This is a genomic window from Pantoea sp. GbtcB22 (genome assembly GCF_019091025.1).
GTDB classification, from domain to species: domain Bacteria; phylum Pseudomonadota; class Gammaproteobacteria; order Enterobacterales; family Enterobacteriaceae; genus Pantoea; species Pantoea leporis.
The window spans coordinates 401,881-632,566 of sequence record NZ_JAGXKB010000001.1 but is presented as its reverse complement, the minus strand read 5'-3'; the positions used below and the strand labels follow the sequence as shown (position 1 = coordinate 632,566).

Here is a 230,686-nt window from a genome sequence, read left to right as displayed (position 1 = left end):
CGCAGAACTTCTTTATGCCGCCGATGCAGGTGCCGGAAGGCACGTCGTGGAAAGCCGGTGAAATGCCGAAAGTGGCGGATGGGTTAAAGATCGAAAAGATCGCCGACAATCTGCAGCATCCGCGTCAGGTGCTGGTGCTGCCGAACAATGATGTGCTGGTGGCGGAATCCAATGGCACACCGAAACCGACCACCGCACCGAAGCAGCTGATTATGGGCATTGTGCAGAAAGCGTCTGGCAAGGGCGGCGAGGGCGGTAATCGCATTACCTTGCTGCGTAATGTTAACGGCAAATGGGAGCAACATCGCTTTATCGACAACCTGACGGCGCCGTTTGGTATGCAGCTGGTGGGCAACACGCTGTATGTGGCGAACGCCGATAGCCTGGTGAAATTCCCGTATGAAACCGGGCAAACCGAGATCCGCACCCCGCCGGTGGAAGTGACCGAGCTGCCGGGCGGGCCGATTAACCATCACTGGACCAAATCGCTGCTCGCCAGCCCCGACGGCAGCAAGCTGTACGTTGGCGTGGGTTCGAACAGTAACGTGACGGAAAACGGCATTGGCGAGGAGTATCGCCGTGCGGCGGTGCTGGAAGTGGATGCGGCCAGCGGTGCCAGCCGGATTTATGCCAGCGGCCTGCGCAATCCAACCGGATTGCAGTGGGAGCCGCAGAGCGGCAAGCTGTGGGCGATTGTGAATGAGCGCGACGAGATCGGTTCTGATTTAGTGCCGGATTACATGACGTCGGTGCAGGACAAAGGCTTTTACGGCTGGCCGTACAGCTATTATGGCCAGCACGTGGATGAGCGCGCGCAGCCGCAGAGGCCGGATCTGGTAGAGAAGGCGATTAAACCGGATTACGCCCTGAGTTCGCACGTCGCACCACTCGGTCTGTTGTTCTACGGCGCGGATAATATGCCGCAGTATCGCGGCGGGGCGTTTATCAGCGAACACGGCAGCTGGAACCGTACGCCGCTCAACGGCTATCAGGTGGTGTGGGTGAAATTCGAGAATGGGAAACCGGTGGGACAACCACAGCCGGTGGTGACTGGTTTCCTCACCGACGATCAGAAGCAGGTGCGCGGCTTGCCGGTTGGTTTAGCCACCGATTGGCAGGGCGGCGTATTAATTGCCGATGATGCGGGAAATACCATTTGGCGTATCAGTTCCGCCAGATAATTAATCGCAGGTAATAAAAAAGGATTTGGCATTAAGCCAAATCCTTTTTTTTATGTTCGCTAAACGGCTGGTAACCGCGCCGCGAACGGGGTGCTCAGCACTCCTCACAACAGCGATAATAAAATGTGCGGCGAGATATTTCAAGTTTTGCCATAATACTGTATGGTTATACAGGTGTTGAGTGACGAGCGAAGCCTCATTGTTTTTCTGATGACTCCAGGGGCGCGGATAGTTAAATCCCGGCAGGTTTCAGGTGGTGCTGGCCTGTGGCTTTTACAATGAGAGCCGCTCAGCACTCCTCACAATTGTGCTTAGGCGGTCGGCGGGTGGAGTCAAAGCCCCGGCAGCTGAAAGGCGCGCTCCTCTCAGAGGAGAAGGAAAGTGATGGAACTTGTTCGATTGCTGCTGGACATCGTCCGCATCATTCTTCAAATCATCGTTGCCCTTTTGCAACTGACCGGTCAGGCACACTGACTGGAACTTGAGACAAGGCGGAGCTCACCCCTCCGCCTTTTTTCGCGTGGATCAAAATCCGCTGCGCTAAAAACGCGACTATCCTCATCTCATTCTGTAATGCGAGGAAGTGCATCATGGCAATCACGTTCGGGCCGATTACCGCGCCGATGACGTTCAGCGACGTTGAACCGGTTTTTCTCACCGATGATACGCTTGTGCAGCGCAAGAACGCGCTGCTGGCGGGCATGCAGCGCGAGGGTTTTGACTGGCTGGTGATCTATGCCGACAAGGAACACGGCGGCAATTTCGAATATCTGAGCGGATTTATCCCGCGTTTCGAAGAGGGATTGCTGCTGCTAAATCACTCCGGAGCTTGCACGCTGGTGCTGGGCAACGAAAACCTGAAAATGGCGCGCTTTTCACGCACAGCGGCCGCGCTGCTGCACACGCCGTACTTCTCGCTTCCCAATCAGCCCATGGACAATGAAGTGCCGCTGGAAAGCCTCTTCAAAGATGCTGGCTTAGCGAACGGTCATAAAGTCGGGCTGGTGGGCTGGAAGATGTTTACGCCCGCCGCCGGCAATGGGCGTGCGATGTTTGATCTGCCGTACTTTATTGTCGATGCCATTCAGCGCACGCTAAACGATGACGCCACGTTAGAAAATGCCATCCACTTGTTTATTGGCGATAACGGCGCGCGCACCACCTGCAATGCCAATGAAATCGCCCATTACGAATATGGCGCAAACCTCGCGTCAAAGTGCATGCTGGAGGCGCTGAATACCATTGAGGTGGGCGTGCGTGAAACAGAATTAGGCGCGTTACTGCACGCCGAAGGGCAATGCAACACGGTGGTGACTATCGCCGCCACCGGCAGCCGTTTCGACAAAGCGAACCTCTATCCCATCTGCAAAAAAGTGCAGCGCGGCGATCCGCTTTCGCTAACCACCGCTTTCAAAGGTGGACTCTCCAGCCGCAGCGGCTTTGTCGTTGCCGATCAACGTGAGTTGCCGCCAGGCCAGCAAGATTATCTGGAGCGCATCGCCAAACCCTATTTCTCGGCCGTGGTGGCCTGGCTGGAAAACATTCGCTGCGGCATGAGCGGTGGTGAGCTGTACCAGCTTATCGAGCAGGTTTTGCCGAAAGCCCGTTTTGGCTGGCACCTCAATCCGGGACATCTGGTGGCGGACGAAGAGTGGATGTCGTCGCCGATTTATCATCAGTCCACCGAATTGCTTAAGAGCGGCATGATGCTGCAAATTGACATCATCCCGTCGGTGCCGGGCTACAACGGTGCCAGCGCCGAAGAGTGCGTGGTGCTGGCCGATGCGGCGCTGCAAAGCGACATCCGTACTGATTATCCGGAGCTGTGGCAGCGCATCGAAACCCGCCGCCGTTATCTGCGGGAAACCATCGGCATTCAGCTCAGCGATGAAATTTTGCCGCTGTCGAATAGCGTGGCGTATTTAAGGCCGTTCTTTTTAGCAAAGGATCAGGCGTTAAGCGTGGTGAGTTGATGTCGTGAGGTCGCCCTGAATGGCGTAATGCCGATCAGTCAAGCGCCGTACCGAATCAGCGCACCTTCCGTAGCGGCGCGATTTAGCGCGCAATGATTTGCGCCGCTTCAATGTGTGCTCTGGGTAATTAGCCTTACAAGGTAAGTCGTTAACGCACACTAGTTTGGCGGATTATGGGTGGCGTACAGCGGCCATGACTCAAACAGATAACCATCGAAATCGATATCATCAACGTCTGAGAACTCCAGCAGCCGTTGTTTCACGTTTTCCAGATGTTGCCACATCGCCAGCTTGGCGGCGCGCGCGTCTTTTTTGATCAGCGTCGCGAGGATTTTTTTGTGATCGTCGAGCCACTGTTTGCGGTAATCGTTATTGACCAGATGGCGATGCAGTTGGCTCCACATCACGTTATCTTCGCGCCACTGCCAGGATTGCTTAAACAGCTCAACCAGCATGCTGTTATGGGTGGCTTCGGCAATCGCCAGATGGAAATTGCGATCGCCGTTTTCACTTTGGTTGACCGCACCCGACGCCAGCTCTTTCTCTTCCAGCTCCAGCGCCTGGCGCATCTTCATGATGTCTTCACGCGTCGCCTGCAGCGCGGCGAACTCGGCAATATTGCTCTCCAGCAGCTGACGCGCCTGCAACATCTCGAACGGTCCGGCATCGTTGCTGGCTTTGTGAAGCGAAACAGGTTGCTGCGGCGAATCGTGAATCACATAGATGCCCGCACCGCGACGTACCTCAATTAATCCTTCCAGCTCCAGCATAATCAGCGCTTCACGCACCAGCGTACGCGTCACATTCAATAGCGCGGCGAGTTCGCGCTCCGGCGGCAGCCGTTCGCCCACCGCATACTGCTTCTTCGTGATCATCTGGCGGAGCATTTCCCCGACTTCCTGATAAGGGCGCTGTGCTGAAGTTTGAGTTTTCATCGTGCTCTTTTCTGTGTGTTAAAGGATTCACAATCTCTGATACAGCCTCACTCAGAGACGCGCACTATAGCATAGCGAATAAGAATCGGCCTGGTCACGGCGCGCAGTGACCAGGCCACCATCACTGGGCTTTCAGCGCGAAATAGCGTTCGGCATTGTTAAAGCAGATGTCGCGCAGCATGTTGCCGAGCATCGGCTCATCGTGCGGCACAATGCCGTCTTTTACCCACTGCGCCAGCAGATTGCACAGAATACGGCGGAAGTATTCGTGGCGCGTGTAGGAGAGGAAGCTGCGTGAATCGGTCAGCATACCGACAAACTGGCTGAGCAAGCCGATTTGCGACAGTTGCTCCAGTTGACGCAGCATGCCGTCGCGCTGATCGTTGAACCACCAGCCAGAACCGAACTGCACCTTGCCGGCAACGCCCGCGCCCTGGAAGTTGCCCGCCATAGTAGCCAGCACTTCGTTATCGCGCGGATTGAGGCAATAGAGAATGGTTTTCGGCAGCTGATCATTGAGGTCCATCGCATCCAGCAGGCGCGCCAGCGGCCAGGCAATATTGTTATCGCCAATCGAATCAAACCCGCTGTCTGGCCCGAGCTGGCGGAACATGCGCGTGCTGTTGTTACGGATCGCGCCGATGTGTAGTTGCATTACCCAGCCGCGCCGCGCATATTCGCTGCCGAGCCACACCAACACCGCGCTGCTGAACTGGGCGATTTCCAATTCATCCAGCACATCGCCACGGCGACGTTTGGCCAAAATCGTATCGAGCACGCGGTCGTCCGGCACCGGCGCAAAGCGCAGGGTTTCAATACCGTGGTCTGAGGCGCGACAACCGTGGGCGGAGAAGTGGTCAAGGCGTCGTAACAGCGCGCGGCGTAGCGCATCGAAGCTGTCGATGGCGACATCGGCGGCGGCTTCCAGGCGAGCAAGATAGTCGACAAAACCCTCCAGCTCGATTTTGAAGACCTTGTCCGGACGCCAGCTCGGCGCAACGTCAATATCAAAGCTGCGGTCATCGGCGATTTGGCGGTGATAGTGCAGTGAATCAACCGGATCGTCGGTGGTGCCCACCATGCGCACCTTCATCTGGCGCATGATGCCGCGCGCAGAAAATTCCGGCGTCGCCAGCTGTTCCGCACAGCGCTGCCAGATCGCAGGCGCGGTGTCCGGGCCAAACAGCGTATCGGTTATGCCAAACGGGCGCCGCAGTTCAAGGTGCGTCCAGTGATAGAGCGGGTTACCGAGGGTTTTTGGCACCGTTTGCGCCCAGGCGAGATACTTGTCGTAGTCGCTGGTGCTCTTGCCGGTAATCAACGACTCATCGACGCCCGCGGCGCGCAGCGCGCGCCATTTGTAGTGATCGCCTTCCAGCCAGATTTGGCCGAGGTTGGCGAAGCGACGATCTTCAGCAATCTCCTGAGGATTGAGGTGACAGTGATAATCGTAGATTGGCATATCCGCAGCGAAGTCGTGGTACAAGCGCCGCGCGATGTCGCTCTGCAGCAGAAAATCTTCATCCATAAAGCGCATTATTGGGCTTCCTGAGCAAAATAGGCGCGGTGGATCGCCAGTTCGACGCCGCGAATTTCCGCCAATCCTTTCAGGCGACCAATCGCCGAGTAGCCGGGATTGGTTTTCTTCTTCAGGTCATCCAGCATCTGGTGGCCGTGGTCGGGACGCATTGGAATCAAATCTTCCTCCCCCGCGGCTTTACGTCGCTGTTCCTCTTCGGCAATCGCTTTGATCACCGCAAACATATCGACATCGCCACCCAAATGCGCGGCTTCGTGGAAGCTGTTGGGGTTCTCTTCCCGCTTGGTGGAGCGCAGATGCGCGAAGTAGATGCGTGGGCCGAAGCGCTTGACCATGCCGGCTAAATCATTCTGTGCCAGCACGCCGTACGAGCCGGTACACATGGTGAAACCGTTGGCGGGGCTGCTGACGGTATCGATCATCCATTGCAGATCGTCGGCGTTGGAAACGATGCGCGGTAAGCCGAGAATTGGGCGTGGCGGATCGTCCGGATGTACCGCCATGCGTACGCCCACCTCTTCCGCAACCGCGACAATGGCGCGCAGGAAGGTGGCAAAATTCTCACGCAGCTCGGCCTTACCGATACCTTGATAACGCGCCAGCTGGGCACGGAATTGATCCAGCGTGTAGCCTTCCTCCGCACCCGGCAAACCGGCGATGATGTTGCGCATCAGGCGGTTACGGTGCTCTTCACTCATCGTTGCAAAGCGTTCAGCAGCCTCGGCGATCTCTTGCGCACTGTAATCCTGCTCCGCGCCGGGACGCTGCAGAATGTGCAGTTCAAACACCGCGAACTCAATCTGATCAAAACGCAGGGCTTTCGCGCCATCCGGCAGCAGATATTCGAGATCGGTGCGCGTCCAGTCAAGGATCGGCATGAAGTTGTAGCACACGGTTTTAATGCCGCACTGCGCCAGGTTGCGCAGCGACTGCTGATAATTGCTGATCCAGTGCTGGCAGCGGCCGCTGCCGGTTTTAATCTCTTCATGAATCGGCACGCTCTCCACCACCGACCACACCAAACCGGCGGCTTCCACCAGCGCCTTGCGCTGCATGATTTCGTCGACTGACCACACTTCGCCGTTAGGGATGTGGTGCAGTGCGGTGACGATGCCGGTTGCGCCCGCCTGGCGCGCATCGGCCAGAGAGACAGGATCGTTGGGGCCGTACCAGCGCCAGGTCTGCTTCATGTTGTTACCTCACTCACCATTGGTTGACCAATATTCTTTATTAGCGCGCTATATCAGACAATTACTACGCGATTCCGGATTAAAACTCTGCTCTTTACGGGGTTAAGTCAACCTGGTAAGTGATTTTGGTTAACCAGATCACATTTGCGACATCAATCTGGCGACCACTTTTCGCAACTGTGGTTCACTCCTGGCGGATGGTTAGAAATGACTCACTAACGGAGAATCAGATGAACCGCAGTTTAAACCCAGGGATAACCGCCGCAGGCACCAAACGCACCTTGCGCAATCTGCGCTGGTGGGTATTGGTGCTGTTCTTAGCAGGCGTCACGGTCAACTACATCACCCGTAACTCGTTGGGCTTGCTGGCACCGGAGCTCAAAACCAGCCTCAACATCACCACCGAACAATATTCCTGGATCGTCGGCGCCTTCCAGCTGGCGTATACCTTCTTTCAACCGATTTGCGGCTGGCTGATCGACGTTATTGGCCTGAAAGTCGGCTTCCTGATCTGCGCCACCATTTGGGCCGTCGCCTGTTTGTTCCACGCTGGCGCGGCCAGTTGGGTGCATCTGGCTATCCTGCGTTTTGTCATGGGCGGCGCTGAAGCAGCAGCCACGCCCGCTAATGCCAAAGTGATTGGCGAATGGTTCCCGAAAAAAGAGCGTCCTATCGCCGCCGGATGGGCGGGCGTGGGCTTCTCGCTTGGCGCGATGCTGGCACCGCCGATTATCTACTTTGCGCACGCTTCCTTTGGCTGGCAGGGCGCGTTCCTGTTCACCGGTTGCCTGGCGTTGGGTTGGGTGGTGCTGTGGTGGTTGTTCTATCGCGATCCGGAGCAGCATCCCAATCTGCAAGCCTCGGAACTGGAATTTATTCGTCAGGATAATGAACCGCCAGCAGTGAAACTGCCGTTCTTTACCGCGCTGAAAACCGTGTCGAAAAACAAACGTTTTTACGGCATCGCCATTCCCGCCTTTATGGCTGAACCTGCCTGGGGCGTGCTGAGCTTCTGGGTGCCGCTCTATCTGGCGAAAGAGCTGGGTATGGATCTGAAGCAGATTGCTATGTTCGCCTGGCTGCCGTTCCTCGCCGCCGATTTAGGCAGCGCGGCCAGCGGCTATCTGACGCGGCTCTACACCAAAATCTTTGGTTTTACCCAAGTTAATTCCGTGGTGGCGAGTTCGGTGACGGGCGCTTTCCTGATGCTGTCGCTGGCGCTGGTCGCGGTCACTAAAGATCCTTACGTAGCGATTGCGCTGATCTCGATTGGTGGTTTCGGCCATCAGATCATCTCCTGCATGCTGAGCGCGCTGGTGGTGGAGAAGTTTGATAAAGGCCAGATGGCCACCGTCAACGGCATGCGCGGCTCGTTCGCCTGGATCTCCAGCTTCCTGTTCTCACTGCTGATCGGCGTTACCGCCGACACCATTGGCTTTAATCCGCTGTTTGTCGCCATGGGCTTCTTCGACCTGATTGGCGCCGTATTCCTGATTGCTTTTATTGCTGAACGTCGCGCCCAGCGCGCATGAAAAAGTAGGTAACGATGAAAACGTTAAAAAATTGGTCATTAGCCGGTTCCGATGCACACCACGTGGCGTTAAACGTCGACGGCAAACACACGCTGTGTCTGTATGTGCTGGAAACGGGCATGTTCCGCGTGGCGATTAAACGTCATGGCGCATACAGCCTCGATCGCACCTGGAGCATCGCGCCACAAAGTGATGTGCCGTGGGAAGGGCGTCAGCGTGACAGCCTGGCCGGATTCACCTTGCCATCGTTCACGCTGGAAGAAGAGGGCGACACGCTGGTGGTGGCCACCGATAAGCTGCGGGTGATCGTCCATCAACCGCTGGCGCTGGAGTGGCAATATTGCGACAGCCACGGCGCATGGCAGCTGCTGACCTGCGACCGTCCAACCAGCGCTTATCAAATCAACGCGCACGGCGATGGCGTGGCGCACTATCAGTGCCGCATGAACGACGATCGTTATTATGGTCTGGGCGAGAAAACCGGCGATTTGCAGCGTAATGGCCAGCGCTATGAGATGCGTAACCTTGATGCGATGGGCTACAACGCGGCCTCCACCGATCCGCTGTACAAGCATGTGCCTTTTACCATCACCCGTCGTACCGATGTTAGCTTTGGTCTCTATTACGATAACCTCAGCAGCAGCTGGTTTGATCTGGGTAATGAACTCGATAACTATCACAAACCGTATCGCCGCTGGCAGGCGGAATGCGGTGATATCGACTATTACCTGTTTGTCGGTGACAAGGTGCTGGATGTCACCAAAGCCTTTGTGCGTCTCACAGGTAAAACGCTGTTCGGCCCGAAATGGAGCCTTGGCTACAGTGGTTCAACCATGCATTACACCGATGCGCCGGATGCACAACATCAGCTGATGAACTTCATTCGTCTCTGCGAAGAGCACGATATTCCGTGCGATTCATTCCAGCTCTCGTCCGGCTACACCTCAATTAACAACAAGCGCTACGTGTTCAACTGGAACTACGACAAAGTGCCGCAGCCGGAGGTGATGAGCCAGGCGTTTCACGACGCCGGCTTGCGCCTCGCCGCCAATATCAAACCGTGCCTGTTACAGGATCATCCGCGTTATAACGAAGTGGCGGAACAAGGGCTGTTTATCCGTGACTCCGAAGAAGATGCGCCTGAACGTTCGGTGTTCTGGGATGACGAAGGTTCACATCTCGATTTTACCCATCCGCAAGCCGTCGCCTGGTGGCAGGAAAACGTCACCAAACAGCTGCTGGAAAAGGGCATCGATTCCACCTGGAACGATAATAACGAATATGAAGTGTGGGACGGCGAAGCGCGTTGCCACGGTTTCGGCACGCCAATTGCCATCAAACACATTCGCCCGGTGATGCCGCTGCTGATGATGCGCGCCTCGATGGAAGCGCAACAGCGCTTCGCGCCGGAAAAACGTCCTTTCCTGATTTCCCGTTCGGGTTGCGCCGGGATGCAGCGCTATGTGCAAACCTGGAGCGGCGATAACCGCACCAACTGGACCACGTTGCGTTACAACATCCGCATGGGATTGGGTATGAGCCTGTCCGGTTTGTACAACGTGGGACACGACGTCGGTGGCTTCTCCGGCGATAAACCAGATGCAGAACTGTTTGTGCGCTGGGTACAAAACGGCGTGATGCATCCGCGTTTCACCATTCACTCGTGGAATGACGATCACACCGTCAATGAACCCTGGATGTATCCGGCGGCTACGCCTGCGATCCGCGCCGCGATTGAACTGCGTTATCGTCTGCTGCCTTACCTCTATACGTTACTGTGGCAGGCGCATGCTGACGATGAACCGATGCTGCGTCCGACTTTCCTCGATCATGAACAGGATGCGCAGACGTTCGCCGAGTGCGATGAGTTTATGCTGGGCCGCGATCTGCTGGTGGCCAGCGTGGTCGAACCCGGCCAGCGCGAGCGTCGTCTGTGGCTGCCCGACAACCAAACTGGCTGGTATGACTTCGCTAACCAGCAATGGTTCAGCGGCGGTCAATGGATCACGCTGGCGGCTCCGCTGGAAACCCAGCCGATGCTGGTGCGTGCCGGAGCGGGCTTACCGCTCAGCGAGCGCCTGCGTCATGTTGACACTAAAACTGACGATCGCCGCACCTTGCAGCTGTTCCCGCTGAAAGGCAAAGGGGTTAGCCACGGTATGCTGTTTGAGGATGATGGCGAAAGCTGGGGTTATCAGCAGGGCAATGCGCTGTGGCTCAACTGGAAAATGCGCAGCGATGCTGAGGCGATTCACCTCAACTTCCAGCGCAAAGGAAGCTTCCAGCCAGCCTGGCAGACGCTGAAGATTATGCTGCCGCCGGGTGAACAGCGTCAGCTATTTATTGATGGCGTAGCGGTGGATAAGGCGCAGGCAAAAGCGGTGTTAGCGGATATTGCTGCGGAGTAATCGGTCGCCCTGAATGGCGGCACTACATCGATGTTGTATTCGTAGGGTGCGCATTCATGCGCACCTGGAATAAAGCAGAGAGATCAGTCGATTAACCCTTTCGCCCGCGCCAACAGAAACGCGGTAACCGTTGTCGCGTCGCTGATCTTTCCTGCCAGAATCAGTTCAAGAAACGCATCGATTTTAATTTTCTTCGCGGTTAATCCCACCTCTTCCGCATCCAGATTTTGCCCCTGATTCGCCATTCACATTTTCTGAATTAACGTGCCATCGCCTGTTTTAGGGCGTTTAGAAAAACCGTGACGCGCGTTGGCAGATGCCGTGCGGTGGGAAACAGCGCCCAGACGCCGAGCAGCTGCGGTTGAGCATCTCGCAAGGTAATCTCAGTCAGTTCACCTGCCGCCAACTCTTGCTGCACATCCCATGCAGAGAGCTGGGCGATGCCGCTGCCCGCTACGCATAAGGTACGCACGCCTTCCACATTGCTGCCGCTAAAACGGCCCTCAACGCTGACACTGGAAATATGGTCGTCGACTATAAAACTCCATTGCGGCACGCCGGATAAGCGTAGGCAGTTATGCTGATGCAAATCGGCCAGCAGTTTTGGCGTGCCGAAGCGCGCCAGATAGTCTGGAGAAGCACAGAGCACGCTCGGATTATCCGCCAGCCGCTGCGCGACTAAGCGCGAATCCCGCAGCGGGGCGATGCGAATGGCGACATCGTAGCCCAGCCCAACAATATCGGTGACGTTATCGCTGAGCTGGAAATCGATCTTCAGTTCGGGATTCTCCGCCATCAGCGCGGGCAGCAACGGAATAATGGTGCGGCGGCCAAAACCAGAAGGTGCGGTGATGCGCAGCTGGCCGGTGGCGCCCTGTTTATTCGGCGAGAACAGATTGCGCGCGCTCTGTTCGGTTTCCGTCAGGGTTTTGGCGTAGGGCAGAAACTCTTCACCTTCATCTGTTAACGCAATGGCGCGGGTGGTGCGATGCAGCAGGCGCACGCCGAGATCTTCTTCCAGCGAGGCGAGTCGGCGTGAGACCGTCATTGGCGTGGTGTTCAGTCGCCGCGCAGCCTGCGTCAGGCTGCGCGTCTGGGTGACCATCAGAAATACCTCAACATCTTTTGAGTTCATTGTAACGATTTCCGTTATACAGACGTATCATCATCGGCCATTTTTGTCCCTGTGGCGACCGAATATACTGCGCTCTGTAGATAATCCGCATCCAGAGAGCAATATGAGTGATAAAAATCTTTTTCAGAGCGGCACACTGAATCGGCTGGCGCTGAAGAATCGCATTATGGTGGCGCCCATGACGCGCATCTCCGCCAGCGTTGACGGCATACCAGGCGAACGTATGCAGCACTACTATCAGCGCTTCGTGCGCGGCGGCTTTAGCGCCATCATCACCGAAGGCATCTATATCGATGAAGCCTGGTCGCAAACCTATGCGTTTCAGGCGGGGCTGATTAACGCTAAACAGAGCGCCGGCTGGCGCGCGATCACCGATCGGGTGCATCAGCATGGCGGCAAAATCATTGCGCAGTTGATGTATGCCGGGGCGATATCGCAGGGCAACATCTATCGACCGGACACGCTCGCGCCCTCAGCGGTGCAGCCGCGCGGGGAACAACTCGGTTTCTATCACGGTCATGGCGCCTATCCGCTGCCACGCGAAATGAATGAAGAGCAGATCCAGCAGGTGATCGACAGCTTTGCGCACACTGCGGCGCGGGCAGTCGGCGAAGCGGGTTTTGATGGCATCGAAATTCATGGCGCTAACGGCTATCTGCTTGACCAGTTCTTTACCGATTACACCAATCAGCGCAGCGATCGCTGGGGCGGCGATATCGTGGCACGTTTGTCTCTGACGCTGGCGGTGATCGCCGCGGTGCGCCAGCGCGTAGGCAAGGATGTTACGCTGGGAATTCGCCTCTCACAGGGCAAAGTGAATGATTTTCATCACAAATGGCGGGAAGGCGAAGTGGGCGCGCGCCTGGTATTCGCCGCGATTGCTGAGGCCGGCGTGGATTATCTGCATCTGACTGAATATGACGCGCTGCAACCGGCGTTTGCCGATTCGCCGCTGTCACTGGTGCAAATTGCGCGTCAGGCGGCACCGAAATTGCCGATTATCGCCAATGGCGCGTTAAGTGATGCCAGCACGGCGGCGCAGGCGCTGGAGCAGGGCGCGGATTATGTGTCGATAGGCAAAAGCGCGCTAGCCAATCCCGACTGGCCGATGCGTATTCGTGATGGCGTGGCACTGCGCGAATTTGATAAAAATCTGCTGGCGCCATCGGCGGATGTGAAAAACTGCGAATTGGTTTAACGCTGAAAGGGCGCTGATGGGTGAATGGGTCGCCATGAATGGCGTAATGCCGATCAGTTAAGCGCCGTATCAAATCACCGCACCTTCCGTAGCGGCGCGATTTATCGCGCAATAAATTGCGCCGCTACAATGTGTGCTCTCGATAATTAAGGGTTTTCATGTCTCAACTGACGAGCATTACGCCATGAATGGCGACCACACGATTATTGCGCAAAAGCCCACGTCAGTTTGCCATTGTCAGAGACCAGCTTCTCCAGCTTCTTCTCGTTCACTTTCTTGCGTGCGCCTAACCGATCCGCCGTCAGCGGGCCGCTATCGCTGTGCGCAATCACCGTGTCTTTCGGCACGCTGGTCATCTTCTCAGCGATGGTTTCCAGCGCTTTGGCGTAACCGTTGCGGTTATTGAGGTCAAAGTTCTTCAGCGGCAGCTGCGTTTCCAGCCATTTGCCCCAGTAGAACTCGAGGAACGGCGGCGGATTCTGCTCCTTCTCAAAGCCAATATCGCGCACGAAATAGACCAGCGAGCGATATTCATCATTCTGCATATGCTGGCGGCCCAACTCTTTCGGCAGCGCGTCCGGTTTAATTTTGCCAGCTGGCGTATCCAGCCACACCAGATGTGCCGTTTCCATTTTTTGCCAGAAGGCGGACATGGTTTTCAGGCTGCGGAAGTCATCGGTGATGCGCACTTGCACCGGCGTGTTAAGACCGGCGATATCGGCGAAATTGCTGAAAGTATGATGACCATCGGTAAGGTACAGCACGTTATCCGGCGCAATCACCGCCGTTTTCATCGGCCCCGGTTCGCTGCCGACCGGCGCTTTACAGCTGAAGCTGCTGGGCTGCGAGAGACGTGATTTATTGTCAATTTTATCAACGCCTTTCTGCCCCATACTTTCGCAATAATCATCGAACAGCTTTTTCGGTTCGGCTTCATAACGATGCTGTTTGTAATCCAGCTGACGATAGCCAATCGCAGCCTGCGTTGGATGGAGTTGCGCTAACTGCACTTGCACAATATCACCGGCCTTGATGTCGGCGGGCAGCGCGGCGGATGCCTGTCCGGCTGACCATAACAGCGCCAGTATTGACCACGGTGTTCTCATTCCTTTTCCTCGAATCGCCTGAAACAGATACGCACAATAGCATTAGTGTCATTTTGCCGCTGTAGTGTTGTCGCTCGCGGTTGCCCAGTCGCAACCGGTCATCCAGACATCTGACCACACGGAGCTTTGATTATGGCACTTGCTGCTGTGCAACCGACAAAACTGCAACACACTGTTATCGATCCCAGCGTGCGCATGCGCGAAACCCAGATTGGCGCGCAATGTGAAGTGCTGGCCGAAACCTATATCGAATACAGCGAACTGGGCGACTTCTCCTATCTCGGAGAACATTGCTGCGTCGCCGATGCGCAAATCGGACGCTTTACCGCCATTGCCAATCATGTACGGATTGGCGCACCCAATCATCCGATGGATCGCGCCTCGCAGCACCGTTTCACCTACTGTCCGGAATACTACGATGCGCAGGCGGAACGCGATAATGGCTTCTTTGCTGACCGTCGCGCCGATCGCGTGATCATTGGCAATGATGTGTGGATTGGGCATGGCGTGATCGTACTGCCGGGCGTGGCGGTGGGTGACGGCGCGGTGCTGGCGGCCGGTGCGGTGGTGACGAAAGAGGTGCCGCCATACACCATTGTCGGTGGCGTGCCAGCCAAAGTGATCCGTGCACGTTTCGCGGTGGATATTGCCGCGCAGCTGCAGGCGATTGCCTGGTGGAACTGGCCGCTGGAGAAGCTGATGGCGAATCTGGCCGATTTCCAATCCTCCGATCTCCGTGCATTTTGCCAGCGGCACGGCAGCTAACCGCGCTGCAAGCGCCATTTGTCGTCGCAGCGAATCTCAAGTAAACTCAAAATACCCTGTTTTTGAGATTGCTTGAGATGAAGCTGCGCCGCCCACCAGCTCAACTTATTGATTCGCTGAGTATCAGTGAGATTAATTCGCTCCTCGCCAGTCATGCCGAGTGGGATGAGCGCTATCTGCATTTCGATGAGTTATATCGTCGTGTCAGAGATAGTCAGACGCGTGAGAAAGTGTGGAGCGCACTGAAATTCAAGCGCCGCAGCAGCGCGCAGCACTTTGTGATCGCCGATCAAACCGTGACCTGTAATCTTACGGCCAAAATCACGGCGGCGATGTCGATGGTTGATCGTATGACCTTTGCGCGCAACGGCGAACCAACGAATGAGGACTCGGCTTCTTACCTGATGTCACAGCTGATCATGGAAGAGGCGATTTCATCCAGCCAGTTGGAAGGCGCGGCGACCACCTCGCGCGTGGCGATGGAGTTGCTGGCGGTGGGGCGTGCACCGCGCAACGAAGATGAAAGCATGATCATGGGCAACTGGCGCTTGATGCAGCACATTGCCACGCTGGGTGACGCGCCGCTGACGCGCGCCGATATTCTGGAAATTCATCACATCGCCTGCGCCGGCATTAATGATGAAAAATATCGGCCCGGCGCCGTGCGCGACAATAACGATGTGTTTGTTGCCGGGCGCGACGGCGAAATTATTCATCAGCCGCCGGATTATCAGCGGCTCAATAGCCTGCTGGACGCGTTATGCGCCGAAGTTGCCTGGCTGGAGCAGCAGGGCACGCATCCGTTGCTGGTGGCCTGCGTGTTGCACTTTGCTATCGGCTACATTCATCCCTTCATTGACGGCAACGGGCGCACCGCGCGCGGCCTGTTTTACCATCATCTGATTCGTCACGGTTACAGCGCGTTCCGCTACATCTCCATCAGCAAGCTGTTGAAAGCCGCGGCGGTAAAGTACGGCATTTCCTATCTTTACAGCGAAACTGATGAGATGGATCTGACCTATTTCGTGCAGTTTCAGTGCGAAGTGGTGATGCGCGCGGTGACTGCCTTCACCGAGCAAATCGCCACGCTGCACAAAGAGCGGGAACGTCTAGTGACGTGGGTGGAAGAGCATATGACCTTAGCCAAAGGTGAGCTGGATATCATGGCCATCGCGCTCAATGCGCCGGGTTCGTTACTCAGCTCTGCCGGGATTAAATCGCGGCTCGGCATCGCGGATAACACCGCGCGTGCGCGCCTGAAAAACCTCACCGAACAGGGATTGTTGCGTCCACTAAAGGAGGGGAAAGGAACGGTGTATCAGGCGCCTGTTTCACTGCGCAAGCTGCAGGAGTGGCTGAAAAAGCGCGAAGGGTAACAGCGTTATCGCAAGCAATCTCAAAATACCCTTTTTTTGCGATTACTTGCGATGTGGATTAGATCGGCGGATGCATTACCATCGCCGATAGCACCGCTTCCTGCGGCAACCCGACATGCAGCAAAATCTGCTGGCGATAATGATCGTCGGCGTCGCGCGCATCGTCGCTGAGTAACACGCCCACTTCATTGACGTTCTTGCCGGCCACCTGCACCTTGTCACGCGCGGCACTGCGCATCCATTCGTACTCGATATCAATGTGGCCGGTATCAATGCAGCGAATGCCATGCTGGCTGAGATCGTAAGCCAGCACCGTGGCGGTGGGGCCGAGCGACATCAGCACCATATCGTAATCGCGTGCGTGCGCCAGCACCGAGCTGTAGAGCTCGTTGTAGACCGAGAAGGCGTTGCGATTGAGCGTGGTGATGCGTTTAATCTCCCGCGCGTCATCAAGCAGATCGTTACCGATGCCGAGACGCGTGCCGCTGCCTTCCACAATTAATATCTTTTTATCGCTGAACAGCTGCTTGAACTTATTAAACACGCGAACCGCCTGCTGCTTGTCCTTATAATCGTGATAGGGACGCGTAACGGAGGTATTGCCGTAGCGGTAATCTTTCTTTAATAAGCTTTCATAATGGCGAAAATAAAACGCTTTATGAAAAAACCAGAATAGGGCCGAACCAAAACGCATATTCGCGGTGCCGCGAAAGGCATCGGGCATACATAATAAACACGGATTCTTCGGCTGACTTCCGCGACGTAATATCTCTTTAAGGCGAATAGAGAGTCGTTCATCGAAAGATTGAAAACCGATATTCTTGAACAAGGTCATTTCCAGTTCGCCGTCGCCATAGCGGCTTACGGAGAGCTTGTGGTCGCTGAGCAGCAGGTCAATGGTCTGTTCAGGCGACATCACCTGATATTGCCGGGCTCGCGCATTGGCAACCGGAAACTTAAAAGCAGCGTGTGTGAGTTTAAAAGGAAAACGTAATTTACGATAAAAGAAATCTGCGCTGATCATCATAACCTTCTTTTTATTAGCGGCCTTGCCGCAGAGCAGTTACGTGATTTATATCACGCTCAATCCGGGATAACAGGCTGAGGAAACTCTTAAAAAGTCATTGCGGCGCAATGGCTAATCAATTTAAAAAAGATTAAATGAAGAGGGAATAAATAAAACTGTAATAAAACCGCACTTATTCGCGCTGCTATGATAATAGTTGCCAGGAATAATCGCAGCAGCGCATTAATGATTAATTAAGTTATTTCAATTGATGACGAACGGTTAAAGCGATTTTCCGGCTTTACTAAGCCTAAACGATCGCGCAGCGTGCCCGGTTGATAGTCGCTGCGGAAGACGCCCGCAGCCTGCAGGCGCGGGACAACCTGTTCGAGGAAGCGATCTTCGTTCTCGTCAATGTAGGTGGGCAGAATGACAAAACCGTCGCAGGCCTGATGCTGATACCAGTCAATCATCTGCTGCGCAATGCTATCCGCTGTGCCGGTCGGTGCCGGGAACGACAAGCTCTCGGCGTAGCGTTTCGCCATCTCGCCCAGCGTCAGGTTCTGCTCAATGGCGCTGGCGATCACATATTGAAAACGGCCTTTGCTGCCGGTGATCTTTTCACGCAGGTCAGGCACCGGCCCGTCAATGGGGTACTGCGAAAGATCGATATTCATGCTGGCCGAAACAAAGCTGAGGCCCGATTCCACGGTAATCAATGATTTCAGGTACGCCGCACGCTCCTCGGCATCGCGCTGCGTATTGCCGACAATCGGCACCATGCCGGGCAGAATGCGCAGTTGATCGGGCTGACGCTGATACTGCAGCGCACGCTGTTTCAGGTTTTGATAAAATTGCTGCGCGCGTTCCCGATTGGGTTGCACCACAAACAGCACTTCCGCCTGTTGCGCGGCCAGATCGATAAAGGCTTCCGATACGCCAGCCTGGATCACCACCGGATGACCTTGCGGCGGACGCGGCAGATTAAGCGGTCCCTGCACGTTGAAAGATTCACCCTGATGATCAAGCCTATGGAAGCGTGCCGGGTCGGCAAAGTGCGCCTGCGCTTTATCCAGAATCAGCGCGTCCTCTTCAAAGCTGTCCCACAGCGCTTTCATGACATCAATAAATTCGGCCGCGCGGCGATAGCGAGCTTCATGGCTGAAGTGCTCGCTGCGACCAAAGTTGCGCGCTTCGGCGTGGCTCAACGAGGTAACCACGTTCCACGCTGCGCGCCCGCCGCTAATATGGTCGATGTTTGCCAGCTGACGCGCGGTGGTGTAAGGCACCGAATAGGAGGAGGAAACCGTGCCGCCGAGGCCGATGTGGTCAGTCACCGCCGCCAGCGCGGCTAATAATGTTAAGGGTTCAGACCAGCCAACCTGACGATGCTGCACGGTGTGCGCCAGATGCCCGCCGTAAACATCATCAATCGCCAGCTTGTCCGCGACAAAAATCATGTCCAGCTTCGCGTCTTCAGCGCGCTGGGCGATTTTGCGGTACAGCGGCCAGTTACTGCCGCCGGTCGCGGCCGAATCGGAATGGCGCCAGCCGCCCTGATGAATGCCGGAGTCGAGGTAGAGCGCCAGATTCATCATGGTTTGGCGGCTCCGTTGGCGTTAAAGAAGGAGGCATCCACCAGTTTGTCGGCTTTTAAGCCGGGTTTGATCAGGCCGCCGCGGGTGAAGGTATCAATCGCCAGCTGCTGGCGTTTCTCTACCAACGCGTAATCTTCTACCGGCGCGTTGTTTTCACGCTGTACTTTACTCAGCGCCACCGCATCTGGCAGACGCAGCAGTTTGGCGATCTCGCTGGCGTAGGCTTGTGGATGCGCCACGCCCCACGCACGTGCGCGAATCAGGCGCTCGCGGAAGTCCATGAGCTGTTCACGCTTGCTGGCGATGGCGCTATCGGTCGCCACCAGATAGTTTGAAACTGGCGAATTTTTGCCGTCGATGGCGATGCGATCGCCGGACTGCGCCACGGCAAAGGACACATAAGGTTCCCAGGTTGCCACCGCATCCACCGCGCCATTATCCAGCGCCAGCGTCGCTTCCGACGGCGTGGTGAAGACAAAATTGACGCTGTCGTCGGGCAAACCCGCTTCGTGCAGCGCATTCAGCACCATGTTCTGCCCGGCCGATCCTTTTACCGTCGCCACTTTCTTGCCTTTTAGGTCGGCGATGCTGTGCAGGGCGCTGTCCTTTTTCACCAGGATGGCATTGCCGAGATATTGCGATGCCTGAATGGCGCGGATCTGCGCGCCTGCGGCCACGGCAAACGACAGCGGACCATCGCCGACTAAGCCGGCATCCAGATGCTGGGAGTTGAGCGACTCCAGCAGCGGCGCAGCGTTGGGGAACTCATACCATTTGATTTCATACGGCACATTGTTGAGCTCGCCAGCGGCGGACATCACCGCGCGAGCATTGCCTTTTTGATCGCCGACGATCAGTGGGTCAGTTGCAGCGTGAGAAGTCACCGCGAGGAGCAACAATGAGCTGGCTAATAAAGTGATTTTCATAACGTTTCCCGGGTAAAAAGAAAACAGCGTAAGTTTTCTACTACAGCGGGCGTAGTAACAAATCTGCGCAAGGTTATGTCTCAGGCGCAAATGCCCCCAAATCGCGCATCCTCGCCATTTTTCGTTATCAAAAAATGCGAATTTTCCTCACTAATGATTAATTCTCTCAACGAAAATGAAACGTGATTTCAGTCACAGATTGAACGAGGCGGTAGCTGGCAGCCATTAGCCGAACTACATTCATTAGCGGAGCTAACGACACACCTCGCAACGGGTTTTTACTAAACGGTAACGTAAGTTAAAATTCTGTTGATTTTATGTGGGGTTATTTTTGAGGTTTTTCGATGAATATGGTTGAGGGATTAGCATGGTTAACAAATTAACCAGTATCGTGCTCGCGATTCTGGCGATTGCCTTGCTGTACATGGGCGGCAAGCTGTTGATGCTGGGCGGCAGCGCCTTCTATGCGCTGATGGCAGTGGGATTACTCATCACCGCAATTTTACTGTTCCGCAACCAGCGCAGCGCGCTGGCGCTGTATGCGGTGCTGATGTGGATTACGCTCGCCTGGATTATCTGGGAAGTGGGCTTTGATAAATGGCAGTGGATCCCACGCGGTGACCTGTTCGGCGTGATCGGCCTGTGGCTGGCGATGCCGTGGGTGGTGAAACCGCTGTATCGCGGCGAACGCCGTTTCCACGGCTTCCTCGGCGGCACCGTGATTATCATGATCGTGGTGGTGATTGGTCTGTGCTTCTACGATCCGGTTCCGCAGCAAGGCACCATCAGCAATGCCCGCGAGCAGAACAGCGAGCAGGGCGCCGCTAACGACTGGACCGCGTACGGTGGTTCGTCTGACGGCCTGCGTTTCTCGGCGCTGAATCAGATCAGCAAAGACAACGTCAAAAACCTCGAAGTTGCATGGACCTATCACACCGGTGATTTGCGCCAGGATGCGGATGCCACCGAATACACCTTCGAAGCTACGCCGCTGAAAGCCAACGGTATGCTGTATTTCTGTACGCCGCATAACGAAGTGCATGCACTTGATCCGGAAACCGGCGCGGTGAAGTGGAAATTCACGCCAAATAAAGATCGCTCTTACCTGCAGCAGCATCAGACCTGTCGCGGCGTAAGCTACTACGAAGAAACCCCGGTTGCCGCGCAGGATAGCGCCGCGAATCCGGCCATCTGCCGTAAACGTATCTTTAACGCCACCACCGATGCGCAGCTGATTGCGCTGGATGCCGATACCGGTAAACCGTGCGCTGATTTCGGTCAGAACGGTGTGGTTGATCTGCACGCCAACATGGGTGAAGTGCGTCCACATGCGCTGATGCAAACCGCAGCACCGCTGGTGGCGGGCAAGCTGGTGATCGTTGGCGGTTCCGTGATGGATAACGGCTTCAACAGCGGCAACCCGTCAGGCGTGATTCGTGCCTATGACGTGCAAAGCGGTCGTCTGGTGTGGAACTTTGATCCGGCTAACCCGGAAAACACCGCGCCAATTGCTGCCGGTCAAAACTACCCGCAGGACACGCCAGTGGCGTGGGGCACGTTGAGTGCTGACCTGAAAAATGGCGTAGTCTATGTGCCGTTTGGTAACGCTTCACCGGATGAAGTGGGCATTGAACGCGATACAAACAGCAACACCGAGAAGTTCCGTGATGCGCTGGTGGCGCTGGATCTGCAAACCGGTGCGTTCAAATGGCGCTATCAGAGCTCCAACCACGATCTGTGGGACCGCGATAATCCGTCACAGCCTTCGCTGGTGGACATCGATTATCAAGGCCAGAAGCAGCCTGTGGTGATCCTGCCGACCAAAACCGGCAACCTGTTTGTGCTGAACCGTCTTACCGGCCAGCCGGTGTATCCGGTGAACCAGGTGAAGGTTTCGACTGAAGGTGGCGTAGCCGGTGAGAAATTTGCGGCGACTCAGCCGGTTTCCAGCCTGAACTTCATCCCGCAGCCGTTGACCGAGAAGTCAATGTGGGGCATCACACCGTTTGACCAGATGTCATGCCGCATGGATTTCCGTAGCCTGCGCTATGATGGCAATCCGTGGACGCCAGCAACGGAAGGCGGTTCACTGATCTTCCCTGGCAACATTGGTGTGTTCAACTGGGGTTCGGTTGCGGTTGATCCGCAGCGTCAAATGCTGATTGCCGCGCCAGTGCGTCTGGCCTACAAGTACAACCTGATCAAACGCACCGAGCAGACCGCCACCGAGCGCCTGTTCACCAAAGATGGCACGCCATACTGGAACGAAAACTTCCACGGTGACTACGCGATCCATATCCAGCAGATGGCGTCAGGCCTCGGCATTCCCTGTGTAGCGCCGCCTTGGGGCCGCATGGTGGGCGTGGATCTGAAGACCGGTAAAACCGAATGGCTGCGCCGCGTGGGCGTGACCAAAAACCTGAAGACCAGCTTCCTGCCTGGCCGCTTCCCCATCGGCTTCCCGATGGGCATGGTGGCGCACGGTGGTCCATTGCTGACCGCAGGGGATTTGGTGTTCCACGGTGCAACTGCGGATAACTTCTTCCGCGCCTACGACAGCACCACCGGCGAACTGCTGTGGCAGACCGAGCTGAGTGCCGGTGCGCAAGCCACGCCGTCTACCTTTATGGGTAAAGACGGTAAGCAGTACGTGGTGATTGCCGCAGGCGGTCACGGTTCGCTTGGCACCCAGGCGGGTGACAGCGTTGTGGCATTCCGTTTGAAGTAATTGCAGTGAAATAGAATAAGGCGCCCGCTGTGGCGCCTTTTTTTGTTTTTGTCAGGTTATATTGAGCATCCCTAAGAGACGCCACTAATCAGGAATTCTATGACTATCGCCTGCCTGCATACCGCCGCCAGTAATATCGCTATTTTCGATGACGCCGCGCACTCATTGGGCATGAGCAACGGCGCACTGAGTCATATCGTGATGCCGCATTTGCTGGCGGAAGCGGAGCTGACCGGTGGCATGACCGCTTCGCAGCAGCAAAAGCTGGAACAGCTGTTACGCAGCCTGACGCCGTGGTTCGACGCGATTCTGATTACCTGCTCGACGCTGGGTCCGGTTGCCGATGGTTTTTGTGTTGAAGGGCATGATTGCCCGGTGTATCGCACCGATCGCATGCTGGCCGATGAGGTGCACCGTTTGCCGGGTAAATCTCTGGTGCTGTGTGCGGCGGAATCCACGCTGGCGGCGACGCGCGCGCTGTTTTGCCCAGCGACGCTGCCGGTTGAACAGCATCCTGTTGTGCAGCTGATTCCTGGCGCATGGGCGGCGTTCAAAGCGGATCATCAGGATGCGTATCTGCAGATGATTGCGCATGCGGTGGCAGACGGGAAGCAGCAGGGCGCAGATCATGTGGCGCTGGCCCAGGTTTCCATGGCGGCGGCGTCCAGGCTGTTTAGCGCCGGTAGTCAGCCGTTAACCAGCCCGCAGCTGGCGTTAAAGGTGGTACATAATTTTTCGTAGGGTGCGCATGCAAGACCGCGCATCGGGTTAACGTTTACTCTCATGTAAATAATAATCATTTGCATTAATGGTTATAACTCATTATCGTTAGCAACACTTTGTAACCTATCGCGATTTAACCTTTAAAAATCCTCAATCAAAGAGGACGCTATTCTGCTGTCGCTTTTCAGGAGCGCTCTTTTCATTTTCCTGACATACGCCCACATCCGCGATTTGGTAGACTCTCGATTGAGAATGAACGTTCACTACAGGATTATTCATGAAGAATTTTCAGCGCACGGCCATCGCCGGGCTGGTGTTATTGCTCGCCGCCTGTGACCAAAATAGCGCCCCGCCAGCGGGCGACATGACCACCGAAGTCGGCGTGAAAACGCTGCAAACTGAGTCGGTGACGCTCGATAGTCAACTCACCGGACGCGTGGTGGGCAGCATGGTGTCGGAAGTGCGTCCGCAGGTGGACGGTATCATCCAGAAGCGCCTGTTTACCGAAGGCGACGAAGTCAAAGCCGGTCAGGTGCTGTATCAAATCGATGCAGCCAGCTATCAGGCCAGCTACGATCAGGCCGTTGCGCAGTTGAAAAATGCGCAGGCGTTAGTGAAAAGCAGCCAGTTAAAATCCGCGCGCTATAGCGCGCTGGTGAAAGAGAACGGCGTATCGCGTCAGGATGCCGACGATGCGCTGGCAACCTATCAACAGAACGTGGCGTCGGTTGATCAATATCGTGCCGCCGTCGAAAGCGCCCGCATCAACCTCAACTACACGCAAATCAAAGCACCGATTTCTGGCCGCATCGGCATCTCGTCAGTGACGCCGGGCGCGCTGGTGACCTCGGCGCAAACCACGGCGCTGGCGACCATTCGCGCGCTCGATCCGATCTATGTCGATCTCACGCAATCCAGCGTGCAACTGCTGAAACTGAAGCGTCAGCAGGCTTCTCTCCAGCAGAGCAGCGATGTGGTGCCAGTAACGGTAAAACTGGAAGACGGTAGCAATTACGATCATCCCGGCAGGCTGGAACTGACCGAAGTGGCGGTTGATGAAGCCACCGGAACCGTTACGCTGCGCGCCATCTTCCCCAATCCGCAGCATGAATTGTTGCCGGGCATGTATGTGCGCGCCAGCGTCACCAACGGTGTTAAAAACGATGCGATTCTGGCACCGCAGCAGGGCATCACGCGTGATGCTAAGGGCAACGCCACGGCGCTGGTGGTGGATAACGAGAACAAAGTGCAAAGCCGGGAAGTGGTGACCGATCGGGTTATCGGCAACACCTGGCTGGTGACCAGCGGGTTAAACAGCGGCGACAAGCTGATTGTCGAAGGCACCGCCAAAGTGCAGGCCGGGATGACGGTGAAAGCAGTTGAAGTGACGCCAAACAGCGCCAGCAGCGGAGGCCAGTAACTATGTTGGCTCAGTTCTTTATTCGCCGCCCGGTATTCGCCTGGGTGATCGCCATCTGCATCATGATGTTTGGCGTGCTCAGCATTAAAAGCCTGCCGATTGCGCAATATCCCGACGTCGCACCGCCGCAGATCAGTATTCAGGCCACTTACACCGGCGCGTCGGCGGAAACGCTGGAAAGCAGCGTCACGCAGGTGATCGAGCAGCAGCTCACCGGCCTCGACGGCTTGCTTTATTTCGATTCCACCAGCACCGCCTCAACCGGCCAGGTAAAAATCAGCGTCACTTTCCAGCAGGGCACCGATCCGGATATTGCGCAGGTGCAGGTGCAGAACAAAGTGCAGCAGGCCGAAAGCCGCTTGCCGACGTCCGTTACCACGCAAGGCGTGACGGTGGAGAAGGCGCAAAGCGACTTCCTGTTGATTCTGGCGCTGTACGATAAAACCAACCAAAGCACCTCGGCCGATGTGGCGGACTACATGGTCAGCAACATGGAAGATACGCTGGCGCGCGTGCCGGGCGTCGGTAGCGTGCAGGTGTTTGGTGCCGAATACGCCATGCGCATCTGGCTCGATCCCGCCAAACTCGCCTCCTTTTCGCTGATGCCGTCCGATGTGACCAGCGCGCTGGAGAGCCAGAATACCCAGGTTTCCTCCGGTCAGCTGGGCGCGCAACCGGCCAGCAAAGAGCAGCAGCTGGTGGCGACCGTGCGTTCGCGTTCACGTCTGCAAACGCCGGAACAGTTCCGCAATATCGTGTTGAAAAGCCAAAGCGACGGCTCGGTGGTGCATCTGAGTGATGTGGCACGCGTGGAAATGGGTGATGAGGATTACAGCGCCAACGTGCTGGCGAACGGTCATTCGGCTTCAGGGATCGCGGTGCAGCTGGCGTCCGGCGCCAATGCGCTTTCAACCGCCGAACAGGTGAAAGCCACCATCGACGAGTTCCGCAGCAGCATGCCGCCGGGCTATGAAGTGGCGTATCCGCTCGACAGCACCGACTTCGTGAAAATCTCGATTGAAGAGGTGGTGAAAACCCTGATCGAGGCGGTGATTCTGGTGGTGATCGTGATGTTCGTGTTTCTGCAGAACATCCGCACCACGCTGATTCCGGCGATTGCCGTGCCGGTGGTGTTGCTGGGAACCTTTGGCGTGCTGTCACTGTTCGGGTACTCGATCAACACCTTAACCATGTTCGGCATGGTGCTCGCCATCGGGCTGTTAGTGGATGACGCGATCGTGGTGGTGGAGAACGTCGAGCGTGTGATGCGCGAAGAGGGCTTGCCGCCGCGTGAGGCCACTGAAAAATCGATGAAAGAGATCACCGGGGCGCTGATTGGTATCGCGCTGGTGCTGTCGGCGGTGTTTCTGCCGATGACCTTCTTTAGCGGCTCAACCGGTGTTATCTATCGTCAGTTCTCCATCACCATTGTGTCATCGATGGTGCTGTCGGTGATTGTGGCGTTAACGTTGACGCCGGCGTTGTGCGCCACGCTGCTCAAACCGCACAACGAAGAAGGCGGTCAAAAGGGCTTTTTCGGCTGGTTTAATCGCAGCTACGAGCGCGTGCAGACGCGTTATCACAACGGCGTGGGTCATGTGCTGCACAGTTCGGTGCGCTATCTGCTGCTCTACGCGGTGCTGCTGATCGGTTGCGCGGTGCTGTATATGCGTTTGCCGACCGGCTTCCTGCCGACTGAGGATCAGGGCTATATCATGGTGCAATACCAGCTGGCACCGGGCGCGACGGAAAACCGCACCAGCGCGGTTCGTCGTCAGGTGCAGGAATACTTCGCCACCAAAGAAAAAGACAACGTCAACGTCAGCATGCTGGTGAATGGCTTCAGTTTTGCCGGCAGCGGCCAGAACGCCGGGATTGGCTTTATCTCGCTGAAGAACTGGAGCGAGCGTAAAGGTGCTGAAAACAGTGCCGATGCCATTGCCGCGCGTGCAATGGCCAATCTTGCCAGCATTCGTGATGCGCAGATCTTCGTGCTGTCGCCGCCGTCGGTGTCCGGTTTGGGGCAGTCAGACGGATTCACCTTTGAGCTGCAGGCGCGTGGTGCCACCGGGCGCGATCAGCTACTGCAAATGCGCAATCAGCTGATTGCTGAAGCCAATCAGGATCCGCTGCTCAGCGCGGTGCGAGCCAACACCTTGCCGGATTTGCCGCAGCTGCAGGTTAATATCGACGATGAAAAAGCGCAGTCGCTGGGTCTCACCATCAGCGACATTAACGACACGCTCAGCGCGGCGATCGGCGGCAGCTACATTAACGACTTCACCGATCGTGGCCGCGTGAAGAAGGTTTACATGCAGGGCGATCAGCAGTTCCGCAGCAAGCCGGAAGATATCGATCGCTGGTACGTGCGCGGCAGCGATAGCAACAGCAATACCACCATGGTGCCGTTTGCGTCGTTTGCCTCCTCAGAGTGGGCGTACGGCCCGGATGTGCTGTCTCGTTATAACGGCCTCGCGTCTTACGAAATCGAAGGTTCGGCGGCGGCCGGCAAGAGTTCCGGGGATGCGATCAGCGCGATGGAAAAACTGGCGGCGAAGTTGCCGGCGGGCACCACCTTTGCGTGGAGCGGCTTGTCCTATCAGGAAAAACTCTCCGGCAACCAGGCGATGTCGCTGTATGGCATCTCGCTGATTGTGGTGTTCCTGTGCCTGGCGGCGTTGTATGAAAGCTGGTCGGTGCCGTTCTCGGTGATGATGGTAGTACCGCTAGGCGTGATCGGCTCGCTGCTGGCGATCAGCCTGCGCGGGCTGGAAAACGACGTCTACTTCCAGGTGGCGCTGTTAACCATCATTGGCTTGTCAGCGAAAAACGCGATTCTGATCGTTGAGTTCGCCGAAGACAATTACCGCAAAGGGGAAAGCCTGGTGAAGGCGGCGACGCACGCGGCATCGATGCGCCTGCGGCCCATCATTATGACTTCGCTGGCATTTACCGCTGGCGTATTGCCGCTGGCGATTTCCACCGGCGCGGGCGCCAACAGCCGTATTGCGATTGGTACCGGTATTATTGGCGGCACGCTGACCGCTACCTTGCTGGCGATCTTCTTTGTACCGCTGTTCTTTGTTCTGGTGCGTCGCGTGTTCCCGGCGATACCGCATGACGATAATCATGCATCTGTGCCCAAGGCGGGGGAATAACATGTCGGCAAAACTCTTAATGGTATTGGTTCCCGCGCTGCTGTCGGGTTGTGTGTCGCTCGATCCGCACTATGAGCGCCCGCAAGGCGCGGTCAGCAGCCAGATGCCGAGCGGTGAAGCCTATCGTTCATTGCAAGGCACACCAGCCAGCAACTACCGCGACCTGAGCTGGCAGGATTATGTGCTCGACGCCAAACTGCGGCAGGTGGTGGCGATGGCGCTGGATAGCAGCCGCGACTTGCGTGAAGCGGTGGCCAGCGTTAAATCCGCGCATGCGCAATACGGTGAAGAGCGCGCCAATCTGTTCCCGGCTATTAGCGCCGGCGTGAGCGGCACGCGTTCGCGCGCGTTAACAGGCGAAGGTAATCAAACCGCCATCAGCAACAGTTATTCGGCAGAAGGTAGCGTCAGTTCGTTTGAACTCGATCTATTTGGCAAAAACCAGAGCCTGACGCGCGAGCAGTATGAAACCTATCTCGGCACGCTGCAGGGCGCACGCAGCACGCGCCTGACGGTGTTGTACAACACCGTGGATTACTGGCTGCAGCTCGCCGCCGATCGCAGCAATCTGGCGATTGCCAAAGAGACCGCCGAGAGCGCGCGACAATCGTGGCAGGTGACGCGCAAGCAGATGGAAAATGGTATCGCCTCAATGGTGGATGTCTCGTCTGCGGAAACCACCTATCAGTCCGCGCAGGCCGATGTCGCCAGCTACAGCACGCTGGTGGCGCAGGATAAAAACGCGCTGGATTTGGTGGTGGGCCGCAGCGTGCCGGAGAACCTGCTGCCTGACAGCATTGAATCGATCGGTAACGCACTGCGCGAGGTGCCTGCGGGCGTCTCATCAGATGCGTTGCTGAATCGTCCTGATGTTTTGCAAGCCGAGCATAATCTCAAGTCTGCCAACGCCAGTATCGGCGCGGCGCGTGCCAACTTCTTCCCGAGCATTACGCTGACGGGCAGCGGCGGCGTCGGCAGTAGCGATCTGTCGACGCTGTTTAAAAACGGGGCGGGCATTTGGTCGTTTGCGCCGAGCATTTCGCTGCCGATTTTCCAGGGCGGCTACAACGTCTCTTACCTGAAATACACCAAAGCACAGAAAGAGTATTACGTAGCGGCGTATGAGAAAGCGGTGCAAACCGCCTTCCAGGAAGTGGCGGATGCGCTGGCGCGTCGTGGCACCATCAACGATCAGCTCAGCAGTCAGCAGCGTAATGTAGCGGCATCGCAAACCTATTATCATCTGGCGGATCTGCGCTACCGCAACGGCGTTGATAGCTACCTCAATGCGTTAACCGCGCAGCGCACGCTGTACAGTGCCCGAACCAATCTGGTGAGTACGCAGCAAGCCTATTACCTGAATTTGATCACCTTCTATAAAGTGATGGGTGGCGGCACGGCGTTGAAAGAATCTGAAATAATGAGCGCGCAATAATTGCACTTTTCGTAGCGGCGCGATTTATCGCGCAATAAATTGCGCCGCTACAATGCCTGCGTGCGGGGAAGCAAGAATTGGAAACATTGTCTGGGTTTCTCACCGGAAACGCATCACGTATGATGACGGGAATAAACGATAAATTCTTTTTCGGAGCCAATGTGAGTCACTCTGAACATGACGATTTTCTCTTACAGCGTCAGCAGCAGGTGATTTCTGCGGCGAAAGTCTGTTTTAGTCGCTCCGGATTTCATGGCGCCAGCATAGCGGATATTAGCCGTGAATCTGCGTTAGGGGCAGGGCAAATATATCGTTACTTTAGCAGTAAAGAGCTTATTGTGATGGAAACAATAAAAAGCATCGCGCAGAATTGGCGCCTGTTTTTAATACAACACTTGCCCGCACAACAATCGACTCAGGATATTATCAACGCTGATTCGCCATTCTGGCAGCATTGGCCGAGTCAGGACCGGAAATTATTACTGGAAATGTATTCTGAGGCGTCGCGTAATGAATCGGTGCGTACCATTCTGGCCCAGCAGGAGCAATTATTACTTGCTGAGTTAGCGGCTATTTTTCGCGCGCAACAACCTGATATCGATCCAACACAGCGCGCCAATCGCATTCAATTTTTATTGCTGCTGGTCGATGGCGTCGCCTGTCGCGCCTTCGTCGATAGCGACCTGGACCAACGTGAAATGCAGCGGGTGAACGGCGTTCTCAGCCAGCATCTGTTCGGCTGAATTTACACCGCCCCGTGCGGATAGACATCATTCACCACCGCATTGAAAAACGGCATAAAGCCCGACGCCATATCGCGCTGCTTCATGCAGCGGCGAATAATAATGCCGTCAATAATCAGCGACATCACATATAAGCGGGTGTGAATGGCATTGGCGTCCTGCTCGGGGTGCAGCGTCTGCTCCTGAGCAATAAAATTATTTTTAAGATCATGCCAGGCATCGAGCATGATTTGTTGGATGCGATTATTACGCGTGGCTTCGGATGACACTTCCATCAGCAGAATAATACTGTTTTCCACTGCCGCCGGCACAATATCTTCCGCTTCGTGATAATGTCCTTTCATATGCGCGATACGTTCAAAGTCGGCATTGAGTAGCGTGATCATCCGCTGCACTACATTGGTGACTAATGCCTCAATGATCGCCTCTTTGTTTTTATAGTATTTATAAATTAAACCAATGCTGACGTCGGCCTGGCTGGCAATATTCTGAATCGATGTCTGGTGAAAGCCTTTCAGCCGCATGCATTGCTCGGCGGCGGCCAGGATCTGTTCGCTTCGGTTCATGATTATTACACTCACAGAATAAAGCGGCTATTTTACGCAATTAAAGCTGTACTGGCGATGAATAAAAACATTAACCCGATCTGATTATTTAGGCGCTTTAGCATTGTTCAGTTTTTTTGATTTAAGCGAGCAGTTTTGCCTGCTGTTCATGATTTTTCAGACCTCTATGATGGTGGACAGAAAAAATCATCAAGGAATAACATCATGAACATCCTGCGCGCCCAACGCGATCAGCTGTTTGAATATGGTCCTTTTACCATTCGCCGTCAGCGTCCCGGTGAAGCGTTTGGACCGCTGGCGATTGTCGACCAAATGACGCTGCAACTGGATGCCACTATCCCGCTGCATTCTCATCAGGATAGCGAGATTTTCAGCTACGTTTGGCGCGGTTCGCTGCTGCACAGCACCGAGCAGGGTGAAACGCACTCCCTTAACGCCAAACGCGCGCTGCTGCTGAGTGCCGGTAGCGGCATGCGCTTTGCTCAGTCTGCGCCTTTTATCGAAACCGAGATGTTGCAGGCCACCATTAATCCAGCGCAAACCGGCGGTGAGCCGCAGATCAATACCTTTACCCGCGCGGACGGTGCGGCAGTAAACGCATGGACGTTACTGGCAGGGCCGCACGGCAGCGAGGCGCCGCTGGCGCTGAATCAGGCGGTATACATTTATGACCTGAAACTGGAGCGCGGCAAACAGGTGGATGTGCCACAGCGTGCAGGCTTTTCCAGCTGGATTACCGTGCTGGACGGCATTGTGCGTATGGATAATGAACGGATGCACAAAGGCGATTCCGTCAGCGATAACAAGGCTTTGCCAGCGTTGATGGGCGAGCGGGATGCAACGCTGATTGCGTTTCTGGTGCAGAAAAGCCTGTAAAGGCCCATTCATGGGCACCTAACCCAACCTCCTCATAACATCGTGTTATCATCTGCGGATAAAATACCGGAGGAGGGTAATTCAATGAAAAAGAAAGAGTTCGTTACCCAGGATTTGCTGAGTAAGATCTATCAGGAAGATACCTCCGCGCCACGCAAATTACCGCCTGAACGCCAGCTGGCCGAAGAGTATGGCGTATCGCGTTTCACTATCCGCCAGGCGCTGGAGAAACTGGTGAGTATCGGCGCGGTACGTATTGTGCAGGGATCAGGTATCTGGATTAATGAAACGGTGCGTAATAACCCGCTGGTTTATAATTCGATCACCGAAAAGCGCTTTGATCAGATGCATTACCGCTCACTCAGCCTGCGTAAAAGACGCCCCGATAGTGATGAGCAACAGATATTTGCCATTAACGACAACGCCTTTATCTGGGAGTTTTCCCGACTGCGCTATGTCGATAATGTGGCAGTACAAATTGAAATATCGCGTATGCCCGCAACCTTATTTACCGATCTCAACGGTGAGGTTATTGAGCGCTCGATACAGCAATATGTGTTGTCCAAAGGCTACCAAATCTCACATTTACTCACCAGCTATCGCGCGATTAGCGTTAATCGCGAACAGGCGACGCTACTGGGTTGTAAAAAAGGCAGTCCGGCGATGCACATTATTAATCGTGGTATTTTGCAGGGCGGGCAGGTGTATGAAATCAGCGATATCGTGGATATTCATTACACCTGCACCTATCTGATTCCGCATAACCCGGATAATCTGCGTTTCCGCCAGCAACAGCGCTAACTTATGGCGTGTGCATGGTGCCGTCTGGCAGGCGACTCTGCGTCCATTCATGCGGACGATAAACCACCGGATATTTTTCCGCTAATGCCTGATCAAAGCCGACGCCAATACCTGATGCTTGCGGCGGATAGAGATAGCCATTTTTTATTTCCGGCGCGCCAGGGAAAATGGCATCCGTCAGCGTTGAGCGTGGAATAAATTCCTGAATCGCAGCATTGTGCAGGTGAATATTCAGATGTGTATTAACCGCCACGCCAATCGGCGTCATATCGCCCGGTCCGTGCCATGCCAGTCGCACACCAAATGCCTGACACAGTGCAGCCAGTTTCAATGCCGGCGTAATACCACCAATCTGCGAGACGTGACAACGAATAAAGTCGATGCGACGATTGACAATTAACTCGTGCCATTCTGCGGGATTATTAAATAATTCGCCTAACGCTAACGGCACCGCGCTTTGCTGACGCAACTGCGCTAGCCAGCCAGTTTGCGCGGGTGGGAGCACATCCTCAAGGAAGTAGGGCATATATGGCTCAAGCTGTTTTACCAGCTGAATGGCCTGCTGCGGGAATAAGCGCTCATGCACGTCATGCAATATTTCAAAACAGTGACCGTATTTCTCCCGCAACGCGCGGAACATCTCGACCGTATTCGTCATGTACTCTTGCTGCGAGTAATAAGCGCCGGAGGTGCTATTTTCCGGTGCGTGGAGTTCTTTCGGCGTTCCGCCGTAAAAGCCCAGCTGACAGCGGATATGGCGATAGCCTTTCTCTAAGGCGTTATCAACGGAGGTATAAAGTTCCTCCAGCGTTTCACCGCTGGCATGGGTGTAAGCTGCAATCGCATCGCGCGCTTTGCCGCCCCACAGCTGATATAAAGGCATATCGGCTAACTGCGATTTAATATCCCACAGCGCCATATCCACGCCCGAAATGGCATTGTTGGTCACCGGACCGTTACGCCAATAGGCATTAACGTTCATCATCTGCCACAGGTCTTCAATATTGTTGGCATCGCGTCCAACTAATAGCGGCACCAGATACTCATCCACCATGGTTTTTACCGCCAAAGGACGCTGTTGAAAGGTGGCGCAGCCGTGACCGGTAATCCCTTTATTGGTGGTAACACGTACGGTAATAAGGTTATGGCGATCGGGGCGGGTAATAAAACACTCAATACTTTCAATGAGGGTTGGGGTCACGTGAAATACTCCTGTGGCGCAGTGACTGCGCTCAATTTCAAGGCCTGTTGATAAGCTATTTTGGCGTATCATTACCGGGTTTTTATTGAGACGCAAACCCTTTTTCAGCCAATAAATATTGGTCAGTAAAAAAGAGTGTTTATCGCGATAAAACAGACCAATTTGCTATTTTAAAACTTAATGGCTCTGTTGCAACGGGTTTTGTGATCGCAGTCATGATTTATTGGTTTGTTTTGTTGAGCGTCATTTATTACCATCCAGTGCAGATTTCATCAGGCTGTTTTTCTTCCCTCAGGAGCACGTATGGGAACGCAGGAAGTAATAAAAAATATAATCCACTTAGTGGGTGGGAAGAATAATATCAATAAAGTCTGGCATTGCATGACGCGTCTGCGCTTTGACCTTATTGATGACAATAAAGTTAACCAGAGCGAAATTAAAACCTTGCCCGGCGTATTGGGCGCGCAAATGCAGAGTGAACAATTCCAGATTATTATCGGGCCCAAGGTCAATAGCTGGTATGAGCAAATCGTTCCGGCGTTAAATAACGATGGCGTTCAGCCCGCGCAAAACGAGAAAGCGCGCAAAAGCCTGATATCGCTGTTTATGGATACCGTTTCGGGCGTATTTGGCCCGATTGTTCCCGCCATTGCTGGCGCCGGGATGATCAAAGGTTTGCTGGCCGGATTGGTGGCGTTACAGCTGGTTTCGGCCAAAAGCGATACGGTGATGGTGATTGATTTAATCGCCAGCGGCGTGTTCTATTTCCTGCCGTTCTTTTTAGCGGTCTCTGCCGCCAAAATATTTAAAACCAACGAGTATTTAGCTGCAGCCGTGGCGGCGTGTTTAATGTATCCCTCTTTAATTGATGCGGCAAAATCGCTGGCGGCGCATCAGGAGGGCGCAGTAAGCGCATTTTGGCTGATGGGCGTGCTGCCGGTTTCGGTATTTAATTATGCTTCCAGCGTTATCCCGGTCATCTTCTCTATTCTGGCTCTCAGCTATATCCATCACGGGGTGGATCGTATTATGCCGGAAGTATTGAAAACCGTATTTACCCCAACCTTAACGCTGTTCCTGGCGGCATTGACCGCGCTGGTGGTAATTGGCCCGATGGGTATTTGGCTTGGCAAAGGTTTGGCGCTGTTTATTGAGGGCTTATTCAGTATCTCAGCGAGCTTTGCTGGCTTAATTGTCGGTGCCATTCGCCCCGTTGCGGTGCTAACCGGCATGCATCACGCGATGACACCGATTGCGCTGCAGAATTTCAGCGATCGCGGTTATGACATGTTGATGCCGATGATGTTTATGGCAAATATGTCGATTGCCGGAGCCACATTTGCTATCTGGAAATTGACTAAAAATCGTCAGGACAAAGTGGTCACACTTTCAGCCGCCATTTCAGCGTTATTAGGCATTACAGAACCGGCGTTGTTTGGCGTGTTAACGCGCTACAAAAAAGCCTTTATTGCGGCAACGGTTTCCAGCGCGCTGGCTTCGGCCTTTATCGGTTTCTTTGGCGTGCGTTTATACGGCTATATTCTTTCCAGTATATTCAGTTTGCCGGCCTATATTGGCCCGTACTTTATCTGGGCCATTTCCGGCGTCGCCATTGCGCTTATTATGTCGTTTAGTCTGACATTGATGTTGGTAGGCAAAGAACCGGATTTAGTCGCACAGCCCGAGAATAAGTAATGTTTGGTCGCCATTTATGGCGACCAATGTACGCTTAGCTCACACTCGCCACCAGCCAGCTTTCCAGCTCGCTCAGCTCATTCATCTGCTGAGGATATTCTGCTTTCAACAGCGCTAATTGCGCCAGTATGGTTTCAGGTCGATACACCGCGCCCTGCAGACGCAACGCCAGCGCTTCTAATGGCGAAGGGTTCAGGCTGTCGGTGAAAATCTGGCAGCGAGAAATCACGCCGCGTTCGACATCAAAGTGGATCTCAACGCCGCCCCAGATAAAGCGCTCATTCAGCAGATGCGAGAAATCCGGTGCGTTACCAAAATTCCATTCCCAACTGCTTAGACGCGCAAACTGCTCTTCAAAACCAGGCAAATCAGGCAGTGCGGCGGGGGAAATATGCTCCGGTTCGCACTCTTCCTGGTAGTAATCGAAATAAGCGGCAATCACCTCATGGCAGATCGCCTCAAAGCTGATGCCTGGCACCAAATCGGCAATGTTGGCCACGCGCGATCGCACCGAGGTAATGCCTTTCGCCTGTAACTTTTTAATGTCTGGATTGAGGTAATCGGCGAGACGCGACAGATCGGCATTCATCAAAAAGGTGCCGTGATGAAAACCGCGATCCGGCGTTTCACGGTAAGCAGATCCGGAAATCTTGCGCACTTCGCCATCCACATTCACCACGATATCGTTGCGACCGGAGGCTGTTGCCGGAATGCCGAGCTGTTCCAGCGCGCGCAGGATAATCGCCGTGGAGACTGACTTATCGTATTCCGGTTTGCCGGCCATAAAGGTGAAGCAGCAGTTGCCCAAATCGTGAAACACCGCGCCGCCGCCGCTGCTGCGTCGTGCCAGCTTGATGCCGTCTTCCGCCATGCGTCGCGTGTTGCACTCTTTCCACGGATTCTGGGCGCGACCGATAACCACGGTTTCGGCGTTCTGCCAGAGAAACAGCACGCGCTGCGTTGTCGGCATCTGGCGGAAAATACACTCTTCTACTGCGAGGTTGAACCAGGGATCGTGTGAGTCAGAAATGAGTAAACGTAGGGTGGACATGATTTTTTCGGTTCCGTGAGAAAGGGCAAACCGGGACAGAGTACGCCGAAGCGGATCGAAAGGTAAGAAACAGCAGCGCATTCCATTTCAATAATAAAAATGAATTAACCTCTAGACGACTGGTCTATTAGCTGTTACTTTGAATTTAAGCGCTAGACGACTGGTCTAGTTTAGAAGTTTAAACCCAGCAAGCAGGAGATGGATGATGAAGATTCTTATGGTTCTAACCTCACACGACCAATTGGGTAACACCGGCCGCAAAACCGGTTTCTGGCTGGAAGAGCTGGCCGCGCCTTACTTCGCCTTCAAAGATGCTGGCGCAGAAATCACGCTTGCGTCACCGAAAGGCGGCAATCCGCCGTTAGATCCTAAAAGCAATGAGCCCGATTTCCAGACTGAGCAAACGCATCGTTTTGAAGCGGATGCCGCAGCAACCGCGCAACTCGCCGCCACCGTGCGTCTGGACAGCGTATCGCCAGCCGATTTCGACGCGGTGTTTTACCCAGGCGGTCACGGTCCGCTCTGGGATCTAGCAGAAGATCAGCACTCTATCGCACTGATTGAAGGCTTCCTGGCCGCCAACAAGCATGTTGCACTGGTGTGTCATGCGCCGGGCGTGCTGCGTCACGTCAAAACGCCGGAAGGAAAACCGCTGGTAGCAGGCCGTAAAGTCACCGGTTTTACCAACAGTGAAGAGGAAGCGGTCGGCCTGACTCAGGTGGTGCCTTTCCTGGTGGAAGACGAGCTGGTTGCGAAGGGCGGTCTGTATTCGAAAGGCGCGGACTGGAGTTCCTATGTCGTCAGCGATGGTTTGCTGATTACCGGACAAAACCCAACGTCTTCAGCAGAGACGGCGCAACAGTTGATCAAGCAACTGGCGCGATAAACGCATCGGGAGGCGAACCGCTGTCCGCCTCCCTTATCGCAGCAGTAAACGCATGCTTAGCGCCTAGACGACTGGTCTAGTATTTGGTAACCTAACGCTATGACGACTACATCCCAATTGCATAGCAATGAAATCCGCGATCACATCCTTGCCACTGGCCAACGCATTATGGCCGGCAAGGGTTTTTCGGCTGTCGGATTAAATGAAATCCTCACCGATGCCGGTGTGCCAAAAGGCTCGTTCTACCACTACTTCAGCTCGAAAGAGGCTTTTGGGGTGGATATGCTGGCGCGCTATTTCGATGATTATCTGGCTGAGCTAGACGCGACGTTGAGCCAGCCGGGCCTGACGATGGCGCAGCGGCTGATGAATTACTGGCAGCTGTGGCGTGAATCGCAATCGTTCTCCGATTGTCAGGGCAAGTGTCTGGCGGTGAAGCTGGGCGCGGAAGTTGCCGATCTCTCGGATAGCATGCGCGGCACGCTACAGACCGGCACGGCCGGCATTATCGCGCGACTGGCGGATGCGTTAGAAGCGGGTGTTGAGGAAGGTTCGCTGTCTATCGATGACAAACCTGTGCGTGTAGCGGAAAGTTTGTATCAGCTGTGGGTGGGCGCCAGCGTGATGGTGAAAATCGTGCGCAATACCGGCCCATTTGATTCCGCCATGAGCATGACGCAAAAAATCATTCGTATTACCGCGTAGTAAAAAGGGCGACTCAACAGAGCCGCCTTTTATTTTGTTGGGTCGCTATTTAGCGACCTCAAATCACAAAACCGATCTCGCCGTGTTAACCACGTTCTCAACCGTAAAACCAAACTCTTTGAACAGCTGATCCGCAGGCGCTGACTCACCGAAGGTGGTCATGCCGACGATCGCGCCGTTCAGGCCGGTGTATTTGAACCAGTAATCCGCGATACCCGCTTCAATCGCCACGCGTGCGGCAACGGCTTTTGGCAGCACGGATTCACGGTACGCCGCGTCCTGCTTGTCGAAGGCGTCGGTGGATGGCATAGACACCACGCGCACCTTGCGGCCTTCCGCCGTCAGCTGCTCATAAGCGCTCACTGCCAGCTCCACTTCAGAACCGGTAGCGATCAGGATCAGCTCTGGCGTACCTTCGCTGTCCTTCAGCACGTAACCGCCGCGCGCCACGTTGGCCAGCTGCTCAGCGCTACGATCCTGCTGCGCCAGGTTCTGACGCGAGAAGATCAGCGCCGACGGGCCGTCCACGCGTTCAATCGCGTACTTCCACGCCACCGCTGACTCAACCTGGTCGCACGGGCGCCACAGGCTCATGTTTGGCGTCACGCGCAGGCTGGCCATCTGCTCAACCGGCTGGTGCGTCGGGCCATCTTCGCCCAGACCAATTGAGTCGTGGGTGTACACCATGATCTGACGGATTTTCATCAGCGCGGCCATGCGTGCGGCATTACGCGCGTACTCGACGAACATCAGGAAGGTGGCGGTGTACGGCAGGAAACCGCCATGCAGCGCGATACCGTTGGCGATCGCGGTCATACCGAACTCGCGCACGCCGTAATGGATGTAGTTGCCCGCCGCATCTTCGTTGATTGGCTTCGAGCCGGACCACATGGTGAGGTTGCTCGGCGCGAGGTCAGCGGAGCCGCCCAGATATTCCGGCAGGATTTTGCCGAAGGCTTCGATGGCGTTCTGCGAGGCTTTACGGCTGGCGATTTTCGCCGGACTGGCCTGCAGCTGCTCGATGAACTTCTGCGACTCGCTGGCCCAGTTCGCCGGCAGCTCATTGTTGACGCGACGTTTGAACTCGGCAGCCAGTTCCGGATGCGCGGCGGCGTAGGCGGCAAACTTCTGGTCCCACGCCGACTCTTTCGCCTGGCCGGCTTCTTTGGCATTCCACTGCGCGTAGATATCAGAAGGGATTTCAAACGGACCGTGGTTCCAGCCGAGCTGCTTGCGGGTCAGCGCGATTTCGTCGGCACCCAGCGGCGCGCCGTGCGAGTCGTGCGTGCCGGCTTTGTTTGGCGAACCGAAGCCAATCACGGTTTTGCACATCAGCAGTGAAGGCTTGTCGGAAACCGCTTTGGCTTCTTCCACCGCTTTCTTAATCGCGTCCGCATCGTGACCGTCCACGCCGCGCACCACGTGCCAGCCGTAGGCTTCGAAGCGTTTGGCGGTGTCGTCGGTGAACCAGCCGTCAACGTGACCGTCGATGGAGATGCCGTTGTCATCGTAGAAGGCAACCAGTTTGCCCAGCTTCAGCGTACCGGCGATGGAGCAGACTTCGTGTGAGATGCCTTCCATCATGCAGCCGTCGCCCATAAACACGTAGGTGTTATGGTCTACGATGTCATGTCCCGGACGGTTGAACTGCGCCGCCAGCGTGCGCTCGGCAATGGCAAAACCGACGGCGTTAGCGATGCCCTGACCCAGCGGGCCGGTGGTGGTTTCAACGCCTGCGGTGTAACCGTATTCGGGATGCCCCGGCGTTTTGGAGTGCAGCTGACGAAAATTTTTTAATTCACTGAGCGGCAAATCGTAACCGCTCAGGTGCAACAGGCTGTAAATCAGCATCGAACCGTGACCGTTCGATAAAACGAAGCGGTCGCGGTTAGCCCAGTGAGGATTGCGTGGATTGTGCTGCAAAAAGTCGAGCCACAACACTTCAGCGATGTCCGCCATGCCCAGCGGGGCGCCCGGATGTCCCGAATTGGCTTGTTGTACGCCATCCATACTCAAAGCGCGGATGGCGTTGGCTCTTTCCCGGTGTGTCGACATAAGGTTCTCCAGAGGTGCGACGTCGGCGCTTATTTAGCGTGGGATACTTGTTCGTAGTAACCGATCTTGTCTACTTTGGCGGTTGAGCCGCCACCTTCAAATTCCGATGCCAGCCAGGCATTCACGATGTTCTTCGCCAGCTCAGGCCCGATGACGCGCGCGCCCATGGTCATGATCTGCGCGTTGTTGCTCTTGCGAGCACGCTCAGCAGAGAAGGTGTCATGACACTGCGCCGCGCGCACGCCTTCCACCTTGTTGGCGACAATCGCCACGCCGATGCCGGTGCCGCACAGCAGAATGCCGCGCTCAAATTCGTTCTTCTGGATAGCGGTGGCGAGCGCAAATGCCACATCCGGATACATCGGACGGTCGTTTTGCGCGTCATTGGTGTAATCCGTCACCACATACTCTTTCTCTTCCAGCAGCTTTTTAATCACATTTTTCAATTCGATAGCCGCATCATCGGCGCCAATTGCGATAGTTTTCATCGTCGTTCTCCAGCAGGGTGTGCAATGACGCCTGCACGTTTGTTCAGCAGGCGAGAAGATGTTCATAGTTAGCCTGCCACAAAATCAATCATATGTTCAATGGTTGTTCATATGAATTGCCTTCAGGATCGCGCCTGAATGCCTCAGAAAACCCTGTTAAACCGCCTGTGTCGAGCCCTATGGGCGCAGCAATCCGATAAATTGACCAAAATCCGATCTCATGAAGCCGCTCACACTTTCGCGTGTTGCAGTTGAGAGATGCACAATTATCCGTGTAGTGTTCATATGTTCGCATGACTATACCAATGTACAAGAAGACCCATCGAGGACTCGAACATGTGTCATTTACACCGTACCTCTCAGTACTCCTGCAGCCAGCGCCTGTTTGGCGATTGGTCAACACCACATAAAGAAATGATCACTCACGCACGTCGTGGAGGTGCGTTATGAACCAACCATCAATGACAGCGGTGGAACAATCCACCATCAGAAAAATCTCCTGGCGCTTAGTGCCGTTCGTGGCGCTGATGTTCTTTATCAACTTCCTCGATCGCACAGCGATTTCGTTTGCCGGCCCCAACGGCATGACGCAAGACCTCGGCCTCACCGCGCTGCAGTTTGGCCTGGCGTCGGGCATCTTCTTTATTGGCTACATTCTGCTGGAAGTGCCAAGCAACCTGGCGCTGCATAAGTTCGGCGCGCGTCGCTGGCTGGCGCGCATCATGATCAGCTGGGGCATTGTCTCGCTGCTGTTTACCTGGGTGAGCAGTGTAGAAGGCTTGTATACGCTGCGTCTGCTGCTGGGTATCGCCGAAGCTGGCTTCTTCCCAGGCGCGATTCTCTATCTCAGCATGTGGGTACCGGGACGTCATCGCAGCAAAATTCTGTCGCTGTTCTACCTTGCCCAGCCGCTGACGGTGGTGTTCGGTGCGCCATTAGCCGCATCCCTGATTCAGCAGCACGGCCTGTTTGGCATGGAAGGCTGGCGCGTGATGTTTATGGGCGTATCGATTCCCGCGATTCTGATTGGTATCGTCGCGCTGTTCTGGTTGGTGGATTCGCCGCGTCAGGCCAAGTGGCTGACCGCCGAAGAGAAAACCTGGCTGACCACCGAACTGGAAGCCGAGCACCAACAGAAGCAGGGCCATCAAAAACACAGCCTGCGCTCGGTGATGGGCAACGGCCGCGTCTGGATGTTGTGCCTGATTTACTTCGGCTTTATTTATGGCCTGTATGCGCTGGCGTTCTTCCTGCCAACCATTATCGCGGGCTTCCAGCAGCAGTTCGGTACCACTTTTAACGTGATGCAGAAAGGGCTGATTACCGGCGTGCCGTACCTGATTGCGGCGGTGGTGATGTTCTTCTGGTCAAAAGATGCCACGCGTCGCGGTTGCAAAACCTGGCATATCGCCATTCCAGCGCTGGCAGGCGGCATCAGCGTGCCGCTGGCGCTGTATATGGATTCGCCGTTCACCACCATTATGGTGATTGCGATCACCGCCAGCTCCATCTTCGCTGCACTGCCGAATTTCTGGACCTTACCAACGCAGTTCCTGACCGGCGCGTCTGCCGCCGCAGCCATTGCCTTGATCAATACCTTAGGAAACGTAGCGGGCTTCTCCGCGGGCTACATCACCGGCGCGCTGCATGATGCCACCAACAGCTACGCCTTGCCGATGTTTGTGGTGGGTGGATTCATGCTGCTGTCCGCGTTCCTCATGCTGTTACTTAATCGCCGTCGCTCGCCGTCTCAGCCGACCTCTTTAGCTCAGGAGCATTAATATGACGTACCTGTTTAACCAACCTTCAGCCTTTGCCGCTGAGCTTATCGAAGGCTTTGTCGCCGCCAACGCCGATAAAGTCCGTCAGGTCGCCGGAGGCGTGGTGCGCAGCACCCGCAGCCAGCCGAATACGGTGGCGGTGATTGTGGGCGGTGGGTCCGGTCACTATCCGGCGTTCGCCGGGTTGGTTGGACAAGGTCTGGCACACGGCGCGGCGATGGGTAACTTATTCGCTTCGCCGTCGGCGCAGCAGATCTACAACGTAGCGCGTGCGGCCCATAACGGCGCGGGCGTGTTGCTGATGTTCGGTAACTACGCCGGGGATGTGCTGCACTTCGGCCAGGCGTGCGAGCGTCTGCGGGCGGAAGGCATCGCCTGCGAAGTGCTGGCGGTGACCGACGATATCTCCAGCGCGGGTAAAGATGAGCTGGAGAAGCGTCGCGGTGTGGCTGGCGATCTGTGTGTGTTCAAAGCCGCCTGCGCCGCGGCTGAAGCAGGTCACGATTTATCACAGGTCCTGCAGCTGGCACAGCACGCGAATCAACGCACGCGTACCTTTGGCGTGGCGTTTTCCGGTTGCAGCCTGCCGGGCGCTTCGCATCCGCTGTTCGAAGTGGAAAAAGGGCGCATGGCGCTGGGACTGGGCATTCACGGCGAGCCGGGGATCAAAGAGACCGACATGCCGAGTGCGGATGAGCTGGCCGAGATCTTCGTGGAGCGCTTGCTCAATGAATTGCCAGCCGACATCCCGCAGGCCGAAGGTCAGCGCGTGGCGGTGATCCTCAACGGTCTGGGCTCGGTGAAATATGAAGAGCTGTTTGTTGTCTATCGTCGCGTCGCGCAACTGCTGGAGGCCGCCAACCTGCAGGTGGTTGAGCCGGACGTCGGCGAGTTTGTCACCAGCTTCAATATGGCCGGTGCGTCACTGACGCTGATGTGGCTGGACGATCAGCTGGAAACCTTGTGGCGCGCGCCGACCAATACGCCAGCGTACCGCAAAGGCAGCGTATTGGTGGCCGAACCATTAAGCGCCGCTGAGCGCGTTGAAAGCACGGAAGAAGCCTTGCCAGCAGCCACCGCGGAATCGCAAGAGAGCGCGAAACGCGTACTTCAGTTACTCGAATCCGTGGCGGAAATGTTACAGCGTAACGTTGAACGCCTTGGCGATATCGATGCGGTGGCCGGTGACGGCGATCACGGTATCGGCATGGAGCGCGGCGTGCTGGGCGCGGTTGAGAAAGCGCGTGAAGTCGCTGCGCGCGGTGCCGGGGCGGGCAGCTTGCTGTGCCGCGCGGCAGATGCGTGGGCCGATAAAGCGGGTGGCACCTCCGGCGCGTTGTGGGGCGTGGCGCTCACTGCATTGGGTACCGCGCTTGGCGATCGTCAGACACCAGATGCACAGCGTGTGGCCACCGGCGTGCGTGAAGCAAAAGAAGGCATTATGCACTTTGGTAAAGCGCGCGTTGGCGATAAAACCATGGTGGATGTGCTGGTGCCGTTCAGCAACAGCCTGAATGAGTCGGTTGCTGCCGGTGCGTCGTTAACGGACGCCTGGCTCAAGGCGGCGCAGGTGGCCGATAAAGCTGCGCAGGACACCGCGCAGCTGGTGCCAAAAATGGGGCGTGCGCGTCCGCTGGCAGAAAAAAGCGTTGGCACGCCGGATGCCGGAGCCATTTCGCTGGCATTGATCGTCAGTACCGTCGGCGATCTGCTAAAAGAACACAGTGCCTCTGAACAAGGAGCTTGAAGCATGTCTCAGCCAAAAATCTGGCTCGGCGTCAGTTTAAAAATGTACTTCGGCTATCAGCAAACCTTGCAATGGTGTCGTGATGTAGCGGCATTAGCCGACCATGCTGCGGTGAAAAACGGCGACGTGGGCTTGTTTGTGTTACCGGCTTATCCGGCGATTCCGGCGGTTGCAGCCATCTTCGCTGACACGCCGGTGCGCTTCGGCGCTCAGGATGTTTGCCAGGCTGAGAACGGAGCCTGGACCGGCGAAGTCAGCGCCAGTATGTTGCAGGAGTTAGGCTGCTCGCTGGCCGAAATTGGTCACGCTGAGCGCCGTCGTCATTTCCACGAAGATAAAGTGCAAATTGCCGCGAAAGTGGCGATGTCGCTGCGTCACGGCATCACGCCGGTGCTGTGCATCGGCGAAGAAGTGCAGGCAGAACCGCAGCAGGCAATCGCGCTGTGTCAGCAGCAGCTGGCCGAAGCGCTGGCCGAGTCGGCGCAGCAGGGCTTAAAGGGCGAAGTGTTCTTTGCCTATGAACCGCAGTGGGCAATTGGTGCGCCGCAACCGGCACCGGACAGCTACATCCGCGCCGTGTGCGCCGGATTGCAGCAGCTCGCCACGCCGCCCGGCATCACCCTGAAAATCATTTACGGCGGCAGTGCCGGTCCGGGGCTGATTCAGCGCCTTGGCGCGGACGTAAATGGCCTGTTTCTGGGGCGCTTTGCCCACGATCCCAAAGCGCTGGCAAAAATTATTGATGAAGCCAGTGAGCTGGCTCAGGAGCGCTGTTAATGAGCCGTATCGGACTCAGTACCTACGCCTTTTTCTGGCGCATGTCATCGAAAGTCCCTCATCCGCTGACGCTGGAGCAGATGCTGCAACAGACCGCCGATCTCGATGTGTCGGTGTTTCAAATCTGCGATTACCCGGCGATTGAAAGCTGGACTGACGCACAACTGCTGACGCTGCGTCAGCAGGCTGATGCGCTCGGCATCACGCTGGAACTCGGCACGCGCGGCCTCGGCACTGCGCATCTGCGTCGTTATCTGCACATGGCGGAAATCCTTGATGCGCGCGTCATTCGTTCGATGTTCTACACCGCCGATCACCGTCCCACGCTCGACGAAGCCGCCGAGCTGATTGGCTCGGTGTTGCCGGATTTTGCCCGCCAGCAGGTGCGTCTCTGTCTGGAGACATACGAGCAGGTGAACAGCGGCGCGATGATGTCAGTGATCAACAAGTTCCTGTCGCCTTGGCTCGGCGTGTGTCTCGACCCCGCCAACTGTGTCGCCGGCCTCGAACTGCCAGAGCAGGTGATTGCCAACACCGCCGCGCGCGTCGGCAATCTGCATATCAAAGACTTTGCCTTCACGCGCCGTGATGGCTGGATCGGCTTTACCTTTGCCGGCTGCCCGATGGGCGAAGGCTTGCTGGATTACGACCGGATGATCGCCAGCGTGCGCCCGGCGGATAAAGGCATTAACCAAATCGTCGAACATTGGTTGCCGTGGCAAGACGATGCCGCTGTAACCTGCGAGCGAGAAGCCGAATGGACTCGCCGCACCGTTGAATTCTTACGTAGTAAACAAGATCAGGAGTAACAACATGAGCGTGCAACTGAAAACCATCACCGTGATTGGCGCGGGCGGCAAAATGGGTATGCGTATTTCTGCCAACTTCCAGAAAAGCGATTACCAGGTGTTTTACTGTGAGAACTCCCCCAAGGCGCAAGAGCAGGTGAGCGCGCAGGGGCGCGAACTTTCTGATGCCGCCTCCGTGGTGCCATTGAGCGACGTGGTGATTCTGGCGGTGCCGGATATCGTGCTGGGCAAAGTGTCTGAAGGCGTGGTGCCACAGATGAAACCGGGCGCGATTCTGCTGACGCTGGACCCTGCGGCGGCCTACGCCAATCTCATCGCCCATCGTGATGGCATTGAATACGCGGTGGCGCATCCTTGCCATCCGTCGGTATTCCTTGAGCGTTACACCAAAGAAGAACATGCCGATGCCTTTGGCGGTATCGCGGCGATTCAGCACGTGGCGGCTTCCTATGAAACCGGTTCTGATGAGCAGAAAGCCGAGCTGAGCAAGGTGATCAGCGTGATGTACGGCCCGGTGGAGCAGGTGCATTGGGTCACCGTGACGCAGCTGGCGTATCTGGAACCGACGCTGGTGGAAACCGTAGCCTGCATGGTGGGTGCGTTTATGAAAGAGGCGCTGGATGAAACCGTTAAGCACAGCGGCGTGCCGGAAGAAGCGGCTAAAGCGATGTTGTACGGCCATATTCAGATCGCGCTCGCCGTGGCGTTCCGCGCGACCAACCCGTTCTCGGATGCCTGCATGATCGCCATGGAGTACGGTCGTGAGAAGATTGTGAAACCTGACTGGAAACAGATCTTCGATCAGAAAGAGCTGGATATCGTGATTGCCCGTATGTTGAAAATCGACGCCATCAAGCGCTAAGCGTGACGCTCGATCGACTCGCGGCGCTGTGGTCTGGCGAAGCGAGTCGTATCAATGATATAACTCCTTCCTTTGGTGTAATCATGTCAGTTAAGACCAAACAGCACGCACCTACTGTAGCGGCGCAATTTGTTGCGCGATGAATCGCGCCGCTACAGTAGGTGCGGTTATTGCAATCAGTACTTAACCGATTGGCATTGATACACGATCTCAAATAAGACAGGTTACGGATGGAAAAAAACACGCTTTCTCAGGACTCCGAGCTGCTGACGGAAATAGCTGTCGCCTATTATCAGGACGAAATCACCCAGGAGGAGATCGCGCGTAAGTTTGGTATTTCCCGCATTAAAGTCGGCCGGCTGCTCAAACGCGCACGCGAAGAGGGCATCGTCGAAATCAACGTGCGCTACCATCCCGTCTTCAGCACCCGCCTCGAACAACAGCTGCAAAATCGCTTCCCACAACTGCAACGTGCGCTGATAGCGCTCGATCAGCCCGATCAGGAAGAGCAGCGACGTCAGGTCGCCGCGCTGGTGTCGTCACATTTAGCGCAGTCGCTGAAAGACGACGCCATTGTTGCCGTTGGGCAAGGACGCAACGTGGCCGCTGTCGCCGATTATCCCGGCCAGGTGCCGACGCGTAATTGTCTGTTTATCAGCGGTATTGGCGGCACGCATCGTCCCGGTGATGCCATTAACGCCGACCATATCAGCCGTCGTCTGGCGAAGAAGTTCGGCGGCATCAGCGAAACGCTTTACGCGCCCGCTTATGTTGAGAACCGCGCGTTGCGCGATGCGTTTATGCAAAACGGCACCATCAAAGAGACGCTGGACCGCGCGCGTAAAGCCGACGTGGCGCTGGTGGGCATCGGCGACATGAACGAAAACAGCTATATGGTGAAACTCGGCTGGTTCACACCGCACGAAATCATCGACGCCAGCGTTAATCAGGGCGTGACGGGGGATGTCGCCGGCTACGACTTCTTTAATTCGCAGGGCCAGCACGTGGATACCGTGATGAACGATCGCGTCATTGGGCTGAGCATTGATGAACTACGCAAGATTCCCTGCGTGATTGCCATTGCCGCGGAAAATACCAAAGCGATGGCGATCCTCGGCGCACTGCGCACTGGCGCGATCGATATTATCGCCACCACCGCACAGAACATTCGCACCATTCTGAGTTTGTCGCAGGAGAAGATTTAGTTAAACGCTTCACTGGGTTTATTCATTAGGACATCACCGGCGATCATCGCCGTTAATACGGCGTATTTTAAACCTGGCGTACAGCCTTATGCCGCCACGCGCAGTGCCATAACGTAACGGTCTTGTTCGTGCTATGTTCAGGATATATCCTGTATTTTTCCTTGTTGAGAATCCCTGCCTGATGACTAACGCGCGCTTGCTCTCGGTTGAAAATCTCTCGCTGCACACTCACGATCAGCGCTTGCTGGTGGATAACATCTCTTTTCATCTCGATCGCAAGGAAATCCTGGCGTTAGTTGGCGAATCGGGATCTGGCAAAACCTTGACCTCGCTGGCGCTGATGAGTTTGTTGCCGGCGGGCGTGCAGCACAGTGGCGGCCGCGTGGTGTTCAATGGCGAGCCGCTGGATGCGCGCACAACCCAGCAATTGCGTGGTTGCCGCATCGCCACGGTGTTTCAGGAGCCGATGACCAGCATGAATCCCACGCTGCGTATTGGTGAACAGATTGCCGAAGTGCTGGTGCGGCATCGTCAGTTTGGCTGGAAACAGGCGCAGCAGGAAGCGATAGCGCTGCTGGATCGCGTCGGCATCGTCAATCCAGCGCAGCGCGCGCGGCAGTATATTCATCAGCTGTCGGGTGGCATGCGGCAACGGGTGATGATCGCCAGCGCCATCAGCGGTCAACCGGAGTTATTGATTGCCGATGAGCCGACCACCGCGCTGGACGTGACTATTCAGGCGCAGATTCTGGCACTGTTGCAGGAGTTGCAGCAGGAGATGGGCATGGGGATCTTGTTGATCACCCACGATCTCTCGGTGGTAGCGCGCTACGCCGACCGCGTCTGCGTGATGCAGCAAGGGCAACTGGTTGAACAGGGTGCGGTGCTGAGTACGCTCGGCACGCCAACGCATCCTTACACGCGCAAATTGATTGCTGCTTCGGCAGCGCAAATCCCCGAGGCGACTGCGCCGGTTGCCCAGCCGCCGCTGCTGGTGCTGCGCGACATCAGTAAAAGCTATCCGCTGCCGCGCCGCATGCCGCTGTGGCCGGCCAAACGGCAAACCGTGTTGCATCCGGCGAATCTGTCGATTGCGCAGGGCGAAATTGTCGGACTGATTGGCGAATCCGGCTCCGGTAAAACCACATTGGGCAGTGCTGCGATTGGCCTGATTACGGCGGATGGCGGCGAAGTGCATTTTCAGGGGCAGCATTTGCAAGGACGTCAGCTGCATAGCTTACGTCGCCACACGCAGATTATTTTCCAGGATCCTTATGCCAGCCTGAATCCGAAAATCCCGGTTGGTGAGCAGATCGCCGAACCGCTGCGCGTCTGGCAACTGCGCAAAGGCGCGGCGGTGGATGCGCGAGTCAAAGAGCTGCTGGCGTTGGTGGGATTGAAAGCCGAACATGCCACCCGTCTCCCGGGCGCGTTCTCGGGCGGCCAGCGTCAGCGTATTGCCATTGCGCGCGCGCTGGCGATGGAGCCGAAGCTGCTGGTGGCGGATGAAGCGGTAGCGGCGCTGGATTTATCGGTGCGCGGGCAGATTCTGGCGCTGTTTAATACGCTGCGCCACAAGCTGGGATTATCGGTGCTGTTTATCAGCCACGATCTCGGCGCGGTGCGTCAGTTGTGCGATCGCGTGGTGGTGATGTATCACGGCAGGATTGTGGAGTCCGGCGCGACCGCCAGCGTGATTAACCATCCACAGGACAATTACACCCGCCAGTTGCTCGCCGCTGCGCCCGACGTGCAGCAGGCGCTGGCGCTGCGATCAGCTGCCGTGTAACAGCGGTAGTTCGTGATGTTCAGCCCATTCGTGCCAGGAACCGACATACACCGAAACATAGGGATAGCCCGCCAGTTTTAACGCCGCCAACACCGTGGCGGCGCGGGCACCACGATGGCAATAAACCTGCAACTTCGCGTTTTTACTCAGTCCTGCCGCCTCGGCGCGTGCGGCAATCTGCGGCGCTGATAAGAAATGGCCGCTGGCGATGACATCTTCCCAGAACAGTAGCTGAGAACGTGGAATCCGTCCCGCGCGCTGACAGCAGGCATGCGCAAAGCTGCCGTCAAACTCGCTGGGGCGACGGGCATCCACGTTGATCACCGCCACGCCATCCGCTGCTAGTACCTGTTCACGGCTGCACACCAGCTCGCGATTCCACGCGGGTGCGTTGGCTGCCGGTGGATGCGCCACGGTGCGGCTTAATCCCAATCCCGGCGCGAGTTCATAGCCTGCCGCAATCCAGGCATCGACGCCGCCATCCAGAATCAGCGCATCATCACGCTTGAGCAGCCAGGCGAACCAGGCGCCGCGCGGTGAACGCATGCCAACCTGCTGCTCGAAAAACACCGGCGTGGCGTTGGGATACGCGGTAAACATCGGCTGCAGCGCGGTGGCGGCTTCGGCTGCCATCACCGCTAAACCTGTCTCGCTGCAATCCTCAATAAAATAGTCGTAGACGTTACAGTGCTGCGCGCCAGGCAAGGTGGCGCGTTGCCAGTCGGCAAATTCGCGGACATCGATCAGCAGAAACGCTTCGCCGCGCGCCTGGCGCTGATGCAGTGAAAGCACATCAATGATCATGCAGAACTCCTGAAAACAGCGACTGCAACGAACCGAGCTCGTCGTGCTCAGCGGCCTGTAACACGCGGGCGGCGAGGGCGATATCAAACACGTTGAGGCCAAACGAGGAGAAATAGACGCTGTCATCGGGCTGTGGACGCCAGTGATCCAGCAGCAGCGCGGCGAGATCGGCCGCCACATCCTGTTCAGCAAACTCCCCGGCGCGGAACATCTGGAACAGGCTTTTGGCGCTGCGCTGGGCAAAATCGCCCCACGCATCCACCACCACCTTGCTGCTGGCTTTGATGGCGGCAAAACTCACTTCGTGATAACCGACCTGCACAATGATCCTACCGGGACGTACCGCTGCGGCGTCGACAATCGGCTGGTCGGCGCTGGTACAGGTCAGCACGGCGTCATAAGGCTGCGCCAGAGCGAGTGGCAGATCGGTTTCGATTTGCACTTCGCGCAACGCACTGAGTTTAAAAGGGGAGCGATTCCACACGCCAATCTGTTCGAGCTGCGGAAACAGCTGCTGCAGCATGCGCAGATGCGCCTGAGCATGTAAACCGGCGCCGAGCAGCAGCACGCGTTTTACCGGACGCGGTGCGGCCAGCTGTAACGCCAGTGCGCTCACCGCCGCAGTGCGCGCCGCGGTGAGTGCCCCGCTGGCCAGCAAGCCGCGTGGAATGCCGCTCTGCGCATCGTTAATCAGGGTCAAGGCTAGGGCGGCGGGCAACGCATCCGGTCGCTGTGGACGATGTGCCGTCCACTTCACGCCTGCGGCATTGTAGCTGCCGCCAACGCGCGCCGGTAAGGCATACGCTTTACCGAGCGGCGTACCGAGATCGATGTGATTTTCGGCGGGCATCTGCGCCTCGCCGAGACGCATCAGCTGAATCACCGCTTTGACGTCTTCCAGCGCCAAAGCGACATCCCCGCCGCCTAATTGCGCGACGGTGGCTTCATCCAGTACACGCAATAAGGCTTCCATTACGCCTCCAGCAGGCGATCGGCGAAGGGATAAAGCGCCGGAGAACCGCCACAATGTACGAAGGTCACGCGCGATCCCTGCGGAATGCGCCCCTGTTCGACCAGCGAGAACAGGCCGTGCATCGCTTTACCGGTGTAGACCGGATCCAGCAGCACGCCTTCCAGTTGGGCGAGTTGATAGATGGCAGCGATGCCGCCGTCCGATGGCACGCCGTACGCCTGACCGACATAACCATCCTCAATCCAGATATCCTCCGGCTGCCACTGCTGCGGCCATTGCAGCAGATCGGCACAATCCTGCGCCATGCCGGCAATGCGTGGCTGGAACCAGTCGGCTTTGGCGCTGACGCTCACGCCAATCACCTTAGTATTGGGCCAATAGCGACGCGTGCCCACATGCAATCCCGCCAGCGTGCCGCCGGAACCGGTGGGCGCGACGATGAAATCGGGTGCGGGCATCTGGCTGGGTGCCAGCTGCGCCGCTAACTCTTCCACTGCGCGTACATAACCCAATGCGCCGAGTGGCGTTGCGCCACCCAGCGGAATAATCATGGGGGTTTCACCTTGCGCGAGAGCCGCATCCGCGTGCGCCTGCATCGCACCTTCAATCTGGCTGAAATAGCCGTCGGGATCGAGGAACTGCACCTCGGCCCCGAACAGCTTATCCAGCAGCAGATTCCCCTGCCAGCTTGCGGGCGGATTGCCCCGCAGCACCAGCACCGGACGCATACCAAACTTGCGTGCGGCGGCAGCCACCATGCGGGCGTGGTTCGACTGATGCCCGCCGGTGGTGATCACCACATTCACGCCTGTTTTGCAGGCCTCCGCCATCAGATACTCCAGCTTGCGGACTTTGTTGCCGCCGCCGCCGAAGCCACTGTAGTCATCACGTTTGATCGTCAGCGTAATCCCAAGTGCCTCACTGAGCCGCGGCAGCGGCTCGTGAGGAGTGGGGAAGAAGCCGAGCGGAACGCGTTCAAACTCTTCTACTGATTTCATTATTTACTACCTTTATTTTTGTGTACTGCGGTGTTTCCCTGGTGTGGCGCGACCCGGCCAATGGCCGAATCATTGAATGCGTTGAGCCATAAGCTCATGGATTGCTGGAAGCGTTCGAGTCCCGCCAGCGTGACAAACTCATTAACGGCGTGCGCGTTGCCGCCGTGGCCTAATCCGCCAATCAGAAAAGCGGGCGCGACGGCCGCGAAAGCGTAGGCGGGCGCACAGCCCGGCGCCCACGGCCAGATTTGCGGTGCCGCGCCCAGCGTTTGATAGCTGGCGATTAGGGCATCGACGCCGCTGGCGCTGCGACTAAAGCGCACGCCGGGATAGCGATCAAACAGGTGCAGCTCGCTGCCGGCTAAATCGGGTTGCGCCAGCCGCTGCTGCACGTCGGCAATCATCGCGTCCTGATCGAAACCCGGCGGGATGCGAAACGCCAGCTCCGCGCTGGCACGGAACGGGATGACGCCGCGTCCGCCTGGCGGATCGCTGTGCAGTTCTGCCAGCGTTAACACCGCGCTGCCAAGCAGCGTTTGCAGGCAGCTCAGCGTGTCGCCGGCGATCATCAGGCGCTGACTGCGACGGAACTGCAGTTCGTCATCGATGCTGAATTCGGCGGCTAAGGTCGCCAATAATTGATTCGCCTCATCGTCCGTGGCGTGACACGCCAATACGCCGCTGTGTTCTGCTGGCGCGATGGCATCTAATGCCTGTACTAAACGCCACGCCGGATTGGCGATCCAACCGGCATTGCTGGCATGAATCGCGGAGGACGGTCCGCCCCATGCGCCGCCGGTGACGCTGAGGCGTCCGCTGGCCAGTCCGGTAAAGCCGAGATAGACGCGCGGTGCGCCGCCACCGTATTCGCACAGTGACGGAAACAGCACGGCTTCAGCGGGAGCAATCGGGCAAGGCTGTTGTGCCAGATATCGCCGCAGCGCGCCGCTGCCCACTTCCTCTTCGCCTTCGAGCAGGATTTCAATATTAAAATCGAGCTGCTGGCTCTGCTGCAGTTCGCGCAGCAGGATCAGCAGGGCGGCGACTGGGCCTTTGTTGTTCTCTGCACCGCGTCCGACAAATACCGCGCCAACATCGTCCCAGTAACACACGCCACCGACAAACGGCGGCACATCCCAGCCGGCATCATCCGCAGGCATTACGTCATACATGTTGTACAGCACCACGGTTTTGCTGCTGCCGTTATCAATGCGTACATGGACCAGCGGCGGAGAATTGTCGGTTTGCGCCGCCACCGGATAAATCACGCTGGCGTCGAGTTGCTCTACCATCCACTGTTCCAGCCAGGCGGCCAACCCGCGCTGCGAGGTTAACTGACCGGCCACGCTTGGCCAGCGCGTCAGTTCACTCAGCAGTTCAAGCGTGGCGTCAAGGCGACTCATAAACGAATCCTCGGGTTCAGCACCAGATAGAGCAGGTCGATCAGCAAATTGATCGCCACAAACACCACGGCGGCGAGCAACACAATCGCCTGCACCAGCGGGAAATCGCGGTTTTGAATCGCCTGAATCGCCAGACGACCAATGCCGGGCCAGGCAAAAATAATCTCGGTCACCAGTGCGCCGCCGAGCAGCGAGGCGAAATACATGCCTTGCACGGTGATCACCGGAATCAGTGCGTTACGCAAACCGTGGCGTACCACGATGCGCCAGGCGCTGAGCCCTTTGGCGCGCGCGGTGCGGATATAATCCTGTTGCAGCACATCCAGCAGGCTGGCGCGCGTCAGGCGGGCCACGGCGCTCATGTAAAACGCACCCAGACTGAGCGCCGGCATCACCAGCGCGGCGAAAGTGCCGTAACCGCTGGAGGGCAGCCACTGTAACTTCAGGCTGAACAGCAGAATCAGCAGCAGCCCGAGCCAGAACACCGGAATCGCCTGGCCGGAGAAGGCCAGCAGGCGACATAACAAATCCCACAGGCTGTGCGGCCGCAGGGCGCTGATAATGCCGAGCAGCAGACCGAGCAGCGAACTCCATGCCAGCGCACTCACCGCCAGCAGCGCCATCGCCGGCAGACGTTCGGCAATCAACGCCAATACCGGCTGGCTGTAGCGCAGCGATTCACCAAAATCCCCGTGCAGCACGCCGCCAAGATAGTGGCTGTATTGCCACAGCAGCGGACGATCAAAGCCCATGCTATGACGAAAAGTAGCGATCTCCTGCTGGCTGGAGCCGGGCGGCATCATCAGCGCCGCCGGATCGCCCGTCATGTGCAGGCTAAAGAAAATCAGCAGCGACACGCCGAGCAGCACTAATACCGATTGGCCAAGGCGATTGAGCAGAATGTTCAGCATCTTAATCCAGCCTTGTATGCGTGCGACGTAGCAGCGCATCGCCGAGCAGGTTGCAGCCAATCACCAGCGCCGCAATCACCAAACCGGGATAGAGCACCAGCCATTGCGACAGCAGCATGTAAGAGCGACCTTCGCCAATCAGATTGCCCAGCGTTGGCGTGGGTGGCTGAATGCCCATGCCGAGAAAACCCACTGAGGCTTCGAGCACGATCAGGCGTGGGATATCCAGCGTTAGCAACACCACCAGCGGCGTCAGCAGATTGGGCAGGATATGCCGTAGCAGTATGCGCAGCGGCGAAAAGCCCATGGCGCGCACCGCCTGAATATATTCCAGTTCCCGAATCTCTAAGGTTTTGGCGCGCGCCACACGGGCATAAATCGCCCAACTGGTACAGCCCATAATCACAATGATGTTGGTCAGTGACCCGCCCATCAGCGCAATTACCAGCAAAATCAACAGAATAAACGGCACCGCCAGCTGGATGTCGATCAGTCGCATGATCAGCGCATCAACCCAACCGCCGGCGTAACCGGCGATCATACCGAGCGCGACGCCAATCACCGCGCCAATCGCCGCCGCGACCAACACCACCAGTAGCGACAAGCGCGTCCCGGAGAGAATGCGCGCCAGCAGATCGCGGCCCAGTTGATCGGTGCCGAGCCAATGCGTGGCTTGCGCACCGGGCGAACCCGGCGGCAGGAACATCTCATTGAGATTGTTACTTAAGGCATCGGGCAACGGCAGCCACGGAGAGAGCAGCGCCGCGGCAATCACCACGATCAGCAAAAGGCTGCCGATCACCGCATCGCCGTAAATCAGGCGGCGCGGACGGCGCTGCAGCACGGTGCCCGGTGAAATCATTTCAGCCTCAGATCAAACAGCGGGATGCGGGCATCGACGCGGCCTTTGAAGTTGAGCGACGTGCTGTGCGCATACAAGGTATCTTCACGGTACAGCGGCAGCAGCGGCTGTTGTTCCGCGACGCGTTGCTGAATCTGCTCTAACACTTTTTTGCGCGCAACGGGATCGACAATCTGACGGCTTTGGTCGAGCAGCTTATCCAGCTCTGCATCATGCACGGTGGAATAGGGCTCGCCGCTGCGCAGGATGGGGAACAGCGCGGCATCGGCATCCAGCGTCTGCGTGGATCCCCACGCCAGCATATACATCGGAGCCTGTTTCTGGGACGCGACCTGCTGGGTGTAAACCGACCATTCCGGCACCTCCAGCTCGGCTTTCACGCCAATGGCGGCTAAATCCTGCACGATGGCTTGCGCCACATCGGCGCTGGCAATATAGCGGCGCGGCGCCTGGAAGCGCAGGGTAAAGCCGTTTGCGTAACCGGCTGCAGCCAGCAGCGACTTGGCTTTCGCCACATCCTGCGCGGTGGCCGGAACCGCCAGATAACCAAAGTCATTGGCTCCGGCCATGGTGCCGGTTGGCGTGCCAAAGCCGTGCAGCAGCTGTTGGGTATAAGCCTGACGGTTCAACGCCAGCGAAAGCGCCTGACGGACGCGCACATCACTCAGCGGTTTCTCATCATCTTTAAGGCCGAGATAAATCGTCAGTCCGCCGCCTTTCACCTGTTCCAGTTCGACGTTGGGGCGATTTTTCAGCGCGGGGACTAAATCGGCTGGCACGCTTTCAATCAGCTGCACTTCGCCGGTCAGCAGCGCGGTGAGGCGTGCGGTGGCTTCGGGAATCGGACGCCAGGTAACGCGATCAATCGCCGGTTTGCCGCGCCAGTAAGTTTCATTGGCGACCATCACCACTTTTTCATCCGGGATAAAGCTATCCAGCTTGTAAGCGCCGCTGCCTACCGGTTTGCGTGCGAACTCGCTGGCGCCGACTTTCTTCACGTACGCTGGCGGCACAATGTAAGCCGGGTAGCGGCTCATGCGCGTGGGCAGCAGAGGATCCGGGCCGTTGGTGTGGATCTGCACCTGATAGTCGTTGATCACGTCCACCGATTTGATGGTGCGGATATAGGAAATCGTCGGTGCGTGATTGGCGGGGTCTAAAATACGATCGATGGAGAACTTCACCGCTTCGGCGTTCACCGGCTCGCCATCGGTAAATTTCACGCCCTGGCGCAGGGTAAATTGCCAGGTGGTGTCGTTAATCGCTTTCCACTCAGTGGCTAAGCCCGGCTGTAATGACATGTCATCGGCGCGGCGCACTAAGGTATCGAAGAGGTTGTCGACTAAGGTGGCAGATTCTTTGAGAAAGCCGGGATCCATCGCCGTGGCAGACGTGGGTTGGCCAATGGTCAGTTCCGCTGCCTGTACGGCTGGCATCAGAGCAAATAGCAACGCGGTGGTGGCAAACTTCACTGCAGGTAATCTCATAACGTTTCCCAAAATTGCCAACGGCAAGGTAGTGAAAAGAGTGGATACTGCCAGAATCAAGACTGTGCTTATTTGTAATACATGATATATCCTATAATCTGGCAAGTTGGCAATAAAACATTAAAAATAACTTACCATTTGCGAAATTCAGTAGAAGGCCCTCAACGTATGATCGAAATGGATAAAGCGCAGCGCATGAGTTTGACCGCGCAGGTTGAATCGTCACTGCGCAGCGCGCTGATTGTTGGCAAGTTAAAACCCGGCGCACGGCTGGTGACGCGCGATTTGGCGACTCAATTGGGTACCAGCATCACGCCGGTGCGTGAAGCCTTGTTGCGACTGGTTTCTGCCGGAGCATTAGACGCCACGCCAGCTGCGGCGTTTCTGGTTCCGGAAATGACGCGCCAGCGCTTTGATGAGATTACGCTGATTCGTAAGCAGCTTGAAGGTTTAGCGGTGAGGGCGGCGACGCCATTTTTGGGAAAAAAACAGATTTCTGAGCTGAAAAAACTCTGCGCGCGCTTTATGCAAGCCAAACAAAGCGGTGATGCCGAGGCGGCGTTAGAAGCTAATCGCGCGTTCCGTTTTACGCTCTATGGCTATGCGCAAATGCCTACGCTGGAGGCGCTGATCGAACAGCTTTGGGTGCAGATCGGTCCGTGCTTTAACTATCTCTATCCGCAGCCAGCCGAGGTGGTGAATGGGCATCATAACTATGATCACCTGCTGGAAGCGTTACAGGTCGGTGATGCGGTCACCAGTGAAAAGATATTGATGAAAGCGATTGATGATGGGGCTGCGATTTTGCATCAGCACTATTTCAATCAGTAAAAAGCAAAAGAGCGCGTGAACCTTGCCGCTACTAAGCGTGCAATTATTTGTAGCGGCGTAATGCATTGCGCATCTGATTAACCGCGCGGTCACCGCAATGACATAAAACCTTCATTTCCTTCCGCTAGCTTACCGCCATTCTGATTTCTGGATTGCGGATGCATGAGCCACCTTTCGCTTCACCACATCACTAAAGCCTGGGGCGAGAAAATTGCCCTGGACGACATCAGCTTCGACGCGGCAGAAGGATCGTTTGTCGCGCTACTCGGTCCATCGGGCTGCGGTAAATCGACGCTGCTGCGTACCATCGCCGGACTGGAAACTGCCGATCGCGGGGCGATCCACTTTAAACACGCCGACATCACCCATCTGCCGCCGTCGCAGCGCAAGCTATCGATGGTGTTTCAGTCCTATGCGCTGTTTCCCCACCTTAACGTGCGTGAAAATCTGCTGTTTGGTTTGAAAGCGCGCGGCGAGGAGAAACAGTCGTTTGCTGCCCGCCTGGATAACGTCAGCAAGCTGATGGAGCTGGATAAGCTGCTGGATCGTTTGCCGTCGCAGCTCTCCGGCGGACAGCAACAGCGCGTGGCGCTGGGCCGTGCGGTGATCGCCAATAACACGCTGTGTTTAATGGATGAGCCGCTGTCGAACCTCGACGCCAGGCTGCGGCAAAGCATGCGCCGTGAAATCCGCGCGCTGCAGAAAAAACTCGGTTTGACCATGCTGTACGTCACGCACGATCAGACTGAAGCGATGAGCATGGCCGACAGCATTATCCTGCTCAACGATGGCCACATTGAACAGCACGGCACGCCAGACGATCTCTACAACAATCCCGCCAGCGTGTTTGCCGCACAGTTCATTGGCGCACCGCCGATGAACATCCTGCCGCTGCAGCGCAATGGCGCGCATCACTATCTGCTGCATCTCACCGCGCCGGTAGTGGAATACCGCGACGCGCCGCTGAGCCTTGGATTGCGTGCCGAAGATATCCAGCCGATCGCTGCAGAACAGGCGGCGCTGACCGCGCGGGTGATCAGTTCTGAATATATGGGCGCTGATACCTTGCTGGTGTGCCTGCTTGCTGGCATCAGCGAACCGCTGACCATTAAAGTGCCGGGCATGCAGCGCTTCACCGATGGCAGTGAGGTGGGATTGCAGTGGTCAGCCGCGCGGCAATATCTTTTTCATCGCGAGAGCGGTAAGCGCTGCGTGCCAGCCGAACAACAGATGTTTGCTTCACAGAAAAAATACGCCGTTTAACCGTTGTCATTTGCCCAAGGGAAAATCATGTCTGCGATTCGTTATTCACGTCTTTCTGCATTAGTTCTCGCCGTCACCACCTCAGCTTTTGCGGCTGAACCGGTCAAGCTACAAATGTATTACCCGATTGCGGTGGGCGGCAAAGTGAGCCACACCGTGGATTCGCTGGTGGCGGATTTCCAGAAAGTGCATCCGGACGTGAGCATTCAGCCGGTGTATACCGGTGACTACGCCACCACCGTGACCAAAGCGCTGACCGCCTTTCGCGGTGGCAACGCGCCGCAGCTGGCGGTGATCGGCGATATCGAAGCGTATTCACTGATTGATGCCGGTGCGATTGTGGCGGCCAGCGATTTAGCGCAGGGCGAGGAAGGCAAAAAATGGATCGACGGTTTCTACCCGGCGTTTCTGCGTCACATTGACGGCAAAGTGTGGGGCGTACCGTTCCAGCGTTCAACCGTGGTGATGTACTGGAACAAACGGGCGTTTGAGAAAGCCGGTTTGAACGCCGATACGCCACCGGCCAACTGGCAGCAAGTGGTCGAGTTCAGTAAGAAACTCACGATCAAAGATGCCAACGGCGTCAGCCAATGGGGCATCGAGATTCCGTCCACACCAAACGGCTACTGGAACTTCCAGGGCTTGTCCGCCACCAACGGCGGTCGTCTTGATAACGGCAAAGGTACAGCGGTGCACTTCAACACGCCGGGCAACGTGGAAACGCTGCAGTGGCTGACCGATCTCGGCCAGAAAGAGGACGTGTCGCCGAAGGGTGCCATTGCGTGGGGCACCACGCCGCAGGACTTCATTAGCGGCAAAACGGCCATGATGGTGACCACCACCGGCAACCTGACCAACGTGCGTGATAACGCGAAATTTCCGTTCGGTGTGGCGATGCTGCCGGAGAAAACCCAGCGCGGCAGCCCAACCGGCGGCGGCAACCTGTATGTCTTCAAAAATACCTCACCAGAACAGCAGAAAGCGGCGATGGAGTTTATCCGTTGGGTAACCTCACCCGAGCAGGCGGCACGCTGGAGTATCGCCACCGGTTATGTAGCGACCTCTCCGGCGGCATGGGATACCACGGTAATGAAGGATTACGTTAAAGAGGTTCCTCAGGCATTGGTGGCGCGTGAACAGCTGAAGTATGCGCAGCCAGAACTCTCGACTTACAACAGCGTGCAGATTCAGGATGCGCTCAATCACGCGGTAGAAGCGGCGGTGACGCAGGCGAAAACGCCAGCCGAAGCGCTGGAAGATGCGCAGAAGCAAGCCGATCGTCTGCTGAAGTCTTATCAATAATGACGAGCACGATTCTCACCGTCGCGCCGGTTCGTCGTCCCCGGTTATGGTCGATGCAGCTGTATGGCTACCTGCTGATTTTACCGGCACTGAGTTTTTTACTGCTGTTTACGCACTATCCGGCGGTTGCGACCGTATGGGAAAGCCTGTTCAGCGCAGCACGTAACGGTCGTCCAGCCCATTTTGTTGGGCTGGATAACTATCTTGCGCTGCTGGATGACGACATCTTCATTCAGTCGCTGTGGAATAACCTGCTGTATGCGTTGATCACCATTCCGCTGGCGGTCACGCTGGCGCTGCTGATGGCGCTGGCGGTCAATCGTCATAAGCGTGCCAATGCGTTGGTGCGCACCGCGTTCTTTATTCCTTCGCTGCTGCCGATGATCGCCATCGCCAATCTGTGGCTGTTCTTCTACACGCCGCAGCTGGGTTTGCTGAATAAGCTGCTGGCGCTGTTTTCGCTGCCAGCGATGAACTGGCTCGGCGAACCGGGTAGCGCCTTGTACTGTTTGATGGCGGTATCGGTATGGCGCGAAGCGGGCTTCTTTATGATCTTTTATCTCGCCGCTTTGCAGCAGATCGATCCGCGCCTCAGCGAAGCCGCGCAGATAGAAGGGGCGTCGCGCCGCTATTTCTTCCGCCGCGTGCAGTGGCCGCTGCTGATGCCCACCACGCTGTTTGTGCTGATCAATGCCTCGATGAATGCGTTTCGCATCGTCGATCAGGTGATCGCGATGACCAACGGCGGGCCGAATAACAGCAGTAGCCTGCTGCTGTTCTACATCTATCGCACTGCCTTCAGCTTCTGGGATATGCCCGCCGCAGCGGCAATGACGGTGGTACTGCTGGTGATCCTCGCCGCGATTGCACTGCTTAAATTCAACCTGCTGGACAAGCGAGCCCATTACCAATGAAGCCAACAATCACGTTTGGTCGCCTGTGTCTGAATATGGGCATTGGGCTTGCCGCGTTGCTGTGGTTTTTACCGATTCTGGTGGCGATCTGGGTGGCGATTCATCCGGCATCCGATCAGGCGAGCTTTTCGCTTTTTTCGCCGCTGACCTTGCAGAACTTCGTTAATGCCTGGCACGCCGCGCCCTTTGGTCGCTACTTCCTCAATACCAGCTTGCTGGTGCTGATGATTGTGGTGGTGCAGCTGATTCTGGCGACCATGGCCGCTTACGCATTAGTGCGCTTCCGCCTGAAATTCTCCGGCGCGATCTTCGCGCTGATCCTGCTGCAGCTGATGATCAGCCCCGACGTGCTGATTCTGAATAACTACAAAACCATCGGCGCGCTGGGTTTCCGCGATACGCTGACCGGCATCGCGCTGCCGTATTTCTCCTCGGCCTTCGCCATCTTTCTGCTACGCCAGACCTTTAAAAGTATTCCGCTGGTATTGGAAGAGGCGGCGATTGTGGAAGGTGCCAGCCGCTTTTACATTCTGCGCAAGATTTACATCCCGCTGGCGAAGCCGATCTATGTGGCGTTTGCGCTGGTGTCGATCAGCTTCCACTGGAATGATTTCCTCTGGCCGCTGGTGATTACCGATTCGGTCAACGTGCGGCCGCTCACCGTGGGCCTGCAACTGTTCTCGGCGCCGGAGCAGGGCGTGCAATGGGCGTTGATTGGCGCTGCTACGTTAATGACGACGTTGCCGCTGTTAGTGCTGTTCCTGATCTTCCAGCGTCAGTTTATTCAATCTTTTATGCGTGCTGGTATTCGCTAAGGAGTGCTTTTCGTGTCTTATCCGCATCCGCTGACTGAACTGCAGCGTGAACTGCTGGGCGATGTCGCCGAGCTCTATGCCTTGCCCGATGTGCGTTCCGCGCCGCTGAGCAGCACGCTGCGTTTTGGTTTGATTGCCGATCCGCAATATGCCGACATCGACGCCGATATGGCGAAAAATCTCTACTATCGTCACGCGCTTCATAAGCTGCCGCAGGCGATTGCGGTGTTGAATCAGCAGCCGCTGGATTTTGTCGTTACGCTGGGGGATTTAGTCGATCGCGACTGGAACAGCTACGCGGCGATATTGCCGATTTACGATCGCCTCGAACATCCACATGCGGTGGTGCTGGGTAATCACGATGCGCAGACCATCGCGCAGCATCTCAACGAAGCCGCTGCGCTACCCAAAAGCTATTACGCCTTTGGGCTGCAGGGCTGGCGTTTTATTGTTTATGACGGCAACGACATCAGCCTCTATTGCAACTCGCAGAACGGTGACGATCGCAAGCAGGCGGAGGCAATGCTGGTGGACCTGACCGCGCGCCAGCAGCCGCAGGCGAAACCCTGGAACGGTGCGGTAGGAACGCTGCAAATGGCGTGGATTGAGCAGCAGTTGCAGCAAGCCCGCCAGCAAGAGGAGAAAGTGGTGGTGTTTGGGCATTATCCGCTGGCGCCGCATAACAGCCACAACTTACTCAACGGCAGCGCGCTGGCAGGGCTGTTTTCTAGTTACAACATACTATGCTGTTTCTCTGGACACGATCATCGCGGCGGCTTTGCGCGCATCGGTCAAACAGGCTTCTATACACTCAAAGGGATGCTGGATGGGGCAGAAGAGGTGCCGTTTGCGGTGGTTGAAATTGAGGGCGATGAAGTCATTGTGAAAGAATACGGTGTAGCGTCGCCATTTATGGCGTAATGCCGATCAGTTAAGCATCACATCACGGCACATTTCGTAGCGGCGCGATTTATCGCGCAATGAATTGCGCCGCTACGATTTGTGCGCGCAATAATATGTGTTTTTATCTCTCAACTGACAAACATTACGCCATTTATGGCGACCACTCATGATGATGCCGGCATCTGCCCGCGCTGACGATGTGTCGCAATCTCTTCGGCGCGTTGCAGCAACTGCTGCAAATCATCCTCATCGATATCCAGCACTTCACCGCTCTCCAGCGCCTGATGCAGGTCTTCACGCGTAATCGCTACGTCGATCACCACAGGCGGCGCTTTGGTTTCCGTTGCCGCCAGCGGATGCGGATAACGACGTCCGGCGAGATTGTTAAACAGCAACGCCAGCAGCGCGAGGCAAACCGAGTTCAACAGCACCGGCGTCAGAATAAAGTGGTAACCCAGCTGCTGGACGCCGTTACCGCCCAAAATTGCGGTCAGCGCCACCGCGCCGCTCGGTGGATGCAAACAGCGCAGTTGAAACATCAACGCGATCGTCACACAGGCCGCGATACCACACGCCAGCGCGGGATGGGGAACCCACAGCGCGGTGGTGACGCCAACAACGCCCGCCACCAAATTGCCGCCGACAATTGACCACGGCTGCGCCAGCGGACTGTTCGGCAGACCAAACAGTAATACCGCTGAAGCGCCCATCGGCGCGACAAACCACAGATTCACTCCACCCAGCAGCCAGTGGCTGGTCAGGCTGGTCATCATTAAACCCAATCCCGCGCCAATGCTGGCGATGACCATCTGCTTTCTGCCTCCCGGTAACGGATGGGGCCAAAGGCGGGCCAGAAAGGTGCGCACGGAGGTTATCCACGTCACCGATGGCTGATTTGTCATTACGGAATCACTCTGTCATAAGAAAAAACGATGGGTGCGAATTGTCGCTGATCGATCCGTTGACAACAACCACATTGTTAGTGTGCTGTTATATCGTGGTAAGAGAAATGCTGATGATTGTCGCGAGGCTTAACCAACGCCTAAGGTTGCTGTATAGTCCGTTTTTTTTCGGAGGAACCATGCTGCCTAACTCATCCACACGCCTGAACAAATACATCAGCGAGAGCGGAATCTGCTCACGCCGTGATGCCGATCGTTACATCGAGCAAGGCAACGTTTTCATAAACGGTAAACGCGCTGCCGTCGGTGCGCAGGTGTTTGCAGGGGATGAAGTCAAAGTGAACGGGCAGCTGATTGAGCCGCGTGACGAAGAAGACTTAGTGCTGATTGCGCTGAACAAACCGGTTGGCATCATCACCACCATGGAAGAGGGTGAGCGTGACAACATTGGTGATTTCGTTAATCACAGCAAGCGCGTGTTCCCGATTGGTCGCCTGGATAAAGATTCGCAGGGACTGATTTTCCTCACCAACCACGGCGATCTGGTGAATAAAATCCTGCGTGCCGGAAATAACCACGAAAAAGAGTATGTGGTCACCGTTGATAAACCGATCACCGATGAATTTATTGCCGGAATGGGCGCGGGCGTACCGATGCTCGGCACCGTCACCAAAAAGTGCAAAGTTAAAAAAGAGTCGACCTTTGTCTTCCGCATCATTCTGGTTCAGGGGCTGAATCGTCAGATTCGTCGAATGACCAAGCACTTCGGCTTTGAAGTGACCAAGCTTGAACGTACGCGCATCATGAACGTCAGCCTGAAAGGCATTCCGCTCGGCGAGTGGCGCGATTTGACCGATGACGAGCTGATTGATCTGTTCAAACTGATTGAAGACTCATCATCCGAAGATCAAAAAACGCAGAAGACGCAGGCGAAAAAGAAACCCGCCAGCGCGGCGAAAAAGCCCGCGACGGTTGGCGCTAAACCGGGTGAGAAAGCGGGAGCAAAACCGGCTAATCGCCAGCGTTTCGCCCAGCCAGGTCGTAAGAAGAAAGGGCGTTAATTTTCTTTCCCCGCGCACAGCGCGCGGGGAAAAGCCGTCACTTGTCGTTGCCAAACCCTTGCTTCTTCAGCGCGTCCAGCACGTGCGGGAAGTAAATCTTGTGATAATAACCGCTAACGCTTTCACTCCAGCTCTCGCCATCCTCACGTCCGGTATTTTTCCAGTGCTGCACCATCTCCTGATTATAGGCAGCGATGTGTTGCTCCAGTCCATCACGTTGATAGCGCTCTTCATGACGGAAGGTAGCCAGCGGCAGACGCGGCTTCTGATGCGCAGGCTGATCGACATGGCCAATCACCACGCCCGCTACCGGGAATGTATATTCCGGCAAATCCAGCAAGCGGATTAACGCCTGCGCATCGCGACGAATACCGCCAATCGGCACAATGCCCAAACCTTCTGCACGCGCTGCCGCCATGATAGAACCCAACGCAATACCCACATCGGTTGAGCCCGACACAATGCTTTCGATGCTCTGCTGCGCGATCTGCTCGCGGTCGATAGCGTTCATCGCCAGACGCGATTTATGCATATCCAGCACCAGGGTAATAAACACCGGCGCTTTGGCAATCCACGGCTGACCGCCAGCAATCTGGGAGATTTGTGCGCGTCTTTCAGCATCGCGCGTCACCACCAAAGAGACCTGCTGCGAGTTCACCGAGGTTGGCGCGCGATACGCGGCCGAAATGATGCGATCCAGCACCGCATCCGCAACGGGAAGGTCGGTAAAACTGCGATCGCTTTTATGACTGGTGAAAATATCGATTAATGAACTCATGGATCCTCCTGATTGGGAGGCGAGAGCGTAGCAGAAGAGAGAGTGATGTGACTTAACCGTTGTTGCCGTGGCTAACTACTTCTTTTGAATAAGCAAAGTGCGGAATGGGATAAGCGATGAGACCGGTGCATAAAGCACCGGCTAAGCGACTCTGGCTTCAGCGACAGCCGGATGAACGCTGCGATCGGGTCCGCTCAGCATCACCGGTTTACCGGAGCGTAATCCGCGCTGGAACTGGGTCATGCGTTCATGGCTGATCCCGGCACCGCACCACAACAGGTGATGATCGTGGCGGCTTTCTGAACTGTACAGCATCGGTTGTGAGGTTTGATCCACCTCGACGCAGAACCCTTGTCCGGTAAGGCGAATGGCTTCCAGCCACACTTCCGTTTCATCGCCGGTGCTGACCACTTCCAGTAACAGTGGCATCTGCTGCTGACGGGCTGAAGCGCGTTTTACACAGTCGCTGTGATGAACGATCGCTTCATGAAAGCGCGTTAACCGACGCGATGCGCCGCGACGCGTATCATCACGCAGCCAGCGGTTGAGCGGTTTCATCAGCACATTGACGAAATCGTCGCTGCTGTAATCGCCCGCCAGATTGCGCACAGTACGCGCCAGTTCTCGATCAGAGCCTAACTCCAGTTGCCGTAACAGATCGCCGCGGCGTGCCACCCAACCAGACGAAGAGTAATCGAGCCCGCAGTGTCGGCCTTGATAGATTTGCCACAGCGTGGCGCCACCCGAGGTCAATGCCATCATGGCGAGCACTTCATCAACCTGATGTCGGCTCCAATCCTTATTGACGTGATTCTCAGAAATTAATCCACCGCGCAACCAGCGACGTAAATTGGCGCGGTTGGCACCGGTAATGGCGCAAACGGTTTCAGTTGAATAAAAGTTCATTACGAGCCCTCAGATAGAGGGTGAATGGCCGTGGGTGCTAATCCAGGATGAGTGACCATCCTGAACCTTATCTGTATGGATTACCAGTATCTTTACGTAACTGTGCATAAAAAACCGACAAAGCGCAGCGGGAAAAAACGCACCGAACTAGTGCGTATTGGCTATTACCAATCGCCAGCTAGCCTAAGGAGAAAATAGCATTATGGATAAAAAATGGCTGTGATAATTTTTATTTCACACGCCAGATAACAGGCGTCACACAACATTATTTTATTGTTTCCAGGGATATTAAGAATGAAAAAGCACCGCCTGGCAGGTCTGTTATTGGCTTCTCTATCACTATTATCAGGAATGGCGCACGCCGAGGATCAACCGATTCCGTCGCTGGCGGGTAAACGCATTGGCATTACCGTCGCGGGTACCGATCACTACTGGGATTTGAAAGCTTATCAGGGACAAATCGATGAGGTGAAGCGCCTTGGCGGAACGCCGATTGCGCTGGATGGCGGGCGTAAAGAGTCGCAGCAAATTGCGCAGATTCAGACGCTTATTGCGCAAAAACCGGATGCCATTATTGAAACCCTTGGCACAGCGTCGGTGCTGGAACCCTGGCTGAAAAAAATCCGCGAAGCGGGCATTCCTTTATTTACCGTTGATACCGCCAGCCCATCCAGTATTAACGTCACCACATCGGATAATTTTTATATTGGCGAACAGTTAGCATTAAAACTGGTAAACGACCTGCGCGGCGAAGGCAATATTTTGGTATTTAACGGTTTCTATGGCGTGCCGGTAGTCGCAATGCGCTACGACCAGTTAAAAGCCGTGCTGAAGTGGTATCCGAAAATTAAAATTATCCAACCTGAATTGCGCGATGTCATCCCGAATACCGTGCAGGATGCGTATGCGCAAATCAGTCAATTACTAAATAAATATCCGAAAGGTTCGGTGCAGGCGATTTGGGCGGCGTGGGATGTGCCGCAAATCGGCGCCACGCAGGCGGTAGACGCTGCCGGACGCAACGAAATCAAAACGTACGCGGTGGATGGCAGCCCGGATGTGGTGTCGCTGGTTAAAGATCCCAAATCCAGCGCGGCAGCGGTGGTGGCGCAGCAGCCGTATGTGATTGGCCAAACGGCGGTGCAGAACGTAGCGAAATACCTCGCTGGCGATCGTTCGTTGCCGCCCGCAACCTATGTGCCGTCGATTCTGGTGACTAAAGAGAACGCTGCCGAAGCGCAGAAAACCCTGGGTCAAACGGATGGTAAATAACGCGCCGCTGTTGCAACTGCACGCCATCAGCAAAGCTTTTGATGGCGTGCCTGCGCTGCAATCGGTGTCGCTCAGCGTGCATGCCGGTGAAGTACACGGCTTGATTGGCCATAACGGTGCGGGTAAACGACGCTGATCAAAGTGTTAGGCGGCATTCACGCCGCCGATCGCGGCAGCATCGAGCTGGATGGCCAGCCGCTTACGCTCGCTACGCCCGCGCAGGCGCAACGCCAGGGCATCGCCATCGTGCATCAGGAGCGATTGTTGCCCGGCTCGCTAACGGTGGCGGAAGCGCTGTGGCTTGGCAACGAACCGCGCTTAGCCGGTACGCCGTTTATCCTGCGACGTCGTATGCGCCAGCAAACAGAGCAGCAGCTGCAGCAGCACTTTGGTTTGCAACTCGATCCTGATGCGTTGATCGCCACGCTGAGCGTGGCGGAGCAGCAACTGGTGCAAATCTGTCGCGTGCTGCAAAACGCGCCGCGCGTGGTGGTGCTGGATGAACCGACCGCCGCGCTGGCGCGCCATGAAGTGCATGCGCTGTTCCGGGTAATTGAACGCATGCGCCAGCAGGGCATCGCGCTGCTTTATGTTTCGCACTATCTCGATGAAATTCAGGAGCTGTGCCAACGCGTCACGGTGCTACGTGACGGCAAAGACGTGGCGCAGTTCAACGCAGATCAACTATCACCGGCGGCACTGATCGCGGCGATGGTAGGCGACGCGCGTCATGAACTGGCACCGCGTCAGTCGCGCCGCGCCGGTGCGCAAGTACTGCAGGTTACTGCGCTCAGCGCGCCCGGCAGTTTTCACAGTGTGTCGTTCACCGGCCGACAAGGCGAAATCATCGGCATCACCGGCTTGTTAGGTTCCGGCGGTAAAGCGCTGATTCGCGCGCTGTTCGGGCTGGAAAACGGCGTCAGCGGCAAGGTTACGCTGGGCGAAGTGAGCGGCGTGCCGGCTTCTCCACATGCCGCAGTGAAGCGCGGTATCGCCTTTGTACCGGAGGATCGCCGCGCCAACGGCGTCGCGTTAAATTTGTCATTGCGTGACAATGTCACCTTAACCACGGTGCAACGCTTGCTGCGCTGGGGCGGCGTTTCGCGTCAGGCGGAGAGCGAACTGGTGGCGAAGAACATTCAGCAACTGGATATCCGCACGCCGGGGCAGCTGGCGGCGCTGCGTCAGCTTTCGGGCGGCAACCAACAGAAAGCGGTGCTGGCCAAATGGTTAAACACCGGTGCGCGTCTGTATTTGCTGGATGAGCCCACGGTGGGCGTTGATATTGCGGCTAAGGCGGCGATTTATCACACATTGCAGCAGTTGGCTGATGACGGCGCCCTGATTCTGGTGTTCTCCACCGATTTACTCGAACTGCAAACGCTGGCCGATCGCATTATGGTGCTGGCGCGCGGCGAACATGTCGCCACGCTGGAGGCACAGCACACCAGCCATCAGGAAATTCTCTCCTGGGCTTCGGGCACCGGCGCGTTAACGGAGCGTGCTTCATGAGTGATGTTACCCAATCTGCACCGCTTGTAGCACCGCGCAGCGTGCGTGGTCAGCAGTGGCTGCAACACGTTTCGCTGCTGATTATTGTGCTGGTTTTAGCCGTCTTTGCCTGGCTGTCGCCGATTTTTCTTACGGTGATGAATCTTGGCAACGTGCTACAGCAGACCGCGGTGGTTGGCACGCTGGCGCTTGGCTTAACGCTGGTTTTAAGCGGCGGCGGCTTGCAGGGTATTACCGGCGGCATTGATCTGTCGATTGCCGCCAACCTTGGCCTAAGTGCGGCGGTGTTTGCCAGCCAGCTCAACGCCGGTCAGCCCATCGCGATTGCCTTGCTGCTGACGCTGTTTACCGGTGCGGCTGTGGGTTTGTTTAACGCGCTGGCGATTGTCTGGCTGGGGATTTTGCCGCTGCTGGCAACGCTCACCAGCATGAATATCGCTATCGGCCTGGAAATGGTGCTGACCAGCAACGCCTCGGTGTCGGCCAGCAGCGATCTGCAAAATCTGTTGTTAAGCAACGGCCCTTTAGCGGTGTCGTGGCTGGGCTGGTCGTTTCTGCTGCTGGCGTTTGGCATGATCGCCTTGAGCCGCCTGACGTCCTTTGGCCTGCGCTTGCAGGCGGTGGGCAGCCATCCGCAGGCGGCGAATGCGGCGGGCATCGGCGTTAAACGCTATCAGGGTTTGAGCTACGTGTTGTGTGGCGTCAGCGCGGCTATCGCGGCAATTGCGTCGGTGTCGCTACTAAGCGGCAGTTCGCCTGGCGCCAACGACAATCTGTTGATGGTGATCGCGGCGGCGCTATTGGGCGTGGTGTTTTCCCGTCGTCTGGTGCCGACACTTGGCGGCGCACTGATTAGCGCGCTATTTCTCAGCCTGATTGCCAACGGCTTTCAGCTGATCAATGTCTCAAGTTACTGGATAAACGGCGTCGAAGGCGTGTTGATCCTATTAGTGGTGGCGTTAACCGCGCTGTTACGTCGTCGCCAGTCAAGGAGAACGCAAGGTGTCTGATTCTTTGTTATCACCTGTCGCGCCACGCCCGCGCCAGACCGGCTGGCTGCGCGCCATCATCGTGCTGACCTTTGTAGCGCTGCTCGTGTTCTTTATTGTCGCGGTGCCCGCTTTTGCCACTGTCTCAAATATTCGCAGTGTGTTGCTCAATAACGTCGCGCCGCTGGCGATCGTCGCCCTGGCGATGACGTTGGTGACACGCATTGGCGCGATTGATCTCTCGGTGGGCACGGCGATCGATATTGCCTGTCTGGTTTTGGTGACACTGGTGCTGCATCAGGTCAGTTTGCCAGTGGCGCTGTTCGCGGCATTAATTGCCGCGCTGCTGGTTGGCGTGTTTAACGCCTTTTTGGTGACACAGTTGGGCGTGGAGCCGTTTCTCGCCACGCTTGGCACGCTGTTTATCGGACAAAGCGTGCAGCAGCTGTCGTCAAATGGCGGACAACCGGTTTATCTGCTGAGCCAGAAACTGCCCGATGGGTTTTCGGCGATAGGTCACGGCGCGCTGCTCGGCATTCCGCTGCCGTTGTGGCTATTGTTGCTGGTAGCGCTGGCGCTCTATCAGTTGCTGCATCGCAGCGCCACCGGCCGTTCATTGCGGGTGATGGGCGAGCAGTACAGCGTTGCGCAGCATTCGGGCGTGCCAGTGAAACGACTCACTGCGCTGGCGTTTATTCTCGCAGCGTTGATTGCCGGTATCGTCGGTTTGATTCTGGCGGCCAACGTCAAAGCCTGGGTGCCGCTGTCGGGCAATGCCTATCTGCTGAATGCGATTGGTGCCAGTTTTATTGGCGCCACCTTCGCGCCATCACGTCGGCCCAATGTGTTAGGCACGCTGCTTGGCGTGGTGCTGCTGAGCTTTATCGCCAACGGCTTGCTGCTGGTCGGCTGGAATTTTTACTGGCAACAGGTCGCCACCGGCGGATTAATTTTCATTGTGCTGGCCGTCGGGGCTCTGCGCGCGCGTCGTCACAGCTGAGAGAGGTCAAAGATGAGCCGGGCACCGTTTTTACTGTTTGGTTTTATGATGAATGTGCCGGGCCACATCTCCGCAGGATTGTGGCGGCATCCGCAGGATCAGGCTCATCGCTATACCGAACTACATTACTGGACCGATATTGCCCAACAGCTGGATCGCGCCGGGTTTGATGCGCTGTTCATCGCCGATGCGTTGGGCCAGCTAGACGTGTGGCAAAACAAGCCGGACGCGGCGCTGCGTCTGGCGACACAAATGCCGGTTAACGATCCACTGTTGCTGGTTTCTGCAATGGCAGCGGTGACGCAACATTTGGGCTTTGGTATTACCGTTTCCACCACCTACGAACAGCCGTATCTGCTGGCACGCAAATTCACCACGCTTGATCACCTGAGCAACGGGCGTATCGCCTGGAATGTGGTGACGTCAATGCTGGATTCAGCGGCACGTAATCTGGGGCTGACGCAGCAAATTCCGCACGATGAACGCTACGATCGCGCGCAGGAGTTTCTCGATATCACCGGCAAGTTGTGGGAAGGATCGTGGGAAGAGGACGCGGTGCGGCGCGATAAGCAAAACAGCGTGTATAGCGATCCGGCCAAAGTGCACGCTATCAAACATGCCGGGCGCTGGTATCAGGTACCGGATGCGCACCTAAGCGAGCCCAGTCCGCAGCGCACGCCGGTGCTGTTTCAGGCGGGAACCTCCAGTCGCGGGGCGCAATTCGCTGCACGCAACGCGGAAGTAATTTTTCTCGGCGGCGTTACGCCGCAGGCCATTGCTGCGGATATCCAACGTATTCGCCAGTTAGCCGCAGCAGAAGGGCGCAATGCGGCTTCGCTGCGTTTCGTCACGGCTATCACGGTGATCACCGCAGAGAGTGATGAAGCCGCGCAGGCTAAATATCGCGATTATCAGCAGTACATCAGCGAAGAGGCCGCGCTGGCGCTGTTCTCTGCGTGGACCGGTATCGACTGTTCACAGGAGGATTTGGATACGCCGCTAGCGTTTCGTGAAACCGATGCCTGTCGCTCAGCCTTAGCCAGCCTGACGCGCATTGACGATCAAAAACGCTGGACGCTGCGTGATGCGGCGCGCTACATCGGCATTGGCGGATTGCATCCGCTGCTGATCGGCGGCCCAGAGAGCATTGCCGATCAGCTGGAACAGTTTGCCGCGGAGTCGGGTGTTGATGGTTTCAATCTGGCGTGGGCGATTAGTCCCGGCAGCTTTGAGGATTTTATCCAGCATGTGATGCCGGTGCTGCGTAGCCGAGGGCTTATCCGTGAAACGCCCGCGCAAGCCGTGACGTTGCGCGAACGGTTGTTTGGTCAGCCGCGACTCACGGCTGACCATCCAGCGGCACGTTTTCGCCACCGTTAATTCCAGGCATGGCGCGGCGGCGGGGTGCCATTGAGGTAATAATTGCCAACGTGGTAATACTTCCAGCGCACCGGATCGTGCAAGGTGAGGGAGCGCGCATTGCGCCAATGGCGATCGAGGTTGAACTCCTGCAGCGTTGAGCGCGTACCCGCCAGTTCAAACAGCTTGTTGCCTGCCAGAATAGCGATTTCGGTGGTTAACACTTTGGCTTCAGCGGTAGCAACCGTTGCTGCTGCAACCGTGCTTTCATCGGGTTGCTGCAGCGCCAGATCAATCGCTTCGCCAGCGCGCCACAGTAAGGCTTCAGCGGCGTGCAGGCGAATTTTCAAATCCCCGACTGCCGCCAGCGTAAAGTGATCATCGGATGCGCGCTCCTGGCCGCTATCAATCCACGGACGTGACCGCTCGCGCACAAAATGCAGCGTGTCTTCAACAGTGCCGCGAGCAATGCCCACATCCACCGCCGCCTGAATAATCTGCGAAATCGGACCGGCGGCAGTCGGGCGTTCAAACGCCTGATAAGCCGGGATCACGCGGGATAGCGGGGCGCGCACGTTCTCCAGCAGCACGGTGCCCGATGCCGTGGTGCGCTGACCAAAGCTCGACCAATTGTTAATGATGGTCACGCCCGGCGTGTTGCGATCCAGCACAATCAGATGCGCGCGATCCTGATCGTCGAGCGCCACTGCGTGAATTCGATGCGCCAGCAGTGCGCCGGTGGCGTAGAATTTCTCGCCGTTGATCACCACGTCATCACCTTCACGCTGAAAACGCGTCTGGAAATCGGCGACGGTGCGCGAATTCTTCTCGGAGAAAGCGTTGCCCCAGCGCAAGCCAGCCAGCACTTCGCCCAGTAGTTCTTGTTTCTGCGCCTCGCTGCCATCCGCCACCAGATGCGCCACGCCGGCTAAATGGTTCTGCGGTAGCTGACCGAGCGCGGAATCTGCCGCCGAAATGATGGCGATGACTTTCGCCACCGTCACCCAGGATACGCCCGCGCCGCCATAGATTTTAGGGATCGCCATCGCCCACAAGCCACTTTGTGAGAACGCATCCAATTCGTTGAGCGGCAAGATGCCTTCGCGGTCGCGCAGTGCGGCGTCACGCGCAAACTCTGAGGCCAGAGGTTGAGCAATCTCAATGGCTTCGGCATCATCACGAATGATATGCGCCGGTTCAGCAGGTAAGGGAACGGGTGCTTCAGGCTGTTGGGAATTGACCTTCAGGATGTGGGTTTGGCTGAGCGACATGAGAACTCCCGATAATGACGATGTAGGGAAAATATCTTCTCATGCGCTCAGCGCGCGCCATATCTCAATTGCGGCTATGCAAAGTGAAAAATAGCGTTAACACAACGGCTTACTGCGCGACTTTCACCACGGTTTTACCGAAGTTTTTGCCTTTCAGCATATCGAAAAACGCCTGCGGGGCATTTTCCAGCCCGTCGATCATGTGCTCGCGGTAGTGGATTTTTTGCTGCTCCACCAGCGGCGTCATCGCTTTGAGGAATTCAGGATAACGATCGCCGTAATCCTGGAAGATGATAAAGCCCTGCATGCGAATACGACGTTTAAGAATGCCGCCCATGATTTGCGGGGTGCGATCTGGGCCTGGCGGTAATTCGCGGCTGCTGTAACCAGAAACCAGGCCACACACCGGCACGCGCGCTGCGGTGTTCAGCAACGGGAATACCGCATCAAACACTTTGCCGCCAACGTTTTCGAAGTAGATATCAATGCCGTCCGGGCAGGCAGCCGCCAGTTGTTCCGCAAAGTCGTCACGATGGTGATCGATACAGGCGGAGAAACCGAGCTTCTCAATCGCATAACGACACTTCTCTTCACCCCCCGCAACGCCTACGACATGGCAGCCTTGGAGTTTCCCAAGCTGACCCACCGTTGCACCGACCGGGCCGGTAGCCGCCGCGACCACCAGGGTTTCACCCTGTTTTGGCTGGCCGATATCCATCAAGCCCATATAGGCCGTAAAGCCCGGCATACCGAGAATGCCCAGCGCCCAGGAAGGATGGGGCAGATCGCCCAATTTCGCCACGCCGTTTCCGTCCGAAACCGCATAGCTTTGCCAGCCGCTTTGCGCGAGGACCACATCGCCTTGCTGGAAATCCGCGTGTTTAGATTCCACCACTTCGCTCACCGTGCCGCCAACCATCGGTTGGTCGAGTTCAGCAGGTGCAGCATAAGATTTGCTGTCATCCATGCGCCCGCGCATATAGGGGTCAAGCGACAAATAGAGCGTGCGCAGCAGGATTTGGCCGTCCTTCACGTCAGGAATGGGCTGCTCCACCAGGCGGAAATTCTCTTTTACCGGTTCGCCATGCGGGCGTGAGGCTAATAGCCAAGCTTGATTACGTTGAGTAGATTGCGACATTTTTACCTCTATTAGCGTTTCCACGTGAGGCAAGTGTAGACGAGGAAAAGGCATTAAGGCCGCCTGTGCAGAACTTAAGTGTTGCTATATGATAACATTTTGGTAAAAATATAGACATTGTTATCATATACCAACATTAGAGGTTTTATGTTGCCTGGTTTGCAAGCAATAGGCGCTAAATGTCAGGAAAGGCGCAAGGCTAACCGTTGGACTCAAGCCGACGCTGCGACGCGTGCAGGCATTCATCGCACGGTTATTTCACAGATTGAAAATGGCCATTACGCGGGATCGTTGAAAGCATTTACTCTTTATTTGACGTCACTTGGATTGAAACTTTCAGCCATTGATTTCTCATTTCCACAACTAGAAGACCTGGACACTTTATTTGATGAGGGTTGACCTCATCCTTGCATCAATTTTCAATATGTAACTTTTGAAGTTACTTGCTTTATCGGGAGGATTTGTCCTTCAGGTAAATTAATTATCTACATTATCTTAGTTTTCATAGCTGTAACTACCCGAATGTCTTCAAATAACAACTTCTGAGAAAGCACTTTATGGAACCTGGGCCATTTGTGTACCAGGTCACCATAAATGGTGACCCTACGGGATTTATAGCGATGGTGAGTCAAATTAATGCATTGATGCAGCAGCGCGGGTGTTGAGGCGACATCCCAAACCGCTGAACGAATGAGGGATTCCAGGGCGAGCCGCATGGATGCGGCGAGAGGCGGCGCTGAGCAGGAGCGAATCGGCGCCGGTCCGTCAGGAATCGTGAATGAGTGAAGGTACCGCGCAGCGGCGGATTGGGCTGGCGCAAGGCCCGGGAGTGCAGAGGGCGCGGCCAGGCGCCCTTTGCTCGGTCGCCGCACGGCAAAACTGAAACAATCTGAGCCTATGGCGAACGAAAGTCGCTCAGTTTAATGTGAGGTATGCTCAGGCACGGGGCCCGTCGTGAGCCAGCGCACAAACCAAGCGTAAACTTTTCGACGCGAATTAATATAACACCATGAATTTTAACAATCATAGGGCATTTGCCTAAGCGGTATCGGGCAATGCCACATACACCTGGCCACACTCTGCTGCGTATACCTATAGCGATGCTTTTCTCCCTACAGGTGACGCATGACACAACAACAATACGTATTATCGCCCGATCATGACGCGCATATCGCCTCGGCTATCGGCAAGTTCTTCCGCCGCATCATTCCGATGCTGGCGCTGATGTTAATTGTGAACCAAATTGACCGGGCTAACATTGGCTTCGTAAAAGCCGAACTGCAAACGGATGCAGGCATTAGTGCGGCCGCCTTCGGCTTAGGCGCGGGGCTGTTCTTTATTGGCTATGCGCTGTTTGAAGTGCCGAGCAACATGATGCTGAAGAAACTCGGCGCACGCGTGTGGCTGACGCGCATCATGATTACGTGGGGCATGGTGGTGGTGCTTACCGGTTTTGTGAGTACGCCGCTGCATTTCTATCTGCTGCGTTTCCTGCTCGGCGTGGCGGAAGCCGGCTTCTTCCCTGGCGTGCTGTTCTATTTTCGTCAATGGGTGCCGAATGCGTGGCGAGGGCGAGCTACCGCGATGGTGTTAAGCGCTACCGCCAGCGCTTTTCTGTTCTCCGGTCCGCTCACCGGTGCCATTCTGATGATGCATGATGTTGGCGGCATCGCGGGCTGGAAATGGGTGATGTTTGTGGAAGGCGGCGGATCGATGGTGATCGGCTTGCTGGCCGCCTTTGTGCTGGTATCCAAACCGCAAGGCGCGAAATGGTTGAGCGATGCCGAGAAACAAGCGCTGGCGCAGCAGTTAGCGCTGGAAGATGATGCGCGCGAAGAGCACGCGGTGAAACACGGCCGCTGGGGCTTGATCAGCGATCGCAGCCTTTTGTCTTACTGCCTGATCTTCTTCACCATGACCATGACCGGCTACACGTTAGTGTTCTGGCTGCCGCAAATCATTCAGCGTATTCAGGGCTTCAACAGCTTTGAAACCGGATTGCTGACCGCCGTGCCGTGGCTGTTCGCTATCGTCGCGCTGTTTCTGCTCGGCAAAGCCACCGACCGCTATCGCGATAAACTGGACAAAGGGCTCGGCATCGCCATGCTGATCGCCGCGTGCGGCACCTTTATGGCCACGCTGGGAACGCCATGGTTTGGCTTTGTGGCGATGATTGTGGCCTGCATCGGATCCAAAGTGAGCGCGGCGTTCTTCTGGCCGATGCCGCAAAGTGAATTACCCGCCTCGATTGCCGCGCCCGGCATTGCGCTGATCAACTCGATTGGCAACCTCGGTGGCTTCTTTGCGCCCACGGTATTCGGCTACCTCGAAATGCACACCGGCAGCACCACCGGCGGACTTTACGCGCTAACCAGCGTGTCTGTGGTTACCGGACTCTATTTGCTGCTGCGTCGCAAACCTGTTCCACCCGCTTTCGGTCACACGGAGAGAAACCATGTCAGACAGTCCAGTCATTAAATCGATGCGCATCGTGCCGGTTGCCGGCTACGACAGCATGTTATTGAACATTGGCGGCGCCCATAACTGCTATTTCACGCGCATCATCGTGATACTGACCGATTCCGCCGGACATACCGGCGTAGGCGAAACGCCGTGTCATGCATCCACCTTGCAGTTGCTGGAACAGTTTCGCCCGCTGATAGAAGGCAGTTCGCTGCTGCGTCTCAATGCGACGCTGAGCCAGTTGTTCAGCAGCGAGGCACGTCAGCAACAAACCTCACACACCAACGACATTCATATCCCGCAGATGAATCCGGAGAAGTTTTATAACGCCGCCGCCGCCATTGAAGCGGCGCTGCTGGATCTGCAGGGCAAGCTGTTTAACCTGCCGGTGGCGGATCTGCTTGCCAGCGGTAAACAGCGCGATCGCATTCCGGTGCTCGGCTATTTGTTCTACATCGCCGATCGCAAGCGCACCAACATGCACTATCGATCGGGAGAGCATGAGCAAGAAGGCTGGTTCCGTCTGCGTCATGAAGCGGCAATGGACAGCGATGCCGTGGTGCGACTGGCCGAAGCGGCAGTTGAGCAATATGGCTTCCGCGACTTCAAGCTCAAAGGCGGCGTGCAGGCAGGCGAAGTGGAAGTGGCAACGGTGGAAGCGCTACTGTCGCGCTTCCCTGAAGCACGCGTCACCGTCGATCCTAACGCCAGCTGGTCGCTGGATGAGGCGATTCGCTTTGGTAAGCAGCTGGCGGGAAAGGTGCCGTATCTGGAAGATCCTTGTGGCGCTGAACAAGGCTATTCCGGCCGGGAAACGCTGGCCGAGTTTCGCCGCGCCACCGGTGTGCCGGTCGCGACTAATATGATCGCCAACGACTGGCGCCAGCTGCATCATGCGCTGCAACTGAATGCCATTGATATTCCGCTCGCCGATCCGCACTTCTGGACGATGCGTAACGCCAACGTGGTGGCGCAGCTGTGCAACGAATGGGGGCTGACAACCGGCTGCCACTCCAATAACCATTTTGATATTTCGCTGGCGATGGTGGCGCACCTGGGTGCCGCCGCGCCTGGCGATCGTCAAACCGCCTTTGATACGCACTGGATTTGGCAGGATGGTCAGCAGCTTACGCGTCAACCGCCGCAAATCCGCGATGGTTATCTGGAGTTACCGCCGGGGCCGGGATTGGGCATCGAGCTGGATATGGATCGCATCGAACAGGCGCATGCGCTATATAACGCGCTGCCGGATAAAAATCGCAACGATGCGCTGGGGATGCAGTTTTTGATCGATAACTGGCGCTATGACGCCAAACGTCCGTCATTGGTACGCTAAGGAAGCAGCATGAAGAACCTATTACGCGCGGCGACGCTTTTAGCATCGTTGGCTGCCAGCGCGCCGTTGCTGGCACAGACTTTTGTCTACGTTTCAGAAGCCGATGATGGCACCATCGCGCGCTACGCGCTGAATGAGCAAACCGGTGCATTGCAACTATTAGGACGCACTCAGGTCGGCGGCAAAGTGATGCCGATGGCGTTGAGCGCCGATCATAAACATCTGTACGCCGCGATTCGCAGTAAACCGCTGCAACTGGTGAGCTGGAACATCGACAGCAAAACGGGCGATCTCAGCCCGTTGAATAGCGTATCCGCTGCGGCCAGCTATCCCTACATCAGCACGGATCCGCAGGGTCGTTTTCTGCTAGGCGCTTCCTATGATGGCGATGTGGTGCACGTTTATCGACTCAATAGCGACGGCAAGCTGATTGCGCCGCCGGTCGGGAGTTACAAAACCGGACATGCCGCGCACTCGGTGATTGTTGATGCGAGCGGCGAGCAGGCTTATGTCGGCAATCTCGGCACCGATCGCGTGCTGCAATTGAAACTGAGCGCCGAGGGCGAGCTTTCGGGGTTAGGCAACGGCTATGTTAAAACGGCGACAGAAAACGGACCGCGCCATTCGGTGTTGTCGCCGGATAATCGCTATCTCTACAACATCGGTGAAATGGGCGGCATCATTACGCAGTTTCGTCGTGAAGCCAGCGGTGAGCTGGTGAAAGTGGCGGAGACGCCAAATGCGGTAGCGGAAAAATATCAACTGCAACACGGCAAAGAGCGACCGCCGGGCTACAGCGACACCACGCCGCGCATCTGGGCGGCCGATATTCGTCTGACGCCGGATGGCCGTTTTCTCTATGTCAGCGAGCGGACCAGCAGCACCATCAGCGGATATCGGATTAACAAAGCAAACGGCAAACTGACGCTGATTGATAGCTGGCAAGTCGAGAAACAGCCGCGCGGCATCGCGATCACCGCTGACGGACGTTGGTTGATTGCCAGCGGCGAAAAGAGTGCGGTGACCGGCAGCTATGCCATTGATCAAGAAAGCGGGGCGCTAAAGCGCGTTGGCGAAGCACCGGCCGGCGGTGACGCCAATTGGGTGACGGTGGTGAGTTACAAATAATCCCTAAGGATTGCCATTAATGGCGACCAGGTGCGCCTTACAGTTGCTTATATTTCTCGTTAGTTAAAGTGTAGCGGTGGGCTGGCTGAATGATAATGCGCTCAAAGTTGCAAGCACTTGTGAGCGCGATTCATTAATATGACATGCGTGACAATGTCACTGATTGGGGTAAACAGAGTGCGACAAGGTCCCTCGACGATCGACCTTTCTTGCGGCTAACCACAACAGTGCGGTGACAATCCAGCCAATAATCCACGACACATCATTACCGGCAAAAATCCAGGTTAACGAACCGTGATGCAGTGGATTATCAATGAACGGCAACTGTACCAGCACGCCGCAGAAGTAGACAATTATGCCCGCCCAGTTCCAGCGACCGTAACGTCCGTTGGGCTGGGAGAGTGCCGGTACATCGACTTTACCTTTGGTGATCAGGTAGAAATCGGTCAGGCTGATTGCGCTCCACGGCACAAAAAAGGCCAGTAAAAACAGCAGGAAATGGGTGAATGATTTCAGGAAAGCGGGTTCGCTAATCAGCGCAATCACACAAGAAATCGTCACCATCAACACCACAAACAGAATGCGGCCGCCACGACTTAATGCGGTTTTCTGACGGAAGCCAGAAACGATGGTGGTGAGTGACATAAAGCTGCCGTAAGCATTCAGCGTGGTGAAAGTGATTTTGCCGAAGCAGATCGCAAAATAGATCACCATCGCCATCGTGGCGCTGCTGCCTAAACTGACAATATAGCCAACCTCGTTGCCAGAGAAAGCCTTACCGGCAATCGCCGCGACAATTACACCCAACGTCATTGAAGCCTGCGTTCCTAAAACCGTGCCAAAGAAAACGCAGCTGAAAAGTTTTTTGGCTGAGACGTTAGCCGGTAAATAGCGCGAATAGTCAGAAACATACGGGCAAAATGCAATCTGCCATGACGACGACAACGAAACCGCAAGCAGGAAGTTAGCGACCGTGAAATGCTGGTTCTGCCACACCGCGGACAGATCATGGGTTGAGAGCAGCGTGATAAACAGGTAAACAAAGGCAAGCACGCCAATCACGCTGGCTACTTTACCGAGCTTGTGAATCACGCGATATCCCAGCACCGCAATGACGACGATAATCGCACTGAACAGGATCATGCCTGACGCATTGCTGGTATTAATCAGTTTGGCGAGCGCCTGTCCGGCCAACACCGTGCCGCTGGCAGAGAATCCGACATACATGATGCACACCAACACCAACGGAATCACCGCACCGTATACGCCAAACTGCATGCGGCTGGTAATCATTTGCGGCAATCCGAGACGCGGTCCCTGAATGGCATGCAGTGACATGATCGCCGCGCCCACAACTTGCCCAACCAGCAAGCCGATGATCGACCACACCACATCGCCGCCCAACACCACGGCCAGCGCGCCGGTTACGATGGCGGTGATCTGCAAATTGCCACCAAACCACAAGGTGAACTGGCTGAATGGATGTCCGTGGCGTTCGCTCGGAGGAATGTAATCAATGGATCGCGTTTCTGACAGGCGCTGTTTCTCTGCGCCGGCGTAATCTGCTGCAGGTGATTCGGCTGACATAGTTTCCTCGCTAAAACGGCTAAAGATGGGAAATTATTGTTAGTATGATGTGGTTTCTCTTGGTGGTACATGTATATACATGTAGCGATATTGTCATGCAGCATGGAAACTTACAATACGATCGGTCATTGGAAAATGTGATGACGCGGGCAAGGTTGGGAAGCTATGAAATGGAGAGAAAGGAGGAGTTGATATGACGTCGCTACGTGAATTCTGCAAAAAGAGCAGGGTGGAAGTTGCCGAGAATTCACGTAGCGCTGCCGGTTTTGTCGCCAGAAATTACTGATCTTTGCCTATAGTCCAGGGATTTGGCGCGGAATCATCTGCCTTATCCGCAGCAAAATCATCCAGTGAATCCAGATACAGTGCTTCAACCTCAGCGCGTGCCCAGGGTGTGCGGCGTAAAAACTTCAGGCTCGATTTAACGCTTGGATCGCTTTTGAAGCAGTTGATATTAATGAGCTTACCCAGTTCGGCCCAGCCATAATGGGCGACCAGCGCATTAATTTGCATCTCAAGCGTGACGCCGTGCAAGGGATCTTTGGAGCGATGATCGTTCATAGGAAATCCTTAAAATGTTGACGGCAAAGGTTACAAGAAAGCCACGCGAGCGGCAATGGTGCGATCGTCATTGCCGGTAAATGCTGTACACTTGTTGCCAGAAAATCACTATTGGACGGTACGCTATGAACGACAAGAAAATGATTTCCATCGATCAGTTCAATCTCAGTGAACGCGTTGCAGTAGAAGAAGCGTTTAAGGGATTGATGGAGAAGTATCGCCAGCGCACTGGCAAAGAGCCGGATGCAAAGAAAGAGAAAGAGTTCACTGCGGAAGCCCGGCAGCAGATTATGACGACGAAACTGGCCAAAGAGAAAGCGCTGGCTGAAAAGTCAAAGAAAACGCCAACGCGCAGGAAGAAACCTGAATCGTTGAAAGAGAGCGAAGTCAGTGATTTCAACTGGAAGGCGTCGGTGATTAAAGGGCGCAGATAACGGCAACGTGCGTTCAACAATCCGTCGCCGGGATGATCGCGGGTTACGGATTGTTGGTGACGGAGGTGAAAGAAGGCAGGTGATGAGCGGATAATGGTTGAAGTGCGCAATGAGTTACTTCATTTAACATAATATACATTATGCGCCCTTTGGTTTGTAACGGCTAAATTCGGATATTCGCCTCAACATCATCATTACGGATAAAATTCATGAGCCATTTCACCTGCGGATGCCTTTGCGGAAACGTTCGATTCGAAGCAACCTCAGGACGTTTTGAAAACTAAATAAAAGAGGAACTAATCAGTGGTTCCTCTCCAATCTTAAATACGTTTACGGACGTGCCGCCGTGCCATCTGGCAGACGCGCGTTAGTCCAGTCTGGAATACCGCCCGATACCGGATATTTTGCCGCCTCTTTCAGATCGATATCCACGCCCAACCCCGGACGATCGCTGAGGTAGGCATAACCGCGATCAATCTCCGGACAACCTGGGAACACTTCCTGCAGCGCCTCATTCACTGGCGTGTACTCCTGAATGCCAAGATTGGTGATGCTCAAATCAATATGCAGGTTTGCCGCCACACCAATCGGTGAGATATCGCCCGGACCGTGCCACGCAGTGCGCACGCCAAACAGTTCCGCAAAAGTCGCCAGCTTCTTCGCCGGTGTAATGCCGCCAATGGTACTGACATGGCAGCGAATATAATCGATCAGCTGGTTTTGAATTAATGGCTTCCACTCGTTGATTTGCGTAAACAGCTCGCCCATGGCAATTGGTGTGCTGCTTTGGCTGCGTAATTTGCTCAGCCAGTCGATATTTTCTGGCGCAACCGGATCCTCAAGGAAAAACAGCTGATACGGTTCGAGAGATTTTGCCAGCTGAATCGAAGCGATTGGCGTGATGCGTTCGTGCACATCATGAATAAACTCAACGCCAAAACCGAGCTTGTTGCGCAGATGATCAAACAGGCGCGGTACGGCACGCGCATAAGCATCCGGATCGAAATAGATGCCGTGAGTAGGATTACGCGGTGACACCTTCGGCTGGATATTGCGCGCCTTGGCCAGCTTGCCGGCGATCAAACGCAAATCATCGGTACCCGCGCCGCCATACATGCCCATCTGACAGCGCACATATTGATAGCCCTCCTCCATGCGCGCGCGGATGTTGTCTTCAACTTCTATCTCATCGGCACCGTCGCAGTGGCGATAAAGCGGCACGCCATCACGACATTTGCCGCCAAGCAGCTCATACACCGGCAGGTCGGCAACTTTACCCTTCAGGTCCCACAGCGCCATATCCACACCGGAGAGCGCATTATTCATCACCGGACCGTTACGCCAGTAACCGCTGACCGCCGCCGATTGCCAGATGTCTTCGATACGCGCCGGGTCTTTGCCGATCAAAAACGGCTTCATGTAGTTTTCAATCGCGGCGGCGACCGCGTAGATACGCTGAGTAAAGGTGGCGCAGCCCAAACCGTATAAACCGGGTTCGCTGGTTTCGATTTTTACCACCACCAAATCGATGCCGCCTGGCGCGGTAAGGATGGTTTTTACATCGGTAATTTTCAGGTTACTCATCATGATCCTCACAGTATCTGGATAACATGCTGTATGATGTCCTACATGTTATGTGTATTAAAAAGCCCTGTGCAGGGCTTTTGGTTATTCAGTTATGGAGTACATCCTCGATGGCGTGCACGTTATGTGTCATCGCGCTATTAAGCGTCTCGGCTGCCAGCGAGGCATCGCGGTTTTTCAACGCCATAAAGACTTTAATGTGGGCTTCAACGCTTTCCAGCGTAATGCCCAATACGCGGTTCAACTCTTCGAGGTAATGCACATAAATCCCCTTGAGGGATTCCATGACGTGGATGAACACTTTGTTGTGCGAGGCTTTCACAATCGCCAGATGGAAATCGTAGTCCGCCAGCGAGTACTTCTTGTAGTCATCTTTACTCACCAGCATGCGATTTAGGGCGCTTTCCAGCACTTTGACATCCTCATCTGTGGCGTTCTGCACTGCCAGCTCCATACATTTGAACTCGACGGTCTGACGGAAAACCCGCATATCATCAAACTCTTCCTGCGAAAGGTGCAGAATGGGCTGGTTATCGCTGAACGATCCGTAGCGCGCCACTTCGCGGGTAACATAGGTACCCTTCCCTTGATGCGTCACCACCACGCCAAGGTCTCGCAGCTTCTGCACGGCACTCCGCACGCTGACGCGGCTCACCTGAAAGGTTGCGGTCAATTCCGCTTCTGACGGCAACTTACAGCCCGGCTCCCACAGACCATCCTGAATGTTCTGCTTCATCTGCTCGTAGATGACATCAACCACATTATGTTTTTGGATACTTTCCAGCGCCACGGCTTTACTCACTTGTCCTACATGTCTACCGCTTTTTAACGCGTCACTGCTTGCAACACAAGCAGCAATTTTTCGCGCAGCAAAAGCGATACTGCAAAACCCCGAAATTTAACTATTACTTTCATTAGGTTAACCTTCAAAAGTAGATAATTACCTTCTGACGATGACATTAAAAAATTGTGAGATATCTTACAAATCTCTCGCCTGCCAATTGCTGCCTTTCTGCGCATAACGTAAAAGTAACTCATCCAACTTGTTAGTCATGTTACATGAAGGACGTTTTGTTATGCAGACCTTATTTAACCTCTCCGGGAAAACCGCCCTGATTACCGGCTCAACGCGCGGTTTGGGATTTGCTTATGCACAAGGCCTGGCGCAAGCCGGCGCAAAAGTGCTGCTGAATGGCACGCGTCAGGAGCACATGGATAAGGCGCTGGAGCAATTACAGCAACAAGGATTTGATGCCCGAGGCTTTCTGTTCAATGTGGCAGATGAAGCCGCGATTGAAGCGGTATTCCAGCAGCTTGATGAAGAGAACATTCACGTCGACATCGTGATCAACAACGCAGGCATTCAGTTCCGCAAACCGATGCTGGAACTGGCATTGAGCGACTGGCAGCGGGTGCTGGATGTCAATCTCACCAGCGCGTTCCTCGTCTCACGTGCTGCAGCCAAACGCATGGTGGAACGCCAGCGCGGTGGGAAAATTATCAATATCGGATCGCTGACCAGCGAAGCCGCGCGCCCTACCGTCGCGCCCTACACTGCGGCAAAAGGCGGCATCAAGCTGTTAACCAAATCGATGGCGGCTGAATGGGCGCCGTTCAATATCCAGACCAACGGCATTGGGCCGGGCTATATCCTAACGGATATGAACGAAGCGCTGGTCGAAAACGAAGAGTTCAACAAATGGGTCTGCAGCAGTAATCCTTCTGGTCGCTGGGGAAAACCCGACGAACTGGTTGGTACCGCCATCTATCTGGCGTCCTCTGCTTCCGATTACGTCAATGGCCAGATGATTTACGTGGATGGCGGCTGGCTCGCCACCTTATAACGGGCTGATTTAAACGACCTAAGCTGGGCATCAAGACTCAGCTGTATCCTACTCAAGCGACCTGAGGTCATAGCATGAACCAGAATATTGCAGGGATTTTACCGGCTAGTCGGTGGGGAAAACTCATCCCGATTGCCTTTATTACCTATAGCCTCGCCTACCTCGATCGTGCCAACTACGGTTTTGGTGCCGCCGCAGGTCTGGCTGAAGATCTCAATATCACGCCCGCCATTTCGGCATTACTCGGCGCACTGTTTTTCCTCGGTTATTTCTGTTTCCAGGTGCCGGGCGGCATTTACGCTGAAAAGCACTCTGCGAAGAAGCTGATTTTCTGGAGCCTGATCCTGTGGGGCGCATTGGCCACCGCCACCGGCATGGTGCACAGCGTGGCGTTGCTGGCGGTGATCCGCTTCCTGCTCGGCGTCGCAGAAAGTGTGGTGATGCCGGCGATGCTGATCTTCCTCAGCCACTGGTTCACGCGCGCGGAGCGTTCCAAAGCCAACACCTTTCTGTTCCTCGGCAATCCGATTACCGTGTTGTGGATGTCGATTCTCTCCGGCTATCTGGTGAACGCCTTTGGCTGGCGCGGCATGTTCATTATTGAAGGCGTGCCTGCCATCTTATGGGCATTCATCTGGTGGAAAATTTATGCCGACCGACCGCGTGATGCCAAATGGCTGAGCGAGGCCGAAAAGCGCGCGGTGGAAAACGCGCTGGCGGCAGAGCAGCAGTCGATCAAACCGGTTAAGAACTACCGTGAAGCTTTCCGCTCGCCTAAAGTGCTGGCGCTGGCGTTTATCCACTTCTTCTGGAATATCGGCATGTACGGTTTCATCATGTGGCTGCCTTCCATGCTGAAGAGCGCGTCCGGCATGGGTATTGTCGCGACCGGCTGGCTCTCAGCCGCGCCCTATCTGCTCGCCGTGCCGCTGATGCTGACCGCATCCTGGTTCTCCGATAAATACCAGCAGCGTAAAAACATCGTGCTGCTTTTCCTTGGGCTGGGCGCGGTGTGCTTCATTGCTTCCTTTACGCTAGGTGCGACGCACTTCTGGTTCTCATGGGTGCTGCTGGTGATCGCGGGCGGTGCGATGTACACGCCGTACGGCCCCTTCTTCGCTGCGATCCCTGAGATGCTGCCACGCAACGTTGTGGCGGGCGCGATGTCCTTCGTGGTCTGCTTCGGTGCGTTGGGATCCTTCGTCGGCGCATGGATTGTGGGCTATCTCAATGGCCTGACCGGCAGCCCAGCGGCCTCTTATGTATTTATGGGCGGATCGCTGGTTGTGGCGGTATTACTCACCGCACTGACCACCTTTAGTAGCCTGAGCACGCCAACGGCACAAACCCGCTCTGCACACTCATAGAGAATGAAGTCATGACCATGAAACCCACGCGCACGCGTTTAAGCGTTTTATTCATGCTGTTTATTGTCACCGCTATCAACTATATGGATCGCGCTAACCTGGCGGTAGCCGGTTCCCATATTCAGGGCGAGTTTTTCTTATCCGCCACGCAGTTAGGTTTACTGTTTTCGATGTTTACCTGGTTTTATGCTCTGAGCCAGATTCCGGTCGGCTATCTGCTTGACCGTATTGGTTCGCGCTGGCTGTACGGCAGCGCGATTGTGTTGTGGAGCCTGTTTACCCTGCTAATGGGATTGGCGTCGCATCACTTTTTCACCACCGCCACCGCGTCATCTATGATGCTGTTGGTTTGCCGCGCGCTAATTGGCGTAGCAGAAGCGCCCTCTTTTCCCTCCAACACCAAAATCATCGCCACCTGGTTTCCCGACCATGAACGTGCGCGTGCAACGGCAACCTATTCCAGCGCGCAATACATTGGTCTGGCGCTGCTGACGCCGGTGCTGTCGTTTATAGTCTCTCAATGGGGTTGGGAGATGTCATTTTATCTCTCTGGCCTGGTGGGCATTGTGTTCGGCATTTACTGGCTGATTGTCTATCGCGACCCGCAGCACAGCAGCAAAGTGAATGATGCGGAACTCGATATCATCCGCAAAGGCGGCGGCCACGGTTCAGTGAATCAGCAAACCGGAAACGGCAAGGTTAACTGGCTGTCGGTAAAATACATTCTGCGCCAGCGCACCACGTGGGGTTTGTTTATCGCGCAGTTCGCGGCCTCATCGACGCTCTACTTTTTCCTGACCTGGTTTATTGTCTATCTGGAAAAAGGGCTGCATCTGTCGATCGATAAAGCGGGGATTGGCGCAATGTTCCCTTATCTGATGGCGATGGCTGGCGTGCTGTGCGGCGGAACGCTGAGTGATTTCCTGCTCAAGCGTGGCCGCAGCCGCACCTTTGCACGCAAGCTGCCGGTAATGCTGGGGATGTTGCTCACCTGTTCGATTGCGCTAGTGAATTTCTTCCAGGACAGCCCGATAATTGCCATCGCTATTCTCTCTATCGCCTTCTTCGCCAACGCCTTCTCTAATCTCGGCTGGGTGGTGTGCAGCGATGTGATTCCGCGCCACTTAATCGGCACCATCGGCGGCTTTCTGAATATTTTTGGCAATCTCTCCGGCATTGTCAGTCCGATCATCATCGGCGTTATTTTGCAGCGCACCCACAACTTCCAGTACGCGATGTGGTACATCGCTGCCGTCGCACTGATGGGCTTTTTGGCCTACCTGCTGCTGGTTGGCAAAATTGAAGTGATGACGCCGCCCGGCGAACAACCGGCTGAAAATAAAAAGAAATTTGAAACCCCTTCAAACGCATAGAGAGAAGCATAATGCAGCAGAAAACAGTGAACGCGGTGATCGTCAATGCCGCACATGATGTGCGCTGTGAGTCGCGGGAAATTGAGTGGAACGCGCAGCAAGTGTTAGTCAAAGTTGAGCGTGGCGGGATTTGTGGCTCGGATATTCACTATTTCCAGCATGGCCGCGCGGGCATGTCAGTACTGAAAGCGCCGATGATTTTAGGCCATGAATTTGTTGGCATCATCGAGCAAGTGCCAGAAAACAGCGACCTGAAGGTTGGCCAGCGCGTGGCGATTAATCCTTCCCAACCGTGCCAGCTGTGCGCGCTGTGTCAGGAAGGAAAACAGAATCTTTGTCGCTCAATGCGCTTTATGGGCAGCGCGCAGTTTTTCCCGCATGTTAACGGCGGATTTGCCCAATATGTGGCGGTTAATCCCGTGCAGTGCGTACCGTACAGCGATGGCGCGGATGCCAAAGTGATGGCCTTTGCCGAACCGCTGGCGGTGTGTATTCATGCGGTACGCCAGGCTGGCGATCTGACCGGCAAGCGCGTGCTGGTCACCGGCGCCGGACCAATCGGTTGTCTGGTCATCGCGGCGGCAGTGGCTTCGGGTGCCACCGAAGTGGTGGCTACCGACATCAGCGAACGTTGTCGTCAGTTGGCGATCAATATGGGTGCCAGCGCGGCGCTGGATCCGCGTGACGAACAGCAAATTGCCCGCTGGGCGGAAAATGGCGGCAGTTTTGATGTCTGTTTTGAAGCTTCTGGCGCAGGCGCGGCGGTGGCTTCGCTGGTCGCCTTTACCCGTCCGGGCGGCATTATCGTGCAGCTTGGCATGGGCGCGGCAGAGGTAAACTATCCCATCGGGCCGTTGCTGGTCAAAGAGATACAGTTACGCGGATCTTTCCGCTTCACCAGCGAATTCACTACCGCAGTACGCTGGCTTGAGCAAGGCAAAATCAATCCGCTGCCGCTGCTTTCAGCCGAAATGCCCATGCAGGATGCCGCACTCGCGCTGGAGCTGGCAGCGGATAAAGAGCGTGCGGCTAAAGTCCAGCTGGTTTTCTGAAGGATTACCGGAGAGAAAGCCTCTCCGGTTATTTCCTGAAACGGACTAAATCCTTCAGGGTGGCGTGCTCGAATTCGGGTAATGCAGCAAAAATGCCATCACCTTGCATGTCATAAATTTGCTGAAAATAAAATTTTGCGCCATCAACTGCGCCCAGAGCATAGAGCGCACGCGCAAGCGTCATTCGGGAAAGTATTTGGTTTTGTTGCGCTTCCCAATCGAGGGCTTCTTTCGCCGCTTCAATTGCTTCTTGATAGCGCTGACACTGGATTAATATTGCGCCATAGCCGCTCATAATCCAGAAATAGATATCGTCATCTCGCAGATGCGCTTTGGCTAATTCAGCGGCTGCACCCCATGAACAGGCTGCAGCCTGATGCTCACCCAGCGAACCAAGTGAAATACCTCGATTCGCTAAATCGAAGGCTTTCTCATGCCAGTTTTTACGGTGGAACTCCATGTCATCACCTCTTTTTGCGGTAGGAACAGTATTGATATCCTATGCAGCATAAATGAGTGTGAAATAAAGTTCATAGTTACGTGAGAATATTGCCTTACCTGCTAACTTCGTGCCCGATTAAACCACCGATCGCCGCGCCACCCAATGTACCGAAGGTGCTACCACCGGTAAGTACCGCACCGCCTACCGCACCAACACCAGCACCAATCGCGGTATTTCTGCCACGATGCGACATGCCACACGCGGTAACAGAAAACATGACCAGTACGACAATAGCAATATTACAGCTGCGTTTTAAAAGCATACAAAGCCTCACTGCCATGAATAGATGGCATGCAAAAGTGTTTATTTGATTGTTGTTAAAATACCCAATCTGTTGTGACTGGCACTGCTCGTCGGCGTGAATTTAAGGTGTTTTATGATGAGACGGAAGGTAAAAATTCTTATTTGCGGCTGGCACTAGCGAGGCGGCGAAAAAGTCGCCGCCTTGCACACACTCCATCATTTCAGGAAGCCGCCCGCTTTACCCGTGCCACCGTTCTCACCATCGCCAACGTGGCAACAATCAGCAGTATGCCGCCGACCATCGACATGGCTTTAAAACCTAGATGTTTAAACATCATCAGGCCGACAATCCCGCCGATCAGGAAGGAAAATATCGTGGTCAGATGCGTCAACAGCTGACGTTTCTGGCCTGAGAACTGTTTTGACGGATCGCGGCGGAACAGCGCGGCTAATACCGATGCCAGCGAAATTCCGGCATCGGTTAACGTGCCGGTAATATGGGTGGAGCGCACGCGGCCATTGGATAACTGCGTAGAGGTTGAATTATGCACGCCCATCAGGAAGCCCAGAATGACAATAACTTCCCGGTTGTTGGCCGACGAATAAAAGAACATTTCAAATAGCGATAACGCTATTAAGGCCAGCCCTTCAACCCACAATATTTGGCAGAATATAATGCGATTGCCATTGGCTAATCCGCTGATCACCACCATTCTCGCCGTGACCGCACCACAAACAAAGGCAAACAGGATGGTGGCTAAAAAGGTGATATCACGGAAATTAACGTTCGATACTTCACTGGATAATTGAGAGGTATTACCTGACATATGCGAGGGGAAAAAGCCAAACGCCCCCAAGGCGATTGCATTGAGCACACCGGCGGCCGTGGCGAGCCACATTGCCAGATTCCTGTCCTCATCATGCGTTCGTGTGCGTTTAAGTTTAATCAGCATCAGATACCTCATTATTCTGAACCAGGGCCGAATAATAACCATAGAGCACTACGCGGCGTACATAACCAGGAAATCCCCGAATAAGACGCTGAGCAGATTAAAGAAAGTAAAAAAAATCAACGAGGCGGGATATATTTAAATTAATGTAAAGATTGGCACGTCATATAAAGGTCGCCATTTAGGATGCCCGCCTTTTCAGGAATTAACCGAATGATTTATTTTCATCGGGGCGACCACCACATTCACGCCTAAATCCTGCATACGCCGCAAAATAGGCACTGGCGTGCCCTGATTAACAATTACCACATCGAATTCACTCAGATGCGCAAAACGGTGCAGCGCCCGGCGTTCAAACTTGGTGTTATCCATCATCAGAATGCGCTTCTGCGCGGCATCAAACATCGCGCGTTTGGTCTCCACCGTTTCTGCGGATTGGTGGAACACTGCATCATCGATAATCGCTGACATGCTGACGAAAAACACGTCGGCGCGCAGGCTGGCAATTTCATCCCGCGTCATGCGGCCCATAAAAGCATTGCACCAGTGATAGAACTGTCCGCCGAGGCCCATCAAAGTGATATCGCGGCCATTGCGCAGCTCGTTCATGAGGGTCAGGGAGTTGGTGATCACCGTCAGCGGCGCGCGCGCCGAGAGCAGCCGCGCCATCTGCTGCACGGTGGTGGAATCATCGAGGAAAATCGCCTGTCCTGGTTCGAGGTAGGTCGCGGCGACATCGGCAATCGCCTGTTTCTCTTCCAGCTGACGCGTGGCGCGATAGATATCGCTGGATTCAACCAGACTAGTTGGCGTCGCGGACACCACGCCGCGTGATTTATGCAGCAGGCCGCGCTCAACCATTTCGTCGATATCACGATGGGCGGTCATCAAACTAATGCCGAAGCGATCGGTGATGTCTTCGATGCGAATCGCCCCTTCTGCCATCACCGCTTCGGCGATTAACTGGCGACGGGCCAGTTGACGCGCCTGGCGGCTATCGCTGGGTAAGGTTTCGGCCATAAATACGCCAAGTGAAGAGTCCTGCGGGTTATGCGCCATATTTCATCCGGGAAAGTGAAGCGAGAAGCGTTTTTGGCACTCATTACAGCGTTTAATACGGATTTTGGCAAATTGCGACTAACGTTACACTGCGTGATAAATCGCGCCGCTACGAATACGTGCGTTTCAAAGGTGGTTGTTATAAAAAACGCACATAGCGTAGTGGCGCAATTTATTGCGCAACTTTTACTGCTTCAGAACAAACGGTGAAGCAAAGTTACCGGCGTTCTCTTTAGTGATCAGGATGCAGTCAAACAGCTGCTTCTCCGAGGCCGCACCGGTCTTACCGGTTTTCAGGAAGCTATCCGCCTGCTCTACCGCTTTCTGCGCGAACTGCGCCACCGGCTGCATTACGGTGTAGGCCAGCGTACCGGCTTTCACAGCGTCAACCGCATCCGGTGAACCGTCAAAACCGCCGACTTTAATCTGATTCAGCTTGCCAGCTTCTTTCAACGCAGCGATCGCGCCCAGCGCCATTTCGTCGTTGCCGCTGATCACGCCTTTAATGTTGGGATTGGCTTGCAGCAGTGACTGCATTTTGTTGAAGCCTTGTGTGCGATCCCAGTTAGCCACTTCCTGACCGACTTTCTTCAGCGTGGGATATTGCGACAGCACCGTATCAAAACCGTTGGCGCGGGTAGCGGCGTTATTATCTGACGGCGGGCCGACCAGCTCGACATAGTTCGCACTATCGCCCACCTGCTTCACCCACTCCATTGCGCCAACCGCCGCGCCCTGCGCGTTGTTAGAAACCAACTGCGCTTTGGCGAGCCCGCTCTGGTTCAGTTCGGCATTGATGATAAATACCGGAATATTGGCGGCGATGGCCTTTTTCACCGAGCCGACCGAACCATCGGCGTTCGCCGGATCGAGAATAATCGCCTTCGATTTATTGGTGATCGCCGTATCAATCAGCTGACTTTCGGTATTGGTATCGCCTTTGTGCGCACTGACTTTGGCGCTGTAGCCCAGCTTTTCCGCCGCTTTCTGCGCTACCTGGCCTTCCGTTAGCCAGTAAGGGTTGGAAGGATCGTTAACGATGATGGTCATTAACCCGTTATCTGCCCAGGTGGGTGCAGCAAAAGTGGTGATAGCCATAGCCGCAGCCGCGATGAAGAGACGTTTAGTGAACATAGTTGGTGCTCCGTTATTATTTGGGGTACAGGTTTTACGGATATCCGCGCGCTGCTGAAACAGCGCGCGTGAGTTAGCGAGCGCGTCGTCCGTATTGCAAGGTGTTGAGCAATACCGCCAGCACGATCACGGCACCAGTGAACACCGTCTGCCAGTAAGCAGAGACGCCGATAATCACCAGGCCATCAGAGAGAAAACCAATCACGAACGCGCCAAGCAGCGTGCCGCGCACGTTGCCGCGTCCACCGGTCAGGGCCGCACCACCAATCACCACTGCCGCAATCGCAGTCAGTTCATAAGTGGTACCAGCAGTTGGGCCGGCCGAGGTGAGCTGTGAGGAGAGCACCAGCCCGGCGAGTGCCGCGCAGACGCCAGACAACACATAGACGCTGATTTTGATGCGCTTCACCGGCACACCCGACAGATCGGCCGCACGTTCGTTACCACCCGACGCGTACAGCCAGCGACCAAACGCTGAGCGGCTAAGCAGGAAACCACACGCCAGCGCCACCACGCCCAGCACCAGCACGCCAACCGGGATATTGAAGAGGCGATTAAAACCGAGCCAGTCGAAGCCGGTATTCCCCAGCGCTTCGCTGCCGGAGAGTTTGTTGTAGGTCAGACCATTAGTGATCAGCAGCGCAATGCCGCGCGCCACATACATCGTGCCGAGCGTGGCGACGAAGGCCGGAACGCGGAACCAGGCGATCAGCACGCCGTTGACTAATCCCACCAGCGCGCCCACCACCAGCGTCAAAATCGCCACCGCCCACACCGGCAGATAGAGCACCACGCCGAGCGCTTCGAGGTTGATGCCCTGCATCATAAATCCGGCCATCACTCCAGCGAGACCCAGCGTAGAGCCCACCGATAAATCAATGCCACCGTTGAGGATCACCAGCAGCATGCCGATCGCCGGCAAACCGAAGATCGCCACGTGCGACGCCATGGTGAGAAAGTTAGCGCCGGTAAAGTAGTTGGGCGACAACATGGAGAAGGTAGCGATAATCACTAGCAGCGCGATGAACGCGCGCCCTTCCAGCAGCAGGCGCGCCACATTCAGCTGCTTGTCGCTTTTTTTCTTGTTGACCACCGGCGGCGTGTCCAGCGTTTGGGTTCTGTCAGTCATACCTTTTGCTCCACTTTTCATGTCATGCCACCAGAGACTCGCCTGAAGCGGCCATAATGCGTTCTTTACTGACGCTTGCGTCGAAGATGGCGGAGATGCGCCCTTTGCTCATCACCACAATGCGATGGGCAATACTCAGGCATTCGCCCACTTCCGAAGTGGTATACACCACCGCCAGCCCCTTTTTGGCGTTCTCTGCCAGCAGGCGAAACACTTCCGCTTTAGCACCGATGTCGATGCCGCGGCTCGGCTCATCCAGCAGAATCACTTTGGGACGGGTGGCGAGCATTTTGCCGATCACCACTTTTTGCTGATTGCCGCCGGAGAGCGATCCAATCGCCGCATCGCCGCCAGCGGTTTTCACCGTCACGTTACGAATGCTGTCGTTGACCAGCTGTTTTTCCCGGCTTCTGGAGAGCACCAGTCCGCGTACAAAGTCGCCGATGCTGGCCAGCGACAGGTTTTCCCCCACCGACATGGTTTGTACCAGGCCATCGCGCTGCCGATCTTCCGGCACCAGCGCCAGCCCAATTTGAATGCGTTGTGAGATGGTAAGCGCGGAGATATCGGTGTCCTGCAGCAGAATGTGACCGCTGCTTTGCTGCAGACGTCCGGCGATGCACTCCAGCAGCTCGGTGCGCCCCGCGCCCATCAGCCCGTAAATGCAGACAATCTCCCCGGCTTGCACCGCCAGCGATAAGTTGTCCACCAGCCGAATGCCGGTTTTACTTTTCAGCGTCAGATCTTTTACCGTTAGCGCCGGCAGCCCGAAGTCGTAGCCCTGCGGCGGCGATCCCAGATCAAAGTGATCGCCCACCATGTTGCGCACGATCCATTCGAGATCGATCTCATCGCGTTTGGCATAGGCGGTCATCACGCCATCGCGCAGCACCACCGCCCGATCGGTAATCTCCAGCGCCTCCTCCAGATGATGCGAGATATAGACAATCGCGACGCCCTGGCTGGTTAAATCACGGATGACCTGAAACAGCACCGCCACTTCCGCCGCGCTCAGTGCCGAGGTCGGTTCATCCATGATCAAAATCTGCGAATTCACCGACAGCGCGCGGGCAATCTCCACAATCTGCTGCTGTCCCAGACGCAGGTTTTCCACCGGCGTCAGCGGATCGATCTCCTCCTCCAGCGCCGCCATCAGGTGCGCCGTCACGCGCGCCTCTTCGGCATAATCGACGCCGCCCGGCTTCATGATTTCGCGGCCCATAAAGATGTTGTCGCGCACGTTCATATTCGGCGCGAGATTCAGCTCCTGATGGATAATCGAGATGCCACAGTCACGCGCTTCGGTGGCGGATCGAAAGGTCTTCTCCTCGCCGTGTAGCAAGATTTCCCCGGTTGTTGGCGTAATCACACCAGACAAAATTTTCATCAGCGTCGATTTACCCGCGCCGTTTTCACCAAACAGCGTGGTCACTTCGCCACGACGAATTTCGAAATTGACGCCCTTCAGCGCGTGCGTGGAGCCGTACACTTTGCTGACGTTGCGCGCTTGCAGGATCACTTCGCCTTTCAGCAAGGCGGGATTGAGGTTGAACGGTTTCATTTCACCTCCATGCTGACCGGCGTCACCATCCAGTTTTTCGCGTTGAGTAAGCGGAACACGCCAACCACCTGCACGGTTTTTCCCGGCAACGCATCACGATCCAGCTTGTCGAGCACCGCGCTTTTCATCGCACGATTGATGGCGGAACCGGCATTTTGATATTCGATTTGGTTCGTGAAATCACCGAACTGGATCTTGCCGTTAGCGTCACGCAGATCGGTACCAGTGATCGCTGGACCGGTTTGCAGCCGCACCTGCATATCACCTGCTAATCCATCGATTTTCAGCGGGAAGATGCCCATCTGCCCGGCTTGCACCACGCCGGAGAACTTGACGGCAAAGACCGGCAGCGGTGCGCCAACGCCATATTTCTGCACCGCTTCCTGCTGATTAGTTTGCAGCGCATCGGCTAACGTTTTGGCGTCTACTGCGCGTGATGCCACATCCTGCTGGATGGTCGGGAAGGTTTTCTGGCCGTAACTCTCGGGCGAGAAGCCTTGCTCCTGCGCATCATCGGCGGAGCCAATTTTTACCACCTTGGTGTCGAGCGCCATCGCCGCGATCAGCGCAATCACCACCACGCCGAGGGTGGCGTAACGCTGGACGCGCTTGCGGGAAATTTGCTGGGCCTGGATTGAGACATCGGACATAACGTGACCTCTCACTGACATCAGCTGCGATAATCGCGCCGATAATGTTATAAATGTGATAACTTGTGTGATGAGGATTGTGCTGATGTGACTAAATTGTCAACAGGTGACGCGCAATTTTTTCAGGAGAGCGATCTGGATCGCTTAATTGATGTCGGCCCCATCACAAAGCGCAATAAACCCCGCCTTATCAGCCTGTTCGCCGTGTTATCTCATTTCTACCTGTAAGGTTTTAACGCCTGATTCGTGATCACAATCGCTATTTCAGGTGAAATTTATTAGTTTTATCGAAAAATAATACAGTTGATATGTTATCTCAGTGAGAAGTGGTGTAAGACATTATTTAGCAAATTCATCACAGCCCGTTAACACCTTTCGGTGTTGGCGGCGATGAATTGAACTCTTCTTCTTTCGGAGGTGTATGTGGACAGTGGCGATATCATTCTGGGTCTGGATTCCGGCACCTCGGTGGTTAAAGCGGTGGCGTTTGATCTGGAAGGCACGCAACTGGCATGCGCATCGGTGCGTAACCGTTATTACCGCAGCGAAGGCGGCGCAGCGCAGCAGTCAATGAGCCAAACCTGGCAGGATGCGGTCACAGCGATACGCAAACTGGGCGAGCGTGTCGACAACCTGGCCGCGCGGGTGGTTGCCGTGGCCGTCACCGCGCAAGGCGACGGCAGCTGGCTGGTGGGTGCCAACAATCAGCCGGTCGGCGATGCCTGGATCTGGCTGGATGCGCGCGCGGCACCAACGGTTGAAAAACTCAATCAGCACCCGTTAGCCGCCGCGCGCTTTCGCGCTACCGGCACCGGACTCAACACCTGTCAGCAGGGATCGCAGTTGGCGCACATGGATCACTTCTATCCCGAGCTGTTAGCTAACAGCGAAGTGGCGCTGCACTGCAAAGATTGGCTTTACCTCAATCTCACCGGCATCCGCGCCACTGATCCTTCTGAGGCCAGCTTTACCTTTGGCAACTTCCGCCACCAGCGCTATGACGATCAGGTGATTGCCGCGCTGGGGCTGGAACAGCATCGTCATCTGCTGCCGGAGATCATTGAAGGCACAGACACCACGCATCCGTTAACCGCGGAAGCCGCGAAGGCCACCGGTTTACGGGCTGGTACGCCAATCTGCCTCGGCTATGTCGATATGGCGATGACCGCGCTTGGCGCTGGCGTGCACACCGGCGAAGCCAATACCGCCTGCTCGATTGTTGGCTCGACCGGCGTACATCTGCGCAGCGTCACCATTGGTGAGGTGTGGCTGAATCCGGCACAAACCGGCTACGTGATCCCGCTGCCGTGGCCGGGCTATGTCACGCAGGTGCAAACCAATATGGCATCAACGCTCAATCTTGACTGGCTACTGAATCTCGCCAGCGATCTGCTTAACAGCTTTGGCTGTGAAATCGATCATGCCCGTTTGGTGGGCTATATCGATCGCTGGCTCAATGCGGCGAAGCCCGGCAGCCTGCTCTATCACCCGTATATCTCGATTGCCGGTGAGCGCGGGCCGTTTGTTAATGCCGAGGCGCGCGCCAGCTTTACCGGCCTGAGTTACACCCACAATTTTGGCGATCTGGTGCGGGCGGTCATTGAAGGCATCGGTTTTGCGGCGCGCGATTGCTATCAGGCGATGGGCAGTTTGCCGGGAGAAATTCGTTTAACCGGCGGCGCGGTGCGTTCGCAGCCGTTACGCCAGATTTTATCTGCCTGCATTGGTGCGCCGGTGCGCATCAGCCAGCGCGACGAAGCCGGAGCGGCCGGTGCCGCGATGATGGCGGCGGTGGCGATTGGCGCGTATCCGTCGATGGAGAGCTGCGTCAAAACCTGGGTGATGCCGCTGCTGGATGCGCCCGAAGCGCCCGCGAGCGAACTGATGCAGCGCTATAACCAGCTGTTTCCCACCTATCAGCAGCTGCGTAACGATCTTCCTGCCGCCTGGCACGCGCTAAAACAGTTTTGAGGAGTAAATCATGAGTGAACACATGCTGGATCTGTTTGTGATTGGCGGCGGTATCAACGGTGCTGGTATCGCGCGTGACGCTGCCGGTCGCGGATTGTCGGTAATGATGTGTGAGAAAGATGACCTCGCGCAGGGCACCTCATCGCGCTCCGGCAAGCTGGTGCACGGCGGGCTGCGTTATCTGGAGTATTACGAGTTTCGGCTGGTGCGTGAGGCGCTGATCGAGCGCGAAGTGCTGCTCAACGCCGCACCGCATATCATCTGGCCGATGCGGTTTGTCTTGCCGCACAGCCCAACCGATCGCCCGGCGTGGCTGGTGCGCCTTGGCCTGTTTTTATATGACCACCTTGGCGGCCGTCAGAAACTGCCGGGCACGCGTTCGCTGGATTTACGCCGCGATCCTGAAGGTGCGCCGCTGCTGGACAGTTACAGTAAAGGATTCGAGTACTCCGATTGCTGGGTGGATGATGCGCGGCTGGTGACGCTGAATGCGCTGGATGCCGCCGAGCGCGGCGCCACCATTCTGCCGCGTACCCGCTGCGTAGCGGCGACACGTCATAACGGCAAGTGGGAAATCACCCTGCAGGATGCCAGCGGTACCTCACGCACCGTGTTTGCCAAAGTGCTGGTTAACGCCGCCGGACCGTGGGTGCTGGATATCGTCAATCAGGTCACGCACACCACAAGCAGTCGCAACGTGCGGCTGGTCAAAGGCTCGCACATCATTGTGCCGAAGTTCTGGGAAGGTCAGCAGGCGTATCTGGTGCAGAACACCGACAAGCGGGTGATCTTTATCAACCCGTATGAAGGCGATAAAGCGCTGATCGGCACCACCGATATTCCGTGGCAAGGCAAAGCGGAAGCGGTCACCGCTGACGACAGCGAACAGCAATACCTGATCGACGTGGTGAATCGCTACTTCAAGGTGAAACTGCGCGCCAGTGATGTGATCACGCGCTTCTCCGGCGTGCGTCCGCTGTTTGATGACGGCAAAGGCAATCCGTCGGCGGTGACGCGTGATTACGTGTTTGACCTCGACGATCAACAAAACGCCCCGCTGCTGCATGTGTTTGGTGGCAAGATCACCACCTTCCGCAAGCTGGCTGAACATGCGATACAGAAACTGGCACCGTTCTTCCCCAACATGGGCGCGGACTGGACGCGGGGCGCCACCTTACCGGGCGGCGATATGCCACATGCCGATTTCGACAGTTTCTTAGAGCAGGTCAAAGCGCGCTGGCCGTGGCTACCGCAGGCGCTGCGTAAACACTATGCGCGGCTGTATGGCACGCGTATCGATAAGCTGATCGGTCATGCCAATGCGCTGGGCGATCTTGGCCGCCACTTTGGTGGACAGCTGTACGAAGCCGAGGTGCGTTATCTGGTGGAAAACGAGTGGGCGCAGCAGGCCGAGGATGTGTTGTGGCGCCGCACCAAGCATAAGTTGCACCTCGATGACGCGCAGCAACAGGCTTTCACCCTGTGGTTCAACGCCAACTTTGCTGCTCCCGCGCCGCTGCGTGCGCATGCCGGATAAGAGGTGAATCATGCCGTTAACGCTGTCACTGAATACTAATCCGTTGGTGAACCGCTTTGCCGACCCGCAGGATTTGATTACCACCGTGGCGCAGCAGATCCGCATCCGTGATGTGCAGCTCACCCATGAATTTATCAATCCCGGCTGGCCTGCTGCGACCATCATGCGCATGACGCGCAAGATGCAGCAGGCGCTGCGCGCCACCGGCATGCGCGTGACCTCCGGCATGACCGGCCCCTATGGTCGCCTCAACCATTTTGGTCATCCTGATGTCGAAGTACGCCGCTATTATGTTGGCTGGTTTAAAACCTTCGCTGATATCACCGCCGAGCTGGGCGGCGACGCGGTGGGTTCGCAGTTCGCCATCTTTACCCAGCAGGATTTCAACGATGTTGCGCGCCGCGACGCACTGATCGACATTGCCATTGATTGCTGGGCCGACGTTGCCGAACACGCCAAAGCCGCCGGATTGAAATACCTGTTTTGGGAACCCATGAGCGTGGGCCGCGAGTTCGGCGAAACCATTCCGGCCTGTCTGGCGCTGCAGCAGCGTTTGAGTGCTGCCCCAATGGCGCTGCCGATGTGGATGATGGCGGATATCGATCACGGAGATGTCACTTCCGCCGATCCGCGCGATTACGATCCTTATGCGTGGGCTGAAGCGGTGCCGCGCTACTCGCCGATTATCCATATTAAACAGAGCATGCTGGATAAAGGCGGACACAGACCTTTTACATTGCAGTACAATGCCGGCGGCCGCATTCAGCCGCAGCCGCTGCTGGACGCGCTGGCGCGCGGCGGAGCGCAGGATAATGAGATCTGCCTTGAGCTGAGCTTTAAAGAGCGCGAGCCAACCGATAGCAACGTGGTGGCGGAGATCGCCGAAAGCGTCGCCTTCTGGGCCGGGCATATTGATACCGGCGTGCAGGATCTGCATTTGGCGGAGTGAGGTGCGCGGTTTCCCCTCACCCTAACTCTCTCCCGCAAGCGGGCGAGGGAACTGTCCGCGCACGCTGCTCGATCAGCCCCTTCTCCCACTGGTGGGAGAAGGTTGGGATGAGGGCTTAAGCGCACCATATAAACCAAAGGACAACCCATGAAACCGGCACCAACCTCGACTGAACGCGACGAATCTCTGGCGCTGCGCGCCGCCTGGCTGCACTACGTCGGCGGTTTAACGCAGGCGGAAGTGGCGAAACGACTTGGGCTGCCGTCGGTAAAAACGCACCGCATGATTGCAAGAATGGTGGCTGAGGGCGCGGTGAAGGTGTCGATTGATGGCGATATCGTCGCCTGCGTCGAATTAGAAGATCGGTTGCGCGCGAAATTCGCGCTTAACTTCTGTCATGTCGCCCCCGATCTTGGCGAAGAAGGCTTGCCGGTGCGCGCGCTGGGCATGGCGGGCGCGGATTACCTGCGTAACCTGCTCACCGCGTCGCCTTCTACCACCTTAGGTCTGGGGCATGGCCGCACCCTTTCCGCCGCCATCCATCAATTGCCACGTATTGATGCGCCGCATATGCGCTTTGTCTCGCTGCTCGGCTGTTTAACCCGCAACTACGCGCTCAATCCTCACGACGTTATGCACCGCATCGCCGAGAAAACCGGTGCGCAGGCCTACATGATGCCCGTGCCTTTCTTTGCCAATACCCAGGAAGATCGCGAAGTGTTACTGGCGCAGCGCGGCGTGAGCGAGGTGTTTGCCATGGCGGCGCAGAGTGAAGTCAAACTGGTGGGAATTGGCACCGTGGAACCCGCGGCTCAGCTGGTTGAAGCCGGCATGATTGATGAAGCGGAGATCAATGATATCTCCTCATCCGGCGCGGTCGGCGAGCTGCTGGGCCACTTCTTCGATGCCAACGGACAGATGATTCACACCAACCTAACAGCCCGCACGTTGTCGGTGGATCTCGATCTCTCGCATCGCGCAGAGATTGTCGCCCTGGCGGGCGGCGCCAGTAAGGTTGCCGCGATTCGCGCAGTGCTGGCCAGCGGTCTGGTGACCGGTTTGATCACGGATGAAGTGACGGCGCAGGCATTGGTGGGCTGAATTGCAATGATGAAATGTTCACTGTGTAGTACCAATAAGCGTAATTGGTACTACACAGTGAACATCTCTGACATTATGCGCCGTTGAAAAAACCCTTCACATCAGGCTAAGATGTTCCATATATAGTACAAATTACGTTTATTGGTACCCTGTATGGAACAAGTCATGGCTTCTATCACTTCACCCACCTCACGCTATGCTCAGGAAGCGATTGCCCTATTAGCTTCCTTGATTCGTGCTGAACGTATCGAGAAGCAAATTCCAGTATCTGAGTTAGCAGAAAGAGCCGGTATTTCGCGTGGGACTTTACATCGCATTGAGCAAGGCGACGTGAAATGTCAGATTGGCAGTTATTTCGAGATTGCGGCCATATTGGGCATTCCCCTGTTTGATGCAGAGGTGAGTTTGCCATCATTGGTCAGCCATCGAAATCGTGTTGAGGAAAAGCTCAAGCTGTTACCCAAACACACCAGTAAAAAAAAGAGTAGCAGGAAGGTGAAGGATGACTTCTGAAGCGCGTTTTAGAGACGCTTACGTATGGATATGGCTGCCAGGTGAAACATCACCAGTGGTGGCGGGCAGGCTTGAGACTGAAGGCGATACGCTGCTTTTCAACTATGGTCGTAGTTATCTGCAGCGAGAAAACCGCATTCCGCTCAATCCCAATGAACTTCCTCTGCGGACTGGCGTTATTCCGCCGCTGAATGGGTTAAACATTGCGGGCTGTATCCGTGACAGCGCACCTGATGCCTGGGGACGCCGGGTCATTATCAACCGTCGTATGGGACGGAAAGGCGCCAACGTCGATATCGGAATACTCGATGAGCTGACGTATCTCATTGAGTCCGGTTCAGATCGCATTGGTGCCCTGGATTTCCAGCACTCGGCGACGGAATACATTCCGCGCTCAACTGCGAATGTCACCCTTCCTGAATTACTGGAGTCGGCTGATCGGGTTGAAAAAGGCGTGCCGCTAACACCCAAACTGGATCAGGCGCTTTTTCATGGGACGTCGATCGGTGGCGCGCGGCCAAAAGCGCTGATCGAGGCCGAGGGAAAAAAATACATCGCGAAATTTTCTGCCAGTGCGGATATCTGGAACGTGGTGAAAGGCGAATTCCTGGCGATGCGGTTGGCGCAGTTGGCAGGATTGCATGTCGCTCCGGTGAAGCTAGTCAAAGCCGCCGGACGCGATGTGATCATGATTGAGCGCTTTGACCGCGAACATAAAGCCGATGGATGGACGCGAAAAGTGATGCTTTCGGCGCTGACCCTATTTGAACTCGACGATATGCTGGCGCGCTATGCCAGCTACGAAACACTCGCTGAAATTATTCGTCAACGTTTTGCCGCGCCCAAAGAGACTTTGCTGGAGCTGTATAAACGGCTTTGCTTCAATATTCTCAGCGGCAACACCGATGACCATGCCCGCAATCATGCCGCCTTTTGGGATGGTAAAAGCTTCAGTCTTACGCCTGCTTATGATATTTGCCCGCAAGGTCGTGCTGGCAACGAAGCCTCGCAGGCGATGTTGATTAGTGGCAACAATAATCTGAGTCGTATGAGCAGCTGCCTGGATGCCGCTCATCACTTTGCTTTGAGTCGCGCTGACGCGCATGCGCATTTCATGCTGATAAAAACGTCGATTGAAACCTATTGGCATCATGTTTGTGATGAAGCCGATTTGAGCAAGGTGGATCGGGAAAGCTTGTGGCACAGGCAGTTCATCAATCCTTTTTCACTTGAATAGCTGATCGCGTGAATCAGACTAAACTCACTTCAACGCCCTTCTCACGCAGCGCTTTTTGATAGCTCGCCTCCAGTTCGGCATCGGTGATCAGTTGGTTAAACGGCTGAAGCGGTGCCAGCGCAAACGGATGAATCTGGCCAAACTTTGAGGAATCCGTCAGCGCGATGGTGTGTGTAGGTTTTTCCATGATGGCGTTGACCACGTCACAGCGCAGCATATCGCGGCCGGTAAAGCCGGTGATCGCATCCCAGCCATCAATGCCGATAAACGCCTTATGGAAATTGAGGTGCTGAATACACAGACGCGTTAGTGGCCCCACCACCGATTCACTGCTTTTCTGGAACAGGCCGCCAAGGATGATCACATCGCCGCCCTTTTCGCGCAGCAATCCGGCGATGTAATGGCTCACGGTAATGATGGTGATATCGTTGCGTTCACTCAGTTCACGCGCCAGCAAAGCGTTAGTACTGCCGCCTTCGATAAACACCGTTTCACCGCTTTTCACCAGCGACGCCGCGTACTCGGCCAGACGCTTTTTCACCGCGAAGCGGGTTTGCATACGCGCGCCAACATCATCACTTTCTGGCGCCACGGCGGAACCGTGCACGCGGCGCAGAAAGCCGCCTTTCTCCAGAAGATTGAGATCCTGACGCACCGTCACTTCTGAGACGCCGGTGGTGTGCGCCAGCTCATTTACGCTGACGCTGCCGCGCTCGCTAACCAATTGGATAATCTGCTGATGACGTGCGTTCATAACACCCGCTGCTGTGAAATTTTTGCCAAGCTTACCAGAAATTTAGCCCAATCCCAGACTGCGGCGACCATTGGCATTCAGTGCATCGAGGGTGAAGCGATCGCGCCACTGCGTTTCATAATCCTCCTGCGGGAAATCGCCTGGCGACGCACCGCTGGCCAGCGCCTGCGCCACTTTAGTCGCGTAGGCGGCATTTTTCTCACACAGCGGTGCGGCGGGAATGTACATTACATTGCCCCAGCCTTGCTGATCCTCTACCGGCGCGACCGAGTGGATCACATCACAATGCCACCAAACCGAATCGCCCGCCTGCAGCGCGGGAATCGAACACAAGCCCTCAATCAGTTCCGGATGCCACTGCGCTGAAACCGGCAGCACTTTGCCCGGCGCAACGCCGCAAAGCTCATCTTCCGGTACATCTTTCAACAACGGACGCAGTAACAAATAGGCCATCGCTTCCGGCACCGGCACCACATGCAGCAAGCCCTGACCAATCTGCATATCCGACAGCGCGGTCCAGCCCTGGAAGGTACGGAATACCGAGCACTTGGTGGTAGTCCCTGATTGATACTCATTCACTTCAGTGCGATGCGCCGCATCCCAGGGATCGTATTGATCAAACTGGTTGGTGAAAATTTTGCTGAACACCTGTTGATACGCCGGCAGTAACCAACGCTCCAATGCGCCTGAATCAGTGTGCGCGCCAAGACCTTTGGAGGTGGTGCCCGGCAAGCGGCGACGAATACGATCGGGATAAATGATGCTGACGTCAGGATCAAACCAGCGCGAGCCGCGCGACTCAAACGTCCACAAGCGATTGAGGAAAGATTGCGTCTGGGCCATGGCCTCGCTTTGACGCGCTGACATCTGCGCATCGCTCCAGTAAATCGGATAGATTTCCGGACGTGACGCATCAAGATTGCCGAAGAAGTTATCGCCCGGCCCTTGGTAGACGTTGTCGAAATCATTGTCATCGAGGTATTTGAGCATCGATTCATCCCAGGCCAGCGCCTGTTCGCGCGGGAAAGTCTGCTTCACCACCACACAACCGCGTCGACGAATATGATCCTTCACCTCATCGGTGATACGTCCCGCCGCAATATCCTGCTGACTCACCTGCGGCCACGCGCTGCCGTTTTGCGCCTCTTCCGCGCGAGCAGCGGCAATTTCGCTGACGATTTTGCTTCTGACTTGTTCAAACAGACCTTCGACATCGCCGATCTGCTCTCTTAACACCCTTTTCATCAGGCGAACGTTATGTTTGAAATCATCAGGTTGTTGCAATGAAGTGAAAGTATGATTCATGACATGCTCCGATTCGTTAACTTGATCGTTTCATTCGAAACTAAAGTACGCTTCATTCATAACAAATGCGCAGCAATAAACAATAATGCAACCGCCGAATCCGGAGGTTGATCACATTAAGATCGAAGAATGGGTTTCAGGTGAAAGTGGCGGCGCGTTTTACGCCACCACTGAAAGATCAGGATTGTGACGTTTTAGGCAGCGCTTGTAGAATGGCATCCACGCACTGCTGCGCCGAGAGTAAGGCGCTATCAAGCTGCAGATGATCGCGCTCCCAGGCTTGATATTCGCGCTGTTCAACTGCCTGCCAATCCGGCAGTTTCAAACCTTTAATATCGGAAGCGCGATTTTCGACGCGAAAGCGATGTTTGTTATGATCGGAACAGATTACTTCGACTTCCAGCAGCGGCGCACCGCTCAACAAGGCGATATCGCGATAAGCGTTGCGGATCAGCTGCAGGTCGTTAACCGAGTCGGTAATAACGGTGGAACCGAGCAGCAAATTGTCGCGTGCCAATCCGTAGATAACGAAATATCCTTCCGGCCCGATCGCTTTCTCGCTCTCTTCACCCGATCGCAACGCCTGTTCGATAGTATCGACGCGTAAATACACCGCACCGATCTGCTGCGCTAATAAGCGCGCAATGGTGCTTTTGCCGGTGCCGGGTAATCCACTAAACGTGATGAGCATTAATTAATTCCTATTTTACATTGATGTTCAATCGTGATTAGCCTGACGGTGAATGCGATTTTTATTATCACTGCAGGCCAGGTTTCCTCTTTCCTGGCTGAACGTCCCAGTTGGCACGTTTGCAGCGCTGGATGCGTAAATAGCTTTCGTCACTAAATGTGTAAAACGGTAAGAGCCCCTTGCGCAATTAGTGAACGCACTCACAAGTCAGAAACAATTCATTAACCAACGTTTGATCTTTTCCCCGCCAGCTTTTATACCTTTTGAAAATTATTTCATGCATAAGAAATAATTTTCAAGGTTAACCCCGGCTCGTTTTTCCGCGTTTTGTCGTCACGGCTGAGCCATACACATTCAGCGCAGTTCCGGGGAATAAACATGAAAAAAATTACTGTTCTAATCGCCAGTTTATTCATGGCGGGCAGTTTCACCAGCATCACGCAAGCAGCGGATGCGCCTCAATTTCGCTGTAAACCCGGCGAAACTTACTACATGAACGTGATGGTGACAGGCGTAGAGTATTGGTTCCCGGTTTACGAAATGTTCAAGCAGGCTGCGCATCAGCTGGGCTGTAAGACCGTATACGGTGGCACACCCGCTTATGACGTTAACCAGCAACTCTCAAGCTTTGAACAAATCCTGGCACAAAAACCCGCCGGTATTTTTCTTCATCCAATGAATCCTGACCCCTTTATTGAGCCCATTAATCGTGCTGCTGAAATGGGCATTCCAGTGGTGACGTTTGCCGCCGATTCACCTAACAGTAAACGCGTTGCTTATATCACCTCAGACAATTTCCGTGAGGGTAAAGCCGCAGCCGACGAACTAGGGAAAGCAATGGGTAAAGGTGCCGAATTTGCGGTGCTGGAAAACCCCGGTCAGGATAATCACGATAGGCGTGTCACTGCGTTTATTAATGAGATGAAAACCGCCTTTCCTGACAGCAAATTAGTCGCACGCGCTGCGACGAATCAGGACCCTTCGAAAGCCTATAACGCCGTACTCTCAATGTTGCAGGCGAACCCCAATCTGAAAGGCATCTTTATGCCGGAAGCCAGCTCTGCGATTGGTGCTGCGCAGGCAGTGGCTGAAAACGGCGGCAAAGTGAAAGTGATGACCGTGGATGTCAACGCTAAGGTGCTGGATATGATTAAAAGCGGTCAGGTATTTGGCGCAATCAATCCAAATCAGGGCATCCAGGGCTATATGGGTTTTATGACCTTGTTCCTTGCTGCTCATCCTGAACTGATCGATCCGATGAATGACGCCAAACGCAACGGGACCAATCCTTTTGCCTTCCCAATCCTTGATAACGGTTATGCGGTGGTGACTAAAGACAACGCCGATGATTTCCGCTGGGATGCTTATCTGAAACGCCGCGGCACTAAAGGCATCAATGAGTAAGGCGACGATTATGACAGCACTATTGGAATTACGTGGCATCACTAAAAGTTTTGGCGCGGTACGGGCTTTACAGGGGGTAGATCTCACCCTCCGCGCGGGAGAAATTCATGCGCTGGCCGGAGAGAATGGCGCTGGAAAATCAACGTTGATGAACATTATTGATGGCATTTTGCGTCCAGATGGTGGCGAGATATTGCTGTGTGGCAAGGCCGTGACCATTCGCTCACCACGTGAAGCACAGAGTCTTGGCATTGGTCTGGTACATCAGGAAATTGCTCTTTGTCCTGATATCAGCATTTATGAAAACATTTGGATGGCGCATGCCGCTGGCCAGCGCGGCGTGCTCATGCCGCATAAAGTACTACGTGAAAAAGCGCAGCAGGTGATGAATCGACTCGCGCCGATAGCGGTGACTAAAAAAGTGGGTGAACTTTCTCTCTCTCAGCAGCAACTGGTGGAGATCGCCAAAGCGCTGACGCTGGATTGTCGCCTGCTCATTCTGGATGAACCCACCGCCGCGCTAACCGAACCAGAGGCTCAAACGCTGTTTACGATTGTGCGCCAGTTGCAGGCGCAAGGTATTTCAGTGGTCTATATCAGCCATCGCATGGCAGAGATTTTTGCGCTATGCCAGCACATCACCATTCTACGCGATGGCCTTACGGTACACAGTTCAACGCTGCAAAACATGACGCCCGATGAAGTGATTACACGTTTGGTCGGACGAGAACTGTCGCAACTCTATCCTGATAAACGCCCAGTTAGCGCCGCTTCACCATTGCTTGAAGTGCGTGAGCTTGGCGATGGCAAACACTTCCACGATATCAATTTTGATTTGCGTCCCGGCGAAATCCTTGGCATTGGCGGTTTGATGGGGGCAGGACGCAGCGAAATTGCGCAGGGTATCTGCGGTTTACTGCCCATCAAACGTGGCGCAATCCGTATCAAGAGCAAAGCTGTGACATTGAGGGATTACGCCGCGAGTATTGCGCTGCGCATGGTCTATTTGTCGGAGGATCGCAAAGATGCCGGACTTTTTTTAACGATGCCGATCGAATGGAACATTTCGGCTCTGGATGTCAACGCAGTCAGTCATCATCGTTTGTTGATCAGTCCGCAGCTTGAGCGTCAGCAGGCAGAGGCGCTGGCAAAGCAAGTGAAACTCAAGCTTGCCAAATTAAGCGATCCGGTGTCGTCGCTATCAGGTGGGAATCAGCAGAAAGTCGCGCTAGCACGCGTATTATCGGTACAGCCGGAAATTGTATTTCTTGACGAACCAACACGTGGCGTGGATGTCAGCGCCAAGGCTGAGATCTACAGTATCCTCGCCAAACTGGCGGCCAGCGGTGTGGGTTTAATCGTGATTTCATCAGAGTTACCGGAACTCATTGGCCTGTGTGATCGCATCATCGTGATTCATGAAGGGCGCATGAGCGGAGAAGTGACCGGTGAGGCAATGAATGAAGAGAACCTGATGCGGCTAGCGGCTGGCATCATTCCAGAAGCGGAGGCTGTATGACAATGAATACCACCTTGCCTACACTGCAAAAATCGCGTTGGTCTCTTTTTGGCGGCATTCATAAACAGCGCGAAGTGGGACTGATTGCGATCATTGCACTGATCTTCATGGTGATGAGTTTCACTTCCCCCTACTTTCTCACCTGGGCCAACATGAAGGCGATGCTACTGTCGTTTTCAATTGAAGGCATTGTGGTGATTGGCATGACTATTCTGCTAATAGTTGGCGGTATCGACCTTTCGGTTGGCGCAGTGGTTTGTCTTTCAATGGTGGTCGCTGGGCAGCTATTTCTTAGCGGCGTGGATCCCTGGCTGGCTGGCGTAGGCGGCATTGCGGCGGCGGCGCTGGTTGGCTTTTTAATGGGGCTGACGGTAACAAAAATCGGCCTCAGTCACTTTATCGCTTCGCTGGCGGCGATGGTTATCGTGCGCGGCCTGTGTATGATCGTCACTCAGGGAACGCCGCTATCATTATTTACGCTGCCCGTGAGTTTCAAATTTATTGGCCAGGGCGCTCTGTGGGGCGTTCCGTTCGTTATCCTGCTGTTCTTCGTGCTGGTCGCGCTGTTCGACTTCTTGCTGCGTAAAGCCACGTTATTTCGCAAAGTGTTCTACACCGGCAGTAATGAACGTGCCGCCGCCTATTCCGGCATCAACATTAATCGCATCAAATTGTGGGTCACAGTACTGACCTCTACGCTGGCAGGACTCGCCGGCATTATTTATATGGCACGTCTTGGCTCTGCAACGCCAACCTTTGGTGTCGGTATGGAACTGAATGTTATTGCAGCGGCGGTCATTGGCGGCGCGAGTCTGAAAGGTGGCACTGGCTCGATTCTTGGCGCAGTGCTTGGTGTTGCATTGCTGTCGATCGTCACCAGCTCGCTAATATTAATCAACGTCTCCGTTTACTGGCAGGAGTTGATTAAAGGTTTGATCTTACTGGCCGCCGTCTCAATCGATCACTTACTGAATAAATACCGTGCTGCATAAGGAATTATCGCCCATGGAATTCGCTAATGAGCACCCTACGTTTCATAGCGCGCGTCAGATTTACCAGGTTCTGGTGATGTATTACCTCGATGGCAAGAAACAGTCGGAGATTGCGGTTGAAACCGGCTTATCGGTTGCCAGCGTTAATCGTCTGATACGTCAGGGCAAGGAGAGCGGCATGGTGGAAATCACCATCAAATCCCCTTGGCTTTCAGCACATCAACTGGAGAGCGATCTGGCTGCCCTCGGTCAGTTGCAACAGGTGGTGGTGGCGCCGAACGTTGCACGCAGTGAGGATCATAGTCTGCAAATGGTCGGCGCAGCGGCGGCAGAATATTTGTTATCACGTCTAAAGGATGGCGATGTCATTGCTATTACTGGTGGCAAAGGTGTAAGTGCGCTGGTTGAAGCATTACAACCCTCACGTAAATACGATGTTCAAGTGGTACCCGCGCTGGGCTGCGTGCAAGGCAAACATTACACCGACGTCAATCATGTGGCCTCGGAAATGGCGGCGCGTCTTGGCGGACACGCATGGCAGATTCACGCCCCGCTTTTTACTGATTCTGCCGATGAACGCGACATGCTGATGGGCATTAGCGCCGTCGACCAGGTGCTGGATAAAGCGCGTAACGCCACGTTAGCGGTAGTGGGTTTAGGATCAATTTATAGCGACAACTCCAGCTACTACGATCTTAACCTCTCGGCGCGCCATGCTTCCTCCAGCATTGAAACCAGCGGTGCGCGCAGTGAACTGTTAGCCTGGCTGCTGGATGCTAACGGCCAACCGGCTCCGTTCGATGCCAACCGGCGTTTGGTTGGCCTGACGTTGCCTGAACTGCAACGCATTCCCTTCTCAATGGCGGTGGTGGCTGGTCGTGACAAAGTGGACCCGATTGACTGCGTGCTGCACGGTCAGTGGCTGAAAGGCATGGTCACTGATGAATCGACTGCGGCAGGCGTACTGGAATTGGCCCTGAGCCGAGGAGCATCTCATGGATAACATTAAAACCCGCGAACAACGCCTGAGCGCCCTGCGCCTGCGTTCATCGACACCGGTGTTGATTGTCGGCGGCGGCATCAACGGCATCAGCACTTTTCGTGAGCTGGCGCTGCAGGGCATTCCGGCGATTCTGGTGGAAAAAGGCGACTGGTGTCAGGCCGCCAGCGGTGCGCTGTCGCGCATGATTCACGGCGGTTTGCGGTATCTGGAAACCGGTGAATTTACGCTGGTCAAAGAGTCGGTCACCGAGCGCGATCGCCTGCTGAAAAATGCTTCGCACTATGTTTTCCCCCTACGCACCACGGTGCCGATCGATAATCTCGCTGGCGGTTTAGTGAATGCTACCCGCCGTTTTCTACGCCTGAGCGATAAACCGACGCGGCGCGGGGCGTTGCTGATCAAAACCGGGCTTAGCCTGTATGACATTTACACCCGCCAATATGGATCGATGCCGAAGCATCAGGTGCGCAATGAAGCCGCCACGCGTGACCGCTGGCCAGGATTCGCGCCTTGGGTGAAATACAGCGCCAGCTATTACGATGCGTGGATCAGCGCGCCGGAACGGCTGGGATTTGAGTTGATTGATGATGCCGAAAAAGCCTGTCCAGAGGCGCTGGCGCTCAATTATCTGCAGCTGGTCAGCGCTGAGGGCGAAACGGTTATTTTGCAGGATGCGTTGAGCGGTGAGCGATTTAGCCTGCAACCGCATGTGCTGGTGAATGCCGGTGGCGCATGGATCGACCAGCTTAACCAACGCATCACCTCCAACCGCGATCTGCCAAAGCTGATTGGCGGCACCAAAGGTTCGCATCTGATCCTCGATCATCCCGAATTGCTGCAGATGCTGGACGGCGAAATGGTTTATTTCGAAAACCAGGAAGGCCGCGTCTGCATCATGTTCCCGTGGTTTGGCAAGGTGCTGGTGGGTTCCACCGATATCCGCGTGGACGATCCCGATGCGGTGGTGTGCGAAGAGGAGGAAAAGAGTTATATCCTGGAGTCACTGCGCTTCGTCTTCCCGCATATCGAGGTGGCGGATTCCGCCATCGTTTACACCTTCTGCGGCGTACGTCCGCTGCCCGCCAGCGAGGCCAAAATCAACGGCCAAATCTCGCGTAATCACTCGTTAGTGGTGTTGCCGGCTGACGCTAATCGCGCCTGGAGCACGCTCTGTTTAGTCGGCGGCAAATGGACCACTTTCCGCCAGTTTGGTGAAGAGGCGGCGGATCGCGTGCTGCGGCTGCTCGGCGAAAAACGCCAGGTCTCCAGCGGTGATGTGCCGATTGGCGGCGGACGTGATTTCCCCAAACCTTCAGGACAAACCGCGTGGCTGGCGCAACTGGCGCAGCGTTATGGCGTGCCGCTGCCGCGCGTGATGCAACTCGCCAAACGTTACGGCAGCCGCGCCCTGCCGCTGCTGGCGCTGATCCAGCAGCACGGCGAGCAAATGTTGCAGCATCACGCCGCCTACAGCGATGTCGAATTGCAGTATCTGATTGAGCACGAGCAGGTTTGTCAGCTGGAGGATTTGCTGGTGCGCCGCACCTCGCTGGCGATTTGCGGTGAACTTAGCGCGCCGCTGGTGCAGGAGATCGCGCAGATCATGGCCGCAGCGCTCGGCTGGAGCGATAGCGAACGCGCGCAGCAGCTGCAGTGCGGCTGCGCCAATCTGGCAAGGTTGCACGGCCTTACCGGCCTTTACCCCACGGTTTTTCAGGAGGAAACACGACATGTTAGTAACCAATAAAGTGCGCATGCAGCGTCTGTTTCAGCACGGTAAATGCCTGGATGTCGCCATTGATCACGGTATCGCCAACGAGCCCGATTTTCTCATCGGTCTGGAGAATATTGAGGGCGTGATGGATAACCTGATCGCCGCGCAGCCGGATGCGATTCAGGTCAACTACGGTCAGGCTGATCTGCTGCAGCGTGTGGCGGGACGTAAACCGGCGCTGGTGTTGCGCACCGATGTGGGCAATGCCTACAACGCGGCGCGTCACCGGGAAATGTGGGCGGTGCTGCACAATCCGGATGAACCGATTCTTGCCGCGTTGCAGATGGACGCCGCCGCAGTGGTTGTAAACCTCTATCTGATCCCGGATGAACCGGGCATTTTCCGCATGTGCGTCGAAAATATTGGCCGCTTGCGCCAGGCTTGCGATCGCTACGCCATGCCGCTGATGATTGAGCCGCTGGTGATGGCCCCCGCCGGACAAGGCGCGGCTTACGGCTCACTCGGCGATGTCGAGAAAATTGTGCCGCTGGTGCGGCTGGCGCGTGAGTTAGGTGCCGATATCATCAAAGCCGATCCCACTGAGAACGTGGAGGATTTTCATCGCGTGGTGGAAGCGGCGCGCTGTCCCACGCTGGTGCGCGGCGGCGGCAAAGGTGAACTGGCTGGCGTGCTGACGAAAAGTGCTGCGCTGATGGCGCAAGGTGCCAGCGGTATGGTGTATGGCCGCAATGTTTATCAACACGATAATCCGTCACGCGTGGTGAAAGCGCTGATGGCGATTATTCATCAGGGCGTCAGCGGCGCGGACGCCCTGGAAATCTATCAGCAGGGTTGAGCCTTACCTGCACCGGCGCTTAAGCGGTGCGCCGTCTTCGCCAGTTGCACGGAGTCGGATATGAAGATAGTTGGTATTGATGCCGGAAACACCATGATCAAAGCGGTGCTGTTTGATCTCAGCGGTCGCGTATTGTCGGTGGCCGAGTGCGCGGGAGAAACCCATCGTCCGCAGGAAGGCTACGCCGAACGGCCGGTGGCGGATATCTGGCATGGCGTCAGTGATGCGGTGAGCCGTTGTCTGCAGCAGGCGGAGACGCCCGCCAGCGATGTGATTGCGGTTGGCGCGGCCGGCCACGGCAACGGTTTGTACGCGCTGGATAAGCATCAGCAGCCACTGTTTGGTATTCAATCTATCGATCATCGAGCTTGTGACAAGGTGCACGCGCTGGAAATGAGCGGCGCGGATAAGCGCATCTACCAGATTTCGCTGCAAAAACCCTGGCCTGCGGCAACGCCGGTATTGATTAGCTGGATTAAGCAACATCAACCCGAGCGCTGGGCGCAAATCGGACATTTATTGCTGGCGAAAGACGTTATCGCCCATTTTCTCAGCGGTGCGATTAGCGCTGATTTTTCAGATGCCGCCGGTGCCGGCTTAATTGATTATCGTGCGCGCAGCTACAGCCGTGAATTGATGGCGCTGTACGACATCGAAGAGGCGCTCGCCCTGCTGCCCGCACTGCGTGAATCCTGCGAGGTGGTTGGCCATGTCACAGAACGTGCATCCCAACTCACCGGATTACCGGCGGGCATTCCGGTGGTGGCGGGCATTTTTGATGTGGTGGCCAGCGCCGTGGGTTCTGGCGTGGTGAACAGCGGTGAAGCCTCAATTGTCGCCGGTACTTGGAGCATCAATCAGGTAGTGGTAGATAAACCCGATTATCTGCGCCCGGTATTTATGAACTCCATTATTGAGTCCGACCGTTATATGGCGATTGAGGCCAGCGCCACCTCGGCGGCGAATCTCGACTGGTTCCTGCGCGAATTCGACGATGGTCGCGGCGGTCAGGGCGCCGCGCGCAGCAGCGATAGCGTGGCGCACGTGCAACCCAATGCCCAGCTACCGCTCTATCATCCTTATCTTTATTCCGGACGCAAATCGGAACCGGCCAAGGCCGGGTTTTATGGCTTAGGCGGCTGGCATACACGCGCCGATATGCTGTTTGCGCTGTTTGAAGGCGTGACCTTTGCCCATCGGGCGCATATTGATCGCTTGCGTGCGGCAGGCATCCCTTTTACGCAGGCCATTTTGTCGGGCGGCGCGGCGCGCAGTTGCATCTGGCCGCAGATGTTTGCTGACGTGTTAGGCATACCGATTCGCGTGGCGGAGTGCAAAGAGACTGGCGCGCTGGGCGCCGCCTTGTGTGCCGGTGTGGGCGTCGGCGCGTGGCGCAATCTTGCCGAGGCCGCGCAGCAGGCGGTGCAGATCAATCCCGGCAAATTGTTGCCGCGACCAGAGCGCGTTGCGTTTCACGACGTACGCTATCGGGTGTTTAAAAAGCTGGAGCTGGCGATGCGCGAGATGTGGCAGGAAGCCAGTTGATTATTGTTTATTAACAATGCATTAGTTTTAAGATCGTATAAAAAATGACAACCCCTGCGCAGTGATGTACACTTGAGCTATCAAAATGTTCAAATGAACATCGTTCAGGAGGTTGTTATGACAACTGCATCCCCATTCAATCACGGCAATGCCGCACGCGTCTTCGATCCCACGCTGATCCAGCACGCTCAGCAATCGTTTATGGATCAAATGGGCTTACCGCGTAATCCGCTGAAAGCGCACCAGTTGATCACCGAAGGTCTGGATGTCGGCATCGTTGAACGCGCGGCCACGGTGCTGAAAGCAACGCCACTGGATGTGGCCCAAATGGTCTCTATCGATCGCAATACCTATCGCCGCCGCGAGAAAGCCGGATCGCAACTTTCGGTGGAGCAAGGTGCGCGCGTGTATCAGGTGTTCGAAATTCTGGATGCCGTATTGCAATTATTTGCCGGTGACGTTGACGCTGCCATGCACTGGATGTATCAACCTGCGTTGGCACTGGATGATGCATTGCCGATGGAGATGCTGAGCACGCCTGCGGGTTGTGATGCGGTGTTAACGCTGATTGGTCGCCTGGAACACGGAGTAATTGTGTAATGACGCAACGGAAGGAACCGGATGCTCCCTATCGGCTGTTTTATCGACTCGTGAAAGAAGAGTACGCCAGCGAGGCATTTAGCGGCGCTGGCGCTGAAAAATGGGGCGGACGCTGGAATCCGCCCGGCATTAAGACGGTGTATCTCAGCAGTTCAAAGGCGCTCGCCACGCTGGAACTGGTGGTGCATGCCGGTAAAGCGATGCTGGAGAAAAGTCGCTTTGTGATTTTTACTCTGCCGATTCCTGAGAGCGAAATCATGGCGCTGGACAGCAATAAACTGCCCGACGATTGGCAAAAGTATCAGCAGCAAGAAGAGACACAGGCGATTGGCGCCGCATTCCTCGATGTGCAAGGCGGCTTTCCTTTGCTATTAACGGTACCCAGCATTTTGACCGGCGAAGACAACGCCATTCTCAATCCCGACCATCCCGCCGCTGCGGCCCTATTTGCACAAGCTACTTCAGCGCCCTTCGCGCTTGATCGCCGGATTAAAGCGTGACGAGGGTATTGCTTCAGTGCGAGTACACATTTGCTAAAGGCGCTGGCGCGTCTGCTGCGGCAAAAGGGCTATCCACAGCGCTGAGGATTTTACGTTGGGCCAGGAGCCTCACGCATGGATGCGTGAGGCAGTTCGGGGCCGGCCAGGACGGCCGATCCCCGAACGGTCCGTTGGCACAACGTAGAAGCCGAAGGCACCGCGCTAGCGGCGCGAGGACGGCCCGTGACGCAGCAGATGTGTCTGCGCCCGCACCGAATTTAAAGCAAAATATCAACGCGCCGGTTTCGCTAAAGCATACGCCGCCGTTAAATCCACACGTTGCCAGAATGACTGATCTGCATCATTGCCAGACAGCGGATAGCCGTTTGGCAGCGCGCTTTTCACCATCAGGCTACGAATCTGCGCATCAGACAGCTGCGGCAACGCGGTTTTTAGCAGGATCTCCGCGCCCTGCGGGACTTTGACAGGCGCGTTCTGCACATTGGCTCTCGGCAGGTTGTAACTCATGGTGAAACGATAGAACTGCTTCATCGCCGGTGAGCGATACGGATCGTCATTGCCATTGCTGCGCGCACACTCTGCCAGCGACGTGCCACACACTCTTTTTCCAGCGCGGCACGCAACTGATTACGCGCTTCCCTAAACAGTGCCTGATAGCGCGCATCGTTGAGATAATTCGCCACGTTGCGCTGCGCTACCATGCGCGAACCCATCACATCCAGCGGGTAATGCACGCCCAACACTAAACGCGAATAACCATAGCGTGCGCCGCGCGTCACCAATGCTTCAAAACGTTCCGGCACCATTTCGGCCAGCAACAAAGCATCAGTATAACCGGTGTTGGTGTGGCCGCTCGGGAAAGAGCCGCCGTCGGCGGTGTAACGCACGTTATCCTTCAACACCACATCGTCCGGTACCAGATGGATGCTGTTGCCTTCACGCAGGAACGGTCGCGGATAGTTAAAGTGCTTTTTCGCCGCGCTGGTGCTGACTTCACTGGCTTTAATCAGCGCGGCGGCTTTACCAATCTCACCTTTGTCGTAAGCGGCGAGGAAGGCTTTGCCAAGGCGCGGACCAAGCGCATCGGAGAGGAAATAGAGATAGCTGATGGCTTCTGCATCGGCCAGAGCCTGATGACGCACATTTAGCGTGGCGTTCAGATTGATGTGGGTAACGGTGGCTTGACTGGCATCAAGCACGCTAGCGGGCAACGTGCTAAAGCCTGAAAGCAGCGCAATTCCGGCCTGCTGGTTCTCTTTCATTTTGAAATCGTAGCCGCTGTTTTTCAGCCACTGCGTGTCAGCTTGTTTCGCGGTCTGTTTGGCTTTTTCCAGTTGCTCGCGCGTCAACGTGCTGCTGTCACCTTGCAGCGCCTGACGTTCAGCCTGTAGCGATTGCTGCTCGAGATCGCTATAAGCGGAGGTGGAACCGGTAGAGGTTAAGCCTGCCAGCGCGGCCGCATCGGGCAGTGAAACCGCATGTGCTTGCTGTGCCAGCAGAATAACCGTTGCAATCAGTGTGAAGCGGGTTTTCATTATTTTCCCCTGTTATCAGAATATTACCTTGCCGGGGAAACACGCTAGCACTCGGTTATGACAGATTTATTTCATTTAACGACACTGACTGGCACAGTTTTGTACGCAAATTTGTGCCAGCGAGCCGCAGCCGCCGTTATTGTCATTTTTACACTGTGATTGCTGCACATAGCAGTTTTGCTGACAGGCTGAAACATCGCACTTCGCGGCAATCGGCGTCAGCTGCACCACCGGTGCTTTTCGCTCCGGCTGCCATTGCGGTTGTGCCAGCACGCTGGCGCTGAACAGCAAGGTAAAAGCCATTATCCATTTCATGATTGAGTCCTCGCAGAACGGGTGTAATGAGTATGGCTGCTGCGGGGCCAATTACCATGCTGAAACAATCGATTCACTCTTTCACAGAAGTTGCTCTGCTGCAGTGCATGGACGTGCGCCACTGTAGTGCAGAGCGGCAAGATCAGATGCTGCTTCGTTGATTTTAAATCAATGAGTTAGCCTCCATTCGGCCAATCTTCCAACCTGGTACAAAAGTTGCAATCTTTAATGCATAGCAAAGGAGACGGATATGAAAGCGATTGTGATTGGCGCGGGCATTGGCGGTATGAGTGCTGCGATTGCGCTGGAGAAAGCGGGTTTTGACACCGCGGTGTTTGAAGCAGTGAAAGAGATGAAGCCGGTGGGTGCGGCGATCTCTATCTGGCCCAACGGCGTGAAATGTCTCAACGCGTTGGGCATGAAAGAGCCGCTGCGCGCACTGGGCGGCAACATGGCGTTTATGGCCTACAACGATGCGCACAGCGGCAGCACGCTCACCCGCTTCAGCATGAAACCGCTGGTGCAGCAGGTGGGGGAATATCCCTATCCGGTGGCGCGCGCGGAGTTACAGGCGATGCTGATCGATACCTACGGACGTTCGCGCATTAGCTTTGGTAAACGCGTCACGCAGGTTGAGCAAACCGAGCATGGCGTCACCGCCTGGTTTGATGACGGTAGCCAGGCCGAAGGTGATTTTCTGATTGCCGCCGATGGTACGCACTCGGTGATCCGCCACTATGTGCTGGGTGAAAGCGTGGAACGTCGTTACGCCGGTTACGTCAACTGGAACGGCCTGGTGACGATTGATGAAGCGATTGCGCCCGCCGATCAGTGGACCACTTTTGTCGGTGAAGGCAAACGCGTGTCGCTGATGCCGGTTAGCGATAACCGCTTCTACTTCTTCTTTGATGTTCCGCTGCCAAAAGGCTTGCCGGAAGATCGCGCAACGTTGAAAAATGATCTCAAAGGCTACTTCAGCGGCTGGGCCGAACCGGTGCAGCGTCTGATTGAACGCCTCAATCCGGAAACCACCAACCGTGTGGAAATCCACGACATCGAACCGTTTAGCCGTTTTGTTAAAGGTCGCGTGGCGTTGCTGGGCGATGCCGCACACAGCACCACGCCGGATATCGGGCAAGGCGGTTGTGCGGCGATGGAAGATGCGGTGGTGCTGGCGCAGACGCTGGCGTCACACTCTTTAGGGATTGAGGATGCGTTGTTGCGTTATGAAGCCCGTCGTGTGGATCGCACCAAAGATTTGGTGTTGAAAGCCCGTAAGCGCTGCGATGTGACCCACGCTAAAGACGCGGAAGTGACGGCGGCGTGGTATGCAGATTTGAAAAACGAAACCGGCGAGCGCGTGCTGGCCGGCATGTGCGATACCATTGAAGGCGGTCCGCTGGGTTGAATCAGGTCGCCATCAATGGCGGTTCTACGACTCTAATCCACGATTTTTCAGCATAGGGCCGATCTCCGGCTCTTTGCCGCGCCACGCCAGCCACAGATGCTGCAAATCGGTGCTGTTACCGCGTGACAGAATATGTTCGCGGAACTGCTGACCGTTTTCGCGTGTTAATCCACCGCGTTCGACAAAGGCTTGATAGCCATCATCGGCGAGCATCTGCGTCCAGATATAGGCGTAATAACCGGCTGCATAGCCGCCGCCCCAGATGTGGCGGAAATAGCTGGAGCGATAGCGAGGCGGAACCGTCGCCAGCGCAATGTTTTCGGCGGCCAGCGCCTGCAGCTCGAAGTGGCTGACGTCCTGCGGATTGTCGTGCGTGGTCAGTGAATGCCACTGCAGATCCAGCAGCGCGGCGGCCAGCAGCTCGGTCATGTCGTAACCTTTGTTGAACTTTGCGGCGCGCACCATCTTGTCGCGCAGCTCAGCAGGCATCGCCTCTCCGGTTTTGTAATGGCGCGCATAGTTGGCAAACACCGCTTCGTTGCTGGCCCAATGCTCATTAATCTGCGACGGGAACTCGACAAAGTCGCGCGGCGTGGCGGTGCCCGACAAGCTCGGATAGCGTTGCGTGGCGAACAAGCCGTGCAGCGCATGACCAAACTCGTGGAACAGCGTGATCACTTCATCCCAGCTGAGCAGCGCCGGCTGGCCTGCCTGCGGCTTGGTGTAGTTGCACACGTTGTAGATCACCGGTTTGGTGCCGAGCAGCGTGGTTTGGTCGACGAAATTACTCATCCACGCGCCGCCGCTTTTGTTATCACGCTTAAAGAAATCGGTGTAGAACAGCGCCAGCGGCGTGTCGTCGGCATCGAAAATCTCGTAGACGTTAACGTCCGGATGATAAACCGGCAGATCGTGGCGCTGGCTAAAGCGAATGCCAAACAGCTGGCTGGCCGACCAGAACACACCTTTTTCCAGCACGTTATTCAGCTCAAAGTACGGGCGGATTTGGCTCTCATCCAGCGCGTATTGGGCTTTACGCACCTGCTCGGCATAAAAACTCCAGTCCCAGGCGCGTAGCGGAAAACGGTGATGCGCGGCTTCAATGGCCTGCTGAATGTCGGCGGCTTCGCGTTCCGCGCGGGCCCGCGCGGCAGGGACAATATTGCGCATAAAGGCAAAAGCCGCCTCCGGCGTTTTCGCCATCTGATCCTGCATGCTCCATTCGGCATAGGTTTTGAAACCGATCAAACTCGCCTGCTGCGCGCGCAGTTGCGCCATGCGTAACACGATGTCGCGCGTGTCGTTATCATCGCCCTGCTCGCTGCGTGTTAGCGCCTGCTGGAACAGCGCTTCACGCGTGGCGCGCACTTCCAGCGCCTGCAGCGCCGGTTGCTGCGTGGTGTTTTGCAGTGCAATCAGCCATTCGCCGTGCAAGCCACGTGCTTCGGCCGCCGCTTTGGCATGCGCCAACTCTTCCTCGCTTAATCCGGCCAGCGCCGCAACATTGCTCACCACATAAGCACCGGCTTTGGTGGCCGCCAGCAACTTATTGCCGAAGCGGGTGCTGAGGCTCGCCAGCTCCTGATTGCAGGCGCGCAGCTGGGTTTTATCCGCTTCGCTCAGGCTGGCACCGGCCAGCTGGAAATGCTGCCAGGTGACTTCCGCCAGCCGCATCGCTTCGGCATCCGGGCACTGCGAGCCGCGATGCTGGTAAACGGTATCGAGGCGAGCAAACAGCTGGCTGTTCAGGTAGATTTCATCATTGAGCGCGGTGAGTTGCGGGGTAATCAGTTCATCGATTTCCTGCAGGCGATCGCTGGTGTTGGCGGAAGTCATGGCACCAAACACCAGATTCACGCGCTTCAGCAACTGGCCGCTACGCTCCAGCGCCTCAAAGGTGTTGGCGAAGGTTGGCGCGTCAGGATTGCTGGCGATCGCCGCCACTTCGCGCCGTTTCTCTTCAATCCCCGCTTCCAGCGCCGGCAGAAAATCCTCTTCCTGAATCTGGTCAAATGGCGGGGTTTGATACGGCAAGGTGCTGGCGGTGAAAAACGGATTAGCTCGTGAATTCATTATCGCTCCTGATAATCAGCAACGCCGCACGGTGGCGGCGGGATGGTTTTATCCTGGCAGTTTCCTCGTCACTCAACAACTTATCGCCTGCTGCTGATAAACGCTGATGATTTCTCCCGCCACCGCGACGGCAATTTCCGCCGGTAACTTGCCCTTCACATCCGCCAAACCAATCGGGCAGCGTAAACGTGCGAGGGAATCTGCCGCAATGCCTTTGCCCTCTAAGCGATAGCGAAAGCGCTGGGCTTTAGTGGCAGAACCAATCACACCGGCATAGCGAAAATCGCCGCGGCGCAAGATCGCTTCGCTAAGCGCCAGATCAAGTGGATGATCGTGCGTCATCACCACAAAATAGCTGTCGGGTGCGGCTTCCTGCACGCAGTCAATCGGATCCTCAACCTGACGCACCGTCACGCCAGGTGGCACGGCGCGAAACTGCGCGGCGCGGCTATCAATCCACGTGATGCGGCACGGCAAAGTGGCAAGCAGATTCACCAGCGCCTGGCCAACGTGACCTGCACCGTACACCTGGATTTCCGGCTGCTGCTGCATCAGCGGTTCAAACAGCAAAGTGGCGTGACCACCGCAGCATTGGCCGAGACGCGCGGCCAGCGCAAACTCTTCACTGCGCGGTTGAGTGCAGCGCTGCTGCAGCAACTCGCGCGCCTGCGCAATGCATTGATATTCGAGATGGCCGCCGCCAATGGTGAGAAAAGTGTCAGTGGCGCTGACCACCATTTTGCTACCGCGATCGCGCGGCACGGAGCCCCGCTCGCTGAGCACGGTAATCAGTACACAGCTTTCGCGTTTTTCCCGCAGGCTGTGCAATACGCTGATCCAGTCATGATAAATCATGTTCCGCTCCTGATAAGCGCTGAATCCCCCAGAATACCCGCTCCGGCGTGGCGGGTGCGTCCAGCTGCGGATGGCGACGATAGTTATCAACGCTGGCAACCGCATCCTGCAAGGCGCACCAAACGGCGATGCCCAACATGAACGGCGGTTCGCCGACGGCTTTGGAGTGGAACACCGTGTCCTGCGGGTTTTTGCGGTTCTCAACCAGCGTGACGCGCAAATCACTGGGCACATCGCTGATCGCCGGGATTTTGTAGCTGGCGGGGCCATCGGTGAGCAATTTGCCCTTGTCGTTCCACACCAGTTCTTCGCAGGTGAGCCAGCCCATGCCCTGCACAAAACCGCCCTCAACCTGGCCGATATCAATGGCCGGATTCAGCGACGCGCCCACGTCATGCAAAATGTCGGCGCGCAGCAAACGGTATTCGCCGGTCAGCGTATCCACCAGCACTTCGCAGCAGGCCGCGCCGTAGGAGAAGTAATAGAACGGTTTGCCGCGTCCGGCGGCGCGGTCGTAATGGATGCCCGGCACTTTGTAGAAACCGGTCGCCGACAGCGGCACCTGATTAAGCCACGCTTGCTGTGCAACCTGGGCGAAGGTGAAGTGCTTCTCGCCGACGCGCACGATGCCGTTGCTGAAATGCACCGCGTCTGCCGCGCATTGATGTTGCTGACACAGCATCTCGGTAAGGCGATCGCGCAGGATTTGTGCGGCATTTTGCGCCGCTTTGCCGTTGAGATCGGCCCCGCTGGACGCTGCGGTTGGCGAGGTGTTGGGCACTTTGCCGGTATCGGTGGCGGTCACCTGAATCTGGCTGATATCAATCTGCAGCACTTCCGCCACAATCTGCGCCACTTTGGTGTTTAAGCCCTGGCCCATTTCGGTGCCGCCGTGATTGAGCTGCACCGTGCCATCGGTGTAAATCAAAATCAGCGCGCCGGCCTGATTGAGGAAGCTGGAGGTAAATGAGATGCCGAATTTCACTGGCGTCAGCGCCAGTCCGCGTTTCATAAAACGGTTGCTGGCGTTAAATGCGCTGATGTCACGACGCCGCGCGGCGTATTCGCTGCTGGTTTCTAATTGCTCCGTCATCTCATCCAGCAGATTGTCTTCCACCTGCTGGTGGTAATGGGTGATGTTGCGATCGGTTTTGCCGTAATAGTTACGTTTGCGCAGTTCGAGCGGATCTATTCCCACTTCGCGCGCGACGTGATCCATGATCTGCTCAATCGCCAGCATGCCTTGTGGCCCGCCAAAGCCACGGTACGCGGTGTTCGAGGCGGTATGTGTGCGGCAGCGATAGCCGGTAATCAGTGCATCGCCGAGGTAATACGCGTTATCGGCGTGGAACATCGCACGATCGACAATCGATCCGCTGAGATCGAGTGAATAACCGCAGTTGCCGGCCAGATCGATCTTCACGCCGCAGAAGCGACCATTGTCATCGACGCCGACATCGTAGCGGACAAAAAACGGATGGCGTTTGCCGGTGATCTGCATATCGTCGCGGCGCGCCAGGCGCATTTTTACCGGTTTACGCAGCTGACGCGCGGCGATGGCACACAAACACGCCACGCCTGCCGCCTGCGTCTCTTTGCCGCCAAAGCCACCGCCCATGCGCCGCATATCAATGGTTACTTTGTTCATGGTGATGCCCATCACTTCCGCCACCAGCTTCTGCACTTCTGTGGGGTTTTGCGTCGAGGAGAACACCTGCAAGCTGTCATCTTCGCCGGGGATCACCAGCGCCGTCTGGGTTTCCAGATAGAAATGTTCCTGACCGCCGATGTGAAATTCGCCCTGAATACGGCGTGACGCCCGCGCCAGCGCAGCGTCAGCATCACCGCGTTGGTGAATGTGCGGCAGCTGCACAAAGAAACGCTGTTCCAGCGCTTCACGCACGTCGAGCACCGCCGGTAGCGCTTCGTACTCAACGATCGCCGCTGCGGCGCCGGCACGCGCCGCTTCCGGTGAATCAGCGGCGACGGCAATGACGATTTGACCGAAATATTCGATTGTGTCCTGCGCCAGCAGCGGATCGCCCGGTTCGAGCGGACCGACATCATTGAGGCCCGGCACATCACGCCACGTTAGCACGCTGACTACACCCGGCACCGCGTAACATGGCTGCACATCCAGTTTGGTGATGCGCGCATGCGCATGCTCGCTCAGACGCGGACAGAGATGCAGCAATCCCGGCAGATCCGGCTTGTCGTCGATATACAGCGCTTCACCGGAGACATGCTTGTCGGCACTTTCATGTTTATTGCTGCGCCCGACGCCCGTTTGCATGTCAGTGGCAAACTGGGCTTTCAGCAGCGTTTCGTTCAGTTCCGGACGGTTATGAGACATAGCGCGATACCTCAGTAATGGTCAGCTCGCCAGACGCTTGTGCGTAGTAGCGGCGCAACAGATTGCGCGCCACCTGCAGGCGATAATCGGCGCTGGCGCGGAAGTCGCTTAGCGGCTGGAAATCCACACTCAGCGCGGCGCAGGCTTTTTCGATGGCGCTGAGATGCATCGGTTGGCCCAGCAGTTGTGCTTCAGCCGCCAGCGCGCGTTTCGGCGTGGCGGCCATCCCCCCAAAGGCGAGCCGCGCTTCCACAATTACCCCTTCGGCGATGTGCAGATTGATAGCGGCGAAAACGGCGGAAATATCATCATCCAGCCGTTTAGCCACTTTCCACACCGCAAAGTTGGGTGACACCGTCACTTTGGCAATAGCGATGCTGGAAATGAATTCTCCCGGCAGCAAGACCGTTTGACGATAAGCTGTAAAGAATTGATCGAGCGGGACTTCTCGCTGCTTGTTGCCCTGCTGCAAGACCAGACGCGCATTTAAAGCCAGCAGCATCGGCGCGCAATCACCAATCGGCGATGCGTTACCAATATTGCCGCCGAGCGTGCCCTGATTACGAATTTGCAATGAGGCAAAACGCTCCAGCATGCTGCTAAACGCTGGAATGTGCTGTGCTAAAAACTGATAGCAATGCTGCAATGAGGCGGCGGCACCGAGGTAAAGATGCGTTTCATCTTCGTGGCAGACCTTCAACTCATCGACCTGCTCCAGCGCGATCAGCAGCGGCAAGCGCTGATATTGCTGAGTGATTTGCAGCGTCAGATCGGTACCGCCAGCCACCAGACGGGCTTCAGGATATTGCTGATAGAGCTCGGCGAGTTGCGCTACTGTTTTCGGCAGATAGCAGCGGCTGCCCGCGGCTTCGATGATCTGTACTTCATCGTTGCTGAGCGCCTGTAAACGCTGTACTAGCGCGGGTGCATTGGCACGGAAGGCATCCGCATCTGGTTGTTCACACGCCTGCTGCGCCGCATCCATGATCGGACGATAGCCGGTGCAACGACATAAATTACCCGCCAGCGCCTGTTCCGCCTGATGTCGATCCCAGCCAGCGCTGTTTTTCTGCAGAGTAAACAGCGACATCACGAAACCCGGCGTGCAGTAGCCGCATTGCGAGCCGTGGCAATCCACCATCGCTTGCTGCACGCTGTGCAGTTCGCGGCCCTGTTTGAGATCTTCCACGGTAATCAATTGCTTGCCCTGCAGGCTGCTGACCAGCGTCAAACAGCTGTTCACCGCCTGATACTGCATCTGCCCATCGACGACTTTACCGAGCGTGACGGTGCAGGCACCGCAATCGCCAGACGCGCAGCCCTCTTTGGTACCGCGACGCTGCTGCTGGCCGCGCAGGTAGTTAAGCACGGTGAGATTGGGATCAAGCTCGCATTCGGTGATTAAACGATCGTTGAGTAAGAACTGGATCATGCGATTTGCTCCTCACTTTCGCGCTGCCAAACCGTCTTGCCGCTCACCCAGGTTTGCGCGATGTTGCGGTCGTCGCCAAGCGTCATCATTACAAACAGCCGCTCCCAGATGTCTTTGCTGTTGGCATTGCGCAGCTTCTGCAGCGGCGACACCGCCGCATCGAGTACCACGAAATCGGCCTCTTTGCCGGGATTGAAGTTGCCGATAACGTCATCCAGATCGAGCGCGTGCGCGCCGCCTAAGGTGGCGTGATAAAACGCTTCGCAGGCGCTGAGTTTGTATTGCTGTAGCTGGCCGACTTTGTAGGCTTCGCCCAGCGTTTGCAGCAGATTAAAGGTGGTGCCTGCGCCAACATCGGTGCCAATGCCCATGCGTACGCCCTGCTGCCAGCAGCGTTTGATGTTGAATAATCCGCTGCCGAGGAACAGGTTTGAGGTCGGGCAGAAGGCAATTGATGAATCGGTGTCATGCAGGCATTGCCACTCTTGATCTTCCAGATGCAAGCAGTGCGCGAACACGCTGCGTTTGCCGGTAAGTTGGTGATGATGATAAACATCAAGATAGCCTGCGCGCTCCGGGAATAATGCTTTTACCCAGGCGATCTCATGCTGGTTTTCACTTAGGTGCGTGTGCATCCAGACATCAGGAAACTCCTCGCGCAGCTGGCGCACTTTATCCAGCAATTCCGGCGACGAGGTCGGCGCGAAACGTGGCGTGAGCGCATAGCTCAGGCGACCGCGCTGATGCCAGCGCTCAATCAGTTCACGCGTGTGCTGATAACTCTCTTCCGGCGTTTCGGTCAGGTATTCCGGCGCGTTGCGATCCATCATCACTTTGCCAGCGATCAGTCGCATATCCAGCTGCTGCGCGGCGCTGAACAGCGAGTCGACCGACTGCTTATGCACGGTGCCGAACACCAGCGCGGTGGTGGTGCCATTCGACAGCAGCTGGTGCAGGAAGAACGCCGACATTTTTGCCGCGTGATCGGGACAGTGATATTGGCTCTCCACCGGGAAGGTATATTGGTTGAGCCACTCCAGCAGCTGTTCGCCAAAGGCGCCGATCATCTCGGTTTGCGGATAATGAATATGGGTATCGATAAAGCCGGGCACGATCAGTTTACCGCGCAGATCGGTGACGCGCGTGGGATCAACGCGCCCTTCCACGATTTGCCAGCTTTCAAGGCTGACCACTTTGCCGTCACGCAGCGTTAATAAGCCATCTTCGAGATAGCGCGCGTTGGCAGCGATGTCGTCTGGCTGCGCGGCCAGAGCGGTGAAATCAAAGAAGCTGGCGCGCAGCAGCGTTTCGGGTGCGTAAGGCATAATGGTTCCTTGGTGCTTTTTTATGAGTGCAGGTGATTGCCTTAAAGATAGTTTGCAAAGCGCATGCCAATGCAAATAACAAAAAATACTGTTTACTTTCAATATAATAGGTTATTCCGATGCGTTTTTGTGTCAAGCTTGACGAGCAAACGTATGCGCAACCGGTTGCTCGCTATCGCAAACGGTTGCGATTTAACATTGCAGCGAGTTTTACTGCGCATGGCGTGATTATCGCCTGTTGGGATGCGTCTTTGTGGTGCGCCATTGCACTCGTAATGTGCAGGAAAAATCCTGCAACACGCTGCTTTGGGTTTTCATGAGCATGGGTTCGAGGTTAATGCTAAGGTGTGGCTGATAACCTGAAATCGTATAAGGAACAGTGAGATGATTATTTTTGTTACTGGCGCAACTGCTGGTTTTGGTCAAAGTATCACCCGCCGCTTCATTGCTACAGGTCACAAAGTGATCGCCAGCGGACGTCGCGCTGAGCGTTTAAAAGAGCTGAAAGATGAGTTGGGCGACAATCTGTATACCGTTCAGCTGGACGTGCGTAATCGCGCCGCCATCGATGAAGCGATCGCCTCCCTGCCCGCTGAATGGCGCAATATTGATGTGCTGGTTAACAATGCTGGCCTGGCGTTGGGTGTGGAACCGGCGCACAAAGCCAATATCGAAGACTGGGAAAATATGATCGACACCAACAACAAAGGTTTGGTGTACATGACGCGTGCGGTGCTGCCGGCAATGGTTGAACGCAATGTTGGTCATATCGTGAATATCGGTTCGATTGCCGGCAGCTGGCCTTACTTGGGTGGCAACGTGTATGGCGCGACCAAAGCGTTCGTGCGCCAGTTCAGCCTGAATCTGCGTACCGACCTGCACGGCACCGCGCTGCGCGTGACCGATATCGAGCCAGGTTTGGTGGGCGGCACCGAGTTCTCAAACGTGCGCTTCAAGGGCGATGACGATAAAGCGGGCCAGGTTTATGAAGGCACCACCGCGCTGACGGCGGAAGATGTCACCGAAGCGGTCTATTGGGTGACGACGCTGCCGAAGCACGTCAACATCAATACGCTGGAGATTATGCCGGTGACGCAAACCACCGCGGGACTGAAGGTGCATAAAGGTTAATCGCGGTTACACGCTGTTTGATCGAAATACCCGGGGCGACCATCCTGTGAGGCGCTCCGGCGGCTTTTGCCGCGACGACCGCATCGGGATGTTTCCCCTGATCTCGCACGCCGGTGTGGCCGATGATTACGCGCGGCCCCAACCGGTTACGATAATCAACATGCCGCTCAAGGCGACCAGCGCGCCGACCCAATCCCACGTACTCAGTTTTACGCCATCCACCACGCGCAGCCAGATTAGCGCCGTCAGCACATATACGCCGCCATAGGCCGCATAAACGCGCCCGCTCGCGGCGGGATGCAACGTCAACAACCAGACAAACAGCGCCAGACTTGCCGCGGCTGGCACCAGCAGCCACGCCGTCATGCCCTTCTTCAACCACAGCCACGGCAGGAAACAGCCAACAATTTCCGCTATCGCAGTGATAAAAAACAGCAAGGCGGTTTTGACCAGCATAGAAAATCTCTCGCTAAGCTAAACAAAGCGCTCACCGCTGGTGAGCAAAGAAGCAGCGATGATATACTAGCGGCCATGGTTGTTACAGCCGCGATCCCGGCTGTGCTGGTGTTAACTGAAGGAAATGACGATGAAAAAACTGTTTTCCGCCCTGCTGGCTACCGTGGTGACGTCGAGCCTGTTAATGGCTGCGCCCATCGCTGCGGCCAAAACCGATCGCCTGATTATTGAAGATGGCAGCAGCGCCTCCAGTAATGAAGCCGCGCGCCAGAGCAAAGAGCAGTGGAACGATACCAAAAACCTGCGTAATAAGGTCAATACGCGCGTTGAGAAAGAGTTCGATAAAGCGGACAAAGCCTTTGATACCCGCGATTCCTGCGAAAAGAGCTACAACGTTAACGCCTATTGGGAACCGAATACGCTGCGCTGCCTCGACCGCCGCACCGGACGTCCAATTGCACCTTAATCGTTTATCACTGCTATAGTTTTGACAGGATTTCTGACCAAAGGAGTGAATGATGAAAAAACGTAATGCAGTTCTGCTGATGGCGATGTTGTCGCTGCCGGTATTGGCGCAAGCTTCTTGTGAAAGCGTCAAAGCGGACATCAGCAAAAAAATCATTAACAACGGCGTCGCCGAATCGGATTTCACGCTGGATATCGTGGCCAATGATCAAGCCGATCAGGTCGGCGGCCAGGTTGTGGGTCATTGTGAGAACGACACACAGAAAATCGTCTACAAGAAAAATGGCCGTGATGGTGACAGCACTGTGCCAGACAGCGCGGGCAGCTCTCAGGACACGCCAGCGCAGTAAACTTTCGGGCGGCTCTCTGGCCGCCCTGCTTTTACTCCACTTCCGGCCTTTGCCGCGGCATTATCCACGCCACCCACAACGTTAGCAGCGCAATCAGCAACGACACTACAAACACCCAATGTAAAGAACTGGCGATTTGTCCGGTCCAGTCATGCAATGTCGCCTCCGACAGCGCCTGACGGCTTTCAGGCGACATGATTTTCTGCATCGGATCGTCGGCCTGCGGCAGACGCAGCGACAAATTGAGGTTCAGCACCGCGCCCAATAACGCGGTACCAATCGCCGACCCGATCATGCGGCTGAACATGATTGAGGCGGTGCAAATGCCGCGAATATCGTAATGCGCATGGTTCTGTACCGATACCAGAAACGTGGTGCTGGTCATGCCCATGCCGGTGCCAATCACAAAGGCGGTGAATCCGGCCTGCACGATTGAGCTGTCGCTGTGCAGTAGCAGCAGCAACGCGCTGCCCGCAATCAGCAGCAGCGCGCCCAACTGCGCGGTGAAGCGATAGGAGGTGATAAGCATCAACCTACCGCTCAATGTACTGGCCAGCGGCCAGCCAATCGACATCATCGCCAGTGCGCTGCCGGCCTGCAGCGGCGTGCCGCCGGTGATGCCCTGAATCCAGGTTGGTAGAAAGGCGCTGATGCCCATCATACTGGCACCGATGATCAGGTTGCCGATGTTGCCAGCGACGATAAGCCGGCTGCGCCAGATTTCCAGCGGGAACAGCGGCGCATCAGCACGCTGTTCATGCTGTTTTAAACGCCAGGCAGCAATGACCGCCAGCAGCAGGAACGGCACCAGCCAGAAACCGAGCACTTCTGCCTGTAACAGCGCGACCAGCAACGCCGTTACGCAGATCATCAGCCAGCAGCTGCCGGTGAGATTGAGCGTGGTGGCCTGATTTTGTTCACGCGATGGAAGAAAACGCGCCAGCAGCAGTATGGCGATGGCGCCAATCGGCACGTTGACCCAGAAAATCACCGACCAGCTAAAGTGCTGCACCAGCCACGCGCCGCTCAGCGGACCAATGATTGCCGCCACGCCCCAGACGCTGGAGAGCCAGCCCTGGACGTTGGCGCGTTCGCGCGGCGAATAGACGTCCGCCACAATGGTGGACGTTAGCGGCATAATCGCCCCGGCACCTAACCCCTGAAAAGCGCGAAACAGGATCAGCCACGCCATGCTGTGGGCAAATCCGCACAGAATCGATCCCAGTAAAAAGAGCGAAACACCGATAAACAACAGCCGTTTGCGGCCCCACATATCTGCCAGTCGGCCATACAGCGGCACGCTAACGGCTTGCGTCAGTAGATAGATGGAAAATACCCAGCCAAACTGCGAAAAGCCGCCAAGATCGGCAATAATGGTCGGCATGGCGGTGGCTACGATGGTGACTTCAATCGCCGCCATAAACATAGCGAGCATGCAGCCGATAAGAATCCAGTGGCGATGTTCCGTGTTCAATTCTGCAGTTTCAGTCATACGTCTCCTTAATTTCTAACAAGGCTAGCTCAAAATTCGCCAGACCAGTTTCCTCTGCGTGCGACCTATCTGTGACGACGTCACTTATTTCGATGAATATTTTTTATTGTCGGATGATGCCTTATTCCACGCGGGTTAGATGGCGTTTTTTATTATTTCTATCTGTCTGATTTTGCCGCAAAAACTAGCGCTTATCGACAAGCATTGCTATAGGTCTAAGCGGTGCTTTCCAGATATTCACTGAAAAAGCATCTGATAACAGTCATTTTAACTGCAATTTAACGGGGTGAAGGATTTTCGTATGTGTGCGTTTTAACACTGCGCCGTCATCCTGGGAATGACATTACCTATCGAACGATTTCTTGAATCAGGGAGACACTGGCTATGCAAAATGCATCGCTCGCCCGCCGCGCTGGGCTGGCTCTGCTCGCGATTGTTGCGGTGATTGCCCTGCTGGTTTGGGGGCTGGGGCTGAATACGCTGCGCGACCGGCGGGAAGATTTGGTTTATCTCGGGCAGCAGCATCTGTTTTTAGTGTTTTGGTCAATGTTCTTTGCGTTACTGGTGGGCATTCCCAGCGGCATCCTGCTTAGCCGTCCGTTCGCTCGTCGCTGGGCAGAGTACGTGATGCAAATTTTCAACGTGGGTAACACGCTGCCACCGCTGGCGGTATTGGCGCTCGCGATGGTGATTGTCGGTATCGGCGATCGTCCCGCGCTGATTGCCCTGTTCCTCGCCTCGCTGCTGCCGATTGTGCGTAATACTTTTGCCGGTTTAAGCGCGGTACCGCCGTCGCTGATTGAAGCCGCCAACGGTATAGGTATGACGAAGTTTCAGCGTTTGCGTCAGGTGGAAATTCCCAATGCGCTGCCGGTGATTCTGGCAGGCGTGCGCATCGCCACGGCGATTAACGTCGGTACCGCGCCATTGGCGTTCCTGATCGGCGCCAGCAGTTTTGGTGAGCTGATCTTCCCCGGCATCTACCTCAACGACTTCCCTACGCTGATCCTCGGCGCTGTGGCCACCGCGCTGGTTGCGCTGGTGCTCGACATGCTGCTCGCGGCATTGGGACGTTATCTCAGCCCGCACTCTGCGGCTTAACACAAGGAGTTTTGTGATGGCCACTGCCAATAAGCTGGCGCGCTGGGTTAAACGTACTGCGCTGGCACTCACCGCGACGCTGGCAATCAGCCAAAGCGCCGCGGCTGCAACACCGATTACCATGGCAACCAAGAGCTTTACGGAGCAGCACATCCTCTCCGCGATGACGGTGATCTGGTTGCAGAAGAAAGGTTTTCAGGTGATCCCCAAGACCAATATCGCCACCACTATTGGTCGTAACGCAATGATCAATAAACAGATTGATATGACATGGGAATATACCGGTACTTCGCTGATCATCTTTAACCACATCAATAAGCCGATGTCGACCGAAGAAGCGTATAAAACGGTAAAACAGCTGGATGCGAAGTTAGGGCTGGTGTGGCTCAATCCTGCACCGATGAACAATACCTATGCGTTTGCCATGCAACGCGATCGTGCGGAGAAAGAAGGCATCAACACCATGTCGCAACTGGTGGCGAAGCTGGAAGAGGTACGCAAGAACGATCCGGATCATAACTGGAAACTGGGTTTGGACCTGGAATTCTCGGGCCGCTCCGATGGTCTTAAGCCATTGCAGAAAGCCTACAACATGCCGCTCGATCGTCCGCAGATTCGCCAGATGGATCCCGGCTTAGTTTACAACGCGATTCGCGATGGCTTTGTTGACGCCGGTTTAATCTACACCACCGATGGCCGCGTGAAAGGGTTCGAACTCAAAGTGTTAGAAGATGATAAGCACTTCTTCCCAAGTTACAACGTCACGCCTGTGGTGCGGCAGGATGTGCTGGAGAGCCATCCGGGTTTGGATACGGCGCTCAATCAACTCTCCGCGTTGATTAATGACGAAGCGATCACCGAGATGAATAAGCGTGTCGATATTGATCATCAGTCGCCGCAACAGGTGGCGCGTGATTTCCTTCAATCTAAGAACATGCTGTAAGGAGGCGCTGTGGATACCTTGCATTACATCATGAATAACTGGCACACCTTGATGACGCTCACCTGGCAACACACGTGGCTGGTACTGGTGGCGGTCGGTTTCGCCATTATCGTTGGCGTACCGCTGGGCATTTTGATTGTGCGCTTTAAGTGGCTGGCCACGCCGGTGCTCGGCATCGCCACCATTGTGTTAACCATTCCCACCATCGCGTTGTTTGGTTTGATGATTCCATTGTTTTCTATGATCGGTCAGGGCATTGGCGCCCTTCCCGCTATTACCGCCGTGTTTCTCTACTCGCTGCTGCCGATTGTGCGTAACACCCACACCGCGCTGGAGAATTTGTCTCCCGGACTGCGTGAAGCCGGTCGCGGGATTGGCATGACCTTCTGGCAGCGTCTGCGCTGGGTAGAAATTCCGATGGCGCTGCCGGTGATTTTTGGCGGTATTCGTACAGCGGTGGTGATGAATGTCGGCGTGATGGCGATTGCCGCCGTGATTGGTGCGGGCGGTTTGGGCCTGCAACTGCTCGACGGGATCAGCGGCAGCGATGTGCGCATGTTGATTGCCGGTGCCTTGATGATTTGTTTGCTCGCGATTGTGCTTGATTGGCTGCTGCACCGTTTGCAGTCGGCGCTGACTCCTAAGGGGATTCGATAATGATAAAACTGGAAAACCTGACGAAAACCTTTACGCAAAAGAACGGCACATCACTCAATGCCGTGGACAACGTCAGCCTTGAAGTGCCTGCCGGGGAAATGTGCGTGCTGCTCGGCCCATCGGGTTGTGGCAAAACCACCACCCTTAAGATGATTAACCGTTTGATTCCCTCCTCAAGCGGCAGGATTTTGATCAACGGTGAAGACACCAGCGGACAAGATACCGTCACCCTGCGCCGCAATATTGGCTATGTCATCCAGCAGATTGGTCTGTTCCCGAATATGACCATCGAGGAGAACATTACCGTGGTGCCGCGCATGTTGGGTTGGGATAAGAAGCGCTGCCGCGAACGCGCCACGGAATTGATGAGCATGGTGGCGCTCGATCCGACCAAGTTCCTGCATCGCTATCCGCGCGAAATGTCCGGCGGTCAACAGCAGCGTATTGGCGTGATTCGCGCGCTGGCCGCGGATCCACCGGTATTGCTGATGGATGAACCTTTCGGCGCGGTCGACCCAATCAACCGTGAAGTGATTCAGAACGAATTCCTTGAGATGCAGCGCCAGTTAAAGAAGACCGTGATGCTGGTTAGCCATGATATTGATGAAGCGCTGAAGCTCGGCGACCGCATTGCGGTGTTTGGTCAGGGGAAAATTGTGCAGTGCGCCAGCCCGGATGAGCTGTTAGCCAAACCGGCGAACGACTTTGTTGGCTCCTTTGTCGGTCAGGACCGTACGCTGAAACGTTTGTTGCTGGTGCAGGCCGGCGATGTCACCGATCAGCAGCCCACCATCACCGTGCAGCGTATTACGCCACTGCAGGAGGCCTTCGCCACCATGGACGATAACGATATGCGTTCGGTGACGGTAGTTGATGAAGATGGCAAGCCACTGGGATTTGTGAAGCGGCGTGAAGCGCGCGGCGCCACTGGCCGCTGCGAAGAGATGCTGCATACCTTTAAAGTGACCGGCAAAGCGGAAGAAAACCTACGCGTGGTGCTGTCGAAGCTGTATGAGCACAACACGGTGTGGATGCCGATCGTCGATGAGGAAGGTCGTTATAGCGGCGAGATATCGCAGGATTACATTGCCGATTATCTCAGTTCTGGACGTACGCGCCGTCGGTTGAATCCGTAAACCGCACAATGCCTGAAACGCAGGAAGAGGCGGCAGAGGAGTAAAGTGTCCCGCGCCATGGATGGCGCGGGCCAAGCCCCAGGGATGGTTTATGGCGTCTTTACGATCTGCCGCCTCTTCTTGCGTATGCACCCTGCACGTTAGTGCGACTCTTCAGCCGTTTTTGCCGCCACTGCTTCGCTGCGCTCTGAAGGCAGCACGACATTCAAAATAATCGCCAGCATCCCGCCGGTAGTCACTGCGTGACCAAACAGGTTGCTAATCAGCGTCGGGAACTGTTTCAGCACCTCAGGTACCGCTTCGACACCCAAACCGATACCAAACGACACGGCAACAATCAGCATCTCGCGACGGCCAAGCGGCGTTTGCGTCATCACGCGGATGCCGGCAGCCACCACGCTACCAAACATCACAATGGTCGCGCCGCCCAGCACCGGCGGTGGAATCTGCTGCAGCATATAGCCAATCGCCGGGAACATACCGAGCAGCACCAGCATCACGCCGATCACCATGCCAACATAACGGCTGGCAACGCCGGTCATTTGGATGACGCCATTATTTTGCGCAAAAGTGGTGTTGGGAAAGGCAGAGAACACGGCGGCGAGCAAGCAGCTGATGCCATCGGCGAAAATACCGCCCTGCATGCGGCGCTCAAACGCTTCGCCTTCAATCGGCTGCTGCGACAACATGCAGTTCGCCGTGAGGTCGCCCACCGCTTCAATCACGGCTATCACCGATACCAGCGCGATGGGAATAAAGATGGTCCAGTCAAAGGCAAAACCAAAACGGAATAGCGCCGGCATTACCAGCCACGGCGTATCACCCATTGGCTTGAGGGTGAGATGGCCGGTTAACGCTGCGGCGATACAGCCCGCAGCAATGCCGGCCACCACCGCAACCAGCCGCGTCCAGCGATTTTGCGAACGGTTAAGTACGATAATCACCAGCAGCGTCAAGGCACCGAGCGCCAGATTGCCGGGCGCGCCAAAATCGCTGGCGTTATGGCCGCCAGCCCAATCGGTGATGCTGACTTTGATCAGGCTGATACCAATTAAGGTAATAACGGTGCCGGTAACCACCGGCGTCAACACTTTGCGTAATGGCGCGATGCAGCGGCTGATCAACATCGGAATCATCGCCGCTACTAAGTTGCAGCCAAAGATCATCGCCATGATCTCTTCTGGCGATCCGCCGCGCGCTTTGACCATCAATCCGCCCGACAGAATCACCCCGAGAAAGGCAAAGCTGGTGCCCTGCAGGCAGATCATGCCTGCGCCAATGCCCATAAAGCGGCGCGCCTGCAGGAAAGTACCGAGACCGGAAACGAGCAGCGACATGCTGATCAGATAAGGGATCCATGCCTGTAATCCCAACACGGAACCAATAATCAGCGGCGGCGTAATGATGCCCACTACGCTGGCCAGCACATGTTGCAGTGCGGCACAAAATGCAGGCAATGGACCGATGCGGTCATTCAGCCCATACAACAAACCTTTCTCATCTGATTGCGACATACAGGTGCTCCGGCAAGATATTCATCAGAGCTGCTGATGCATGAATCACGCCAGAACAAGGGGTTTATTAAAAAAATGGAAGTAAGATGTTGAATATTATGGCAATAAATTCATTAAAGAGGAGGGCTGAATCTGAAATCTTAGATTCAGCCATTGATCATTTGCGGCTTTTTGTTTCATCAGGCCGCAGGCTTTGCACTGTTGTCGTGCGTAATATTGTCATCGAGCAGTGAAATATCCAGATAACCACTCAGTTCCCGTTGTTCTGCGCGCGGCAGATAAGGCAACTCGCCTAATAAAGGTGCACCTAACTTGTTGCTCAAAACATCAATAATTTCAGCGTAATGCGCCAGACCGGGATTAATACGGTTGGCTACCCAACCCACGAGTCGCAATCCATCCTGCGCAATCGCCTCGGCGGTCAGTAAAGCGTGGCTGATGCAACCTTCTTTAATGCCGACTACCAACACAACGGGTAAATGTTCCTGCCGCACCCAGTGGGACAAAGGCTGTAAGTCGTTCATTAAACTGCGCCAGCCGCCGGTGCCTTCTACCACCACGCGCGCGGCGCGCTGCTGCAAATCGTTTAGACTGCGGCTGAGCAACGGATAATCTATGCGCTGCGACGCGCTGGTGCTGATTTCATCCTCTTGTAAGGCGATAGGATTGACGGCGGAATAATCGAGAGCGAGACCTGAAGCCTGCTGTAATAACAGGGCATCTTTATTACGTAAGCCTTCAGATGTGAGTTGCGCGCTTTTGGCGACAGGTTTGAAGCCTGCGGCGCACAGATTCGTCTTGGCAAAGCACTGCAATAATGCGCGTGATACCACGGTTTTACCCACCGCGGTGTCGGTACCGGTGACAAAAAGCGTTTTCACCATTCTCCTCCTTCATTAAAGCGATGTGTAACGTGCGAAGGAGGCAGTTTAAGGAAATGTTTTCACGGGCAGATTGCGTTAGGACAAACTTAAGGTGAGCTGTAATTATCCCTGCAACAGTTTTACCAATAAATGGCCGCTATAGAGCGCGTCTTTTATCAGTGCGGCGCCGCCAAAGGTGCCGGGATCGCTGAAAGCCGTTGGTGTGAGCTGGATTTCACTGCTATATGCGGGCAAGGCTTGTTGTCGAATGGTACTGCTCACCGCAGGGAACAGCACATCGGCGGCCTGATTCAGCGGCGAACCGATAAGGATTTGTTGAGGATTAAAGATGTTTACCATCATCGCCAGCATACGGCCAATATGGTGTCCGACGCCCGCAATCACATCACGCGCCAGGCGATCGCCCTGCTGCGCGGCTGCGCATAAGCTCTCAATCGTCAACGGCGTCTGATGCAATACACTGTCCGGCTGCGACGGCAAACGCTGGGCGGTGAGAGTGAGCAAGCTTCCGATGCTGGCGACGGTTTCCAGACAGCCATTATTGCCGCAATAACACTGCTGGCCGTAAGGATCGATTTGCGTATGACCAATTTCCACCAGCGTACGACCATTTTTGTGCAGCAGTTGTCCGCCGCTGATCACGCCCGCGCCGACGGTTTCATCAATCACAATCTGAATCACATGTTGCGCGCCACTGGATGCGCCAAACAGCGCTTCGGCTAACGTCCAGGCGGAAATATCATGCTGCACGAACACCGGCAGACCGGTGCGCTGCGCCAGCGTTTCTCCCAGCGGCATATCCTGCACGTCATAACCCGGCATACGATGGACCACGCCAGAAGCGGCGTTAATCAATCCTGGCAAGGTAATGGCGATGGCGGTCAAACGCTCCAGCTTGCTTTGGTGGCGAATAAAGAAGTCATTCACTGTCTCGTGCAAGGTTTGCAGCAGTGGTTTGTCGGCGCTGGCGTGCAGCGGCAGGCGATCTTCCTGCAGCGCGCGGCTGCTGAGATCGCGCAGCGTCAGCGTAATAAATCCGGGCTGAATGCGAACGGCGAGATAATGCCAGGCGAGCGTATCGAGGACCAAACCAATCGCGGGACGACCGCGACTGCCCGGTTCCTGAAATTCAGTTTCCTGAACCAGATGGGCATCGAGCATTTCACGCACGATTTTGGTAATGCTGGCGGGTGCTAACTGGGCACGTTTAGAAAGCTCAATACGCGAAATCGGGCCGTAAAGGTCAATCAGTCGGTAAACCACACCTGCGTTGGTCTGTTTTATCTGATCAATATGACCAGGTTGACTGTACAGATTCACGCCCAGCTCCCATTATTTTCGCGCTTCTAAATAAACAGCAGCTATGGTGATGCAGATTGACCAGCAGCGTCAAATATTTGATTAGAAATGTGATTTATCGCACATAAAGTTTGGGCCCTCATTCAACTGCGGACTCAATTCTCTGCATTTTGCAGCATCAGCGACATCATATTGGTCATTTGCGCCGTCGGTTCTCGCGTCGCTGACCAGACCAGCCAAACTTCAGAAATCGCGTCGCTCTCCTGCAAAGGGATCCACACCACATCGGCCAGACGTGCACGGCTGAATGACGCCGGCAGAATCGACACGCCGAGTCCGGTCGCCACCAGACCAAGGATGGTCATCGCCTCGCCCACTTCCTGCGTAATAAAAGGTTTGATTTGATAGCGATGCAGCAGCGCCAGGATTTCACCGTACAACGCAGTGCCGCCTTGCGGATCGAAAAATACAAACGGCTCGTTGGCTAATGCCTGAATGGAAATCGACTCTGCATCGGCCAGCGGATGCGCCCAATGCACTACCGCGCATAGCGGCTCACGCAGTAACACGCGGTGCTGCAGATCGCTGGGCAGCGGCGTATTGCGCATCACACCAAGATCGAGCCGATCGTCATGAAGTGGCGCAAGCTGCTGCCGCGTGTTGTTCTCCTGCATCTGAATGTGTACTTCTGGCCAACGCTGACGGAATTGGTACAGCGCGTCAGAAACCAGACCGGTAAACGGCGCTGAGGAGGTAAAGCCGATGCGCAACTCGCCCTCCTGCCCGCTATGCACGCGTGCGGCGCGGCGGGTGGCCTGCTCCACCTGTAACAAAATGGCACGCGCATCCTGCAAAAACAGCGCGCCGGCGGGCGTGATCTGTACGCTGCGATTGGTGCGGGTAAACAGCTGGGCGCCAATTTCCTGCTCCAGCTGCTGAATCTGCTGACTCAACGGCGGTTGCGAAATATTCAGGCGCTGCGCGGCGCGGCCAAAATGCAGTTCCTCCGCGACGGCAACGAAATAGCGTAAATGACGCAACTCAACATTCATACTTTAAAAGTCTCATTTGAGATTATTAATATATTGTACAACCTATTCGCCCTTTCCTACAGTAACGGCATGATTGTTCAAACGAGGATGTTCCGTGAGTCGCTCTTCTCAGGCGGTGATACTCGATGAAGACGAGTTGTCCGTAAAGCCTGCTCCAGCTGCAACCCCTTCAGAATGGATTGAACGCGGATCGCCGCAGTTTATGCGCGTGACGCTGGCGCTGTTCTCTGCCGGTCTTGCCACTTTCGCCCTGCTGTATTGCGTGCAGCCCATTTTGCCGGTGTTATCGCAACAGTTTGGTGTTTCTCCAGCGCAAAGCAGTATTTCTCTCTCGCTATCGACCGGCTTAATGGCATTGGGGTTGCTGTTTACCGGGCCGCTGTCAGATGCGATTGGGCGTAAATCGGTGATGGTTACCGCGCTGTTGCTCGCGGCTATCTGTACCTTGATTTCCGCCACCATGAGCAGTTGGCAGGGGATTTTGCTGATGCGCGCGCTGATTGGCTTATCGCTGAGCGGGGTTGCGGCGGTTGGCATGACCTATCTGAGTGAAGAGATTCATCCACGCGTTATCGCCTTTTCCATGGGGCTGTACATCAGCGGTAACTCGATTGGCGGCATGAGCGGACGCCTGTTGACGGGCGTATTGACCGATTTCTTCTCGTGGCGCGTTGCGGTGGGCGTGATTGGCTGTTTCGCGTTGGCGGGCGCGCTGATGTTTTGGAAAATCCTGCCTGCATCGCGTCATTTCCGTCCAGCTTCGCTGCGTCCGCGTAGTTTGCTGATCAACTTCCGTTTGCACTGGCGCGATAAAGGATTACCGCTGCTGTTCGCTGAGGGCTTCCTGCTGATGGGCGCGTTCGTCACGCTGTTCAACTACATCGGCTATCGCCTGCTGAGTGCGCCCTGGTCGCTGAGCCAGGCGGTGGTGGGATTGCTGTCGGTGGTCTATCTGACCGGCTCCTGGAGTTCACCGAAAGCCGGCGCGATGACCAGCCGCTTTGGACGCGGTCCGGTGATGATTGGCGCAACTGCGATTATGCTGACGGGATTGCTGCTGACGGCGTTTAACTCACTGTGGCTGATTTTACCCGGCATGATGTTGTTCACCGCCGGATTCTTTGCGGCGCACTCTGTTGCCAGCGGCTGGATTGGCCCGCGTGCGCGTCGGGCTAAAGGCCAGGCATCGTCACTCTATCTGTTTAGCTATTACGTTGGATCCAGCGTGGCGGGTACATTGGGCGGCGTGTTCTGGCACAGCTATGGCTGGATGGGCGTTACGGCATTCATTAGCTTGCTACTATTAATGGCTTTGCTGGTCGGCTGGCGATTGCAGTGCCGGAAACTGTAATACCTTTCATCTGTTAAACGGGGCTAATGCGCCCCGTTCTCTCATCAAGTCCACGCCATCCGATGATCTCACAGTCCCAGATAAAACAAAACGGCCATTCGTCGCTATAATTCATTCCATTCCAACAATAGTTAGACTTTTATTATTTCACAGCAATGAGGACGATAGATGGGACTCTATTATTACGTCGATAAGCATGCCGGCTATAACGACAACCATGTAGTACACGCAACGGGATGCCCGTACCTACCCGCCGATGAGGCACGCCGTTTCCTTGGAACTTTCTACACGCCAAATGCCGCCATTCAGCAAGCGCGTAAATTTTATGCCAGCGCGCTGGGCTGCGAGCACTGCTGTCCGGTGGGGTTAAAAAAAAACATGACGACTCAAAATAGTGTGGCACTAAAACATATGGTGCGACTCTGATAATCATGATGTGAGAGTGGTCAGCAGACCTAACTCTTTTGTTAAGCAGCACTGCGGCGTTTCATAATAATTATAAATTTAAGTGTAATAATAACTGGACCTTAAGGCGCTCAAGGTGGCGTCAGGTCCAGTTGCCTCTTTCTCCCCCGTTGTTAATCTTGCTCGCTCTCGTATTGATGACAGAAAGCGTAAAAACCTCAGGCTATTAATTACGCCACTCTTGATAAAAAATATTCAGTAATAAAAGCCCGACAAACGGTTTCCCTCCGCTCATTAATGCTCCACAATAGCGGCAATTTGTGACTCCGGTCACTTTCTGGGGTGCTTTTTGCCCTTTCATTTGCCGTCTGACAGATTTGAACTCCATGCAATCTACTACTGTTTCCCGTAAAACGGCCTGGCTACGCGTTGTACTGCTGGCTATTGCTGCTTTTGTCTTTAACACCACAGAATTCGTGCCTGTCGGTCTGCTGTCGGATATCGCCGCCAGCTATGACATGAAGACTGCCGATGTTGGCATTATGCTGACCATCTACGCGTGGGTTGTCGCGCTACTGTCGCTGCCGCTGATGCTGTTAACGCGCAATATTGAGCGTCGCCTGTTATTGGCGGTGTTGTTCATCGTGTTTGTAGCCAGCCATGTGCTCTCGTCTTTGGCATGGGATTTCACCTCACTGGTTATCTCGCGCATCGGTATTGCCTTAGCGCACGCCGTGTTCTGGTCAATTACCGCTTCGCTGGCCATTCGCGTGGCGCCTGCAGGCAAGAAAACTCAGGCGTTGAGTATGCTGGCAACCGGTACCGCGCTGGCGATGGTGCTGGGCGTGCCGATTGGGCGTATCGTCGGTCAATATCTTGGCTGGCGCACTACTTTTGGCATGATCGGCTTATCTGCTTTGGTGTTGCTGATTTTGCTGATGCGCATACTGCCGCGTCTGCCGAGCGAGCACACGGGTTCACTGAGCAGCGTTCCGATGCTATTCCGCCGTCCGGCGCTGGTGGCAATGTACGTTCTGGTTACCGTGGTGGTGACGGCGCATTACACCGCTTACAGCTACATCGAACCGTTTATGCAGGTGGTCGCTAATGCCGATGATAATTTCACCACGCTGCTGTTACTGCTGTTTGGATCAGCGGGCATTCTCGGCAGCGTGCTGTTTAGTACGCTGGGCAATAGATTCCCTTCTGCGATGCTGATCGCCGCGATTGCGATGATCACGCTAAGCATGGGCTTGCTGGTGTTTGCTGCTGTACGTCCCGCTGCAATCACCGTGCTGTGCATCGTTTGGGGCATGGCAATGATGATGATTGGTCTGGCGATGCAGGTGCGCGTTTTGGCGCTGGCACCGGATGCCACCGACGTCGCGATGTCGCTGTTCTCGGGTATCTACAACATCGGTATCGGCGCGGGTGCGCTGCTGGGTAATCAGGTCAGTTTGCATATGCAAATGTCGGATGTCGGTAACGTCGGCGGCATTATTGGCCTTGCCGCACTGTTCTGGTGTATCGCTATCTTCCGCCGCTATCCACAGCTGCGTTCTAACGGATAAGAAAAAAGGCTTCAGAAGGTTATCTTCTGAAGCCTTTTGTTCACTTCCTGCGGAATGCTTAATTGCCCTCCGCTCAATTCTCTTAGTTATAAATTACTGCTGTGCCATTTAGCTTGTTGTTGCCAGAGGTCGAAGTGATGCGGAATGACTTTGCTCCGGCAGCACTGGCCTTTTCCGCTAGCTGATTCTCCAGCGATGTCAGGTTAGTGCTACCTGATGCGCTAACCACACCAATCTGTTGTTGGTTCAACGGCGCTTCGTTTACTAAGTCTGCAGCCATGCTACCAAACGCGATTGAAGACAATGCTACAGCGGCCAAAGTCAGTTTGATGCTTTTCATAATTTTGCTCTCTTAAACGGGTGAATTGGGGTCGGTCGCGATTAAGTTAACAACCGTTAATTAAATGCTACTGCCGAATGGACCCGCGCGTCAATCATTTTATTAACGATCATTATTTTAATCGGAAGTGGCGTGATTATGGGCTTCCCAGCCCTTTTTGACTTATCCATTTGGGTGCTTTCGCAAGCAAAAAGCACAAACGGGCAAAGACGAATAGACTCATTCCGGGCTGCGCTTGCATATTTATTTAATGATCGGTAATTTAATGGGGTGTTTCTACGCTTTGAGGTGCCCAATGACAGAAGTTATCGATGTGGTTAACAGGAAAACGCGCGGCCGTCCGAAAGTGTTTGATCGCAACGATGCCCTGGACAAGGCATTGATGTTGTTCTGGGCGCATGGCTATGAAGGCACTTCGCTGTCCGATTTGGTTAACGCTACCGGCGCTAAGGCCCCAACCCTTTATGCTGAGTTTGAAAATAAAGAAGGGTTATTCCGTGCGGCGATGCAGCGATACATTGAAACGTTCAGCGCACAACGCAACGCCGTGCTAAATGATGATGCTTTAGACGTGAAAACGGCCATTGAAGCCTATTTTCGCGCAACCGCCGCATGCTTCACCGCATGTGATAAGCCTGCTGGTTGTTTCTTCATTTGTACCTCGAGCGCGCTCTCTTCCGGCTCAGAAGAAGTGGCGCAAATGCTGGCTCAACAGCATCACGCGCAGGAATCAGCGTTAAAAGCATTTCTTGATACCCGGCAGCAGCGCGGCGAGTTACCGCAATGTGCCAATAGTGCAAGGTTAGCCCGCTACCTGGCGTGTTTACTGCAGGGAATGTCGGTGCGTGCGCGTGAAGGCGCTAATCGTGAGGACCTTGACCAGATCGTGGATACGCAGATGGCAATCTGGCCCGCTCTGGCGGGATATTGTGAATTGAGCACCAAATAAAATTCAGGCCGACTTCCGTGTCGGCCTAAAATTATTGCCTCCGTACAAATACTGAGGTGAGCGAGCGTTAAGGCAGGAAAAACATCGGTTTCAACGCTGCACTCACCGGACTATTATCCGGATTCGATGGCATTAAATCCTTCATCGATGCCCACCAGCGCTGACACACTTCCATTTTTGCCACTGCTTCCCAGCGCGCTTCAGACTCAATTTCCACGCTGGCAAACAGCAGATTGCGTTCAGCATCCAGCCAGATAGCGTAATTGTGCGCGCCATGCGCTTTTAGCGTCTCAGCCAGCTCCGGCCAAATTGGCGTATGACGGCGCAGATACTCATCGTGGCAGTGTGCATGCACCTGCATCACAAAGGCTTTACGCAACATCGCTGCGCTCCGCCTGCAGCGCGGCTTGCCACGGCTTAACGTTGAAGCGTTCACCCAGCGCGATCAGCTGCTCAGTGGTGATGCTTTGACGAATACCGCCCATTGACAGCGCTTTTACCACCACTTCGGAGGATTTCTCCGCCGTATCGATCAGGCCGAAAGTCTCGTCGAGGTTTGGACCCGCGCCAAAGATGCCATGGAACGGCCACATCACAATGCTGTGGTTTGCCATTGCGTCTGCCGTTGCCTGACCAATTCCATCGGTACCGGGCACCATCCATGGCAGAATACCTACGCCATCCGGGAACACCACCAGACATTCGGTGCTGCCTTCCCACAACAGGCGTGTGAATCGTGCGGAATCCAGATTTACCACATAGCTCAGCGCCATAAAGTTGGTGGCGTGGCAATGCATGATGACGCGATCAATGCCGTTTGAGACCTGCTTGCGCACGCTGTGCGACTGGAAGTGAGCTGCCAACTCTGATGTTGGCAGGCCGCCGTTACTCAAACCCCAATGGATTTTGTATGACAAGCCTTTGTCATCCACCTGCAGCAGCGCCAGACAGTCGGCCGGGTCGAGCTGAACGTTACGGAAAAACTTACCCGATCCGGTGACCAGGAACCAATCATTGGCCAGCGCTGGAGCAGGTTTGGTCAGCTCAATACAGCGCGGCTCGGCATAGAAATCACCGGCGAAATCTTTAACTTCTTCCGGCAGTAAACGTAAGCTGACGTTGCCGCCATTACGCTCATCCCAGCCTTTCAACCACATGTCGCTGGTCGCTTTAACCATTCCCTGAACAAAAGCGGAAGAGAGGATATTTTGCATGGTGTGTCCCTTAACGTTGACGCAGTGTTTGTTGTTCATAATGACGGACTTCGCTCAGCCAGCTGGCATCAGCAGGGACATCGTGGCGCAGACACCAGGCTTCCCACACCGCTTGCCATGGCAACGATTTTTGTTCTTCCAGCATCGCCAGGCGGCCGGTGTAATCCCCTTCGTTCTCCAGCTTGCGTAACTGGTCGGTAGGTTCCAGCAGAGCACGCAGCAGCGCTTTTTTGGCATTGCGTGTCCCAATTACCCACGCCGCGATGCGGTTGATCGACGCATCGAAGAAGTCGAGACCGATGTGCACCTTGTCGAACAATTTGTGGCGTGCGATTTCGGTAGCGATGGCCTGGGTTTCATCGTCGAGAATCACCACGTGATCGCTGTCCCAGCGCACCGGACGGCTTACGTGCAGCAGCAGGCGCGGCACATACAGCATGGCCGTGGAAATTTTGTCGGAAATCACTTCGGTTGGATGGAAGTGACCGGCGTCCAGAGTCAGCGCGGTCTGGCGGCTGCTGGCATAACCCAGGCAGAATTCATTAGAACCCACTGTGTAGCTCTCTGCGCCAATGCCAAACAGTTTGCTCTCTACCGCATCAATGTGGTGCGCAGGATTGAGTTTTTCACTGATCACTTCATCAAGCGCACTCGCCAGGCGTTGACGCGGTCCTAAACGATCGACGGTGAGATCTTTCATTCCGTCCGGCACCCAGATATTCATAACGGATGCGGTACCCAGTTGCTCACCAAAGTGTGCAGAGATACGACGGCTGGCCTTGCAGTGATCGATCCAGAACTGACGAATCCCTTTGTCGGCGTGTGACAACGTAAAACCATCGGCGCTCAGCGGATGGGAGAAACAGCTTGGATTAAAATCGAGGCCCAGCTTGTGCGTTTTGGCCCATTCCACCCAGTTGCTGAAGTGTTTCGGTTCAATCGCATCACGATCGACCGGCTTATCGCTCTCCAGATAAATCGCATGCAGGTTGAGGCGTTTAGCACCCGGAATGAGTGACATCGCTTTTTCAACATCAGAGCGCAGCTCATCAGCATTACGGGCGCGTCCCGGATAGTTGCCGGTAGCCTGAATACCGCCGGTCAGTTCACCGTTCGGATTTTCGAAGCCGCGCACGTCATCACCTTGCCAGCAGTGCATCGAGACCGGAATGCCATCCAGCTGCGCCATTACCTGTTCCACATCCACACCGATGGCGGCGTAACGTTGTTTGGCCAGTTCGAAGGCCTGTTCAATCAGCTTAGTCATATGCAAGTTCCTTAGCAGGTTGGCTGAGCGCGGCAAAGCGTGCCTGATGGGCAGCGAAGGCGCTGTTGTTCAACGGTTCAAATTTTTCTAACGGGAAGTTTTGGCTAATGCAGCGGCGTAAATCACTGACGTCACGCAGTTCGCCCAAAGCAATGAGCTGGCAGCCGACGTTGCCGAGCGTCGAGGCTTCAATCGGCCCCGCCAATACCGGCAGCTGGCAGGCATCGGCACACAATTGATTTAACAGCGGGTTCTGACTGCCGCCGCCCACCACATGCAGTTGACGCAGCGGTGCCGCGCGCAGTGTGCCGAGTTCGCCAATAACCTGGCGATAGAGTAAGGCCAGACTGTCGAAGATGGTGCGAGCCAGCGCAGCCGGCGTCTGCGGTACGGGCATGTTCTGTTCGGCGCAGGCGTTTTGAATCTCCTGAACCATGCTGTCTGGATTGATAAAACGGCTGTGATTGGGGTTAACCAGCGCACGACAGGCGGGCTCTTTTGCGGCTTCTTTGATCAGCGAACAGAGATCGGTAATTTGCAGCTCAGTGCAGACACGTTGCAGCAGCCACAAACCCATAATGTTTTTCAGAACGCGGTAGCCTTCTGCTCCACCTTCATTGGTTACGTTGGCATTGAGCGCCGCCGTGCTGACACAAGGCTGCAAGCTCTCAATCCCCATCAGTGACCAGGTTCCCGAGCTGAGATAAGCGGCATCATCCTGCATTAACGGGGTGGCCAAAACCGCGCTCGCCGTATCGTGAGTCGCAACCGCGATCACCGGAATGTGGTTGCCGCTGGCGCTGGTCCAGTTACCGACAGTGTTACCTGGCGATGTGGGTTTGCCGAACCACTTAGCTGGCACGCCAGCCCACGCAAGCAAATCGCTGTCCCATTCGCCGCTGTGAATATTAAGCAGTTGTGTGGTGGTGGCGTTGGTGTATTCCCAGTTCATCTGGCCGGTAAGGCGATAGTGCAGATAGTCAGGAATCATCAGCGCATGCTGCACTTTTTCCTGCCAATCTGGCTGCTGCTGATGCAGTGCGTGCAGTTGATAAAGGGTGTTGAACGGCAAGAATTGAATGCCGGTGCGCTGATAGATTGCACCTTTGCCGAGATCGTTAATGGCCTGAGCCATGTGCCCTTCTGTGCGCTTATCGCGATAACTTACCGCCTCGCCGACGCGTTCACCGTTGGCATCCAGCAACACCAAATCAACGCCCCAGGTATCGATGCCAATGCTGTCCGGCACAATGCCTTCATCATCAAGCTGGGCCAGCCCTAAACGAATCTCTTGCTCCAGTCGATCCAAATCCCAACAATCATAATCTGCACGGCGCACACGCTGATTGGTGAAGCGACGCACTTCGCGCAGGCTGATCTGCTGATTCGCTGAACTCCATTGTGCGAGCATCACGCGCCCGCTGGATGCGCCTAAATCAATGGCAACAATGTTACGCATACTCATGGCGTGTTCTTCCTGTAATGAGATGACTACAGATTAGAAATCTCCGCTTTTTGCCACCTTCCCCTTACTGCCAGTGCGTAATAGTCACTGGCAGGCTGACAAAGAAGTTCGTGAGAAAGCTCACAGAACCACACAAGTGGCGAGATGTGAGCCTTGCCGCATTTCTGTCAATCGCCGGTGAGATCTTGAAAAATTAGCCATTTTCCTGCGTCACTAAGATGAAAATTCAAGGTAAGGTGCGGGGCGCCTGCGTAGACTCGGCAACGGTTGAGTTAATTAAGAGGCGAATCATGACCGTTCTACATAGCGCAGATTTCTTCCCTGAAGGGAATTACGCCATCGCCATCGAGCCGCGTGTGCCGCAGCAGGCATTTCCGGAGCACCATCATGATTTCCATGAAATCGTGTTGGTGGAACACGGTTCTGGCATTCATGTGTTTAACGGTCAGCCACAAGCTTTATCCGCAGGATGCGTATGCTTTGTGCGCGATCACGATCGTCATCTTTATGAGCAAACGGAAAATTTGTGCCTGACCAACGTGCTGTATCGCAGTCCGGCGTCATTTCGTTTTCTCTCGGGTTTGCAGGCGCTCCTGCCGCGCGAAGAAGAGGATCACTACGCGTCGCACTGGCGCATTAATCACAAGGTGATGGCGCAGGCGCTGCAAATCGTTACGCAGATGAAGCAGCAAGATGTGTGGTCGCTGGAACGTCACGCACGTCAGGAGCAACTTTTTCTGCAACTGCTGGTGTTGTTGCGCGAAGCGGCTCACAACGATCAATCACAGGATCAGGAAGCACGCTTACATCGGTTGCTCGACTGGCTCAATGAGCACTACAGTGAAGAGATTGTGTGGGATGCATTAGCCGATCGTTTTTCATTGTCGCTGCGCACTCTGCACCGCCAGATGAAGCAGCAAACCGGTAATACACCGCAGCGTTACCTGAATCGGCTTCGCCTGTTACAGGCGCGGCATTTACTGCGTCATAGCGATATGCGCATTACAGACATCGCCTACCAGTGTGGATTTGGTGACAGCAATCACTTCTCCACGCTGTTCCGGCGGGAATTTGGCTGTGCGCCCAGAGCGGAGCGCCAGCAGATGCTATAACTGGAGCGTTTCCTCATGTCGCTGATCTTAACGCGGGAAGACTATTTTCCGGCCTCCAATCTGCCGATTGCGGTGGCCGAGCGCATGCCGCAGCCCTCCTTTCCTCCGCACCGTCATGAATTCAGTGAAATCGTTATCGTCTGGCGTGGTAACGGCCTGCATGTGTTGAACGATCGTCCATGGTTGGTAACCTGCGGCGACGTTTTTTACATTCACGATAACGACTGCCACAGCTATGACAGCGTCAACGATTTGGCGCTGGATAACATTCTTTACTGCCGCGATCGCTTTCGTCTTGGCCTTGACTGGAGCCAGTTGTTGCCGCCGCAAGAAGAAGATTCGCCGGGCTGCTGGCGTTTGACCACCCGCGGGATGGCGTTAGCGCGCGGTGTGATTAGCCAGCTGGAACGCGAAAGCCGCAAAAGTGATTCGCTATCGATTCAACTCTCTGAGGCGCTGTTTTTGCAATTAGCATTGATTCTGCGCCGTCACGGTTATGCTGCCGATCGGCCCTGGGCATTACCTGAAGGAGAACAATTAGATCTGCTGATGTCGGCGCTGCAAGGTGCCATCAGCCGTCCATTCGATTTGGCAGTGTTCTGCCAGCAGAATCAGTTGAGCGAGCGTGCGTTGAAGCAACTGTTTCGCCAGCAAACCGGTATGACCGTGGGACACTATCTTCGGCAACTACAGCTGTGTCAGGCGAAATACCTGCTGCGGACGCAGGATTGCTTAATCAGTGAAGTGGCCGCGCGTTGCGGCTTCGATGACAGTAACTACTTTTCGGTGGTGTTTACGCGGGAAACCGGTTTAACGCCGAGCGCCTGGCGGCAGCGTTTCCTGCCGCAGCGTGAACTCTCAGCAGAGAAAGTGAAAGCCTGACGTGCCGTAGCGGCGTCAGGCTTTACATCAGGCTGCCATGCCTAATCCAACGATGTTGGCAGCAATGATAATCACCACACAACCCAGCGAGAGAACGCGAACCGGACGTTGACCCGCCGATTTCCACTCTTTTAGTACCAGACCAACCAAACCACCGCACAGCACGTAGAGGCTCATATGCAGCATCCAGCTGATGAAGTCATACTGTGCCGGAATTTTGGCGTGTCCCCAGGCATAGAAGAAGAACTGCAGATACCACATGGTGCCGCCCAGCACGGCAAACGCGATATTGGCCAGCAGCATTGGTTTGGCGACTGAGAAATCACGGCGTACTGAAATATCGGTTTTTACCGCCAGACGGATGAAGCAGTAAGCCAGATTGATTAACGCACCACCGCCCATGATCACCACATAGCTTGGCAACGCAACATAGAGTGGATTGATACCCAGATTGGCTGCAGCTTCATGCATTGGCTTGGCGGCATCCATCGCAAACGACATGCCGGCCGAAAAGATGCCGCACATTACGGCCAAAATCAGCCCTTTTTTCAGGTTGAACTCTTCGGCATTGATGCCCAGCGCCCGCTCTTTTAACAGACCGGCACGCGATACAATCCCTACGCCGATCAGCGCAACTAACACGCCGAGCAGTGTCATACGTCCGCCTGGTGAGCTGAATAGCTCGACAAAGCGGCCCTGCAGCAGCGGCGTCATCAAGGTTCCCACCACTAACGTGATACCGATGGCAATACCAATGCCCATCGACATCCCGAGGTAGCGCATGGTCAAACCATAGTTGATGTTACCGATGCCCCACATGGCACCAAACAGAAATACTGGCATCAGTTGAGAGAAACTAAAGCTGCCGTAATACGCCCAGAAGTTCGGCAGTAATACCGCACTGACTGCCCAGGGAAGAATCAGCCACGACATAACGCCGCCTACCGACCACATCGTTTCCCAGGACCACTTTTTCACCTGCTTAAATGGAGCATAAAAACAGGCGGCACTGGCGGCACCCACCAGATGCCAGAAAATACCTGCAATGATGGCACTGTTCATTGTTATTCCTTCGTAAGGTTGAGGCCAACAGGAAACCGGCGGTTTCCCGATTACCGGCAGTCTACGGTGGGCAGCTTTTCGTCAGCCTTTGGATGGCTGCCGGAAAGCGGAGGTTGCTGGCAAAATTCGGTGGGTCGTCAACATAAGGATCACAAAATCGCATTCGAAGGCAGGTCACGGGGTGATTTTTATAAGTGGCTTATTCTTCAACATATTTTTCTATTATGCTGTGCCGATCAGCACAGTTTTTGATTCACTGCCACTGCAACAGTTAACATGGCAGTCACACAAAGCCGCGTACCAGACTTTCCCCGCAGGCGTTTAATCCGTATAACGTTGGGAAAATCATCAGGACGAAGGATTGAGATGAATACCAAAAGATTGCGGCTGTTGCTGTCACAATCGGTGAGCCGCGTGATGCTGGATGACATCCGGGCCATCGTGCCAGCGCAGGCGCTGAACGTCTTTATTAATGGATTAGATGAAGCACATTACGCCACGCTGGATTGCGTGCAGAGCGAGGAGAATTGCGCCCTGCTGGCTTCGGTGATTGTGGTGTGGCGACAGCTGGGTCACGTTCATGCGATTCATTATCAGAAAGGTGAGCATCTGCGTCAGGTCGACGACGCCACGCAATTCCAGCTGTTCAGTATGATGAAAACCCATCGCGCGATCGTGCAGATCGCTTAACTCTCGGGATGACTATGAAAATCGGACTGCTTTTCCCTATTGCCATCATCATTGCTGGCGTCAGTTTTTTGGCGTGGTTTATTGCCAGCGGCGCGGCGATGCCAGGTTCCTGACATTTTTTAACATACCTTAAATCACCACTAAGCCGCTGAAAGCGCGGCATTTCGCCAGGAATGCTGCGTCTGTCGTGCTGTTCTTCCCTTCTTTGCCATCCCTCAAGTCGCATTGGCAATAGCAAAAAGGTGCTACACCCTGATCTGTTTCACTCTGCAATTCACAAATCTTTAACGAAACCGATCGCGGAGAACCTGCACATGACAACACACCATCAACATTATATTAATGGCGCGTTTGTTGCCGATCAGAACGATAAGTGGATAGAAGTGATTAACCCAGCAACTGAGGCATTACTTTCGCGCGTGCCGGAAGGCAGTAAACACGACGCCGCGCAGGCCATCGACGCTGCTGAAGTGGCGCAGCCGGATTGGGAAGCGCTCCCCGCCGTTGAACGCGGCAACTGGCTGCGCAAAATTGCCGCTGCTATTCGTCAGCGTGAACCAGAACTGACCGCCACTATCGTCGCCGAAGGCGGAAAAACCCAGGGTCTGGCGCAAACTGAAGTACTGTTTACAGCTGATTATCTTGAGTACATGGCCGAATGGGCACGCCGTTATGATGGCGAGATCGTTAATAGCGATCGTCCCAACGAAAACATCTTTGTGTTCAGGAAAGCGATTGGCGTCACCACCGGCATTCTGCCGTGGAACTTCCCCTTCTTCCTGATTGCACGTAAAGCCGCGCCCGCGCTGGTAACCGGCAATACCATTGTTATCAAGCCAAGTGAGCTGACGCCCAACAATGCGGCGATTTTTGCGCACATCATCCATGAAATTGGTCTGCCGAAAGGCGTGATCAACTTTGTTTACGGCTATGGCCCGGAGATTGGTCAGGAGCTGGCAGGCAACCCGAAAGTCGGCTTAGTCAGTCTGACCGGCAGCGTCAACGCCGGTATAGCCACCATGGAAGCCGCAGCGAAAAACGTTACCAAAGTCTCGCTTGAACTGGGCGGAAAAGCGCCAGCCATCGTCATGGATGATGCCGATCTCGATCTGGCGGTCAAAGCGATTGTTAGCTCCCGCGTGATCAACACCGGACAGGTGTGTAACTGTGCTGAGCGCGTTTACGTGCAGGAAGGCATCTACGACCGCTTTATCAGCGCGCTGACTACCGCCATGCAGCAGGTGAAGTTTGGTAATCCGGCCGAGCAAAACGATATCGATATGGGGCCGCTAATCACTGCGGCCGCGCTGGAACGCGTTGAGCAGAAAGTGGCGAACGCGGTTGCGGATGGCGGCAAAGTAGTGCTAGGCGGGAAGCGTGCAGGCAGCAAAGGCTTCTATTTTGAACCAACCATTATCACGGGCGTGCGTCAGGATATGGAGATCATGCAGCAGGAGATTTTTGGTCCAGTGCTGCCAGTGATGACCTTTAAAACCCTTGATGAAGCCATAGCGCTGGCGAATGACTGTGAATATGGTCTGACCTCATCGATTTACACTCAGAACCTCAACACCGCGATGGTTGCCCTGCGTAAGTTGAAATTTGGAGAAACCTATATCAACCGCGAGAATTTCGAAGCGATGCAAGGTTTCCATGCGGGCTGGCGTAAATCGGGCATTGGCGGTGCTGATGGCCGTCACGGTTTGGAAGAGTTCTTGCAGACGCACGTGGCATATTTGCAGTTCTCGTAGATAGTGATCTCCAGAAGCCATGAACAGCAAAATGCTTGTTAGTAAGAAAGCATTTTTTTCAGAATTGCTATTCGTGCGGGCACTGACACATCTGCTGCGTCACGGGCCGTCCTCGCGCCGCTAACGCGGTACCTTCGGCTTCCACGTTGTGCCAACGGACCGTTCGCGGATCGGCCATCCATGGCCGGCCCCGAACTGCCTCACGCATCCCTGCGTGAGGCTCCTGGCCCAACGTAAAAGCCTCAGCGCTGCGGATAGCCCTTTTGCCGCAGCAGACGCGCCAGCGCCTCTGGCAAATGAGCCCTTTTCAATAATACGCACTGAAGTTGATGAGCAGGCCGGGGCCGCTTTTGGGCCGGCAATCCGCAGCGCTGAACGAAGCGAGGAAGCCAGGAGAGCCCGCAGGACGCGGGCGAAAGGCGGAGCCGGGACAAGGACGTCCCGTCTCCGCCGGTCCGTCAGGCAGACGAGTGAAGTGAAGGTACCGCGCTAGCGGCGCGAGGACCGCCGGACCAAAAGTGGCCCCGGCCTGCACACTCGCCGTTGCCTTAGCTGACAAGCATTACGCCATAAGTGGCGACCTGTAACCCTGAAACCTTTATAAAACCCGCTTCTGGCTGCGCAGCAGCGCCAGGCCGCTTAACACCGACATCGCCATCAGATAATAACCGGGCGCCAGACTGGTGCCGGTCACGCTAATCAACAGTGTACAAATCAGCGGGGCAAAGCCACCAAACACCGTAACCGCCACGTTATAGCTGATCGCCATGCCGCTGGCGCGCGTACCCATCGGGAACAGATCCGCCATCACCGACGGCACCGTTGAGAAGTAGATCGACTTCAGCAGCGCCATCCAGCACACCAGCAAAATCAACGTAGTCGGCGTGGTGTGATCAACCACCAGCTTAAACGCCGGATAGATGGTGACGATCAGCAAAACCAACGATCCCCACATCAGCGGCACGCGCCCCACCCGCTCGGCCCATAACCCCATAATGGGCGTGACCACCGTCAGAATCACGCCCGCCAACAAGGTAGCAGTAAACGCCACGCTGCCCGACAGGTGCAAATTTTTGGTGGCGTAAGTCGGCACATAGTTCAGCATGTAGTTCACCGCAGTCGAAATCACCATCAGGCCGATCGCCAACAGCATCAACTCCTTCTGGCGACCAAACAGACTTTTCAGCGGCGCGGCTTCCGGTTTGTGCTCAGCAAAGCTCGCCGGTTCATGTACGTGACGTCGGATATAGATCCCCAGCGGGCCAATCAGCAGGCCGAAGGCGAAGGGAATACGCCATCCCCAATCCTGAATCTGGCTTTCGCTGAGAATCTGCGTCAGTCCGAGGCCAAACGCCGATGCCATCAACGTACTGGCGCCCTGCGTGGCGAACTGCCAGCTGGCGATAAAGGCTTTGCGCTCCGGGAAATGCTCAACCAGGAACGCCGTCGAGCTGCCAAATTCGCCCCCGGCAGAGAAACCCTGCACCAGACGCGCCAGCAAAATCAGCAGCGGTGCCATCAGGCCAATGCTGCTGTAGCTCGGCATAAAGGTGATGACCGCGCCGCCGAGCATCATCAGGTTGATCGATAACAGCAGCGCTTTTTTTCGACCGTGACGATCGGCATAGTTGCCCAGCACAATCGCGCCCAGCGGACGAATCAGGAATGACACACCAAAACTGCCAAAGGTGAGCAACATTGAAACCGACGGATCGCTGGTAGGAAAGAAGGCATGCGCAATATAGCTGGCAAAAAAGCCGTACACGGCGATATCAAACCACTCCAGCGCGTTACCGATACAGGTCGCGAACAGCGTTTTGTGCAAATTAGGCTTCGCTGCGTTCAACGGCATCGTGGTATTTAATGTACTCATTGGCCACCTCCAACGTGCGCACGATGCTGCGCCACCAGTTCCGTTCCCTGCTCGCCGAGATCCCACAGCAGACGCGTCATAATCTGCAAACCTTCGCGGGCAATCGATTTCAACATATGCTCATTGACGCCATGCTGGCCACATGCTGGATACGAGTGCGGCACCCACAAGGTTGGCAAACCGAGAATATCGGAGAACACGTCATTGGGCAGCGAACCGCCGAGGTTAGGCAGCAGCGCCGGTTTCTTGCCGCTGGTTTCCGCCATGCTGGTCAGCACCCAATTGACCAGCGGATCGGTGGGATCAAGGCGTGTCGCGGGCGATCCGCGCATAAACTCCACCTCCACATAGTCAAAACCGTGCTGATGCAGATGGGCGCGCACATGCTGGGCGAGATTTTCCCAGTCGGTACCCACCACAAAACGCAGCTGACACACGGCGGTGGCGCTGCCCGGAATAGCATTCATTGGACGCGCCGGATTGCCGGTGAGAAACGACAACACTTCCAGCGTGTTCCAGCCATACAGGCGTTCGGTTGGCGTCAGTCCCGGCTCGCCCCAGTGCACATCGATATCGGGATCGCCCGGCATGCCGCCCACCCCGATATCGCCGAGAATATCGCGCACCTGCGGCGTCAAAGAGTTGGGTTTCAGCGCCTCAACCTGCAACACGCCCTGCGCGTTGACCAGCGAGGCGATGGCGTTGGCCAACTGCGTACCCGGATTGCTCAACAATCCGCCCCAGTTGCCGGAGTGATAGGCGTTGTCACGCGCGTTAACGGTCAAACGGAAATTAACCGCGCCGCGTGAGCCCAGGAACAGCGTCGGACGAACCGCATTGAGACGCGGACCGTCTGAAGCAATAAACAGATCGGCTTGTAGCAGCTCGCCATGCTGCTGGCACAAATGCGCCAGCCCCGGCGAGCTGATCTCTTCACCCATCTCGAACAGTATTTTGCAGTTAAAGCCCAGGCTGCCACCGCGCAACGCAAACACCTGCTCCAGCGCCGCCAGATTGACGCAGTGCTGGCCCTTATTATCTGCGCTGCCACGCGCATACCAGCGATCGCCCTCTTCAACCATCTGCCATGGCGATAAGCCGTCGCGCCAGTTTTCATCATCACCAAACACCACATCGCCGTGACCATAGCTGAGCAAGGTTGGCAGCATGGGATCTTCAATGCGTACCGCCACGAGGAACGGTCGATTAGCGGCTTCCGCGTTGTCGATGAAATGCAACGTGAAGCCCAGAGCGATCAGCTGCGGACCGATCTCATCCTGCAAATAGCGCTGTAATTCGTTGTCACGATCGTCGCGCTGGCTTTCGGTACGTTGCGCCACGCGAACCGCTAAAATTCGTTGAAACTCCCCGCTGTCAAAATAAGCGGTGGCTTGTTGAACCGCCTGTTGTGCTGTCATGTTTGCCCTGTCTTTTATTGTTTTGTCGTTAAGGCATCTTTGCGGAAACACTGCTTTGCCACAATTATCAATTTATCGAGTAAGATTTGCTTTTATAGCAAAGCTAGCCTGCCCAATTTCGAGGCATGCACCACCATGAGGCATCCGCATGTTAAGCAGTGAAATCCGCTATTTTCTCGCCGTCGCTAATACTGGCTCGCTCAGCGCCGCCAGCGAACAGCTGTTTGTGGCGGTGTCGGCGATTAGCAGGCAAATTCAGCGGCTGGAAAATCAGGTTGGCGTGCCGCTGTTTGCGCGTCACGCGCGCGGCATGGTGTTGAACGAAGCGGGCGAAATTTTTGCACATCACGTACGAAAGAACCTGCTGGATATGGAGTATGCGCTGGCGGAAATTAAGGGACTGAAAGCGGTGCGCCGCACGTTGATTCGCGTGGCCTGCACCGATGGGCTGGCGTTTACGCTGCTACCGCGTTTGATCGCAGATTTTCGCAATGACAATCCGGGCGTGCTGTTTGATGTGAAAGTCGCCAGCACGCAAGGCGTGGCGGAAGCGCTGCGCAACGGCGAGTGTGACGTGGCGCTGCAATTTAGTCTTCACGCTGAGCGCGGTGTGGAAGTGATGGGTTCGTGGCCGGCACCGGTATTAATCGTGATGCATCAAACGCATCCGCTGGCCAACGCGCCGCAGGTCACGCTCGCCGATCTCAGTCACTATCCGCTGGCCTTGCCGCAGCAAAACACCACCGTGCGGCAACTGTTTGAGCTCGCCAGCCATATGAACGGCAGCCTGGTTGAGCCGGTGATGACCTGCGATACCTTTTCGATGCTGTTTCAATTCCTGCTGCGTACGCCGCAGGCGGTGACAATTTGCAGCGCCTTTACCGTGCTGCAGGAAGCGGAAACGCACGGTTTGATATTGCGCTCGGTAGGCATCGATCAGCTGAGCCAACGCACCTTGCAGCTGCAGACGCAATCAGGGCGGCCTCGCAGTGCCGCCCTGAATGTGTTTCTTACCTTTATGCTGCAACAGCTGGATGCGTTAGAGGAACCGCTGCGCCAGCGCTGGAAGCCGTGACTCAGTTCTTGATATCCACCGGGTAGAAGATGTGTTTACCGAACGGATCGACCTGATAACCAGTCACCGATTTGCGCACCGGCTCGAAGATGGTTGAGTGAGCAATCATCACCGCTGGCATTTGATCATGCATAATCTGCTGCGCTTGCTGATACAGCGCCACGCGTTTGTCGTGATTTTGCTCGGCGCGCGCTTCGGTAATGATCTTCTCAAACGGCTGATAACACCATTTCGACGAGTTGGAGCCGCCATTTGCCGAGGTGCAGCTGTAAAGCGGACCGAAGAAGTTATCCGGATCGCCGGTCGCCGTGGTCCAGCCCATCAGCGCCGCCTGATGCTCACCGCCTTTCACGCGCTTGAGGTATTCGCCCCACTCATAACTGACGATATTGGCTTTGATACCCACGTTGGCCCAGTCCGCCTGAATCATCTCCGCCATTCGTCGCGCGTTTGGATTATACGGTCGCTGTACCGGCATCGCCCACAGGGCGATTTCGGTGCCTGGCTTAATCCCCGCCTCCTGCAGCAGCGCTTTGGCTTTCTGCGGATCGTAGTCGTAATCCTTCAGATCTTTATCTGCACTCCACACGTCCGGCGGCAGGATGTTTTTCGCTACCGTGCCAGTACCTTTGAAGATGGCATCAATGATCGCCTGTTTGTTAATCGCCATCGCCAGCGCCTGACGCACCTTGACGTTATCCAACGGCGCTTTGGTGGTGTTGAACGACAGGAAACCGGTATTCAGGCCCGATTTCTGTTCCAGCGTTAAATCGGGATTGGTGCGCATCTTCTCCAGATCGGCCGGATTGGGGAACGGCATAATCTGGCATTCGTTTTTCTCCAGCTTGGCATAACGCACCGAGGCGTCCGGCGTGATCGAGAAGACAATACGATCAAGTTTCGCCTTGCCCTGCCAGTATTCCGGGAAGGCTTTATAGAGAATGCGCGAATCTTTTTGATACTGCACCAGCTCAAACGGCCCGGTGCCAATCGGCTCCATATCGACCTTCTCCGGCGTGCCGGCTTTCAACATCTGGTCGGCGTATTCAGCCGAATGGATCGAGGCAAAATACCAGGCTAAGTCGGCGAGGAATGGCGCTTCAGCGTGAGCTAAGGTGATGCGCACGGTATTGTCATCGACCTTCTCAATGCTGGTGATCAGCTTCGCCAGCTCGAGGCTTTCGAAGTTGGCATAGTTACCGCCGGAGACATTGTGGTAGGGGTTTTTGGCATCCATCTGGCGCATAAACGAGAAGATTACGTCGTCGGCGTTAAAATCGCGCGACGGCTTAAATAGCTTGTTGCTCTGGAATTTCACCCCTTTGCGCAGATGGAAGGTGTAGACCTTACCATCCGGGCTGATATCCCAGCTCTCGGCGAGGCTCGGCACCAGTTCGGTGGTGCCGGGCGTGAAGTCCACCAGTCGGTTAAAAATCGGTACCGCGCTGGCATCGACGCTGGTTCCCGACGTGTACAATTGCGGGTTAAAGTTCTCAGGCGATCCTTCTGAACAGTACACCAGCGTTTTTGCCGAAACCCCGCCCGCGACCGCCAAACCGATTGCAGTGAGAGTGAGATTTGCCATCATTTTTTTCATCATGATCCTCGCTTTTTATTGACTTCCATGAGTCTGCTTCGTTATGTAATGTTCATCTGATTAATAAATAACATGATTTAACCAGCACGCGTACTACAGACGCCGCAATGCTAATAAGGAATTGTGATGACAGACCAACTTGCCAGCCAATTGACCCAGCGTTTCTACCGTTATCTGGCGGTTTCCAGCCAGAGCGATGCCAAATCAACCACGCTGCCGAGTACGCCGTCCCAACATGCGATGGCGGAGTTACTGGCAAAGGAGCTGGACGAATTGGGTTTACAGGATATCGTGATTGACCAGCACGCCACGGTCACTGCGGTGAAACCCGGTAATCGCCCTGATGCGCCGCGTATCGGTTTTATCACCCATATTGATACCGTGGATGTTGGCCTGTCGCCGGATATCCACCCGCAAACCCTCAGGTTCACCGGGGAAGATCTGTGCCTTAACAGCACGCAGGACATCTGGCTGCGCGTGGCGGAACATCCGGAGATCAAACCTTATCTCGGGCAGGAGATTATCTTCAGCGACGGCACCAGCGTGCTGGGCGCCGATAACAAAGCAGCGGTGACGGTGGTGATGACGTTGCTGGAGAACCTGCGCGGCGATCACGGTGATATCGTGGTGGCGTTTGTGCCCGATGAAGAGATTGGCCTGCGCGGCGCTAAAGCGCTGGATCTGGAGCAGCGCTTTAACGTCGATTTCGCCTGGACTATCGACTGCTGCGAGCTGGGTGAAGTGGTGTATGAAAACTTCAATGCCGCCGCCGCTGAGCTGGTGTTTACCGGCGTGCCGGCGCATCCGATGTCGGGCAAAGGCGTATTGGTCAATCCGCTGCTGATGGCGCATGACTTTATCTCCCGCTTCGATCGCTTAAAAACCCCCGAACACACCGAAGGCCGCGAAGGCTATATCTGGTTCAACGATATGAATGCCAACGCCAGCCGCGCGGTGTTGAAAGCCTCAATTCGTGATTTCGATTTGCAGGGTTTTGATGCGAAGAAACAGCAACTGGTGGAAGTGGCCGATGAAATCGCCGCGCGTTATCCCACCGGCCATGTAGCGCTGACGATTAACGATACTTACAGCAATATCAGTAATGCAATTGGTGAAGACCGTCGTGCGATTGACCTGATTTTTGCCGCGTTAGAGCAAGTGGGCGTGGAACCGAAGGTGATCCCGATGCGCGGCGGCACCGACGGTGCAGCGCTGTCAGCGAAAGGGCTGCTGACGCCGAACTTCTTCACCGGCGCGCACAATTTCCATTCGCGCTTTGAGTTTTTGCCGGTTCCCTCGTTTGTGAAGTCGTATCAGGTGGCCGAAGCGTTGTGTTATTTAGCCGCGAAATAAAAAAAGGTCGCCCTTCATGGCGACCTTTTTTTGGTTATTTACTCGCTGAAACATCAATCCCAGGGAAGAATTTCGCCGCCAGCTTAGTGACGGTGCCATCGGCTTGCACCTTGGTGATTGCCGCATCCAGCTCTTGTTTCAATTTGTCATCGCCTTTACGCAGACCAAAACCGATACCGGTGCCGAGAATGGTGTCATCTTCTACCGGCTTGCCGGCAAAGGCGAAACCTTTACCCTGCGGCTTTTCGAGGAAGCCCGATTGACCGGCAGCTGACATCACCAGCGTGCCGTCAAGACGACCGGCAACCATGTCGTTGTAAACCTGGTTCTGATCCTGATAAGAGGTCACTGTAACGCCCTGCGCTTCCCAGTGCTTCTTGGCATAGGTTTCCTGGATCGAACCCTGCAGCACCCCGATGTTTTTCCCTTTCAGTGATTCGGCGGTTGGCAGCAGCTTCTCGCCCTCTTTCACGATTAACATGGTCGGAATGCGGTAGATCGGCTTAGTGAAGTCGATGCTTTTCGCCCGCGCTTCGGTGATGTTCATTGCGGAGTTAATGGCATCAAATTTTTTCGCCTGCAGCGCCGGAATCAACGCATCAAAGCTGCTTTCCACCCACTTACAGTCGAAGTTGCCTACCTGACAAATCGCTTTACCCAGTTCGATATCGAAACCTTCCAGTTCGCCCTGCGCGTTGCGGCTCTCAAATGGCGGATACTGCGATTCAAGACCATAGCGTAAGGTTTCCTGCGCCAGCGCGTGCGCCGAAGTCAGCATGCCCAAAGCGACAAACAGTGCGTTTAATTTTTTCATTATATTTACCCCTAAGTTACCCTTTGACCTGGCAGAGCGCTTCTGCACCGGCCTGAAGTGTTGCGTCGTCTTTTGCGAATGACAGGCGAATTAATTTATTGTCAGTGCCGTCCATATAAAACGCCGACAACGGAATGGTGGCCACACCGTGATCGACGATGAGACGTTTTACCATTTCGCTATCACTTTCGTCACTGAAATGTCCGTAGCTGGCTAACATAAAGAACGAACCGGCGCTCGGCAGCAGTTTAAACGGCGAATCCTGCATCAAGGTCAGCAGGCGATCGCGCTTCTCCTGATAGAACGGCGACAGCTGCAGATAGTTCTTCGGATTTTGCAGATAGTGAGCAAAACCGACCTGCATCGGCGTATCGGCGGCATACATCATGAACTGATGGACTTTGACGATCTCTTCCATCAGCGCTGCCGGTGCCAGCGCATAACCCACGCGCCAGCCGGTGACATGGAAGGTTTTACCGAAGGAGGAAACCACCACGCTGCGCTGCGCCAGTTCCGGATGCGTTGCCATGCCGCAGTGCTTACGGCCATCAAACAGAATGTGTTCGTAGACTTCGTCAGACAGCACCACGATATCGGTGTTGCGCGTCAACGCGGCTAACTGATCCAGATCCGCAGCTGACAGCACCTGCGCGCTGGGGTTGTGCGGCGTATTGATGATGATCATGCGGGTACGCGGCGTAATGGTGGCGCGCAGTTCGTCCCAGTTGATGGCGAAATCAGGCACCTGCAACTTCAGGCCAATGGGCGTAGCGCCCTGCAGACGGACCACCGGCGCGTAGCTGTCAAAAGCCGGTTCGAAGAAGATCACTTCATCGCCCGCATGGACCAGCGCGGAAATCGCCATGTAAATACCCTGGCTGGCGCTGCCGGTGATCAGCACTTCGCTGCCGGCATCATAGTGCTGGCCATACAGCGTATGAACTTTCTCGGCCAGCGCTTCACGCAGCGACGGCAGGCCGGTCATTGAAGCGTATTGGTTATGGCCGTCACGCATCGCCTGGCTAACCAGCTCAACCAGCTGCGGATCGCAGGGGAAGTTCGGAGCGCCTTGCGACAGGTTGATGGCTTGGTGTTGCGCCGACAGCTGGCCAATGACGCTAAAAATCGTCGTGCCGACATCGGGCTGTTTGGAAGAGATGTTAACACTGCTATTCAGGGTCATCGGTGCCTCGTAAGGTTGCATAACCACGTATCGAAAGTAGATTTCTATTCAACGGTGTGCGGCTTGAGTCGACAAGCGAATTGTTGTCATAATAGCCATGATTAAAAATCATAGCTTGAGGTTGTTATGTCCCGCTCTGCTCTGCCGCTCAATGCCATCCACGCGTTTCTGGTCACCGCGCGCCATCTCAACCTGACGCGTGCCGCCAGCGAGCTGTGCATCACCCAAGGCGCTGTGAGCCGTAAAATCGCCACGCTGGAGAGCTGGCTGGGCTTCGCGCTGTTTACCCGCCACGCGCGTGGCCTGCATCTCACCGAACAAGGTGCCGCGCTGCTGCCGGAACTGCAGCAAGGTTTCGCCATGCTGGTGAATGCCACAGAAAAAGCCAGCCGCAGCAACGCCTCGATTCGCCTGAAAGCGCCCACCTGCGCCATGCGCTGGCTGGTGCCGCGTCTGGTGGCGCTGGAACAGCAGCGTCCGGATATTCACGTGGCGTTGACCACCACGCTCGATCATGGCTCACAGCTGGATAATTTTGACGCGGCGATTGTGTTTGGCCCGTCGCCAGCCGGTTCGATTTGCCTGTTTGAGGAGCGTTTAACGCCGGTAATGGCCAGTAGCGTCACGCCGCCCAGCCAGATTGGCGAACTGGCGAAGTTTACTTTTCTGCATCCGACGCAGGATTCACGCGACTGGCAGCTGTGGCTGGCCGGGCTGGATGCCGCGTTACCAATGGCGCGCAATCAGCATTTCGCCACCATGGATCTCGCGATCAGCGCTGCGATTCAGGGATTTGGCATCACGGTGGCGGATGTCACCTTGGTGCAGAACGATGTGGTGAATGGGCGACTGATTGCGCCGTTTGCCACCAGTGTGGCGACCGGCGCAAGCTACAGCCTGTTACAGCGGGCGGAAAAAGATGCGCCACCGTTCCTGCCGGAACTGGTGGCGTGGTTATCTGAGGTTTAGAACGAGACCCATTCGTCAGAGGCTGATTTCGGCTGTGCGAGGCCTGCGCCGGTCAACACCGGCCGACGCAGCGCGGTTGGCGATACCACGACCTTATTCACCGGCGCGCTGTCCGACAGACGGAATTTCGCCACCGAGGCCTGCAGCTCCTGCGTCTGGCGCTCCAGCGCGCTGGCAGCGGCAGAAACTTCCTCAACCAGCGAGGCGTTCTGCTGAGTGACGCTGTCCATCTCGGTGACGGCGGTACCGACCTGCGAAATCCCTTTGCTCTGTTCTTCTGACGCCGCAGCGATGTGCTTCATGATTTCATTTACATCCTGCACCGACTTAAGAATGTCGTGCATGGTGCTGCCCGCGCTGCTCACCAGCGCCGACCCTTTTTCCACGCGCTGCACGGAATCTTCGATCAATGTGGCGATCTCTTTCGCCGCACCGGCGCTGCGCTGTGCCAGATTGCGCACTTCACTGGCCACCACGGCAAAACCGCGGCCCTGTTCACCGGCGCGTGCGGCTTCTACCGCGGCGTTTAGCGCCAGGATGTTGGTCTGGAAAGCGATACTGTTAATCACGCTCGTGATCTCAGCGATCTTCTTCGAGCTGCCTGAGATGCCTTGCATGGTGGTAACCACTTCGCCCACCAACCGTCCGCCCTGCTGTGCGGTGCCGGTAGCGGTTTCGGCCAGCGAACTGGCCTGACGCGCGTTGTCGGCGTTGAACTTCACGGTGGCAGTTAACTGCTCCATGCTGGCCGCCGTTTGCTCCAGCGCGGCCGCCTGCTCTTCGGTACGCGATGAGAGATCGTTGTTGCCGGAGGAGATCTCCGCTGCGCCGCGATAAATGTTTTCAGTGCCGCTGCGAATCGCGCTTACCGCTTCGCGCAGGCTGTCCTGCATGGCACGCAGCAGCGGCACCAGCTTGCCGACGCAGTTACGGCCAAAATCTTCCACCGGCTGGCTGAGGTCGCCCTGCGCAATAATCGTGAAATGGTTACGGATACGCTCCAGTGGTTTCACCAGCATCGCCACCAGATAGCGATCGGTAAACAGCAAGATAAACAAGCCAATCACCACCGCCACCAGAATAATGACTTTAGTGATGCTGGTGAGCTTATCGACGGTGACGCGCGTCTCATCCAGTTTGCTGCCTGCGGCTTTATTGAAGGCTTCCGCGCTGGCACCAAACGCACGACTAAGCGGCGGCGTGACGTTATTGGCTTGCGCACGATAGGCTTCAAGCGTGCCCTGCTGCGCCAGCGAAACCTGCGGTGCGATGCCTTCATCGAGCAGTTTTTGCCAGTTGGTGATGACGCTATTGGCGGTCTCCGCATCCATCGGACCTGGCGCCATGGTTTTAAACTGCGCCAGCAGCGTTTTCATATTGTCGAGCGCTTGTTGCACCGGGGTAAAAGCATCAGCACCGACTGCGCTGCCTGAGGCGCGGCCTTCCATCACGCGAGACAGACGCGTAACGACACGAAAATATTGATCATTTCCTTTGCTTAAAATCGTCATTTGATTGACCAGCTGGCGGTCAATCTCGTTGCCCTCGCCGAGGGCGTTCAGTGAGTGGACGCTAAACAGCCCAACGGCACACCACAGCAGGCAAAACAGCCCAAGAATGGTGAGCAATACGGCGCGGATGGTGAAATTTTTTAAGATACCCATACATAATCCCTTGGTGTGAAACGCGAAGGAGGCCCGATAAAATCGGGCATATTGCGTTTATCGGCATCGGATCGGGAAAATGTAACGGTTTTGTAAGCTAATTAATTGCTTACTGACGCGGGTGAGAAATATGCGCTTTTAAGATTTATCAGCAAGATAGGCGAAAATTTGCCTTATAAATTGATTTGCCAGATTACACCATTAGCACGATCATTAAAGCTTAACGTGGCTGCGCATCATCAAACGGAACAAACGCAGCCGTCCACGCATAAAGCGCGCCTTCACCACCGCCTGGGCTTTGCCCTGTTCGCCCAGCGCCAGCGTCAGATCGTCGCCCGGTCGCCAGGCTGGCCAATCTACTTCACCCGCTAAGTGCGAGCTAAACTCGCTGGCTTCACGCGCGAAGGTGACCCAATAAGCGCTGACTGTGGAGGCGAACGCTTTATCCTGCTCGCTGTAGCTGCGTTCCGCTGGCGGCGCTAGCGTATCCAGCGTGTTAAAGACATAGGGAATTTCGTTGCCGTGCCAGGTGCCGTGCGGGTAGAGATCGCGCGCGTTTTCGGAGACGTAATCGAACCAGTAACGCCATGCGGGCAGGCCGATATTGTGCTGCGCCTGAGCGATGATTAACGGTAACACCGTGAACGCCATATCGCGCGCCACCGCACGTCCCAGCAGCGCATCATCATGAATGTCGTACAGCCACTTCATCAGGCGATAACTGATGCGGTTTTTGCTGCGCATCTGTCGCAATACTGCCGTGGCATCCACGCCAAAATAGTCCAGTACGCTGGCTTCATCGCTGTTGCTGCCGATCATTAACGGAATGCGATGCTGCTTGCCGGAGATAAACGTGGTTAACATCGGTTTCGGCAGTACCGCATCGCCGCTGATGGGCACCGGGCCGAGCGCCAGCGGGCGTTCTAACGGCCAGAATTGTTCGGCCGGTAGCTCACGCAGCTGCTCGGCGCTGGCATCTTCGGGTAACGCAAAATGCGCCGCGACCTGTAAACCGATCTGTTGTGCCTGCTTTTGCGGGATGTCGGGCAAGCTGTAGGCGCTTTGTACGATGCCCTTGTGAAACAGCGCCTCGGAGAGCGGCGAGCAGCACAGCGATAACACACTACGCGCACCGGAGGATTCACCAAACAGCGTCACGTTATGGCGATCGCCGCCAAAGGCAGGAATGTTGCGCTGAATCCACTGCAAAGCAGCAATTTGATCGAGTAAGGCAAAGTTGTTGATCACGCGCCCGTCGGGGTATTGCGCATCCAGCGCCGGATGAGAGAAGAAACCGAAGTGACCAAGGCGATAATTGAGCGTTACCACCACCACACCTTGCGCCGCCAGCGCTTTACCGCGATAAGGATCAAGATTACCGGCGCCGATGGAAAATCCCCCGCCATGCAACCAGACCATCACCGGCAACGGCCGCGAAGGCTCAACATCCGGCGTCCAGATATTCAGGTAGAGACAATCCTCACTAAAGCGACCGGGATCGCCACCGCCGGCGGCCACGCAATAGTCACGATTTTGCCAGCTTGCTGCGCCCCATTCGGTCGCATCACGCACCTCTTGCCACGGCTGGACCGGCTGCGGCGGTCGCCAGCGTAAAGCGCCAGTAGGTGCAGCTGCGTACGGTATTCCTTTAAAGACAAAAAGATCTTCGTCCATCAGGCCTCTGAGTTCCCCTTCTGCGGTCATGATCCTCAGACGTCGTTCATTTTTCATCTCGGGTTCCCTGATAATGCATCGTTCCATTATTTGCAGGCCTTGGACGAATGTCCATGTTCTGAAAGCATTTGCAGATTAAGCCGAAACGCGGCGCGATTCTTTGAACAACTCCATCAAATATTTTGGCTAACCCCATCGAGGCCATTTGTTTTAAGGTTGCAAGTTAACCTGGCGCGACGGAGAAACACCATGTTTGGTGGCATTAATCAAATGTTCAACCGGATGTGCGATCACCCGGACCTTGGCAAACTGCTTTTGCGCCTGACGTTTGGCGGATTGCTACTGTTTCATGGGGCGTTCAAAGTGGTGCATGGCGTGGGTTGGATTGCGCACATGCTCGCCGTCAAAGGAATGCAAGGTTTCATCGCTTACGGTGCTTACATCGGGGAAATAGCGGCACCTGTAATGGTGATCATCGGATTTTTGACGCGCCCTGCGGCGTTCATTATTGCGGTGAACATGATTGTTGCGACACTGCTGGTAAAAATGGGCGCTGTCTGGCATCGCACCGACGTCGGTGCGTGGGCGCTGGAGACAGAAGCGCTTTACCTGCTGGGTGCGCTCGCCATTATGTTGTTGGGTGCCGGGAAGTACACGCTGGTGCGTGACGCGCGCTTGCAATAACCACAAGAAAAGCAGCCGGTCTGCTGAATTTCAGACCGGCTGTAACATTTCTCCTCAGGCTACGCCACAGCGTTCCAGACTGCGCTGCTGCATCTGCTGGTACAACGCCATTTCATCCTGCACCGCGCAACCTAACGCGCTTTCAAAATCCGCTCGGCTGGCATTCCCCGCGCTGCGTGTTTGCGCCACGTCGCCCAAATTCGACTGGAAAATCCCCGCGGCACTGACCGGCAGGAAATCCTCGTAAACGATCGGTTCGGCACTCAAACGCTCTTCAGCCAGCAACTGCGTCACGCTTTCGCCCGCGCGTGGCGGCAGATGCTCGCCTTTTTCGGTCAGGCGATAGCGGAACCACGCCAGCTGCTGCTCGCGCAAAGACTCTTCGTCGTCGGGGAAATCACCAAACACTTCACTTAGATGTTGCTGGTGATGCTGGTTATCGCTGCCGGTACCGGCTTCGGCCAGCAGATGATCGTAAAGTTCGCGTCCTTTCGGGGTGAGCGCCGCGCCGCGCTGTTCAATCTCACCAAAGCGCGCGGTGTGCGTGCCCGGCGTGCCATCGTTAAAGTGCACCGCTTCTTCCAGCGCTTTGAAGCTGGTCTGGCGCAGCAGAATCGGTACTTTACGCTGCGGCGGGCCTTCAATCAGTGTTTTGGGATCGATGCCGCGTGAAGGCATTAGCGCTTGCACCCGATCGATATCCAACGTGCGCGGCGTCAAATGGTTGATGTGGCAACCACGGAAACACACCACATCGGCAATCAGACGATGCTGCTGGCTCAGTGCGCGATAAGTGGCGCTGTCTACGGTGGTGTGCGCATGCCAGCGGAAGGTTTCCAGCGCTTCCTGCACGAAAGTGGCGGCATCCGCGGCGTTCAAACCGCCCTGCTGCTGATGCTTAGCGATCAACGCGCGGCAACCTGGCGTAAAGATATCGCGCGCGGCGAGAATTGCAGCGGCCTTCTCGCGCAGCGCCGCATCATCAATCAGTTCCAGACGCAGCAACGAAGTGAAAACGCGGAATGGATTATGGCGCAACGCGCGATCGCTGACCGGACGAAACGCCGTGGAGTGCACCGGCACACCGGCTTGCGACAGGTCGTAATACCCCACCGCTTCCATGCCCATCACGGCGAACATCTGGCGCAACGTGCTGAGTTCATCAGCCTTTCCGACGCGAATCGCACCGTGACGCTCGACGCTCAGGCGACTCAGTTCATCGGCGGCCGACAAGCGGTTTTTTAACTCGGGATTGGCTTCCAGCGTACGTTCATTAACAGCGGTGACCAACTGCGTCAGCGTGCCGTATTGCGGCACTTCCTGCTGATACAGGGTCGACATTGCCTGCGAGAACAGCGCGCGGATGGCATCGCTGCTGAGAAAGTTTGGCATCATCATCACCTTGGGCTAACGGGTTGTTGCTACTGTAGATCAACCCTTTAGCGGCGGGTAACAATTTCGTGGAACTGTGATCGCCTTGTCATTCGGTGAGGTTTGACTGGTCACCAAAGCGACATTTCAGCACCAGCATGATGGTGGTTAACACGGCGGGAATCGCCAGCAGCAGGAAGATCTGACTGAACGTCCAGCCAAGCGTTAACAACTCGGCACCAACAAAGGCGCTAATGATGGCGCCGATGCGCCCTATGCCGTGCATCCAGCTGGAGCCGGTGGCACGCGCGTGAGTTGGGTAATAACTAGCGGAGAGCGCATTCATGCCGGTGTTGGCGCCGTTAAAACAGAAGCCGCTGCAGAAAGCGATGGCGCTCATTAAGCCGACCTGCGCGGGTGAAAAACCCAGCGCCACAATGGCAATGCCACCGCAGAAATAGATCACCGCCAGCGCCAGATTGGCGTTGATGCGGTCCATCAACCAACCCGCAAACAGCGAGCCAAGGGTTCCGCCGGCCTGATACATCGCCGTGACAATCGCCGCTTCCGTCACCGACATGCCGAGCGTGCTGATCAATGAAGGCATCCAGCTGCCAATCAGGTAAACGAGGAACAACCCCATAAAGTAGCCGCCCCACAACATCAAACTGCCGAACAGATAGCGGCGCGACACCACGGTCGCCACCGAGCCTTTACGCGCGGTCGGCAACTCAGTGCTTTGATAATGGCTATCCGGCTGCACGCTGCCGGGCAGCATACGTTCGAGGATGGCGTGAATACGTGCGGCAGGCGCGCGACGGCTAATCAGAAAACGTACCGATTCCGGTAAGCCGCGCACTAAAAAAGGCAGCACCAGCAGCGGCAGCACGCCGCCCATCAGCATAACGGAGTGCCAGTCATAGCGCGGCAGCAGCCATGAAGCGGCAAAGCCTCCCGTCGCGGCACCAAAGGTAAAGCCACAGAACACCACGGTAATAATAAATGAGCGGCGACGTTCGGGCGCGTATTCGGCCACCAGCGTGCCCACGTTGGGCATCGCGGCCCCAAGCCCTAAGCCGGTGAGAAAGCGGAACAGCATCATCTGTTCGATGTTCTGCGCCATCGCCGTGGCCAGCGTCCACAGACCGAAAAACAGCACGCTGATGAGGATCATCACGCGGCGACCATAGCGATCGGCCAGCGGTCCGGCGACCATCGCCCCCAATGCCAGACCAATCAGCGCCGCGCTGATCACCATGCCGAGTTGATGATTCGTGACGCCCCAACTGGCTTTCAGCGTGGGCGCAATAAAGCCCATCAGCGCAATGTCCATGCCGTCCAGCGCCACTACCACGAAGCACAGCGCGATTAAGCGCTTCTGCCAGCTGCTAAGCGCACTCTTATTGATAAGCTGGCGAACGTCTACTGCTTCAACGCTGGTCACGTAACGACTCCTGCACTTTTAACCGTTTAGGGCATCAGTTTTAGTAAAAAAAACGGCGCTTATCATAGCTCATCGTTAACAATAACAGGCACTCTTTTTGGATGTAATTGAGAACTATTCAACTTTTTACGCTGTATGTTATTGATTTAAGAGCGCGCGAATATGCTGCAAAAAGTGTCTTTTTCAGCTTTACCCATAAATACATCAGGTTAGCGGCGAAGCTTGCATAGCGGTGTTTTTGTTAATATAAATTTGCAGGCAAGTTAACATAATTAACTTTTCCTCATTGCTGCTCCTCGGCATAACTCATTATGTTGGGCGTATGGACAAAAATATCCTTTTCAATCAGCGCATTCGCTTGCGTCATTTACATACCTTTGTGGCGGTGGCGCAGCAAGGAACGCTCGGTCGTGCCGCTGAAACGCTCAATCTGAGCCAGCCCGCTTTATCGAAAACACTGAATGAGCTGGAAGAGTTGGCGGGCGCGCGACTGTTTGAGCGCGGACGACTCGGCGCGCAGCTCACCACGCTGGGCGAACAGTTTCTGGTTCATGCGGTGAAAGTGCTGGATGCGCTTAATCATGCTGGTCAGAGCTTCAACGCGCCCCAGCCGGGCCGACCGGTGGTGATTCGGCTCGGCGCGCTGACGACTGCGGCGATGGGCATGCTGCCGCAAATTCTCGATCGCTTCCATGAACAGCAACCTAACACCACGGTGCAGGTTGCGACATTGCATAACAACGTGTTGTTGGCCGGTTTACGTGCCGGTGAGTTTGATGTCGGGATTGGTCGTATGGCGGACAGCGATATGATGGCCGGACTCACTTATGAATTGCTGTTTCTGGAATCACTCAAACTGGTGGTGCGCCCCGATCATCCGCTGTTAAGCGAGAACGTTATGCTGTCGCGCGCGATGCAGTGGCCAGTAGTGATTTCGCCGGAAGGCACCGCACCGCGCCGTATCGCGCAGCATATGCTGAATGAGCAAGGTTGTACCTTGCCAGCAAACTGCGTTGAAACCTCATCGACATCGCTGGCGCGGCAGCTGGCACTGCGTTACGACTATGTGTGGTTTGTGCCTTCTGGCGCCATCAAAGAAGATTTGAATCACGATGCGTTGTGTGCGCTACCGATCGCCTCGCCGGGGCCAGGCGAACCGGTGGGCATTATTACGCGCAGCGGCAGTCCATTAAGCCTGAGCGCCGAAGTGTTGATGGCGACCATCCGCAAATTCCACAGCTAGCGACTGTGTTTTGCATGACGCTCACGGTTCTCCAGGCGCGCCTGTTCGGTTTTTCGTAAACCTACATACAGCGCGCCCGCCCCACCATCTTTCGGCTGCGCCGTACAAAAGGTCTGCACTTCTGCAAACTCCGGCAACCATCGCGCCACATAGCTGCGCACGATATTGGCGTGCGACTCATCGTCGCGCCCTTTTCCATGAATAATCAATAGATTGCGCAACCCATGTTTATTGGCCTGCCGCATAAAACTGAACAGCGCCTGACGACAGGTTTCCACTGGCTGACGCAACAGATTAAGGCTGGCTTCAGGCGGATATTTGCCCAGTCGCAGCTTATCCAGCACGCCTTGCTGTACGCCTTCAACTTTAAATTCCAGCGGTGTTGTCAGTGGAACGATGTCGAGATAGCCACGCGTGAGGAAATTTTCCTGCTCGTCACTTTCCTGCGGCGCACGCGGCGCTTTAGGCGAAGGTGCGCGTAGCCATTGGGTATTAGCGCAATTTTTTAATGGTGTCACATCACCCATGGCATCACGGAAAAGGTCTTCATCATCAAGGTTCATGGTGTTTCCTCTCGCCTGGTGTTTGCCTGCGCGTCCAATTCGACGCTAAAGCAAAAGAGTAGCAAAGGATTATGGGCAAAACATCTGTCACTTTTTGCGCTGTATTAAGCGCGCTATAGCTGTAAACCTGGCAACAAAACGTTCCAGATCAATAAATGCGCTTCAATCAGACCAGCGCAAACCGCGTAATACCTGACATTTGTGGGGTTTTAAGGACATTTACTGCTCGGATGAGTTCCCTTCGCTTAGAAAAATGTTAAAATTGACCGCAGTCAACAATCATCGAGCGTAACTATATGATCCAGGAAAAACGCAGCATTCGACGTATTCAGTCTGGCGGTTGTGCCATCCATTGTCAGGATTGCAGTATCAGCCAATTGTGTATTCCCTTCACGCTGAACGAGCACGAACTGGATCAGCTGGATAACATCATTGAGCGCAAAAAGCCGATTCAGAAAGGCCAGACGCTGTTCAAAGCCGGTGATGAACTGAAATCTCTCTACGCAATCCGCTCCGGCACCATCAAAAGCTACACCATCACTGAACAAGGCGACGAGCAAATTACTGGCTTCCATTTGGCAGGCGATTTGGTGGGTTTTGACGCCATTGTTGGTGCCAAACATCCAAGCTTTGCGCAAGCGCTGGAAACCGCGATGGTGTGCGAAATCCCGTTTGAAACGCTTGACGACCTCTCCGGTAAAATGCCGGCGCTGCGTCAGCAGATGATGCGTTTGATGAGCGGTGAAATCAAAGGCGATCAGGATATGATTCTGCTGCTGTCGAAGAAAAATGCCGAAGAGCGTTTGGCGGCATTTGTCTGGAATCTGTCGCGTCGTTTCGGTCAGCGCGGCTTCTCACAGCGTGAATTCCGTTTGACCATGACGCGTGGCGACATTGGTAACTATCTGGGACTAACCGTAGAAACAATCAGCCGTCTGCTGGGTCGCTTCCAGAAAAGTGGCATGCTGGCCGTAAAAGGCAAATATATCACCATTGAGAACCACGCTCTGCTGGCAGAATTAGCTGGCCAGACCGAACAAGCCGCGTGATTCTGTGCCGGGTTAATAAAAGTTATTTTATTGATCCGGCAACAACTTTTCCGCTTCTGCCCTGTCCAAACTTAGGCTATCTTTAACCCAACTTGCTTTGGTTTTAGGAGATCGGCTTATGTCCCGGTACCAAAATATTCTGGTGGCTATTGATGCCCAGCAGGACGATCAGCCCGCGCTGCGTCGTGCGGTTTATCTCAATCAACGTATTGGCGGAAAAATCAAAGCTTTCCTGCCTATTTACGACTTCTCATATGAAATGACCACGCTGCTGTCGCCCGACGAGCGCTCCAATATGCGCAAAGGGGTGATCAGCCAACGTACCGAATGGATCCGCCAACAGGCCCAGGCATATATTGAGGCTGGCGTTGAAATTGAAATCAAAGTGGTTTGGCATAACCGTCCCTATGAAGCCATCATCCAGGAAATTCTGGCACATCAGCATGATTTAGTGTTGAAAATGGCGCACCAGCACGATCGCCTCGAAGCGGTAATATTTACGCCGACGGATTGGCATCTGCTGCGTAAATGTCCATGTCCGGTGTGGATGGTGAAAGATCAGGCGTGGCCTGAAGGCGGCAAAGCGGTGGTAGCGGTCAACTTAGCCAGCGAAGAGCCGCATCATGATGAGCTGAATCAGAAGCTGATTCGTGAAACCACGCTGCTTGCCGAGATGGTGAATCACACCGAAGTGCATTTGGTCGGCGCTTACCCCATCACCCCGATCAATATTGCTATCGAACTGCCCGACTTTGATCCCAGCGTTTATAACGACGCGATTCGCGGCCAGCATTTAGTGGCGATGAAAGCGCTGCGTCAAAAATTCTCCATCAGTGAAGAGTTTACCCACGTGGCGAAAGGTTTGCCCGAGGAAGTGATTCCGGATATTGCCTCGCATCTGGACGCCGGCATTGTGGTGCTCGGCACCATCGGCCGTACCGGTTTGTCAGCCGCGTTCCTGGGTAATACTGCGGAGCAGGTGATTGATCATCTGCGTTGTGATTTGCTGGCGATCAAGCCAGACGATTTCAAATCGCCGATTGATCACGATGACGAAGAAGATGAAGACGATTGATTAAAAAAAGGGCGGCTCGTCATGGCCGCCCTACTTATTTCTACTCAGGGCGGTGAATCACATCACCGCCCTGCTTTTTTACAGCGCGCGCAGAATGCCTTCCACGCTCGCTTTTGCATCGCCAAACAGCATTTGCGTATTGTCTTTAAAGAACAGCGGATTCTGGACACCCGCATATCCGGTGCTCATCGAGCGTTTAAATACAATCACGTTCTGCGCTTTCCACACTTCCAGCACCGGCATGCCAGCGATTGGACTGCGCGGATCTTCCAGTGCGGCTGGGTTAACGGTGTCATTTGCGCCAATCACCAAAACGGTATCGGTATCGCTGAAGTCATCGTTAATCTCGTCCATTTCCAGCACCACATCGTAAGGCACTTTCGCTTCCGCCAGTAGTACGTTCATGTGGCCCGGCAAACGACCGGCAACCGGGTGAATACCAAAGCGAACTTTGATACCGCGCGCGCGCAGCTTTTCGGTAATCTCCGCAACCGGATACTGCGCCTGCGCCACCGCCATGCCATAACCCGGCGTGATCACTACAGAAGAAGAGGCTTTCAGCATTTCTGCCGTCTCTTCCGCCGTAATTTCACGGTGCTCGCCCACTTCATCGCTTTCGCCGCCTACGCTTACGTCGGTACCAAAACCACCGGCGATCACGCTAATAAAGGAGCGGTTCATCGCTTTACACATGATGTAAGAGAGGATGGCACCCGAGGAACCGACCAGCGCACCGGTAACGATCAGCAAATCATTGCTCAGCATGAAGCCTGCCGCCGCCGCCGCCCAACCGGAGTAAGAGTTCAGCATCGAGACCACAACCGGCATATCCGCGCCGCCAATTGACGCCACCAGATGCCAGCCAAACACCAGCGCAATGACGGTCATCAGCAGCAGCGCAAACACCTGCGCACCGGTGCTATCAGTTTGTACGAACCACAGCATCAGCAGGAAAGAGACCACCAACGCCGCGAGGTTCATTTTATGACGATGTGGCAGCATCAGCGCTGATGAGGAGATCTTGCCGCGCAGTTTGCCAAACGCCACCAGTGAACCGGTAAAGGTCACCGCACCGATGAAAATGCCGAGGAACACTTCGGTCAGATGGATATTTTCCATCACCGGCGCGAGGCCCGGCGCGTGATCGATGTAGCTGTTGAAGCCCACTAACACCGCCGCCAAACCCACGAAGCTGTGCAGAATGGCAACCAGTTCCGGCATTTCGGTCATTTCGACTTTTTTCGCCAGACGCAAACCAATCGCACCGCCGATCACCATCGCCAGCAGAATCCAGGCAACGTTCCCGGTGTTCGGGCCAAAAATGGTGGCGAGCAGCGCAATCGCCATGCCGCTCATACCAAAAATATTACCCTGCTTTGAGGTCTCGTGTTTCGAGAGACCGGCAAGGCTGCAAATAAACAGAATCGCGGCAACAATATATGCTGCAGTAACTAATCCGCCAGACATGTTGCTACCCCTTAATTCTTACGAAACATTTTCAGCATGCGCTGGGTGACGGTGAAACCACCGAAGATATTGATGCTGGCGATCAGTACGGCGATAAACGACAGAATCGTGACCCAACCGCCGTGGCCCATCTGCAGCACCGCACCCACCACAATAATGCCGGAAATGGCGTTGGTGACGGCCATCAAAGGCGTGTGCAATGCGTGACTCACGTTCCACACCACGTAATAGCCGACCACGCAAGAGAGCGCGAACACGGTGAAGTGTGACAGGAAGTCCGGCGGCGCGACGTTGGCCAGGCAGGCAAACAGCACCACCGCCAGCGCCAGCAGCAGATACTTGCGCCATGGTGAAACCGGTTTGGCTTCTGCCTTCGGCAGCGGCTGTGCGGCGGGTTGCGCTTTCGGCGCGGCGGAAACCTGAATCGGCGGCGCTGGCCATGTCACTTCGCCATCACGAATCACCGTCACCCCGCGCACCACCACGTCGTCGAAATCCACGGTAATTTCGCCGTTTTTCTCTTTGCACAGCAGTTTCAGCAGGTTGACAAGGTTGGTACCGTAAAGCTGTGAGGATTGGGTTGGCAGGCGACTTGGCAAATCGGTGTAACCGATAATCTTCACGCCGTTAGGGGTTAAGGTCACCTGATCGGCCACCGTCAATTCGCAGTTACCGCCGGTTTGCGCAGCCAGATCGACGATTACGCTGCCTGGTTTCATGCTGGCAACCATCTCGGCAGTAATCAGCTTCGGGGCCGGACGGCCAGGAATCAACGCGGTGGTGACGATAATGTCCACTTCTTTCGCCTGCGCGGCAAACAGCTCCATCTCTGCCTTAATAAAGGCTTCAGACATCACTTTGGCATAACCATCGCCGCTGCCCGCTTCCTCTTCAAAGTCCAGCTCAAGGAACTCGGCGCCCATACTCTGCACCTGCTCTTTCACTTCCGGACGCGTATCGAACGCACGCACGATGGCACCTAAACTGCCTGCCGCGCCGATGGCCGCTAATCCCGCGACGCCCGCACCGATCACCATCACTTTGGCTGGCGGCACTTTACCGGCAGCGGTGATTTGGCCGGTGAAGAAGCGGCCGAATTCATGAGCGGCTTCAACGATGGCGCGATAACCCGCGATGTTCGCCATTGAGCTCAACGCATCCAGCGCCTGCGCACGAGAAATACGCGGCACCGAATCCATCGCCATCACAGTGACGTTGCGTGCTGCCAGCTTTTCTAACAGCGCGGGATTCTGCGCAGGCCAGATAAAGCTCACCAGCGTGCTACCGGCACGCGTCAGTTCAATCTCCTGATCGTCCGGCGCATTCACCTTCAAAACGATGTCCGATTGCCACACATCGTGAGTGTTAGTAATAGTGGCGCCGACGGCGATAAAGCTTTCGTCATCAAAGCTGGCGCGAAGTCCTGCGCTCTGTTCAACGGTGACGCTAAATCCCAGCTTGATCAGTTGCTCAACGGTCTTTGGCGTGGCGGCCACGCGCGACTCGTTGGCTAACCGTTCTTTGGGTATCCCAATTAACATACTGTTTCCTTTCAACAATTAAAGGATGAGGTTCTGTAAGTGGCAAAAAGCTCAAAAGCCGAAAAAGTGTTTCAGCTTCTTATGAGCAAAATGCGCAATGTAACAAAGTCTTTATAACCTACTGAAAATATGAAGAGTGATCCACAGCGATAACGCCCACTTATGACATTCACACAAATATTCAGACACAAAGATTGAATGCCATGTTTTGCCACTGCATTTGGTGTTTATTAAAAAATATTCTGCTGCGCAAAATCGTGTCATGTCGAATTAAGTGTTTTTAAAAACCTTTAATTAACAATGCGTTAACTATTATGGCACTAAGTGTTACCAGAATAAGTGGTTATCTGTGCAAAAAAGAGCCGTAACAGAAGTCAATGACAGGTCGATGAATAAAACGGCAGAGATTGTCAATGTTATGCGCTTAAATTGGCTGAGACAGGCCGATTATTACATGCAATAATCAACGGCTAATCTGTTATACATCAAGAGTCCAGCACGTTTTCGTACTCATTTTGCGTAAGGCGAAGGATCATTTTTATGAAGCTGAAGAACACTATTCTGGCGTCAACCTTGTTATCACTGCTGGCAGCGAATGCGTTTGCTGCTAAAGAGTTAACGCCAGAGCAAGCGGCCGCGTTGAAACCATTCGAACGTATTAATATCAGCGGCCGTTTCAATGCGATTGGCGATGCAACTGATGCCATCTCCAAACAAGCCGATGCCAAAGGCGCTGACTCTTTCTATGTTCAGGGTATTAATGATAGCAACGGCAACGGCGGTAACTGGCGCGTAACGGCTGATTTGTATAAAGCTAACGCACCGAAAGCGGATGACTCCACTAAATATCGCACCTTCTTAGGCGTGAAAGAGCTGCCGAAAGCAGAAGCCTATCGCCTTGAGCCGTATGACACCGTATCGGTAAATGGCTTCTTCTCCAGCCAGCCAGATGTTAATGAAGCGATTGCCAAGGCAGCCAAAAATAAAGGTGCGGCATCGTTCTTTATCGTGCGTCAGGTTGATGCTAACAACGGCGGCAACCAGTACGTGACCGCGTATGTTTACAAGGCTGATGCGCCAGAACGTAAAGTACAGAACACCTCTGATTCAATCCCAGCAGATTCTGAAGCCGGTAAAGCAGCATTGGCCGCAGGTGGCACCGCCGCCACTAAAGTGGCCATTCCTGGCGTGGCCTCTTCGGATACCCCAAGCCGCAACGTTGGTCGTTTCTTCGAAACGCAAAGCTCAACCGGCCAACGTTACACGGTGAAAACTGCCGATGGCCGTAGCGTGCAGGAAGTGAATGCGATTACTGCTGCGCAGATGCAGCCGTTTGACACCATCACCTTCTCCGATCACTTCGGTACCCCAACCGAAATCTCGGAAGCGGTTGGCAAACGCGCAGTGGAAAAAGGCGCTAAGTACTACCACATCACGCGTCAATGGCAGAACCAGAGCGGCGGCAACCTGACCGTCACCGCCGATCTGTTCAAGTAATAGCGATTAAGGGCGGCGTCCGTCGCCCTTTTCAAAATCTCCTTGATACTAACTGCATAATCTGTGCGCAGATTTGCATAGTCTTGCATTGCCTTCCCCGTTTGCACTCCGTAAAATCTGCCGCCTGTTTTTAGGGGATTCCGTTTCAAAGTTGGCTCATTGCCACGCGACACTCCAGCGGAATCGTCACCACCCAGCATACTCTGCTGTTTAGGATGGGCGTTTTGGATAAAAAATTAGGTCTTAGTGCGCTCACCGCGTTGGTTCTCAGCTCTATGCTGGGCGCTGGCGTGTTCAGCCTGCCGCAAAATATGGCAGCGGTTGCCGGCCCGGCGGCGCTGCTGATCGGCTGGCTCATCACCGGTGTTGGCATCATCTTCCTGTCGCTCGCCATGCTGTTACTGACGCGGCTGAAGCCGGAGTTGGATGGCGGCATCTTTACCTATGCGCGCGCCGGATTTGGCGAGCTGATGGGCTTCTGCTCGGCGTGGGGATATTGGCTGTGTGCGGTCATTGCCAACGTCTCTTATTTGGTGATTGTCTTCTCGGCGCTGAGTTTCTTTACAGACACGCCGGATCGCGTGGTGTTTGGTGATGGCAATACGTGGCAGGCGATGCTCGGCGCGTCGGTGCTGCTGTGGCTGGTGCATTGTCTGGTGCTGCGCGGCGTGCAAACTGCGGCCAGCATTAATGTGCTGGCGACCCTGGGAAAACTGGTGCCGCTGTTGCTGTTTGTGGTGCTGGCGCTGCTGGCATTCAACTACGATCGCTTCCGCTTTGATTTCAGCGGCGTGGAACTCGGTCAGCCGCTGTGGCAGCAGGTGAAGCAAACCATGCTGATCACCTTGTGGGTATTTATTGGTGTGGAAGGCGCGGTGGTGGTTTCTGCGCGTGCGCGTAATAAACAGGATGTCGGACGCGCCACGCTGATGGCGGTGCTGGCCGCGCTGCTGGTCTACTTGCTGGTTACGCTGCTGTCGTTAGGCGTGATTCCGCGTGCCGAGCTGGCGCAGATGCGCAACCCTTCTATGGCGGGTTTGATGAAGCATTTGCTCGGTCATTGGGGCGATGCGGTGATTGCGGTCGGATTGATTATTTCGGTGTGCGGCGCTTATCTGAGCTGGACGATTATGGCCGCTGAAGTGCCGTTCCTCGCCGCACAACAAGGTGCCTTCCCGCGCAGCATCGCGCGTCAGAACCGCCACAACTCCCCTTCGGCGTCGTTATGGCTGACCAACGGCAGCGTACAGGTTTGCCTGATTTTGATCGCCCTAACCGGCGCGGATTACAACACGCTGCTGACCATCGCTTCAGAAATGATTTTGGTGCCCTATCTGCTGGTGGGTCTGTATCTGATTAAGGTAGTACGCGGGCAGAACAAACCCTGGGCGATGTTTACCGGCGTCGGTGCCAGCGCGTATGGCATTTGGCTGCTGTATGCGTCGGGTCCTTTGCATCTGCTGCTCTCTGTTGTGCTCTATGCGCCCGGATTGCTGCTGTTTCTGTACGCACGACGCGGCGTCCGTGGCGACAAGGTGTTGTCACAGCTGGAGCGTATCGCGATTGTGTTGTTGATTGCGGCGTCACTGCCCGCGTTGTGGCAGCTAACGAATTAGTGCGGCTGAACCGGAATGGAAACGCACAGCAGGTCATCCTGCTGTGACAGATTGAGCGGCTTACGGTATTCCTGATGAATAGCGTCAAGCTGCTCGGTTGACAGCGGATACGGCAGCTGAATATCAAAGCGGCTGATATGTTGTTGTTCGGCCAGGGTGATCAAACGCGCGATATTAATCTCGTCGCTCACCTGCGTTGAAATGATTTGTAATGCTAATTCTTTCAGATGATCGTCGCTGGCCTGAAGATTGTGCGCCGATTTACGCGTCACCATGCCAAAAATAGGCATCACGCCATAAATGGCATCAACAAAACTCCAGCGTTTTTTGCAGGAAGCGGAGAGATAATCACTGTAATTGAAGCAGATGCGATCACTGTATCCGGCTGAAGCCAGCTCTTTATCAGACACTCTCGCACTCCTCCTGTTTTTCGTTGCGGTTCCGAACCTTGCGCGACAACGCGCCGCTAATGATGGCACATTTCACGGTATACATACCAGTCACGCAGGGATATTTCGTGCGATAGCGTAGAGCTCAGGACCAGGAAAAGCTATGCTGCTGAGATTCTCATCCGTCACAGTGAATTATGAACAAAATCGTCTATGTGGAAGATGAGCCAGAAGTAGGCGAACTGATCGCCGCTTATCTTGGCCGCCACGATATTGAAGTTATTGTTGAAACGCGCGGTGACCGCGCCGAAGCCACCATCGCCCTGCACGATCCCGATTTAGTGATGCTGGATATCATGTTACCCGGCAAAGATGGCATGACACTGTGCCGCGATCTACGTGCCAGCTGGCAAGGTCCGATTGTGCTGCTCACCTCGCTCGATAGCGACATGAACCACATTCTGTCGCTGGAGATGGGCGCTAACGATTACATCCTCAAAACCACGCCGCCGGCGGTGTTGCTGGCGCGCCTGCGTTTGCATCTGCGTCAGGCGCATGCCGGTCAGCCGGAAGTGACGCCCGCCCTACAAAGCTCACAACGCGTGCTGCGTTTTGGTTCCCTGACCATCGACTCGCTCAATCGCCAGGTGACGCTGTTTGAGGAGAATATTGTGCTATCCACCGCCGATTTCGATCTGCTGTGGGAACTGGCGAATCACGCCGGACAGATCCTCAATCGCGATGCGCTGCTGAAAACCCTGCGCGGCGTGACCTACGATGGCATGGATCGCAGCATCGACGTGGCGATTTCTCGCTTACGCAAAAAACTCTACGACAGCGCCACCGAGCCATTCCGCATCAAAACCATCCGTAACAAAGGCTATCTGTTCGCGCCGCAGGCCTGGGATACCCGTTCCGCATGAGAAAGCTCTTTATTCAGTTCTATTTGCTGCTGTTCGTCTGTTTTCTGGTGATGACGCTGCTGGTGGGGCTGGTGTACAAATTCACCGCCGAACGCGCCGGACGTCAGTCGATGAACGACTTGATGGCCAGCTCGCTTTTTTTGATGCGCAGCGAACTGCGCGAGATCCCACCGCGCGACTGGAGCAAAACCATTCGCAGCCTCGATCTTGACCTGTCGTTTGATCTGAATATTGAACCGATGAGCAAATATCAGCTGGGTGATGCAGACATGAAGCGCCTGCGCGCCGGGGAAATCGTGGCGATTGACGATCAGTACACCTTCTTACAGCATATTCCGCGCAGCCACTATGTGCTTTCCGTTGGCCCGATTCCGTATCTTTTCTATCTGCATCAGATGCGCATTCTGGATATCGCGCTGCTGGCATTTATCGGGATGTCGCTGGCGCTGCCGGTGTTTATCTGGCTGCGTCCGCACTGGCAAGAGATGCAGCGGCTAGAGAAAGCCGCGCAGCGTTTTGGCCGTGGCGAACTCGACGTGCGCACCCATTTTGAAAGCACCTCAAGCCTGCACAGTCTTGGCGTGGCGTTTAATCAGATGGCGGAGAACATCAACACGCTGGTTGCCAGTAAGAAACAGCTGATTGACGGCATCGCACACGAGTTGCGTACGCCGCTGGTACGACTGCGCTACCGGCTGGAGATGAGCGATAACCTCACCGCCACGGAATCCGCCGCGCTGAACCGCGATGTGGGCCAGCTGGAGAGTTTGATTGAGGAGTTGCTGACGTATGCGCGCCTCGATCGTCCGCGCGTTGATCTTCATCTGCAATCCTTCGATCTGGCGCAATGGCTGCGTGTACATATTGAAGACGTGCAAACCATGAATCCGCAGACGCAGATTGCGCTGGATATCCCGCAGCTGGAGAACGTCGGCAGCGCTGATACGCGCCTGATGGAGCGTGTGCTGGATAATCTGGTGAATAACGCCCTGCGCTATGCGCAACAGCGCCTGCGCGTCAGCTTATGGTTTGATGGCGCGTTGGGCTGTTTGCAGGTGGAAGACGACGGTCCGGGCATTCCGCAGGAAGAGCGCGCCCGCGTGTTCGAACCTTTTGTACGCCTCGATCCAAGCCGCGATCGCGCCACCGGCGGTTGTGGTTTGGGTCTGGCGATCGTGCACTCCATTGCGCTGGCCATGCAGGGAAATGTCTCGATTGAGAGCAGCCCGCTTGGCGGCGCCAGCGTTCGCTTTTGCTGGCCGGTTGATCTACCCTTGCGGGACATTGCGCCACGCTTACCGTCATAAGGAGCTTTTTACGTGACTTCAGCTTATCAAGAACTTAGCCGCACTTTTCAGCGTCTCTCCCGCTTTGGCCATTTAGGCGCCATTGCCGGTGTCGATATGCAAACCACTATGCCGCCGGGCGGCAGCCAGGCACGCGGTGAAGCGATGGCCGAACTGAGCGTGTTCATGCACGAAGTGCTGACCGATAAACGCCTCGGCGGGCTGTTTGATGCCGCGCAGCAGGAATCATTGAATGATGTCGAGCAGGTTAACCTGAGCGAGATGCAGCGCGCCTGGCAGCAAGCGACGCTGCTGCCCGCCTCACTGGTGGAAGCCAAGTCGCTGGCCGGTTCGCGCTGTGAACACGCCTGGCGTCAGCAGCGTCCGGCGAACGACTGGCAAGGTTTCTCAGCCAATCTGAAAGAAGTGGTCAAGCTGAGTCGTCAAGAGGCGCAGCTGCGTGCCGATGCACTCGGCGTATCGCGCTACGACGCGCTGCTGGATGTGTTTGAGCCTGGCATGACCAGCGCGCAGCTGGATCAAACCTTTGGCGATCTGAAAAGCTGGTTGCCCGACCTGCTACAAAGAGCAGTGGCGAAGCAGCAGCAAACCCCGATCGCGCAGTCGGTGGGTCCGTTCGCTATCGAATCGCAGAAACAGCTCGGCCTGAGCGTGATGAAAACGCTGGGCTTCGATTTCAATCACGGCCGTTTAGATGTGAGTGCGCATCCGTTCTGCGGCGGCGTGCCGGAAGATGTGCGCATTACAACGCGTTACAACGAGAACGACTTCCTCAGCGCCATGATGGGCGTGATCCATGAAACCGGCCATGCGCGCTACGAGCAGAATTTGCCAAAACAGTGGCGCGGTCAGCCGGTGGCGCAGGCGCGTTCTACCGCGATTCATGAGTCGCAAAGCCTATTTATGGAGATGCAGCTGGGGCGCAGTGAAGCCTTCCTGCAACATATCCATCCGCAGGTGGTGGCGCTGATGGGCGATCAGCCTGCGCTGACGTTAAATAACTTTATCCGTCAGGCGCAGCGCGTCAAGCCGGGCTTTATTCGTGTCGACGCTGATGAACTGAGTTATCCGGCGCACGTCATTTTACGTTACGAGATCGAGCGCGCGCTGATTGAGGGCGAGATTGAAGTTGAAGATATCCCGGCGCTGTGGGACGAGAAGATGCAGCAATCGTTGGGCATTGATACGCGCGGTAATTATCGCGATGGCTGCATGCAGGATATTCACTGGACCGACGGTGCGTTTGGCTATTTCCCAACCTACACCTTGGGTGCGATGTATGCAGCCCAGCTGTTCCACGCGGTGAAGCATGCCATTCCGCAGGTTGAGACGCTGATCCAGCAAGGTGAGTTGCAGCCAGTGTTTGACTGGTTGCAGCAGAACATCTGGCAGCACGGCAGCCGTTTCCCTACGCATCAGCTGCTGATCAATGCCACCGGCGAAGCGCTGAATCCGCACTATTTCCGTCTGCACCTTGAACAACGTTATCTCTCTGAGTAGACTGCGCGGCGGCCGATGCGGCCGCCCTTTTCGCTTCCTTTACGCCGCTTTGTACAATCCGTTACACGCCGATACCAATGCCTCACGGAAAGCCTGAATTGTTTTTCATATAGTGTTTTCACCGGCCCCGCAGTGGGCTACACATGAAAAAATAGTTCGAGGATTTTGCAATGAAAAAATTATTTGCACTGGTGATCGCCGCTGCTATGGGTATGTCTTCTGTTGCTTTCGCTGCTGAGACCACAGCTGCTCCAGCAACGCCAGCAACCACTGCAGCGCCAGCGAAACACAAAGCAGTACATCATAAGAAACCTGCTGCTCAGAAAGCGCAGGCTGCTAAGAAGCACAAAAAAGTAGAGAAGAAAGCGCCAGCTGCACAGAAAGCTCAGGCCGCTAAAAAGCATCATAAAAAAGCAACCAAGCCAGCGGCTCAGAAAGCCCAGGCTGCGAAAAAGCACCACAAAAAAGCGACCAAGCCAGCTGCACAGAAAGCTCAGGCTGCTAAAAAGCACCACAAAGCAACCAAGCCAGCTGCACAGAAAGCTCAGGCTGCTAAAAAGCACCACAAAGTAACCAAGCCAGCTGCGCAGAAAGCTCAGGCTGCTAAAAAGCATCACAAAGTGAAAAAAGCAGCTAAATAAGATCGCCTTTAGCGCCAACACCGTATTGATGATTGAAAACACCCGGTTATGCCGGGTGTTTATTTACTGGAGTAGCGAAAAATGGTGCGTCGCTATCGCTTCGAAATTATTCTGATTGTGATGATCCTCTGTGGCATAGTTGCAGCCAGCTTTTTTATCTAGTCGTTGTAGCGTGCTGATTACTCCAATATTTCTCCCTTTTTCACCGCTCACCGACTATAGTTATCGCTCAAGCGTGATGACAACAACTTCTACTTATTCTCGCCATTGAGAGAACTATGCGCCTGGCTATCCTGTTACTCGTTGGTCTTTTCAGTTTTACCCACACAGCACATGCCGATGATGAAGATGGGCCAAGCCCGGAAGACATCAAAACGTTGTTCTTTGGCAAAGATCATCGCCAGGCGATTAGCGACGTGAGCGCCGCGCCTTGGGATGCCATCGGTCAGTTAGAGACCGAAAGCGGTAACCTCTGCACTGCCACCTTGATTTCTGCCCATCTGGCGTTGACCGCCGGACACTGTTTATTGGCTCCGCCCGGCAAGTTTGATAAGCCGGTGGCGCTGCGTTTTATGGCCAGCGCGAAAGGTTGGCGCTACGAGATTCATGATATTGATGCGCGCGTTGAACCCTCTTTAGCGCGCCGGTTGCAGGCAGACGGCGAAGGCTGGATCGTGCCGCCGGGAGCCGCACCCTACGATTACGGACTGGTTATTTTGCATAACCCGCCCTCCGGTATTGTGCCGATTCCATTGTTTGAGGGTTCGCGTGGCGATTTAACCGCCGCATTGAAAACCACGCAACGTAAAGTGACGCAAGCCGGATATCCGGCCGATCATCTGGATACGCTCTATTCGCACAGCGATTGTTTAGTGACCGGTTGGGCACAGCGTGCAGTGTTGTCGCATCAGTGCGATACCTTGCCGGGCGACAGCGGTTCGCCGCTGCTGTTGAAGAACGGTGATGAGTGGCAGTTGATTGCGGTACAGAGTTCAGCACCCGCGCCGGCCGATCGTTACCGTGCCGATAACCGCGCGATTGCGGTGCCGTCCTTTAAAGATAAGCTGGAAGAGTTAGCCCAGTAATTCTGCGCTCTCAGGCAAAAAGGCGGGGCCGCTACGTAACGTCGTCGTGGACCCATCCCTGGGGCCTCTGCACCGTCTTGCCGTTTTCTTCGCGAATTTTGCGATGTTAAAACCGCGCTGTTTCGTAGCGGCGCGATTTATCGCGCCATCTAACAATTAACTCAACTGCTCCATCGCCTGCAGAATACGCTTATCCGAAATTGGATAAGGCGTGCCCAACTGCTGGGCGAAATAGCTAATTCGCAGCTCTTCCAGCATCCAGCGAATCGCCTGCACGTCGGCATCATCCTGACGCTGGGGCGGCAATTTATTCCGCCACGTCTGCCATGCTTGCTCCACCGCCTGCACTTTCAGCATACGCGCACGATCGCTGTGAGGATCGACCGGCAGCTTCTCGAGACGACGCTCAATACCTTGCAGATAGCGCAGCGTATCACCAAGACGCGACCAGCCATTGCCGGTGACGAAACCGCGATACACCAGGCCATTCATTTGCGCTTTGATATCGCCTAACGCCAGCGCCAGCGACATATCCACGCGTCCTTTAAGGAACTTGTTGATATTGAACACGCAGGTCAGGATCTGTTCGACCTGTTTAGCGATGGTGACCACGGTTTCATTTAAATCAGCACGCACTTTGTCGCGCAGCTGTTCGAAGTTTTCCTGTTGCCACGCCGGGCCGCCCGCCTCCGCCATCAGCTTATCCACGCCGCAGGCGATACAGTCATCGATCAATTCCAGCACTTTGCCATAGGGATTGAAGTACAAACCGAGTTTGGCTTTGTTCGGTAGCTTCTCGTGCAGATACTTGGTTGGCGACGGAATGTTGAGCAGCAGCAGGCGACGCTGACCGCGCCACATCATTTTCTGCTGTTCCACTTCGCTATCGAACAGGCGAATCGCCACGCTGTCCTTTTCATCCACCAGCGCCGGCCAGGCTTTGACCTGATAGCTGCCGCGCTTCTGTTCGTAGCTTTGCGGCAAATCGCCAAAGCTCCAGATGTGCAGACCGCTCTGTTCCAGGCCATCATCCGCCACTTTCGACAGCGTTTCCTGCACTTTGCCTTTCAGCAGCAGCCGCAGCTGATGCAGATTTTTGCCTTCCTGCAGCTTACGGTTGTGCTCGTCAACCACCCGGAAAGTCATTTTCAGGTGATCGGGCACCTGATCCCACTGCCAGGCTTCCCGGTCAATGGTGACGCCGGTCATGCGGCGGAATTCGCGTTCCAGCGCATCCAGCAACGGCAGTTCCATCGCCGTAACGCGACCGAGAAACGCTTCGGCGTAGTTGGGCGCGGGTACCAGATTGCGGCGCACCGGCTTGGGCAGCGATTTGATCAGCGCGATAACCAGTTCGCGGCGCACGCCAGGAATTTGCCACTCGAAACCGGTCTCTTCGATTTGGTTCAGCAGCGGCAGCGGAATGTGCACCGTCACGCCATCGGCATCCGCGCCCGGTTCAAACTGATAGCTCAGTTTGAGTTTCAGGTTGCCTTGATGCCAGAAGTTGGGGTAATCGAGCTGGCTGACTTTGTCCGCGCCGTCTTTGATCAGCATTTGCTTATCAAAGCTCAGCAGATCCGGATTCTCTTTGCTGGCCTGCTTCCACCAGGTATCGAAATGGCGTGCAGACACCACGTCGCTGCCGATGCGGCGATCGTAGAAAGCGAACAGCGTTTCATCATCGACCAGAATGTCGCGACGACGCGATTTGTGCTCCAGATCTTCAATTTCGTTGCGCAGTTTCAGGTTATTGCGGAAGAACGCGTGACGCGTCTGCCAATCGCCCTCCACCAGCGCATGACGGATAAACAGCTCGCGGCTCAGTTGCGGATCGATGCGGCTGTAATTAACCTTACGCGCCTGCACAATTGCCAGGCCGTAAAGCGTCACTTTTTCCGTCGCCATCACCGCGCCCTGTGCTTTTTCCCAGTGCGGTTCGCTGTAACTGCGTTTAATCAGATGCTGCGCCAGCGGCTCGATCCATTCCGGATCGATACGGGCGGCAACGCGGCCCCATAAACGGCTGGTTTCCACCAGTTCCGCCACCATGGTCCACTTCGGCGGCTTCTTAAACAGCCCGGAACCGGGGAAGATGGCGAAGCGCGCGTTGCGAGCGCCGGTAAACTCCTGCTTGTCGTTATCTTTCTGACCAATATGCGACAACAAACCGGTAAGCAAAGCGCAGTGCACTTCACGATACGGCGCAGGTTCGCTGTTGACTGGCATCCCCTGTTCCCGCACCACCTGACGCAGTTGCGTGTAGATATCCTGCCATTCACGCACGCGCAGATAGTTAAGGAACTCGGTTTTACACAAGCGGCGGAAGTGATTGCTGGAGAGCGCTTTTTGCTGCTCCTGCAGGTAATTCCACAGATTGACGAAGGCGAGGAAATCAGACTCTTTATCCTCAAAACGACGATGTTTTTCGTCAGATGCCTGCTTTTTATCCGAAGGACGCTCGCGCGGATCCTGAATCGATAGCGCCGCGGTGATGATCATCGCTTCGCGCACGCAGCCAAATTTTTGCGCTTCCAGCACCATGCGCGCCATACGCGGATCGACGGGCAACTGCGCGAGCTGGCGGCCCGAAGGCGTCAACTTGTAGGTTTCGTCTTCACTCAGCGTGATGGCACCCAGCTCTTCCAGCAGGCGCACGCCATCCTGAATATTGCGCTTGTCCGGTGCTTCGACAAATGGGAAGGCAGCAATATCGCCCAGTCCCAGCGCGGTCATCTGCAGAATCACCGAGGCGAGGTTAGTACGCAGAATTTCAGGATCGGTAAATTCCGGACGGCTGAGGAAATCATCCTCGGAATAGAGGCGAATACAGATACCTTCCGAAACGCGGCCGCAGCGCCCTTTTCGCTGATTAGCGGAAGCCTGCGAAATCGGCTCAATCGGCAAGCGCTGCACTTTAGTGCGGAAACTGTAGCGGCTGATACGTGCGGTGCCAGGATCGATAACATATTTGATGCCAGGCACGGTCAGCGAGGTTTCCGCCACGTTGGTCGCCAGCACGATGCGGCGTCCGCTATGCGACTGGAACACGCGGTTTTGCTCGGCGTTCGACAGGCGCGCATACAGCGGCAGAATCTCGGTGTGTGCAATATCGCGCTTCATCAGCGCATCGGCAGTATCGCGGATTTCGCGCTCGCCGCTCATAAAGATCAGGATATCGCCGCGGCTCTCTTGTCCCAACTCATCGACCGCATCAAAAATCGCCTGCAGCTGATCGCGATCGGTGTCGTCAGCCTCTTCCACCATTGGGCGATAACGCACTTCGACCGGATACGTCCGGCCGGACACTTCAATCACCGGCGCATTGTGGAAATGGCGTGAGAAGCGCTGCGGATCGATGGTCGCTGACGTGATAATGACTTTTAAGTCGGGACGACGCGGCAACAGTTCGCGCAGATAGCCGAGCAGGAAATCGATGTTGAGACTGCGTTCGTGTGCTTCATCGATAATGATGGTGTCGTACTGCAGCAACAGGCGATCCTGCTGGATTTCTGCCAGCAGGATACCGTCGGTCATCAGCTTAACCTGGGTGGTTTCGCTCACCTGATCGTTAAAGCGCACCTTGTAACCGATGGTGCCGCCGAGCGAGGTTTCCAGCTCATCGGCAATGCGGTTGGCCACGGTGCGCGCCGCCAGACGACGCGGCTGAGTATGACCAATCAGCCCTTTAACCCCGCGCCCCAGCGCCAGGCAGATTTTCGGCAGCTGCGTGGTTTTACCCGATCCGGTTTCACCCGCGACGATTACTACCTGATGCTGACCGATCGCATCAGCAATGTCCTGCTGCTTCTGACTCACCGGCAGGTTGTCCGGGAAAGTGATGCGCGGTGTCGCCGCCGTGCGCTGCGCCAGGCGTTGCTCCGCCGCGACAAATTCCGGCTCCAGTTCAGCCACAATGCCCTGCTGCGCCGCAGGATTTTTCACCTTTGCAGCGCCCAACAGTCGACGTCGCAGACGTTGACTGTCGCGCAGCGTCAGATTATCGAGCCGCGGCCAGAGGGAGGCTAAAGGTGAAGAGTCGGATGATGACATAGCGATGCGTACCTGTTGTTGCAGCGGGCAGATGATTTCCCGGCGGATTCAAGCAATTAATGGTCGGCATCATAGCACAATTTGGAACACCTGCCTGAACGGGACGTGCGAGGTTATTCAATTATTTCGAACATTGATCTCGAAATATTGCGCTTTTACCTCACGGGCTAACTCCGTACAGTGTAAAGCATTGAGCGGTAAGCCAACCGCGTAACGCACAGGAAAATACCATGAGCAAAGTTTTAGTTCTGAAATCAAGCATCCTCGCTGGTTACTCTCAGTCAAATCAACTGGCTGACTTCTACGCTGACGAAGCACGCGCTAAAGGTGACTCGGTTACCGTACGTGATTTAGCCGCGCAGCCGATTCCGGTGCTGGATGGTGAGCTGGTTGGCGCGCTGCGCCCATCCGATGCCCCACTGTCACCACGTCAGCAGGAAGCGCTGTCTCTCTCCGATGAGCTGATTGCTGAACTGCAAGCCCATGACACCGTGGTTATTGCCGCACCCATGTACAACTTCAACATTCCAACTCAGTTGAAAAATTACTTCGATCTGATTGCCCGCGCTGGCGTGACCTTCCGTTACACCGAAGCAGGCCCGGAAGGTCTGGTGACCGGCAAACGTGCGGTGATCCTCTCCAGCCGTGGCGGCATCCATAAAGATACGGCCAGCGATCTGCTGACCCCATACGTGAAGCTGTTCCTCGGCTTCATCGGTATCACTAACGTGGAGTTCGTGTTCGCGGAAGGCATCGCTTATGGTCCAGAAGTGGCGACCAAAGCGGCTAACGATGCAAAAGACGCCATCAAACAAATTGTTGCTGCGTAATCATTTTTTTCGCATGATCAATGCCCGTCAGGCTTAACTGGCGGGCATTTTTTTTGCTGTTATTTTCAGCACAGCGAAAGGAGATGAAGTGACACAACACAATCAATATGGTCAGCCTATCGGTTTTGCGCTACCCGACTGGCAACCCGCAATCTTCCCGCCCGCTGCTATTCTCACTGGCCGCTTTTGCCATCTCACACCGCTTCAACTCAATCACGCGCCCGCTCTGTTTGCCGCCTTTTTGCTGGCACCCGACGATCGCGACTGGACCTGGCTTGGCGCATCGCAGCCGCAATCGTTAGCCGAGATGAACGATTGGATTGCTAACAAAATAGGTGACCGTGGATTGGTCAGTTATGCGGTGATCGATCAGGCTAATCAGCAAGCGGTTGGCGCGGTCTGTTTCGCCAATATCGACGTGCAGAACGGCGCGATTGAGATTGGCCATGTGACCTGGTCGCCGCTGATGCAGCGCAACGTATTGGGCTCTGAAGCGTTATATCTGCTGTTGCAGCAGGCCTTCGCGCTCGGTTATCGCCGCGTGGCGTGGCGTTGTGACTCCCTAAATCTGGCTTCCCGACGCGCCGCTGAACGCATCGGCTTTACCTTTGAAGGCCTCTTTCGTCAGGCAATGACGCGCAAACAGCGCAATCGCGATACCGATTGGTTATCAATCATTGATGGCGAATGGCCGCCGATTCAGCAGGCCTTAAGCCAATGGCTGGCGGTGGAGAATATGGATCAGCACGGACGCGAAAGGCAAAAGCTGCGCTGCTTTTTCTCCGCAAATTGACGTTGTCTATACTGACTCGCTGTTATCCACGCAATTGAAGAGGTACTCATGTCCAAGGTATTTATCATTGGCGGCGCAGGCAACATTGGCCGTCGTCTGGCATCACTGCTGGCCGCAAACGGGCACGTTGCGCGCCCGCTGTTTCGCAAAGCGGAACAGGAGCAGCCTTTGCGTGAACGGGGTGCTGAGCCGGTTAACGGCGACTTAACCGCGCTGGACGCCACATCGCTGGCCGCGCTGATGAAGGGCAGCGATGTGGTGGTCTTTACCGCCGGTGCCGGTGGCAAAGGCGGTGAAGAGATGACGAACGCCATTGATGGCAAAGGATTAACTACCGCGGTTGCTGCCGCGCAGCAGGCCGGCATCTCACGCTTTCTGCTGGTGTCGGCTTTCCCTGAAGCCGGCAGAAACAAAAACCTCTCCGCCAGCTTCGAAAATTACATGCGCGTGAAGAAAGCAGCCGATGTCGAGCTGGCGCAAAGCGATCTGGATTGGGTGATTTTACGCCCCGGCACGCTAACGGATGAGCAAGGCCAAGGCCGGGTGCGTGCTGGTTTGGCCATCCCGTATGGCGATATTCCTCGCGATGACGTGGCGGCAACGCTGGCTGAAATCATTGATCAACCGGCGGTCAGCCGGGTGATCATTGAGTTAACCGGCGGTGAAGTGCCGGTGCATGAAGCGGTTAAGCAACTGGCAACACGCTAGCGTCTTCAACCATCTGCTTCATCCAGCGAACGCAGATGGTCTTTTTTGTTTAGCGTCATCAGCGCCGGAATACTGATTGCAGCCGTGACCATGATGTACCAGGCGGGGATATCCAGATTCCCCGTTTGCTTAATCAGGGAGGTGATAATCAGTCCGGCACACCCCGAGAAAACTGCGTTAGAGAGTGAATAGGCCAGCCCCAGCCCGGTATAGCGGACGCGCGTGGGGAACATTTCAGCTAACATTGCCGGGCCCGGTCCTGCCAGCAATCCCACAATTCCACCCGCCACAAACACCACCAGCGCCTTGATCAACAGCGTTGAGGAATCGGCCTGCAACACTTTCAATAACGGTAATGCCAGCACCAGCAACAAACATGCCGCGATAACCATCACGCTGCGGCGTCCGATTTTATCGCTAAGCATGCCCGCTGGAATGATGGTGGCGGCAAAGCCAAGATTGGAGATCACCGCAATCAATAGCGCCTGGTTAAAGCCGGTGTGCAGCGAAGATTGCAGATAGGTTGGCATGATCACCAGATAGGTATAGCCCGCCGCTGACCACACCATCACGCGGCTGATTGCCAGCAAGATAATCCTGAGCGTCGCGCCAAAACTGGCGCTGACCGCCACTGGCTGATGCGCTTTTTGCGTTTGCTGCTGACGCACGAAGCTGGGCGTTTCTTCCATGCTGTAGCGCAGCCACAGCGCCACCATCCCCATCGGTAAGGCGAGGAAGAAGGGAATGCGCCAGCCCCAACTGTGCATCTGATCCACACTCAACACCGCCGACAGCAACGCGACAATGCCAGCGCCCGCCAGCAGGCCCAACGCCACGGTGAATGATTGCCAGGCACCGTAACGTCCTCGCTGCCCTTTGGGGGCAAACTCTGTCATCAGTGACACCGCACCGCCGTATTCCCCCCCAGCAAACAAGCCCTGCAGAATACGCAGACCGGTAATGATCAGCGGCGCCGCCACGCCAATGCTGGCATAGGTGGGAATAATGCCGATCGCGGTCGTTACCAGCGTCATCATGATCAAGACAAAAATCAGCGTCGGCTTGCGCCCAATACGATCGCCCATGCGGCCAAAAAATATTGCGCCCAACGGACGGAAGAAAAAGGCGATGGCGAAGGAAGCGTAGGTCAAAATAATGCCGGTCAGCTCGGCTTCGCCTTGCAGGCGAAAGAAGTTCTGCGCGATCACCGTCGCGAGAAAGCCATAAACCGCAAACTCGTACCATTCAATGAAATTGCCCACTGAACCGGCGATTAAGGCGCGCTTCTGTGCATCCGTTGTCGTTTGAGGCATTGGCATTTTAAGCTCCCAAAAAGATTATCTGCGGATAAACCTTACTTACGCAGCCACTGCCCATTGATGCCGCGCACATACTCGCCGCTACCTGCGCGGTTCACCAGCTTTTCGCCGGCGATGCGCGCCACTTCGCTGGCAGTCAGGTTATTTTGCTGCGCCACGCGCTGATATTGCTGCAGGCGGCCATCGTTGATGCGCTTGACCAGCGCCAGCGTTTCTTCGTCCTGCTGACGCGCCGCCACATAGCCGCTGAGCGTTTCGCCCACGCGCCCCTGTTGACGCGCCTCATCCAGCGTGAGCGCCCAGGCAAACGGCATCAGCAGCAGCGCCGCAAGCAGCGCGATCCCCTTGCGTTTCATCATGCTTCTCCTCAAAACAGTCCGCTCTGATTCTTCAGCAGCGCTTCCACATCTTTATCCACCTTGATGTGAATCTCATGCTCAATTTTGACGTTCATATTGATGGTGATGGGCTCTTTCGGCGCCGCAACTTCAATGCGCGGCACGCAGCCAATCAGCGGCAGCCAGGCTGCCAGCACCAGTAATGCCCTGAGGCTCATGGTTGGGGATCCTTCTTCGAGGGTAAGGTGGCATTTTGCTCCACCCAGGATTGCAAATTATCGCCAAAGCGCAGGCTGCGCCACAGCTGGAACAAATTTTCCTGATGCCGGTAGTTCAGATTAACGGTCTGTCGGCGGTTACTGAACTGGCTGACGCCTTTCACTTCCGATTGCATGATCAGATTGCCGAAGTTATCCAGATCGATAGTGGCCCATGAACGCGAGATTTCCATGTAGCGCAGCCAATCCAGCGCCGCTCCGGCCGCAAAGTTATTGCTGACAATCGCGTCCGCCATATCTTTATCCAGCCGGAAGGTGAGCGGACCGCTGTTGGCGATCCAGCCCTTTTCAACCAGCCATTGCGGATTATTCACCCACAGCGGCAATTCGCCATTGACCTTGCCAGACATGGCAAACTGCTTGGGTTTGATCGCGCTGACCAGCTTGCTGAGATTGATCTCCTTCAGCGAGACGCGCGCCGCTTGATGCTGTGGCATGCGCAGTTCGGGCATGCTGACGTGTCCGCCTAACAGATCGAGATTGACGTTGCTGAGCGTTAGCGGCTGGCGCTCCTGCCATGGATAGTGACCTTGCAAATCAGCGGTGATGTTTTGCAGCGAGAACTGATTTTTTACTTCGGCGATACGCAGTGAAACCGGACCGCGCCGTCCAAGCTGCCATTGATGATCCTTCAGCCGGAACGGCAGCGAGAAATCGATGCCGTTGATTTCACTGTCCGGCATCCACAGGCTGCCGTTTTTCACCGTCCAGTGACCGCCCGCTTCAAAGCCCTGCTCGCTAGCCGCCGAGAATGCCACTTGCGCGCGCAGTTCACCCGACTGGATACGCATTTTTAAATCGCTGCTGAGCAGCGGCTGGAACACCGTTAAAGATTGCGCCGGCCACCAGGCTTCGCCGCGCAGACGTTCGCCGTCCCAGCGGCCATGCACGCGTACCGGGCCAATATCCTCCGCCGTCAGCTGACCGCGCCAGATAAACTGGCTGGGATCGCTGCCTTTGGCTTCAAAATTAAGTTCTGATGGCGGCAGCCAGCCGCCGTAGCTGAACTGGGTTTGACCGGATTTTAGCGTGAAGCCACCGTTAAACGCCGGATGCGAGGGATCGCGCTGCCAGCGCACCGGCGCATTGAGCGTCAGGCGCGGTTTAGCCACTTGCACCATGCCGTACGCCAGCTGATCGAAACCGGTATTCAGCGTGTCGAGGCTGATCAAGGTGTCCTGCCAGCTGCCGGTGCCCTTCACGTCCCATTTGGCGGTGAGCGGCTCGATCAGGCCGTCCCCCCAATAACGCCAGTTCCACACGCCGCTGTCGGGCCAGAAATCGCTGGCGCGGCCATCGAGATGCAATCTGAAACGACCAAAGCTGGGATCGTGTGCCTTAAGTATTGCCTGCAGGCGACCATTAATACCGCTCGACGCCACCGTTACGCCCGCCAGCGGCCAGCGCGCTTCATCCACTTCCAGCGTTGAGAGCAAGCGACCGCGCAAACGCAGCAGCGCGCCTTGTTTCAGGGTCAATTGCGGATCGGTCAGCACGCCGTGCAGTAAGCCCGGCATGCTACCAAACAGCTGCAGATCGGCGAATTTGCTCTCGCCGGTCAACTGGAACGGCAAGGCGCTATCGACCATGCTCAGTCTGCCCGGGCCAACGCTTAATACCAGATTGCCTTTACCGCCGCGCCCTTGCGTCAGCAAATTAAATCGCCCGCTGACCAGCGTGTTTTCCAGTCCTTGCTGCCAGTTTTCCAGCGTTACTGCCACGCCACCCGATAGCGGCTGATCGGCCTGCGGCCAACGCCATTGACCTTGCGTAATACGAATCTGCCGCTCATCGACCTGCCACGGCAGCTGCAGCAGCGGCTGATCGTCATCCTGCTGTGTCACCGTCAGGGTGCCTTGCTGTTGCTGCCAGTTGAGCGCCAGCGCCAGCGGCTGCGGCCACTGCACAATATTGAGGTCAGCGCTGAGTTCGCCCGCTACCGGCAAACCATCGGCAAAGGTTGGCAAGGTGACATCGCCATGCAGGTTGAGCGGTTTGGGCAGTAAAGGATGACTGAGCTGCAGCTGGGCAATCTGCAGCAGCTGGCCTTGCAACCGCGCATCCACACTCAGGTTGTCGCCCTGATAATGCAGCCGCTGCACATCGTTATTTAAGGTGAGATCGAAACGTCCGGCATATTGTTGCCACGGCAGAATGGTGATTTTTTGCAGGTGGACATCGGCGCCAGGCAACATCTTCTGCCAGTCGGCCAGGCTGCGCGGCGCACCGCTCGCTTCGCTGTGCGGCAGCGATTGCAGGCAGTCGCTATTGAGTTGGACTTCTCCCGCGCTAAGTTGCCAGCGCTTTTGCTGCCAGCCGAGCGCCGCATCGCTGACGTTTGCCAGTACACAATCGCCCGCCAGATAGCGCACCGCCGGGAAATGCAGCGCGCCTTGCTGCCAGCGCGGCGTGCCGTTGAGTTCCACGCGAGTATTTTCGGGCAGCCAGATACCGGCCAGACGCGGCAACCATTGCGTGAGCGTCAGCAGCAATCCCAATAGCAGCAGTATTAGCGCCAGCAGCGCAGCAAGTGTTCGGCGAAGGCCACGCGTCATGGCAGTTAACGTTCCTGTTCTTTACACAATCCCGACGAGGAGCCAAATGATGGCATGTTACGTCCGGCAAATGAAGGTGTTAGCGACATAGTCTGGCTGAAGCTCAGCAAAATGACGCGGAAAACGTTATCCTGTTGTGATACCGACGTTGCATTTTTCAGGAGCGAAACAATGAAAGTTGCGGTTTACAGCACCAAGCATTACGACCAAAAATACCTTGAACACGTCAACGACAGCTACGGATTTGAGCTGCAGTTTTTTGACTTCCTGCTGACACCGGCGACGGCAAAGAACGCCGCGGGCTGTGATGCGGTGTGTATTTTCGTCAACGATGATGCCAGCAAAGCGGTGCTGGAAGAGTTGGCGGCGCTGGGCGTGAAGCACGTTGCGCTGCGCTGTGCCGGTTTCAATAACGTCGATCTGGCGGCGGCGAAAGCGCTTGGCTTAAACGTGGTGCGCGTCCCGGCATATTCGCCAGAAGCGGTAGCGGAACATGCGGTTGGCCTGATGATGACGCTGAATCGTCGCATTCACCGCGCCTATCAACGCACGCGCGACGCAAACTTCTCGCTGGATGGCTTAACCGGTTTTAACATGCATAACAAAACCGCGGGCGTGGTCGGAACCGGCAAGATTGGTATCGCGGCGATGCGTATTCTCAAGGGATTTGGCATGCGCCTGTTAGCGTTCGATCCCTATCCAAGCCAGGCGGCGCTGGAGCTGGGCGCGGAATATGTCGATCTCAAAACGCTGTTCGCTGAAGCCGATGTGATTACGCTGCACTGTCCGCTTACGCCGGAAAACCACCATCTGCTTAACGCGCAGGCGTTCAGCCAAATGAAAGATGGCGTGATGATCATCAACACCAGCCGTGGCGGTTTGATTGATTCACAAGCGGCAATTGATGCGCTTAAACAGCAGAAGATTGGTTCGCTGGGGATGGATGTGTATGAAAACGAGCGCGATCTGTTCTTTGAAGACAAATCGAATGACGTGATTCAGGATGATGTGTTCCGTCGTCTGTCGGCCTGTCACAACGTGCTGTTCACCGGCCATCAGGCTTTCCTGACCGCCGAAGCCTTGACGGCAATTTCAGAAACCACGCTCAGCAACTTACAACAGCTGGAACGCGGCGAAATCAGCCCGAATCAGGTCACCGCCTAACCCTTCTGCGCCTGCCTTAGCGGGCGCAGCTTCCACCCATTAGCGCCTGTTCGTCACAGCGACGACCATTCGCCAACTGGCACATACCGATGCGTGAACCGTCTAACTGACGCGAAAACGCCAGCGATCCCCCGGCATTACTGCAATTCACTTCAGCCATTGATGACATCACAACGCGCGGTTGTACGTGGGCGGCAGTAGCTTGTTGCGGCGGTTCGTTGTCACTGTTGCTGCTGCAGGCAGAAAGTAACAAGGTGGCGCCAGCCAGCAGGAAGAGAGCGGCTTTCATCGATGGAGCTCCGGGGATTGAGCGAAAAAGTCGCACCAGCATATGTCAGGTGCGCTGAGGGGTCGATAGGCGACACAGCTTTTTACAAAATTTAATTTCATTGTTTGCAAGCAGAATTATCCTGTTTGAGATGTTTCCGCCCTTTTCACCCGGCGGAGGGTTTGTTTTTCAATAACTAAGGAGAGAACGATGTTGACGGATATGCTTATCCGCATCGCGCTGGCGGGAATTCTCGGCGGACTGATTGGGCTAGAGCGGCAGCTGCGCGCCAAAGAGGCCGGTTTGCGCACCCATATCCTGGTCGGTATCGGCAGCGCGATGTTTATGCTGGTATCGAAATATGGCTTTGCCGATATGTTAGTCAGCGACCATGTAGCGCTCGATCCCAGCCGTATTGCGGCGCAGGTGGTGAGCGGCATGGGCTTCCTCGGCGCCGGTACCATCATTATTCAGAAGCAAGTGGTGAAAGGTCTTACTACCGCCGCCGGTTTATGGGTGACGGCGGCGATTGGTCTGGTGATCGGTAGCGGCATGTATGAAATCGGTATCTACGGCACCGTGCTGGCGCTGGTGGTGCTGGAGACGTTCCGTCGCATCAGTCACTGGCTGATAGGCCGTCACCATACGCTGCTGGTGCACCTCAAACCAAAAAGCGTGCCGCTGGTGCTGCTGGTGCTGCAACGTGAAAATGTGCGTTACGGTCACATCGCCGTAGTGAATCGTGATGAAGAGGTTGGTCTGTGCGAACTGAGCGTTGAGGTGACATTGTCACGACGCACACCAATGCATAACATCTATGACAAAGTGATGGAAATCAAAGGCGTTCAATCGCTGGAGATGATGTAAAAATCATCAATGTTAGATTGCGGTGCGCTGCCACCTCGCCAGCACACAGATGAAAAAGTCGCGTCATAGCCCTTTGCTAAACTGAACTGATAACCCCCGTAAAGTTTGCGGTTTTCTCAGCGTAGCAAAGGACGATTTATGATTACCGTCGACGGTAACGGTGCAGTGGCTTCAGTCGCCTTCCGCACCAGCGAAGTGATTGCCATTTATCCCATCACGCCCAGCTCAACCATGGCCGAGCTGGCGGATAGCTGGTCCGGCGAAGGCCGCCGTAATATCTGGGGCGATGTGCCGCGCGTGGTCGAGATGCAATCTGAAGGCGGCGCGATTGCCACGGTGCACGGCGCGCTGCAAACCGGCGCACTTTCAACCACCTTCACCTCGTCGCAGGGATTGCTGTTGATGATCCCGACGCTCTACAAACTGGCGGGCCAGCTGACGCCGTTTGTGCTGCACGTCGCGGCGCGGACCGTGGCGACGCACGCGCTGTCGATATTTGGTGATCACTCCGATGTCATGGCAGTACGACAAACCGGCTGCGCGCAGCTCTGCGCCTCCAGCGTGCAGGAAGCGCAGGATTTTGCCCTGATTGCACAAATCGCCTCACTGAATAGCCGCATCCCTTTCATCCACTTCTTTGATGGCTTCCGCACTTCGCACGAGATCAACAAGATCGTGCCGCTCAGCGATGAAACCTTGCAGGCGCTGATGCCCGCCGAGGCAATCAACGCCCATCGCGCCCGTGCATTGACGCCGGATCGTCCAACGATTCGCGGCACATCCGCCAATCCTGATACCTATTTCCAGTCACGCGAAGCCACCAACCGCTGGTATGACGATTGCACCCAGCACGTTGAGGCTGCAATGACCGCGTTTGGCGAAAATACCGGCCGCCATTATCAGCCGTTTGAGTTTTACGGCCATCCGCAGGCCGAGCGCGTAATGGTGATGATGGGCTCCGGCTGCGGCACGGCTGAAGATGCGATTGATGAGATGCTGCAGCGCGGCGAGAAAGTCGGGCTGGTTAAAGTGCGCCTCTATCGTCCGTTTTCGGCGGTGCACTTGCTGCAAAAGATCCCCGCTTCCGCCCAGCGGATTGCGGTGCTCGATCGCACCAAAGAGCCCGGTGCGCTCGGCGAACCGCTATTCCTGGATGTGATGACCGCGCTGGCTGAAGCTTACAGCCGTGGCGAGCGTGTGTCGCTGCCGAAGGTGATTGGCGGTCGCTATGGTTTGTCGTCGAAAGAGTTCGCACCCGATGCGGTGCTGGCAGTGTTTCGTGCCTTGCTGCGCGAAACACCGCCAGCGCGTTTTACCGTCGGCATTTACGACGACGTCACCCATCTTTCGCTGCCGCTGGAAGCCAACATCGTGCCGAATCGCGCACGGCTTGAAGCGCTGTTTTATGGTTTGGGCAGCGACGGCAGCGTCAGCGCCAGTAAAAATAACCTGAAGATAATCGGTAACGCCACGCCGTGGCAGGTGCAGGGCTATTTTGTCTACGACTCGAAGAAAGCCGGCGGCCTGACGATTTCCCATCTGCGCGTCAGTGAATATCCGATTCAATCCGCCTATTTGATTCAGCAAGCCGATTTCATTGGCTGCCATCAGCTGCAGTTTATCGATAAGTATTCGATGCTCGATCAGCTTAAACCGGGCGGGATTTTTCTACTCAATACGCCCTACAGCGCTGAGGAAGTGTGGCCGCGCCTGCCGCAGGAAGTGCAGAGCCAGCTCAACGACAAACAGGCGCGATTTTATGTGATCAACGCTGCGCGTATCGCGCGCGAATGCCAGCTGGGCGCGCGTATCAACACCGTGATGCAGATGGCCTTTTTCCAGCTGACCCAGATTTTGCCGGGCGATAGCGCGTTAACTGAACTGCAAAACGCCATTGCGCGCAGCTACAGCAGCAAAGGCGAAGAGCTGGTGCAGCGAAACTGGCAAGCGCTGGCGATGGCACAACAAGCGCTGCAGACGGTGCCGCTGCAACCGGTAGACGATCGCAGTCCGCATCGCCCGCCGGTGGTAGCCGATAGCGCGCCGGATTTCGTCAAAACCGTCACCGCAGTGATGCTTGCCGGCCTTGGCGATAAACTGCCGGTTTCGGCGCTGCCGCCTGATGGAACCTGGCCAGTTGGCACCACGCAATGGGAAAAGCGCAATATCGCCGAAGCCGTGCCGATCTGGCAGCCCGATCTCTGTACGCAGTGCAACCATTGCGTCGCCGCCTGCCCGCACTCGGCCATTCGCGCCAAAGTGGTTGATCCTGCAGCGCTGGACGATGCGCCATCTTCGCTCGCTTCTCTGGATGTGAAATCGCGCGATATGCGCGGACAGAAATACGTGCTGCAGGTGGCGCCGGAAGATTGCACCGGCTGCAATTTGTGTGTGGAAGTGTGCCCGGCCAGCGATCGCCAGCATCCGGAAATCAAAGCCATCAACATGAAATCACGCCTGGAGCATGTTGAGACGGAAAAGGTCAATTACGCTGCCTTCCTTGCGCTGCCGGAGATCACCGCCGAGCAGCTGGAACGTATTGATATTCGCACCTCGCAGCTGATTACGCCGCTGTTTGAATATTCCGGTGCCTGCTCGGGCTGCGGGGAAACGCCCTATATCAAACTACTGACGCAGCTGTATGGCGATCGCCTGCTGATTGCCAATGCCACCGGCTGCTCCTCCATTTATGGCGGTAATCTGCCTTCCACGCCTTACACCACCAATGCTGAAGGTCGCGGTCCGGCGTGGGCGAATTCGCTATTTGAAGATAATGCCGAATTTGGTCTGGGCTTCCGCTTGAGCGTGGACCAGCAGAAACAGCGCGCGCTCAGATTACTGGATCAATGCGCTGCGCAGCTACCGGCGGCATTGGTTGACGCATTAAAAAGTGACAACGTCACCATTTCCCAACGACGCGAGCAGATTATACAGCTGCGCGCCCTGCTCGCGGCTTCACCGCAGCCTGAAGCCAAAGCCCTAAACGACACAGCGGATGCGCTGGTGGCGAAATCGGTCTGGCTGATCGGTGGCGATGGTTGGGCGTATGACATTGGCTACGGCGGCCTCGATCACGTGATGAGCCTGAGCGAAAACGTTAACGTGCTGGTGCTGGATACGCAGTGCTACTCCAATACGGGCGGCCAGGCATCAAAAGCGACGCCGCTCGGCGCGGTGACCAAGTTTGGCGAACAGGGGAAACGCAAGGCGCGCAAGGATCTCGGCATGTCGACGCTGCTGTACGGGCATGTGTATGTGGCGCAGATTTCGCTGGGCGCGCAGCTCAATCAAACCGTGAAAGCGTTTCAGGAAGCGGAAGCCTGGCCGGGACCCTCGCTGATCATCGCTTACAGCCCGTGTGAAGAGCATGGCTACGATCTGGCTTATAGCCACGAGCAGATGCGCCTGCTGACCACCAGCGGTTTCTGGCCGCTTTATCGTTTTGATCCTCGACGCGCCGAGCAAGGTAAAGCCGCGCTGGCGCTGGATTCGCGTCCGCCGACCTCGGAACTCGAACAAGCATTAATGAACGAGCAGCGTTTCCGCCAATTGCAAACTCAGCGGCCAGAAGAAGCGTCGCAGCTGTGGCGTGATGCAACGGTAGCCGCCAGTCAGCGTTATCAGCGGCTGGCCGAGTTAGCCGGGAAAACCGAGAAAAGCGAGTAGATGAAAAAGCCCGGCGCGATGGCCGGGCGTTTCTTTGCTGGGTTAATGTTGATGGATTAACACGGCTTGAGCTGAACGATGGCCATCTCTACCGCCCGATTCGGTGAGCCGGTGAGTTCACGATAGCGCAACTGTAGATTGCGCAACTCGCTGGCTAGCACCTCTTTCTCGGTTGCTGCGCCTCGCTGTGCCAGCTCCAGATAACATTGCCCCACCAGCCGACACGCCTCTTCAAAAACCATATCGTACGTTTGCATTTGCCGCTCCTCACCTAAAGAAAGTAAAAAAAGCACTTCGGCCATCCTGTCAGGCCCAGATGAGGTAAATATTTGCCCAGATCAATAAATAGCCAGATTGTTCTGACAAAGTGTGCGCCTTTGTCTCAAGCGCAATGAGTTATCATCAGAAAAGAGATCACTTCAGGCTAGCATTCGCGCCCGCAATCCGTACCATACGCAGTCATGTTTACAGGGTTTATTGCCGTTGAAGATTGCTTCAGCCGCTAACGGCCCTCGCCTTCACTCTCAAGCGTGAAAATAATGTCAGAAAATCAAGAAGTAACAAAAAAAGAGCAGTACAACCTCAACAAACTGCAGAAGCGTTTGCGTCGCAACGTTGGCGAAGCCATTGCTGACTTCAACATGATTGAAGAAGGCGATCGCATCATGGTTTGTCTGTCTGGTGGTAAAGACAGCTACACCATGCTGGAGATCCTGCGTAATTTGCAGCAGAGCGCGCCGGTGAACTTCTCGCTGGTGGCGGTGAATCTCGACCAGAAACAGCCCGGTTTCCCGGAGCATATTTTGCCGGCCTATCTGGAACAACAGGGCGTTGAGTATCACATCGTTAACGAAGACACTTATTCCATCGTTAAAGATAAGATTCCTGAAGGCAAAACTACCTGCTCGCTCTGTTCGCGTTTGCGCCGGGGGATTCTGTATCGCACCGCCACCGAGTTGGGTTGTAGCAAAATCGCCTTAGGTCATCATCGCGACGATATTCTGCAGACCATGTTCCTCAACATGTTCTACGGCGGCAAGATGAAAGGCATGCCACCAAAACTGATGAGCGATGACGGTAAACATATCGTGATTCGTCCGCTGGCATACTGCCGCGAGAAAGACATCATTCGTTTTGCGGAAGCGCGCCAGTTCCCGATCATTCCGTGCAACCTATGCGGTTCGCAGCCGAATCTGCAACGTCAGGTGGTTGCCGACATGCTGCGTGACTGGGATAAACGTTATCCGGGCCGTATCGAAACCATGTTTACCGCGATGCAGAATGTGGTGCCATCACACATGGCCGACATTAATTTGTTCGATTTCAAAGGCATCAAACACGGTGATGCCGTGGTGGATGGCGGTGATTTGGCGTTTGATCGCGAAAGCTTGCCGGTGCAGCCCGCGGGCTGGCAGCCAGAAGAGGATGATGCGCCGAATCTCAGCGTACGTCTTGATGTGCTGGAAATTAAGTAATCGGTTTTGCTGTGAAAAAGGCGCGTCGCTTCGGCTACGCGCCTTTTTTATTAACGGTGCGGCGGAGGATCCTGGATCGGTGGGAATTCGGGATCGTGTGGTGGCTGTGCGGGTGGTATCGGCTGCGGTTGTGGAATCGGTTCGGGAATCGGTGGTGGATCGGTAGGAATCGGTTCGCTGGCAATGATCTCTTGCATGCCCTTCTCCTTGTCGCTGAATGTTCTTTAAGCATAGGAAAGGTTGGCCGAGCAAGCCAGGCGGGCAAAAAAAAGCCGGCGGATAAGCCGGCGTCGTACGAATCAAATGTGCTATGCAGTAATTCAAAAAAGGAAGTAAGACAATATGGAGCGCAACGCCCATCGCTTGACGTTGCATTCACCTGCGGGAAAGAGTTTGCCCCGATTGCGCTGGCGGGATATTGATATCGATCAGGTTTAATCCGCTTTTCTGCCTTACAACCATTTCCGCCGTTTCAGCCATATCGCCACGCCGCCAACCATCACCAATAGCAGCACGCAGAAAGCGGTAAAGCCCAGCGCCCAATTGCCGCCCGGAATGCCGCCGAGGTTGACGCCGAATAAGCCGGTAAGGAACGTGGCCGGTAAAAAAATCATCGCCATCAACGACATGGTATAAGTGCGGCGATTCATCGATTCCGCAAGTATTGACGCCACTTCATCCGCCAGAATCGAAGTACGCGCCACGCCGGCATTGAGATCGTCCAATCCGCGACCTAAGCGATCGGCAACTTCTTGCATACGGCGACGATCGTCGTCGTTCATCCACGCCATCTTCTCGATAGCCAGCCGCGCATAGACATCGCGCTGCGGTGCCATATAACGACGCATCACAATCAGCTGCTTACGCAGCAGCGCCAAATCGCCGCGCGCTGGTACTTCCTGATTCATCAGCGCATCTTCCAGCTCGATAATTTTATCGTGCATCTCTTCGATAAATTCGCTGGCGTGATCGGTTAACGCATCGCACACATCCACCAGCCAGCTGCCGCCGTCAACAGGACCGTTACCTTGTTGTAGATCGGTCAGCACGGCATCAATGGCGTACACTTTGCGACGGCGCGTCGAGACAATCAGCTTGTCGTTGATAAATACGCGCATCGCCACCAGCTGATCGGGACGTGAATCGGCGTTATGGTTCACGCTGCGCAGCACAATCATGAAGCCGTCACCGAGCCGCGCCACGCGCGGCCGCATGCTGTCGCCCGCCAGCGCATCACGCACCGAATCGGGGATCAGCGGCGTGTTTTGCAGCCATTCCGCACTTTGTCGTTGGGTGTAATTGAGGTGCAACCAGCAGGGACGTTCGCAGTTGATGACGTCTTTATCTTCGATGGGGATCATGCCGCCTGCGCCATCCAGCTGACAGGACACAATGGCATCGGATACTTGTAACGCTTTTCCTTCAATGACGTTCACGAACTCGCCTCACTATCAAAATCAATACGATACAGTCTAGCGTGGCGCAGACCAGTTGCAATCATCAGGCTGTGAGCAAAGATGACAGGCGGTGACAATCACCGCCTGCGGATGTGCAGGATTAATGCTTCTCAATCCACAGCTCGCGGCTGTACGCCACGTCTTCAGGATTGGTGATCGGATAACCTTTCACCCACGGCTTGATTAAGCGGCCGTTGGTGTATTGGTAGATCGGCGCGATTGGTGCCTGATCGGCGATGATCTGCTCGGCTTTGTTGTAATCGGTGTTACGCGCCGCCACGCTGGTTTCAGTGCTGGCTTTGGTGATCACCGCATCGTAATCGGCACTGCGGAAGCGCGCGATATTGCCGGTGTGGGTCGAGGTCAGCAGACTGAGGAAGGTTGAAGGCTCATTATAATCGCCGATCCATGAAGCGCGGATCACATCGAAATTGCCGCTGTTACGGCTGTCGATATAGGTTTTCCACTCCTGATTTTGCAAGGTGACATTTACGCCAAGATTCTTCTTCCACATTGACGCCACCGCGATAGCAATTTTCTGATGGCTTTCCGAGGTGTTGTAGAGCAGCGTCAAATGCAGCGGTTTGCCCGGTCCATAACCTGCCGCTGTCAGCAATGCTTTGGCCTGCGCGTTCAGCTCCTGCTGGCTATGTTGCTGCAGATAGCTCTTCATCGGGGTGAAACCGGCGGTAACGTCCGGCGTGAAGTGCCAGGCCGGTTTTTCGCCGGTGCCCAATACTTTCTCCGCAATGATGCGACGATCGATGCTCCACGACAGCGCCTTGCGTACGCGTACATCAGCGGTTGGCCCTTTCTCGGTATTGAACGCGTAGTAATAGGTGCCAAGCTGATCCGGCGTATACACCTGACCAGGCAACTCTTTTTTCAGCAGCGCGTACATGTTTTTCGGGAAGGATTCGGTGATATCGATATCGTTGGCACGATAGCGTTTGGTAGCACTGGATTCTTCATTAATCGGAATAAACAAGACTTTCGTCAGCACCGATTTTTGGTCATCCCAATAGTTAGCGTTGCGCACCAATACAATTTTTTCGTTCACCACGCGATCCTGCAGCTGATAAGCGCCATTGCCCACCAGCTTGCCCGGTGATGTCCAGCTATCGCCTTCTTTTTCAATCACTTGCTTCGATACCGGATACATCGCGGCGTTGGCGACCATGCTCGGGAACCACGGTACAGGACGTGACAATGTCACCTTAAGGTGGGTCGCATCGGTTGCCGTTACGCCCAGCTTATCGGCGCTCATCTGTCCTTTGGTGATTGCTTCGGCGTTTTCAATGCCGCTTAAGGCGGCGAACCAGGCAAACGGCGAACTGTTCTTCGGCTCAACTAAACGTTGCCAGCTATAGACAAAATCCTGCGCGGTAACCGGCTCACCATTTGACCAGCGCGCATCTTTCCGCAGGGTGAAGATCCAGGTTTTGTTGTCGTTGCTGCTCCAGCTTAGCGCTACGCCCGGCACGATGTTTCCGTGGGCGTCCTGATTGGTCAGCCCTTCAAATAGATCGCGCATCACCTGAATTTCTGGCAAACCAACCGCCTTCATCGGATCGAGTGAAGCGGGTTCATCTTTAATATGGCGAACAATTTCCTGGGTGCTGGCCAGCTGTGCGCCCGGCGGCACGTTGGCGGCGAATGCGGGTGAGGCTGCACTGGCTACAATTAAGGCAGTCAGCGTTTTGCTGAACGTTAGTTTCATCACCACTCCTTTACGCGAAAAAAATGGCGACCGCGAAGAGATTGTGTCGCCAGCAACTTTTGGCACTTTATCGCAAATTGCTGATTGATATATAGCTATTTCCCCGCAGGCTATTTACCGTTATGTTGAGGCTGGATTCCCGGTCACATTTTTACCTTGAGCGCCAGAAGGCTTTTGGCGGTGTTGGAAGCATTTCATAGAGGAACGTCATGTCGTCATACCATCCACGTCCGCTGCGCGGCAAGCTGGACGCTGTCTGGCAACAATACGGGCAATCGGTGCTGGGTGCACCGCTGCTGTGGTTTCCGGCACCCGCCGCCGATGCCGAAAGCGGGCTGATTATTGCTGGCACGCACGGCGACGAGAATGCCGCGATTGCCACCTTATCGGGCGCGATGCGCACCTTGCCGGACGGGCTGCGGCGTCATCACGTTGTTCTGGCGGTCAATCCCGATGGTTGTCAGTTGGGGCTGCGCGCCAACGCCAATGGCGTCGATCTCAACCGTAACTTCCCCGCCGCTAACTGGCAGCATGGCGACACGGTGTATCGCTGGAACAGCGAAGCGGATGAGCGTGATGTGGTGCTTTCAACCGGATCAGCGCCCTCTTCCGAACCAGAAACCCGCGCGCTGTGCCAGCTCATTCATCAGATCAAACCGCGTTGGGTGGTTTCGTGGCATGAGCCGCTGGCCTGTATTGATGATCCGCACCACAGCGAATTAGCGCAGTGGCTGGCGCAGCAGACCGCGCTGCCGGTGGTGAGCAGCGTGGGTTATGCTACGCCGGGTTCGTTTGGCAGCTGGTGCGACGACCTCGGCCTGTTATGCATTACCGCCGAGATGCCGCCGATTTCGGTGGACGAAGCCACCGAAGTCTATCTGGAAGCGATGATCAATCTGCTGCGCTGGCAGCCAGCGGCTTGAGTACGCCGTGAGAAAAATGCAGCGACGGTTCAACATCGGCCGCAAGCCAGGTTGGACCGTCGAGATCCGCGAAGGTCGCGCGCGCCGTAAGCGGTAATGCCGCACGAATCGCCCGCGACGTGCAGAGCATGCAGCCGAGCATAATCGCGAATCCCTGCTGCTGCGCCGCCTCTGCCAGCGCCAGCGCTTCCGTTAATCCGCCGGTTTTATCCAGCTTGATATTCACCATCTCATAGCGCCCTTTCAGCTGCGGCAGGCTTTCACGCGTATGGCAGCTTTCATCGGCGCAGATTGGCAGCGGATGGATAAAGTTGCCCAGCGCGCTGTCTTCTGCGGCCGGTAGCGGCTGTTCCAGCATCGCGACATTGAGGTCGGCCAGCAGCTGACAGCGTGCCGCCAGGCCTTCGGCATGCCAGGATTCGTTGGCATCGACAATCAAAGTCGCGTCCGGTACCGCGCTGCGTATCGCCACCAAACGTTCGCTGATCAGGTGATCGTCCATTTTAATCTTCAATAAACGCGCGCCATGTTGCCACAGCGCCTGCGCGCTGCTGGCCATCGCATCTGGCGTATCGATGCTGATGGTATGTGCGGTGACAATCTCTTCAGCCAGTTGCACCGCGCACAATTGCACCAGACTTTCGCCCTGCTGCTGTCGTGCCAGATCCCACATTGCGCAGTCAATCACGTTGCGTGCCGCGCCCGCCGGTAACGCCTGTTGCAGCGCTTCTCGCGTCATGCCGCTTTGCAACGCGCTTAGCTGCGAGGCGATCTGCTTGAGCACCGACTCCTCACTTTCACCGTAGCGCGCGTAAGGCGTCGCTTCGCCAACACCTTTAACGCCATCTTGCTCGATTTCCACTACCACAACATGCGCCTCGGTGCGGCTGCCGCGCGAAATAACAAACGGCGAATGTAACGGCCAGGCTTCCGGATAACTCTTCACTGTTCTCATTATTTCTCCTTAAATCCGTCGCTTTAATGCGAGCCGGCTCGATTATCGCCAGGAAATGCGCTCGTAAACCCTTAAAAATTATGTCATAAACAAGCGCTATACCTGTTCTGACGTTCCAAAAGTCAGATATTTCATCGTTAAAAAAGGAAATCGCATGTCTCAGACTGTTCACTTTCAGGGCAATCCGGTGCCGGTTGCAGGCCAGTTCCCACAAGTTGGCGAGCAAGCTAAACCTTTCAACCTGGTCGCAAAAGATCTTACTGACGTATCCCTGGCTAATTATGCAGGCAAACGCAAAGTTCTGAACATTTTCCCAAGCATTGATACTGGCGTGTGTGCGGCATCGGTGCGTAAGTTTAACGAGCGTTCAGGTGAAGCGAACAACACGGTTGTGCTCTGCATCTCCTCCGACCTGCCTTTCGCCCAGTCACGCTTCTGTGGCGCAGAGAACGTCAGCAACGTGATCACGCTCTCTTCCCTGCGTGGCGCCGAGTTCAAAGAAAACTATGGCGTGGCGATTGCTGATGGCCCGCTGAAAGGCCTGACCGCGCGTGCCGTGGTGGTGCTGGATGAAAACGATAAAGTGATTTACAGCGAGCTGGTGAATGAAATCACCGAAGAGCCAAACTACGATGCCGCGCTGGCTGCGCTGAAGTAAATCTCTCGCCTGCCAGGCGAAACAAAAAGCACCGAATGATTAACGCGTCGGTGCTTTTTTTATGCTCACCTTCAGGATGGCTCAATTTTCAACCTGTTGATTTATCGCGATACGTAGCACTTATTCCCGCCATGTTGCATTTTTACTGTGATTCTTGTTACCCGTATCACATTAATTAAAAAACATAAAACCTGTAACAAATCCCGCAATTGTTCCCATCAGCATCGCTACCTATAACTAACCGTCAATTGCACTTAAGCGATTTAAAGACAGGCGGGAATCTTTATGCAAGCAAGCTTATCCATTAAAGAAAAGTTTAGTTACGGCCTCGGTGATATGGCCAGCCATATCGCCATCGATAACGTCATTATTTTTCTCACCTTTTACTACACCGATGTGGTGGGTTTGCCCGCAATCTTTGTTGGCACGCTGTTTTTACTGGCGCGCGTCGCCGATGCGGTGATCGACCCGGCGATGGGGATGGTGGCTGACCGAACCCGTTCACGCTGGGGCAAATTCCGTCCCTGGCTATTGATGCTCGCGGTACCGTTCGGCGTCAGCTGTATGTTGATTTATGCGGTGCCGGAAAGCCTGTCGCTGACTGGCAAGATGATTTACGCCGCCGTGACCTACAGCCTGATGATGCTGATGTACACCGCCATCAATATTCCTTACTGCTCGATGGGGGCGATTATCACCGCCGATGATAATCAGCGCATCTCCCTGCAATCATGGCGCTTCTTCCTCGCCACGCTGGGCGGCGCGATGTCCACTTTCCTGATGATCCCGCTCGCCACCTTGCTGGGCGGCGGTAACAAACTGGACGGTTACTTCGCAGCAATGTCGATAATGGCGACGCTGGCAACCCTGCTGTTTTTTATCTGTTTTCTCAATACACGCGAACGCATCAATGCTCCCGCTAACCACGGCAACTTTCTTGCCGATCTGCGCGATTTGCTGCGTAACGATCAGTGGCGCGTGGTCGCGTTGCTGGTGTTCTGCAATATCTCATTCGGCGTGGTGCGGCTCGGCGCGATGATGTACTACGTCACCTATTTTCTGGGTGATGCCAGCCTCTTCATGTGGCTGCTGGCCGCGCATATTGTCGGCAAAAGCGTCGGTAGCGTGCTGGCGAAACTGCTGACGCGCCGCCTGAACAAAATCACCGCCTTTACGCTCAGCGCCATTACTGCTGGCGTGCTAAGCATCAGCATCGTGTTCCTGCCCGGCTCGCTGGCGCTGTTGGTTGGCATGACATTCATCGTCTCCAGCTTCTATCAGGTCACCACCACGCTGATGTGGGTGATGATGGCCGACGTGGTGGATTACGGTGAATATCGTCAGGGAAAACGCCTCGATGGCACCGTCTTCTCGACTCTGCTCGCCGTATTGAAAATGGGCATGGCCATCAGCGGTGCGATTGTCGGCTGGACGCTTGGCCTGAGCGGTTACGTCGCTCAGGCACCGCATCAGCAACCCGCCGCCATGATGGCCATCGTGGCGCTGTTTTCGGTGGTTCCCGGCCTGCTGTCGCTGTTAAGCGCGCTGGCGATGCGCGGCTACAAACTTAACGATGCCACCATGCGCACCATCAATCAGCACAAAGTGTCAGCCCAACCGGCTGCCACTGCTTCCCCCCTTTTACAACCACAGGAGTTGTCATGAGTGAATTACGCGCCGAATCCCAGCGTATTATCTGGACATTTGACCGTCAGACGCTGGTTATCGAACCCTGGGGCGCGCATAGCCTGCGAGTACGAGCCACCTGTCAGCCCGAACTGATCGACCATGACTGGGCGTTGTTATCGCCTGCGGCTTGCGAGGTGGAGATCCAGCGCGAGCATGAATCTCTCAGCCTGCGTAACGGCAATATCACCGCCACACTGAATATTCGCGGCCAGCTGGCTTTCTATAATCAGCACGGCGAATTGCTGCTCGAGGAGTTCTGGCGTCAGCGCAGCACCGTGGGCATCGGTGCCAGCGAAAAGAGTCAGGACAAATACATCAGCGCCTTGAAGCTGGATGCGCGCGCCTTTCGACCGATTCCGGGAGGGAAATATCAGCTGAGCGTGCGCTTTGAAGCGCGTGCCGAAGAGAAAATCTATGGCATGGGCCAGTATCAGCAGGATTGTCTCGATCTGAAAGGCTGCACGCTTGAGCTGGCACAGCGCAATTCGCAGGCCAGCGTGCCGTTTATGGTATCCAATCTCGGCTACGGCTTGCTGTGGCATAACCCGGCCATCGGCGAGGTGACCTTTGGTAAAAACGGCACGCGCTGGCAAGCCGAAGTAACCGATCAGATGGATTACTGGATCACCGCAGGCGACACACCCGCTGAGATCGTGCGTCAGTATGGCCGCGCCACTGGCACAGCACCGATGATGCCCAGCTTCGCGACCGGTTTCTGGCAATGCAAACTGCGCTATCGCACTCAGCAGGAAGTGCTGGAGGTCGCGCGCGAATATCGCCGCCTGCAGCTGCCGCTCTCGGTGATCGTCATCGACTTTTTCCACTGGCCAAATCAGGGAACCTGGTGTTTCGATGCGCGCGACTGGCCAGATCCGCGTGCCATGGTGCAGGAGCTGAAAGAGATGGGCATCGAAACCATGGTGTCTGTGTGGCCCACGGTGGATAGCCGCAGTGATAACTATCGTCTGATGAAATCCAAAGGCTTGCTGGTTAACAGCGAGCGCGGCGTATCGGTGAACCTTGATTTTATGGGCAACACCACTTTTTTTGACGCCACGCATCCCGCCGCACGCGAGTTCGTCTGGCAGGAAGTTAAGCGCAACTATTATGACCACGGCATCCGCACTTTCTGGCTCGACGAAGCAGAGCCAGAATACCGCGCCTACGATTTTGATAATTACCGCTATCATCTCGGTCCGGTACAGGAAGTGGGCAATATCTATCCGCAGCTGTTTGCCCGCGGATTTTATGAAGGTCTGCAACAACAGGGCGAGAGCGAGATCGTCAATCTGGTGCGCTGCGCTTGGGCGGGCAGCCAGCGTTACGGCGTGCTTGCCTGGTCGGGCGACGTTCACTCCTCGTTCCATGCCTTACGTAATCAGTTCACTGCCGGGCTGAATATGGCGATGGCAGGTATTCCATGGTGGACCACCGACATCGGCGGTTTTCAGGGCGGGAATATTCATGATCCGGCGTTTCATGAACTGTTGATCCGTTGGTTCCAATGGGCGGTATTCTGTCCGGTGATGCGTTTGCATGGTTACCGCGAGCCACAAATTGCACCTGAAGAAGCCTGGCGCGATGGTATTGCGCAGTGTAACAGCGGCTCACCCAATGAGGTATGGAGTTACGGTGAGGAGAATTACGCGCTGATGAAAAGCTGCCTGCTGCAACGTGAGCAGATTCGCCCCTATATTGATGGCCTGATGCGCGAAGCCCATGAGCTCGGTGATCCGGTGATGCGCCCGCTGTTCTATCACTACCCGCAGCAGCCAGAGAGCTGGCAAGTGGAAGATCAGTATCTGCTGGGCCGCGACCTCCTGATCGCGCCGGTACTGCACGCCGGGCAGCGTGAACGTGAAGTGTGGTTACCTGCTGGTGAACAATGGATTACCCGCAATGGTGAGTGCTATCAAGGCGGCCAACGCATCAGCGTCGCCGCGCCACTGAGTGAAATTCCGGTGTTTACGAGAGCAGGAAGTCAGGTAGACATCCGCGTGCCAGAGTAGATGCACATTTACGATAGGTCGCCATGAATGGCGTAATGCTTGTCAGTTAAGCCCACGATGAATCTTCAGTGCGTGCTGCTGAAAAGGGCTCATTTGCCAGAGGCGCTGGCGCGTCTGCTGCGGCAAAAGGGCCATTCGCAGCGCTGAGGCTTTTACGTTGGGCCAGGAGCCTCGCGCATGGATGCGCGAGGCAGTTCGGGGCCGGCCAGGACGGCCGATCCGCGAACGGTCCGTTTGGCACAACGTGAAAGCCGAAGGTACCGCGCTAGCGGCGCGAGGACGGCCCGTGACGCAGCAGATGTGTCAGAGCCCGCACCGATTTAAAGCAAAATGCTTTCTTAACTGACAGGCAACGCCATAAATGGCGACCGCATGCAGAACGGCGTTGCGGGATGCACGCGCTCTATTACTCGCTCTCGTTGCGCTTCTGCCCTAACCCATATTCACGCAGCTTATTGGCAATCGCGGTATGCGACACGCCGAGGCGTTTCGCCAGTTTGCGCGTGCTGGGATAAGAGAGATAGAGACGCGTCAGCACCGAACGTTCGAAACGGCTGGTGATATCGTCCAGCGAACCTTCCATCGCCTCTTCGCCCAATGACACATCGAGCGCCTGCTCTGGCAACACAATATCTTGTGGTCCCAGCTCGTAACCTTCCAGCTGCGTCAGCGCACGGTACAGCGCATTCTTCAACTGGCGTACGTTACCGGGCCAATTATAGCGCGTCAGGAATGGCGTCAGCTGCGATGAGAGGCGCGGACGCGGCAAGCCTTGTTCATCGGCGAAACGCGCGACAAACATTTCGGTGAGCGGCAGAATATCCAGCGGACGTTCGCGCAGCGGCGGCAGATTGAGCGTCAGCACATTCAGGCGATAAAACAGATCTTCGCGGAACTCACCACGCTGCACCAGCTCAATCAAATTCTTCTGCGTGGCGCAAATCACGCGCACATCAACGTGCACTTCATGCTCTTCGCCCACGCGGCGGAACGTGCCGTCGTTAAGGAAACGCAGCAGTTTGGTCTGCATGCGTGGCGACATTTCGCCAATCTCATCCAGCAATACCGAACCGCCGTTAGCCTGCTCGAAGAAGCCTTTCTTGCCTTCCAGCGCATTGGGATAAGCACCGGCAGCGTGACCAAATAGCTCACTCTCCGCCACATCATCCGGCAATGAGGCGCAGTTCAGCGCCAGGAACGGTTTTTTGCCACGCGCGCTACGCAAATGACAGGCGCGCGCCAGCATATCTTTGCCGGTGCCGGTATCACCGACGATCAACAGCGGCGCATCGTGCATCGCCAGCTTGCGCGCCTGATCGATCACCTGACGCATTTTTGGCGTAACCGCCACGATATGATCGAACTCCGATTCATCGGTAACGGTAAGATTTTGCAGCTGTCGGCCCATACGCGCCGTCGATTTCAGGGTGATCATCGCGCCGACCGGCAGATCGCTCTGGCCCTCTTCTTCTGCCAGATAAATCGGTCGCGCTTCCATCAGGAAATCGCGCCCCTGAATCACCACATGCTGCGCCTGTGCGTCAACGCGATCATTCTCCAGCCAGCGCTGGAAATTGAAGCCGGTGATTAGGGTGCCAACGTTTTGATTGCGCAGCTTCTGTTCATCAAGGGTGAACAGATTCTGTGCTGCCGGATTGGCCAGCTCGACTTTGCATTTCAGATCGATGGATAACACCGGTTCTGGCATCGCCACCAGCAGCGCGCTCAATGCGCGATGCTCGCGTTCAGAGGGCATAAACGAAACGGTACGCACATCTGTCACGCCAGGTGTACGGCGGATTTCCGCCATCAGATTGCTGAAGGGTTCAAACTCCAGCGCGGTAAAATTGAGATAAATGCGACCGAGTGGCGCAATTTCGATGCCGCGCAGGTCGATATTGCGGGCAACCAGCAGGTCGAGCAACTCGCGCGCCAGACCGATTCGGTCCTGGCAGAAAACTTCCAAACGCATTGCGATGAGCCTTAGTCAGGTTTTGATTTTAGTGATAATACGCTAACTTGCAGCGCCTCAGAAGAGGCCTGTCAGGAAAAGTTGACAGCCAGAGGCAGGTGATAAAGGGAAGTGTAACGGAGCGACCAACAAAAATCCCGCCGAATATGCGTGGTAACACAGATAATTTTACCTTTCACGCCAGTTGCAGCGTGAAAGGTACGCAAGTGCTGATTATTTAGCAGCCTGCCCTACTTTATCCCCACTTTTTACCAGGGATTCTTTCAACTGACCGATTAACTCGCGACGGAAATCGCCCAGACGCGGCTTATCATCTTCCAGCCACGGTAACGGGCGACACAGCTCCATCGCTTTAATGCCGAGACGTGCGGTGAGCAAACCGGCACCAATCCCTTGCGCAGCGCGGGTTGACAGGCGTGCGGCAAGATCCTGTGACATCCAATCCATCCCGACTTCGCGCACCAGTTCGGAAGCCCCGGCAAACGCCATATTGAGCAGCACTAAGCGGAACAGGCGGATGCGGCTAAAGTAACCCAGCTCAATGCCATAGATCGCCGCGATGCGATTGACCAGCCGCAGATTGCGCCAGGCGATAAACGCCATGTCGACCAAAGCCAGCGGGCTGACGGCGATCATTAACGTCGATTCGGCGGCGTGACGGCTTATTTCCCGGCGCGCCTGACGATCCAGCACTGGCTGCACCAGTTGGGCATATAAGGTGACGATTTCACGATCGTTGTGGGTTTCATGCAGCGCCGCATGCCAGCGCTGCAGTGCAGGATGCGCCTGATCAAGCTGCGCCTGTTGCGCCAGCTTTTCACAGAACGCACGACCTTTTCCGACGCCGTGACTGTGCAGCAATTCGCGGCCAATATCGCGCTCTTCGGCCCGCTGACGCAGACGATATAAACGCCGCCATTCGCCAATCAGCGCACCCGCCCCCGCGGCAACTATCAATGTGCCTGCCACGCCGGTGCCGAGGGTAAACCAGTCGCGCACCAGCCACGCATCGTGCAGCGTTTGCGCGCCCTGCGCCACCACGCTGACGCCGAAAATAGCGAGGCCAACGCCCACCATTTTACGCCACAGGCTGCGCTTCGGCCGCAGCGCGGCTTCCACCACTTTTTCGCCTTCGCCCTCTTCCAACGGCTCGGCTTCCGCCGTGGCGAGAAAGGCTTTCTCGCTGTCCGCGCTAAAGGTTTGTGCGGCGCGCAGCGGTTTTTCCGCTTCCACTGTCAGCGGACGGGCAAAATCAATGCGTCCTTTCAAAGGTGTTTCGTCGCTCATCGCAATTTATCTCCCAGTAAAAATTCCAGCGCGGCATCCATGCGAATGTGCGGCAGCGGGCGATCGACATCCAGCTGCTGCGGCCGGAACTGTTCAAACTGAAATCCCTGCTGCTGCCAGAAATTGTGGCCAGGCAAGCGTGGCGGCACTTCGCCGGGATAAAACGTCAGCGCTTCATTATCGGCTAAACGATGACCGCGCAACGCCGGTAATTTCTCGCCACGATGATCAACCAGCCCACTTTCTGTGGCCTGCACCGAGGCTAAACCGAGGCAATCCATATTGATGCCTTCGAACGCCGCGTTTTGCCACGCGTCCTGCACCAGCTGCTGCAAAAGGGACACCATATTGGCGTGCTGATCCGAAGTCACATGATCGGCTTTGGTGGCAGCAAACAGCAGCTTATCGATCACCGGAGAGAACAGACGGCGGAACAGCGTGCGCTGACCGTAGTGGAAACTCTGCATCAGTTGCGTCAAGGCAAGACGCATATCGTTGAACGCTTGCGGCCCGCTGTTAAGCGGTTGCAGACAATCGACCAGCACGATTTGGCGATCGAAACGCAGGAAATGATTTTTATAGAATCCTTTCACCACGTGCTGGCAGTAATAGTTGAAACGCTGCTGCAGCATGGCGAAGTTGCTGCCTGCTGGCGCTTGCGCCAGCTTGCTAACCTGCATCTCGTCGACCTGCGGCCACGGGAAGAACTGCAGCGCGGGCGCGCCGGCCATATCGCCCGGCAATACAAAGCGGCCCGGCTGGATAAAGTGCAAGCCTTCGCTTTTGCATTGGTGCAGATAGTCGGTCCAGGCAGCGGCAATCGCTGCCAGACGATTTTCATCGGCGGGCGCAAAAGGATCGAGATCGGCGCACAAGCTGCGCCAGTGCGCTGACCAGCCTGCGCGATCGCCCTGCAGCAAGCCCACCATCTGGCGTGACCAGCTGAGATAATCCTGCGCCAGCATCGGCAGATCCAGCAGCCATTCGCCGGGGTAATCGACAATTTCAAGGTAGAGCGTGGCGGTATCTTTGAAATGGCGCAGCAGCGATTCATCCGGACGATAGCGCAGCGCCAGACGCATTTCGCTCACACCACGCGTCGGCGTCGGCCACATCGGCGGCGTGCCGTACAGCTGCGCCAGACCTTCGTCGTAGGTGAAACGCGGCGTGCCGAGTTCACGCTGCGGCACGCGCTTGACGCCCAGCAGGCGATCTTCGCGCACCACGGAAAACAGCGGCAAACGTGCGCCGCTGTGAACATTGAGAAGCTGGTTAACCAGCGAAGTGATAAACGCGGTTTTGCCGCTACGGCTTAAACCGGTTACAGCCAGGCGCAGATGGCGGTCAACACCGCGGTTCATCAACGCCACAAATTCATTTTGCAGTCTTTTCATCGTTCTCCCTGATGAATCGTGCCGATAAGCGTTTAAACGCTTTGCTCAGCAACGGTTCCAGGGCGGCCGCCAGCAACAGGCGCAGCGGACGGCGCGCCACCGATTTCACCGCCCAGCCAGCGATACCGCCGGGCCCGTAAGTTACTGCACTAATGATGATAAATTTCCCCGCCGACATCAACGCAGGTGTCGCGCGACGGCGCAGAGCAGTGAAACGTTGAGTTTGCATAGAGCCTCTTATCACAATAGAAGAAGTGGGCCCGAAAGCCCGGGAATTTAGATCTGGCGAAAGCGGCTGCGCACGCTAAACGTCTCTGAAGTGACGTAGCGTTCAACTTCACGCACCTTTCGCTCATCGCTTTGCAGCGTTGTTTCCAGCTCGTCGAGCAGTTCACGTGCGCTGGGTGCCCGTTCAGATGTCGCATCAACGGGTTTCTCGTCCAGCACAAAGCCCAGAATAAAATAGGCGACGATGGTGAACATAAATAGCCCAAGGAACAGCGACAGCACCACAATCACACGCAGCAAGCGCACCGGAATGTCGAGGTACTCGGCGATACCCGCGCAGACGCCGCGTACTTTGCCCTGCTGCGGAATGCGCCACAGTTTACGGCCATTCATCATGGTTGCCTCCAGTTTGGATGTTCGGCATCCAAAATGGCTTCCAGTGCTTCAACACGCTCACGCATGCGGCGCGCATCCTGGGTAATTTGTTGCAAACGCTGCAGGTCACTGGACGATAGATCGGCGCCGCCGTTGCGTTTGTTGCTGTAATGCAGCCATAACCAAATTGGTGCGACAAACAGCACGAAAATCGTTAAAGGTATGGCTAAAAAAAGTGCGCTCATTGACTCTCCTTAATCACTAACACCATTTTTAACTCGGGCCCGCAATCAGGCCCGTGGCGATCACTCAGGGCGGTTCATTTTAGCTTTCAGCGCGGCCAGCTGCTGGCTGATTTCATCATCGGCTTTCAGCTCGGCGAACTCCTGATCCAAACCTTTTGGTTTACCAAAACGCTGGCTTTCTGCTTCTGCTTCCATGTGATCGATGCGACGTTCAAAGGATTCGAAACGTGCCATCGCATCATCAATCTTGCCGCTGTCGAGTTGACGACGCACATCACGTGATGACGATGCTGCCTGATGGCGCAGCGTTAACGCCTGCTGACGCGCACGGGTTTCAGTGAGTTTTTTCTCCAGCTCACCGATCTCGCCTTTCATGCGGTCCAGCGTCTCTTCAACCTGAGTCGATTCCTGCTGCAGCGCAGCAATCAAATCGGTCAGCTTCTGCTTCTCAATTAAAGCAGCACGCGCCAGATCTTCTTTACCTTTGTTGATTGCCAGCTCCGCTTTTTCCTGCCATTCGGCCTGCTGAATTTCAGCCTGCTCGCTGCGGCGCAGCAGCTGTTTCTTTTCGGCCAGCGCACGGGCTGAGGTTGAACGGACTTCTACCAGCGTATCTTCCATTTCCTGAATCATCAGGCGTACCAGTTTCTGCGGATCTTCGGCGCGCTCCAGTAGAGAGTTGATGTTAGCGTTCACGATGTCGGCGAAACGAGAAAAAATACCCATAATGATGTTCCTCAAATTTTGTGTGTAGGTGCGCGAGGCGCCCTTCACTAATACAATTCGCGTGCCAACTTTTAATTTATTGATTTTACGCGATTTGTTTATTTTACATCCGCCAGAACATCGCTTAAGGTAGTGAAATTGATTAATCAGTGGCGAATTTCATCATGGCGAACAATTCAGACAACCTCTTAGGCGAATCGAATAACTTTCTGGAAGTATTGGAACAGGTTTCGCGCTTAGCGCCGCTGGAAAAACCGGTGCTGGTGATTGGCGAGCGCGGAACCGGCAAAGAGCTGATTGCCAGCCGCCTGCATTATCTGTCAAACCGCTGGGAAGGGCCGTTTGTATCGCTGAACTGCGCCGCGCTAAATGAAAACCTGCTCGATTCCGAGCTGTTCGGCCATGAAGCCGGCGCGTTTACCGGGGCGCAAAAACGCCATCTGGGACGCTTCGAACGCGCCGATGGCGGCACGCTGTTTCTTGATGAACTCGCCACCGCGCCGATGCTGGTGCAGGAGAAATTGCTGCGCGTGATTGAATACGGACAGCTGGAACGCGTTGGCGGTAATCAATCTTTGCAGGTGAATGTGCGTTTAGTGTGCGCCACCAATGAAGATCTGCCGGCGCTTGCCGCCGCCGGTAAATTCCGCGCCGACCTGCTCGATCGCCTCGCCTTTGATGTGGTGCAAGTGCCGCCGCTGCGTGAACGCCGCAGCGACATACTGGTGATGGCCAACCATTTCGCCATTCAGATGTGCCGCGAACTGGGCTTGCCGCTGTTCCCTGGCTTCAGCGATCGCGCTCAGCTGACGTTGCTCAATCACAGCTGGCCCGGCAACGTGCGTGAACTGAAGAACGTGGTCGAGCGTTCGGTTTATCGCCATCACAGCGCCGACGATGAGCTGGATAACATTATCATTAACCCGTTCGCCCCCCGCACGCCGCCCGCCGACGTCATTGCCCAGGCGGACGTATCTGCCTTGCCTTCCCTGCCGCTGGATTTGCGTCAGTGGCAAAATCAACAGGAACGCGAGTTGGTTGAAGCGAGTTTACAGCAAGCCAAATACAACCAGCGCCGCGCCGCCGAGTTATTGCGTGTGACGTATCACCAATTACGCGCCATGATGAAAAAGCACGGTATTCAGGCACGCGACGAGGATTAGCCAAATCGCCATAAACGTCGCCTATACGTATTCATTTGATTTTTCTTTTTTAAAGCAAATCGCACGGTGTTTTTTTCTAACTGTTTCGAGTGGATGCAAGGCGGCAAGCGAGGACATCCCTGGGAGCATACATAAGTATGTGACCAGGGTGGACGAGCGCAGCCAACGCAGCAGCCGCTCGAAACAGGACGAAAAAAAGCCCGCGGGTTAACGCGGGCAACTAATACTGGAAGCAATGTGAGCAATGTCGTGCTCTTCTTCGGTAGAGCCACCGTCGAAGCGCAGAAGAATAATAATCATTCTTATTATCATCTGTAAACCCCTAATTGAGAATTTTTCTCATCTCCACACAGAGATTGTGATTACCCCATCGCCAGTTTGGCGAAAAACACAGCAGAAGCGTCGCGAATTTGGGGAGTACGTGGCGTTTAAGATACACTCACGCTATTGCCTCAGAATCGTTGAGTTCTATGCCAAAATTATTCCCCTCTCTGCTGCTGGGTCTCAGCATAATGAGCGCGTCAGCGTGGGCCGCGCCAACGGACAACATCCGCAACAGCGGTTTTGTCTATTGCGTTAACGGCACGGTTAATACCTTCAATCCACAAATGGTTAGCAGCGGATTAGTCGTTGATACGCTGGCGGCGCAGCTTTATGACCGGCTGCTGGACGTGGATCCTTATACTTATCGGCTGATTCCCGACCTCGCCCAGAGCTGGGAAGTGCGTGATAACGGCGCAACCTACCGTTTTCACCTGCGTAAAGATGTCGCCTTCCAGCACACCAACTGGTTTAAACCGACGCGGAAAATGAACGCCAATGATGTGGTGTTCAGCTTTGCACGCATGTTTGATCGCAAGCATCCGTGGCACAACGTCAACGGCGGCAGCTATCCCTATTTTGATAGCCTGCAGTTTGCCGATTCAGTGCAGAGTGTGAAAAAGCTGGATAGCGATACCGTTGAAATCCGCCTGAACAGCCCGGACGCCTCATTCTTGTGGCATATCGCGACGCATTACGCGCCGATTTTGTCGCAGGAGTACGCCAATAAACTCAGCGCTAAAGGCCAGCAGGAACAGCTGGACCGCGAACCGGTCGGCACCGGCCCGTTCCAGTTGAGCGAATACCGTACCGGGCAATATCTCCGCCTGGCGCGTAATCCGCAGTACTGGAAAGGCGTGCCGCGTCTGCAGCAGGTGGTGATCGATTTGGGCGTCGGCGGCACCGGAAGGTTATCCAAACTGCTGACCGGCGAATGCGATGTGCTGGCCTATCCCGCCGCCAGCCAGCTGAGCATTTTGCGTGACGATCCGCGCCTGCGCATGACGCTGCGTCCTGGCATGAACATCGCCTATCTGGCGTTCAACACGCGCAAACCGCCACTGGATCGCCCGGAAGTGCGTCACGCGCTGGCGCTGGCGATCAATAACGAACGCCTGATGGAGTCGATCTATTACGGCACCGCCGAAACTGCCGCCTCCATTTTGCCGCGTGCGTCCTGGGCGTATGACAACGATGCGCGCGTCACCGAATACAATCCAACTAAAGCGCGTGAAGAGTTGAAAGCGCTGGGGCTGGAAGATTTACATTTACGTTTAGTGGTGCCCTCTTCCTCGCAGTCGTGGAATCCCAGCCCGCTAAAAACCGCTGAATTGTTGCAAGCGGATTTGGCTCAGGTTGGCGTGCGCGTCACTATCGCGCCGGTGGAAGGCCGCTTCCAGGAAGCGCAGTTGATGGAGATGAACCATGACCTCACGCTCACCGGCTGGGCAACCGACAGTAACGATCCCGACAGTTTCTTCCGTCCGCTGTTAAGCTGCGCGGCGATCCGTTCGCAAACCAACTACGCACACTGGTGCTCGCCCGCCTTTGATGAGGCTTTGCAGCATGCACTGTTGTCACAGCAGCTATCGGCGCGCATTGACAGCTATGACAAGGCTCAGCAGATTTTGGCGCAGGAGTTGCCGGTGCTGCCGCTGGCGTCATCGCTGCGTTTGCAAGCCTATCGGCATGATATCAAAGGCCTGGTGTTGAGCCCGTTTGGTAACGCTTCGTTCGCTGGCGTTTACCGCGATGAGAGCAGCGAGGAGTAAGCATGATTATCTATATTCTGCGTCGCGTGGTGCTGCTGCTCATCACCCTGTTTTTGCTGTCGCTGGTGAGCTTCAGTCTGAGCTACTTCACACCAAATGCCCCGCTCGAAGGCGCATCGCTGTTTGATGCGTGGTGGTTCTGGTTCAAGGGCTTGCTGCAGTTCGATTTTGGCGTCTCCAGCACCAACGGCCAGCCGATTGATCTTCAGCTGCGCGAAGTGTTTCCCGCCACGCTGGAGCTGTGCGTAATGGCATTTATTCTGGCGCTACTGGTGGGGATTCCGCTGGGAATTTGCGCCGGCGTGATGCGCAAAAAATGGCAGGATAAAGCCATTAGCGCACTGGCGCTGCTTGGCTTCTCGATGCCGGTATTCTGGCTGGCGCTGCTGTTTACGCTGTTCTTCTCGTTAACGCTCGGCTGGTTGCCGGTGTCCGGACGTTTCGACCTGCTCTATCCGGTGCAAAACGTTACCGGCTTTGCGCTGATTGATGCCTGGCTGAGCCCGTCGCCGTGGCGTCATGAAATGCTGGTCAGCGCCTTAACGCACATGATTCTGCCGGTGGTCGTTCTCGCCGTTGCGCCTGCTACCGAAATGATCCGCTTACTGCGCAGCAGCACCAGCGATGTGATGGACAAAAACTACGTCAAAGCCTCCGCCACGCGCGGCCTGTCGCGCTTCACGGTGATCCGCCGCCACGTGCTGCACAATGCGCTGCCGCCGGTGATTCCGCGCCTTGGGCTGCAATTTTCCACCATGCTGACGTTGGCGATGATCACCGAGGTGGTGTTCAACTGGCCGGGCCTCGGCCGCTGGCTGATTAACGCCATTCGCCAGCAGGATTACGCGGCGATTTCCGCTGGCGTGATGGTGGTGGGCGGTCTGGTGATTCTGGTCAGCGTGTTATCCGATATTCTGGGTGCGGCGCTTAACCCGCTGAAACATAAGGAATGGTATGCCCTTAGATAATGTCTACGACGAGAAGCGGCTGCCCAGCACGCTGCGTCGCAGCTGGCAGCGCTTGTATCGCGATACCAGCGGCATGGTCGGCTTATACGGCTTTGGCCTGCTGCTGTTCCTGTGCCTGTTTGGCGGCCTGCTGGCGCCGTATGGCATCGATCAGCAATTCCTGGGTTATCAGCTGCTGCCGCCATCGTGGTCGCGCTACGGCGATGTCTCCTTCTTCCTCGGCACCGACGATTTAGGCCGTGATGTGCTGAGCCGCCTGCTGAGCGGCGTAGCGCCGACCGTGGGATCGGCGATTTTGGTGACGGTGCTGGCGGCAATTTGTGCGCTGGTGCTTGGCGTGTTTGCCGGTATCACGCACGGCATGCGCTCGGCGGTGATGAATCACGTGCTGGATACCTTACTGTCGATTCCCTCGCTGCTGCTGGCGATTATCGTGGTGGCATTTCTCGGCCCGCGCCTGGAACACGCGATGCTGGCGGTGTTTCTCGCGCTGATCCCACGTCTGGTGCGCGAGATCTATACTGCTGTGCATGATGAGATGGAAAAAGAGTATGTGGTGGCGCTGCGTCTTGATGGTGCGCGCAACCTGAATATCTTGTGGAATGCGGTGCTGCCTAACGTGCTGCCGCTGCTGGTGAGCGAATTTACCCGCTCGCTGTCGATGGCGATTCTGGACATCGCCGCACTCGGTTTCCTCGATCTTGGCGCGCAGCTGCCCTCACCCGAATGGGGTGCGATGCTGGGTGACGCGCTGGAGCTGATCTACGTTGCGCCGTGGACGGTCATGCTGCCGGGCGTGGCGCTGATGGTCAGCGTGTTGATCGTTAACCTGCTGGGCGACGGCATTCGTCGCGCTGTAGAAGCGGGAGTTGAATAATGCCGCTACTGGATATCCGTAACCTGACCATCGAATTTATGACCGCTGACGGTCCGGTCAAAGCGGTTGATCGCATCAACCTGACGCTAAGCGAAGGCGAAATCCGCGGTTTGGTGGGTGAATCGGGTTCAGGCAAAAGTCTGATCGCCAAAGCAATTTGCGGCGTCACCAAAGATAACTGGCGCGTCACCGCCGATCGCATGGTGTTTGATGATATTGATCTGCTGCGCCTGTCACCGCGCGAACGCCGTCGGATCGTCGGCCATAACGTGTCGATGATTTTTCAGGAGCCGCAATCCTGTCTTGATCCGTCAGAAAGTATTGGTCGCCAGCTGATGCAGGCGATTCCGCGTTGGACGCACAAAGGCCGCTGGTATAAACGGCTGTGGTTCTGGCGCAAAGTGCGCGCCATTGAGCTGCTGCATCGCGTCGGCATCAAAGATCATAAAGACATCATGCGCAGTTTCCCGTATGAACTCACCGACGGCGAATGCCAAAAGGTAATGATCGCCATCGCGCTGGCCAATCAGCCGCGTTTACTGATCGCCGATGAACCAACCAATGCGATGGAGCCGACCACGCAGGCGCAAATTTTCCGCCTGCTGAGCCGCCTCAATCAGAATAATAACACCACTATTTTGCTGATCAGCCACGATCTGCGCACCATGAGCCACTGGGCCGACCGCATTAATGTGATGTATTGCGGCCAGACGGTGGAGATCGCGCAAAGCGAAGAGTTAATGGAGTCACCGCATCATCCTTACACGCAGGCGCTGATCCGGGCGATGCCCGATTTCGGTAGCGCGCTGCCGCACAAAAGCCGCCTCAACACGCTTTCTGGCGCGATTCCTTCACTGGAACATCTGCCGATTGGCTGTCGTCTGGGGCCGCGCTGCCCGTATGCGCAGCGTAAGTGCATCGAAACACCGCGCCTGACCGGCAATAAAGCGCATCTCTTTGCTTGTCACTTCCCGCTGAATATGGAGAGCCAGTAAACATGGAAACGCTGCTGGAAGTGCGCAACCTGAGTAAAACCTACCGCTATCGCACCGGTTTGTTCCGTCGTCAGCACGTTGAGGCGGTGAAAGGCGTCAGTTTTACCCTGCGTGAAAAACAGACGCTGGCGGTGATTGGTGAAAACGGTTCGGGAAAATCGACGCTGGCAAAAATGCTCAGCGGCATGATCGAGCCGAGCGAGGGCGAGATGCTGATTGACGATCATCCGCTGGAGTACGGTGATTATGGTTATCGCAGCCAGCGCATTCGCATGATTTTTCAGGATCCCTCAACCTCGCTGAATCCGCGCCAGCGCATCAGCCAGATACTCGATTTCCCGCTGCGCCTGAATACCGAGCTGGATGATGACGCGCGTGAAAAACGCATTATCGCCACGCTGCGTCAGGTCGGTTTGCTGCGCGACCACGCCGGATACTATCCGCACATGCTGGCGCCGGGCCAGAAGCAGCGTCTGGCGCTGGCGCGAGCGCTGATTCTGCAGCCAAAAGTGATCGTCGCCGATGAAGCCCTCGCCTCGCTGGATATGACCATGCGTTCACAGCTGGTAAACCTGATGCTGGAACTGCAGGAGAAGCACGGCATCGCCTATATTTATGTCACGCAGCATCTCGGCATGATGAAGCACATCAGCGATCAGGTGCTGGTGATGCATCAGGGCGAAGTGGTCGAGCGCGGCGGCACCGCCGATGTATTGGCCTCGCCGCTGCACGATCTCACCAAACGCCTGATCACCAGCCACTTTGGTGAAGCCTTAACCGCTGAAGCCTGGCGCCGCGAGCGTTAAGGCGCCGAAAACGCGGTGCGATTTACCGCATTTATAGAGACGTGCTAGACTTCGCACGAGATTAACGTCGGTCGCCTGTTTTTCAACCATCGCGACCGCCAACAACAATGACCAAAAGGATTACAGCTATGGGTTTTCTTTCCGGTAAGCGCATTCTGATTACTGGCGTTGCCAGTAAACTCTCAATCGCCTACGGTATTGCGCAGGCGATGCACAAACAGGGCGCAGAACTGGCTTTCACCTACCAGAACGACAAACTGAAAAGTCGTGTGGAAGAGTTTGCTAAAGATCTGGGTTCAGACATTGTTCTGCCATGCGATGTGGCTGAAGACGAGAGCATCACTGCGCTGTTCACCGAACTGGCAAAAACCTGGCCGAAATTTGACGGTTTCGTTCACTCCATCGGTTTCGCACCTGGCGATCAGCTGGATGGCGACTACGTGAATGCTGTTACCCGTGAAGGCTTCAAGATCGCTCACGACATCAGCGCGTACAGCTTTGTTGCGATGGCGAAAGAGTGCCGTGCGATGCTGAACCCGAATTCCGCCCTGCTGACCCTGTCTTACCTGGGTGCAGAGCGCGCCATCCCGAACTACAACGTGATGGGTCTGGCGAAAGCGTCTCTGGAAGCTAACGTACGCTACATGGCGAACGCAATGGGTCCAGAAGGCACACGTGTTAACGCCGTTTCTGCCGGTCCAATCCGTACGCTGGCTGCATCAGGCATCAAAGATTTCCGTAAAATGCTGGCGCACTGCGAAGCGGTTACCCCGATTCGTCGTACCGTTACTATTGAAGACGTGGGTAACTCAGCTGCATTCCTGTGCTCTGATTTGGCGGGTGGTATCACCGGCGAAGTGGTACACGTTGATGGCGGCTTCAGCATTGCCGCAATGAACGAGCTGGAACTGAAATAAGATTTACCTAAGGTCGCCTTTCATGGCGACCTCCTCTTCAAATAACGCCCTCCTTATACTCGTAAGCTATTAATTATTCCCCAACATTCTTTTGCCGTGGACAGCCGTTCAGCGACGATAAGCTAGCCCTTTGTTGCATGCCTGCTTTTCAGATTCGCACGCTGTGCAGCAAGTCCGTTTTTAGCGCAAGGAATGACCATGGAACAACGCCGTTCTCCCGGCCATGACCACTGGTTTTATGAAAGCCAGACTCGCCCGAATAGCACCGCCACTGCGCCGCTGGTGCCCGAAGCCGCCTATATCGACGATCGTTTCTTACTCGGTTTGCAACAGGAAGCGACCGCGCTACAGCCGCTGCTGTCGCGTTTTCAGCCTGCGTTATTGGCCGCGCGCGATCTCAGCCAGATTCTGTTTCCCGATACGCTTGCCACCAGTTTGACCCACACCTTAACGCTGTACGATCGCCTCAGCACCGCGCTAACGGTGGCGCAGGTCGCCGGCGTGCAGCGCCTGTGCAATCACTACTCAGCCCGGCTCAATCCGTTGCCGGGTCCGGACTCATCACGTGAAAGCAATAATCGCCTGACGCAAATCACCCAATATGCGCGTCAGCTGGCGATGCAGCCGGAACTGATCACCGCCAACAGCATCAGCGCGCTGGACGCGGTGGGCTTAACCGAGCCCGATATCGTCACGCTGAATCAACTGGTGGGATATGTCAGCTATCAGTCACGCGTGGTGGCATCGCTGCAGGCGATGATGGGCTTGCCGGTGCGCTGGATTCCGGGCGTAACACCGCCGCCGGACGCCAGCGCAGCGCTGTTTACCGGCAACGACGGCTGGCAGCACGCGTTGAAACCGGTTGAACTGCGCTATGCCAGCGCCGATCAACT

Annotated in this window: 202 protein-coding genes and 1 pseudogene (2 of these 203 running past the window's edge); 112 read left to right on the top strand and 91 right to left on the bottom strand. The window is 55.6% G+C overall.

Annotation, left to right across the window (positions count from 1 at the left end; translation table 11 throughout):
* On the top strand, nt 1-1,181 hold the 3' portion of the coding sequence (locus KVT28_RS02915) for a sorbosone dehydrogenase family protein (RefSeq protein WP_217546712.1). Its footprint begins 112 nt before the window's first position; the window shows 1,181 of its 1,293 coding nt (coding positions 113-1,293); the start codon falls outside the window, past its left edge; the stop codon is at nt 1,179-1,181.
* A gap of 590 nt (nt 1,182-1,771) precedes the next feature.
* On the top strand, nt 1,772-3,154 hold the full coding sequence (locus KVT28_RS02910; RefSeq protein WP_217546709.1) for a Xaa-Pro peptidase family protein: 1,383 nt from the start codon (nt 1,772-1,774) through the stop codon (nt 3,152-3,154).
* Nucleotides 3,155-3,312: 158 nt separating this feature from the next.
* Here KVT28_RS02910 and uxuR read toward each other — a convergent pair whose 3' ends face one another.
* From uxuR to uxuA, 3 genes are all read right to left on the bottom strand, one after another.
* Nucleotides 3,313-4,089: a Uxu operon transcriptional regulator gene (gene uxuR, locus KVT28_RS02905; protein WP_101764459.1), complete on the bottom strand. Its 777-nt coding sequence runs from the start codon at nt 4,087-4,089 to the stop codon at nt 3,313-3,315.
* Nucleotides 4,090-4,210: 121 nt separating this feature from the next.
* Nucleotides 4,211-5,629 carry a glucuronate isomerase gene (gene uxaC / locus KVT28_RS02900; protein ID WP_217547543.1) on the bottom strand — a complete coding sequence of 473 codons (1,419 nt, stop codon included), beginning with the start codon at nt 5,627-5,629 and terminating at the stop codon, nt 4,211-4,213.
* Complete coding sequence (gene uxuA / locus KVT28_RS02895) at nt 5,626-6,819, bottom strand: mannonate dehydratase (protein ID WP_217546706.1); 1,194 nt, start codon at nt 6,817-6,819, stop codon at nt 5,626-5,628. The genes uxaC and uxuA overlap by 4 nt, the downstream gene beginning before the upstream one ends.
* A gap of 230 nt (nt 6,820-7,049) precedes the next feature.
* On the opposite strand from uxuA, the gene KVT28_RS02890 reads away from it, so the two are divergent.
* Entirely contained in the window at nt 7,050-8,351 is a 1,302-nt protein-coding gene (locus KVT28_RS02890; protein WP_110866104.1) for an MFS transporter, read from the top strand.
* A 14-nt stretch (nt 8,352-8,365) separates the two neighbouring features.
* The gene (locus KVT28_RS02885) at nt 8,366-10,759 is read left to right on the top strand and encodes a TIM-barrel domain-containing protein (RefSeq protein ID WP_217546704.1); all 2,394 of its coding nucleotides are present in this window, start codon (nt 8,366-8,368) and stop codon (nt 10,757-10,759) included.
* Between the two features lie 83 nt (nt 10,760-10,842).
* Here the strand turns inward: KVT28_RS02885 and KVT28_RS02880 are convergent, their stop codons facing one another.
* Together KVT28_RS02880 and KVT28_RS02875 are read right to left on the bottom strand one after the other, a co-directional pair.
* Nucleotides 10,843-11,004, bottom strand: a complete 162-nt coding sequence (locus tag KVT28_RS02880; RefSeq protein WP_225608150.1) for a hypothetical protein — start codon at nt 11,002-11,004, stop codon at nt 10,843-10,845.
* A gap of 14 nt (nt 11,005-11,018) precedes the next feature.
* Nucleotides 11,019-11,894 carry a LysR family transcriptional regulator gene (locus tag KVT28_RS02875; protein ID WP_217546702.1) on the bottom strand — a complete coding sequence of 292 codons (876 nt, stop codon included), beginning with the start codon at nt 11,892-11,894 and terminating at the stop codon, nt 11,019-11,021.
* Nucleotides 11,895-11,997: 103 nt separating this feature from the next.
* Between KVT28_RS02875 and KVT28_RS02870 the strand changes: the two genes are divergently transcribed.
* Nucleotides 11,998-13,092 carry a tRNA-dihydrouridine synthase gene (locus KVT28_RS02870; RefSeq protein WP_217546700.1) on the top strand — a complete coding sequence of 365 codons (1,095 nt, stop codon included), beginning with the start codon at nt 11,998-12,000 and terminating at the stop codon, nt 13,090-13,092.
* Between the two features lie 203 nt (nt 13,093-13,295).
* Here the strand turns inward: KVT28_RS02870 and KVT28_RS02865 are convergent, their stop codons facing one another.
* Nucleotides 13,296-14,198: a ParB/Srx family N-terminal domain-containing protein gene (locus KVT28_RS02865; RefSeq protein WP_101764452.1), complete on the bottom strand. Its 903-nt coding sequence runs from the start codon at nt 14,196-14,198 to the stop codon at nt 13,296-13,298.
* A gap of 132 nt (nt 14,199-14,330) precedes the next feature.
* On the opposite strand from KVT28_RS02865, the gene KVT28_RS02860 reads away from it, so the two are divergent.
* Both KVT28_RS02860 and KVT28_RS02855 read left to right on the top strand, forming a co-directional pair.
* Nucleotides 14,331-14,963 carry a DapH/DapD/GlmU-related protein gene (locus tag KVT28_RS02860; protein WP_101764451.1) on the top strand — a complete coding sequence of 211 codons (633 nt, stop codon included), beginning with the start codon at nt 14,331-14,333 and terminating at the stop codon, nt 14,961-14,963.
* A 77-nt stretch (nt 14,964-15,040) separates the two neighbouring features.
* On the top strand, nt 15,041-16,339 hold the full coding sequence (locus tag KVT28_RS02855; protein WP_217546698.1) for a Fic family protein: 1,299 nt from the start codon (nt 15,041-15,043) through the stop codon (nt 16,337-16,339).
* A 58-nt stretch (nt 16,340-16,397) separates the two neighbouring features.
* Here the strand turns inward: KVT28_RS02855 and KVT28_RS02850 are convergent, their stop codons facing one another.
* The 3 genes from KVT28_RS02850 to KVT28_RS02840 form a co-directional block, all read right to left on the bottom strand.
* Nucleotides 16,398-17,363: a GT-D fold domain-containing glycosyltransferase gene (locus KVT28_RS02850; RefSeq protein WP_217547540.1), complete on the bottom strand. Its 966-nt coding sequence runs from the start codon at nt 17,361-17,363 to the stop codon at nt 16,398-16,400.
* A gap of 236 nt (nt 17,364-17,599) precedes the next feature.
* Nucleotides 17,600-18,943: an NtaA/DmoA family FMN-dependent monooxygenase gene (locus KVT28_RS02845; RefSeq protein WP_217546695.1), complete on the bottom strand. Its 1,344-nt coding sequence runs from the start codon at nt 18,941-18,943 to the stop codon at nt 17,600-17,602.
* Entirely contained in the window at nt 18,940-19,869 is a 930-nt protein-coding gene (locus KVT28_RS02840; protein ID WP_217546692.1) for an aliphatic sulfonate ABC transporter substrate-binding protein, read from the bottom strand. Before KVT28_RS02840 ends, KVT28_RS02845 begins: the two co-directional genes overlap by 4 nt.
* Before the next feature lie 367 nt (nt 19,870-20,236).
* Here KVT28_RS02840 and KVT28_RS02835 point away from each other — a divergent pair, with 367 nt between their 5' ends.
* The 6 genes from KVT28_RS02835 to KVT28_RS02810 all read left to right on the top strand — a co-directional run bounded on the left by KVT28_RS02835 (nt 20,237) and on the right by KVT28_RS02810 (nt 30,076).
* Nucleotides 20,237-22,597, top strand: a complete 2,361-nt coding sequence (locus tag KVT28_RS02835) for a membrane-bound PQQ-dependent dehydrogenase, glucose/quinate/shikimate family (RefSeq protein WP_217546690.1) — start codon at nt 20,237-20,239, stop codon at nt 22,595-22,597.
* A 99-nt stretch (nt 22,598-22,696) separates the two neighbouring features.
* Nucleotides 22,697-23,338 (top strand): glutamate racemase, encoded by a 642-nt coding sequence (locus tag KVT28_RS02830; RefSeq protein ID WP_217546688.1) that lies wholly within the window; start codon nt 22,697-22,699, stop codon nt 23,336-23,338.
* 259 nt (nt 23,339-23,597) lie between these two features.
* Nucleotides 23,598-24,740, top strand: a complete 1,143-nt coding sequence (locus tag KVT28_RS02825) for an efflux RND transporter periplasmic adaptor subunit (RefSeq protein ID WP_217546685.1) — start codon at nt 23,598-23,600, stop codon at nt 24,738-24,740.
* A 2-nt stretch (nt 24,741-24,742) separates the two neighbouring features.
* The gene (locus tag KVT28_RS02820; protein WP_217546682.1) at nt 24,743-27,898 is read left to right on the top strand and encodes an efflux RND transporter permease subunit; all 3,156 of its coding nucleotides are present in this window, start codon (nt 24,743-24,745) and stop codon (nt 27,896-27,898) included.
* A gap of 1 nt (nt 27,899) precedes the next feature.
* Complete coding sequence (locus KVT28_RS02815) at nt 27,900-29,333, top strand: efflux transporter outer membrane subunit (protein WP_217546680.1); 1,434 nt, start codon at nt 27,900-27,902, stop codon at nt 29,331-29,333.
* A 119-nt stretch (nt 29,334-29,452) separates the two neighbouring features.
* Nucleotides 29,453-30,076, top strand: a complete 624-nt coding sequence (locus KVT28_RS02810) for a TetR/AcrR family transcriptional regulator (protein WP_254633436.1) — start codon at nt 29,453-29,455, stop codon at nt 30,074-30,076.
* Between the two features lie 2 nt (nt 30,077-30,078).
* On the opposite strand, the gene KVT28_RS02805 is transcribed toward KVT28_RS02810, so the two are convergent.
* Nucleotides 30,079-30,642, bottom strand: coding sequence for a TetR/AcrR family transcriptional regulator (locus KVT28_RS02805; RefSeq protein ID WP_217546678.1), 564 nt, complete (start codon nt 30,640-30,642; stop codon nt 30,079-30,081).
* Between the two features lie 204 nt (nt 30,643-30,846).
* Between KVT28_RS02805 and KVT28_RS02800 the strand changes: the two genes are divergently transcribed.
* On the top strand, nt 30,847-31,518 hold the full coding sequence (locus KVT28_RS02800; protein WP_217546675.1) for a pirin family protein: 672 nt from the start codon (nt 30,847-30,849) through the stop codon (nt 31,516-31,518).
* Between the two features lie 84 nt (nt 31,519-31,602).
* Nucleotides 31,603-32,319 (top strand): GntR family transcriptional regulator, encoded by a 717-nt coding sequence (locus tag KVT28_RS02795; protein WP_192411866.1) that lies wholly within the window; start codon nt 31,603-31,605, stop codon nt 32,317-32,319.
* 1 nt (nt 32,320) lies between these two features.
* Here the strand turns inward: KVT28_RS02795 and KVT28_RS02790 are convergent, their stop codons facing one another.
* The gene (locus KVT28_RS02790) at nt 32,321-33,520 is read right to left on the bottom strand and encodes an enolase C-terminal domain-like protein (protein WP_192233810.1); all 1,200 of its coding nucleotides are present in this window, start codon (nt 33,518-33,520) and stop codon (nt 32,321-32,323) included.
* 303 nt (nt 33,521-33,823) lie between these two features.
* Between KVT28_RS02790 and KVT28_RS02785 the strand changes: the two genes are divergently transcribed.
* Nucleotides 33,824-35,215, top strand: coding sequence for a PTS transporter subunit EIIC (locus tag KVT28_RS02785; protein ID WP_217546672.1), 1,392 nt, complete (start codon nt 33,824-33,826; stop codon nt 35,213-35,215).
* Between the two features lie 34 nt (nt 35,216-35,249).
* Here the strand turns inward: KVT28_RS02785 and KVT28_RS02780 are convergent, their stop codons facing one another.
* On the bottom strand, nt 35,250-36,266 hold the full coding sequence (locus KVT28_RS02780; RefSeq protein WP_217546669.1) for a lipoate--protein ligase A: 1,017 nt from the start codon (nt 36,264-36,266) through the stop codon (nt 35,250-35,252).
* Between the two features lie 205 nt (nt 36,267-36,471).
* Here KVT28_RS02780 and KVT28_RS02775 point away from each other — a divergent pair, with 205 nt between their 5' ends.
* Both KVT28_RS02775 and KVT28_RS02770 read left to right on the top strand, forming a co-directional pair.
* The gene (locus KVT28_RS02775; protein ID WP_217547534.1) at nt 36,472-37,152 is read left to right on the top strand and encodes a type 1 glutamine amidotransferase domain-containing protein; all 681 of its coding nucleotides are present in this window, start codon (nt 36,472-36,474) and stop codon (nt 37,150-37,152) included.
* 99 nt (nt 37,153-37,251) lie between these two features.
* Nucleotides 37,252-37,857 (top strand): TetR/AcrR family transcriptional regulator, encoded by a 606-nt coding sequence (locus KVT28_RS02770; protein ID WP_217546667.1) that lies wholly within the window; start codon nt 37,252-37,254, stop codon nt 37,855-37,857.
* Between the two features lie 63 nt (nt 37,858-37,920).
* On the opposite strand, the gene tkt is transcribed toward KVT28_RS02770, so the two are convergent.
* Both tkt and KVT28_RS02760 read right to left on the bottom strand, forming a co-directional pair.
* Nucleotides 37,921-39,912, bottom strand: coding sequence for a transketolase (tkt, locus tag KVT28_RS02765; protein WP_217546665.1), 1,992 nt, complete (start codon nt 39,910-39,912; stop codon nt 37,921-37,923).
* Between the two features lie 29 nt (nt 39,913-39,941).
* The gene (locus tag KVT28_RS02760; RefSeq protein WP_101764432.1) at nt 39,942-40,400 is read right to left on the bottom strand and encodes an RpiB/LacA/LacB family sugar-phosphate isomerase; all 459 of its coding nucleotides are present in this window, start codon (nt 40,398-40,400) and stop codon (nt 39,942-39,944) included.
* 446 nt (nt 40,401-40,846) lie between these two features.
* Between KVT28_RS02760 and KVT28_RS02755 the strand changes: the two genes are divergently transcribed.
* The 7 genes from KVT28_RS02755 to KVT28_RS02725 all read left to right on the top strand — a co-directional run bounded on the left by KVT28_RS02755 (nt 40,847) and on the right by KVT28_RS02725 (nt 49,370).
* Entirely contained in the window at nt 40,847-42,181 is a 1,335-nt protein-coding gene (locus tag KVT28_RS02755; protein ID WP_101764431.1) for an MFS transporter, read from the top strand.
* A 1-nt stretch (nt 42,182) separates the two neighbouring features.
* Nucleotides 42,183-43,928: a dihydroxyacetone kinase family protein gene (locus KVT28_RS02750; protein ID WP_217546662.1), complete on the top strand. Its 1,746-nt coding sequence runs from the start codon at nt 42,183-42,185 to the stop codon at nt 43,926-43,928.
* Between the two features lie 3 nt (nt 43,929-43,931).
* The gene (locus tag KVT28_RS02745) at nt 43,932-44,705 is read left to right on the top strand and encodes a triose-phosphate isomerase family protein (RefSeq protein WP_137385770.1); all 774 of its coding nucleotides are present in this window, start codon (nt 43,932-43,934) and stop codon (nt 44,703-44,705) included.
* Nucleotides 44,705-45,514 carry a sugar phosphate isomerase/epimerase gene (locus KVT28_RS02740; RefSeq protein ID WP_217546660.1) on the top strand — a complete coding sequence of 270 codons (810 nt, stop codon included), beginning with the start codon at nt 44,705-44,707 and terminating at the stop codon, nt 45,512-45,514. Before KVT28_RS02745 ends, KVT28_RS02740 begins: the two co-directional genes overlap by 1 nt.
* A gap of 4 nt (nt 45,515-45,518) precedes the next feature.
* The gene (locus tag KVT28_RS02735) at nt 45,519-46,376 is read left to right on the top strand and encodes a phosphogluconate dehydrogenase C-terminal domain-containing protein (RefSeq protein WP_101764427.1); all 858 of its coding nucleotides are present in this window, start codon (nt 45,519-45,521) and stop codon (nt 46,374-46,376) included.
* A gap of 230 nt (nt 46,377-46,606) precedes the next feature.
* Nucleotides 46,607-47,581: a sugar-binding transcriptional regulator gene (locus KVT28_RS02730; RefSeq protein WP_110866128.1), complete on the top strand. Its 975-nt coding sequence runs from the start codon at nt 46,607-46,609 to the stop codon at nt 47,579-47,581.
* 181 nt (nt 47,582-47,762) lie between these two features.
* Nucleotides 47,763-49,370, top strand: coding sequence for an ABC transporter ATP-binding protein (locus tag KVT28_RS02725; protein ID WP_217546657.1), 1,608 nt, complete (start codon nt 47,763-47,765; stop codon nt 49,368-49,370).
* Here KVT28_RS02725 and KVT28_RS02720 read toward each other — a convergent pair.
* From KVT28_RS02720 to KVT28_RS02690, 7 genes are read right to left on the bottom strand one after another with little or no spacing between them, the layout of a single operon-like run.
* Nucleotides 49,356-50,174 (bottom strand): sulfurtransferase, encoded by an 819-nt coding sequence (locus tag KVT28_RS02720; RefSeq protein WP_217546655.1) that lies wholly within the window; start codon nt 50,172-50,174, stop codon nt 49,356-49,358. The two genes, KVT28_RS02725 and KVT28_RS02720, sit on opposite strands and share 15 nt — an antisense overlap.
* Nucleotides 50,164-51,147: an ornithine cyclodeaminase gene (locus KVT28_RS02715; RefSeq protein WP_217546653.1), complete on the bottom strand. Its 984-nt coding sequence runs from the start codon at nt 51,145-51,147 to the stop codon at nt 50,164-50,166. The genes KVT28_RS02720 and KVT28_RS02715 overlap by 11 nt, the downstream gene beginning before the upstream one ends.
* Nucleotides 51,147-52,145, bottom strand: coding sequence for a 1-aminocyclopropane-1-carboxylate deaminase/D-cysteine desulfhydrase (locus KVT28_RS02710; protein WP_192411853.1), 999 nt, complete (start codon nt 52,143-52,145; stop codon nt 51,147-51,149). Before KVT28_RS02710 ends, KVT28_RS02715 begins: the two co-directional genes overlap by 1 nt.
* Nucleotides 52,145-53,548 (bottom strand): M20 family metallopeptidase, encoded by a 1,404-nt coding sequence (locus tag KVT28_RS02705; protein WP_217546650.1) that lies wholly within the window; start codon nt 53,546-53,548, stop codon nt 52,145-52,147. Before KVT28_RS02705 ends, KVT28_RS02710 begins: the two co-directional genes overlap by 1 nt.
* Entirely contained in the window at nt 53,545-54,459 is a 915-nt protein-coding gene (locus tag KVT28_RS02700; protein WP_217546647.1) for an ABC transporter permease, read from the bottom strand. The genes KVT28_RS02705 and KVT28_RS02700 overlap by 4 nt, the downstream gene beginning before the upstream one ends.
* Before the next feature lies 1 nt (nt 54,460).
* Nucleotides 54,461-55,321 (bottom strand): ABC transporter permease, encoded by an 861-nt coding sequence (locus KVT28_RS02695; protein WP_217546645.1) that lies wholly within the window; start codon nt 55,319-55,321, stop codon nt 54,461-54,463.
* Nucleotides 55,318-56,808 carry an ABC transporter substrate-binding protein gene (locus KVT28_RS02690; RefSeq protein WP_110866135.1) on the bottom strand — a complete coding sequence of 497 codons (1,491 nt, stop codon included), beginning with the start codon at nt 56,806-56,808 and terminating at the stop codon, nt 55,318-55,320. Before KVT28_RS02690 ends, KVT28_RS02695 begins: the two co-directional genes overlap by 4 nt.
* Nucleotides 56,809-56,976: 168 nt before the next feature.
* Here KVT28_RS02690 and KVT28_RS02685 point away from each other — a divergent pair, with 168 nt between their 5' ends.
* From KVT28_RS02685 to KVT28_RS02660, 6 genes are all read left to right on the top strand, one after another.
* The gene (locus KVT28_RS02685) at nt 56,977-57,639 is read left to right on the top strand and encodes a GntR family transcriptional regulator (protein WP_217546642.1); all 663 of its coding nucleotides are present in this window, start codon (nt 56,977-56,979) and stop codon (nt 57,637-57,639) included.
* Between the two features lie 162 nt (nt 57,640-57,801).
* Nucleotides 57,802-58,902, top strand: a complete 1,101-nt coding sequence (locus KVT28_RS02680) for an ABC transporter ATP-binding protein (RefSeq protein ID WP_217546639.1) — start codon at nt 57,802-57,804, stop codon at nt 58,900-58,902.
* 27 nt (nt 58,903-58,929) lie between these two features.
* Entirely contained in the window at nt 58,930-60,204 is a 1,275-nt protein-coding gene (locus KVT28_RS02675; protein ID WP_217546637.1) for an ABC transporter substrate-binding protein, read from the top strand.
* Nucleotides 60,204-61,118 (top strand): carbohydrate ABC transporter permease, encoded by a 915-nt coding sequence (locus tag KVT28_RS02670; RefSeq protein ID WP_217546634.1) that lies wholly within the window; start codon nt 60,204-60,206, stop codon nt 61,116-61,118. The genes KVT28_RS02675 and KVT28_RS02670 overlap by 1 nt, the downstream gene beginning before the upstream one ends.
* A complete protein-coding gene (locus KVT28_RS02665; RefSeq protein WP_110866140.1) occupies nt 61,115-61,933 on the top strand; it encodes a carbohydrate ABC transporter permease in 819 nt (272 codons plus the stop codon). Before KVT28_RS02670 ends, KVT28_RS02665 begins: the two co-directional genes overlap by 4 nt.
* Before the next feature lie 12 nt (nt 61,934-61,945).
* A complete protein-coding gene (locus KVT28_RS02660; RefSeq protein ID WP_217546632.1) occupies nt 61,946-62,854 on the top strand; it encodes a metallophosphoesterase in 909 nt (302 codons plus the stop codon).
* 146 nt (nt 62,855-63,000) lie between these two features.
* Here KVT28_RS02660 and KVT28_RS02655 read toward each other — a convergent pair whose 3' ends face one another.
* Complete coding sequence (locus KVT28_RS02655) at nt 63,001-63,738, bottom strand: HPP family protein (RefSeq protein WP_101764412.1); 738 nt, start codon at nt 63,736-63,738, stop codon at nt 63,001-63,003.
* Nucleotides 63,739-63,917: 179 nt separating this feature from the next.
* Here KVT28_RS02655 and rluF point away from each other — a divergent pair, with 179 nt between their 5' ends.
* Nucleotides 63,918-64,799: a 23S rRNA pseudouridine(2604) synthase RluF gene (gene rluF, locus KVT28_RS02650; RefSeq protein ID WP_101764411.1), complete on the top strand. Its 882-nt coding sequence runs from the start codon at nt 63,918-63,920 to the stop codon at nt 64,797-64,799.
* A 37-nt stretch (nt 64,800-64,836) separates the two neighbouring features.
* Here the strand turns inward: rluF and KVT28_RS02645 are convergent, their stop codons facing one another.
* Both KVT28_RS02645 and KVT28_RS02640 read right to left on the bottom strand, forming a co-directional pair.
* Complete coding sequence (locus KVT28_RS02645; RefSeq protein WP_101764410.1) at nt 64,837-65,577, bottom strand: nitroreductase family protein; 741 nt, start codon at nt 65,575-65,577, stop codon at nt 64,837-64,839.
* A 141-nt stretch (nt 65,578-65,718) separates the two neighbouring features.
* Nucleotides 65,719-66,483 carry a hypothetical protein gene (locus KVT28_RS02640; protein ID WP_110866144.1) on the bottom strand — a complete coding sequence of 255 codons (765 nt, stop codon included), beginning with the start codon at nt 66,481-66,483 and terminating at the stop codon, nt 65,719-65,721.
* A 294-nt stretch (nt 66,484-66,777) separates the two neighbouring features.
* On the opposite strand from KVT28_RS02640, the gene KVT28_RS02635 reads away from it, so the two are divergent.
* Genes KVT28_RS02635 through KVT28_RS02615 form a run of 6 tightly spaced genes read left to right on the top strand, consistent with a single transcriptional unit; the run spans nt 66,778 to nt 72,636 of the window.
* Entirely contained in the window at nt 66,778-67,755 is a 978-nt protein-coding gene (locus KVT28_RS02635; RefSeq protein ID WP_101764408.1) for a sugar ABC transporter substrate-binding protein, read from the top strand.
* Nucleotides 67,745-67,891 carry a hypothetical protein gene (locus KVT28_RS27735; RefSeq protein ID WP_240632931.1) on the top strand — a complete coding sequence of 49 codons (147 nt, stop codon included), beginning with the start codon at nt 67,745-67,747 and terminating at the stop codon, nt 67,889-67,891. Before KVT28_RS02635 ends, KVT28_RS27735 begins: the two co-directional genes overlap by 11 nt.
* Before the next feature lie 5 nt (nt 67,892-67,896).
* Nucleotides 67,897-69,267, top strand: a complete 1,371-nt coding sequence (locus KVT28_RS02630) for a sugar ABC transporter ATP-binding protein (RefSeq protein ID WP_240632930.1) — start codon at nt 67,897-67,899, stop codon at nt 69,265-69,267.
* Nucleotides 69,264-70,277, top strand: a complete 1,014-nt coding sequence (locus KVT28_RS02625) for an ABC transporter permease (RefSeq protein ID WP_217546629.1) — start codon at nt 69,264-69,266, stop codon at nt 70,275-70,277. Before KVT28_RS02630 ends, KVT28_RS02625 begins: the two co-directional genes overlap by 4 nt.
* Nucleotides 70,270-71,256 carry an ABC transporter permease gene (locus tag KVT28_RS02620; protein ID WP_101764406.1) on the top strand — a complete coding sequence of 329 codons (987 nt, stop codon included), beginning with the start codon at nt 70,270-70,272 and terminating at the stop codon, nt 71,254-71,256. Before KVT28_RS02625 ends, KVT28_RS02620 begins: the two co-directional genes overlap by 8 nt.
* 12 nt (nt 71,257-71,268) lie before the next feature.
* Nucleotides 71,269-72,636 carry an LLM class flavin-dependent oxidoreductase gene (locus tag KVT28_RS02615; protein ID WP_101764405.1) on the top strand — a complete coding sequence of 456 codons (1,368 nt, stop codon included), beginning with the start codon at nt 71,269-71,271 and terminating at the stop codon, nt 72,634-72,636.
* Here KVT28_RS02615 and KVT28_RS02610 read toward each other — a convergent pair.
* Nucleotides 72,633-73,886 (bottom strand): SfnB family sulfur acquisition oxidoreductase, encoded by a 1,254-nt coding sequence (locus KVT28_RS02610; protein WP_217546627.1) that lies wholly within the window; start codon nt 73,884-73,886, stop codon nt 72,633-72,635. The two genes, KVT28_RS02615 and KVT28_RS02610, sit on opposite strands and share 4 nt — an antisense overlap.
* Nucleotides 73,887-73,995: 109 nt before the next feature.
* Entirely contained in the window at nt 73,996-75,024 is a 1,029-nt protein-coding gene (locus KVT28_RS02605) for an NADP-dependent oxidoreductase (RefSeq protein WP_101764403.1), read from the bottom strand.
* A gap of 147 nt (nt 75,025-75,171) precedes the next feature.
* On the opposite strand from KVT28_RS02605, the gene KVT28_RS02600 reads away from it, so the two are divergent.
* From KVT28_RS02600 to KVT28_RS02585, 4 genes are all read left to right on the top strand, one after another.
* Nucleotides 75,172-75,423 carry a helix-turn-helix domain-containing protein gene (locus KVT28_RS02600; protein WP_101764402.1) on the top strand — a complete coding sequence of 84 codons (252 nt, stop codon included), beginning with the start codon at nt 75,172-75,174 and terminating at the stop codon, nt 75,421-75,423.
* Between the two features lie 726 nt (nt 75,424-76,149).
* Nucleotides 76,150-77,502: an MFS transporter gene (locus tag KVT28_RS02595; RefSeq protein WP_110866146.1), complete on the top strand. Its 1,353-nt coding sequence runs from the start codon at nt 76,150-76,152 to the stop codon at nt 77,500-77,502.
* Nucleotides 77,480-78,823: an enolase C-terminal domain-like protein gene (locus KVT28_RS02590; RefSeq protein ID WP_217546624.1), complete on the top strand. Its 1,344-nt coding sequence runs from the start codon at nt 77,480-77,482 to the stop codon at nt 78,821-78,823. Before KVT28_RS02595 ends, KVT28_RS02590 begins: the two co-directional genes overlap by 23 nt.
* A 9-nt stretch (nt 78,824-78,832) precedes the next feature.
* A complete protein-coding gene (locus tag KVT28_RS02585; protein WP_101764399.1) occupies nt 78,833-79,951 on the top strand; it encodes a beta-propeller fold lactonase family protein in 1,119 nt (372 codons plus the stop codon).
* A 156-nt stretch (nt 79,952-80,107) separates the two neighbouring features.
* Here KVT28_RS02585 and KVT28_RS02580 read toward each other — a convergent pair whose 3' ends face one another.
* Nucleotides 80,108-81,538, bottom strand: a complete 1,431-nt coding sequence (locus KVT28_RS02580) for a cytosine permease (RefSeq protein WP_101764398.1) — start codon at nt 81,536-81,538, stop codon at nt 80,108-80,110.
* 279 nt (nt 81,539-81,817) lie between these two features.
* Nucleotides 81,818-82,099, bottom strand: a complete 282-nt coding sequence (locus KVT28_RS02575; protein ID WP_101764397.1) for a VF530 family DNA-binding protein — start codon at nt 82,097-82,099, stop codon at nt 81,818-81,820.
* Between the two features lie 125 nt (nt 82,100-82,224).
* Between KVT28_RS02575 and KVT28_RS02570 the strand changes: the two genes are divergently transcribed.
* Nucleotides 82,225-82,533, top strand: a complete 309-nt coding sequence (locus KVT28_RS02570; protein WP_101764396.1) for a hypothetical protein — start codon at nt 82,225-82,227, stop codon at nt 82,531-82,533.
* Between the two features lie 330 nt (nt 82,534-82,863).
* Here KVT28_RS02570 and KVT28_RS02565 read toward each other — a convergent pair whose 3' ends face one another.
* Entirely contained in the window at nt 82,864-84,117 is a 1,254-nt protein-coding gene (locus KVT28_RS02565) for an enolase C-terminal domain-like protein (RefSeq protein WP_008104104.1), read from the bottom strand.
* 88 nt (nt 84,118-84,205) lie between these two features.
* On the bottom strand, nt 84,206-84,907 hold the full coding sequence (locus tag KVT28_RS02560) for a FadR/GntR family transcriptional regulator (RefSeq protein WP_217547532.1): 702 nt from the start codon (nt 84,905-84,907) through the stop codon (nt 84,206-84,208).
* Nucleotides 84,908-85,193: 286 nt separating this feature from the next.
* Between KVT28_RS02560 and KVT28_RS02555 the strand changes: the two genes are divergently transcribed.
* The 4 genes from KVT28_RS02555 to idnD all read left to right on the top strand — a co-directional run bounded on the left by KVT28_RS02555 (nt 85,194) and on the right by idnD (nt 89,753).
* Nucleotides 85,194-85,961 (top strand): SDR family oxidoreductase, encoded by a 768-nt coding sequence (locus KVT28_RS02555; protein WP_192233853.1) that lies wholly within the window; start codon nt 85,194-85,196, stop codon nt 85,959-85,961.
* Nucleotides 85,962-86,035: 74 nt separating this feature from the next.
* Entirely contained in the window at nt 86,036-87,328 is a 1,293-nt protein-coding gene (locus tag KVT28_RS02550) for an MFS transporter (RefSeq protein ID WP_101764393.1), read from the top strand.
* Nucleotides 87,329-87,345: 17 nt separating this feature from the next.
* Nucleotides 87,346-88,701: an MFS transporter gene (locus KVT28_RS02545; RefSeq protein WP_217547529.1), complete on the top strand. Its 1,356-nt coding sequence runs from the start codon at nt 87,346-87,348 to the stop codon at nt 88,699-88,701.
* Between the two features lie 11 nt (nt 88,702-88,712).
* A complete protein-coding gene (idnD, locus tag KVT28_RS02540) occupies nt 88,713-89,753 on the top strand; it encodes an L-idonate 5-dehydrogenase (protein WP_254633435.1) in 1,041 nt (346 codons plus the stop codon).
* A 28-nt stretch (nt 89,754-89,781) separates the two neighbouring features.
* On the opposite strand, the gene KVT28_RS02535 is transcribed toward idnD, so the two are convergent.
* From KVT28_RS02535 to KVT28_RS02500, 8 genes are all read right to left on the bottom strand, one after another.
* Nucleotides 89,782-90,213, bottom strand: coding sequence for a hypothetical protein (locus KVT28_RS02535; RefSeq protein ID WP_110866155.1), 432 nt, complete (start codon nt 90,211-90,213; stop codon nt 89,782-89,784).
* A 94-nt stretch (nt 90,214-90,307) separates the two neighbouring features.
* Nucleotides 90,308-90,517 carry a glycine zipper 2TM domain-containing protein gene (locus KVT28_RS02530; protein WP_061718879.1) on the bottom strand — a complete coding sequence of 70 codons (210 nt, stop codon included), beginning with the start codon at nt 90,515-90,517 and terminating at the stop codon, nt 90,308-90,310.
* A gap of 202 nt (nt 90,518-90,719) precedes the next feature.
* Nucleotides 90,720-91,451: a YoaK family protein gene (locus KVT28_RS02525; RefSeq protein WP_192233857.1), complete on the bottom strand. Its 732-nt coding sequence runs from the start codon at nt 91,449-91,451 to the stop codon at nt 90,720-90,722.
* Between the two features lie 195 nt (nt 91,452-91,646).
* The gene (locus KVT28_RS02520; protein ID WP_101764389.1) at nt 91,647-92,507 is read right to left on the bottom strand and encodes a DeoR/GlpR family DNA-binding transcription regulator; all 861 of its coding nucleotides are present in this window, start codon (nt 92,505-92,507) and stop codon (nt 91,647-91,649) included.
* 186 nt (nt 92,508-92,693) lie between these two features.
* Nucleotides 92,694-93,641: a D-ribose ABC transporter substrate-binding protein gene (locus KVT28_RS02515; protein WP_101764388.1), complete on the bottom strand. Its 948-nt coding sequence runs from the start codon at nt 93,639-93,641 to the stop codon at nt 92,694-92,696.
* Between the two features lie 73 nt (nt 93,642-93,714).
* Nucleotides 93,715-94,770, bottom strand: coding sequence for an ABC transporter permease (locus tag KVT28_RS02510; protein ID WP_101764387.1), 1,056 nt, complete (start codon nt 94,768-94,770; stop codon nt 93,715-93,717).
* Nucleotides 94,771-94,792: 22 nt separating this feature from the next.
* Nucleotides 94,793-96,331 (bottom strand): sugar ABC transporter ATP-binding protein, encoded by a 1,539-nt coding sequence (locus KVT28_RS02505; protein ID WP_217546622.1) that lies wholly within the window; start codon nt 96,329-96,331, stop codon nt 94,793-94,795.
* Entirely contained in the window at nt 96,328-96,981 is a 654-nt protein-coding gene (locus KVT28_RS02500; RefSeq protein WP_217546620.1) for a DUF2291 domain-containing protein, read from the bottom strand. The genes KVT28_RS02505 and KVT28_RS02500 overlap by 4 nt, the downstream gene beginning before the upstream one ends.
* A 423-nt stretch (nt 96,982-97,404) precedes the next feature.
* On the opposite strand from KVT28_RS02500, the gene KVT28_RS02495 reads away from it, so the two are divergent.
* From KVT28_RS02495 to KVT28_RS02470, 6 genes are all read left to right on the top strand, one after another.
* Nucleotides 97,405-98,952, top strand: coding sequence for an FGGY-family carbohydrate kinase (locus tag KVT28_RS02495; RefSeq protein ID WP_217546617.1), 1,548 nt, complete (start codon nt 97,405-97,407; stop codon nt 98,950-98,952).
* 10 nt (nt 98,953-98,962) lie between these two features.
* Nucleotides 98,963-100,489 (top strand): glycerol-3-phosphate dehydrogenase, encoded by a 1,527-nt coding sequence (locus KVT28_RS02490; protein ID WP_110866161.1) that lies wholly within the window; start codon nt 98,963-98,965, stop codon nt 100,487-100,489.
* A 10-nt stretch (nt 100,490-100,499) separates the two neighbouring features.
* A complete protein-coding gene (locus KVT28_RS02485) occupies nt 100,500-101,438 on the top strand; it encodes a sugar phosphate isomerase/epimerase (RefSeq protein WP_217546614.1) in 939 nt (312 codons plus the stop codon).
* 147 nt (nt 101,439-101,585) lie between these two features.
* The gene (locus KVT28_RS02480; RefSeq protein ID WP_217546612.1) at nt 101,586-102,539 is read left to right on the top strand and encodes a sugar-binding transcriptional regulator; all 954 of its coding nucleotides are present in this window, start codon (nt 101,586-101,588) and stop codon (nt 102,537-102,539) included.
* Nucleotides 102,540-102,704: 165 nt separating this feature from the next.
* Entirely contained in the window at nt 102,705-103,052 is a 348-nt protein-coding gene (locus KVT28_RS02475) for a helix-turn-helix domain-containing protein (RefSeq protein WP_110866164.1), read from the top strand.
* Nucleotides 103,042-104,289 (top strand): type II toxin-antitoxin system HipA family toxin, encoded by a 1,248-nt coding sequence (locus tag KVT28_RS02470; protein WP_217546610.1) that lies wholly within the window; start codon nt 103,042-103,044, stop codon nt 104,287-104,289. Before KVT28_RS02475 ends, KVT28_RS02470 begins: the two co-directional genes overlap by 11 nt.
* Nucleotides 104,290-104,302: 13 nt before the next feature.
* Here the strand turns inward: KVT28_RS02470 and KVT28_RS02465 are convergent, their stop codons facing one another.
* The 3 genes from KVT28_RS02465 to KVT28_RS02455 all read right to left on the bottom strand — a co-directional run bounded on the left by KVT28_RS02465 (nt 104,303) and on the right by KVT28_RS02455 (nt 107,039).
* Complete coding sequence (locus KVT28_RS02465) at nt 104,303-105,043, bottom strand: DNA-binding transcriptional regulator YciT (RefSeq protein WP_217546607.1); 741 nt, start codon at nt 105,041-105,043, stop codon at nt 104,303-104,305.
* A 42-nt stretch (nt 105,044-105,085) separates the two neighbouring features.
* The gene (locus KVT28_RS02460) at nt 105,086-106,348 is read right to left on the bottom strand and encodes a DUF1479 domain-containing protein (protein WP_217546604.1); all 1,263 of its coding nucleotides are present in this window, start codon (nt 106,346-106,348) and stop codon (nt 105,086-105,088) included.
* A gap of 178 nt (nt 106,349-106,526) precedes the next feature.
* Nucleotides 106,527-107,039, bottom strand: coding sequence for an AAA family ATPase (locus KVT28_RS02455; protein ID WP_217546602.1), 513 nt, complete (start codon nt 107,037-107,039; stop codon nt 106,527-106,529).
* Between the two features lie 378 nt (nt 107,040-107,417).
* Here KVT28_RS02455 and KVT28_RS02450 point away from each other — a divergent pair, with 378 nt between their 5' ends.
* The 9 genes from KVT28_RS02450 (at nt 107,418) to KVT28_RS02410 (ending at nt 117,172) form a co-directional block, all read left to right on the top strand.
* Nucleotides 107,418-108,443, top strand: coding sequence for a substrate-binding domain-containing protein (locus KVT28_RS02450; RefSeq protein WP_217546600.1), 1,026 nt, complete (start codon nt 107,418-107,420; stop codon nt 108,441-108,443).
* A 10-nt stretch (nt 108,444-108,453) separates the two neighbouring features.
* Complete coding sequence (locus KVT28_RS02445) at nt 108,454-109,962, top strand: sugar ABC transporter ATP-binding protein (RefSeq protein ID WP_110866169.1); 1,509 nt, start codon at nt 108,454-108,456, stop codon at nt 109,960-109,962.
* Nucleotides 109,959-110,954 carry an ABC transporter permease gene (locus KVT28_RS02440; protein ID WP_137385805.1) on the top strand — a complete coding sequence of 332 codons (996 nt, stop codon included), beginning with the start codon at nt 109,959-109,961 and terminating at the stop codon, nt 110,952-110,954. Before KVT28_RS02445 ends, KVT28_RS02440 begins: the two co-directional genes overlap by 4 nt.
* A gap of 13 nt (nt 110,955-110,967) precedes the next feature.
* Nucleotides 110,968-111,957, top strand: coding sequence for a sugar-binding transcriptional regulator (locus tag KVT28_RS02435; protein WP_110866171.1), 990 nt, complete (start codon nt 110,968-110,970; stop codon nt 111,955-111,957).
* Entirely contained in the window at nt 111,950-113,704 is a 1,755-nt protein-coding gene (locus KVT28_RS02430; RefSeq protein ID WP_217546597.1) for a glycerol-3-phosphate dehydrogenase/oxidase, read from the top strand. Before KVT28_RS02435 ends, KVT28_RS02430 begins: the two co-directional genes overlap by 8 nt.
* Entirely contained in the window at nt 113,688-114,527 is an 840-nt protein-coding gene (locus KVT28_RS02425; RefSeq protein WP_101764370.1) for a class I fructose-bisphosphate aldolase, read from the top strand. Before KVT28_RS02430 ends, KVT28_RS02425 begins: the two co-directional genes overlap by 17 nt.
* A gap of 60 nt (nt 114,528-114,587) precedes the next feature.
* Entirely contained in the window at nt 114,588-116,072 is a 1,485-nt protein-coding gene (locus tag KVT28_RS02420) for an FGGY-family carbohydrate kinase (protein ID WP_110866174.1), read from the top strand.
* Nucleotides 116,073-116,189: 117 nt separating this feature from the next.
* A complete protein-coding gene (locus tag KVT28_RS02415) occupies nt 116,190-116,672 on the top strand; it encodes an antitoxin Xre/MbcA/ParS toxin-binding domain-containing protein (protein WP_154193487.1) in 483 nt (160 codons plus the stop codon).
* Entirely contained in the window at nt 116,672-117,172 is a 501-nt protein-coding gene (locus KVT28_RS02410) for an RES family NAD+ phosphorylase (protein WP_101764367.1), read from the top strand. Before KVT28_RS02415 ends, KVT28_RS02410 begins: the two co-directional genes overlap by 1 nt.
* A gap of 270 nt (nt 117,173-117,442) precedes the next feature.
* Here the strand turns inward: KVT28_RS02410 and KVT28_RS02405 are convergent.
* Nucleotides 117,443-118,707, bottom strand: a pseudogene (locus KVT28_RS02405) (phosphatase PAP2 family protein).
* Nucleotides 118,708-118,782: 75 nt separating this feature from the next.
* Nucleotides 118,783-119,022, bottom strand: coding sequence for a hypothetical protein (locus KVT28_RS02400; RefSeq protein ID WP_101764365.1), 240 nt, complete (start codon nt 119,020-119,022; stop codon nt 118,783-118,785).
* A 250-nt stretch (nt 119,023-119,272) separates the two neighbouring features.
* Between KVT28_RS02400 and hpxO the strand changes: the two genes are divergently transcribed.
* A complete protein-coding gene (gene hpxO / locus KVT28_RS02395; protein WP_110866178.1) occupies nt 119,273-120,430 on the top strand; it encodes an FAD-dependent urate hydroxylase HpxO in 1,158 nt (385 codons plus the stop codon).
* A 24-nt stretch (nt 120,431-120,454) separates the two neighbouring features.
* Here the strand turns inward: hpxO and dcp are convergent, their stop codons facing one another.
* From dcp to guaD, 5 genes are all read right to left on the bottom strand, one after another.
* Nucleotides 120,455-122,503, bottom strand: coding sequence for a peptidyl-dipeptidase Dcp (gene dcp, locus KVT28_RS02390; protein ID WP_217546594.1), 2,049 nt, complete (start codon nt 122,501-122,503; stop codon nt 120,455-120,457).
* A 72-nt stretch (nt 122,504-122,575) separates the two neighbouring features.
* Nucleotides 122,576-123,358: a xanthine dehydrogenase accessory protein XdhC gene (xdhC, locus tag KVT28_RS02385; protein ID WP_217546592.1), complete on the bottom strand. Its 783-nt coding sequence runs from the start codon at nt 123,356-123,358 to the stop codon at nt 122,576-122,578.
* Nucleotides 123,345-125,711: a xanthine dehydrogenase molybdopterin binding subunit gene (gene xdhB / locus KVT28_RS02380; RefSeq protein ID WP_217546590.1), complete on the bottom strand. Its 2,367-nt coding sequence runs from the start codon at nt 125,709-125,711 to the stop codon at nt 123,345-123,347. The genes xdhC and xdhB overlap by 14 nt, the downstream gene beginning before the upstream one ends.
* Nucleotides 125,701-127,143 (bottom strand): xanthine dehydrogenase small subunit, encoded by a 1,443-nt coding sequence (xdhA, locus tag KVT28_RS02375; RefSeq protein WP_217546588.1) that lies wholly within the window; start codon nt 127,141-127,143, stop codon nt 125,701-125,703. Before xdhA ends, xdhB begins: the two co-directional genes overlap by 11 nt.
* Nucleotides 127,140-128,468: a guanine deaminase gene (gene guaD, locus KVT28_RS02370; RefSeq protein ID WP_217546586.1), complete on the bottom strand. Its 1,329-nt coding sequence runs from the start codon at nt 128,466-128,468 to the stop codon at nt 127,140-127,142. Before guaD ends, xdhA begins: the two co-directional genes overlap by 4 nt.
* A gap of 384 nt (nt 128,469-128,852) precedes the next feature.
* Here guaD and ydfG point away from each other — a divergent pair, with 384 nt between their 5' ends.
* On the top strand, nt 128,853-129,599 hold the full coding sequence (gene ydfG, locus KVT28_RS02365; RefSeq protein WP_101764358.1) for a bifunctional NADP-dependent 3-hydroxy acid dehydrogenase/3-hydroxypropionate dehydrogenase YdfG: 747 nt from the start codon (nt 128,853-128,855) through the stop codon (nt 129,597-129,599).
* Between the two features lie 126 nt (nt 129,600-129,725).
* Here ydfG and KVT28_RS02360 read toward each other — a convergent pair whose 3' ends face one another.
* The gene (locus KVT28_RS02360; RefSeq protein WP_192233901.1) at nt 129,726-130,055 is read right to left on the bottom strand and encodes a YnfA family protein; all 330 of its coding nucleotides are present in this window, start codon (nt 130,053-130,055) and stop codon (nt 129,726-129,728) included.
* A gap of 130 nt (nt 130,056-130,185) precedes the next feature.
* Between KVT28_RS02360 and KVT28_RS02355 the strand changes: the two genes are divergently transcribed.
* The gene (locus KVT28_RS02355; protein WP_101764357.1) at nt 130,186-130,521 is read left to right on the top strand and encodes a DUF1283 family protein; all 336 of its coding nucleotides are present in this window, start codon (nt 130,186-130,188) and stop codon (nt 130,519-130,521) included.
* Nucleotides 130,522-130,573: 52 nt separating this feature from the next.
* Nucleotides 130,574-130,870 (top strand): DUF1161 domain-containing protein, encoded by a 297-nt coding sequence (locus KVT28_RS02350; RefSeq protein ID WP_110866185.1) that lies wholly within the window; start codon nt 130,574-130,576, stop codon nt 130,868-130,870.
* Between the two features lie 31 nt (nt 130,871-130,901).
* On the opposite strand, the gene KVT28_RS02345 is transcribed toward KVT28_RS02350, so the two are convergent.
* Nucleotides 130,902-132,362 carry an MDR family MFS transporter gene (locus KVT28_RS02345; protein WP_217546583.1) on the bottom strand — a complete coding sequence of 487 codons (1,461 nt, stop codon included), beginning with the start codon at nt 132,360-132,362 and terminating at the stop codon, nt 130,902-130,904.
* 384 nt (nt 132,363-132,746) lie between these two features.
* On the opposite strand from KVT28_RS02345, the gene KVT28_RS02340 reads away from it, so the two are divergent.
* From KVT28_RS02340 to osmV, 4 genes are read left to right on the top strand one after another with little or no spacing between them, the layout of a single operon-like run.
* The gene (locus tag KVT28_RS02340; protein ID WP_101764354.1) at nt 132,747-133,463 is read left to right on the top strand and encodes an ABC transporter permease; all 717 of its coding nucleotides are present in this window, start codon (nt 132,747-132,749) and stop codon (nt 133,461-133,463) included.
* Nucleotides 133,464-133,479: 16 nt separating this feature from the next.
* Entirely contained in the window at nt 133,480-134,406 is a 927-nt protein-coding gene (locus KVT28_RS02335; protein ID WP_217546581.1) for a glycine betaine ABC transporter substrate-binding protein, read from the top strand.
* A 9-nt stretch (nt 134,407-134,415) separates the two neighbouring features.
* Entirely contained in the window at nt 134,416-135,063 is a 648-nt protein-coding gene (gene osmW / locus KVT28_RS02330) for an osmoprotectant ABC transporter permease OsmW (protein ID WP_064738719.1), read from the top strand.
* A complete protein-coding gene (gene osmV / locus KVT28_RS02325; protein ID WP_217546578.1) occupies nt 135,063-136,199 on the top strand; it encodes an osmoprotectant ABC transporter ATP-binding protein OsmV in 1,137 nt (378 codons plus the stop codon). Before osmW ends, osmV begins: the two co-directional genes overlap by 1 nt.
* A 140-nt stretch (nt 136,200-136,339) precedes the next feature.
* Here osmV and KVT28_RS02320 read toward each other — a convergent pair whose 3' ends face one another.
* The 4 genes from KVT28_RS02320 to KVT28_RS02305 form a co-directional block, all read right to left on the bottom strand.
* Complete coding sequence (locus KVT28_RS02320) at nt 136,340-137,713, bottom strand: nucleobase:cation symporter-2 family protein (RefSeq protein WP_217546575.1); 1,374 nt, start codon at nt 137,711-137,713, stop codon at nt 136,340-136,342.
* A gap of 179 nt (nt 137,714-137,892) precedes the next feature.
* Nucleotides 137,893-138,597, bottom strand: coding sequence for a dethiobiotin synthase (gene bioD, locus KVT28_RS02315; protein WP_192411805.1), 705 nt, complete (start codon nt 138,595-138,597; stop codon nt 137,893-137,895).
* Between the two features lie 102 nt (nt 138,598-138,699).
* Nucleotides 138,700-139,917: an ROK family protein gene (locus KVT28_RS02310; protein WP_217546572.1), complete on the bottom strand. Its 1,218-nt coding sequence runs from the start codon at nt 139,915-139,917 to the stop codon at nt 138,700-138,702.
* Nucleotides 139,918-140,051: 134 nt separating this feature from the next.
* On the bottom strand, nt 140,052-140,948 hold the full coding sequence (locus KVT28_RS02305; protein WP_110866192.1) for a LysR family transcriptional regulator: 897 nt from the start codon (nt 140,946-140,948) through the stop codon (nt 140,052-140,054).
* Between the two features lie 94 nt (nt 140,949-141,042).
* Between KVT28_RS02305 and KVT28_RS02300 the strand changes: the two genes are divergently transcribed.
* The 3 genes from KVT28_RS02300 to KVT28_RS02290 all read left to right on the top strand — a co-directional run bounded on the left by KVT28_RS02300 (nt 141,043) and on the right by KVT28_RS02290 (nt 144,275).
* Entirely contained in the window at nt 141,043-142,299 is a 1,257-nt protein-coding gene (locus tag KVT28_RS02300; protein ID WP_110866193.1) for an MFS transporter, read from the top strand.
* Between the two features lie 168 nt (nt 142,300-142,467).
* Nucleotides 142,468-142,725, top strand: coding sequence for a hypothetical protein (locus KVT28_RS02295; protein ID WP_101764347.1), 258 nt, complete (start codon nt 142,468-142,470; stop codon nt 142,723-142,725).
* 365 nt (nt 142,726-143,090) lie between these two features.
* Entirely contained in the window at nt 143,091-144,275 is a 1,185-nt protein-coding gene (locus KVT28_RS02290; protein ID WP_101764346.1) for a sugar transporter, read from the top strand.
* A gap of 82 nt (nt 144,276-144,357) precedes the next feature.
* Here the strand turns inward: KVT28_RS02290 and KVT28_RS02285 are convergent, their stop codons facing one another.
* Nucleotides 144,358-144,615 carry a YdgH/BhsA/McbA-like domain containing protein gene (locus KVT28_RS02285; protein WP_101764345.1) on the bottom strand — a complete coding sequence of 86 codons (258 nt, stop codon included), beginning with the start codon at nt 144,613-144,615 and terminating at the stop codon, nt 144,358-144,360.
* 295 nt (nt 144,616-144,910) lie between these two features.
* Here KVT28_RS02285 and KVT28_RS02280 point away from each other — a divergent pair, with 295 nt between their 5' ends.
* Nucleotides 144,911-145,564, top strand: coding sequence for a TetR/AcrR family transcriptional regulator (locus KVT28_RS02280; protein WP_192411802.1), 654 nt, complete (start codon nt 144,911-144,913; stop codon nt 145,562-145,564).
* Nucleotides 145,565-145,631: 67 nt separating this feature from the next.
* On the opposite strand, the gene rhaM is transcribed toward KVT28_RS02280, so the two are convergent.
* The 4 genes from rhaM to rhaB are packed head-to-tail and all read right to left on the bottom strand — an operon-like array spanning nt 145,632 to nt 149,510.
* Nucleotides 145,632-145,946: an L-rhamnose mutarotase gene (gene rhaM / locus KVT28_RS02275; protein WP_217546570.1), complete on the bottom strand. Its 315-nt coding sequence runs from the start codon at nt 145,944-145,946 to the stop codon at nt 145,632-145,634.
* A complete protein-coding gene (rhaD, locus tag KVT28_RS02270; protein ID WP_101764343.1) occupies nt 145,936-146,778 on the bottom strand; it encodes a rhamnulose-1-phosphate aldolase in 843 nt (280 codons plus the stop codon). The genes rhaM and rhaD overlap by 11 nt, the downstream gene beginning before the upstream one ends.
* 10 nt (nt 146,779-146,788) lie before the next feature.
* Nucleotides 146,789-148,045 carry an L-rhamnose isomerase gene (locus tag KVT28_RS02265; RefSeq protein ID WP_217546568.1) on the bottom strand — a complete coding sequence of 419 codons (1,257 nt, stop codon included), beginning with the start codon at nt 148,043-148,045 and terminating at the stop codon, nt 146,789-146,791.
* Entirely contained in the window at nt 148,038-149,510 is a 1,473-nt protein-coding gene (gene rhaB / locus KVT28_RS02260; protein WP_217546565.1) for a rhamnulokinase, read from the bottom strand. Before rhaB ends, KVT28_RS02265 begins: the two co-directional genes overlap by 8 nt.
* 290 nt (nt 149,511-149,800) lie before the next feature.
* On the opposite strand from rhaB, the gene rhaS reads away from it, so the two are divergent.
* Together rhaS and rhaR are read left to right on the top strand one after the other, a co-directional pair.
* Complete coding sequence (gene rhaS / locus KVT28_RS02255) at nt 149,801-150,622, top strand: HTH-type transcriptional activator RhaS (protein ID WP_217546563.1); 822 nt, start codon at nt 149,801-149,803, stop codon at nt 150,620-150,622.
* Nucleotides 150,623-150,637: 15 nt separating this feature from the next.
* Nucleotides 150,638-151,504, top strand: coding sequence for an HTH-type transcriptional activator RhaR (gene rhaR / locus KVT28_RS02250; RefSeq protein WP_217546560.1), 867 nt, complete (start codon nt 150,638-150,640; stop codon nt 151,502-151,504).
* Nucleotides 151,505-151,531: 27 nt separating this feature from the next.
* On the opposite strand, the gene rhaT is transcribed toward rhaR, so the two are convergent.
* Nucleotides 151,532-152,566 carry an L-rhamnose/proton symporter RhaT gene (gene rhaT / locus KVT28_RS02245; RefSeq protein ID WP_101764338.1) on the bottom strand — a complete coding sequence of 345 codons (1,035 nt, stop codon included), beginning with the start codon at nt 152,564-152,566 and terminating at the stop codon, nt 151,532-151,534.
* A gap of 366 nt (nt 152,567-152,932) precedes the next feature.
* On the opposite strand from rhaT, the gene KVT28_RS02240 reads away from it, so the two are divergent.
* The 3 genes from KVT28_RS02240 (at nt 152,933) to aldA (ending at nt 155,007) form a co-directional block, all read left to right on the top strand.
* Nucleotides 152,933-153,256 carry a hypothetical protein gene (locus KVT28_RS02240; RefSeq protein ID WP_101764337.1) on the top strand — a complete coding sequence of 108 codons (324 nt, stop codon included), beginning with the start codon at nt 152,933-152,935 and terminating at the stop codon, nt 153,254-153,256.
* A gap of 14 nt (nt 153,257-153,270) precedes the next feature.
* Nucleotides 153,271-153,369, top strand: coding sequence for a YoaK family small membrane protein (locus tag KVT28_RS02235; protein ID WP_008108862.1), 99 nt, complete (start codon nt 153,271-153,273; stop codon nt 153,367-153,369).
* 201 nt (nt 153,370-153,570) lie between these two features.
* Complete coding sequence (gene aldA, locus KVT28_RS02230) at nt 153,571-155,007, top strand: aldehyde dehydrogenase (protein ID WP_217546558.1); 1,437 nt, start codon at nt 153,571-153,573, stop codon at nt 155,005-155,007.
* A 598-nt stretch (nt 155,008-155,605) separates the two neighbouring features.
* On the opposite strand, the gene KVT28_RS02225 is transcribed toward aldA, so the two are convergent.
* Entirely contained in the window at nt 155,606-156,880 is a 1,275-nt protein-coding gene (locus KVT28_RS02225; protein ID WP_110866203.1) for an MFS transporter, read from the bottom strand.
* Nucleotides 156,877-158,298 carry a M20 family metallopeptidase gene (locus KVT28_RS02220; RefSeq protein WP_217546556.1) on the bottom strand — a complete coding sequence of 474 codons (1,422 nt, stop codon included), beginning with the start codon at nt 158,296-158,298 and terminating at the stop codon, nt 156,877-156,879. Before KVT28_RS02220 ends, KVT28_RS02225 begins: the two co-directional genes overlap by 4 nt.
* A 148-nt stretch (nt 158,299-158,446) precedes the next feature.
* On the opposite strand from KVT28_RS02220, the gene KVT28_RS02215 reads away from it, so the two are divergent.
* On the top strand, nt 158,447-159,373 hold the full coding sequence (locus tag KVT28_RS02215) for a LysR family transcriptional regulator (protein ID WP_137385838.1): 927 nt from the start codon (nt 158,447-158,449) through the stop codon (nt 159,371-159,373).
* Between the two features lies 1 nt (nt 159,374).
* Here KVT28_RS02215 and KVT28_RS02210 read toward each other — a convergent pair whose 3' ends face one another.
* Nucleotides 159,375-160,970: an ABC transporter substrate-binding protein gene (locus tag KVT28_RS02210; RefSeq protein WP_217547524.1), complete on the bottom strand. Its 1,596-nt coding sequence runs from the start codon at nt 160,968-160,970 to the stop codon at nt 159,375-159,377.
* 126 nt (nt 160,971-161,096) lie between these two features.
* Here KVT28_RS02210 and pepT point away from each other — a divergent pair, with 126 nt between their 5' ends.
* The gene (gene pepT, locus KVT28_RS02205; RefSeq protein ID WP_110866207.1) at nt 161,097-162,323 is read left to right on the top strand and encodes a peptidase T; all 1,227 of its coding nucleotides are present in this window, start codon (nt 161,097-161,099) and stop codon (nt 162,321-162,323) included.
* Between the two features lie 34 nt (nt 162,324-162,357).
* On the opposite strand, the gene KVT28_RS02200 is transcribed toward pepT, so the two are convergent.
* Nucleotides 162,358-163,137, bottom strand: coding sequence for a transporter substrate-binding domain-containing protein (locus tag KVT28_RS02200; RefSeq protein WP_110866208.1), 780 nt, complete (start codon nt 163,135-163,137; stop codon nt 162,358-162,360).
* A 16-nt stretch (nt 163,138-163,153) separates the two neighbouring features.
* A complete protein-coding gene (locus KVT28_RS02195; protein WP_217546553.1) occupies nt 163,154-164,320 on the bottom strand; it encodes a methionine aminotransferase in 1,167 nt (388 codons plus the stop codon).
* A 126-nt stretch (nt 164,321-164,446) separates the two neighbouring features.
* Here KVT28_RS02195 and KVT28_RS02190 point away from each other — a divergent pair, with 126 nt between their 5' ends.
* A complete protein-coding gene (locus KVT28_RS02190; protein WP_217546551.1) occupies nt 164,447-165,289 on the top strand; it encodes a LysR substrate-binding domain-containing protein in 843 nt (280 codons plus the stop codon).
* Here the strand turns inward: KVT28_RS02190 and KVT28_RS02185 are convergent.
* Both KVT28_RS02185 and KVT28_RS02180 read right to left on the bottom strand, forming a co-directional pair.
* The gene (locus KVT28_RS02185) at nt 165,286-166,953 is read right to left on the bottom strand and encodes a methyl-accepting chemotaxis protein (RefSeq protein WP_217546548.1); all 1,668 of its coding nucleotides are present in this window, start codon (nt 166,951-166,953) and stop codon (nt 165,286-165,288) included. The two genes, KVT28_RS02190 and KVT28_RS02185, sit on opposite strands and share 4 nt — an antisense overlap.
* A gap of 213 nt (nt 166,954-167,166) precedes the next feature.
* Nucleotides 167,167-168,684, bottom strand: coding sequence for a carboxylesterase/lipase family protein (locus tag KVT28_RS02180; RefSeq protein ID WP_192411790.1), 1,518 nt, complete (start codon nt 168,682-168,684; stop codon nt 167,167-167,169).
* A gap of 192 nt (nt 168,685-168,876) precedes the next feature.
* Between KVT28_RS02180 and KVT28_RS02175 the strand changes: the two genes are divergently transcribed.
* Nucleotides 168,877-169,311 (top strand): DoxX family protein, encoded by a 435-nt coding sequence (locus KVT28_RS02175; protein ID WP_217546546.1) that lies wholly within the window; start codon nt 168,877-168,879, stop codon nt 169,309-169,311.
* Between the two features lie 54 nt (nt 169,312-169,365).
* Here the strand turns inward: KVT28_RS02175 and KVT28_RS02170 are convergent, their stop codons facing one another.
* A complete protein-coding gene (locus KVT28_RS02170; protein WP_217547522.1) occupies nt 169,366-170,703 on the bottom strand; it encodes a VOC family protein in 1,338 nt (445 codons plus the stop codon).
* A gap of 88 nt (nt 170,704-170,791) precedes the next feature.
* Entirely contained in the window at nt 170,792-172,126 is a 1,335-nt protein-coding gene (locus tag KVT28_RS02165; protein ID WP_101764324.1) for an aromatic acid/H+ symport family MFS transporter, read from the bottom strand.
* Between the two features lie 322 nt (nt 172,127-172,448).
* On the opposite strand from KVT28_RS02165, the gene KVT28_RS02160 reads away from it, so the two are divergent.
* Entirely contained in the window at nt 172,449-173,369 is a 921-nt protein-coding gene (locus KVT28_RS02160; protein WP_101764323.1) for a LysR substrate-binding domain-containing protein, read from the top strand.
* On the opposite strand, the gene smrA is transcribed toward KVT28_RS02160, so the two are convergent.
* Nucleotides 173,366-173,932: a DNA endonuclease SmrA gene (gene smrA / locus KVT28_RS02155; protein WP_101764322.1), complete on the bottom strand. Its 567-nt coding sequence runs from the start codon at nt 173,930-173,932 to the stop codon at nt 173,366-173,368. The two genes, KVT28_RS02160 and smrA, sit on opposite strands and share 4 nt — an antisense overlap.
* Nucleotides 173,933-174,228: 296 nt before the next feature.
* Between smrA and KVT28_RS02150 the strand changes: the two genes are divergently transcribed.
* Nucleotides 174,229-174,981: an FNR family transcription factor gene (locus KVT28_RS02150; protein ID WP_008106391.1), complete on the top strand. Its 753-nt coding sequence runs from the start codon at nt 174,229-174,231 to the stop codon at nt 174,979-174,981.
* A 118-nt stretch (nt 174,982-175,099) separates the two neighbouring features.
* Nucleotides 175,100-176,056 (top strand): universal stress protein UspE, encoded by a 957-nt coding sequence (gene uspE / locus KVT28_RS02145; protein ID WP_101764321.1) that lies wholly within the window; start codon nt 175,100-175,102, stop codon nt 176,054-176,056.
* 78 nt (nt 176,057-176,134) lie between these two features.
* On the opposite strand, the gene pntB is transcribed toward uspE, so the two are convergent.
* Entirely contained in the window at nt 176,135-177,523 is a 1,389-nt protein-coding gene (pntB, locus tag KVT28_RS02140) for a Re/Si-specific NAD(P)(+) transhydrogenase subunit beta (protein ID WP_101764320.1), read from the bottom strand.
* A gap of 11 nt (nt 177,524-177,534) precedes the next feature.
* Nucleotides 177,535-179,064 carry a Re/Si-specific NAD(P)(+) transhydrogenase subunit alpha gene (gene pntA, locus KVT28_RS02135; RefSeq protein WP_101764319.1) on the bottom strand — a complete coding sequence of 510 codons (1,530 nt, stop codon included), beginning with the start codon at nt 179,062-179,064 and terminating at the stop codon, nt 177,535-177,537.
* 540 nt (nt 179,065-179,604) lie between these two features.
* Between pntA and ydgH the strand changes: the two genes are divergently transcribed.
* Nucleotides 179,605-180,561, top strand: coding sequence for a DUF1471 family protein YdgH (gene ydgH / locus KVT28_RS02130; protein WP_217546543.1), 957 nt, complete (start codon nt 179,605-179,607; stop codon nt 180,559-180,561).
* Nucleotides 180,562-180,785: 224 nt separating this feature from the next.
* Complete coding sequence (locus tag KVT28_RS02125; RefSeq protein WP_217546540.1) at nt 180,786-182,177, top strand: amino acid permease; 1,392 nt, start codon at nt 180,786-180,788, stop codon at nt 182,175-182,177.
* Here the strand turns inward: KVT28_RS02125 and KVT28_RS02120 are convergent.
* Nucleotides 182,174-182,587, bottom strand: coding sequence for a hypothetical protein (locus KVT28_RS02120; protein WP_192411786.1), 414 nt, complete (start codon nt 182,585-182,587; stop codon nt 182,174-182,176). The genes KVT28_RS02125 and KVT28_RS02120 overlap by 4 nt on opposite strands.
* A gap of 176 nt (nt 182,588-182,763) precedes the next feature.
* Between KVT28_RS02120 and rstA the strand changes: the two genes are divergently transcribed.
* The 5 genes from rstA to KVT28_RS02095 all read left to right on the top strand — a co-directional run bounded on the left by rstA (nt 182,764) and on the right by KVT28_RS02095 (nt 188,022).
* Nucleotides 182,764-183,489 carry a two-component system response regulator RstA gene (rstA, locus tag KVT28_RS02115; RefSeq protein WP_101764317.1) on the top strand — a complete coding sequence of 242 codons (726 nt, stop codon included), beginning with the start codon at nt 182,764-182,766 and terminating at the stop codon, nt 183,487-183,489.
* A complete protein-coding gene (rstB, locus tag KVT28_RS02110) occupies nt 183,486-184,796 on the top strand; it encodes a two-component system sensor histidine kinase RstB (protein WP_137385849.1) in 1,311 nt (436 codons plus the stop codon). The genes rstA and rstB overlap by 4 nt, the downstream gene beginning before the upstream one ends.
* Before the next feature lie 12 nt (nt 184,797-184,808).
* Nucleotides 184,809-186,296 (top strand): carboxypeptidase M32, encoded by a 1,488-nt coding sequence (locus KVT28_RS02105; protein ID WP_217546538.1) that lies wholly within the window; start codon nt 184,809-184,811, stop codon nt 186,294-186,296.
* A 170-nt stretch (nt 186,297-186,466) separates the two neighbouring features.
* Nucleotides 186,467-186,937 carry an acid resistance repetitive basic protein Asr gene (gene asr / locus KVT28_RS02100; protein ID WP_007888004.1) on the top strand — a complete coding sequence of 157 codons (471 nt, stop codon included), beginning with the start codon at nt 186,467-186,469 and terminating at the stop codon, nt 186,935-186,937.
* Nucleotides 186,938-187,215: 278 nt separating this feature from the next.
* Nucleotides 187,216-188,022, top strand: a complete 807-nt coding sequence (locus KVT28_RS02095; RefSeq protein ID WP_137385851.1) for a serine protease — start codon at nt 187,216-187,218, stop codon at nt 188,020-188,022.
* A 156-nt stretch (nt 188,023-188,178) separates the two neighbouring features.
* Here the strand turns inward: KVT28_RS02095 and hrpA are convergent, their stop codons facing one another.
* Nucleotides 188,179-192,075 carry an ATP-dependent RNA helicase HrpA gene (gene hrpA, locus KVT28_RS02090; RefSeq protein WP_217546536.1) on the bottom strand — a complete coding sequence of 1,299 codons (3,897 nt, stop codon included), beginning with the start codon at nt 192,073-192,075 and terminating at the stop codon, nt 188,179-188,181.
* Between the two features lie 230 nt (nt 192,076-192,305).
* Between hrpA and KVT28_RS02085 the strand changes: the two genes are divergently transcribed.
* From KVT28_RS02085 to KVT28_RS02075, 3 genes are all read left to right on the top strand, one after another.
* Nucleotides 192,306-192,905, top strand: coding sequence for an FMN-dependent NADH-azoreductase (locus KVT28_RS02085; protein WP_137385853.1), 600 nt, complete (start codon nt 192,306-192,308; stop codon nt 192,903-192,905).
* A gap of 88 nt (nt 192,906-192,993) precedes the next feature.
* A complete protein-coding gene (locus KVT28_RS02080; RefSeq protein ID WP_217546533.1) occupies nt 192,994-193,698 on the top strand; it encodes a GNAT family N-acetyltransferase in 705 nt (234 codons plus the stop codon).
* Between the two features lie 48 nt (nt 193,699-193,746).
* On the top strand, nt 193,747-194,406 hold the full coding sequence (locus KVT28_RS02075) for an NAD(P)H-binding protein (protein ID WP_101764309.1): 660 nt from the start codon (nt 193,747-193,749) through the stop codon (nt 194,404-194,406).
* A 5-nt stretch (nt 194,407-194,411) separates the two neighbouring features.
* Here KVT28_RS02075 and KVT28_RS02070 read toward each other — a convergent pair whose 3' ends face one another.
* From KVT28_RS02070 to KVT28_RS02055, 4 genes are read right to left on the bottom strand one after another with little or no spacing between them, the layout of a single operon-like run.
* A complete protein-coding gene (locus KVT28_RS02070; RefSeq protein ID WP_210080718.1) occupies nt 194,412-195,725 on the bottom strand; it encodes an MFS transporter in 1,314 nt (437 codons plus the stop codon).
* Nucleotides 195,726-195,760: 35 nt separating this feature from the next.
* Nucleotides 195,761-196,081, bottom strand: coding sequence for a YdbL family protein (locus KVT28_RS02065; protein WP_217547519.1), 321 nt, complete (start codon nt 196,079-196,081; stop codon nt 195,761-195,763).
* Nucleotides 196,082-196,092: 11 nt separating this feature from the next.
* Nucleotides 196,093-196,281, bottom strand: coding sequence for a YnbE family lipoprotein (locus KVT28_RS02060; RefSeq protein ID WP_008106429.1), 189 nt, complete (start codon nt 196,279-196,281; stop codon nt 196,093-196,095).
* Nucleotides 196,278-198,896, bottom strand: coding sequence for a YdbH family protein (locus tag KVT28_RS02055; protein ID WP_217546531.1), 2,619 nt, complete (start codon nt 198,894-198,896; stop codon nt 196,278-196,280). The genes KVT28_RS02060 and KVT28_RS02055 overlap by 4 nt, the downstream gene beginning before the upstream one ends.
* Before the next feature lie 171 nt (nt 198,897-199,067).
* Between KVT28_RS02055 and KVT28_RS02050 the strand changes: the two genes are divergently transcribed.
* Nucleotides 199,068-200,060 (top strand): 2-hydroxyacid dehydrogenase, encoded by a 993-nt coding sequence (locus tag KVT28_RS02050; protein ID WP_192233964.1) that lies wholly within the window; start codon nt 199,068-199,070, stop codon nt 200,058-200,060.
* A 16-nt stretch (nt 200,061-200,076) separates the two neighbouring features.
* Here the strand turns inward: KVT28_RS02050 and KVT28_RS02045 are convergent, their stop codons facing one another.
* Nucleotides 200,077-200,349: a DUF333 domain-containing protein gene (locus KVT28_RS02045; protein WP_061718809.1), complete on the bottom strand. Its 273-nt coding sequence runs from the start codon at nt 200,347-200,349 to the stop codon at nt 200,077-200,079.
* 189 nt (nt 200,350-200,538) lie between these two features.
* On the opposite strand from KVT28_RS02045, the gene KVT28_RS02040 reads away from it, so the two are divergent.
* Both KVT28_RS02040 and nifJ read left to right on the top strand, forming a co-directional pair.
* Nucleotides 200,539-201,195 (top strand): MgtC/SapB family protein, encoded by a 657-nt coding sequence (locus tag KVT28_RS02040; RefSeq protein ID WP_061718808.1) that lies wholly within the window; start codon nt 200,539-200,541, stop codon nt 201,193-201,195.
* A 138-nt stretch (nt 201,196-201,333) separates the two neighbouring features.
* On the top strand, nt 201,334-204,861 hold the full coding sequence (gene nifJ, locus KVT28_RS02035; RefSeq protein WP_217546529.1) for a pyruvate:ferredoxin (flavodoxin) oxidoreductase: 3,528 nt from the start codon (nt 201,334-201,336) through the stop codon (nt 204,859-204,861).
* A 56-nt stretch (nt 204,862-204,917) separates the two neighbouring features.
* Here the strand turns inward: nifJ and KVT28_RS02030 are convergent, their stop codons facing one another.
* Nucleotides 204,918-205,118: a DUF2767 family protein gene (locus tag KVT28_RS02030; protein WP_008106442.1), complete on the bottom strand. Its 201-nt coding sequence runs from the start codon at nt 205,116-205,118 to the stop codon at nt 204,918-204,920.
* Between the two features lie 282 nt (nt 205,119-205,400).
* On the opposite strand from KVT28_RS02030, the gene ttcA reads away from it, so the two are divergent.
* Nucleotides 205,401-206,336, top strand: coding sequence for a tRNA 2-thiocytidine(32) synthetase TtcA (gene ttcA, locus KVT28_RS02025; protein WP_101764303.1), 936 nt, complete (start codon nt 205,401-205,403; stop codon nt 206,334-206,336).
* A 50-nt stretch (nt 206,337-206,386) separates the two neighbouring features.
* Here the strand turns inward: ttcA and KVT28_RS02020 are convergent, their stop codons facing one another.
* The 3 genes from KVT28_RS02020 to KVT28_RS02010 all read right to left on the bottom strand — a co-directional run bounded on the left by KVT28_RS02020 (nt 206,387) and on the right by KVT28_RS02010 (nt 209,513).
* Nucleotides 206,387-206,533, bottom strand: a complete 147-nt coding sequence (locus KVT28_RS02020; protein ID WP_167391210.1) for a hypothetical protein — start codon at nt 206,531-206,533, stop codon at nt 206,387-206,389.
* 255 nt (nt 206,534-206,788) lie between these two features.
* Nucleotides 206,789-207,772 (bottom strand): zinc transporter ZntB, encoded by a 984-nt coding sequence (zntB, locus tag KVT28_RS02015; protein WP_210080723.1) that lies wholly within the window; start codon nt 207,770-207,772, stop codon nt 206,789-206,791.
* A 121-nt stretch (nt 207,773-207,893) separates the two neighbouring features.
* Entirely contained in the window at nt 207,894-209,513 is a 1,620-nt protein-coding gene (locus KVT28_RS02010; protein WP_217546526.1) for an ABC transporter substrate-binding protein, read from the bottom strand.
* Nucleotides 209,514-209,722: 209 nt separating this feature from the next.
* On the opposite strand from KVT28_RS02010, the gene mpaA reads away from it, so the two are divergent.
* Complete coding sequence (gene mpaA, locus KVT28_RS02005) at nt 209,723-210,436, top strand: murein tripeptide amidase MpaA (RefSeq protein WP_217546524.1); 714 nt, start codon at nt 209,723-209,725, stop codon at nt 210,434-210,436.
* Here mpaA and ycjG read toward each other — a convergent pair.
* Nucleotides 210,405-211,391, bottom strand: a complete 987-nt coding sequence (gene ycjG / locus KVT28_RS02000) for an L-Ala-D/L-Glu epimerase (protein ID WP_217546521.1) — start codon at nt 211,389-211,391, stop codon at nt 210,405-210,407. The two genes, mpaA and ycjG, sit on opposite strands and share 32 nt — an antisense overlap.
* A 154-nt stretch (nt 211,392-211,545) precedes the next feature.
* Here ycjG and tpx point away from each other — a divergent pair, with 154 nt between their 5' ends.
* From tpx to KVT28_RS01985, 3 genes are all read left to right on the top strand, one after another.
* The gene (gene tpx, locus KVT28_RS01995; protein ID WP_101764298.1) at nt 211,546-212,049 is read left to right on the top strand and encodes a thiol peroxidase; all 504 of its coding nucleotides are present in this window, start codon (nt 211,546-211,548) and stop codon (nt 212,047-212,049) included.
* Between the two features lie 285 nt (nt 212,050-212,334).
* A complete protein-coding gene (locus tag KVT28_RS01990; protein WP_101764297.1) occupies nt 212,335-213,714 on the top strand; it encodes a glycoside-pentoside-hexuronide (GPH):cation symporter in 1,380 nt (459 codons plus the stop codon).
* Nucleotides 213,711-215,747 (top strand): TIM-barrel domain-containing protein, encoded by a 2,037-nt coding sequence (locus KVT28_RS01985; protein WP_217546518.1) that lies wholly within the window; start codon nt 213,711-213,713, stop codon nt 215,745-215,747. Before KVT28_RS01990 ends, KVT28_RS01985 begins: the two co-directional genes overlap by 4 nt.
* 406 nt (nt 215,748-216,153) lie before the next feature.
* On the opposite strand, the gene tyrR is transcribed toward KVT28_RS01985, so the two are convergent.
* From tyrR to pspA, 7 genes are all read right to left on the bottom strand, one after another.
* Nucleotides 216,154-217,719 carry a transcriptional regulator TyrR gene (gene tyrR, locus KVT28_RS01980; RefSeq protein WP_101764295.1) on the bottom strand — a complete coding sequence of 522 codons (1,566 nt, stop codon included), beginning with the start codon at nt 217,717-217,719 and terminating at the stop codon, nt 216,154-216,156.
* Between the two features lie 213 nt (nt 217,720-217,932).
* A complete protein-coding gene (locus KVT28_RS01975) occupies nt 217,933-219,006 on the bottom strand; it encodes a YcjF family protein (RefSeq protein ID WP_217546516.1) in 1,074 nt (357 codons plus the stop codon).
* On the bottom strand, nt 219,003-220,400 hold the full coding sequence (locus KVT28_RS01970) for a YcjX family protein (protein WP_210080730.1): 1,398 nt from the start codon (nt 220,398-220,400) through the stop codon (nt 219,003-219,005). Before KVT28_RS01970 ends, KVT28_RS01975 begins: the two co-directional genes overlap by 4 nt.
* Entirely contained in the window at nt 220,381-220,629 is a 249-nt protein-coding gene (pspD, locus tag KVT28_RS01965; RefSeq protein WP_007888070.1) for a phage shock protein PspD, read from the bottom strand. Before pspD ends, KVT28_RS01970 begins: the two co-directional genes overlap by 20 nt.
* A 47-nt stretch (nt 220,630-220,676) precedes the next feature.
* On the bottom strand, nt 220,677-221,024 hold the full coding sequence (gene pspC, locus KVT28_RS01960; RefSeq protein WP_101764292.1) for an envelope stress response membrane protein PspC: 348 nt from the start codon (nt 221,022-221,024) through the stop codon (nt 220,677-220,679).
* On the bottom strand, nt 221,021-221,248 hold the full coding sequence (pspB, locus tag KVT28_RS01955; RefSeq protein WP_007888081.1) for an envelope stress response membrane protein PspB: 228 nt from the start codon (nt 221,246-221,248) through the stop codon (nt 221,021-221,023). Before pspB ends, pspC begins: the two co-directional genes overlap by 4 nt.
* A gap of 60 nt (nt 221,249-221,308) precedes the next feature.
* Entirely contained in the window at nt 221,309-221,974 is a 666-nt protein-coding gene (gene pspA / locus KVT28_RS01950; protein ID WP_008106471.1) for a phage shock protein PspA, read from the bottom strand.
* A gap of 164 nt (nt 221,975-222,138) precedes the next feature.
* Between pspA and pspF the strand changes: the two genes are divergently transcribed.
* The 8 genes from pspF to KVT28_RS01910 form a co-directional block, all read left to right on the top strand.
* Nucleotides 222,139-223,137 carry a phage shock protein operon transcriptional activator gene (gene pspF, locus KVT28_RS01945; RefSeq protein WP_217546513.1) on the top strand — a complete coding sequence of 333 codons (999 nt, stop codon included), beginning with the start codon at nt 222,139-222,141 and terminating at the stop codon, nt 223,135-223,137.
* A gap of 470 nt (nt 223,138-223,607) precedes the next feature.
* Nucleotides 223,608-225,230: an ABC transporter substrate-binding protein SapA gene (gene sapA, locus KVT28_RS01940; RefSeq protein ID WP_101764291.1), complete on the top strand. Its 1,623-nt coding sequence runs from the start codon at nt 223,608-223,610 to the stop codon at nt 225,228-225,230.
* A gap of 2 nt (nt 225,231-225,232) precedes the next feature.
* On the top strand, nt 225,233-226,198 hold the full coding sequence (sapB, locus tag KVT28_RS01935; protein ID WP_217546510.1) for a putrescine export ABC transporter permease SapB: 966 nt from the start codon (nt 225,233-225,235) through the stop codon (nt 226,196-226,198).
* Complete coding sequence (gene sapC, locus KVT28_RS01930; protein ID WP_101764289.1) at nt 226,185-227,075, top strand: putrescine export ABC transporter permease SapC; 891 nt, start codon at nt 226,185-226,187, stop codon at nt 227,073-227,075. The genes sapB and sapC overlap by 14 nt, the downstream gene beginning before the upstream one ends.
* The gene (sapD, locus tag KVT28_RS01925) at nt 227,075-228,070 is read left to right on the top strand and encodes a putrescine export ABC transporter ATP-binding protein SapD (protein WP_101764288.1); all 996 of its coding nucleotides are present in this window, start codon (nt 227,075-227,077) and stop codon (nt 228,068-228,070) included. Before sapC ends, sapD begins: the two co-directional genes overlap by 1 nt.
* A 2-nt stretch (nt 228,071-228,072) precedes the next feature.
* Nucleotides 228,073-228,876: a putrescine export ABC transporter ATP-binding protein SapF gene (sapF, locus tag KVT28_RS01920; protein WP_101764287.1), complete on the top strand. Its 804-nt coding sequence runs from the start codon at nt 228,073-228,075 to the stop codon at nt 228,874-228,876.
* 128 nt (nt 228,877-229,004) lie between these two features.
* The gene (gene fabI, locus KVT28_RS01915; RefSeq protein WP_007892455.1) at nt 229,005-229,793 is read left to right on the top strand and encodes an enoyl-ACP reductase FabI; all 789 of its coding nucleotides are present in this window, start codon (nt 229,005-229,007) and stop codon (nt 229,791-229,793) included.
* A 198-nt stretch (nt 229,794-229,991) separates the two neighbouring features.
* Nucleotides 229,992-230,686 carry the 5' portion of an oxidoreductase gene (locus KVT28_RS01910; RefSeq protein ID WP_101764286.1) on the top strand. 427 nt of this gene lie beyond the right edge of the window, so the window shows 695 of its 1,122 coding nt (coding positions 1-695); the start codon lies at nt 229,992-229,994; the stop codon falls past the right edge of the window.

Bases quoted from the DNA above. Each gene is read 5' to 3' on its own strand.
- KVT28_RS02870 (WP_217546700.1), top strand. From the start codon at position 11,998: ATGAGTGATAAAAATCTTTTTCAGAGCGGCACACTGAATCGGCTGGCG.
- KVT28_RS02715 (WP_217546653.1), bottom strand. From the start codon at position 51,147: ATGGAAGCCTTATTGCGTGTACTGGATGAAGCCACCGTCGCGCAATTA.
- KVT28_RS02355 (WP_101764357.1), top strand. From the start codon at position 130,186: ATGAAAAAACTGTTTTCCGCCCTGCTGGCTACCGTGGTGACGTCGAGC.
- KVT28_RS02055 (WP_217546531.1), bottom strand. From the start codon at position 198,896: ATGACGCGTGGCCTTCGCCGAACACTTGCTGCGCTGCTGGCGCTAATA.
- KVT28_RS02440 (WP_137385805.1), top strand. From the start codon at position 109,959: ATGACAATGAATACCACCTTGCCTACACTGCAAAAATCGCGTTGGTCT.
- KVT28_RS02865 (WP_101764452.1), bottom strand. From the start codon at position 14,198: ATGAGAACACCGTGGTCAATACTGGCGCTGTTATGGTCAGCCGGACAG.
- KVT28_RS02470 (WP_217546610.1), top strand. From the start codon at position 103,042: ATGACTTCTGAAGCGCGTTTTAGAGACGCTTACGTATGGATATGGCTG.
- KVT28_RS02615 (WP_101764405.1), top strand. From the start codon at position 71,269: ATGAGCCGGGCACCGTTTTTACTGTTTGGTTTTATGATGAATGTGCCG.
- KVT28_RS02195 (WP_217546553.1), bottom strand. From the start codon at position 164,320: ATGACCCTGAATAGCAGTGTTAACATCTCTTCCAAACAGCCCGATGTC.
- KVT28_RS02880 (WP_225608150.1), bottom strand. From the start codon at position 11,004: ATGGCGAATCAGGGGCAAAATCTGGATGCGGAAGAGGTGGGATTAACC.
- guaD (WP_217546586.1), bottom strand. From the start codon at position 128,468: ATGCCTTACGCACCCGAAACGCTGCTGCGCGCCAGCTTCTTTGATTTC.
- sapD (WP_101764288.1), top strand. From the start codon at position 227,075: ATGCCGCTACTGGATATCCGTAACCTGACCATCGAATTTATGACCGCT.
- bioD (WP_192411805.1), bottom strand. From the start codon at position 138,597: ATGGTGAAAACGCTTTTTGTCACCGGTACCGACACCGCGGTGGGTAAA.
- KVT28_RS02175 (WP_217546546.1), top strand. From the start codon at position 168,877: ATGTTTGGTGGCATTAATCAAATGTTCAACCGGATGTGCGATCACCCG.
- KVT28_RS02910 (WP_217546709.1), top strand. From the start codon at position 1,772: ATGGCAATCACGTTCGGGCCGATTACCGCGCCGATGACGTTCAGCGAC.
- KVT28_RS02210 (WP_217547524.1), bottom strand. From the start codon at position 160,970: ATGAAAAAAATGATGGCAAATCTCACTCTCACTGCAATCGGTTTGGCG.
- pepT (WP_110866207.1), top strand. From the start codon at position 161,097: ATGACAGACCAACTTGCCAGCCAATTGACCCAGCGTTTCTACCGTTAT.
- KVT28_RS02050 (WP_192233964.1), top strand. From the start codon at position 199,068: ATGAAAGTTGCGGTTTACAGCACCAAGCATTACGACCAAAAATACCTT.
- KVT28_RS02805 (WP_217546678.1), bottom strand. From the start codon at position 30,642: ATGAACCGAAGCGAACAGATCCTGGCCGCCGCCGAGCAATGCATGCGG.
- KVT28_RS02645 (WP_101764410.1), bottom strand. From the start codon at position 65,577: ATGAGTTCATTAATCGATATTTTCACCAGTCATAAAAGCGATCGCAGT.
- KVT28_RS02420 (WP_110866174.1), top strand. From the start codon at position 114,588: ATGAAGATAGTTGGTATTGATGCCGGAAACACCATGATCAAAGCGGTG.
- pntA (WP_101764319.1), bottom strand. From the start codon at position 179,064: ATGTTAATTGGGATACCCAAAGAACGGTTAGCCAACGAGTCGCGCGTG.
- KVT28_RS02525 (WP_192233857.1), bottom strand. From the start codon at position 91,451: ATGCTGATTAAACTTAAACGCACACGAACGCATGATGAGGACAGGAAT.
- uxuR (WP_101764459.1), bottom strand. From the start codon at position 4,089: ATGAAAACTCAAACTTCAGCACAGCGCCCTTATCAGGAAGTCGGGGAA.
- asr (WP_007888004.1), top strand. From the start codon at position 186,467: ATGAAAAAATTATTTGCACTGGTGATCGCCGCTGCTATGGGTATGTCT.
- KVT28_RS02550 (WP_101764393.1), top strand. From the start codon at position 86,036: ATGAACCAGAATATTGCAGGGATTTTACCGGCTAGTCGGTGGGGAAAA.
- KVT28_RS02170 (WP_217547522.1), bottom strand. From the start codon at position 170,703: ATGCCAAACTTTCTCAGCAGCGATGCCATCCGCGCGCTGTTCTCGCAG.
- KVT28_RS02850 (WP_217547540.1), bottom strand. From the start codon at position 17,363: ATGATCAGCGCAGATTTCTTTTATCGTAAATTACGTTTTCCTTTTAAA.
- KVT28_RS02235 (WP_008108862.1), top strand. From the start codon at position 153,271: ATGAAAATCGGACTGCTTTTCCCTATTGCCATCATCATTGCTGGCGTC.
- KVT28_RS02775 (WP_217547534.1), top strand. From the start codon at position 36,472: ATGAAGATTCTTATGGTTCTAACCTCACACGACCAATTGGGTAACACC.
- KVT28_RS02635 (WP_101764408.1), top strand. From the start codon at position 66,778: ATGAAAAAGCACCGCCTGGCAGGTCTGTTATTGGCTTCTCTATCACTA.
- pspF (WP_217546513.1), top strand. From the start codon at position 222,139: ATGGCGAACAATTCAGACAACCTCTTAGGCGAATCGAATAACTTTCTG.
- xdhA (WP_217546588.1), bottom strand. From the start codon at position 127,143: ATGATCCAGTTCTTACTCAACGATCGTTTAATCACCGAATGCGAGCTT.
- KVT28_RS02670 (WP_217546634.1), top strand. From the start codon at position 60,204: ATGACGAGCACGATTCTCACCGTCGCGCCGGTTCGTCGTCCCCGGTTA.
- uspE (WP_101764321.1), top strand. From the start codon at position 175,100: ATGTCCCGGTACCAAAATATTCTGGTGGCTATTGATGCCCAGCAGGAC.
- KVT28_RS02840 (WP_217546692.1), bottom strand. From the start codon at position 19,869: ATGAAAATCACTTTATTAGCCAGCTCATTGTTGCTCCTCGCGGTGACT.
- KVT28_RS02480 (WP_217546612.1), top strand. From the start codon at position 101,586: ATGAAACCGGCACCAACCTCGACTGAACGCGACGAATCTCTGGCGCTG.
- KVT28_RS02180 (WP_192411790.1), bottom strand. From the start codon at position 168,684: ATGAAAAATGAACGACGTCTGAGGATCATGACCGCAGAAGGGGAACTC.
- KVT28_RS02730 (WP_110866128.1), top strand. From the start codon at position 46,607: ATGGAAAAAAACACGCTTTCTCAGGACTCCGAGCTGCTGACGGAAATA.
- KVT28_RS02600 (WP_101764402.1), top strand. From the start codon at position 75,172: ATGTTGCCTGGTTTGCAAGCAATAGGCGCTAAATGTCAGGAAAGGCGC.
- KVT28_RS02710 (WP_192411853.1), bottom strand. From the start codon at position 52,145: ATGAAATCAGTAGAAGAGTTTGAACGCGTTCCGCTCGGCTTCTTCCCC.
- KVT28_RS02265 (WP_217546568.1), bottom strand. From the start codon at position 148,045: ATGACTAAGCTGATTGAACAGGCCTTCGAACTGGCCAAACAACGTTAC.
- KVT28_RS02010 (WP_217546526.1), bottom strand. From the start codon at position 209,513: ATGAAACTAACGTTCAGCAAAACGCTGACTGCCTTAATTGTAGCCAGT.
- KVT28_RS02475 (WP_110866164.1), top strand. From the start codon at position 102,705: ATGGCTTCTATCACTTCACCCACCTCACGCTATGCTCAGGAAGCGATT.
- KVT28_RS02640 (WP_110866144.1), bottom strand. From the start codon at position 66,483: ATGAACTTTTATTCAACTGAAACCGTTTGCGCCATTACCGGTGCCAAC.
- KVT28_RS02455 (WP_217546602.1), bottom strand. From the start codon at position 107,039: ATGCTCATCACGTTTAGTGGATTACCCGGCACCGGCAAAAGCACCATT.
- KVT28_RS02720 (WP_217546655.1), bottom strand. From the start codon at position 50,174: ATGATCATTGATGTGCTTTCACTGCATCAGCGCCAGGCGCGCGGCGAA.
- KVT28_RS02810 (WP_254633436.1), top strand. From the start codon at position 29,453: ATGATGACGGGAATAAACGATAAATTCTTTTTCGGAGCCAATGTGAGT.
- KVT28_RS02680 (WP_217546639.1), top strand. From the start codon at position 57,802: ATGAGCCACCTTTCGCTTCACCACATCACTAAAGCCTGGGGCGAGAAA.
- sapB (WP_217546510.1), top strand. From the start codon at position 225,233: ATGATTATCTATATTCTGCGTCGCGTGGTGCTGCTGCTCATCACCCTG.
- KVT28_RS02755 (WP_101764431.1), top strand. From the start codon at position 40,847: ATGAACCAACCATCAATGACAGCGGTGGAACAATCCACCATCAGAAAA.
- KVT28_RS02585 (WP_101764399.1), top strand. From the start codon at position 78,833: ATGAAGAACCTATTACGCGCGGCGACGCTTTTAGCATCGTTGGCTGCC.
- KVT28_RS02400 (WP_101764365.1), bottom strand. From the start codon at position 119,022: ATGAAATGGATAATGGCTTTTACCTTGCTGTTCAGCGCCAGCGTGCTG.
- rstA (WP_101764317.1), top strand. From the start codon at position 182,764: ATGAACAAAATCGTCTATGTGGAAGATGAGCCAGAAGTAGGCGAACTG.
- pntB (WP_101764320.1), bottom strand. From the start codon at position 177,523: ATGTCTGGCGGATTAGTTACTGCAGCATATATTGTTGCCGCGATTCTG.
- KVT28_RS02345 (WP_217546583.1), bottom strand. From the start codon at position 132,362: ATGACTGAAACTGCAGAATTGAACACGGAACATCGCCACTGGATTCTT.
- KVT28_RS02465 (WP_217546607.1), bottom strand. From the start codon at position 105,043: ATGAACGCACGTCATCAGCAGATTATCCAATTGGTTAGCGAGCGCGGC.
- tyrR (WP_101764295.1), bottom strand. From the start codon at position 217,719: ATGCGTTTGGAAGTTTTCTGCCAGGACCGAATCGGTCTGGCGCGCGAG.
- KVT28_RS02780 (WP_217546669.1), bottom strand. From the start codon at position 36,266: ATGTCCACCCTACGTTTACTCATTTCTGACTCACACGATCCCTGGTTC.
- KVT28_RS02770 (WP_217546667.1), top strand. From the start codon at position 37,252: ATGACGACTACATCCCAATTGCATAGCAATGAAATCCGCGATCACATC.
- KVT28_RS02750 (WP_217546662.1), top strand. From the start codon at position 42,183: ATGACGTACCTGTTTAACCAACCTTCAGCCTTTGCCGCTGAGCTTATC.
- KVT28_RS02030 (WP_008106442.1), bottom strand. From the start codon at position 205,118: ATGCAAACGTACGATATGGTTTTTGAAGAGGCGTGTCGGCTGGTGGGG.
- dcp (WP_217546594.1), bottom strand. From the start codon at position 122,503: ATGAATTCACGAGCTAATCCGTTTTTCACCGCCAGCACCTTGCCGTAT.
- osmV (WP_217546578.1), top strand. From the start codon at position 135,063: ATGATAAAACTGGAAAACCTGACGAAAACCTTTACGCAAAAGAACGGC.
- KVT28_RS02065 (WP_217547519.1), bottom strand. From the start codon at position 196,081: ATGAAACGCAAGGGGATCGCGCTGCTTGCGGCGCTGCTGCTGATGCCG.
- KVT28_RS02845 (WP_217546695.1), bottom strand. From the start codon at position 18,943: ATGATGAATCTGGCGCTCTACCTCGACTCCGGCATTCATCAGGGCGGC.
- rhaD (WP_101764343.1), bottom strand. From the start codon at position 146,778: ATGCAAAATATCCTCTCTTCCGCTTTTGTTCAGGGAATGGTTAAAGCG.
- KVT28_RS02520 (WP_101764389.1), bottom strand. From the start codon at position 92,507: ATGGCGCATAACCCGCAGGACTCTTCACTTGGCGTATTTATGGCCGAA.
- KVT28_RS02800 (WP_217546675.1), top strand. From the start codon at position 30,847: ATGAACATCCTGCGCGCCCAACGCGATCAGCTGTTTGAATATGGTCCT.
- KVT28_RS02700 (WP_217546647.1), bottom strand. From the start codon at position 54,459: ATGCTGAACATTCTGCTCAATCGCCTTGGCCAATCGGTATTAGTGCTG.
- uxuA (WP_217546706.1), bottom strand. From the start codon at position 6,819: ATGAAGCAGACCTGGCGCTGGTACGGCCCCAACGATCCTGTCTCTCTG.
- KVT28_RS02215 (WP_137385838.1), top strand. From the start codon at position 158,447: ATGTTAAGCAGTGAAATCCGCTATTTTCTCGCCGTCGCTAATACTGGC.
- sapF (WP_101764287.1), top strand. From the start codon at position 228,073: ATGGAAACGCTGCTGGAAGTGCGCAACCTGAGTAAAACCTACCGCTAT.
- KVT28_RS02835 (WP_217546690.1), top strand. From the start codon at position 20,237: ATGGTTAACAAATTAACCAGTATCGTGCTCGCGATTCTGGCGATTGCC.
- KVT28_RS02745 (WP_137385770.1), top strand. From the start codon at position 43,932: ATGTCTCAGCCAAAAATCTGGCTCGGCGTCAGTTTAAAAATGTACTTC.
- KVT28_RS02425 (WP_101764370.1), top strand. From the start codon at position 113,688: ATGTTAGTAACCAATAAAGTGCGCATGCAGCGTCTGTTTCAGCACGGT.
- KVT28_RS02515 (WP_101764388.1), bottom strand. From the start codon at position 93,641: ATGTTCACTAAACGTCTCTTCATCGCGGCTGCGGCTATGGCTATCACC.
- KVT28_RS02885 (WP_217546704.1), top strand. From the start codon at position 8,366: ATGAAAACGTTAAAAAATTGGTCATTAGCCGGTTCCGATGCACACCAC.
- KVT28_RS02825 (WP_217546685.1), top strand. From the start codon at position 23,598: ATGAAGAATTTTCAGCGCACGGCCATCGCCGGGCTGGTGTTATTGCTC.
- KVT28_RS01975 (WP_217546516.1), bottom strand. From the start codon at position 219,006: ATGAGCGACGAAACACCTTTGAAAGGACGCATTGATTTTGCCCGTCCG.
- KVT28_RS02815 (WP_217546680.1), top strand. From the start codon at position 27,900: ATGTCGGCAAAACTCTTAATGGTATTGGTTCCCGCGCTGCTGTCGGGT.
- tpx (WP_101764298.1), top strand. From the start codon at position 211,546: ATGTCTCAGACTGTTCACTTTCAGGGCAATCCGGTGCCGGTTGCAGGC.
- nifJ (WP_217546529.1), top strand. From the start codon at position 201,334: ATGATTACCGTCGACGGTAACGGTGCAGTGGCTTCAGTCGCCTTCCGC.
- xdhB (WP_217546590.1), bottom strand. From the start codon at position 125,711: ATGTCTCATAACCGTCCGGAACTGAACGAAACGCTGCTGAAAGCCCAG.
- KVT28_RS02445 (WP_110866169.1), top strand. From the start codon at position 108,454: ATGACAGCACTATTGGAATTACGTGGCATCACTAAAAGTTTTGGCGCG.
- KVT28_RS02570 (WP_101764396.1), top strand. From the start codon at position 82,225: ATGAACGACAAGAAAATGATTTCCATCGATCAGTTCAATCTCAGTGAA.
- mpaA (WP_217546524.1), top strand. From the start codon at position 209,723: ATGTCGTCATACCATCCACGTCCGCTGCGCGGCAAGCTGGACGCTGTC.
- KVT28_RS02350 (WP_110866185.1), top strand. From the start codon at position 130,574: ATGAAAAAACGTAATGCAGTTCTGCTGATGGCGATGTTGTCGCTGCCG.
- KVT28_RS02505 (WP_217546622.1), bottom strand. From the start codon at position 96,331: ATGAAACCGTTCAACCTCAATCCCGCCTTGCTGAAAGGCGAAGTGATC.
- KVT28_RS02305 (WP_110866192.1), bottom strand. From the start codon at position 140,948: ATGAATGTTGAGTTGCGTCATTTACGCTATTTCGTTGCCGTCGCGGAG.
- KVT28_RS02510 (WP_101764387.1), bottom strand. From the start codon at position 94,770: ATGACTGACAGAACCCAAACGCTGGACACGCCGCCGGTGGTCAACAAG.
- KVT28_RS02040 (WP_061718808.1), top strand. From the start codon at position 200,539: ATGTTGACGGATATGCTTATCCGCATCGCGCTGGCGGGAATTCTCGGC.
- KVT28_RS02875 (WP_217546702.1), bottom strand. From the start codon at position 11,894: ATGAACTCAAAAGATGTTGAGGTATTTCTGATGGTCACCCAGACGCGC.
- sapA (WP_101764291.1), top strand. From the start codon at position 223,608: ATGCCAAAATTATTCCCCTCTCTGCTGCTGGGTCTCAGCATAATGAGC.
- KVT28_RS02335 (WP_217546581.1), top strand. From the start codon at position 133,480: ATGGCCACTGCCAATAAGCTGGCGCGCTGGGTTAAACGTACTGCGCTG.
- KVT28_RS02160 (WP_101764323.1), top strand. From the start codon at position 172,449: ATGGACAAAAATATCCTTTTCAATCAGCGCATTCGCTTGCGTCATTTA.
- rhaT (WP_101764338.1), bottom strand. From the start codon at position 152,566: ATGAACAGTGCCATCATTGCAGGTATTTTCTGGCATCTGGTGGGTGCC.
- KVT28_RS02075 (WP_101764309.1), top strand. From the start codon at position 193,747: ATGTCCAAGGTATTTATCATTGGCGGCGCAGGCAACATTGGCCGTCGT.
- aldA (WP_217546558.1), top strand. From the start codon at position 153,571: ATGACAACACACCATCAACATTATATTAATGGCGCGTTTGTTGCCGAT.
- KVT28_RS02545 (WP_217547529.1), top strand. From the start codon at position 87,346: ATGAAACCCACGCGCACGCGTTTAAGCGTTTTATTCATGCTGTTTATT.
- KVT28_RS02675 (WP_217546637.1), top strand. From the start codon at position 58,930: ATGTCTGCGATTCGTTATTCACGTCTTTCTGCATTAGTTCTCGCCGTC.
- KVT28_RS02240 (WP_101764337.1), top strand. From the start codon at position 152,933: ATGAATACCAAAAGATTGCGGCTGTTGCTGTCACAATCGGTGAGCCGC.
- KVT28_RS02725 (WP_217546657.1), top strand. From the start codon at position 47,763: ATGACTAACGCGCGCTTGCTCTCGGTTGAAAATCTCTCGCTGCACACT.
- rluF (WP_101764411.1), top strand. From the start codon at position 63,918: ATGCTGCCTAACTCATCCACACGCCTGAACAAATACATCAGCGAGAGC.
- KVT28_RS02415 (WP_154193487.1), top strand. From the start codon at position 116,190: ATGACAACTGCATCCCCATTCAATCACGGCAATGCCGCACGCGTCTTC.
- KVT28_RS02610 (WP_217546627.1), bottom strand. From the start codon at position 73,886: ATGTCGCTCAGCCAAACCCACATCCTGAAGGTCAATTCCCAACAGCCT.
- KVT28_RS02655 (WP_101764412.1), bottom strand. From the start codon at position 63,738: ATGACAAATCAGCCATCGGTGACGTGGATAACCTCCGTGCGCACCTTT.
- KVT28_RS02085 (WP_137385853.1), top strand. From the start codon at position 192,306: ATGAGCAAAGTTTTAGTTCTGAAATCAAGCATCCTCGCTGGTTACTCT.
- hpxO (WP_110866178.1), top strand. From the start codon at position 119,273: ATGAAAGCGATTGTGATTGGCGCGGGCATTGGCGGTATGAGTGCTGCG.
- KVT28_RS02855 (WP_217546698.1), top strand. From the start codon at position 15,041: ATGAAGCTGCGCCGCCCACCAGCTCAACTTATTGATTCGCTGAGTATC.
- rhaS (WP_217546563.1), top strand. From the start codon at position 149,801: ATGACCGTTCTACATAGCGCAGATTTCTTCCCTGAAGGGAATTACGCC.
- KVT28_RS02485 (WP_217546614.1), top strand. From the start codon at position 100,500: ATGCCGTTAACGCTGTCACTGAATACTAATCCGTTGGTGAACCGCTTT.
- KVT28_RS02225 (WP_110866203.1), bottom strand. From the start codon at position 156,880: ATGAGTACATTAAATACCACGATGCCGTTGAACGCAGCGAAGCCTAAT.
- KVT28_RS02605 (WP_101764403.1), bottom strand. From the start codon at position 75,024: ATGTCGCAATCTACTCAACGTAATCAAGCTTGGCTATTAGCCTCACGC.
- KVT28_RS02705 (WP_217546650.1), bottom strand. From the start codon at position 53,548: ATGAGTCGCCTTGACGCCACGCTTGAACTGCTGAGTGAACTGACGCGC.
- sapC (WP_101764289.1), top strand. From the start codon at position 226,185: ATGCCCTTAGATAATGTCTACGACGAGAAGCGGCTGCCCAGCACGCTG.
- rhaM (WP_217546570.1), bottom strand. From the start codon at position 145,946: ATGTTGCGTAAAGCCTTTGTGATGCAGGTGCATGCACACTGCCACGAT.
- KVT28_RS02185 (WP_217546548.1), bottom strand. From the start codon at position 166,953: ATGGGTATCTTAAAAAATTTCACCATCCGCGCCGTATTGCTCACCATT.
- KVT28_RS02490 (WP_110866161.1), top strand. From the start codon at position 98,963: ATGAGTGAACACATGCTGGATCTGTTTGTGATTGGCGGCGGTATCAAC.
- KVT28_RS02530 (WP_061718879.1), bottom strand. From the start codon at position 90,517: ATGCTTTTAAAACGCAGCTGTAATATTGCTATTGTCGTACTGGTCATG.
- KVT28_RS02430 (WP_217546597.1), top strand. From the start codon at position 111,950: ATGGATAACATTAAAACCCGCGAACAACGCCTGAGCGCCCTGCGCCTG.
- KVT28_RS02220 (WP_217546556.1), bottom strand. From the start codon at position 158,298: ATGACAGCACAACAGGCGGTTCAACAAGCCACCGCTTATTTTGACAGC.
- KVT28_RS02760 (WP_101764432.1), bottom strand. From the start codon at position 40,400: ATGAAAACTATCGCAATTGGCGCCGATGATGCGGCTATCGAATTGAAA.
- KVT28_RS02460 (WP_217546604.1), bottom strand. From the start codon at position 106,348: ATGAATCATACTTTCACTTCATTGCAACAACCTGATGATTTCAAACAT.
- KVT28_RS02450 (WP_217546600.1), top strand. From the start codon at position 107,418: ATGAAAAAAATTACTGTTCTAATCGCCAGTTTATTCATGGCGGGCAGT.
- rhaB (WP_217546565.1), bottom strand. From the start codon at position 149,510: ATGAGTATGCGTAACATTGTTGCCATTGATTTAGGCGCATCCAGCGGG.
- pspA (WP_008106471.1), bottom strand. From the start codon at position 221,974: ATGGGTATTTTTTCTCGTTTCGCCGACATCGTGAACGCTAACATCAAC.
- KVT28_RS02020 (WP_167391210.1), bottom strand. From the start codon at position 206,533: ATGCAAGAGATCATTGCCAGCGAACCGATTCCTACCGATCCACCACCG.
- ydfG (WP_101764358.1), top strand. From the start codon at position 128,853: ATGATTATTTTTGTTACTGGCGCAACTGCTGGTTTTGGTCAAAGTATC.
- rstB (WP_137385849.1), top strand. From the start codon at position 183,486: ATGAGAAAGCTCTTTATTCAGTTCTATTTGCTGCTGTTCGTCTGTTTT.
- KVT28_RS02785 (WP_217546672.1), top strand. From the start codon at position 33,824: ATGGGAACGCAGGAAGTAATAAAAAATATAATCCACTTAGTGGGTGGG.
- KVT28_RS02735 (WP_101764427.1), top strand. From the start codon at position 45,519: ATGAGCGTGCAACTGAAAACCATCACCGTGATTGGCGCGGGCGGCAAA.
- KVT28_RS27735 (WP_240632931.1), top strand. From the start codon at position 67,745: ATGGTAAATAACGCGCCGCTGTTGCAACTGCACGCCATCAGCAAAGCT.
- KVT28_RS02665 (WP_110866140.1), top strand. From the start codon at position 61,115: ATGAAGCCAACAATCACGTTTGGTCGCCTGTGTCTGAATATGGGCATT.
- hrpA (WP_217546536.1), bottom strand. From the start codon at position 192,075: ATGTCATCATCCGACTCTTCACCTTTAGCCTCCCTCTGGCCGCGGCTC.
- KVT28_RS02045 (WP_061718809.1), bottom strand. From the start codon at position 200,349: ATGAAAGCCGCTCTCTTCCTGCTGGCTGGCGCCACCTTGTTACTTTCT.
- rhaR (WP_217546560.1), top strand. From the start codon at position 150,638: ATGTCGCTGATCTTAACGCGGGAAGACTATTTTCCGGCCTCCAATCTG.
- KVT28_RS02500 (WP_217546620.1), bottom strand. From the start codon at position 96,981: ATGTCCGATGTCTCAATCCAGGCCCAGCAAATTTCCCGCAAGCGCGTC.
- KVT28_RS02685 (WP_217546642.1), top strand. From the start codon at position 56,977: ATGATCGAAATGGATAAAGCGCAGCGCATGAGTTTGACCGCGCAGGTT.
- KVT28_RS02695 (WP_217546645.1), bottom strand. From the start codon at position 55,321: ATGATTTCACCGGGCACCGTGCTGCAGCGCCGTCCGCGCCGCCTGATT.
- smrA (WP_101764322.1), bottom strand. From the start codon at position 173,932: ATGAACCTTGATGATGAAGACCTTTTCCGTGATGCCATGGGTGATGTG.
- KVT28_RS02095 (WP_137385851.1), top strand. From the start codon at position 187,216: ATGCGCCTGGCTATCCTGTTACTCGTTGGTCTTTTCAGTTTTACCCAC.
- KVT28_RS02740 (WP_217546660.1), top strand. From the start codon at position 44,705: ATGAGCCGTATCGGACTCAGTACCTACGCCTTTTTCTGGCGCATGTCA.
- KVT28_RS02320 (WP_217546575.1), bottom strand. From the start codon at position 137,713: ATGTCGCAATCAGATGAGAAAGGTTTGTTGTATGGGCTGAATGACCGC.
- KVT28_RS02295 (WP_101764347.1), top strand. From the start codon at position 142,468: ATGGGACTCTATTATTACGTCGATAAGCATGCCGGCTATAACGACAAC.
- KVT28_RS02580 (WP_101764398.1), bottom strand. From the start codon at position 81,538: ATGTCAGCCGAATCACCTGCAGCAGATTACGCCGGCGCAGAGAAACAG.
- KVT28_RS02190 (WP_217546551.1), top strand. From the start codon at position 164,447: ATGTCCCGCTCTGCTCTGCCGCTCAATGCCATCCACGCGTTTCTGGTC.
- KVT28_RS02565 (WP_008104104.1), bottom strand. From the start codon at position 84,117: ATGAGTAACCTGAAAATTACCGATGTAAAAACCATCCTTACCGCGCCA.
- pspB (WP_007888081.1), bottom strand. From the start codon at position 221,248: ATGAGCGCACTTTTTTTAGCCATACCTTTAACGATTTTCGTGCTGTTT.
- tkt (WP_217546665.1), bottom strand. From the start codon at position 39,912: ATGTCGACACACCGGGAAAGAGCCAACGCCATCCGCGCTTTGAGTATG.
- KVT28_RS02360 (WP_192233901.1), bottom strand. From the start codon at position 130,055: ATGCTGGTCAAAACCGCCTTGCTGTTTTTTATCACTGCGATAGCGGAA.
- ttcA (WP_101764303.1), top strand. From the start codon at position 205,401: ATGTCAGAAAATCAAGAAGTAACAAAAAAAGAGCAGTACAACCTCAAC.
- KVT28_RS02280 (WP_192411802.1), top strand. From the start codon at position 144,911: ATGACAGAAGTTATCGATGTGGTTAACAGGAAAACGCGCGGCCGTCCG.
- KVT28_RS02820 (WP_217546682.1), top strand. From the start codon at position 24,743: ATGTTGGCTCAGTTCTTTATTCGCCGCCCGGTATTCGCCTGGGTGATC.
- KVT28_RS02575 (WP_101764397.1), bottom strand. From the start codon at position 82,099: ATGAACGATCATCGCTCCAAAGATCCCTTGCACGGCGTCACGCTTGAG.
- KVT28_RS02590 (WP_217546624.1), top strand. From the start codon at position 77,480: ATGTCAGACAGTCCAGTCATTAAATCGATGCGCATCGTGCCGGTTGCC.
- KVT28_RS02060 (WP_008106429.1), bottom strand. From the start codon at position 196,281: ATGAGCCTCAGGGCATTACTGGTGCTGGCAGCCTGGCTGCCGCTGATT.
- fabI (WP_007892455.1), top strand. From the start codon at position 229,005: ATGGGTTTTCTTTCCGGTAAGCGCATTCTGATTACTGGCGTTGCCAGT.
- KVT28_RS02830 (WP_217546688.1), top strand. From the start codon at position 22,697: ATGACTATCGCCTGCCTGCATACCGCCGCCAGTAATATCGCTATTTTC.
- KVT28_RS02285 (WP_101764345.1), bottom strand. From the start codon at position 144,615: ATGAAAAGCATCAAACTGACTTTGGCCGCTGTAGCATTGTCTTCAATC.
- KVT28_RS02535 (WP_110866155.1), bottom strand. From the start codon at position 90,213: ATGGAGTTCCACCGTAAAAACTGGCATGAGAAAGCCTTCGATTTAGCG.
- KVT28_RS02435 (WP_110866171.1), top strand. From the start codon at position 110,968: ATGGAATTCGCTAATGAGCACCCTACGTTTCATAGCGCGCGTCAGATT.
- KVT28_RS02150 (WP_008106391.1), top strand. From the start codon at position 174,229: ATGATCCAGGAAAAACGCAGCATTCGACGTATTCAGTCTGGCGGTTGT.
- KVT28_RS01970 (WP_210080730.1), bottom strand. From the start codon at position 220,400: ATGAAAAGACTGCAAAATGAATTTGTGGCGTTGATGAACCGCGGTGTT.
- pspC (WP_101764292.1), bottom strand. From the start codon at position 221,024: ATGATGAATGGCCGTAAACTGTGGCGCATTCCGCAGCAGGGCAAAGTA.
- KVT28_RS02625 (WP_217546629.1), top strand. From the start codon at position 69,264: ATGAGTGATGTTACCCAATCTGCACCGCTTGTAGCACCGCGCAGCGTG.
- KVT28_RS01990 (WP_101764297.1), top strand. From the start codon at position 212,335: ATGCAAGCAAGCTTATCCATTAAAGAAAAGTTTAGTTACGGCCTCGGT.
- KVT28_RS02290 (WP_101764346.1), top strand. From the start codon at position 143,091: ATGCAATCTACTACTGTTTCCCGTAAAACGGCCTGGCTACGCGTTGTA.
- KVT28_RS02890 (WP_110866104.1), top strand. From the start codon at position 7,050: ATGAACCGCAGTTTAAACCCAGGGATAACCGCCGCAGGCACCAAACGC.
- KVT28_RS01985 (WP_217546518.1), top strand. From the start codon at position 213,711: ATGAGTGAATTACGCGCCGAATCCCAGCGTATTATCTGGACATTTGAC.
- idnD (WP_254633435.1), top strand. From the start codon at position 88,713: ATGCAGCAGAAAACAGTGAACGCGGTGATCGTCAATGCCGCACATGAT.
- KVT28_RS02555 (WP_192233853.1), top strand. From the start codon at position 85,194: ATGCAGACCTTATTTAACCTCTCCGGGAAAACCGCCCTGATTACCGGC.
- KVT28_RS02795 (WP_192411866.1), top strand. From the start codon at position 31,603: ATGAAAAAGAAAGAGTTCGTTACCCAGGATTTGCTGAGTAAGATCTAT.
- pspD (WP_007888070.1), bottom strand. From the start codon at position 220,629: ATGCAAACTCAACGTTTCACTGCTCTGCGCCGTCGCGCGACACCTGCG.
- KVT28_RS02070 (WP_210080718.1), bottom strand. From the start codon at position 195,725: ATGCCAATGCCTCAAACGACAACGGATGCACAGAAGCGCGCCTTAATC.
- KVT28_RS02200 (WP_110866208.1), bottom strand. From the start codon at position 163,137: ATGAAAAAATTAAACGCACTGTTTGTCGCTTTGGGCATGCTGACTTCG.
- KVT28_RS02690 (WP_110866135.1), bottom strand. From the start codon at position 56,808: ATGAGATTACCTGCAGTGAAGTTTGCCACCACCGCGTTGCTATTTGCT.
- KVT28_RS02595 (WP_110866146.1), top strand. From the start codon at position 76,150: ATGACACAACAACAATACGTATTATCGCCCGATCATGACGCGCATATC.
- KVT28_RS02860 (WP_101764451.1), top strand. From the start codon at position 14,331: ATGGCACTTGCTGCTGTGCAACCGACAAAACTGCAACACACTGTTATC.
- KVT28_RS02410 (WP_101764367.1), top strand. From the start codon at position 116,672: ATGACGCAACGGAAGGAACCGGATGCTCCCTATCGGCTGTTTTATCGA.
- KVT28_RS02340 (WP_101764354.1), top strand. From the start codon at position 132,747: ATGCAAAATGCATCGCTCGCCCGCCGCGCTGGGCTGGCTCTGCTCGCG.
- xdhC (WP_217546592.1), bottom strand. From the start codon at position 123,358: ATGATTTATCATGACTGGATCAGCGTATTGCACAGCCTGCGGGAAAAA.
- ydgH (WP_217546543.1), top strand. From the start codon at position 179,605: ATGAAGCTGAAGAACACTATTCTGGCGTCAACCTTGTTATCACTGCTG.
- ycjG (WP_217546521.1), bottom strand. From the start codon at position 211,391: ATGAGAACAGTGAAGAGTTATCCGGAAGCCTGGCCGTTACATTCGCCG.